General features: G+C 61.1%; 213 protein-coding genes, 4 tRNA genes, 4 pseudogenes and 1 riboswitch (2 of these 222 cut by a window edge). Of the genes and pseudogenes, 111 read left to right on the forward strand and 110 right to left on the reverse strand.

The window, feature by feature from the left end; translation table 11 throughout:
• From N1937_RS00585 to N1937_RS00615, 7 genes and pseudogenes are all read left to right on the forward strand, one after another.
• Nucleotides 1–18: the final stretch of an ABC transporter permease gene (locus N1937_RS00585; protein WP_026154411.1), read on the forward strand. 1047 nt of this gene lie to the left of the window's left edge; 18 of the gene's 1065 nt are visible here — the last part of the coding sequence; its start codon lies off the left edge, out of view; it ends in the stop codon at nucleotides 16–18.
• 2 nt (nucleotides 19–20) lie between these two features.
• The gene (locus N1937_RS00590) at nucleotides 21–803 is read left to right on the forward strand and encodes an ATP-binding cassette domain-containing protein (RefSeq protein WP_017966817.1); all 783 of its coding nucleotides are present in this window, start codon (nucleotides 21–23) and stop codon (nucleotides 801–803) included.
• Nucleotides 800–1432 carry a nucleoside triphosphate hydrolase gene (locus tag N1937_RS00595; protein ID WP_260057194.1) on the forward strand — a complete coding sequence of 211 codons (633 nt, stop codon included), beginning with the start codon at nucleotides 800–802 and terminating at the stop codon, nucleotides 1430–1432. The genes N1937_RS00590 and N1937_RS00595 overlap by 4 nt, the downstream gene beginning before the upstream one ends.
• A 333-nt stretch (nucleotides 1433–1765) precedes the next feature.
• Nucleotides 1766–2947, forward strand: a complete 1182-nt coding sequence (locus N1937_RS00600) for an MFS transporter (protein ID WP_260057195.1) — start codon at nucleotides 1766–1768, stop codon at nucleotides 2945–2947.
• Nucleotides 2948–3051: 104 nt separating this feature from the next.
• Nucleotides 3052–4098, forward strand: coding sequence for a dihydroorotase (gene pyrC, locus N1937_RS00605; protein WP_260057196.1), 1047 nt, complete (start codon nucleotides 3052–3054; stop codon nucleotides 4096–4098).
• A gap of 173 nt (nucleotides 4099–4271) precedes the next feature.
• Complete coding sequence (locus N1937_RS00610) at nucleotides 4272–5450, forward strand: GGDEF domain-containing protein (protein ID WP_260057197.1); 1179 nt, start codon at nucleotides 4272–4274, stop codon at nucleotides 5448–5450.
• Between the two features lie 89 nt (nucleotides 5451–5539).
• Nucleotides 5540–5650 (forward strand): annotated as a pseudogene (locus tag N1937_RS00615) (glyoxalase superfamily protein); the annotation flags it as partial.
• Nucleotides 5651–6146: 496 nt separating this feature from the next.
• On the opposite strand, the gene N1937_RS00620 reads toward N1937_RS00615, so the two are convergent.
• Both N1937_RS00620 and N1937_RS00625 read right to left on the reverse strand, forming a co-directional pair.
• Complete coding sequence (locus tag N1937_RS00620; RefSeq protein WP_026154412.1) at nucleotides 6147–6776, reverse strand: glutathione S-transferase family protein; 630 nt, start codon at nucleotides 6774–6776, stop codon at nucleotides 6147–6149.
• Nucleotides 6777–6873: 97 nt separating this feature from the next.
• Nucleotides 6874–7356, reverse strand: coding sequence for an anthrone oxygenase family protein (locus tag N1937_RS00625; protein WP_170263581.1), 483 nt, complete (start codon nucleotides 7354–7356; stop codon nucleotides 6874–6876).
• 101 nt (nucleotides 7357–7457) lie between these two features.
• Here N1937_RS00625 and N1937_RS00630 point away from each other — a divergent pair, with 101 nt between their 5' ends.
• From N1937_RS00630 to N1937_RS00640, 3 genes are all read left to right on the forward strand, one after another.
• A complete protein-coding gene (locus N1937_RS00630; protein ID WP_260057198.1) occupies nucleotides 7458–8114 on the forward strand; it encodes a TetR/AcrR family transcriptional regulator in 657 nt (218 codons plus the stop codon).
• A gap of 71 nt (nucleotides 8115–8185) precedes the next feature.
• A complete protein-coding gene (locus tag N1937_RS00635; protein ID WP_260057199.1) occupies nucleotides 8186–8875 on the forward strand; it encodes an orotate phosphoribosyltransferase in 690 nt (229 codons plus the stop codon).
• Nucleotides 8876–8937: 62 nt separating this feature from the next.
• A complete protein-coding gene (locus N1937_RS00640) occupies nucleotides 8938–9864 on the forward strand; it encodes a carbohydrate kinase family protein (protein WP_164579176.1) in 927 nt (308 codons plus the stop codon).
• 3 nt (nucleotides 9865–9867) lie between these two features.
• Here the strand turns inward: N1937_RS00640 and N1937_RS00645 are convergent, their stop codons facing one another.
• Together N1937_RS00645 and N1937_RS00650 are read right to left on the reverse strand one after the other, a co-directional pair.
• Nucleotides 9868–10671 carry an alpha/beta fold hydrolase gene (locus tag N1937_RS00645; RefSeq protein WP_222332365.1) on the reverse strand — a complete coding sequence of 268 codons (804 nt, stop codon included), beginning with the start codon at nucleotides 10669–10671 and terminating at the stop codon, nucleotides 9868–9870.
• A 355-nt stretch (nucleotides 10672–11026) separates the two neighbouring features.
• The gene (locus N1937_RS00650; RefSeq protein WP_162119309.1) at nucleotides 11027–11386 is read right to left on the reverse strand and encodes a metalloregulator ArsR/SmtB family transcription factor; all 360 of its coding nucleotides are present in this window, start codon (nucleotides 11384–11386) and stop codon (nucleotides 11027–11029) included.
• Nucleotides 11387–11555: 169 nt separating this feature from the next.
• Between N1937_RS00650 and N1937_RS00655 the strand changes: the two genes are divergently transcribed.
• The gene (locus N1937_RS00655) at nucleotides 11556–12518 is read left to right on the forward strand and encodes an acyl-CoA desaturase (protein ID WP_260057201.1); all 963 of its coding nucleotides are present in this window, start codon (nucleotides 11556–11558) and stop codon (nucleotides 12516–12518) included.
• Between the two features lie 75 nt (nucleotides 12519–12593).
• Here N1937_RS00655 and otsA read toward each other — a convergent pair whose 3' ends face one another.
• The 4 genes from otsA to N1937_RS00675 all read right to left on the reverse strand — a co-directional run bounded on the left by otsA (nucleotide 12594) and on the right by N1937_RS00675 (nucleotide 19323).
• Nucleotides 12594–14009 (reverse strand): alpha,alpha-trehalose-phosphate synthase (UDP-forming), encoded by a 1416-nt coding sequence (gene otsA, locus N1937_RS00660; RefSeq protein ID WP_260057202.1) that lies wholly within the window; start codon nucleotides 14007–14009, stop codon nucleotides 12594–12596.
• 436 nt (nucleotides 14010–14445) lie between these two features.
• Nucleotides 14446–15432 carry an IS110 family transposase gene (locus N1937_RS00665; RefSeq protein WP_222281449.1) on the reverse strand — a complete coding sequence of 329 codons (987 nt, stop codon included), beginning with the start codon at nucleotides 15430–15432 and terminating at the stop codon, nucleotides 14446–14448.
• Nucleotides 15433–15858: 426 nt separating this feature from the next.
• Nucleotides 15859–17484, reverse strand: a complete 1626-nt coding sequence (gene pgi, locus N1937_RS00670; RefSeq protein ID WP_260057203.1) for a glucose-6-phosphate isomerase — start codon at nucleotides 17482–17484, stop codon at nucleotides 15859–15861.
• A gap of 138 nt (nucleotides 17485–17622) precedes the next feature.
• Nucleotides 17623–19323, reverse strand: coding sequence for a long-chain fatty acid--CoA ligase (locus tag N1937_RS00675; RefSeq protein ID WP_260057204.1), 1701 nt, complete (start codon nucleotides 19321–19323; stop codon nucleotides 17623–17625).
• Between the two features lie 259 nt (nucleotides 19324–19582).
• On the opposite strand from N1937_RS00675, the gene N1937_RS00680 reads away from it, so the two are divergent.
• A complete protein-coding gene (locus tag N1937_RS00680) occupies nucleotides 19583–19975 on the forward strand; it encodes a PRC-barrel domain-containing protein (protein ID WP_222296538.1) in 393 nt (130 codons plus the stop codon).
• 277 nt (nucleotides 19976–20252) lie between these two features.
• On the opposite strand, the gene N1937_RS00685 is transcribed toward N1937_RS00680, so the two are convergent.
• The 7 genes from N1937_RS00685 to N1937_RS00715 all read right to left on the reverse strand — a co-directional run bounded on the left by N1937_RS00685 (nucleotide 20253) and on the right by N1937_RS00715 (nucleotide 27499).
• Nucleotides 20253–22706: a glycoside hydrolase family 2 protein gene (locus N1937_RS00685; protein ID WP_260057205.1), complete on the reverse strand. Its 2454-nt coding sequence runs from the start codon at nucleotides 22704–22706 to the stop codon at nucleotides 20253–20255.
• An 80-nt stretch (nucleotides 22707–22786) separates the two neighbouring features.
• Nucleotides 22787–23182 carry a VOC family protein gene (locus N1937_RS00690; protein ID WP_017966834.1) on the reverse strand — a complete coding sequence of 132 codons (396 nt, stop codon included), beginning with the start codon at nucleotides 23180–23182 and terminating at the stop codon, nucleotides 22787–22789.
• A gap of 99 nt (nucleotides 23183–23281) precedes the next feature.
• Nucleotides 23282–24031, reverse strand: coding sequence for an ABC transporter permease (locus tag N1937_RS00695; protein ID WP_162117023.1), 750 nt, complete (start codon nucleotides 24029–24031; stop codon nucleotides 23282–23284).
• Nucleotides 24028–24972: an ABC transporter ATP-binding protein gene (locus tag N1937_RS00700; RefSeq protein ID WP_162117022.1), complete on the reverse strand. Its 945-nt coding sequence runs from the start codon at nucleotides 24970–24972 to the stop codon at nucleotides 24028–24030. The genes N1937_RS00695 and N1937_RS00700 overlap by 4 nt, the downstream gene beginning before the upstream one ends.
• Complete coding sequence (locus N1937_RS00705) at nucleotides 24969–26135, reverse strand: ABC transporter permease (RefSeq protein ID WP_260057206.1); 1167 nt, start codon at nucleotides 26133–26135, stop codon at nucleotides 24969–24971. The genes N1937_RS00700 and N1937_RS00705 overlap by 4 nt, the downstream gene beginning before the upstream one ends.
• A gap of 83 nt (nucleotides 26136–26218) precedes the next feature.
• Complete coding sequence (gene osmF, locus N1937_RS00710; protein ID WP_162117020.1) at nucleotides 26219–27127, reverse strand: glycine betaine ABC transporter substrate-binding protein OsmF; 909 nt, start codon at nucleotides 27125–27127, stop codon at nucleotides 26219–26221.
• Nucleotides 27128–27313: 186 nt separating this feature from the next.
• Nucleotides 27314–27499 carry an acetyltransferase gene (locus N1937_RS00715; RefSeq protein ID WP_260057207.1) on the reverse strand — a complete coding sequence of 62 codons (186 nt, stop codon included), beginning with the start codon at nucleotides 27497–27499 and terminating at the stop codon, nucleotides 27314–27316.
• Nucleotides 27500–27548: 49 nt separating this feature from the next.
• Here N1937_RS00715 and N1937_RS00720 point away from each other — a divergent pair, with 49 nt between their 5' ends.
• Together N1937_RS00720 and N1937_RS00725 are read left to right on the forward strand one after the other, a co-directional pair.
• On the forward strand, nucleotides 27549–28796 hold the full coding sequence (locus N1937_RS00720) for a LysR family transcriptional regulator (RefSeq protein ID WP_260059030.1): 1248 nt from the start codon (nucleotides 27549–27551) through the stop codon (nucleotides 28794–28796).
• On the forward strand, nucleotides 28793–29518 hold the full coding sequence (locus N1937_RS00725) for a copper homeostasis protein CutC (RefSeq protein ID WP_260057208.1): 726 nt from the start codon (nucleotides 28793–28795) through the stop codon (nucleotides 29516–29518). The genes N1937_RS00720 and N1937_RS00725 overlap by 4 nt, the downstream gene beginning before the upstream one ends.
• Before the next feature lie 387 nt (nucleotides 29519–29905).
• Here N1937_RS00725 and N1937_RS00730 read toward each other — a convergent pair whose 3' ends face one another.
• The 7 genes from N1937_RS00730 to N1937_RS00760 all read right to left on the reverse strand — a co-directional run bounded on the left by N1937_RS00730 (nucleotide 29906) and on the right by N1937_RS00760 (nucleotide 38233).
• Complete coding sequence (locus N1937_RS00730) at nucleotides 29906–30925, reverse strand: zinc-binding alcohol dehydrogenase family protein (RefSeq protein ID WP_260057209.1); 1020 nt, start codon at nucleotides 30923–30925, stop codon at nucleotides 29906–29908.
• A gap of 268 nt (nucleotides 30926–31193) precedes the next feature.
• Nucleotides 31194–32168, reverse strand: coding sequence for an ABC transporter permease (locus N1937_RS00735; RefSeq protein WP_017966843.1), 975 nt, complete (start codon nucleotides 32166–32168; stop codon nucleotides 31194–31196).
• A 27-nt stretch (nucleotides 32169–32195) separates the two neighbouring features.
• Nucleotides 32196–33749: a sugar ABC transporter ATP-binding protein gene (locus N1937_RS00740; RefSeq protein WP_017966844.1), complete on the reverse strand. Its 1554-nt coding sequence runs from the start codon at nucleotides 33747–33749 to the stop codon at nucleotides 32196–32198.
• Nucleotides 33750–33857: 108 nt separating this feature from the next.
• Nucleotides 33858–34847, reverse strand: a complete 990-nt coding sequence (locus tag N1937_RS00745; RefSeq protein ID WP_260057210.1) for an ABC transporter substrate-binding protein — start codon at nucleotides 34845–34847, stop codon at nucleotides 33858–33860.
• 208 nt (nucleotides 34848–35055) lie between these two features.
• The gene (locus N1937_RS00750; protein ID WP_017966846.1) at nucleotides 35056–35502 is read right to left on the reverse strand and encodes an RbsD/FucU family protein; all 447 of its coding nucleotides are present in this window, start codon (nucleotides 35500–35502) and stop codon (nucleotides 35056–35058) included.
• Nucleotides 35503–35513: 11 nt separating this feature from the next.
• Complete coding sequence (locus tag N1937_RS00755; protein ID WP_222296229.1) at nucleotides 35514–36533, reverse strand: aldo/keto reductase; 1020 nt, start codon at nucleotides 36531–36533, stop codon at nucleotides 35514–35516.
• A gap of 197 nt (nucleotides 36534–36730) precedes the next feature.
• Complete coding sequence (locus N1937_RS00760; RefSeq protein ID WP_260057211.1) at nucleotides 36731–38233, reverse strand: UxaA family hydrolase; 1503 nt, start codon at nucleotides 38231–38233, stop codon at nucleotides 36731–36733.
• 340 nt (nucleotides 38234–38573) lie between these two features.
• Here N1937_RS00760 and N1937_RS00765 point away from each other — a divergent pair, with 340 nt between their 5' ends.
• Nucleotides 38574–39473 carry a GntR family transcriptional regulator gene (locus tag N1937_RS00765; RefSeq protein ID WP_017966849.1) on the forward strand — a complete coding sequence of 300 codons (900 nt, stop codon included), beginning with the start codon at nucleotides 38574–38576 and terminating at the stop codon, nucleotides 39471–39473.
• Nucleotides 39474–39521: 48 nt separating this feature from the next.
• Nucleotides 39522–41528: an ABC transporter ATP-binding protein/permease gene (locus N1937_RS00770; RefSeq protein ID WP_260057212.1), complete on the forward strand. Its 2007-nt coding sequence runs from the start codon at nucleotides 39522–39524 to the stop codon at nucleotides 41526–41528.
• Nucleotides 41529–41550: 22 nt separating this feature from the next.
• Here the strand turns inward: N1937_RS00770 and N1937_RS00775 are convergent, their stop codons facing one another.
• Entirely contained in the window at nucleotides 41551–42009 is a 459-nt protein-coding gene (locus tag N1937_RS00775) for a MarR family winged helix-turn-helix transcriptional regulator (RefSeq protein ID WP_260057213.1), read from the reverse strand.
• 126 nt (nucleotides 42010–42135) lie between these two features.
• Between N1937_RS00775 and N1937_RS00780 the strand changes: the two genes are divergently transcribed.
• Nucleotides 42136–42528, forward strand: a complete 393-nt coding sequence (locus tag N1937_RS00780; RefSeq protein WP_222296239.1) for a nuclear transport factor 2 family protein — start codon at nucleotides 42136–42138, stop codon at nucleotides 42526–42528.
• A gap of 322 nt (nucleotides 42529–42850) precedes the next feature.
• Here N1937_RS00780 and N1937_RS00785 read toward each other — a convergent pair whose 3' ends face one another.
• Both N1937_RS00785 and N1937_RS00790 read right to left on the reverse strand, forming a co-directional pair.
• Nucleotides 42851–43330 (reverse strand): SRPBCC family protein, encoded by a 480-nt coding sequence (locus N1937_RS00785; protein ID WP_026154415.1) that lies wholly within the window; start codon nucleotides 43328–43330, stop codon nucleotides 42851–42853.
• A complete protein-coding gene (locus tag N1937_RS00790; protein WP_064245196.1) occupies nucleotides 43314–43670 on the reverse strand; it encodes an ArsR/SmtB family transcription factor in 357 nt (118 codons plus the stop codon). Before N1937_RS00790 ends, N1937_RS00785 begins: the two co-directional genes overlap by 17 nt.
• A 148-nt stretch (nucleotides 43671–43818) precedes the next feature.
• On the opposite strand from N1937_RS00790, the gene N1937_RS00795 reads away from it, so the two are divergent.
• Genes N1937_RS00795 through N1937_RS00805 form a run of 3 tightly spaced genes read left to right on the forward strand, consistent with a single transcriptional unit; the run spans nucleotide 43819 to nucleotide 45363 of the window.
• Entirely contained in the window at nucleotides 43819–44472 is a 654-nt protein-coding gene (locus tag N1937_RS00795) for a dihydrofolate reductase family protein (RefSeq protein ID WP_260057214.1), read from the forward strand.
• Between the two features lie 53 nt (nucleotides 44473–44525).
• Nucleotides 44526–44888 (forward strand): ArsR/SmtB family transcription factor, encoded by a 363-nt coding sequence (locus tag N1937_RS00800; protein ID WP_260057215.1) that lies wholly within the window; start codon nucleotides 44526–44528, stop codon nucleotides 44886–44888.
• Nucleotides 44869–45363, forward strand: a complete 495-nt coding sequence (locus N1937_RS00805; protein ID WP_260057216.1) for an SRPBCC family protein — start codon at nucleotides 44869–44871, stop codon at nucleotides 45361–45363. The genes N1937_RS00800 and N1937_RS00805 overlap by 20 nt, the downstream gene beginning before the upstream one ends.
• Nucleotides 45364–45383: 20 nt before the next feature.
• On the opposite strand, the gene N1937_RS00810 is transcribed toward N1937_RS00805, so the two are convergent.
• Together N1937_RS00810 and N1937_RS00815 are read right to left on the reverse strand one after the other, a co-directional pair.
• Nucleotides 45384–46118, reverse strand: coding sequence for a phosphotransferase enzyme family protein (locus N1937_RS00810; RefSeq protein WP_170279111.1), 735 nt, complete (start codon nucleotides 46116–46118; stop codon nucleotides 45384–45386).
• A gap of 116 nt (nucleotides 46119–46234) precedes the next feature.
• Nucleotides 46235–48199, reverse strand: coding sequence for an adenylate/guanylate cyclase domain-containing protein (locus tag N1937_RS00815; protein ID WP_441005653.1), 1965 nt, complete (start codon nucleotides 48197–48199; stop codon nucleotides 46235–46237).
• 670 nt (nucleotides 48200–48869) lie between these two features.
• Between N1937_RS00815 and N1937_RS00820 the strand changes: the two genes are divergently transcribed.
• A complete protein-coding gene (locus tag N1937_RS00820) occupies nucleotides 48870–49715 on the forward strand; it encodes a class I SAM-dependent methyltransferase (protein ID WP_260057218.1) in 846 nt (281 codons plus the stop codon).
• A gap of 169 nt (nucleotides 49716–49884) precedes the next feature.
• Here N1937_RS00820 and N1937_RS00825 read toward each other — a convergent pair whose 3' ends face one another.
• From N1937_RS00825 to N1937_RS00855, 7 genes are all read right to left on the reverse strand, one after another.
• On the reverse strand, nucleotides 49885–50445 hold the full coding sequence (locus tag N1937_RS00825) for an AAA family ATPase (RefSeq protein ID WP_260059032.1): 561 nt from the start codon (nucleotides 50443–50445) through the stop codon (nucleotides 49885–49887).
• Nucleotides 50446–50507: 62 nt separating this feature from the next.
• Nucleotides 50508–50948, reverse strand: coding sequence for a hypothetical protein (locus tag N1937_RS00830; RefSeq protein WP_170279109.1), 441 nt, complete (start codon nucleotides 50946–50948; stop codon nucleotides 50508–50510).
• Nucleotides 50949–50989: 41 nt separating this feature from the next.
• On the reverse strand, nucleotides 50990–52480 hold the full coding sequence (locus tag N1937_RS00835) for an MDR family MFS transporter (RefSeq protein ID WP_260057219.1): 1491 nt from the start codon (nucleotides 52478–52480) through the stop codon (nucleotides 50990–50992).
• A gap of 270 nt (nucleotides 52481–52750) precedes the next feature.
• Nucleotides 52751–53155: a hypothetical protein gene (locus N1937_RS00840; protein ID WP_222280888.1), complete on the reverse strand. Its 405-nt coding sequence runs from the start codon at nucleotides 53153–53155 to the stop codon at nucleotides 52751–52753.
• Nucleotides 53156–53526: 371 nt separating this feature from the next.
• Complete coding sequence (locus tag N1937_RS00845) at nucleotides 53527–54000, reverse strand: hypothetical protein (RefSeq protein WP_222280887.1); 474 nt, start codon at nucleotides 53998–54000, stop codon at nucleotides 53527–53529.
• Nucleotides 54001–54202: 202 nt separating this feature from the next.
• Nucleotides 54203–54278, reverse strand: a tRNA-Thr gene (locus N1937_RS00850).
• Between the two features lie 122 nt (nucleotides 54279–54400).
• Complete coding sequence (locus tag N1937_RS00855; RefSeq protein ID WP_260057220.1) at nucleotides 54401–55360, reverse strand: NAD(P)H-dependent flavin oxidoreductase; 960 nt, start codon at nucleotides 55358–55360, stop codon at nucleotides 54401–54403.
• A gap of 288 nt (nucleotides 55361–55648) precedes the next feature.
• Between N1937_RS00855 and N1937_RS00860 the strand changes: the two genes are divergently transcribed.
• Nucleotides 55649–56845, forward strand: a complete 1197-nt coding sequence (locus N1937_RS00860; protein ID WP_260057221.1) for a regulator — start codon at nucleotides 55649–55651, stop codon at nucleotides 56843–56845.
• Nucleotides 56846–56881: 36 nt separating this feature from the next.
• On the opposite strand, the gene ppk2 is transcribed toward N1937_RS00860, so the two are convergent.
• Complete coding sequence (gene ppk2 / locus N1937_RS00865) at nucleotides 56882–57763, reverse strand: polyphosphate kinase 2 (protein WP_260059034.1); 882 nt, start codon at nucleotides 57761–57763, stop codon at nucleotides 56882–56884.
• A 242-nt stretch (nucleotides 57764–58005) separates the two neighbouring features.
• Here ppk2 and phoR point away from each other — a divergent pair, with 242 nt between their 5' ends.
• The 7 genes from phoR (at nucleotide 58006) to phoB (ending at nucleotide 66268) form a co-directional block, all read left to right on the forward strand.
• Nucleotides 58006–59229, forward strand: a complete 1224-nt coding sequence (phoR, locus tag N1937_RS00870; protein ID WP_260057222.1) for a phosphate regulon sensor histidine kinase PhoR — start codon at nucleotides 58006–58008, stop codon at nucleotides 59227–59229.
• Nucleotides 59230–59844: 615 nt separating this feature from the next.
• Complete coding sequence (locus N1937_RS00875; protein ID WP_017966868.1) at nucleotides 59845–60879, forward strand: substrate-binding domain-containing protein; 1035 nt, start codon at nucleotides 59845–59847, stop codon at nucleotides 60877–60879.
• Between the two features lie 168 nt (nucleotides 60880–61047).
• On the forward strand, nucleotides 61048–62529 hold the full coding sequence (gene pstC / locus N1937_RS00880; RefSeq protein ID WP_026154418.1) for a phosphate ABC transporter permease subunit PstC: 1482 nt from the start codon (nucleotides 61048–61050) through the stop codon (nucleotides 62527–62529).
• A complete protein-coding gene (pstA, locus tag N1937_RS00885; protein WP_170258932.1) occupies nucleotides 62526–63848 on the forward strand; it encodes a phosphate ABC transporter permease PstA in 1323 nt (440 codons plus the stop codon). Before pstC ends, pstA begins: the two co-directional genes overlap by 4 nt.
• 15 nt (nucleotides 63849–63863) lie before the next feature.
• Nucleotides 63864–64679 carry a phosphate ABC transporter ATP-binding protein PstB gene (gene pstB / locus N1937_RS00890; RefSeq protein ID WP_017966871.1) on the forward strand — a complete coding sequence of 272 codons (816 nt, stop codon included), beginning with the start codon at nucleotides 63864–63866 and terminating at the stop codon, nucleotides 64677–64679.
• Between the two features lie 44 nt (nucleotides 64680–64723).
• The gene (gene phoU / locus N1937_RS00895) at nucleotides 64724–65437 is read left to right on the forward strand and encodes a phosphate signaling complex protein PhoU (protein WP_017966872.1); all 714 of its coding nucleotides are present in this window, start codon (nucleotides 64724–64726) and stop codon (nucleotides 65435–65437) included.
• 147 nt (nucleotides 65438–65584) lie between these two features.
• Nucleotides 65585–66268 carry a phosphate regulon transcriptional regulator PhoB gene (gene phoB, locus N1937_RS00900; RefSeq protein ID WP_003545181.1) on the forward strand — a complete coding sequence of 228 codons (684 nt, stop codon included), beginning with the start codon at nucleotides 65585–65587 and terminating at the stop codon, nucleotides 66266–66268.
• Nucleotides 66269–66832: 564 nt separating this feature from the next.
• Here the strand turns inward: phoB and N1937_RS00905 are convergent.
• Nucleotides 66833–67366, reverse strand: a complete 534-nt coding sequence (locus N1937_RS00905; protein WP_017966873.1) for a GcrA family cell cycle regulator — start codon at nucleotides 67364–67366, stop codon at nucleotides 66833–66835.
• A gap of 420 nt (nucleotides 67367–67786) precedes the next feature.
• On the opposite strand from N1937_RS00905, the gene N1937_RS00910 reads away from it, so the two are divergent.
• The 3 genes from N1937_RS00910 to N1937_RS00920 all read left to right on the forward strand — a co-directional run bounded on the left by N1937_RS00910 (nucleotide 67787) and on the right by N1937_RS00920 (nucleotide 71024).
• Nucleotides 67787–68986, forward strand: coding sequence for an aspartate aminotransferase family protein (locus N1937_RS00910; protein WP_170258934.1), 1200 nt, complete (start codon nucleotides 67787–67789; stop codon nucleotides 68984–68986).
• Nucleotides 68987–69025: 39 nt separating this feature from the next.
• Entirely contained in the window at nucleotides 69026–69940 is a 915-nt protein-coding gene (argF, locus tag N1937_RS00915) for an ornithine carbamoyltransferase (protein ID WP_017966875.1), read from the forward strand.
• 91 nt (nucleotides 69941–70031) lie between these two features.
• Nucleotides 70032–71024 (forward strand): Hsp33 family molecular chaperone, encoded by a 993-nt coding sequence (locus N1937_RS00920; protein ID WP_017966876.1) that lies wholly within the window; start codon nucleotides 70032–70034, stop codon nucleotides 71022–71024.
• A gap of 87 nt (nucleotides 71025–71111) precedes the next feature.
• Here the strand turns inward: N1937_RS00920 and N1937_RS00925 are convergent, their stop codons facing one another.
• The 3 genes from N1937_RS00925 to N1937_RS00935 form a co-directional block, all read right to left on the reverse strand.
• Nucleotides 71112–72098 carry an IS110 family transposase gene (locus N1937_RS00925; protein WP_260057223.1) on the reverse strand — a complete coding sequence of 329 codons (987 nt, stop codon included), beginning with the start codon at nucleotides 72096–72098 and terminating at the stop codon, nucleotides 71112–71114.
• A gap of 457 nt (nucleotides 72099–72555) precedes the next feature.
• A complete protein-coding gene (gene apaG / locus N1937_RS00930) occupies nucleotides 72556–72948 on the reverse strand; it encodes a Co2+/Mg2+ efflux protein ApaG (RefSeq protein ID WP_020486188.1) in 393 nt (130 codons plus the stop codon).
• 259 nt (nucleotides 72949–73207) lie between these two features.
• Nucleotides 73208–74392, reverse strand: a complete 1185-nt coding sequence (locus N1937_RS00935) for an O-succinylhomoserine sulfhydrylase (protein ID WP_017966878.1) — start codon at nucleotides 74390–74392, stop codon at nucleotides 73208–73210.
• 42 nt (nucleotides 74393–74434) lie between these two features.
• Nucleotides 74435–74513, reverse strand: a riboswitch (SAM riboswitch).
• Nucleotides 74514–74586: 73 nt separating this feature from the next.
• Between N1937_RS00935 and N1937_RS00940 the strand changes: the two genes are divergently transcribed.
• Nucleotides 74587–75681, forward strand: a complete 1095-nt coding sequence (locus N1937_RS00940) for a 2'-deoxycytidine 5'-triphosphate deaminase (protein ID WP_017966879.1) — start codon at nucleotides 74587–74589, stop codon at nucleotides 75679–75681.
• Nucleotides 75682–75740: 59 nt separating this feature from the next.
• Nucleotides 75741–75814 (forward strand) — tRNA-Gly (locus N1937_RS00945).
• Nucleotides 75815–76048: 234 nt separating this feature from the next.
• Here N1937_RS00945 and N1937_RS00950 read toward each other — a convergent pair.
• The 10 genes and pseudogenes from N1937_RS00950 to N1937_RS00995 all read right to left on the reverse strand — a co-directional run bounded on the left by N1937_RS00950 (nucleotide 76049) and on the right by N1937_RS00995 (nucleotide 86430).
• Entirely contained in the window at nucleotides 76049–77101 is a 1053-nt protein-coding gene (locus N1937_RS00950; RefSeq protein ID WP_260057224.1) for a MotA/TolQ/ExbB proton channel family protein, read from the reverse strand.
• A gap of 758 nt (nucleotides 77102–77859) precedes the next feature.
• Entirely contained in the window at nucleotides 77860–78324 is a 465-nt protein-coding gene (locus tag N1937_RS00955; RefSeq protein WP_260057225.1) for a hypothetical protein, read from the reverse strand.
• Nucleotides 78321–79133, reverse strand: coding sequence for a hypothetical protein (locus tag N1937_RS00960; RefSeq protein ID WP_260057226.1), 813 nt, complete (start codon nucleotides 79131–79133; stop codon nucleotides 78321–78323). The genes N1937_RS00955 and N1937_RS00960 overlap by 4 nt, the downstream gene beginning before the upstream one ends.
• A gap of 9 nt (nucleotides 79134–79142) precedes the next feature.
• The gene (locus tag N1937_RS00965) at nucleotides 79143–80501 is read right to left on the reverse strand and encodes a hypothetical protein (RefSeq protein WP_260057227.1); all 1359 of its coding nucleotides are present in this window, start codon (nucleotides 80499–80501) and stop codon (nucleotides 79143–79145) included.
• Between the two features lie 199 nt (nucleotides 80502–80700).
• A pseudogene (locus N1937_RS31480) lies at nucleotides 80701–80890 on the reverse strand (hypothetical protein); the annotation flags it as partial.
• Nucleotides 80891–81007: 117 nt separating this feature from the next.
• Nucleotides 81008–81517, reverse strand: a complete 510-nt coding sequence (locus N1937_RS00975; RefSeq protein ID WP_260057228.1) for a DUF995 domain-containing protein — start codon at nucleotides 81515–81517, stop codon at nucleotides 81008–81010.
• A gap of 18 nt (nucleotides 81518–81535) precedes the next feature.
• Entirely contained in the window at nucleotides 81536–82474 is a 939-nt protein-coding gene (locus tag N1937_RS00980; RefSeq protein ID WP_260059035.1) for a glycoside hydrolase family 26 protein, read from the reverse strand.
• A 19-nt stretch (nucleotides 82475–82493) separates the two neighbouring features.
• Entirely contained in the window at nucleotides 82494–84401 is a 1908-nt protein-coding gene (locus tag N1937_RS00985) for a glycosyltransferase family 2 protein (protein WP_260057229.1), read from the reverse strand.
• Entirely contained in the window at nucleotides 84398–85384 is a 987-nt protein-coding gene (gene galE / locus N1937_RS00990) for a UDP-glucose 4-epimerase GalE (RefSeq protein WP_222296570.1), read from the reverse strand. The genes N1937_RS00985 and galE (N1937_RS00990) overlap by 4 nt, the downstream gene beginning before the upstream one ends.
• Nucleotides 85384–86430: a UDP-glucuronic acid decarboxylase family protein gene (locus N1937_RS00995; protein ID WP_260057230.1), complete on the reverse strand. Its 1047-nt coding sequence runs from the start codon at nucleotides 86428–86430 to the stop codon at nucleotides 85384–85386. Before N1937_RS00995 ends, galE (N1937_RS00990) begins: the two co-directional genes overlap by 1 nt.
• A gap of 353 nt (nucleotides 86431–86783) precedes the next feature.
• Here N1937_RS00995 and N1937_RS01000 point away from each other — a divergent pair, with 353 nt between their 5' ends.
• The gene (locus N1937_RS01000; protein ID WP_260057231.1) at nucleotides 86784–87932 is read left to right on the forward strand and encodes a helix-turn-helix domain-containing protein; all 1149 of its coding nucleotides are present in this window, start codon (nucleotides 86784–86786) and stop codon (nucleotides 87930–87932) included.
• 85 nt (nucleotides 87933–88017) lie between these two features.
• Here N1937_RS01000 and N1937_RS01005 read toward each other — a convergent pair whose 3' ends face one another.
• On the reverse strand, nucleotides 88018–88296 hold the full coding sequence (locus N1937_RS01005; protein ID WP_260057232.1) for a hypothetical protein: 279 nt from the start codon (nucleotides 88294–88296) through the stop codon (nucleotides 88018–88020).
• Between the two features lie 423 nt (nucleotides 88297–88719).
• Here N1937_RS01005 and N1937_RS01010 point away from each other — a divergent pair, with 423 nt between their 5' ends.
• A complete protein-coding gene (locus N1937_RS01010) occupies nucleotides 88720–89100 on the forward strand; it encodes a VOC family protein (protein WP_260057233.1) in 381 nt (126 codons plus the stop codon).
• A 436-nt stretch (nucleotides 89101–89536) separates the two neighbouring features.
• Here the strand turns inward: N1937_RS01010 and N1937_RS01015 are convergent, their stop codons facing one another.
• The gene (locus N1937_RS01015) at nucleotides 89537–91531 is read right to left on the reverse strand and encodes a methyl-accepting chemotaxis protein (protein WP_260057234.1); all 1995 of its coding nucleotides are present in this window, start codon (nucleotides 91529–91531) and stop codon (nucleotides 89537–89539) included.
• 344 nt (nucleotides 91532–91875) lie between these two features.
• Here N1937_RS01015 and N1937_RS01020 point away from each other — a divergent pair, with 344 nt between their 5' ends.
• On the forward strand, nucleotides 91876–92994 hold the full coding sequence (locus N1937_RS01020; protein WP_260057235.1) for an IS4 family transposase: 1119 nt from the start codon (nucleotides 91876–91878) through the stop codon (nucleotides 92992–92994).
• Between the two features lie 224 nt (nucleotides 92995–93218).
• Here N1937_RS01020 and N1937_RS01025 read toward each other — a convergent pair whose 3' ends face one another.
• Nucleotides 93219–94526: an IS4 family transposase gene (locus N1937_RS01025; RefSeq protein ID WP_260057236.1), complete on the reverse strand. Its 1308-nt coding sequence runs from the start codon at nucleotides 94524–94526 to the stop codon at nucleotides 93219–93221.
• 458 nt (nucleotides 94527–94984) lie between these two features.
• On the opposite strand from N1937_RS01025, the gene N1937_RS01030 reads away from it, so the two are divergent.
• Nucleotides 94985–95860 (forward strand): transporter substrate-binding domain-containing protein, encoded by an 876-nt coding sequence (locus tag N1937_RS01030; protein WP_170256369.1) that lies wholly within the window; start codon nucleotides 94985–94987, stop codon nucleotides 95858–95860.
• 24 nt (nucleotides 95861–95884) lie between these two features.
• Here N1937_RS01030 and N1937_RS01035 read toward each other — a convergent pair whose 3' ends face one another.
• From N1937_RS01035 to N1937_RS01055, 5 genes are all read right to left on the reverse strand, one after another.
• Nucleotides 95885–96298 (reverse strand): tellurite resistance TerB family protein, encoded by a 414-nt coding sequence (locus N1937_RS01035; protein ID WP_222296420.1) that lies wholly within the window; start codon nucleotides 96296–96298, stop codon nucleotides 95885–95887.
• Between the two features lie 102 nt (nucleotides 96299–96400).
• Nucleotides 96401–97111, reverse strand: a complete 711-nt coding sequence (locus N1937_RS01040; protein ID WP_260057237.1) for a thermonuclease family protein — start codon at nucleotides 97109–97111, stop codon at nucleotides 96401–96403.
• A gap of 11 nt (nucleotides 97112–97122) precedes the next feature.
• Nucleotides 97123–97785: a S24 family peptidase gene (locus N1937_RS01045; protein WP_170279293.1), complete on the reverse strand. Its 663-nt coding sequence runs from the start codon at nucleotides 97783–97785 to the stop codon at nucleotides 97123–97125.
• A gap of 122 nt (nucleotides 97786–97907) precedes the next feature.
• Nucleotides 97908–98555, reverse strand: coding sequence for a response regulator (locus tag N1937_RS01050; RefSeq protein ID WP_018072437.1), 648 nt, complete (start codon nucleotides 98553–98555; stop codon nucleotides 97908–97910).
• Nucleotides 98556–98647: 92 nt separating this feature from the next.
• Nucleotides 98648–99046 carry a hypothetical protein gene (locus N1937_RS01055; RefSeq protein ID WP_017966895.1) on the reverse strand — a complete coding sequence of 133 codons (399 nt, stop codon included), beginning with the start codon at nucleotides 99044–99046 and terminating at the stop codon, nucleotides 98648–98650.
• Between the two features lie 119 nt (nucleotides 99047–99165).
• Between N1937_RS01055 and N1937_RS01060 the strand changes: the two genes are divergently transcribed.
• Both N1937_RS01060 and N1937_RS01065 read left to right on the forward strand, forming a co-directional pair.
• The gene (locus N1937_RS01060) at nucleotides 99166–99519 is read left to right on the forward strand and encodes a DUF952 domain-containing protein (protein ID WP_222296416.1); all 354 of its coding nucleotides are present in this window, start codon (nucleotides 99166–99168) and stop codon (nucleotides 99517–99519) included.
• Nucleotides 99516–100604: a quinone-dependent dihydroorotate dehydrogenase gene (locus tag N1937_RS01065; RefSeq protein ID WP_260057238.1), complete on the forward strand. Its 1089-nt coding sequence runs from the start codon at nucleotides 99516–99518 to the stop codon at nucleotides 100602–100604. The genes N1937_RS01060 and N1937_RS01065 overlap by 4 nt, the downstream gene beginning before the upstream one ends.
• Here N1937_RS01065 and N1937_RS01070 read toward each other — a convergent pair.
• From N1937_RS01070 to N1937_RS01080, 3 genes are all read right to left on the reverse strand, one after another.
• Complete coding sequence (locus N1937_RS01070) at nucleotides 100580–101926, reverse strand: MATE family efflux transporter (RefSeq protein ID WP_222296414.1); 1347 nt, start codon at nucleotides 101924–101926, stop codon at nucleotides 100580–100582. The two genes, N1937_RS01065 and N1937_RS01070, sit on opposite strands and share 25 nt — an antisense overlap.
• An 85-nt stretch (nucleotides 101927–102011) precedes the next feature.
• A complete protein-coding gene (locus N1937_RS01075) occupies nucleotides 102012–102509 on the reverse strand; it encodes a CAP domain-containing protein (RefSeq protein WP_260057239.1) in 498 nt (165 codons plus the stop codon).
• Nucleotide 102510: 1 nt separating this feature from the next.
• Nucleotides 102511–102777, reverse strand: a complete 267-nt coding sequence (locus N1937_RS01080; protein ID WP_026154422.1) for a DUF6460 domain-containing protein — start codon at nucleotides 102775–102777, stop codon at nucleotides 102511–102513.
• A gap of 193 nt (nucleotides 102778–102970) precedes the next feature.
• Here N1937_RS01080 and N1937_RS01085 point away from each other — a divergent pair, with 193 nt between their 5' ends.
• The 3 genes from N1937_RS01085 to N1937_RS01095 all read left to right on the forward strand — a co-directional run bounded on the left by N1937_RS01085 (nucleotide 102971) and on the right by N1937_RS01095 (nucleotide 105274).
• On the forward strand, nucleotides 102971–103903 hold the full coding sequence (locus tag N1937_RS01085; protein WP_260057240.1) for a class I SAM-dependent DNA methyltransferase: 933 nt from the start codon (nucleotides 102971–102973) through the stop codon (nucleotides 103901–103903).
• Between the two features lie 211 nt (nucleotides 103904–104114).
• Entirely contained in the window at nucleotides 104115–104750 is a 636-nt protein-coding gene (locus N1937_RS01090) for a YitT family protein (RefSeq protein ID WP_260057241.1), read from the forward strand.
• Nucleotides 104751–105106: 356 nt separating this feature from the next.
• Entirely contained in the window at nucleotides 105107–105274 is a 168-nt protein-coding gene (locus tag N1937_RS01095; protein WP_260059102.1) for a hypothetical protein, read from the forward strand.
• A gap of 234 nt (nucleotides 105275–105508) precedes the next feature.
• On the opposite strand, the gene N1937_RS01100 is transcribed toward N1937_RS01095, so the two are convergent.
• A complete protein-coding gene (locus N1937_RS01100; RefSeq protein ID WP_017966904.1) occupies nucleotides 105509–105970 on the reverse strand; it encodes a carboxymuconolactone decarboxylase family protein in 462 nt (153 codons plus the stop codon).
• Between the two features lie 23 nt (nucleotides 105971–105993).
• A complete protein-coding gene (locus N1937_RS01105) occupies nucleotides 105994–106494 on the reverse strand; it encodes an RrF2 family transcriptional regulator (RefSeq protein ID WP_260057242.1) in 501 nt (166 codons plus the stop codon).
• Between the two features lie 97 nt (nucleotides 106495–106591).
• Here N1937_RS01105 and N1937_RS01110 point away from each other — a divergent pair, with 97 nt between their 5' ends.
• Entirely contained in the window at nucleotides 106592–109102 is a 2511-nt protein-coding gene (locus tag N1937_RS01110; RefSeq protein WP_260059038.1) for a ligase-associated DNA damage response DEXH box helicase, read from the forward strand.
• A gap of 43 nt (nucleotides 109103–109145) precedes the next feature.
• Nucleotides 109146–109871: a ligase-associated DNA damage response endonuclease PdeM gene (pdeM, locus tag N1937_RS01115; RefSeq protein WP_170279304.1), complete on the forward strand. Its 726-nt coding sequence runs from the start codon at nucleotides 109146–109148 to the stop codon at nucleotides 109869–109871.
• A gap of 219 nt (nucleotides 109872–110090) precedes the next feature.
• Here pdeM and N1937_RS01120 read toward each other — a convergent pair whose 3' ends face one another.
• From N1937_RS01120 to N1937_RS01155, 8 genes are all read right to left on the reverse strand, one after another.
• Nucleotides 110091–110672, reverse strand: a complete 582-nt coding sequence (locus N1937_RS01120) for a transglycosylase SLT domain-containing protein (RefSeq protein ID WP_003545252.1) — start codon at nucleotides 110670–110672, stop codon at nucleotides 110091–110093.
• 311 nt (nucleotides 110673–110983) lie between these two features.
• On the reverse strand, nucleotides 110984–111541 hold the full coding sequence (locus N1937_RS01125) for a dihydrofolate reductase family protein (RefSeq protein WP_260057243.1): 558 nt from the start codon (nucleotides 111539–111541) through the stop codon (nucleotides 110984–110986).
• A 224-nt stretch (nucleotides 111542–111765) separates the two neighbouring features.
• Nucleotides 111766–112566, reverse strand: coding sequence for a TIGR02186 family protein (locus N1937_RS01130; RefSeq protein WP_260057244.1), 801 nt, complete (start codon nucleotides 112564–112566; stop codon nucleotides 111766–111768).
• Nucleotides 112566–113489 carry a sulfite exporter TauE/SafE family protein gene (locus tag N1937_RS01135; protein WP_260057245.1) on the reverse strand — a complete coding sequence of 308 codons (924 nt, stop codon included), beginning with the start codon at nucleotides 113487–113489 and terminating at the stop codon, nucleotides 112566–112568. Before N1937_RS01135 ends, N1937_RS01130 begins: the two co-directional genes overlap by 1 nt.
• Before the next feature lie 621 nt (nucleotides 113490–114110).
• Nucleotides 114111–117887: a peptidoglycan-binding protein gene (locus tag N1937_RS01140; protein WP_260057246.1), complete on the reverse strand. Its 3777-nt coding sequence runs from the start codon at nucleotides 117885–117887 to the stop codon at nucleotides 114111–114113.
• A 329-nt stretch (nucleotides 117888–118216) separates the two neighbouring features.
• Nucleotides 118217–118582, reverse strand: a complete 366-nt coding sequence (locus N1937_RS01145) for a VOC family protein (protein WP_170263561.1) — start codon at nucleotides 118580–118582, stop codon at nucleotides 118217–118219.
• 88 nt (nucleotides 118583–118670) lie between these two features.
• Entirely contained in the window at nucleotides 118671–119372 is a 702-nt protein-coding gene (locus N1937_RS01150; RefSeq protein ID WP_222296395.1) for an SDR family NAD(P)-dependent oxidoreductase, read from the reverse strand.
• A gap of 73 nt (nucleotides 119373–119445) precedes the next feature.
• Nucleotides 119446–120129, reverse strand: coding sequence for a DNA-3-methyladenine glycosylase I (locus N1937_RS01155; protein WP_260057247.1), 684 nt, complete (start codon nucleotides 120127–120129; stop codon nucleotides 119446–119448).
• Nucleotides 120130–120408: 279 nt separating this feature from the next.
• On the opposite strand from N1937_RS01155, the gene N1937_RS01160 reads away from it, so the two are divergent.
• The 4 genes from N1937_RS01160 (at nucleotide 120409) to N1937_RS01175 (ending at nucleotide 126380) form a co-directional block, all read left to right on the forward strand.
• Complete coding sequence (locus tag N1937_RS01160) at nucleotides 120409–122205, forward strand: acyl-CoA dehydrogenase C-terminal domain-containing protein (RefSeq protein WP_260057248.1); 1797 nt, start codon at nucleotides 120409–120411, stop codon at nucleotides 122203–122205.
• 100 nt (nucleotides 122206–122305) lie between these two features.
• Nucleotides 122306–123514 carry an acetyl-CoA C-acetyltransferase gene (locus N1937_RS01165; protein WP_260057249.1) on the forward strand — a complete coding sequence of 403 codons (1209 nt, stop codon included), beginning with the start codon at nucleotides 122306–122308 and terminating at the stop codon, nucleotides 123512–123514.
• Between the two features lie 144 nt (nucleotides 123515–123658).
• On the forward strand, nucleotides 123659–125875 hold the full coding sequence (locus N1937_RS01170; protein ID WP_260057250.1) for a 3-hydroxyacyl-CoA dehydrogenase NAD-binding domain-containing protein: 2217 nt from the start codon (nucleotides 123659–123661) through the stop codon (nucleotides 125873–125875).
• Nucleotides 125876–126170: 295 nt separating this feature from the next.
• A complete protein-coding gene (locus N1937_RS01175) occupies nucleotides 126171–126380 on the forward strand; it encodes a cold-shock protein (RefSeq protein WP_003545273.1) in 210 nt (69 codons plus the stop codon).
• A 436-nt stretch (nucleotides 126381–126816) separates the two neighbouring features.
• On the opposite strand, the gene N1937_RS01180 is transcribed toward N1937_RS01175, so the two are convergent.
• Complete coding sequence (locus N1937_RS01180; RefSeq protein ID WP_441005654.1) at nucleotides 126817–127317, reverse strand: MarR family winged helix-turn-helix transcriptional regulator; 501 nt, start codon at nucleotides 127315–127317, stop codon at nucleotides 126817–126819.
• 58 nt (nucleotides 127318–127375) lie between these two features.
• Here N1937_RS01180 and N1937_RS01185 point away from each other — a divergent pair, with 58 nt between their 5' ends.
• A complete protein-coding gene (locus N1937_RS01185) occupies nucleotides 127376–127780 on the forward strand; it encodes a GFA family protein (RefSeq protein WP_260057252.1) in 405 nt (134 codons plus the stop codon).
• Between the two features lie 92 nt (nucleotides 127781–127872).
• Nucleotides 127873–128316, forward strand: coding sequence for a YybH family protein (locus N1937_RS01190; RefSeq protein WP_222280859.1), 444 nt, complete (start codon nucleotides 127873–127875; stop codon nucleotides 128314–128316).
• A 6-nt stretch (nucleotides 128317–128322) separates the two neighbouring features.
• Here N1937_RS01190 and N1937_RS01195 read toward each other — a convergent pair whose 3' ends face one another.
• Nucleotides 128323–129525 (reverse strand): MFS transporter, encoded by a 1203-nt coding sequence (locus tag N1937_RS01195; RefSeq protein ID WP_260057253.1) that lies wholly within the window; start codon nucleotides 129523–129525, stop codon nucleotides 128323–128325.
• A 137-nt stretch (nucleotides 129526–129662) separates the two neighbouring features.
• Between N1937_RS01195 and N1937_RS01200 the strand changes: the two genes are divergently transcribed.
• Nucleotides 129663–130220 (forward strand): TetR/AcrR family transcriptional regulator, encoded by a 558-nt coding sequence (locus N1937_RS01200; RefSeq protein ID WP_017966926.1) that lies wholly within the window; start codon nucleotides 129663–129665, stop codon nucleotides 130218–130220.
• Nucleotides 130221–130229: 9 nt separating this feature from the next.
• Here N1937_RS01200 and N1937_RS01205 read toward each other — a convergent pair whose 3' ends face one another.
• Nucleotides 130230–133754: a PAS domain-containing hybrid sensor histidine kinase/response regulator gene (locus N1937_RS01205; protein WP_260057254.1), complete on the reverse strand. Its 3525-nt coding sequence runs from the start codon at nucleotides 133752–133754 to the stop codon at nucleotides 130230–130232.
• 205 nt (nucleotides 133755–133959) lie between these two features.
• Here N1937_RS01205 and mscL point away from each other — a divergent pair, with 205 nt between their 5' ends.
• From mscL to N1937_RS01230, 5 genes are all read left to right on the forward strand, one after another.
• Complete coding sequence (mscL, locus tag N1937_RS01210) at nucleotides 133960–134397, forward strand: large conductance mechanosensitive channel protein MscL (protein ID WP_162119234.1); 438 nt, start codon at nucleotides 133960–133962, stop codon at nucleotides 134395–134397.
• Between the two features lie 123 nt (nucleotides 134398–134520).
• A complete protein-coding gene (locus tag N1937_RS01215; protein ID WP_260057255.1) occupies nucleotides 134521–135687 on the forward strand; it encodes a pyridoxal phosphate-dependent aminotransferase in 1167 nt (388 codons plus the stop codon).
• Nucleotides 135688–136088: 401 nt separating this feature from the next.
• Entirely contained in the window at nucleotides 136089–137123 is a 1035-nt protein-coding gene (galE, locus tag N1937_RS01220; RefSeq protein WP_026154428.1) for a UDP-glucose 4-epimerase GalE, read from the forward strand.
• A 108-nt stretch (nucleotides 137124–137231) separates the two neighbouring features.
• Nucleotides 137232–139193 carry a putative bifunctional diguanylate cyclase/phosphodiesterase gene (locus N1937_RS01225; RefSeq protein ID WP_260057256.1) on the forward strand — a complete coding sequence of 654 codons (1962 nt, stop codon included), beginning with the start codon at nucleotides 137232–137234 and terminating at the stop codon, nucleotides 139191–139193.
• 81 nt (nucleotides 139194–139274) lie between these two features.
• Complete coding sequence (locus tag N1937_RS01230; protein WP_260057257.1) at nucleotides 139275–140324, forward strand: enoyl-CoA hydratase/isomerase family protein; 1050 nt, start codon at nucleotides 139275–139277, stop codon at nucleotides 140322–140324.
• 11 nt (nucleotides 140325–140335) lie between these two features.
• Here N1937_RS01230 and N1937_RS01235 read toward each other — a convergent pair whose 3' ends face one another.
• Both N1937_RS01235 and N1937_RS01240 read right to left on the reverse strand, forming a co-directional pair.
• Nucleotides 140336–142393, reverse strand: coding sequence for an ATP-dependent helicase (locus N1937_RS01235; protein ID WP_260057258.1), 2058 nt, complete (start codon nucleotides 142391–142393; stop codon nucleotides 140336–140338).
• A gap of 107 nt (nucleotides 142394–142500) precedes the next feature.
• The gene (locus N1937_RS01240; protein ID WP_026154429.1) at nucleotides 142501–142767 is read right to left on the reverse strand and encodes a hypothetical protein; all 267 of its coding nucleotides are present in this window, start codon (nucleotides 142765–142767) and stop codon (nucleotides 142501–142503) included.
• 160 nt (nucleotides 142768–142927) lie between these two features.
• Here N1937_RS01240 and N1937_RS01245 point away from each other — a divergent pair, with 160 nt between their 5' ends.
• Nucleotides 142928–143188, forward strand: coding sequence for a BON domain-containing protein (locus N1937_RS01245; RefSeq protein WP_170256339.1), 261 nt, complete (start codon nucleotides 142928–142930; stop codon nucleotides 143186–143188).
• A gap of 111 nt (nucleotides 143189–143299) precedes the next feature.
• Nucleotides 143300–143560 carry a hypothetical protein gene (locus N1937_RS01250; RefSeq protein WP_260057259.1) on the forward strand — a complete coding sequence of 87 codons (261 nt, stop codon included), beginning with the start codon at nucleotides 143300–143302 and terminating at the stop codon, nucleotides 143558–143560.
• A gap of 238 nt (nucleotides 143561–143798) precedes the next feature.
• Here N1937_RS01250 and N1937_RS01255 read toward each other — a convergent pair whose 3' ends face one another.
• Both N1937_RS01255 and N1937_RS01265 read right to left on the reverse strand, forming a co-directional pair.
• Nucleotides 143799–144041 (reverse strand): DUF982 domain-containing protein, encoded by a 243-nt coding sequence (locus tag N1937_RS01255; RefSeq protein ID WP_011650393.1) that lies wholly within the window; start codon nucleotides 144039–144041, stop codon nucleotides 143799–143801.
• 699 nt (nucleotides 144042–144740) lie between these two features.
• Nucleotides 144741–144815, reverse strand: a tRNA-Thr gene (locus N1937_RS01265).
• A 153-nt stretch (nucleotides 144816–144968) separates the two neighbouring features.
• On the opposite strand from N1937_RS01265, the gene N1937_RS01270 reads away from it, so the two are divergent.
• From N1937_RS01270 to N1937_RS01315, 10 genes are all read left to right on the forward strand, one after another.
• Nucleotides 144969–145163 (forward strand): hypothetical protein, encoded by a 195-nt coding sequence (locus N1937_RS01270; RefSeq protein WP_162119243.1) that lies wholly within the window; start codon nucleotides 144969–144971, stop codon nucleotides 145161–145163.
• A gap of 107 nt (nucleotides 145164–145270) precedes the next feature.
• Nucleotides 145271–146563 carry a UDP-N-acetylglucosamine 1-carboxyvinyltransferase gene (murA, locus tag N1937_RS01275; protein ID WP_017966944.1) on the forward strand — a complete coding sequence of 431 codons (1293 nt, stop codon included), beginning with the start codon at nucleotides 145271–145273 and terminating at the stop codon, nucleotides 146561–146563.
• Between the two features lie 123 nt (nucleotides 146564–146686).
• Nucleotides 146687–147118 carry a DUF2948 family protein gene (locus N1937_RS01280; protein ID WP_017966945.1) on the forward strand — a complete coding sequence of 144 codons (432 nt, stop codon included), beginning with the start codon at nucleotides 146687–146689 and terminating at the stop codon, nucleotides 147116–147118.
• A gap of 56 nt (nucleotides 147119–147174) precedes the next feature.
• Complete coding sequence (gene hisD / locus N1937_RS01285) at nucleotides 147175–148473, forward strand: histidinol dehydrogenase (RefSeq protein WP_162119245.1); 1299 nt, start codon at nucleotides 147175–147177, stop codon at nucleotides 148471–148473.
• Between the two features lie 4 nt (nucleotides 148474–148477).
• Nucleotides 148478–148951, forward strand: a complete 474-nt coding sequence (locus N1937_RS01290) for a UPF0262 family protein (RefSeq protein ID WP_003545319.1) — start codon at nucleotides 148478–148480, stop codon at nucleotides 148949–148951.
• Nucleotides 148948–149433, forward strand: coding sequence for an arsenate-mycothiol transferase ArsC (locus N1937_RS01295; RefSeq protein ID WP_170262281.1), 486 nt, complete (start codon nucleotides 148948–148950; stop codon nucleotides 149431–149433). The genes N1937_RS01290 and N1937_RS01295 overlap by 4 nt, the downstream gene beginning before the upstream one ends.
• Nucleotides 149434–149555: 122 nt before the next feature.
• A complete protein-coding gene (gene infA / locus N1937_RS01300) occupies nucleotides 149556–149774 on the forward strand; it encodes a translation initiation factor IF-1 (RefSeq protein ID WP_003545338.1) in 219 nt (72 codons plus the stop codon).
• Nucleotides 149775–149811: 37 nt separating this feature from the next.
• Nucleotides 149812–150432 (forward strand): Maf-like protein, encoded by a 621-nt coding sequence (locus N1937_RS01305; RefSeq protein WP_003556345.1) that lies wholly within the window; start codon nucleotides 149812–149814, stop codon nucleotides 150430–150432.
• A gap of 135 nt (nucleotides 150433–150567) precedes the next feature.
• The gene (gene yacG / locus N1937_RS01310; protein WP_012755993.1) at nucleotides 150568–150780 is read left to right on the forward strand and encodes a DNA gyrase inhibitor YacG; all 213 of its coding nucleotides are present in this window, start codon (nucleotides 150568–150570) and stop codon (nucleotides 150778–150780) included.
• A gap of 179 nt (nucleotides 150781–150959) precedes the next feature.
• Nucleotides 150960–151035, forward strand: a tRNA-Phe gene (locus tag N1937_RS01315).
• Between the two features lie 109 nt (nucleotides 151036–151144).
• Here the strand turns inward: N1937_RS01315 and N1937_RS01320 are convergent.
• On the reverse strand, nucleotides 151145–151837 hold the full coding sequence (locus tag N1937_RS01320; protein ID WP_260059039.1) for a winged helix-turn-helix transcriptional regulator: 693 nt from the start codon (nucleotides 151835–151837) through the stop codon (nucleotides 151145–151147).
• A gap of 178 nt (nucleotides 151838–152015) precedes the next feature.
• On the opposite strand from N1937_RS01320, the gene N1937_RS01325 reads away from it, so the two are divergent.
• Both N1937_RS01325 and N1937_RS01330 read left to right on the forward strand, forming a co-directional pair.
• Nucleotides 152016–152342, forward strand: a complete 327-nt coding sequence (locus tag N1937_RS01325) for a DUF1330 domain-containing protein (RefSeq protein ID WP_170281055.1) — start codon at nucleotides 152016–152018, stop codon at nucleotides 152340–152342.
• Nucleotides 152343–152464: 122 nt separating this feature from the next.
• Nucleotides 152465–152995, forward strand: coding sequence for a hypothetical protein (locus N1937_RS01330; protein WP_260059040.1), 531 nt, complete (start codon nucleotides 152465–152467; stop codon nucleotides 152993–152995).
• Nucleotides 152996–153374: 379 nt separating this feature from the next.
• Here N1937_RS01330 and N1937_RS01335 read toward each other — a convergent pair.
• From N1937_RS01335 to N1937_RS01350, 4 genes and pseudogenes are all read right to left on the reverse strand, one after another.
• Nucleotides 153375–153638 (reverse strand): annotated as a pseudogene (locus N1937_RS01335) (transposase); the annotation flags it as partial.
• Nucleotides 153639–153645: 7 nt separating this feature from the next.
• The gene (locus N1937_RS01340; RefSeq protein ID WP_260057261.1) at nucleotides 153646–155091 is read right to left on the reverse strand and encodes an HlyD family type I secretion periplasmic adaptor subunit; all 1446 of its coding nucleotides are present in this window, start codon (nucleotides 155089–155091) and stop codon (nucleotides 153646–153648) included.
• Nucleotides 155092–155105: 14 nt separating this feature from the next.
• On the reverse strand, nucleotides 155106–156821 hold the full coding sequence (locus tag N1937_RS01345; RefSeq protein ID WP_260057262.1) for a type I secretion system permease/ATPase: 1716 nt from the start codon (nucleotides 156819–156821) through the stop codon (nucleotides 155106–155108).
• 90 nt (nucleotides 156822–156911) lie between these two features.
• Entirely contained in the window at nucleotides 156912–157487 is a 576-nt protein-coding gene (locus N1937_RS01350) for a hypothetical protein (protein ID WP_003584165.1), read from the reverse strand.
• Between the two features lie 472 nt (nucleotides 157488–157959).
• Here N1937_RS01350 and N1937_RS01355 point away from each other — a divergent pair, with 472 nt between their 5' ends.
• The 3 genes from N1937_RS01355 (at nucleotide 157960) to N1937_RS01365 (ending at nucleotide 161100) form a co-directional block, all read left to right on the forward strand.
• Nucleotides 157960–159045: a hypothetical protein gene (locus N1937_RS01355; protein ID WP_222386418.1), complete on the forward strand. Its 1086-nt coding sequence runs from the start codon at nucleotides 157960–157962 to the stop codon at nucleotides 159043–159045.
• Nucleotides 159046–159837: 792 nt separating this feature from the next.
• Complete coding sequence (locus tag N1937_RS01360) at nucleotides 159838–160602, forward strand: response regulator transcription factor (RefSeq protein ID WP_260057263.1); 765 nt, start codon at nucleotides 159838–159840, stop codon at nucleotides 160600–160602.
• Nucleotides 160603–160854: 252 nt separating this feature from the next.
• Nucleotides 160855–161100: a hypothetical protein gene (locus N1937_RS01365; protein ID WP_222312941.1), complete on the forward strand. Its 246-nt coding sequence runs from the start codon at nucleotides 160855–160857 to the stop codon at nucleotides 161098–161100.
• Between the two features lie 3 nt (nucleotides 161101–161103).
• Here N1937_RS01365 and N1937_RS01370 read toward each other — a convergent pair whose 3' ends face one another.
• The 6 genes from N1937_RS01370 to N1937_RS01395 all read right to left on the reverse strand — a co-directional run bounded on the left by N1937_RS01370 (nucleotide 161104) and on the right by N1937_RS01395 (nucleotide 166435).
• Entirely contained in the window at nucleotides 161104–161829 is a 726-nt protein-coding gene (locus tag N1937_RS01370; protein WP_162117866.1) for an SDR family oxidoreductase, read from the reverse strand.
• Nucleotides 161830–161840: 11 nt separating this feature from the next.
• Nucleotides 161841–162902, reverse strand: coding sequence for an ABC transporter ATP-binding protein (locus tag N1937_RS01375; RefSeq protein WP_017966965.1), 1062 nt, complete (start codon nucleotides 162900–162902; stop codon nucleotides 161841–161843).
• 60 nt (nucleotides 162903–162962) lie between these two features.
• The gene (locus N1937_RS01380; protein WP_017966966.1) at nucleotides 162963–163169 is read right to left on the reverse strand and encodes a DUF2160 family membrane protein; all 207 of its coding nucleotides are present in this window, start codon (nucleotides 163167–163169) and stop codon (nucleotides 162963–162965) included.
• Between the two features lie 4 nt (nucleotides 163170–163173).
• Nucleotides 163174–164010, reverse strand: coding sequence for a carbohydrate ABC transporter permease (locus tag N1937_RS01385; RefSeq protein ID WP_017966967.1), 837 nt, complete (start codon nucleotides 164008–164010; stop codon nucleotides 163174–163176).
• Between the two features lie 4 nt (nucleotides 164011–164014).
• Entirely contained in the window at nucleotides 164015–164890 is an 876-nt protein-coding gene (locus N1937_RS01390) for a carbohydrate ABC transporter permease (protein WP_017966968.1), read from the reverse strand.
• 96 nt (nucleotides 164891–164986) lie between these two features.
• Nucleotides 164987–166435 carry an extracellular solute-binding protein gene (locus N1937_RS01395; RefSeq protein ID WP_222280841.1) on the reverse strand — a complete coding sequence of 483 codons (1449 nt, stop codon included), beginning with the start codon at nucleotides 166433–166435 and terminating at the stop codon, nucleotides 164987–164989.
• Between the two features lie 282 nt (nucleotides 166436–166717).
• On the opposite strand from N1937_RS01395, the gene N1937_RS01400 reads away from it, so the two are divergent.
• The 12 genes from N1937_RS01400 to N1937_RS01455 all read left to right on the forward strand — a co-directional run bounded on the left by N1937_RS01400 (nucleotide 166718) and on the right by N1937_RS01455 (nucleotide 178575).
• Nucleotides 166718–167602: a sugar phosphate isomerase/epimerase family protein gene (locus N1937_RS01400; RefSeq protein WP_162117864.1), complete on the forward strand. Its 885-nt coding sequence runs from the start codon at nucleotides 166718–166720 to the stop codon at nucleotides 167600–167602.
• A gap of 62 nt (nucleotides 167603–167664) precedes the next feature.
• Entirely contained in the window at nucleotides 167665–168891 is a 1227-nt protein-coding gene (locus N1937_RS01405) for an ROK family transcriptional regulator (protein ID WP_162117863.1), read from the forward strand.
• A gap of 30 nt (nucleotides 168892–168921) precedes the next feature.
• Nucleotides 168922–169899, forward strand: a complete 978-nt coding sequence (locus N1937_RS01410; protein ID WP_260057264.1) for a tagatose kinase — start codon at nucleotides 168922–168924, stop codon at nucleotides 169897–169899.
• Nucleotides 169896–171176 carry a D-tagatose-bisphosphate aldolase, class II, non-catalytic subunit gene (locus tag N1937_RS01415; RefSeq protein ID WP_260057265.1) on the forward strand — a complete coding sequence of 427 codons (1281 nt, stop codon included), beginning with the start codon at nucleotides 169896–169898 and terminating at the stop codon, nucleotides 171174–171176. The genes N1937_RS01410 and N1937_RS01415 overlap by 4 nt, the downstream gene beginning before the upstream one ends.
• A 30-nt stretch (nucleotides 171177–171206) precedes the next feature.
• On the forward strand, nucleotides 171207–171932 hold the full coding sequence (locus N1937_RS01420) for an SDR family oxidoreductase (RefSeq protein WP_260057266.1): 726 nt from the start codon (nucleotides 171207–171209) through the stop codon (nucleotides 171930–171932).
• Nucleotides 171933–171943: 11 nt separating this feature from the next.
• Entirely contained in the window at nucleotides 171944–172717 is a 774-nt protein-coding gene (locus tag N1937_RS01425) for an SDR family NAD(P)-dependent oxidoreductase (protein WP_260057267.1), read from the forward strand.
• A gap of 137 nt (nucleotides 172718–172854) precedes the next feature.
• Nucleotides 172855–173679: a class I fructose-bisphosphate aldolase gene (locus N1937_RS01430; protein WP_260057268.1), complete on the forward strand. Its 825-nt coding sequence runs from the start codon at nucleotides 172855–172857 to the stop codon at nucleotides 173677–173679.
• Between the two features lie 22 nt (nucleotides 173680–173701).
• Nucleotides 173702–174856, forward strand: coding sequence for a Gfo/Idh/MocA family protein (locus N1937_RS01435; protein ID WP_260057269.1), 1155 nt, complete (start codon nucleotides 173702–173704; stop codon nucleotides 174854–174856).
• The gene (locus N1937_RS01440) at nucleotides 174856–175527 is read left to right on the forward strand and encodes a D-lyxose/D-mannose family sugar isomerase (RefSeq protein WP_260057270.1); all 672 of its coding nucleotides are present in this window, start codon (nucleotides 174856–174858) and stop codon (nucleotides 175525–175527) included. Before N1937_RS01435 ends, N1937_RS01440 begins: the two co-directional genes overlap by 1 nt.
• Nucleotides 175527–176585 (forward strand): carbohydrate kinase family protein, encoded by a 1059-nt coding sequence (locus tag N1937_RS01445; protein WP_260057271.1) that lies wholly within the window; start codon nucleotides 175527–175529, stop codon nucleotides 176583–176585. The genes N1937_RS01440 and N1937_RS01445 overlap by 1 nt, the downstream gene beginning before the upstream one ends.
• A 108-nt stretch (nucleotides 176586–176693) precedes the next feature.
• On the forward strand, nucleotides 176694–177482 hold the full coding sequence (locus tag N1937_RS01450; protein WP_260057272.1) for an L-iditol 2-dehydrogenase: 789 nt from the start codon (nucleotides 176694–176696) through the stop codon (nucleotides 177480–177482).
• Nucleotides 177483–177564: 82 nt separating this feature from the next.
• Nucleotides 177565–178575 carry a zinc-dependent alcohol dehydrogenase family protein gene (locus tag N1937_RS01455; RefSeq protein WP_260057273.1) on the forward strand — a complete coding sequence of 337 codons (1011 nt, stop codon included), beginning with the start codon at nucleotides 177565–177567 and terminating at the stop codon, nucleotides 178573–178575.
• Here the strand turns inward: N1937_RS01455 and N1937_RS01460 are convergent.
• The gene (locus N1937_RS01460) at nucleotides 178572–179603 is read right to left on the reverse strand and encodes a LacI family DNA-binding transcriptional regulator (protein ID WP_260057274.1); all 1032 of its coding nucleotides are present in this window, start codon (nucleotides 179601–179603) and stop codon (nucleotides 178572–178574) included. The two genes, N1937_RS01455 and N1937_RS01460, sit on opposite strands and share 4 nt — an antisense overlap.
• A 248-nt stretch (nucleotides 179604–179851) precedes the next feature.
• Here N1937_RS01460 and N1937_RS01465 point away from each other — a divergent pair, with 248 nt between their 5' ends.
• A complete protein-coding gene (locus tag N1937_RS01465) occupies nucleotides 179852–180502 on the forward strand; it encodes an esterase/lipase family protein (RefSeq protein WP_260057275.1) in 651 nt (216 codons plus the stop codon).
• 74 nt (nucleotides 180503–180576) lie between these two features.
• The gene (locus tag N1937_RS01470) at nucleotides 180577–181722 is read left to right on the forward strand and encodes a right-handed parallel beta-helix repeat-containing protein (RefSeq protein WP_170256305.1); all 1146 of its coding nucleotides are present in this window, start codon (nucleotides 180577–180579) and stop codon (nucleotides 181720–181722) included.
• Between the two features lie 33 nt (nucleotides 181723–181755).
• Here the strand turns inward: N1937_RS01470 and N1937_RS01475 are convergent, their stop codons facing one another.
• The 3 genes from N1937_RS01475 to N1937_RS01485 all read right to left on the reverse strand — a co-directional run bounded on the left by N1937_RS01475 (nucleotide 181756) and on the right by N1937_RS01485 (nucleotide 184982).
• Nucleotides 181756–182781 carry an acyltransferase family protein gene (locus tag N1937_RS01475; RefSeq protein WP_311202850.1) on the reverse strand — a complete coding sequence of 342 codons (1026 nt, stop codon included), beginning with the start codon at nucleotides 182779–182781 and terminating at the stop codon, nucleotides 181756–181758.
• A gap of 67 nt (nucleotides 182782–182848) precedes the next feature.
• The gene (locus tag N1937_RS01480) at nucleotides 182849–184204 is read right to left on the reverse strand and encodes an O-antigen ligase family protein (RefSeq protein WP_017966986.1); all 1356 of its coding nucleotides are present in this window, start codon (nucleotides 184202–184204) and stop codon (nucleotides 182849–182851) included.
• A gap of 43 nt (nucleotides 184205–184247) precedes the next feature.
• Complete coding sequence (locus N1937_RS01485; RefSeq protein WP_260057276.1) at nucleotides 184248–184982, reverse strand: GDSL-type esterase/lipase family protein; 735 nt, start codon at nucleotides 184980–184982, stop codon at nucleotides 184248–184250.
• 236 nt (nucleotides 184983–185218) lie between these two features.
• Here N1937_RS01485 and ku (N1937_RS01490) point away from each other — a divergent pair, with 236 nt between their 5' ends.
• Complete coding sequence (ku, locus tag N1937_RS01490) at nucleotides 185219–186025, forward strand: non-homologous end joining protein Ku (protein WP_260057277.1); 807 nt, start codon at nucleotides 185219–185221, stop codon at nucleotides 186023–186025.
• Between the two features lie 165 nt (nucleotides 186026–186190).
• On the opposite strand, the gene ku (N1937_RS01495) is transcribed toward ku (N1937_RS01490), so the two are convergent.
• The 3 genes from ku (N1937_RS01495) to N1937_RS01505 are packed head-to-tail and all read right to left on the reverse strand — an operon-like array spanning nucleotide 186191 to nucleotide 187601.
• Entirely contained in the window at nucleotides 186191–187045 is an 855-nt protein-coding gene (gene ku, locus N1937_RS01495) for a non-homologous end joining protein Ku (RefSeq protein WP_260057278.1), read from the reverse strand.
• 18 nt (nucleotides 187046–187063) lie between these two features.
• Nucleotides 187064–187294 (reverse strand): DUF2188 domain-containing protein, encoded by a 231-nt coding sequence (locus tag N1937_RS01500; protein WP_162117845.1) that lies wholly within the window; start codon nucleotides 187292–187294, stop codon nucleotides 187064–187066.
• A 46-nt stretch (nucleotides 187295–187340) separates the two neighbouring features.
• Nucleotides 187341–187601: a hypothetical protein gene (locus N1937_RS01505; protein ID WP_260057279.1), complete on the reverse strand. Its 261-nt coding sequence runs from the start codon at nucleotides 187599–187601 to the stop codon at nucleotides 187341–187343.
• Between the two features lie 145 nt (nucleotides 187602–187746).
• On the opposite strand from N1937_RS01505, the gene N1937_RS01510 reads away from it, so the two are divergent.
• The 3 genes from N1937_RS01510 to N1937_RS01520 all read left to right on the forward strand — a co-directional run bounded on the left by N1937_RS01510 (nucleotide 187747) and on the right by N1937_RS01520 (nucleotide 190828).
• The gene (locus tag N1937_RS01510) at nucleotides 187747–188175 is read left to right on the forward strand and encodes an OsmC family protein (protein ID WP_170256300.1); all 429 of its coding nucleotides are present in this window, start codon (nucleotides 187747–187749) and stop codon (nucleotides 188173–188175) included.
• An 80-nt stretch (nucleotides 188176–188255) separates the two neighbouring features.
• Nucleotides 188256–189707 carry an FAD/NAD(P)-binding protein gene (locus N1937_RS01515; protein WP_260057280.1) on the forward strand — a complete coding sequence of 484 codons (1452 nt, stop codon included), beginning with the start codon at nucleotides 188256–188258 and terminating at the stop codon, nucleotides 189705–189707.
• Between the two features lie 215 nt (nucleotides 189708–189922).
• Nucleotides 189923–190828, forward strand: a complete 906-nt coding sequence (locus N1937_RS01520) for a DMT family transporter (RefSeq protein ID WP_260057281.1) — start codon at nucleotides 189923–189925, stop codon at nucleotides 190826–190828.
• Between the two features lie 15 nt (nucleotides 190829–190843).
• On the opposite strand, the gene N1937_RS01525 is transcribed toward N1937_RS01520, so the two are convergent.
• From N1937_RS01525 to N1937_RS01540, 4 genes are read right to left on the reverse strand one after another with little or no spacing between them, the layout of a single operon-like run.
• Entirely contained in the window at nucleotides 190844–192463 is a 1620-nt protein-coding gene (locus N1937_RS01525; protein WP_170256298.1) for a VOC family protein, read from the reverse strand.
• A gap of 21 nt (nucleotides 192464–192484) precedes the next feature.
• Nucleotides 192485–194080, reverse strand: coding sequence for a response regulator (locus N1937_RS01530; protein WP_170256297.1), 1596 nt, complete (start codon nucleotides 194078–194080; stop codon nucleotides 192485–192487).
• 4 nt (nucleotides 194081–194084) lie between these two features.
• Entirely contained in the window at nucleotides 194085–194510 is a 426-nt protein-coding gene (locus N1937_RS01535) for a response regulator (RefSeq protein WP_017966997.1), read from the reverse strand.
• On the reverse strand, nucleotides 194497–196803 hold the full coding sequence (locus N1937_RS01540) for a sensor histidine kinase (RefSeq protein ID WP_260057282.1): 2307 nt from the start codon (nucleotides 196801–196803) through the stop codon (nucleotides 194497–194499). The genes N1937_RS01535 and N1937_RS01540 overlap by 14 nt, the downstream gene beginning before the upstream one ends.
• Nucleotides 196804–196831: 28 nt before the next feature.
• Between N1937_RS01540 and N1937_RS01545 the strand changes: the two genes are divergently transcribed.
• The 3 genes from N1937_RS01545 to N1937_RS01555 all read left to right on the forward strand — a co-directional run bounded on the left by N1937_RS01545 (nucleotide 196832) and on the right by N1937_RS01555 (nucleotide 198861).
• Nucleotides 196832–197209, forward strand: coding sequence for a response regulator (locus tag N1937_RS01545; RefSeq protein WP_170276774.1), 378 nt, complete (start codon nucleotides 196832–196834; stop codon nucleotides 197207–197209).
• Between the two features lie 480 nt (nucleotides 197210–197689).
• Nucleotides 197690–198394, forward strand: coding sequence for a helix-turn-helix transcriptional regulator (locus tag N1937_RS01550; RefSeq protein ID WP_017967000.1), 705 nt, complete (start codon nucleotides 197690–197692; stop codon nucleotides 198392–198394).
• A 29-nt stretch (nucleotides 198395–198423) separates the two neighbouring features.
• On the forward strand, nucleotides 198424–198861 hold the full coding sequence (locus N1937_RS01555; RefSeq protein WP_017967001.1) for a response regulator: 438 nt from the start codon (nucleotides 198424–198426) through the stop codon (nucleotides 198859–198861).
• A gap of 3 nt (nucleotides 198862–198864) precedes the next feature.
• Here N1937_RS01555 and N1937_RS01560 read toward each other — a convergent pair whose 3' ends face one another.
• From N1937_RS01560 to N1937_RS01580, 5 genes and pseudogenes are all read right to left on the reverse strand, one after another.
• Nucleotides 198865–199581 carry a sensor histidine kinase gene (locus tag N1937_RS01560; protein WP_260057283.1) on the reverse strand — a complete coding sequence of 239 codons (717 nt, stop codon included), beginning with the start codon at nucleotides 199579–199581 and terminating at the stop codon, nucleotides 198865–198867.
• Between the two features lie 261 nt (nucleotides 199582–199842).
• A complete protein-coding gene (gene secD, locus N1937_RS01565) occupies nucleotides 199843–202389 on the reverse strand; it encodes a protein translocase subunit SecD (protein ID WP_017967003.1) in 2547 nt (848 codons plus the stop codon).
• Nucleotides 202390–202472: 83 nt separating this feature from the next.
• A complete protein-coding gene (locus tag N1937_RS01570; protein WP_260057284.1) occupies nucleotides 202473–202853 on the reverse strand; it encodes a hypothetical protein in 381 nt (126 codons plus the stop codon).
• 53 nt (nucleotides 202854–202906) lie between these two features.
• Nucleotides 202907–203119 (reverse strand): annotated as a pseudogene (locus tag N1937_RS01575) (sodium:proton antiporter); the annotation flags it as partial.
• Between the two features lie 130 nt (nucleotides 203120–203249).
• Nucleotides 203250–204680, reverse strand: a complete 1431-nt coding sequence (locus N1937_RS01580) for an ArnT family glycosyltransferase (RefSeq protein WP_260057285.1) — start codon at nucleotides 204678–204680, stop codon at nucleotides 203250–203252.
• Nucleotides 204681–205407: 727 nt separating this feature from the next.
• On the opposite strand from N1937_RS01580, the gene N1937_RS01585 reads away from it, so the two are divergent.
• From N1937_RS01585 to visR, 13 genes are all read left to right on the forward strand, one after another.
• Complete coding sequence (locus N1937_RS01585; protein WP_260057286.1) at nucleotides 205408–207042, forward strand: globin-coupled sensor protein; 1635 nt, start codon at nucleotides 205408–205410, stop codon at nucleotides 207040–207042.
• Between the two features lie 63 nt (nucleotides 207043–207105).
• A complete protein-coding gene (locus N1937_RS01590; protein ID WP_017967009.1) occupies nucleotides 207106–207402 on the forward strand; it encodes an STAS domain-containing protein in 297 nt (98 codons plus the stop codon).
• A complete protein-coding gene (gene cheY1, locus N1937_RS01595) occupies nucleotides 207399–207764 on the forward strand; it encodes a chemotaxis response regulator CheY1 (protein ID WP_017958972.1) in 366 nt (121 codons plus the stop codon). Before N1937_RS01590 ends, cheY1 begins: the two co-directional genes overlap by 4 nt.
• Before the next feature lie 17 nt (nucleotides 207765–207781).
• The gene (locus tag N1937_RS01600) at nucleotides 207782–210058 is read left to right on the forward strand and encodes a chemotaxis protein CheA (RefSeq protein ID WP_222280818.1); all 2277 of its coding nucleotides are present in this window, start codon (nucleotides 207782–207784) and stop codon (nucleotides 210056–210058) included.
• A gap of 4 nt (nucleotides 210059–210062) precedes the next feature.
• Nucleotides 210063–210530, forward strand: coding sequence for a chemotaxis protein CheW (locus N1937_RS01605; protein ID WP_017967011.1), 468 nt, complete (start codon nucleotides 210063–210065; stop codon nucleotides 210528–210530).
• Nucleotides 210527–211435 (forward strand): protein-glutamate O-methyltransferase CheR, encoded by a 909-nt coding sequence (gene cheR, locus N1937_RS01610; RefSeq protein ID WP_260057287.1) that lies wholly within the window; start codon nucleotides 210527–210529, stop codon nucleotides 211433–211435. The genes N1937_RS01605 and cheR overlap by 4 nt, the downstream gene beginning before the upstream one ends.
• On the forward strand, nucleotides 211432–212472 hold the full coding sequence (gene cheB / locus N1937_RS01615) for a protein-glutamate O-methylesterase CheB (RefSeq protein WP_017967013.1): 1041 nt from the start codon (nucleotides 211432–211434) through the stop codon (nucleotides 212470–212472). The genes cheR and cheB overlap by 4 nt, the downstream gene beginning before the upstream one ends.
• Nucleotides 212473–212862, forward strand: coding sequence for a response regulator (locus tag N1937_RS01620; RefSeq protein WP_003556488.1), 390 nt, complete (start codon nucleotides 212473–212475; stop codon nucleotides 212860–212862). It begins immediately after the preceding gene.
• Nucleotides 212859–213413 carry a chemoreceptor glutamine deamidase CheD gene (gene cheD / locus N1937_RS01625; RefSeq protein WP_017967014.1) on the forward strand — a complete coding sequence of 185 codons (555 nt, stop codon included), beginning with the start codon at nucleotides 212859–212861 and terminating at the stop codon, nucleotides 213411–213413. Before N1937_RS01620 ends, cheD begins: the two co-directional genes overlap by 4 nt.
• 16 nt (nucleotides 213414–213429) lie before the next feature.
• Entirely contained in the window at nucleotides 213430–213819 is a 390-nt protein-coding gene (gene cheT / locus N1937_RS01630; RefSeq protein WP_017958978.1) for a chemotaxis protein CheT, read from the forward strand.
• 111 nt (nucleotides 213820–213930) lie between these two features.
• The gene (gene fliF / locus N1937_RS01635) at nucleotides 213931–215622 is read left to right on the forward strand and encodes a flagellar basal-body MS-ring/collar protein FliF (protein ID WP_260057288.1); all 1692 of its coding nucleotides are present in this window, start codon (nucleotides 213931–213933) and stop codon (nucleotides 215620–215622) included.
• 445 nt (nucleotides 215623–216067) lie between these two features.
• On the forward strand, nucleotides 216068–216814 hold the full coding sequence (gene visN, locus N1937_RS01640) for a transcriptional regulator VisN (protein ID WP_026154436.1): 747 nt from the start codon (nucleotides 216068–216070) through the stop codon (nucleotides 216812–216814).
• A gap of 8 nt (nucleotides 216815–216822) precedes the next feature.
• Nucleotides 216823–217569, forward strand: coding sequence for a transcriptional regulator VisR (gene visR / locus N1937_RS01645; protein ID WP_260057289.1), 747 nt, complete (start codon nucleotides 216823–216825; stop codon nucleotides 217567–217569).
• A gap of 309 nt (nucleotides 217570–217878) precedes the next feature.
• Here the strand turns inward: visR and N1937_RS01650 are convergent, their stop codons facing one another.
• From N1937_RS01650 to motA, 6 genes are all read right to left on the reverse strand, one after another.
• On the reverse strand, nucleotides 217879–218322 hold the full coding sequence (locus N1937_RS01650) for a hypothetical protein (RefSeq protein WP_260057290.1): 444 nt from the start codon (nucleotides 218320–218322) through the stop codon (nucleotides 217879–217881).
• Between the two features lie 5 nt (nucleotides 218323–218327).
• Nucleotides 218328–219407, reverse strand: a complete 1080-nt coding sequence (flhB, locus tag N1937_RS01655; RefSeq protein ID WP_170262902.1) for a flagellar biosynthesis protein FlhB — start codon at nucleotides 219405–219407, stop codon at nucleotides 218328–218330.
• A gap of 333 nt (nucleotides 219408–219740) precedes the next feature.
• Nucleotides 219741–220781, reverse strand: a complete 1041-nt coding sequence (gene fliG / locus N1937_RS01660; RefSeq protein WP_003556501.1) for a flagellar motor switch protein FliG — start codon at nucleotides 220779–220781, stop codon at nucleotides 219741–219743.
• 28 nt (nucleotides 220782–220809) lie between these two features.
• Entirely contained in the window at nucleotides 220810–221394 is a 585-nt protein-coding gene (fliN, locus tag N1937_RS01665; RefSeq protein ID WP_017967020.1) for a flagellar motor switch protein FliN, read from the reverse strand.
• A gap of 65 nt (nucleotides 221395–221459) precedes the next feature.
• Nucleotides 221460–222410, reverse strand: a complete 951-nt coding sequence (locus tag N1937_RS01670; RefSeq protein WP_017967021.1) for a FliM/FliN family flagellar motor switch protein — start codon at nucleotides 222408–222410, stop codon at nucleotides 221460–221462.
• The gene (gene motA / locus N1937_RS01675; protein WP_017967022.1) at nucleotides 222411–223283 is read right to left on the reverse strand and encodes a flagellar motor stator protein MotA; all 873 of its coding nucleotides are present in this window, start codon (nucleotides 223281–223283) and stop codon (nucleotides 222411–222413) included.
• Between the two features lie 254 nt (nucleotides 223284–223537).
• Here motA and flgF point away from each other — a divergent pair, with 254 nt between their 5' ends.
• The 3 genes from flgF to N1937_RS01690 all read left to right on the forward strand — a co-directional run.
• Nucleotides 223538–224272 (forward strand): flagellar basal-body rod protein FlgF, encoded by a 735-nt coding sequence (gene flgF / locus N1937_RS01680; RefSeq protein ID WP_017967023.1) that lies wholly within the window; start codon nucleotides 223538–223540, stop codon nucleotides 224270–224272.
• A 119-nt stretch (nucleotides 224273–224391) separates the two neighbouring features.
• A complete protein-coding gene (gene fliI, locus N1937_RS01685; RefSeq protein ID WP_260057291.1) occupies nucleotides 224392–225792 on the forward strand; it encodes a flagellar protein export ATPase FliI in 1401 nt (466 codons plus the stop codon).
• Nucleotides 225793–225794: 2 nt separating this feature from the next.
• Nucleotides 225795–225940, forward strand: the beginning of a protein-coding gene (locus N1937_RS01690) for a hypothetical protein (RefSeq protein WP_017967026.1). 397 nt of this gene lie beyond the right edge of the window; the window shows 146 of its 543 coding nt (coding positions 1–146); its start codon is at nucleotides 225795–225797; its stop codon lies beyond the right edge, outside the window.

Here is a 225940-nt window from a genome sequence, read left to right on the forward strand (position 1 = left end):
AGAAAGGTTTCGGTGTAATCATGGATCGCGAACCCCTTCTCACCGCCCGCGGTCTCGTCAAGCGCTATGGCCGCGTGACCGCGCTCGACAATGCCGATTTCGACCTCTATCCGGGTGAAATCCTCGCCGTCATCGGCGATAACGGCGCCGGCAAATCCTCGCTCATCAAGGCGATATCGGGCGCCGTCACCCCGGACGAGGGAGTGATCACCCTGGAAGGCCGGCAGGTGCAGTTCCGCTCGCCGATGGAAGCGCGCGAAGCCGGCATCGAAACCGTCTACCAGAACCTCGCTTTGTCGCCGGCACTGTCGATCGCCGACAACATGTTCCTCGGCCGCGAGATCCGCAAATCCGGCGTGCTCGGTTCGATGTTCCGCATGCTCGACCGGCCGGCCATGGAAAAGCTGGCGCGCAACAAGCTGTCCGAACTCGGCTTGATGACCATCCAGAACATCAACCAGGCGGTGGAAACGCTCTCCGGCGGTCAGCGCCAGGGTGTCGCGGTCGCCCGCGCCGCCGCCTTCGGCTCGAAGGTCATCATCATGGACGAACCGACGGCAGCGCTTGGCGTCAAGGAAAGCCGCCGCGTGCTGGAACTGATCCTCGACGTGCGCGCCCGTGGTCTGCCGATCGTGCTGATCTCCCACAACATGCCGCATGTCTTCGAAGTGGCCGACCGGATCCATATCCACCGTCTCGGCCGGCGGCTGACGGTGATCGATCCGAAGGAATACACCATGTCCGACGCCGTCGCCTTCATGACCGGCGCCAAGGCGGTGCCGACGGAGCCGGTCGCCGCATGAACGCACGCATCGATGAAATCGCCGGCGCAGTTCTTGACCGCGCCGGCCCTTCCAAGCGTTTCCTGATCGCCATCGCCGGACCGCCGGGCGCCGGAAAATCGACCATGGCCGACAATCTGGCGGAAGCGCTGAAGGCCAGGGGCGAAAGTGCCGAAGTCCTGCCGATGGATGGTTTTCACATGGACAACGCCATCCTGATCGAACGCGGCCTGCTGACGCGCAAGGGGATCCCCGAAACCTTCGATGTCCGCGGTTTCCTCGATATCATCCGCGCCGTCAGGCGGGCCGATCAGGAAGTTCTGGTGCCAGTATTCGATCGCTCACGTGAACTCGCGATCGCGTCCGCCCGACCTGTTTCCCCCGATCACCGCTTCATCATCGTCGAGGGCAATTATCTGCTTTTTTCGCTCGGCAAATGGGCCGAACTCGAAGGCGTCTTCGATTTTTCGATCATGCTGGCGCCGCCGATCGAGGTGCTCGAAGAGCGGCTCTGGGCACGCTGGCGCGGTTACAACCTGACCGAGGAGGCCGCCAGCGCCAAGGTCTACGGCAACGACCTGCCGAACGGTCGGCTGATCCTCGAAAACCGCCGCCCGGCCGATGTGACGCTGGAGATCGCGCTGGCGTGATGCCGCGGATTGTTCTCACATGGGAACAATCCATCCGCCCGGTTCTGCGTAGCGGTTCCGGATGCCGATAGGCATAACAAGGTGCTGGCAGCGCCTCTTGTGAATCAAGGTTTCGCAGCAAGTCGGCCGAATTCGGGCAAAAGGGACTTGCGCTTGAGTATGGTCGCGAAGGATAACATCCACACACCCTGCCGTTTGGTCGGTGCCCTCCTTTGGCGGGGTGCCGGCATGTCCGTCATGTAAGAAGTCACGCGATGCGTCGGGCTCCCCTCGCCGGATTTTCGATGAAGTCTGTGCGTTCATGCCTCTTCCTCATCCCGTTGGAGATGACATATGGCGTTCAGCCTGCCCATCACGCGCGCGATCTTCGCCCTTTTTCGCGTTCCATTCTTCCCTGCCGCACTGACTGCAATCCTCTTCGCTATGCTCGCCGAGGCAATGGCCTTCAGTTACATCGCCCGGCTCGCCGTTGATAAGATCGGCATGTCGCCTCTGCAGTTGGGAGCTTTTCTAAGCCTGTCGGCGATCTCAGGCATCGTCGTCACGACGATCTTTGGCCACTTTCACGATCGCAAGCCGATGATGTGGCCGTTGCTGATATCCTTGCTGGCCAAGATGGCTGGGTTCGGTCTCTGCGCGGTGGCGAGCGAACCGTGGATGCTGTTTCTCAACGCGGCCGTCCTCTTCGGTATCAGTTCTGCCTCGTTCTCCCTGCTGTTTGCGACGGCGAAAGGCTATCTCGATCGCACAGGCGAGCAGACGAGCGCCAAGGGCATGGCGGCGCTGCGCACGTGCAATTCGCTGAGTTGGGCCGTCGGGCCAGCCCTGGGCGCCATTCTTGTTCGCTACTGGGACCTCGATGGCATCTATGTCGGCGCAGCTTTGCTCGCCGCCTTGGCGCTGGCGGTCGTGCTGGTGAGCCGCATCAAGGTCGTGGCGGATACAGCTAGCCGGCAGCGCCTGACGCTGGACGTTTTGATGTCCACAGCGCCTGCCGTGTTGGCGCTTACCGCCTTTCACACGGCCATGTTCACCGGTGCCAATGCCGTGTCGATCGTCGTTGCCCAGCAGTTGGGATCCGAGGCGGACGTCGGCCTGCTGTTCAGCCTCTGCGCGCTTCTTGAGGTGATTGTGATGAGCCTGTTCGTGTTTCGGCCGGCACGCGGGGCGAACAGGCTGCTCCTGCTGGCCGGCTTCGGGGTCTTCGCCGTCTATTACCTGTTGCCGATCCCCTGGCCTTCACTGACGACGCTCTACCTTGCGCAGTTGCTGCGGGCGACAGGCATCGCGATCATCAGTATCGTCGGCATGGCTCATTTGCAGGATCTGTTGCCTGGCAGGGCTGGAATCGCAGCGGCCCTCTTTGGCAATAGCGCGAATGCCGGCCTTCTTTTCTCGGGGCTCGGGACCGGCCTTTGGGCGCAATCCTTTGGCTACTGGTCGTTGTTCGAGCTTTGCGCCGGTCTCTGTCTGCTCGGAGCGGCATTGTGCCTGATAAGATCGGTTCGGAGATAGAGCAGCGGGCATGAAAAGAGCGAAAGCCCGCCGTATGAATCAATTTCAATGCGATGCGCTTTAGTGTTATCGAGACCGCAGACGCATCGCTTCGGAGGCCTGCCATGCAATCGATCACCATCCGCCGTCCTGATGACTGGCACCTGCATCTGCGCGACGGCGCCATGCTGGAGGGCGTGATCGCTGATACGAGCCGCACCTTCGCCCGCGCCATCATCATGCCCAATCTCGTGCCGCCGGTCGTCACGTCAGCTGACGCCAGGGCCTATCGCGAGCGCATCCTCAAGGCCTTGCCGGACGGCCATCGCTTCCAGCCGCTGATGACGCTTTATCTCACCGAACATACCAGCCCGGATGATGTGGAGGAGGGGAAGAACAGCGGCCTCATCACCGCCGTCAAGCTTTATCCCGCCGGCGCCACGACCAATTCGCATGGGGGCGTGCGCGACATGGAAAAGGCGATGCCGGTGCTGGAGCGCATGGCAAAGATCGGCCTGCCGCTCTGCGTCCATGGCGAGGTGACGACGCCGGAGGTCGATATCTTCGACCGCGAGGCCGTCTTCATCGACACCGTGCTCGATCCGCTGCGCCAGCGCCTGCCGGAGCTGAAGGTGACGATGGAGCATGTGACGACATGGGATGGCGTCGATTACATCAAGGCGGCCAAGGGCAATCTCGCCGGCTCGATCACCACCCACCATCTGATCATCAACCGCAACGCCATCCTCGTCGGCGGCATCCGCCCGCATTATTACTGCCTGCCCGTCGCCAAGCGCGAAAACCACCGGCTGGCCTTGCGTGCGGCGGCCGTCAGCGGCGATCCGCGCTTCTTCCTCGGCACGGATTCCGCCCCGCATGTCGATCCGCTAAAGGAATGCGCCTGCGGCTGCGCCGGCATCTATACCTCGGTCAATACGATGAGCTGCCTCGCCCATGTCTTCGAACAGGAGGGTGCCCTGGAACGGCTCGAAGCCTTCGTGTCGCTGAACGGGCCGGCCTGGTACGGGCTGCAGCCGAACGAGGAGCACATCACCCTGTCACGGCAGGCCGAGCCGGTCGTCTTTCCCGCGAGGATTGAAACCGGCGCCGGTCCGGTGACGGTGTTCGATCCGATGTTTCCCCTGCGCTGGCAGGTGATGCACCAGGATTAAGCTTTCGGATTTCAATTTTAAATAGAATATTCATTTTAAAGTTCGACGCGACGTTAAACGCGTAACATTTGCATTGTGCAGTGCATCATTTGTTAACGGATGCATAAGACATTTCTCCTCGCAGACCGGTAAGCCGCCATTCGATGCGACAACAGCTGCGGAGACTGAAAAGCATGATGCTTGACTATAACTCCCTGTTGTTGGCGCTCGGCGTCTCCGCGGCCTGCCTTGCGGTGACGCTGATGGGCAGCTGGCTTGTCCGTCGCGCGGAAACCGTGCTGCTCACCGCCACCGTCGGCCTTGTCCTCGTCGTCAGCGGCATTTTCGTCTATAGCGGCTATGTCAATACGCCCAAGACATGGCTCGGCGTTGCCAATTTCGTGCTGTTTCATGCCGGTTTTGCCACCATCTGGGGAGCAGGCAAACAATTCCTCACCGGCCGGATGTCTCTCCTTGCCATCGCGATCCGCGCGCTTGCGGCGATGGTCTTCTCCGTCGTGCCGATGCTATCGGGCTATGATGGCCTGGCTTTCATCGCCGACAATCTCGCCATCGCCCTTTTGCTCTTTGCCACCGCCCGGCAATATTGGCTCGCCCGCGCCGAAGCACCCGCGCCGCTCCTCGGCATTACCACGCTCTATACGCTGACGGCGATCTCCTTCGTTCTCTGCGCCGCCGTGCTGGTCTCCGACGGCAAGCTGGTGCTCGGCAAAGCCCCCAGCAACTGGGCCGAAGATCTGAGCCTTGCCGTCTGCATTGCCGGCATGACCGGTATCGGCGCGCTGTCGCTGGCGCTGCATCAATGGCGGCTCGCTGCCCGCCATCGTCTCGATGCGATCACCGATCCGCTGACCGGCCTGCTCAACCGTCGTGCCCTCTTCGACCAATACGGCACGCGCCCGATGGGAACGACCACGGCCGTCATCGTCTTCGATATCGACCATTTCAAATCCGTCAACGATCGCTTCGGCCATGCCGCCGGCGACCGCGTGCTCAATGTCTTCGCCGGCGAGCTTTCGGCCCATTGCCGCACCGGCGACACCGCTGCCCGGCTCGGCGGCGAGGAATTCGTGCTGGTGCTGAAGGAGATCATGCCCGGCCGGGCGGAACTCACGGCCGAGCGCATCCGCAGGGGGTTCGAAGCGCGCGAGATCCATATCGACGACGAAGTGCTGACATGCACGGTCAGCGTCGGCGTCGCCCCCGGCCGCTCGAAGAGCTTGGATTTCGACGCCACGCTGAGCGCCGCCGACAAGGCGCTCTACGTCGCCAAGCGCGCCGGCCGCAACCGGGTCGAACTTGCCAGCTATCTCAAGGCGGTTCCCGTCGAAGCAACGCGCACCGCGTCTTGATTCCCGGCTGACCTCCCATAACATCGCCCTCGCCCGGATGCGGCCAGCCGCCCCGCGACGCTTCTGCGTTAAGGTGAATGCATCCAGACAACCTCAGCGAACATTCCGGCGACGCCAGCCCCGGCGCCAAGGCCTTCGTCCGCGTCGCGAATGTGCGGGCCTGTCACGCCGAACTCTCAGGCAAGGACTACCGCTACATGGTCATGGCTTGGCTCCCTCTTCTCCCCAGCGGGGAGAAGGTGGCCCGAAGGGTCGGATGAGGGGGCCACACGGCATTCCATTCATTGTCCTGCGCTTGCGCTCCGGACACTCGCGGCTTTGCCGCTCACCCCCTCAACCGCCTGCCGGCACCTTCTCCCCGCTGGGGAGAAGAGACGTGTAGCTGCGCGGTACGGTTTCTTCTTAGTCAGAGCAAGATATATCGGGGGAAAAGTTGCATTTTCGGATGGTTATTCTATGAAAGGTACTGGAAGTTTCGAGATTGCATATCGCAAGCCCTATCCAGCTACCTCACTCCCGAAGGTGACAACCTGACGCAAGGCGGTTCTCTGCGGGCTGGTTTGGCAGGCTTGTTCTTGCTGCTCGCCGTGATCTCTGCTTGGCGCGCTTTTCGAACCCGGATGGTGGCAAATAGCCGGAACGGCTGGCGCCGGCGCAATCGCCAAGCTCCCGGTCGGCCACGAGGCGGACTTTGTCTTAGCCGGCCGAATGCGGGTCCATACTATAGGGATAGACCGGATAATCTGCCCCGATGGCACCTCGAACGCGGTCGGACCAGGCGGCGAAGGCGGGATAGGCTGCGAGAGAAAAGCCGCAATCCTCGGCCCGGTGGCTATAGGCGTAAACGGCGATATCGGCGATCGTCAGCTGCTGGTCGACAAGAAACAGGCTGTCACTCAGGCTGCGATCGATGGCGGCAAGCGCGCGGGCTGCGGCTTCGCGCTTGCCCGCAATCATGCTCTGGTTACGCTCCAGCCGTCCGGTCAACGTCCAGAATCGCAGCGAGCCGATGACCGGCTCGACATGATACTGTTCGAAGAACAGCCATTGCATGACCTTGGCGCGCAGATAGTGGTCTGACGGCAGGAAGCGTGTGCCTTCGGCGAGAAAAGTGAGGATCGCATTGGATTCGGCGATCGGACGTCCATCGTCGAGTTCGAGAACCGGGATGGCGCCCACCGGATTGAGTTTGAGAAACGCCTCGGTGCGGCTCTCGCCCTCGAAGATCGAGACGATACGGCTGCGGTAGGGTTTGTCGAGCAGGCCGAGCAGAACCCGGACCTTCCAGCCATTTTGCGAGGGCAGATAATCGTGAAGCGTAAACATGACGGTCCTTTCGCCGCGATTGCCCAACATCGCATGCCCGCCCGGAACCGGCCACCCGATTCCTGAAAGGCGCGGCGGATTGCCGAGAAGCAATCGTTCAGACGATCATCAGCGCCCGCACGAAGGCGACCGAGGCGAGTAGCGAGGCGATGGTCCGCACATGGTTCCACCACGTCCAGTCCCTGACATAGATGGTCCAGAGCTGAACCGCTTCCGTCCCGTTGCCGCCGACTTTTGCCAGCGCATCGTTCATCGGCACGTTGAAGATGATGGTCGAGAGGAAGGAGGCGAAGATGTAGAGGGCTGCACCCGCCAGCATCAGAAAGGATGCCCCGCCGCGCCAGTCGATCAGGGCGAGCACGGCGATGACGAGGCAGAGGATCGCCGTCGGCACGAAGAGGCCCATGAAGGGAGAGCGGACGATCGTCACGTTGATCGAGTTCATCGCCGCGATGCCTTGCTCCGCCGGGATGCGCGAGAAGGCGGCCATGATGAAGGTCGAGAAGGCAAAGAAGATGCCGGCGACGAGGCCGCTGCCGATCGCCGCGGCCACGAGGGATAGGATCAGGATGATCTGCATGTCAAAACTCCTCCCAAACTTTAAAAACAAGAGAAACTCTCTCATTTGCAAAATGCGATAATCTCTCTTATTTTGTTTGTCAACGTGGAAAAGGAGAGAGCATGTCGGAACAGCCGGTCGCAACGCGCAGGCGCCAGCAGGAATCCACCGGCCAGCTGCGCCGCATCCCCAGCCAGCAGCGCGGCCGCGAGCGCTTCGAAAAGATCCTCGCGGTTGCCTCGCAGTTGATCGAAAGCCACGGCAGCGACGGGTTGAAGATGAGCGAGATCGTCGAAAAGGCCGACCTCTCCTTCGGCGCCCTCTACCAATATTTTCCCGACAAGACCTCGATCATCCGGACATTGGCCGAGCGCTTCAACGAAGAGGGCAGGCGGTGCGTCGAAGAGGAGCTGGCGAAGGTGACCGACGCTGCGGCCCTGCAGGGCGCGCTCACCACTATCGTCGACGAATATTACGGCTTCTTCCGCCGCGAGCCTGTCATGCGCGATATCTGGCATGCGACCCATACCGATAAGCTGCTGCAACAGGTCGATGCCGAGGACATGGAATTCCATGCCCAGGCATTTCTCGCCGTACTTATCCGCCTATGGCCGGATCGCGACCGCAGGGAGGTGCTGGCGATCGCCCGGCTGACGATGCAGTTGCTTGCCGCCGCCGTGCGTTATGCCGTGTCGCTGGATGCGGAGGAGGGCGAGAGGGCGCTTGCCTTGTTCAAGAAAATGCAGATCGTTGATATCGGCCGCCTGCTGCAGCAATAGCCCGCCTTTCGTCTGGAAACGGCAGGCTCTTGCTGCTATTCCCGCAAGGATCCAAGCCGAAGGAGAGCCGCATGATCCAGACCACTTTTCCCGACCGTGCCGTGATGGCTGAATTGCTGGCCAAGATGCTCTGGGAGATCAGGGCGGTGCATTTCAATGCCGCTCAGCCCTATAAACTCGCCTCCGGCATGGCGAGCCCGGTCTATATCGATTGCCGCAAGCTGCTCTCCTTCCCGCGCATCCGCTCCACGGTGATGGATTTCGCTGCCAGCACCCTGCTGCGCGATGCCGGCTTCGAGCAGTTCGATTGCATCGCCGGCGGCGAGACCGCCGGCATCCCCTTCGCCGCCCTGCTTGCCGATCGTCTCGGCCTGCCGATGATCTATGTGCGCAAGCAGCCGAAGGGCCATGGCCGCAATGCCCAGATCGAAGGCAATATGCCGGAAGGGTCGCGCGTGCTCGTCATCGAAGACCTGACGACGGCAGGCGGCAGCATGTTCAAGTTCATCGATGCCGTCCGTGCCGCCGGTGGCATCGTCGATCATGGCATCGCGCTGTTCTTCTACGGCATATTCGGCGAAAAGCGCTTTGCAGATGGCAAGGTCAGGCTGCACCACATCGCCAACTGGCGCAATGTTCTGGCCGTCGCAAAGGAGCAGAGGCTCTTCGACGACAAGACGCTGTCGGAAGTCGAGGCCTTCCTCGATGCGCCGCTGGCCTGGTCGGAAAAGAATGGCGGCGTAAGTGAGCTTTCGCTCTAGCCAGTTGACAAAAGCTCGCCTAATCGGTTGATGAACGTATAGATGCTGTTGGGAGGAATACGATGATTTTGTGCTGCGGCGAAGCCCTGATCGACATGCTGCCGAGGGACACCACCCTCGGTGAAAAGGGCTTTGCGCCCTATGCCGGCGGCGCGATCTTCAATACCGCCATCGCGCTCGGCCGCCTCGGCATCCCCACCGCCTTCTTCACCGGCATTGCCGATGACATGATGGGCGAAATCCTGCTCGAGACGCTGAAGGCGAGCAATGTCGATTACAGCCCATGCGCCATCACGCCGCGTCCCTCGACCATCGCCTTCGTCAAGCTGGTGAACGGTCAGGCGACCTATGCCTTCTATGACGAAGGCACGGCGGGCCGGATGATCACCACGGCCGACCTGCCGGATCTCGGCGACGATTGCGAAGCGCTGCACTTCGGCGCAATCAGCCTGATCCCCAGCCCCTGCGGCGAAACCTACGAAGCCCTGCTCGACCGCGAAGCCGCACGCCGCGTCATCTCGCTCGATCCGAACATCCGTCCCGGTTTCATTAAGGACAAGCCGTCGCATATGGCCCGCATCAAGCGGATGGCTGCGAAATCCGACATCGTCAAGTTTTCCGACGAAGATCTCGAATGGTTCGGCCTGCAGGGCGACCATGATGCGCTCGCCGCCCATTGGCTGAACCACGGCGCCAAGCTCGTCGTCATCACCAAGGGCGCGGAAGGCGCTTCCGGTTATACCAAGGAACGCAAGGTGACGGTGCCGAGTGAGCGCGTCACCGTCGTCGACACGGTCGGCGCCGGCGATACATTCGATGCCGGCATCCTGGCGTCGCTGAAGATGGACAATCTGTTGACCAAGGCACAGGTCGCCAATCTCGATGAGCAGGCGCTGCGCAACGCCCTGGCGCTTGGCGCCAAGGCCGCCGCCGTCACCGTCTCCCGCGCCGGCGCCAATCCACCCTGGGCGCGCGAGATCGGGCTTTAAGGCTCATTCGATCCGGTCGAGAAAGGCGCGGACCTCGCGATTGAAGAGGTCCGGCTGCTGCAGTGGCGCAAAATGGCTGACGCCGGGCAGCAGCACGAACTCCGCATCTGGGATCGTCCTTGCCAGATAATCGGCATGCTCAGGCTTGATGAATTCATCGTGCTCGCCGAGCACGATCGAAACCGGCACCTTGATGCCTGCGAGCTGCTCCGTCGAATAATTCGGCTCCGTCGACATCATCTTCGAGACATCGGCGACAAAGGCTTCGAACTGGTCGGGTGTTGCCGATAGCGCCTGATAATCCTTCCTGTGGCGGCTGAAGCAGTGCTCGATGACAGGCGTCGCCTTGAATTCCTTGGTGCCGCTGGGATCCATGTTGCAAGCGAAGAAGAATACGCCGCAGACGCGCTCCGGCTGCTGGTCGGCGAGGATCAGCGCCGTGCAAGCGCCGTCACTCCAGCCGACAAGGACCGCTTCCTCAAGTCCGATATGATCCATGATGGCCAGTACGTCTGAGGCCATCAGGTGATAGGTGTAGGGGCGCTTATCGCGCGTGCTGCGGCCATGCCCGCGGCTGTCGATTACCAAGACCCGATGACCGGCGTCGATGAGCGCGGGAACCTGATAACCCCAATTGCCGCTATTGCCGAGCCCGCCATGCAGCAGAATGACAGCCGGGCCGGCGCCGTAGCTCGCGTACCAGATACGGGCACCCTCGTTTTCGACGAAACCCTGCTCATTCGTGGGGGGCAATGGCAGCGCGCCGTTTGCCTCAAAGTTCACCAGCTCGTTATCCGTCGCGGTCATCGCTTTCTCCTCTGTCGGACCTTCTATAGACGACGACATGCCCTGCGATTCGACAGGGTCAAATAAAAAAACCCGCCCGCGTGACGGATGGGCTTCGCTAGCAGCATAAATGCCGAATTACGTGGCGAGCTTCGCAAGTGCCGCGAGCAGGCCCCCCGAGGGGAGAAGGGGATATGCGACAACGTCTCGATTCCCTCTTCTCCCCAGCCGGGAGAAGGTGGCCCGAAGGGTCGGATGAAGGGGGCCGGCGAAGCCGGTCTTTCCAACAATACCCATGCGAGCTTCGATCACGCCGGCATCGTCTTGACACCATGCTTCTGACGCCACGCCAGCCCGGGATTTGCCTTGCTCAAGCCTACTCTTTTGCGCGGGTGCGCGCCTGGCTTTCCTTCTTGATCGGGCGACCGACCGGGCAGACCTCCTGCACGAAGCCGTTGAGCGTGTTGACGAGATTGTTCTCGATCAGGGAATAGTGGACGAACTGGCCCTGTTTCTCTCGTCTGATCAGACCCGCAGCCTCGAGGATGGAAAGATGCTGCGAAACGGCTGGCTTGGACATGCTGAAGCGGTCAGCGATCTCGCCAGCGGTCAGACCCGATGCCGAGAGATAGGCGAGGATCTTCCGACGCGACGCACTGGAAAGCGCGTGGAATACCCGTTGGGCGGCGCTGACGGAGCGGCCTTCTACGGCGTCATCGAAAGTCTCTTCGTCCAAATCCGGTCTCCGTGCCTGCGGCATCATCGCATCAATCCGCCAAACAATTAAGCAATTAATGTATTGCTTAATTGTTTCCGTTAATGCAAAGTAATTAGGTAATTGCTTAATTAATGAATTGATGGGTGATGTTCAAGAGGAGAATGCACCCGCCGGGAGGGAGTTCGCGATGAGCAGTATTTCCACTGGACGAATGATTGACAATGGGAGCGATCCGGTGAAGGGCACAGTGGTCTGGATGCTCGCAAAGTCGATCTGGATCACCGCCATGACCTTGATTGCCATCATTGGTGGCCCGCTGACCTTCACCTGGAGCGCCTTTGCCGGGTTTATCCTCTTGACCGCCATCACGATCTGCCTTGGTCATTCGGTCGGCATGCACCGGCTGCTGATCCATCGCTCGTTCAGCACTCACATCTGGATCGAGCACTTTCTCGTCTATCTCGGTACGCTGGTCGGCATGGCCGGCCCCTTCGGCATGATCTATGCGCACGACATTCGCGACTGGGCGCAACGGCAGCGAGACTGCCATGACCTCTATGCCCATCGGCGGTCTTTCTTCGTCGATGCCTTCTGGCAGATGCATTGCATTGTGGCGCTGGACCATCCGCCGCGTTTCGTCCTCGATGAGCGCGAGCGGCGCGACCGCTTCTATCGTTTCCTGGAGGCGACATGGATGGCGCAGCAGATTCCCTTGGGAGCAGCGCTCTTTGCGCTCGGCGGACTGCCGTTTGTGGTCTGGGGTGTTGCCGTACGGATAACGGTGTCGCTGACCGGACACTGGCTGGTCGGTCATTTCGCGCATCGGAGCGGCCATCAGGGCTGGAGTGTCGATGATGTCGCGGTACAGGGCTATAACCTGCCGCGTTTCGGGCTGGTGACCTTTGGCGAGAGCTTCCATGGCAACCATCACGCCTTTCCGGATTCGGCGCGGCTCGGCATCGAGCCGGGGCAGCTGGATCTCGGTTGGTATTTCATCCGGCTGCTGGCAAGGCTCGGCCTGGCTTCGGCGATCAAGCTTCCACACACGATCGTGCCAAGGCGAGGGTTGAGACGCGTCAACGCAACCGAAACGGCGAGTGACAGTCTTCCGCCGCATCACGCATCAGGTCACGCGGAATCTCGCCCGTGAATGCCTCCTCCTTGTCGCAACGTCTCGATTCCCTCTTCTTCCCTCGGGTCCGAAGGACGGATCGGTGCCGACCGATCAAGAGACGATCCGGGAATCACGCTCCGGTTGACGCTCGGGAGCAAGTACCAAGTCCCGCAGGAAGTTTTCGCACCAGAGTGAGACGTCGTGGGTTAGCAGATGCTCCATCATCATGCTCCAGCGGTCGCGGCGCTCCTCCAGCGACATGGCAACGCCACGGGCGAGGGCATTGGCGGTGCCTTCGACATCGTAAGGATTGACCAGCAGCGCACCCTTCAACTCGCGAGCCGCACCGGCGAAGCGCGACAGCACCAATACCCCCGGGCGATCGGGATCCTGGGCGGCGACATATTCCTTGGCGACGAGGTTCATGCCGTCGCGCAACGGCGTAACCAGCCCGATCGTCGCCAGGCGGTAGAGGCCGGCAAGCACGTTGCGGCTGATCGATCGGTTGACATAGCGGATCGGCACCCAGTCGACCGTTCCAATGGCGCCGTTCACCCGGCCTGCCTGTTCGGCGACCATTTTTTGCATATGCTCGTATTCGGGAACCTCCGATCGCGATTTCGGCGTGACCTGAAGATAGGTGACTTTGTTCTGGTAGCCAGGATTGCTGGTGAGGAAGCGTTCGAATGCTTCCAGCCGCTGAATGATGCCCTTCGAATAATCGAGGCGGTCGACCCCGATGATCATGGCCCGGCCTTCAATGCTGCGCCGGGTCTTCTGCACCATGATATTGTTTGCAGCTTTCTCGGCGAACTCGGCGAAGGCAGCGGTTTCGATCCCGATCGGATAGGCGCCGGCCTTAAATATCCGCCCATGGGAATCGAACAATCCATTTCCGAGGTCGTCGCCAATTCCCTCCCGGCGCAGATATCCGGCAAAGTTCTGGAGGTCGTAGTCGGTCTGGAAGCCGACGAGATCGTAATGCGAGAGCCCGCGCATGATTTCCTCGTGGACGGGCATCGTGACGAGAATGTCAGCCGGCGGCCAGGGAATATGCAGGAAGAAGCCGATCCGGTTCTTCAGCCCCATTTGGCGCAGTTCCGCCGCCAGCGGAATGAGGTGGTAATCATGAACCCAGATGATGTCGTCCGGCTCGATCATCGGCGCTAGCCTGTGAGCGAAGAAACGGTTGACGCGGAAATATCCGGCCATTTCCTTCCGGCCATATTCGGCGAGGTCCAGGCGATAATGGCAGATGGGCCAGAGAACCCGGTTTGCGAAGCCGCGATAATACTCCTCGACGTCGGTGTCGGTGAGATCGGTCAGCGCATAGGTGATGTTGCCCTTCCGCAGCTGCGACAGCGGGCCAGGTTCCCTGTCCCCGCTTGATTCTCCCGACCATCCCATCCAGATGCCGCCACGCTCCTGCAGGGCTGCCTGCAGCGCGACGGCCAGGCCGCCGGCAGCGGCGCTCCCATCTTTGGCCGGCATGGGAACACGATTGGAAACGACGACAAGACGGCTCATGAGCTTCCTTTGGTGAAGATGGGACATGAAACGCTGCGTGACGAGCGTGTTGAGACTTCTCCCGAACTTGAGCAGGGACCATGCAGCAAAGGCGCCGACTTCGACGCAGCCGACCCGGACGCGGGCGGCCCAAGGGGGAACAACGAACGGAGCATTTTCTGCACAGATTTTGCTTGAATCTAGGGCGATTCCCCCGAATTGAAAGAATTCATTCTACAATTTTTGATTAGAAGAACATTCAATCCGGTTTCGTACTGCACGTCCTTTCTTCATCGATGCCTTCTGGCAGATGCGGCCGGCACTTGACCGAGCCACGGGTCTCGACCCATCCTCCAGACCCCAAAGGGGTGAAGGGATATCCCGCAGCCTCTCGATTCCCTCTTCTCCCCAGCGGGGAGAAGGTGCCCGTAGGGCGGATGAGCATCTGTGTTTGGTGTCAAGGTGGATTTGGTGTCCAGATGCGGTTTTTGGTGATGAGGGTGTTTGCCAGGACGATGAGCTTTCTCATGACGGCGACGAGGACGACCTTATTGGGTTTTCCGACTTTCTTCAGCCTTGCGGCGAAGCGTGCGAGGTCCGGGTTGTGACGGGAGGCGGACAGGGCGGCCATGTAGATGGCGTTCCTGGGTGCTGGGCGTCCGCCCCTGATGGAGCGATGTCCGGCCCGCTCGCCACTTTCGCAGGCAATCGGCGCAAGGCCGGTCAGCATGGCGGCCTGCTTGCCGGAGCAGGCGCCAAGTTCGCAAAGGCCAGCGATCAGGCTTGCGGCGGTGACGGCTCCGATGCCGGGAATGGAGATGAGGATGTCGAGGCGGCGGCGCATCTCGGGATCGGCGCAGATGCTGCGCTCGATCTCGGCGTCCAGTCTTGCGATATGGGTGTCGAGCGCGGCAAGCCGGCGCGTCAGTTCCTTGCGCAGGAAGGCGGTCACGGCCGTCTTCATCCGGTTGGACAGGGCGGTGCGTTCGCCATTGGCGGCAGATCGGGCATTGACCAGTTCCTGCAGGGCTTCCAGCGCTTGGTCCGGCGGTGGGGTCTGTGCGGGCTTGAGGGCTTCTCCCATGATGGCCAGAAACCGCGCATCGAGCCGATCGGTCTTGGCGAGAAAGCCGCAGGCTTTGGCAAACAGCCGGGCGCGCAGCGGGTCGACGACCGACACGTAAAAGCCATCGGCATGCAGCGAGCGCTGGACGGCGCGATGCCACTTGCCGGTCGCTTCCATGACGATACGCAGCGCCGAGCGCGGCATCTGGTCAAGCGCATCGAGCTCCCGCTTGAGGCGGCGCAGGCCGGCCGTGTCGTTGGTCACCCGAAAACTGCGGCCGAGAGGATGCAGATGAATGTCCAGCCACTCTTTACAGACATCGATGCCGACATAAACTGTCGCCATCGCGGTGCGTTCGGACGATACCTTGCCTTGCATACGGGACCTGCTCCCCACTATCTGTTCAGGACAAACGCGAAGGACGGGCGGACCAGGCTCATCCCCGGTTCACGCCAAGGGGGTTACGGTCCCGCCCGTCCGACCCCTGGGGGATGGCCATCCCCCAGGGGTCGCACCCATCATCAACGGATGCAGTTTGAACATGCAAGGGGGCCGGCGAAGCCGGTCTTTACGGGCTTCGACCGCGCTGGCATCGTCTCGACCGTGTTTAGGGCGCCTGCAGGATAGGATATGAGGTGAAGGATGTGCCGTGCGGCCCCCCTCATCCGCCTGCCGGCACCTTCTCCCCGAGGGGAGAAGAGCACATGCCGTGACCTCTCCGTTCCTCACTCGCCTCTCGCAGGGCACGTCCCCTCTCCCCGTCAGAACGGGGAGAGGGTTAGGGTGAGGGGCAATCTGGACCGCTTACTTCGCAAGCTTCGCCAGTGCCGCAACCAGGCCCTGCGTCGAGGAGTCGTGCGATGCGGCGCTCTCCTTGCCCTCGACGACCGGCAGCAGGCCCGTCGCCAGTTCCTTGCCGAGCTCGACGCCCCACTGGTCGAAGGAGTTGATGCGGAAGAGCACGCCTTCGACGAAGACGCGGTGTTCGTAAAGCGCGATCAGCCGGCCGAGCGCATAAGGGGTCAGCTTGTCGTAGACGAAGGTGATCGACGGCCGGTTGCCGGTAAAGACCCGGTGCGGCGCGATGAAATCGGCCTTCTTGTCGTCCATGCCCTTGTCGGTCAGCTGCTTCTTGGCTTCTGCGAAGGTGCGTCCCTTCATCAGCGCTTCCGATTGGGCGAGAACATTGGAGATCAGCAGCTGGTGCTGGTGGCGCAGCTCGGGCTCGAAGGCGTTGGCGGCGATCATGAATTCGGCCGGGATGATGCTCGTGCCCTGATGGATGAGCTGGTAGAAGGCGTGCTGGCCGTTGGTGCCGGGCTCGCCCCAGACGACCGGGCCGGAATTGCCTTCGACCGGCGTGCCGTCGATGGTGACGCCCTTGCCGTTCGATTCCATGTCGAGCTGCTGCAGATAGGCCGGGAAGCGCGACAGGCGCTGGTCGTAGGGCAGGATGGCCCGGGTGGGGTAGCCGAGCACGTTGCGATGGTAGAAGCCGATCAGGCCAAGCAGCATCGGCAGGTTTTCGGTAACCGGCGCCTTACGGAAATGATTGTCGACGGCATGGGCGCCGTCGAGGAACTTGCCGAAATTGTCGGGGCCGACGGCGATCATCAGCGGCAGGCCGATCGCCGACCAGATCGAGTAGCGGCCGCCGACCCAGTCCCAGAAGCCGAAGACGCGGGCGCTGTCGATGCCGAAGGCGGCAACCTTGTCGAGCGCCGTCGAGACGGCGGCGAAGTGGTGCTGCACGGCAGCTTCGCCGAGCGCCTTGGCGATGAAATTGCGCGCCGTCTGCGCATTGGTCATCGTCTCGACGGTGGTAAAGGTCTTCGAGGCGACGATGAACAGCGTCGTTTCCGGCTGCACCAGCTTCAGGATATCGGCGATATGGGCGCCGTCGATATTGGAGACGAAATGGGCGCGCGGGCCGTCGTGGAAAGGCGCAAGCGCCAGCGTTGCCATGACCGGGCCGAGATCCGAGCCGCCGATACCGATATTGACGACATCGGTGATCGCCTTGCCGGTGGCGCCGTTCAGCGTGCCGGAGCGGACGTCGTCGGCAAACTTGCCCATGGCGGCAAGCACCGCATTGACGTCGGGCATGACGTCCTTGCCGTCGACCAGCACCGGTGTGTTGGAGCGGTTGCGTAGCGCGGTGTGCAGAACGGCGCGATCCTCGGTGAAGTTGATCGCCTTGCCGGAGAACATTTCCTCGCGCTTCTTTTCGACGCCGCCTTCTTCGGCAAGCTTCACCAAGAGCTTGAGGATCTCGTCATTCACCGCCGTCTTGGAAAAATCCATCAGCAGGTCGTCAAGCCGGACGGAAAAACGCGAAAAGCGCTCGGAATCGGCGGCGAAGGCCGCACGGATATCGGTTGCCTTGGTGGCATCAGCAGTGCTTTTCAGCTGTTCGACGATGGCGTTCATGGGAGGCTCCTTTGGAGGCGGAAAGGTTGCGGAAACTATTCGCTTTCTCACCCGCAAATCAAGTTCAGCCACCTGCCGAAATGGAAAAAAGCCAGCCGCGGCGGAGCGGATGGCTTTAATTTCATCAGGTCGTCAAATTCAGCCGCGCAGGTCCTTGCGCAGGATCTTGCCGACCGGCGACTTCGGCAGCTCGGTGCGGAATTCGATGAAGCGCGGGCGTTTGTAGTTGGTGAGGTTGGCGATGCAATGGGCTTTCACCTCGGCTTCCGTCAGGTTCGGATCCTTCCTGACGACGAAGAGCTTCACCGCCTCGCCCGAATGTCCGTCCGGCACGCCGATGGCCGCGGCCTCGAGGATGCCGGCATGCATGGCGGCGACTTCCTCGATCTCGTTCGGATAGACATTGAAGCCCGAGACCAGGATCATGTCCTTCTTGCGGTCGACGATCTTGGTGTAGCCGCGTTCGTCCATGAAACCCATGTCGCCCGTGCGGAAGTAGCCGTCCTCGGTCATCGCCCGCGCCGTCTCTTCCGGCTTCTGCCAGTAGCCGGCCATCACCTGCGGCCCGCGGATGCAGATCTCGCCGACCTGGCCGAGCGGCAGCGAATTGCCCTCCTCGTCGCGGATATCGAGGTCGGTGGAGGGAAGCGGCAGGCCGATCGTGCCGGTGAATTCGGGCGAATCGAAGCGGTTGGCGGTGGCAACGGGCGATGTCTCGGAAAGGCCGTAGCCTTCCGTCACCGCCGTGCCCGTCATCTTCAGCCAGCGTTCGGCGACCGGGCGCTGGACGGCCATGCCGCCGCCGAGCGACATGATCAGCGAGGAAAAATCGAGCTTGGCGAAATCGGCATTGTTCATCAGCGCATTGAACAGCGTGTTGAGGCCGGGAAAGATATGCACTTTCGACTTTTCGAATTCCTTGACGAGACCGGGAATGTCGCGCGGATTGGCGATCAGGATATTGTGGGCGCCAAGCGACATGCCCATCAGCGAATTCACGGTCAGCGCAAAGATGTGGTAGAGCGGCAGGGCGCAGAGGAAATTCAGCACCTCCGGCTCCTTCTTGCACTCGAAGGCCGATCGAAGCCAAAGCGACAGTTGCGCCTTGTTGGCAAGCAGGTTCTCATGCGTCAGCACCGCGCCCTTGGCAACGCCCGTCGTGCCGCCGGTATATTGCAGGAAGGCGATATCGCTGCCAACAAGCGTAACCGGCTGAAGCCCCTTTGCCGCCCCTTCGCGCAGCACCTGGCCGAAGCTTTTGTGCTGAGGGATCGACCAGGAGGGAACGAGCTTCTTCACCTTGCGCACGGCGAAATTGACGATCAGCCCCTTCGGCCCCAGCATTTCCCCGAGCGAGGTGACGACGACATGGCGAAGGTCGGTCTTGTTGAGGACCTGCTCCACCGTGCGGGCGAAATTCTCCAGCACGAAGATCGCCTTGGCGCCGGAATCCCGCAACTGGTGTTCGAGCTCGCGCGGCGTATAGAGCGGGTTGACGTTCACCACCACGAGGCCGGCGCGCAGGATGGCGTAGGTCGCGATCGGATTCTGCAGCACATTCGGCATCATCACGGCGACGCGGTCGCCCTTTTGAAGGCCGGTGCTCTGCAGCCAGGCGGCGAGTTTGCGCGTATGGCTCTCCAGCTCGCGATAGCTCATCGCCTTGCCCATGCTGGAAAAGGCAGTCCGGTCGGCGTAACGGGCGCAGGATTTTTCCAGCAGTTCGGCAAGCGAGACATATTCCAGCGGCGGAATCTCTGCCGGAACGACATCGGGATAGGCGGCAAGCCAGGGTTTGTCGGGCTTGGCTCCGTTCGGATGGACGGAAATTCTGTTCATCTGTCTCTCTCCCTTGCCGCCGCCGCCGTCGCCGAGCCGGCAATCGACTGGCCCGCAATTGACTGGAAGAGTCCTCCATCTTCCAGTCCGGCAGCTTATGCCATTGCCTGAACGGTTCAAGCCGAATGAAGCTATACGAACCTTGACGTAAACGTCAACAATTGGACGCCGCGCCATCGTCGGGAGGTGGGGAACTTTGAATCCGCCATGACGTTGATCTTGCATACTCACCATGAGGAACGCCAAAAGGAGGTGCACAATGTTGAACCAGGATACTGACGCCACCCGCCGTGACCCGAATGTCAAGGACACGCATTCGCTGATTGCCAGCGACCGCGTCGAAGGCACCCGCGTTTATGGCGCCGATGGTAAGCATATCGGCTCGATCGAACGCCTGATTATCGGAAAGCTCGATGGCCGTGTCGCCTATGCCGTGCTGAGCTTCGGCGGCTTCCTGGGCATTGGTCACGATCACTACCCGCTTCCCTGGGAAAAGCTGAACTACGACACCCAGCTGGATGGCTATCGCATCGACCTGACCAAGGAGCAGATCGAAGGCGCCCCGAGCTATTCGGACGATGACGACACCTGGTACAACGACAATGGCCGCCGGGTCTATGACTACTACGGCGTGCCGCCCTACTGGAGGTAACGTCGTCCGATAGGCCGAGTTGAAAGGGCTCCGCGGATGCGGGGCCTTTTTGGTGTTTGGTGACGATAGTTACCTCTTGTCGTCTGCGCCGACGACTGCCCCTCACCCTAACCTACCAGGGTCGAGCCACTCGTCTCGACCCGTCCTTCGGACCCCCGTAAAAACGGGGAGAGGGGAAGTGCCCTGCGAGAGGCTGGCGGGGAACCGAGAGGCCGCGGCATATCCCCTTCGCCCCGCGAGCGGGGAGAAGGTGGCGGCAGCCGGATGAGGGGCTTTCCTAGCGCCCTGCGACAAGATCATTGGCCGACCGTAGCACTGTACCGATGACAATGTCATTGACCGAAATAACCTTTGCCGTCTTGACCGCAAACACATGGCTCTCTTCCGGCAGCAGCGTCACCAGCATCGTGTCGACGACGGCATTCGGATCCAGTCGGTCGGCCATCAGGCAAAGTTCCTTGAGGAAGTTTTGCGCCGTCACTTTGACCTCATATCCGCCGTCGATCCCGACGACATCGACCGTAAGCCGTGGTGCCGGCAAGGCAAGCTTGATATCCTCGACGAAATAGTGGAAGGCCCGCCTGTCGAGCATCTCAACGACGATGACCTCGTTCTTCGGTAAGCCAGGAGTGACGATATCCTCGGGCAGCGGAAATTCCTTTGCCTCGAAGCGGTCGCAGAGCAGGCGCCAGAATTCGAATTCGGCAAGCACGGTGCCATCGAGCGTCAAGCGTTTGCCGCTGATCTTCGCCCGCCAGAACAGTGTTCGTTCATTGACCGCAACCGCCGCAAGTCCGCCGGCGCGCGGCTGGATCGTCAGCAGGCGCGGATCATAGGCTGCCTTCAGCGCATACCAGAGCGGCTTGCGGCGTCCGGCCGAATCGAGCGCTGCCCATGAGGTCACCGGCCAGCAATCGTTGAACTGCCAGACGACGGCGCCCTTGCAGATATTCCGATGCGAGCGCATGTGCTCGACGCCGAAGCGGATGGCGCGTGCCTGGTTGAGCTGGGTGGCGAAGTGCCAGTCGTCCATCGTCTTCGGCTCCGGCAGATGGCCGGACAGGCCGCCGATCAGCTTGTCATTGCCTTGGGTTGCCTTCTGATGGTGGAAGACGCCGTTCGATTGTGGCGTCAGTGGCGCGTCGTGCACGCTTTCTTCGATCGTCGCCCAGGCGGCCGGCGCCTGCCAGCCGAATTCGGAGCAGAAGCGCGGGATATAATTGCGGTAGACCTCGTAGCCGACATCGTTCCACACGTCCCAGATATGTTTGCAGCCATGTGCGTCGGCATTGGGTTCGATCTCCATTGAGCCGGAATAGGGGCTGCCGGGATAATAGGGCCGGTCCGGATCGAGTTCGGCTGAGAGTTTCGGCAGCAGGTCGAGATAGTAGCCGAGCCCCCAGCTTTCGCCCGCCTTGATGATCGGCCGCCAGCCCCATTCGTCGAAGCCCCAGATGTTCTCGTTATTGCCGTTCCAGAGGACGAGCGAAGCATGCGGCATCAGCCGCACGACATTGTCGCGCACCTCCGCCTCGACCTCGCTTCTGAGCGGCTCTTCCTCCGGATAGGCGGCGCAGGCAAAGAGGAAATCCTGCCAGACCAGCATGCCGGCCCGATCGCAGGCCTCATAGAATTCGTCGGTCTCGAAGATGCCGCCGCCCCAAACGCGCAGCATGTGGATATTGGCGGCTTTCGCCTCCTCGATCCGCGCGGCATAACGCTCGGCCGTCACGCGCGGGGGAAAACAATCGTCCGGTATCCAGTTCGCCCCGCAGATGAAGAGCGGCACGTCATTGATGACGAAGGTAAAGGCTGACCCATGTTCGTCGGCCGACGTATCGAGCCGCAGGGAGCGGAAACCCAGCTCCCTTTCAAAGCCATCGAGCACATCGTCGCTGGCATCGTCGATCAGCCTGAGCGCCATCGGATAGAGCGGCTGGGCACCGAGATGGTGCGGCCACCAAAGCTGCGGCGAGGGCAGAACAAGCTCGAACGCGACCTCGTCTTCGCCAGGCCCGATCGCCACTGTCGTCGTCACGCCGCCGATTGCGGCGACGAGTCTCAACGCCGTCTTGTCGCCATACCGCGCCAGCCGGGCATGGACCTTGACCAGCCCGTCGCCGCCGGCAAGCGTCGCCGACACCCTGGTTTCGGCAAGGCGTGCCCGGTCCCAGCTTTCCAGCCGGACCGGCTTCCAGAGGCCCGCCGTCACCAGCGTCGGCCCCCAGTCCCAGCCGAAATTGCAGGCCATCTTGCGCATCAGATTGCCCGGTCCCGGATAGTTGTTGGGACGGTAGCCGTAATGTTTTTCCATCTCCGCGCCATAGGCGTAGGCGGAGCGGAAGATGACCGTGAGTTCGTTGGCGCCGGATTTCAGCAATCCCGAAACATCGAAACGATAGGTGCGGTGCATGTTGAAGGTACGGCCGATCTCTTCGCCGTTGAGCGATATCACCGCAACCGTATCGAGCCCCTCGAAGACCAGTTCCTGCACCCTGGCATCGTCAGGCATCGCCTCGAAGCTGCAGCGATAGGTCCAGTCGGTCTTGCCGATCCAGTCGTTGGTGATCTCGTTGACGTCGATATAGGGATCGGGAATCAGCCGATTGGCGAGAAGGTCGAGATGCACGCAGCCCGGCACCGCCGCGGGGATTGCAGCCGGCAGCCCGGGCCTTGCTGTATCGTTACAGGAGAGCGTCCAGCCGGAATTGAGCGCAGTCTTTTCGATCATGGCGGGCTCCTGAATGATGCCGCTTGAAGCTGTGGGATTATCTAGGATTGGAACGTATCGGGCGTTCGGCGTCAGATGCCTCAGAGAAACCGGCCGTGGCGCTGCATCACCTCGATCTTGTAGCCATCGGGATCGCTGATGAAAAAGAACAGGCCGAAGAGCTTGCCGTCGCGGTTGAGCTCCACCAGTTCACCGGGCTTCAGCCCGAGCTTTGACAGCCGCTCGCGCTCGACCGCCACCTCTTCGACGGAGACGGCGAGATGGCCATAGGCATTGCCGGGATCGTATGGCGCGGTCCGGCCCTTGTTGACGGTCAGTTCAAGCTCGAAGCCGGTCTCGGCATTGCTCATATAGATCAGCGTGAAGGTTTCGAAATCGACGCGGTCGGCGACCGAAAGACCGAATGCCCTCTCGTAGAATTCGACGGAGCGCGCCTCATCGAGAACGCGGATCATGGAGTGGATCATTTTCGCCAAGTCTGCCTCCCATTCCACCACAGCGCCGCGCGTCTTTTTAGACGCGCAAAGGACGCTGTAGCACTTTGAATTGCTGCGGCAGTCTTGGTACCCGTCCTTTTACGCCGCGCGCAAGCCGATTCTTCGGGTAATCGCCGCTTCGACGAGACCCATGGCGTCATACATCAGCACCGCCATCAGGCCGACGATCAGGCCGCCCTGTAGGATGAAGGCGGTATTGTCGGAGATCAGCCCGGCGATGATGACCTCGCCGAGGCCCTTTGCCGCAACCGTCGAGCCGATCGTCGCCGTGCCGATATTGATGACGGTCGCGACCTTCAGCCCCTCGAGGATCAGCGGCAGGGCCAGCGGCAGCTCGACGCGAAACAGTCGCTGTGTGCCGTTCATGCCCATGCCGTCGGCAGCATCGAGAACCTGCGGCGAAACCTGCTTCAGCCCGGCGACGGTGTTTTCGAAGATCGGCAGCAGGCCGTAGAGAAAGAGCGCAATCAGCGTCGGCATGGCGCCGAAGCCGGTCGCGGGAACGGCGAGCGCCAGCACCGCGACCGGCGGAAAAGTCTGCCCGGCATTGGCGATGGCGCGCGACAGCGGTAGGAAGTCAGCCCCGCTTTCCCGCGTCACGAAGATGCCGCCGATAACGGCAAGCACGGCGCTGCCGACGATCGAGCCGATTACCAGCTGCAGATGGCCGGCGGCCAGCGAGGCAAGGCTGTTCTGCGTATAGACGGCGGGCGCATTGTTGCTGGTCAGCGGCGTGAGCACGAAGGAAAGCCACTCCGTCCTGAACAGCAGGATCAAGAGCAGGGCCAGCGCCGCCAGGCGGAAGAGATTGGCGACAACGAGTTTCATGCCTTGCGGCCCAGTTCGAGAAGCCGCGTCATTGAGATCGATCCCACAGGCGCCTTTTGCGCATCCTGCACCGCCGCCTCGTCGACCCCCTGCCAGATCATCTCAGCCAAAGCGTCGCGGAGACTGAGCGACTGCGGCAGGGCATATGCGAGACCGTTCTTGGCCGGCTCCATGCTTTCCTTCAGCGGCAGCAGCGACATCAGCTTCAGCGCCCGGTCGGAAGTGCCGGTCAATTGCTGCACGAAGGGATCGGCGGGTTCGGTGAGGATCTTTTCCGGCGTCGAGCATTGCAGCAACCTGCCCTCGCTCATCACTGCGATCTGGTTGCCGAGATGAAAGGCCTCGTCCATGTCGTGGGTGACGAGAATGACCGTGGTGCCGAACTGCTTCTGGATCGCCAAAAGGTCGTCCTGCGCCTTGCCGCGGATGACCGGATCGAGCGCGCCGAAGGGCTCGTCCATCAACAGCAATTCCGGTTCGGCCGCCAGCGCCCGGGCGACGCCGACGCGCTGCTGCTGGCCGCCGGAGAGCTGGTGCGGATATTTGTCGGCAAATGTTGCCGGATCGAGGTTGAAGAGCCCGAGCAGTTCCTCGACCCGTTTGGCGATACGCGTCGAATCCCAATCGAGAAGCTGCGGCACCGTGGCGATATTCTGCGCCACGGTGCGGTGCGGAAAAAGGCCGTGCCCCTGGATCGCATAGCCGATCTTGCGGCGAAGCTCGGTCACCTCAACATCCATCACGTTCTGCCCGCCGACGAAGATTTCACCCTCGGTGATCGGCACCAGCCGGTTGATCATCCGCATCAGCGTCGATTTGCCGGAGCCCGACGTGCCGACGATGACGGTGATCTCACCCTTCTCGACGCTCATCGAAACGTTGTCGACGACAGTGGCCACGCCATAGCGCTTGGTGACGTTCCTGATCTCGATCATGGTCATGCGGCAGATCCCCGGATGCTTTCGATGACCGCATCGAGGATGACGGCCGATGAGAAGGCGAAGAAGACGGTCGGCACGGCGCCGAGCAGGACGAGGTCCATGGCCGTCTGGCCGAGCCCTTGGAAGATGAAGATGCCGAAGCCGCCGCCGCCGATCAGCGCGGCGATCGTCACCATGCCGATCGCCTGCACCAGCACGATGCGGATGCCGGTGAGGATGACGGGAAAGGCAAGCGGCATGTCGATGCCGGTCAGGATCTGCAAGCGCGTCAGCCCCATGCCGGCCGCAGCGTCCCGCACCGATGGATCGACGCCCTGAAGGCCGACGACGGTGTTGGCGACGATCGGCAGCAGCGAATAGAGCACGAGCGCGATCAAGGCAGGCGCCGTGCCGATGCCGCGAATGCCGATCGCGGCGGCGAGCGGCACATGGGTGGCGAGATAGCCGAGCGGCAGCATCAACAGGCCGAAGAGCGCCAGACTTGGGATCGTCTGGATGAGGCTGAGGCCCTGCAGCACGATGGCGCGCAGCTTCGGCACCCAGAAGCAGAGGATGCCGAGCGGCAGGCCGAGAACAATGGCGATGGCAAGTGAGCCGAACGCCAAGAGCAGATGCGAGATCGCCTCCGTCTCGAACTGCGGAGCCCGCGTCGAGAATTCCTTCATGATCGAAAGGCTGTCGAGCAGGCCGGAGGAGAGCAAGATCAAGAGCAGCGTCGTATAGGCGGCAAGGGCTGCGATCCGCATCCAGGGCGCCAGGCGGATCTTCACCAGCGCATCGGATATGACGAGGCCGATCACCGCAAACAGCACCCAGAAGCCGCCGCCGGGCGTCATGCGCGCCACCGTGCTGCCGGGCGGCGTTGCCGCGGTCGAGACGAGGCCGATCGCAACGATCAGCGCCGCAAGGCAGAGTGTGGCGATGATAAGCCGCGCGATCGCATGGCGTAAGAACAGCGTGGCGAAGGCGGTGAGAAGGAGAAGCACGGTCAGGACGATGACGGAAGGCTGGGGAAGAAGCTGCATCAGCAGCATCGGCTTGCCGGCGGCGATGCGGTTTGCCTTCACATAGATGAAGGGCATCAGTGCAGTCGCCGCGATGCCGACGGCCACCAAAACCACGCCGAGCCGGTCCAGCTTGCGGACCGCTAAGGTTTCTTCCATCAAATCAACCCTGTCTGGCCAACATCAGCCCAACCTTATCAGCAAAGGAGGCTCCGCCCGCAATCGGGCGGAGCGGGCAATGGTTACTTCAGGAAGCCTTTTTCCTTGAGATAGGCTTCGGCGACGGACTTTGCCGGCTCGCCATCGACCTGGATCTTGGCATTGAGCTTACGCAATTCGTCGGCGGTCAGGCTCTTGAAGATCGGCGAGAGCACTTCCTCGATCTTCGGATTGGCCTTCAACACCTCTTCGCGGATGATCGGCGTCGGGGCATAGACCTGCTGCACGTTCTTGTCGTCTTCGAGAACGGTCAGTTGGGCCGCTTCGATCGCGCCGTCGGTGCCGTAGACCATGGCGGTGTTGACGCCGTTCGTCTGGTCGGCGGCCGCCTTGATCGTTGCCGCCGTGTCGCCGCCGGAAAGAACGACCATCTGGTCGGGCTTCAGCTGGAAGCCGTAGGTCGTCTGGAAGGCGGGAAGCGCGCCGGCCGAATTGACGAATTCGGCAGAGGCGGCAAGCTTGGCGGCACCGCCGCCGGCAACCCATTTGCCGAAGTCCGTCAGGCTCTTCAGCTTGTTCGGGCCGGCGACGTCGCTGCGCACGGCGAGCGCCCAGGTGTTGTTGGCAGGCGACGGTGTCAGCCAGACGATCTTGTTGGCATCGTAATCGAGCTTCTTCGCCAACTCATAGCCCTGGTCGATGTTCTTCCACGCCGCGTCATCGGCCTTGTTGAAGAAAAAGCCGGCATTGCCGGTATATTCGGGATAGATGTCGATTTCGCCTGATGTGATCGCCTTGCGCACCACAGGTGTCGCGCCAAGCGCGATGCGGTCCTGCGTCTTGATGCCGTTCGCTTCGAGAGCGAGCGCAATGACGTTGCCGAGCAGCGTGCCTTCCGTGTCGATCTTCGACGAGACGACGACGTCGGCGGCATGGGCCGCGCCCACCGCGAAGGCGGAGAGCGAAACGGCAAGTGCGAGTTTCTTCAGCATGGAATATCCCCTTGTTAAACACCATTGAATGAGGCCCAAGCCCTTGGCGGAGGCTTGCGCGCAGGAAAATCCGCCGGCGAGGGCGGTGAGCCCGCCATCATGCCGGAATTGCGTGCGTGATGGAAATAGCGTGCATGCCCGAAAAATCGATGCAAGGCCCCTCCAGTATTTGCGGTCACGGCATGATTATCGCGGCGAATGCACCTCCGCGCGCGGAAACGCATTCCCTTTTCCAAGGCCGGCGCGATTTGTTTTTGTCCCCTTGCGTGTTTCCACGATATTCCCGGGCTCTGTTGCGGATTCCCGCCGCCCGGATTTTTCTATGATCGAATGATAGCCGGCCTCTCCGGAAGCAGGGATATCTTTTTTCATGAACACATCATATCGTCCGGTTTTTCCAGCGCTTTCCGGAGTTGACCGTTTGCATCTTGGTGCCCTGTTCATTGCAAGCCATGTCCTGACCTCCGGTTCGGTCCGCGAGACCGCGCGGCGCTTCCAGCTGTCGCCCTCCACCGTCTCGGCGGCAATCCATAATCTCGAGACCGAACTGGCGATGAAGCTGACGGAACGTGCCTCCGGCGAGCTGGCGACGCTGATTGCGAGCGGCAGGGTGCTGGAAGGCTTGGAGCCGATCATGGCTGCGATCGGTGAGCTCGGTCAATGGGCCGGTCACGACGGCGCCGGCGCCGAGATCGACGAGGCGTGGGCATCCCGCATTCCCGTCAAGATCGTCACCATGGAGCGTTTTCTGGAGGTTGCCGACCAAGGCAGCATCAACCGGGCCGCTCGCCGCCTGCGCCTCGGTCAGCCGCAGCTTTCGCTTCAGCTTGCCAATCTTGAGAAATTTATGAGCCATCGCCTGTTCGAGCGGCAGGCGCAGGGGTCGGTCCTGACGGAGGAGGGCAGGCGCGCCTACCTGATCTTCATGGCGATCAGCCAGGCGTGGAACGATCTCAAATCGTCGGCCGATGAGCGTTATCGGCGTACCGCCCGGTCGCTGCGCATCGGTTCGATCATCCCGACCGGATCGGAAAGCTGGGTGGCCCGCTGCCTGGGCACGCTGGTTTCGGAATGGAATCTGCGCCGCAACAACAACGCGATTTCGCTGGTCTCGATGACCGCCGACGATCTGCGCGAGGCGCTGAAGAGCGGCCGCATCGATGTCGCTATCCTGGATTCGGTCTTCGGGCTGGAAAACTTCCGCCATCGCGAATTGCTGCAGACCGACATGGTGGTGATCGCACCGCCTGATAGCGACGAGACCAGCGTCGCTGATCTCGTCGCCGGCCACCCGATCTGCATGCCGAGCCTGCGCACCGGCCTCGGCCATGCGGCCATGGCCTTCAACTATGAGCGCGCGCCAAACCGGCGCCTGCGCGGCCAGGATATCACCGCGGCGGATTCGCTGCCTGTCATCGTCGACCTCGTCGCCAATCACGGTTACGTCTCCTTCCTCGGCCGGGTCAGCGCCATGCCGATCGCCGACAAGGTGCGTATCGTCGATCTCGACGAGCATCTGCCGATGTCTTATCACGTCGCCTTCAACCATCGCAAAGCCGCCGCCGATGCCTGCACAATGATCATCGAGGCGGCGGCGAGAATTACGTCGGAATCCGTCGTACGAACCATAAGGCCGGCGGATGCCGGAGCCAGGGAGACTGCAGCGTGACGATCTTGCTTGAGGTATGCGTGGACAGCGCCGAGGGCCTCGCCGCCGCGATCGAAGGTGGCGCCGGGCGCATCGAACTCTGCTCGGCGCTGGAACTCGGCGGCTTGACGCCGCTGCCGAGCCTGATGCGGATCGCCGCCAGGGCCTCCATTCCGGTCTACGCGATGATCCGCCCCCACGCCGGCCCCTTCATCTTCGACGGGGCAGACGAGGAGGCGATGATGATCGATATCGATGCCGTGCGTGCCGCTGGCCTTGCCGGCGTCGTCATCGGCGCCAACCGGCCGGATGGTACGCTCGACATGCCGTTGATCCACCGTTTGAAGGTGCATGCGGCCGGCCTCGGCTCGACGCTGCATCGCGCTTTCGATCTGGTGCCGGATGCCGATCAGGCGCTGGAGCAGGCGATCGAACTCGGCTGCGAACGCATCTTGACCTCCGGCTGCGCGCTGAGGGCGGTAGACGGTCTCGACACGCTGAAGCGTATTTCGGCAAAGGCGGCCGGCCGCATCGCCATCATGCCCGGCAGCGGCATCCGCCCCGCCAATGTCGGCGAGATCTTGCAGGCGACCGGCGCCCGCGAGGTCCACGGTTCCTGCAGCTCGCCGGTCGAAAGCACCGATCCACGCGCCGTCGCCTTCGGCTTCGAGGCGAGGAGTATGAACAAGACGGATGTCGCTATTGTCAGGGAGATGCGCAGAGCGATTGAGGCGGCGGGTTAGCCCGACTGCGGGAGAAGGGATATGCCGCAACATCTCGATTCCCTCTTCTCCCCAGCGGGGAGAAGGTGCCCGTAGGGCGGATGAGGGGGCCGGCGAAGCCGGTCTTTCCCAACTTCCATGCGGGGGTTCACCAGCTCGTGTTGTCTCAGGGCGTTGCAGTCGGCGTCGCGGGATAGGTTATGATGGGAGGGGTGGTGCCGTGTGGCCCCCTCATCCGCCTGCCGGCACCTTCTCCCCGAGGGGAGAAGAGGATATGCCGCGCCCTATCCGTTCCCCGCTCGCTCTCGCAAGGCACGCCCGGTAGGGTGAGGGGCAGCCACAAGCGCGAACCGGACAGCCGTGGTCTCGAACAGAACTCAGCCGCTTCTGATCGTTCCCGAAATTGCCCTAGCCACCAATACTGATCACAGCCTTGATCAGCCCGTTCTTCTCATGCGCCCAGCGCGCGAGATCGCGCGGTGCATCGGCAAGCGTCGTGCGGTGAGTGATGAGCTTGTCCACCGGCACCAGCCCTTTGACGATCGAATCCACCACATGCTCGAAATCGACGCGGGTGGCGTTGCGGCTGCCGATCACCATCATCTCGCGCTTGTGGAATTCGGGATCGGAAAAGCGGATATCGTCCTTGACGACGCTGACCAGCACCAGTGCGCCGCCATGGGCGACGAAGGAGAAGGCCTTCTCCATCGAAGGGCCATAACCCGTCGCGTCGAAGACAACGTCGAAACCGTCGCCATTGGTCTTTTCCCGGACGGTCTCCGCTGTCGCCTCGTTGGCAACGATGCCGGAGGTGAAGCCGAAGCGCTCGGATGCCATCTGCAGCCGCTCCGCGCTGGTGTCGAGCAGCGTCACCTCATGGCCGGCGATGCGCGAGAAGATCGCCGCCCCAAGCCCGATCGGCCCGGCGCCGATCACGAGCGCCCGCGCTCCGGGGTCGGTCATCGAACGGCGCACCGCATGGGCGCCGATTGCCAGAAATTCGGTCGTCGCCGCCGCTTCGAGGCTTAAGCCCTTGGCGGCATAGAGGTTCTCGGCCGGAACCGAAATCTCCTCGCAGAAGGCGCCGTCGGTATGGACGCCGAGCACCTTGATGTTGGTGCAGCAATTCGGCTTGCCCTGGCGGCAGGCGATACATTGCCCGCAGGAGAGATAGGGATTGACGATAACGGGACTGCCGACTGCGATAGTGACCCCGGCGCCCGCTTCCAACACCGTTGCCGAGATCTCATGCCCCATCACCCGGGGATATTCGAGGAAGGGATGTTTGCCCTCGAAGATGTGGTAATCGGTGCCGCAAATGCCGACATGGCTGACGGCAAGCCGCACCCAGCCGGCGGCGGGAGCCGCTGGCGAAGGACGCTCGACGATATCGAGCACGCCGGGCTCCCGGCAAAGAACTGCTTTCATGACGGGTCTCGCATTCTTCGAAAGGAGGAAGCCGGTTTGTCTGGCCGGCTCGCGCCGATGTGGCGCCGTATCGAAAACATCTGCCCCTCACCCTAGCCCTCTCCCCGTAAAAACGGGGAGAGGGGACGTGCCAAACGGGATGCTGGCGAGGGACGGAGAGGTTTGCGGCATATCCCCTTCTCCCTGTCAGAACGGGGAGAAGGTGCCGGCAGGCGGATGAGGGGCAGGCGGCGCTCTCCCGGGCAGACGCCGATCTCCCGCTCGCCGCTCAATTGCTCCGGCGGCGGCGCAGCTGGTCGAAGAACACGATCACGATGATCAGCAGACCGGTGATGATGCGCTGCCAGAAGGAATTGACGTTCAGAAGGTTCGCGCCGTTGTTGATGGTGGCGAGAATGAAGGCGCCGATCAGCGGGCCATGCACCGAGCCGACCGCGCCGAACAGGCTGGTGCCGCCGATGACCGACGAGGCGATCGCCTGCAGTTCCCAGCCGTCGGCCTGCGTCGCATTGCCGATCGCGATGCGCGAGGCAAGCAGCACGCCGACGAAGGCGGCGAAGGAGGCAGACAGGATATAGGCAAGATAGATCATACCCTTGACGTTGACGCCGGAAAGGCGCGCCGCTTCGGCATTCGAGCCGACCGCAAAGAGATAGCGGCCCCAGCGGCTCAGATGCAGAAAGATGAAGGAGGGAACCGCCACCAGGATGACCATCCAGAACAGGCTGGGAATACTGAGCAGATCGGCGCGGGCGAAATTGCTGAAACCCTCATTGGTGATGCTGATCGTCGAGCCGTTGGTGATCAGCAGGCCGATGCCGCGCAGCGATGTCAGCGTTGCCAGCGTGATGATGAATGGCGGCAGGCCCATATGCACGATGCCGAAGCCATGGAAGCCGCCGATCGCCACGCCCATGAGCAGCGTCAGCACGATCGCCGCCCAGAGCGGCACGCCCGCCTGTAGCAGCCAGGCGATGATGACGGTGCAAAAACCGACGATGGCGCCGACCGAAAGGTCGATGCCGGCGGTGATGATGACGAAGGTCTGGCCAAGCGAGAGAATTGCCGTCATCGCACCCTGACGCAGCAGGTTGGAGATGTTGAGCGGCGTCCAGAAGCTGACGGTAAAGATGCCGAGCAAGACCCAGAGGAAGAGCAGCAGGCCGATCAGCGTCAGGCCGAACAGGATGTTCATTTTCCGGCGCGGCGGCGGCGCGACGATTTCGGTGGGGGTAGCAGTCATGAATTTTCTCCCTCTTATTCTTTTGGCTCAGACGCCGATCGCTTCGCTGAGCACTTCTTCATGCGTCGCCGCGTGGAAATCATGGCTGGCGACGATTTTGCCGGCGCGGAAGACGTGCAGCCGGTCGGCCAGTTCGTAGACCTCAGGCAGATAGGAGGAGATCAGGATGATGCCGGCGCCCTCCTTCAGAAGCTTGGCGAAGAGCCGGTAGATTTCCGCCTTGGTGCCGACATCGACGCCGACGGTAGGCTCGTCGAAGATGAAAAGCCTTGCGCCATGGCTCAGCCACTTGCCGATGACGATCTTCTGCTGATTGCCGCCCGACATGCTGGAGGCCGGAACGCGCCGGCTCGGCGTCTTGATGCTGAGATTGCGGATCTGCCTGTCGGCATTGGCCGATTCGCGCGTGTGATTGATCACCGGCCCGTGGCTCAGCCGCCCGAACACCGGCAGATTGATGTTGAGGCCGATCGACAGGTTGAGGCAAAGTCCCTGGTCGCGCCGGCTTTCCGGCGCCAGCGCAATGCCAAGCTCCATCGCCGTGCGTTCGTTGCGGATATCGACAGGCTTGCCCATCCATTGGACATCGCCTGATGTCGTCGGCTGGCGGCCGTAGAGCCCGAGCGCGAATTCGCTGCGCCCGGCGCCGATCAGGCCATAGAGCCCGACGATCTGTCCTGCCTTGACGCTCAGCGATACGTCTTCGAAACCCGGGCCACTCAGGCCGTTGACCTGGACGATCGTCTCGCCGATCGCAATCTCTTCCTTGTGGTAGATCTGTTCGATCGAGCGGTTGATCATCAGTGCGATCAGTTCGGCGTCGTTGGTCTCGCCGATCAGGCGCGTGCCGACATGCGTGCCGTCGCGCAGCACCGAGACACGGTCGGCAAGCTCGAACACTTCCTCCATGCGGTGGCTGATATAGACGATGGTGACGCCTTCGCCCTGCAGGCGGCGGATCAGCTTGAAAAGCTGCGCCGATTCCTGACGTGTGAGATAGGCTGTGGGTTCGTCGAAGATCAAAAACTGCGTGCCGCGCATGGCCGCGCGCGCCGTCGCCACCAGCTGCTGCTGGCCAATCGTCAGCGAACTCAACAGCGCTCCTGCCGGAAGGCCGAAGCCGAGATCGTCGAGCACGGCCTGCGCCATCTTCACCATCTGCTTCTTGCGCATCAGACCGTAGCGGTTGACCTCGTCGCCGAGGAAGAGGTTGGCGGCAACGGTCAGGTGCCGGCAGAGCACGACTTCCTGGTGAACGGCGTTGATGCCGCGCGCGATTGCCTCGTTCGGCGTCGACAGCGCTACCGGCTGGCCGCACCACAGCACCTCGCCGGCCGTGCGGGTGATGACGCCTGTCAGCAATTTGATGAGGGTGGATTTGCCGGCGCCGTTTTCCCCGACGATGGCGTGGATTTCGCCGGCGAGAAAGGTCAGCGTCGCTGGCTTCAGCGCCTGCACATGACCGTAATTCTTCTGCAAGCCCTTGAGTTCAAGGATAGGCGATCCGGCGGGAATTCGATTGGCTTCTTTCAGCGTGGCGCTGTCATCATGGCGATGACTGACCTCTTCCAGTCCGATCATGGGACCTCTCCTCCTTATGTCGCGTCTGCTCTCCATCCAGCGCAAAACATAGCACGGATGGAAAAGGCCGCGCCGGTTTTTGAATCCGGCGCGGCCTGTCTGTCTTCGTTACTTGATCTTCGGGTTCAGCAGCGCGTCGATCTTCGGATCGGCCATAGTCGCCTTGGTGACGAGGTTTGCGCCGGTATCCACATTTGCCGGGACCTTCTCGCCCTTGGAGACGGCAAGAGCGGTCTTGATACCGTCATAACCCATGCGATAGGGGTCCTGAACGACGAGACCCGCAATCGCACCATCCTTGAGGAAGCCGACCGTCTTGTCGTCGCTGTCGAAGCCGATGACCTTGATCTTGTCGCCGAGCTTGTTTTCAGCGATCGCCTGGCCGACGCCCTGTGCCATGATCAGGTTCGAGGCGAAGATACCGACGAGGTTCGGGTTTGCCGTGATCAGGTCGGTCATCATGTTGAGGCCGGTCGTTGCCTGGCCATCACCATACTTGTCGGCAATGACCTTCAGGCCCGGATGTTTGGTCTTCACCTGATCCAGGAAGCCTTCGCGGCGCTGTTCCAGCGAGCCGACGCCCGGAAGATTGGTAAGGATGACGACTTCGCCCTCTTCCTTGCCGGTCATTCCCTTGATGGCGGCAGCCAGACCATCGGCTGCGATGCGGCCGCCCTGAACGTTGTCGGTCGTCAGGAACGACTTGAACGCCTTGGAGTCGGCGCCGGAGTCGATGCCGATGATCGGAACCGACTTGGCCGCTTCATCGATCGGCTTGCCGAGCGCCTTGAATTCGGTCGGCGAAATGACGATGGCGGCCGGCTTGCCGGCAACGGCGTTCTCCAGAATGCTGATCTGGCCGTTGATGTCGGATTCGGCCTGTGCGCCGAGTTCCGGCACCTTGACGCCGAGATCCTTGCCGGCCTTGCGGGCGCCCGCCAGAACGATCTGCCAGTAGAACGACGTCGTGTCCTTGACGATGATCGGGATCGTCACATCGGCGGCAAACGACGGTGCCGGCATCGCCGTGGCGATAACTGCGGCACCTGCGAGCGCGGTAAAGGCGCGGCGGGACAGAAGGGATTTCACGATACTCATAAGGGTTCTCCTCTCAGGGTGCGTTCTCCTCCAAATAAATCGGCCGCTGAACGCAGGCGGACGATTTTTATCGATAAAAAACATTTGCCGATTGAAGCTAGCCGAGGCGCAATCAAATTGCAAGAGCGCCAAACCGGCTTTTTTTCTTTGGTAAACTCCCGCCAAGCAACTGATTTTATTTCAATACCGCGATACCCTAAAATAGGGATCAGGCTTGATCGACCTCGTGCGGATGGACGACGCCCTTTTTCAAAATCAGGTTGCCGTACAGCCGGAATTCCGTCGTCGCGACGATATAGGCGGCCTTGCGGGCCATCGCGTAGAAAGCAAAGCGTTCGACCGGCACGATGCGGAAATCGCCGGCGCGACGCGTCACGATCTCCTGGAACTCGGCGCAGACCTCGGGCATCGCATCGGGATCGCCGACCACCTCCATCCGCCACACCGCTTCCGGCACGAAAGTGTCGAGCGGCATATGGGTCAGGATGGCCTCGGCCATCGCGGTGGCGCTGACGCCGTCGGCGCGGATGACCGGCGGGCCCATCGAGCCCGAGGGAAAATTGGCGTCCGATATGACGATGTCGTCGCCATGTCCCATGGTCTTCAGCGCATGGAGCAGGTCGGGGCCAAGCAGCGGATGAATACCCTTGAGCATATAATCTCTCCTCAGACTCGGACGGCTTCGGCGCCGAGCGGCGGCGCGACCAGCGTATAGGGTTCGAATTCGGCATAGATCTCGTCGGCAAGCGGCGGCTCGACGATCTCCATGTTGCGCGTCAGGCTCGACGGCTTGGCTGTGCCGATCAGCACCGATGCGACGATCGCCTCACGCAGCGGAAATTGCAGGGCGGGAGCAGCGAGCGGCACCCCGTGGCGTTTGGCGATCGCCTCCATCGCGCCGACCTTGGCAAGCACGTCGTCATCGGCCGGCATATAGTCGAAATGCGAACCCGGCACCGGGCCGGTGGCGAGAATGCCGGAGTTGAAGACACCGCCGACGACGAGCGAGGTGCCCTTCTCTCGGCAGAGCGGCAGCAGTTCGGCGACGGCCGAGCGGTCGAGCAGCGTGTAGCGGCCGGCCATCAGGATGCAGTCGAGATCGGAATGGCGCATGACGTCGAGGCAGACGGGTACTTCGTTGACGCCGAGGCCGAAGGCGGAGATCGCGCCAGACGACTTGAGTTCCTCCAGCGCCTTCACGCCGGAATCGAGAAACTGTTTCTGGTGGACCGCATTCTTCGCCGCGCCATGGGTATAGACGCCGAGATCGTGCACATAGAGAATATCGATGCGGTTGAGGCCGAGGCGCGCATAGCTGAACTCGACCGAGCGCATGATGCCGTCATAGGAATAGTCGTAATCGGCATCGAAGGAGAGAGGATTGACATAGCTGTAGTCGGGCACGGTGCCGGTCGGCACCGGCCGAAGCAGCCGGCCGACCTTGGTGGAAAGCACGTAACTGCCATCCGGCTGGTCGCGCAGGAAATCGCCGACCCGCCGCTCGGCAAGGCCGAGCCCATACCAGGGCGCCACGTCGAAATAGCGGATGCCGCTGTCCCAAGCCGCCTGCAGCGTCTCCATTGCCTGCTCGCGCGGGCAGTCGCGGTAGAGACCGCCGAGTGCGGCCGCACCGAAACTGATTTCAGTCACCTCCAGCTTGGTCTTGCCGATCCGTCTCGTCTTCATCATTCCTCCTCACGAAGAAGCTGAACTATTTGGAGCAATCCCAGGAAAAGTGTGAAGCGGTTTTCCGTCCGGGATTGCGTACTTCAAATCAATCCCAGGAAAAGTGTGAAGCGGTTTTCCGACCGGGATTGCGTACTTCAAATCAATCCCGGGAAAAGTGTGAAGCGGTTTTCCCAGGAATTGCGTAAAAACAAAGATTATAGCGTCGCACCAAGATGCCACGGCACGAATTCATTGTCGCCGTAGCCGAAGATCTCGCTCTTGGTCTTCTTGCCCGAGGCGGTATCGACGATCAGATCGAAGATCTCGCGGCCCTTGCCGCTGATCGTCGCGTCGCCCGTGGCGATCGTGCCGCAATCGATGTCCATATCCTCTTCCATCGAGGCATAGAGCGCCGAATTGCTGGAAAGCTTCAGCGACGGCGCCGGCCGGCAACCGAAGCAACTGCCGCGGCCAGTGGTAAAGGCGATCATATTTGCCCCGCCCGCCACCTGCCCGGTCGCCGAAACCGGGTCGTAGCCTGGTGTGTCCATGAAGACGAGGCCGGGGGCCGTGACACGCTCGGCGTAACCATAGACCGCGGTCAGCGGCGAGCGCCCACCCTTGGCGACCGCGCCGAGCGACTTTTCGAGGATGGTCGTCAGCCCGCCGCGCTTGTTGCCCGGCGACGGGTTGTTGTCGAGCGAGGCGCCGTGCAGGGCGACATAGTCCTCCCACCAGGCGATTTTCTCGTCGAGCTTCTTTGCCACCTCGTCGCTGACGGCGCGGCTGCGTAGGAGGTGTTCTGCACCATAGATTTCCGAAGTCTCCGACAGGATCGCCGTGCCGCCGGCCGCCGCCAGCAGGTCGGCCGCGACACCCAGCGCCGGATTGGCGGTGATGCCGGAAAAGCCGTCAGAGCCGCCGCATTGCAGGCCGATGATGATCTCGCCGATCGACATCGGCACGCGTTTTTCCTTGCCGACATCGGCGGCGATTTCGCGCAGCATGCCCATGGCGCGCTCGACCGCGCGGCGCGAACCGCCGGCATCCTGGATGTTGAAATGCCGCTTCGAGGCGCCCGCCCCACTCTGACCGTAGAGCGTCAGCTGGTTGACCTCGCAGCCGAGGCCGATCATCAGCACGCCGCCGAAATTCACATGTCTTGTGTAGCCGGCGAGCGTCCGGTGCAGCACGTTCATGCCGTCGCCGGTCGAGCTCATGCCGCAGCCCTGGTCGTGCACGATCGGCACAAAACCGTCGATGCCTTCATAATGCGGCAGGATCGTCCGATTGGCCTCGTCGGCGATGGCCCGACAGACCGTGGTGGAACAGTTCACGCTGGCGATGATGCCGATATAGTTGCGTGTCGCCGCCCGTCCGTCGGCGCGACGATAGCCCATGAAGGTGCGCCCCACGTCGTCGACCGTCGCCGCTTCCGGCGCCGAATTGGCGGTCGCCGCCAGCCGGTCGTTTTCGAAATGCAGGTTGTGGCTGTGCACATGGTCGCCGGCCTTGACCTCGGCCGTGGTGCGGCCGATTGCCTGCCCGTATTTCACCACGGGTGACTCGAGCGGAATATCCGCTATCGCCACCTTATGGCCGGGGTCGATCTTCTCACGGGTCTGAATGCCGGCAACCGTCGAACCCGGCGCGATTGCCGCCGTTGCGACCGCGACATTGTCGCCAGCCGAAAGGATGATCCAAGGCAGTTTGTCCAAGTCTCTATCTCCCTAGAGCATGATGCCGAAAAGTGTCAGCGATTTCGGACGACTTCATGCTCTAACTCTTTAATTTAGAACAGGATTCAGATTTTCAGGCCATCCCACCTAAAATCATCCTGTTCTAGCGAAACGCTCGCTGCATCGGCGAATGCGCATTGATTTTGTTTTTTATCTACAATAAACATTTTCAAGTCAACGGGAATATTGATCCTGTGGACGAGGGAGGCAATGAGCCGCAGGCGACCGGAACTAAGCTAAAGGTCGTTTGAACAAGCCCCGGTCTGTTCTGCCCTGCTTTGAAGCGGGCGACGGCCACGAGGGCGGAAAGCGGGGTCTGGTGGCAAGGCAGAATACGGTTTTCAAGGAAGCCTACAACAGGTATGCCGCAGCGCTGCGCAGGGATAGCGCACTGCCCTCGGAGCCGGAGATCGCCGCCCAGCTCGGCGTCAGCCGCTCGACGGCGCGCGCCATCCTGACGCGGCTCAGCGAAGAAGGCATCATCCGCTGGAACAAGCGCCAGAAGATCGTGCTGCGCCAACCCACCGACCATGACCTCTTTCCCTCCGAAGAAACCGACTCTCTCCATGATATCATCGAGCGCAGCTTCATGCAGCGCATCCTTGCCGATGATGCCGCCCCCGGCATGCAGATCAACGAGCTGGAGCTCGCCCGCGAAATCGGCACCGGCACAACAAGCGTGCGCGAATTCCTGATCCGCTTCTCCCGCTTCGGCCTCATCGAGAAACGGCCGAACAGCCACTGGACGCTCAAAGGCTTCACCCGCGAATTCGCCCTCGAACTTGCCGATGTGCGCGAGATGTTCGAGCTGCATTCCGCCGCCGAATTCGGCCGGCTTCCCAGGGATAATCAGAGCTGGGCCGATCTTGCCACTATCCGCGACGAACATCACACCATGCTTGCCGACATCAACCACCGCTTCAAGGATTTTTCCGTTCTCGACGAGCGCTTCCACTTGCTGATCCACCGCGCCTCGAAGAACCGCTTCATCGCCGATTTCTACGACGCCATCGCCATCGTCTTCCACTATCACTACCAGTGGAACAAGACCGCCGCCCGCGCGCGCAATGAGCGAGCCATCCACGAACATCTGGATTATATCGCAGCGCTGGAATCCGGCGATCAGGCGGCGATCGAAACCGCCTGCCGCGCGCATCTGCATTCCGCCCGCCAGACCCTGCTGCAATCCCTGCCGCAGATCGCGACGGAGAGCGCGTGAGGGGAGCCCACCATGAAACATTTCGGTATGTAAGCCGTTATCGCTGGCATGGCCGACGCTAAACTCAATCCGACATCGGTCGACGGTACCGAACCGCACGGTGCCGATAAGACACGCCAGGAGACGGCATCGGCTGTCGAGGTCGGGCCGCCGCCCAATGTCACTGAACCCGATCCGGAGTTGACGCCTGAGGAGGCTGAGCAGGCGCGCAAGCGGTATTTGCTCAAGCGCTTCTGGATTAGCGCGCGCCGTTACTGGGGTCGTCGCGGTGACAGGTTTGCCTGGCCGTGCTCGATCGGGCTGCTGGCGATGATCTGCATGAATGTCGGCTTCCAGTATGGGATCAATCGCTGGAACCGCGGGATATTCGACGCCATAGAGCGACATGATGCCGGCACTGTCTATTACCTCAGCGGCGTCTTCGTGCCGCTCGTGCTCGGAAGCGTCATCCTGGTCACCGCACAAGTCTATGTCCGCATGATGATCCAGCGCCGCTGGCGTTCCTGGCTCGCGACCGCAGTCATCGCGCGCTGGCTTGCAAACGGCCGATATTATCAGCTGAACCTCATCGGCGGCGATCACAAGAACCCCGAGGCGCGCATCTCGGAGGATCTGAGGATTGCTACCGAATCCCCCGTCGATTTCATCGCCGGTGTCATCGCTGCATTTCTCTCGGCCTCGACCTTCATCGTGGTGCTGTGGACGATTGGCGGTGCTTTGACGCTGCCGATCGGGGCGGCAACCATCACCATCCCTGGCTTTCTCGTCGTGACCGCGGTCCTGTACGCGGTGATCACCTCAAGCGTGATCGCGGTGATCGGCCGTCATTTCGTGCAGGTCTCCGAGGTCAAGAACCAGGTAGAGGCCGAATTTCGCTACACGCTGACGCATGTGCGGGAAAACGGCGAGAGCATCGCGCTTCTCGGCGGCGAGGAGGAGGAACGCAACGACCTCGACAAGACCTTTCGCAATGTGCTGAAGCAATGGGCGCTGCTGGCCCGCCAGCACATGCGCACGACATTTGTCTCGCACGGGTCGATGCTGATTGCGCCCGTCGTGCCGGTCCTGCTTTGCGCGCCGAAATTTCTCGAAGGCAGCATGACGCTGGGAGAGGTCATGCAGGCGGCCTCAGCCTTCGCCATCGTCCAGAACGCCTTCGGATGGCTTGTTGATAATTACCCGCGTCTTGCCGATTGGAATGCCTGCGCGCGGCGCGTCGCTTCGCTGATGATGTCGCTCGACGGGCTGGAGCGTGCCGAACAGAGCGATTCGCTCGGGCGCATCAAGCATGGTGAAACCGAAGGCGAGGCGATGCTCAGCCTCAACGATCTCTCCGTGTCGCTAGACGACGGCACCGCCGTGGTCACGGAAACCCGGGTCGAGATCGAGCCCGGCGAGCGGGTGCTCGTCGCCGGTGAATCCGGGTCGGGCAAGAGCACGCTGGTGCGGGCCATCTCAGGTCTCTGGCCGTGGGGCGGCGGCAGCGTCGATTTCCGCGCCGACAGGCGATTGTTCATGTTGCCGCAACGGCCCTATATCCCTTCCGGGACGCTTGGCCGTGCCGTCGCCTATCCAGGCGCCGCCGATAGCTGGCCGCTGGATGAGATCAAGTCGGCCCTCGACAAGGTGGGACTGGATTATCTGAAGGACAGGATCGAGGAAGAGGCGCCGTGGGACCAGACCTTGTCGGGCGGCGAAAAGCAGCGGCTCGCCTTTGCGCGTCTCCTGCTGCACCAACCCGATATCATCGTGCTGGATGAAGCAACCTCGGCACTCGATGAGAAGAGCCAGGACAAGATGATGCAGATGGTGATCGATGAATTGCCTGAGGTCACCATCATCAGCGTCGCGCATCGCGCCGAGCTGGAAGCCTTTCATAGCCGCAAGATCACGCTCGAGCGGCGCGAGGGCGGCGCAAAGCTGGTCAGCGATATCGATCTTATCAAGCGCACGAGAAAACCGAACCTGCTGTCACGCGTTCTGGAGAACCGCCGCTCCCCACCGAAAGGCAGCACGACCGCGAGCAATGCGCCGCAGCCTCAGAACGGAAAATGAAGTCGGCTTGGTCACAAAATCATCAATCGCGCAGCGGAGACTCCGCGCTTGCAATCTGATCCAGATTTTCGATCAGCCGCTTGAGCAGATCGACAAGTTGTCCCGCTTCCGCATCTGTGAAGCCGGTCAATGCCTCACGATTGCCCCGGAACAAGGCTATGATTGCCTCAGGCATGCGTTCCTGCGCGGTTTTCGTCAGCACGATGCGGCTGCTGCGACCGTCAGCCGGGTCGGGCGTGCGCTCGATCAGGCCATCCCTCTCCATGCGTGCGAGCATCTGCGCCATCGGCGGTTGCTCGACCCTGGCAAAGCGGGCGAGGTCGCGCTGCGTGCTGGCCTTGCCATCTTGCAGCGCTACCAGGACGGGCAACTGGCCGACACCGAAGCCGAGCGGTTTAAGGCGTGACTCGCTGAGGCGGATAAACCCCCGCGCCGCAAGACTGATGAGATGCCCCGGCGTTGAAAGCGCGTCTTCATTCATTTCCGTCCCCCTTGCCTGCGCTTGACCGCGAGATATATATGTACATATGTATCTTGATGTGCGGCGTGAGACAATGTCATTTCGATGCCGCCCAGCAAATAGTTCAATCTCCATTGAGGAAACGACATGTCTAAAAATGACGTCGAAATGATCAAGCGCATCTATGCCAGCTTCAATGCCAGAGACATTGACGCTGTCCTGGCCGTTCTTTCCGATGATGTCGCCTGGGCCAACGGCATGGAGGGCGGCCATATCAATGGCCGTGAGGCCGTGCGCGACTATTGGACACGCCAGTGGGCTGTCATTAGTCCCCACGTCGAGCCGGTCGCATTTGAAGAAACGCCAGATGGCGCCGTCGCTGTCGAGGTAATCCAGTCGGTCTTTGACCTCGATGGCCGGCCACTGGAAAATCAAAGTCATGGCCTGAAGGACAAGACCGTGACGCATGTCTTTCGCATGCAAGGCGACAAGATCGTCCGCTTCGATATCCGGGATGCCTTCGGCAGCGGAGCGGTCTGATCCTGATCGAGGAGGCTCCCTCTTCTCCCCAGCGGGGGTCCGAAGGACGGGTCGAGACACGTGGCTCGACCCAGGTGGGGTGGCCCGCAGGGTCGGATGAGCGACACACGGCACACTATTCATTGCCCTTCGCTCGCGCTCAGCGCATTCGCGGCCTTGCCGCTTACCCCCTCATCGCCTCGCTATCGCTCCGGCACCGACCGGGGTCGAGCCACAGGTCTCGACCCGTCCTTCGGACCCCCGCTGGGGAGAAGAGGACAGTGGCCGCACCTTCGTCCCCTTCCTGCGGGCACCGTGCGGCCAGGACCGAGCCACCAAGGGCTCAGCGGTCCAGCCAGGCGGCGAGTCCATCAAGCGTCTGCAGCCCGTACTCCACCGCGCCGAAGCCGATGACCACCTGACGCCGCTTGGCGCTGGGGTGGAGCTGGCGCATGGTCAGCACCGTCTTGCCGTCGGCCTGCTCGTCGAAGGTCACCGTGGCGCGGAAACGGTCGGGGTCGTCGGGGTCGGGCGTGCCATAGTCCATCACGATCCGCTCGTTCGGCACGATCTCCAGAAAGCGCATGAGGTTCGGGAAGCGTTGCTGCTTTCCCTCGAACACACCCACCATGTCGAACCGCCAGACCCCGCCCTCGCGGATATCGGCTTCGTGGGTCTCGATGCTGAGGCCGGCCGGGCCGTACCATTCGCCAAGCGCCTTGGGGTCCATCCAGGCGGCAAAGACCTTGTCGCGTGGGTGGTTGAGCAGCTTCACCAGCACGATTTCGCGGTCGAGCGACCATGTCTCAAACAGGTTTGCCATGTCCTTCGTCATCCTCTTCGGTTTTGTCCAGGTAGACTTCGAGCCGATCCAGCCGCTCGGTCCAGCGCCGGCGCTCCGATATCATCCAGTCCGCCGCCTCGTCGAAACGCGCCTGCACCAGCCGGCACCAGCGGCTGCGCCCGCGCTTCTCGCTGGCGATCAGCCCGCAATCTTCCAGCACCCTGAGATGCTGGGCGAAGGAGGGCAGCGCCATGTCGAAAGGCTCGGCGAGCGCGCTGACCGGCAACTCGCCTTCGACCAGCCGCGACACCACGGCGCGGCGGGTCGGGTCGCTGAGAGCGTGAAAGGCGAGATCGAGGGGGGTCGAATGGTAAGGCATATCAATCCGTAAATTGGTCGGGGGCGGCGGTCAAGGATAAAAAGGTACTTGCCTTAGTATTCGGCTCGAAATATGAAGGTAGTTGCCTTAGTGTTCAGCCCCGAATGCAGGAGCCGCTGTGGCGCAACACCTTTCAAGGAGGACTCCAATGGCAGTTCGTGTCGATCTCATGATCTCGCTCGATGGTTTCGCGACAACAACGGACCAGACGCCCGAAAGCCCGTTCGGCGAGGACTGGCCGCGTCTCGCCGGCGCCTATGCGGCAACGCGAACCTTCCGCGAGCGCGTGCTCAAGGATACGACGGGAGCAGGGATCACAGGTGTCGACGACGAATATGCGAAGGAATATTTCGAGAATGTGGGCGCCGAGATCATGGGTGCCGGCATGTTCGGACTGCACAACTTTCCCGACGATCCGAACTGGCGCGGCTGGTGGGGCGACGAGCCACCGTTCGGGTGTCCGGTCTTCGTTCTCACCCACAAGCCGCGGCCCTCCATCGAGATGGCCGGCGGGACGACGTTCCACTTCCTCAATACCACCTCTGATGATGCGCTCCAGCAGGCCGTGAGGGTCGCAAACGGCAAGGATGTGAGGATAGGCGGTGGCCCCTCGGTCGTTCGCGGCTATCTCAAAGCCGGCCTTGTCGACCGCCTTCATGTTGCCATCACGCCGATTTTGCTCGGGCGCGGCATCCGCCTGTGGGACGACCTGCGCGGCCTGGAAGCCGGCTGCACCGTCAAGACCGAAACGTCACCGAGCGGCACCATCCACCTCACTTTCCAACGCCAGCCACCAAGCTGAGGCCGATTTCCGCCCTTGCATGACGCCGATCCGCGTGCTAGATACTGAACCAGATGGTTCAGTTTTCGACAGCTCGCCTTGATGCTTCCTTTGCCGCGCTCTCGGACGCCACGCGACGCGGCGTTCTGGAGCAGCTCGGCAGTGCGGATGCTTCGATCACGGAGCTTGCAGAGACGTTCCACATGAGCCTCACGGGCATGAAGAAGCACGTCAGTCTCCTGGAGCAGGCGGGACTGGTGACGACGGAGAAGGTCGGGCGAGTGCGGACCTGCAGGCTGGGCTCACGCGGGCTCGAGGAGGAGGCGGCCTGGATCGAGGCGCGCCGCCAGATCTGGAACGCACGCTTCGATGCGCTGGATGAAGTGGTCGAGGCGCTGAAACGGAGGGAGAAAATCGATGGGAGACAGAGTGAGTAACGGCCGCACGGCGGTCGAACGGAGATCCGAGCTTGAACTCGTGGTGACGCGCACCTTCGACGCCCCGGTTCGCCTCGTATTCGACGCGTGGACCAAGCCCGAATTGTTCAAGCTGTGGTGGGCGCCGAAGTCGATGGGCGTGCCGATCCTTTCCTGCGAGATGGATGTTCGCACCGGGGGCAGCTATCGCATCGCGTTCGGACGCGACGCCTCGGACGCCATGGCCTTCTTCGGCAAGTATCTCGACGTGTCGCCGCCATCGCGCCTCGTCTGGACCAATGACGAAGGCGGGGAGGAGGGCGCCGTCACCACGGTGACCTTCGAGGAAGAGGACGGCAGGACGCTGCTGGTCCTGCAGGAACTCTATCCCTCGAAGGAAGCGCTCGACCAGGCTTTCGTCGGCATGGAGGACGCGCTGCCCGAGCAGTTCGAGCAGTTGGATGAACTTCTCGTCACGCTCAGTGCGAGCGTGTGACAGTCCGCCTTCGAAACGGCTTAGACCGCTCGAACTTCGGCAAGCCGCTTGACTGCGTAATCGTCTGGCCAGCAGACGGCTGCTTCCCATGCGGCTGAGGCTTGCGCGGCCATGTCATGTGCGCCGTCGTCGAGATCGGCAGCGTTGCCGGGCAGCACCAGGTCAAGGTCGGGGACGTCGACATGGGACTCATCCCAGTCGATCAACGCGACCCGATCTGCAGTCATGCGGACGTTGGCAGGGCTGTTGGGATTGCCGTGGACAACGCACGTCGGACGGCCGATGAGCCGCGCCCACGCTGCTCGACATCGAATAACGGCCTCAAGCGGCATCGCGGCAAGGTTGATCCTCGTTCCGGTCTCAGTATGCAGGAGGTCGGTCGACGATCGCCAGCCCGGGCGCTGCGGCCAACCCTGCGTCAGCCGATGCAGCTCGCGCAGTGTGTCGGCGACGCGACGCCAGTCGGAGCCGGTCTCGGGTGGTCCGCCCTCCATGTATTTCATCACCACCAGCCCGTCCACGAACAGCCGGCCGTCAGTCGTCGGGATCGGTACCGGAACCGTCATGCCTTCACGGCCGAGGTATTGGAGCAGCTCGGCTTCCCATGCGAGGTCAGCGTCGCTCCTGGAGCCGAGACGAGCGACCGCGATCTGCCCGTGGACGCGAACGCTCCACACGTCGTTGGCAACTCCACCCGTGAGCGGTTCGATGCGAACCGCGTCTTCACCCCATTGCCCGAGTGCTTCCCATCCCATTGGCGATACCTTTGACGGCCATGATTAAATTGACGGAAGAAATAGAAAAAGTTTACGACGCCACAAAGGCCGTTGGCGGCTGGCGCGAAGCTGCCGTTGGTAGCAACCCGAACGCCTCAACCTCTCTCCTGCGTCCTCCGGCTTTCCCCAACCAACTCCCATAGATCGACCTTCTCAGCGCGCCCCTTGACCTGCGCCAGGCCCAGCGAGCGAAGTTCGAAGCGGGTGCCGACAGCATCGTGGATGGCGGCGCTCACCAGGATCGAGGTGTTGAATTCCTTGTTCAATCCTTCGAGCCGTGAGGCAACATTGATCGTATCTCCCATGGCCGTGTACTGCTGGCGCGAAATCGCTCCGAAACTGCCGACGACCGCCGGGCCGGTGTGCAATCCAAATCGGGTGACGAGCGCGGGACGGCCATTCCGGCGGTTGGCTTCATTCAACTCTTCGACCGCCGCTTTCATGGCAAGCGCACAGCGGCAGCCGTTTTCGGCATGGCTGGCATCTGGAACTGGGGCGTTCCACATGACGAAAATGGAATCGCCGAGATATTGCACGACAGTGCCGCCATGGCGCTCGGCGATGGTGTTCAAGAGTTCGAAATAGGCCGACAGCGTGTCCACAACCTCCTCGGGCGAATGCTGCTCGGAGATGGTGGTGAAGTCCCTGATGTCGGTGAAGAGCACGGTCACATCCTGCCGCTGCGCCTTGGCGACCGCTCGCCCTTCGGGATTGACGATCCTTCTCACGACTTCACGCGGAACATAGAGGGCAAACTGGCTGATGGCATGGCGGCTTGCCGCCAGCGCGCTTGCCAGCGTGTTGATCTCCGATATCCAGGAGTGGGAGACACCTTTCTCGCCGACGTCGAGGTCGCCGATCCTGCGCGCCTCGTCGGCCAGCCGATAGAGGGAGCGGCTGACCATGCGCGACAGCAGCACCGAGGCAGCGACACCCGCGAACACGAAGGCGCTGGCAATCAGGAGATTGTGCAGGAGCAGCCGATTGGCCTCAGCCACCAGATCTTCCAGAGGCACGACGATTGCGGCGACGCTTCCCTTGAACAGACCGGACACGCCGACGGGGGCGATCTGCAGGATCTGGCGTTCGCCATCGAGATCGATCCGCGCCACGCCGCCATTGGCAAAGGCGGGATCGCGCCTGAGCCTCGCCACCGTTTCCAGGCTCGTGTCGTAACAGTCTGTCGTCGTATCGACGGCAACGGCGCCATCGGCATTTTTCGACCATATGCCGAGAAGCCTTTCCATGGTCGCCGGGTCGGAATGGGCGATCAGATCATCGGCATCGTCGATGATGTAGGCGCGCGCCCGCGGCGAAATCTCCTGCGTGTCCAGCAGGCGACTGATGGTCTGCAGGTGAATGTTGATGCCGACGACCACCTGACCATTGTCCCGCATCGGGGCTGCGATCGTCAGCGTCGGAACCTTGAGCGTTCCGGTGACATAGGGCCCAACAGACACCGGCACGCCGTGCTGAACGGCGGATTGATACCACGGCCGTTGCCTGGGGTCGAAGAATGCATAGTCGATTTCCCGCTCGCCGATCGGCTTTGCATCCCTGTCGAGAAACCGCAGCGTCGAGGTGACATCAGCACCTTGTCTGCCGGCGATCGTCCTGATCGCGAAAGCCGTACCGTCGGGCGCCGCCAGCGTCTGGCGAACATCCCGCCTTTCGGTGTTGATGACCTGCAGGTACGAACCGTCGGGGTAGCCGGTGTAGATGCTCGTCGCGTTGGGGACGTTGCGCAGGATCTCCAGGAAGAATTGCTGTTTTGCCGCGATATCCTGCGGCGGCGGGGAGGCGAGCAGCGGCAGGGTCGATGCCAGTGCGACCGCCTCGGTGCCGCCCTGCAGCGTATTGCGGTATCCCTCGATCAGCCGCAGGCTCATCTCGCGCATCTGCTGCACGCCGGCGCTGACTGCAGCATTGCTTCCCTGCCTGAACGCCAACCAGATGATCGGCGTCGACGTGCAAAGCAGCGATGCGACGACGAGGACGCCGAGGTGCAGTCTCAGGGGTTTGGACCAGAGCACGAGATATCCCTCGAAATGCGGACACATTTCAGCAGCCGTGCAGGAATGAGCGTCCCCAACGATGGCAGCTAACTGCTTTTTGGGAATTTGCACAAGGCAGTCATGGGAGTGCCTCGGCGCTGCTGAGTTCGCTGGCTATGGCTGCTGCGGATGTTTGTTTGTGGCGGATATCGGATTCCCCGCGCCGCTTGCGCACGGCGCGGAGATGCTATCCGGTTGATGACTGGCGAGGCGGCTTGGCTCCCTCTTCTCCCCTCGGGGGTCCGGAGGACGGGTCGAGACACGTGGCTCGACCCGGTCGGTGGCCCGCAGGGTCGGATGAAGGGGGCGGCACGGCACGCCGTTGATTGCCCTTCGCTTACGCTCCGGGCATTCGCGGCTCTGCCGCTCACCCCTTTATCGCCTCGCTATCGCTCCGGCACTTCTCCCCGTTGGGGAGAAGAGGACAGTGGTAGCGCTTTCGCCATACTTTCTGCCGGGCAGGGGTAGGCGAGACCTGCGGTCAGGCGGATGATGGGCGTGCTGATCTCACCGGCAGCAGCGGCGTTCATATCTTCTCGGCCCAAAGCTGCCGCCGGATTGCAGCAATCGTGGCATTTGCCGCGCAATGGCGCTTATTTCCATTGAATCCCGCCATCAGTGGCCCATAGTGTCGGCATTCCCGGCTCTGCCGGTTGGCGCATGGGGGAGGCGGGGCATGTCAGCAAATCTCGACGATATCCGTAACCAGCAGCGAGAGACCTGGGACAAGTTTTCGGCCGGCTGGAAGAAATGGGACAGTCTGGTTCTCGGTTGGCTCGCGCCGTTTGGCGACGCCATGCTTCGGTCCGCCAATCTCTCCAGCGGCTTCAGCGTGCTCGACATAGCCGCCGGCACTGGCGAACCCGGGCTGACGGCGGCCGCCGCAATCCCCGACGGTCAGGTTGTCGTCACCGATCTCTCGGAAAATATGCTGACTGCCGCCGCCGAAAATGCGGCCAGGCGTGGCCTCAAAAACTTCAAAACTCAATTATGCGATGCGGGCGCGTTGCCTTTTGCCGATGCCAGTTTCGACGCCGTCCTCTGCCGGTTCCGGTTCATGTTCTTCCCGGATATCGCTGCCGCCGCCAGGGAGATGGCGCGCGTGGCAAAGCCCGGTGCGCGCGTCTGCGCCGCAGTCTGGAGCGCGCCTGCCAAAAATCCATGGGCGACCACGGTCATGGGCACGATCGCCCGCCACGTGGAAATGCCCCCGCCGCCGCCCGGTTCTCCGGGCCTGTTCCGCTGCGCGGCGGAAGGCATGATGGCCGAGACCTTCAAAGAGGCGGGCCTTGTCGATGTCGCCGAGGAAGAGATGTCGGCGATGATGGTGCACGATGCCCCGGAGCGCTACTGGGACTTCATGACCGAGATCGCCGCGCCTGTGGTCGCCGGACTATCCAGGGCCGATGCGGCAACACGGGAGAAAATCCGCCGCGAGGTCCTGGAGCTGGCGCTACAATCCGTCAGCGATGGAAAGGTTCACCTTCGCTCAACGGCAACTGTGATCACAGGCACGCGATAGGTTGCTGCAGATTTCCTTGAATCGGAATCGCTGCGCCTTGTCGCGCGCCGCCGAGCCTAACGCCTGTCGCGCAAAACTGTGAGCGGTTTTGCAAAAAACGACATCCATAAAAACAAAGACCTAAAGAGCAAGGAGCGAATCTGAAAGATTGCGCGAAGGGCTGCACCCCTCAGGCGCGGCAAGCCACAACGTGATCCCGTATTGCCGCAGCACTTTCCAAAGGCGACCTGAACGTCACATCCAACGTCAGCGCGTGTGGGTGCGGGATATCAAGAACCACGGCCTGTTGGCTTCGGCTCCTCGACGTCTCGACGTCGGTGGTTTTCGAATGGTCGCGCCGTGCGGGGGACGAAATGCGACGCGCCAATTCTTCTTCGGCACAAAGCAATCTCACCGGGACGAAGACCGCGGCGCGCTGTGTGGCGGCGTCAACGAACTGTTGGTACGTCCGCGCGCTCCGCTCATCGCCTTCGACACCGGCATGGGTGAAGATGAAATTCGCCGACGGGCCGCTATAGGCGGTGATCGCATCCAGCACGGCCTGCCGGACCCTTGCAGTATACTCCCAGATGCCCTTCGGCAGCGGAGCGTCCTCGTCGAGAAGGCGCAAGATCGGATTGTTGAACCAGTGATTATCAACGATCTTTGCTGATATAAGCGACCCGAGTTCTCGAGCGATCGTCAGTTTCCCGACGCCCGGAAACCCCAAGAGCAAAACGAAAACACACATCGTCCGGCAACTCTCCCACACAATCCACTGGTAACAACGCAGCGCAGAACATTGTCTGGAATCTACCAGAATTTCCACCATGGACGCTTTGGATCGGGAGGCATCGAAGGCTCGGGCGCGAGTATGGCTTTCATCACGATCATCTCGCCATCATGGTCATAATATTCTCCCTCTTCTCCCTGGACTTTGGCTTCGAGAGATTGGGCGATAAGCCACATTTTCCGACGGATTTCTTGATCAGGATTTTTGACAACGATGTTGTCTTCGCTCCACCAAAGCCATGCGGCGTTTTCCCGATTTTCGCCGCGGGAGTATCCTTTCCACACGCATATGCCCGCCTGTTCCACCCGTAAAACACCCCCGTCGGCGGCGGGAGTTTCGGCAAAACCGTCATGCTGAATTTCGGGATCATTGGCAACGTACTCGAGCCATTCGTCGAGAGCGATCGATGGAGACGCATCGAACCAATTTGCCTTGCGAGTAATGTGAAGATCGTAACCCATCAGAGCCTATTACCTAAGTCGCGCCGAACGGTTGAACCGCGTTAATGCGAAGCCGCCTCGCTTGCGACAGCCGCCCCCTCACGCTTCTGGCCATGACCGACCGGGATCAGCCAGGTGGTGAAGAAGGTCAGCACCGCGACGACGACGACGCCCCAGAAGCTCCAATGCAGGGCCGCATTGAAGATGGCGCGGATCGCCGGGTCGGCGGCGAGCGCCGAAAGCCCGGTCGGCTGGTTCAGCGCCTCATGCAGGCCCGCCGCCGCCTCGCCGCTTGCATAATGGTTGATGCCGGCATTGAGGATGGCGCCGAGCACGGTGGCGCCGAGCGTATTGCCGAGGCTGCGGGAAAAGATGATCGACGCCGTGGCGCTGCCGCGCATCGACCATTCGACGCTCTCCTGCACCAAGACGATGCTGGTGAGGCTGATGAGACCCATGCCGAAGCCCATGAAAAACGAGCCGGCGCCGGCAACGACCGGCGAACTGTCAGGGGTCAGGAACAACAGGAAACAGGCGCCGAAGGGAAACATCAGGCTGCCGACGCGCAAGGTGCGGCGGATGCCGAAGGCCTTGTAGAAGCGGCCGGAGAGGATCACCGCCAGGGGCCAGCCGACGACGAGCATGGTGAGCGTGAAGCCTGCGACAACAGGCGAACGGCCGAGCACGCCCTGCACATAGATCGGCAGGATTGTCGAAAGCCCGATCAGCGCCATGCCGGCCAGCAGCGTTGCCGCATTGCTGGTCGCAATCAGCCTTCGGCTCCAGAGCGGGATCGAAATGATCGGTTCCGGCGCCCGCTTCTCCTGGGCGAGAAAGAAAAGGCCGGCGACCACGAAGACGGCGAAGAGCGGAATCAAGATCCAGGCGCTGGCATCGGTTTCCGTCAGCATGATGAGAAGCGCGACGATCGAGATCGAAAACAGCGTCGCTCCGAGGTAATCGATCTTGGCCTGCTTGTGGGCCACGTCCTCCTTCAGGAAGATCATGAAGGCGATGATCGAGATGATGCCGATCGGCAGGTTGATCCAGAAGATCCAGGCCCAGGAGATGTTGTCGACGATGATGCCGCCGGCCAGCGGCCCGACGACCGCCGATGTCGCCCAGACGGTCGCCATGAAGCCCTGAACGCGGCCGCGCTCCTCGAGCTTGAAGAGATCGCCGATGATCGTCGTCGTCACCGGCTGGATGGCGCCGGCGCCGAGCCCCTGCAGCAGCCGGAACAGCACCAGCGACATCATCGACCAGGCAAGCCCGCAGAGCAAAGAGCCGACGAGGAAGATCAGGATGCCGCCGATCAGCACCGGCTTGCGCCCGAAAATATCGGAAAGCTTGCCGTAGATGACCGTGGTGGTCGACTGCGCCAGCAGGAAGGCCGAAAACACCCAGCTGTAATAGGAAAAGCCGCCAAGCTGCCCGACGATGCGCGGCATCGCGGTCGCCACGATCGTCGCCTCGATCGCCACCATGAAGGTCGCGAGCATGATGGTGGCGACGATAAGCACGCGGTTCGAGCGTTGCGCTGCATTCGACATGACGATCCTCTTCGGGTGCTCCGCAGATGCCGGAAATATCGGCAGGCTGGCTTTGGTGTGGGGCGATGCGCCGCTTGCGGAGTGATGTGGCTCTTTTACGTCTTCAGGGACGAACGGTAAAGCAGGCCGCAACCGGTTTCTGACGGCAGCGATCCTTTTCGCGCGATGTCAGGGACGTTTCGGTCGAAAGCGAAGGCCCGGGCTGAGCGACGCCGGGCCTTCATTCTGTCGGAGGGTAGGCGAACAATCGCTCTATCCTCATCGCGGGCCTCATCGCGGGCACGCATCGCCGACCGAGCTGTTATCCGTGCCCGTGCCGGCCGCTCCCGCGCAACCCGGCGTCTGCTGCAGGTTGGGATTGACCCCGCCGGGATTGATCGTGCTGCGGCCGCTATTGAGATTGACGCCGCCATTGCCGGTCGTGCTGCCGGTGGTGCCGGGATCGGTGCCGACAGAACCGGTGCCAACAGACCCGGTACCCGTTGCACCGCCGCCGACAGAACCAGTGCCCGCCGATCCGGCGCCGGCGGAACCGGCGCCCGAACTCCCCGATCCGCCGATAATCGGCGCCACCGAAAGCCGCCCATTGGCATCCGCACCTCCGGCCGTCTGCGCCATGGCCGAACCGGCCAGGCCGATCGAAAGCAATGATATCGCGATGAACTTGCAGGACATGATTTCCTCCATGCTTGTTGTCTCAGGGGAGGAAACCGGTACGGGGGTGGCATTGTTCCTGTCGTAGTTGCGGTTTTCACGGTCGTTTGATTGGGACAGATAACGGCCTGGGCGACTACTGGACCTGTATCTCCATGATGGGCAGAAAAGCCGGCTGTCGAGGCTCGAAATTTTGTTTGAAGCCAGATCGGCCGCAGCGTGAGAATTGTTCGGACCGTGCTGGCTATGCAGATCGGCGCTCGTCCTCGCGCTTATGTGGACCGGTCAGCGGCGCAGGGCGCAACCCCGCCATCATTTGAGAGCTGACTTGACATATCGCCTCAAAGCTTCATGGAGAAGCAGTAGTGAGAGCATGCCGAATCCACCCACTGTTATTCGTCATCCATCAAATGAAACTCCCGTGCCGCCTGAGGGCAGAGAAGCCTGAATTGCTCGATCAGCGGCGGCATCCCCGAAGCGCACGAAACGTCTGAATTCTCTGGTAATGGGAAAGTGACGCTCACCGGTTTTCCGGCAGAGGGTTCGAAGGAGAGGGTGCCTTCGCTGCAATTGGCGGTGGAACGGAAAGTGTCTTTCCCATTCTCTTTTGTGTACATCGCCACGCACTGCTTGACGGTAAGTTTGCCGCCATGGGCTGTTGTCTCCCATCCCGGGTCTCGCTTGCAATATTCCTGGAAGTCGGCGCGAGTGAGCTTGCCTGTGATAACGGCAGTGCTTGAATCGGTGCCGGTCCTGCTGACGAGCGTTCCGTTCCATCCAGCACACGAGGCGAGAGGGAAGTCTGCTGCCTGCGCAGCGGATAGGGTAAATGTGAAAAGCGCGATGCTTAAAAGCGATGTCTTCATGGATCCTCCTAATCGCTAACCTGTTCTCGTTCGATCGGCATTGGTCGCGCATATGTAGATGAAGGGCAGCCAGCCCCTTGAGTGAAGCAGCTCTCAAACTGTTGAAGCTTTGCCGGCCGAGTGGCCAAAAGCAGTCTATAGGATGGATTCAGACTTTTAAGAGAGGCTTAAAATATAGATTTTCAGCACGCGATTAAAGAAATGGTGCCGCTTGCAGGACTCGAACCTGCGACCCCATCATTACGAATGATGTGCTCTACCACCTGAGCTAAAGCGGCCCCTCGCGGCCGAAGCATGCGGCCTGCGATTTGCATGGCGCTGATACAGGCATTGATCGAAGAATTCAAGCACCCTGTCATGGCTTTGGCAAAAAAGAGGGGAGGGGCCAAGAAGGCGCGCCTCAGAGCGACAGCCGGGCGCGCGCCGCCCTGTATTCGGCCTCCAGCCGGTCGACGAGTTTGGCCACCGGCTCGACCGCCTTGATGGCGCTGATGCCCTGGCCGCTGCCCCAGATGTCCTTCCAGGCCTTGGCGCCGCCGACAGCCTGCTCGAAATCCATCTTCGACGGATCGGCTAAGGGGAGATTGTCGGGGTCCATGCCGGCGGCGAGGATCGAGGGCTTCAAATAGTTGCCGTGTATGCCGGTGAAATAGTTGGAATAGACGATATCGCCAGCGGCGCCTTCGACGATCGCCTGCTTGTAGGCGTCCGCGGCGCGCGCCTCTTGCGTGGCGATGAAGGGCGAGCCGATATAGGCCATGTCGGCGCCCATCGCTTCTGCGGCGAGGATGGCGCCGCCGGTGGCGATGGCGCCGGCCAGCAGCAGCGGCCCGTCGAACCATTCGCGGATTTCCTGGACAAGGGCAAAAGGAGAAAGCGTGCCGGCATGGCCGCCGGCGCCGGCGGCAACTGCGATCAACCCGTCGGCTCCCTTGCGGATCGCCGAATGGGCGTGGCGGTTGTTGATGATGTCATGCAGCACAATGCCGCCATAGGAGTGCACGGCGGCATTGACCTCGGGCACGGCGCCGAGCGAGGAGATGACGATCGGCACCTTGTATTTGACGCAGAGCGTAAGGTCATGCTCCAGCCGCTTGTTCGACATATGGACGATCTGGTTGACGGCAAAGGGGGCGGCCGGCCGCTCCGGATGGGCGGCGTCGTGGCGGGCAAGCTCCTCGGTAATCTCGGCCAGCCATTCGTCGAGCTGGCTTTCCGGCCGGGCGTTCAGTGCCGGAAACGCCCCGACGATGCCTGCCTTGCATTGCGCCAGCGTCAGCGCCGGATGCGAGATGATGAACAGCGGCGAGCCGATGACCGGCAGTCTCAATCTGTCCTTCAGGATCGGGGGCAGGGTCATGGTTCATCGCTTCCATTGACGCTTACGAAAACGTCAATCTCATAACAGAGTTGAAAAGGCTGTAAAAGAGCGGCTGCCATGCCTTCGTCGATTTCAGCCGGAATATATACGTCCGAGAAAGCTCATATAATAAGGCCCGCAAGCAGTGAAACCTGCCAACTATCCCCGCCGATCAACTGCGGCCCGCCCTCGCAAGGCTTGCGGTTTGCCGCACTTGCCGCTACCGAATTTTGATGGAGAACGGCGGGGATTGCAGTCCGATGCCGAATTCAAGGTGAAGGACTTGACGTGAGCGGATTAGAAACGGCCATCAGAACTGCGCTCGAAAATTCCGATCGCGATAATCCGGAGGTTCGAGCGAGGATCTATCAGTCGGCCCGCCAGGCGCTGGAAGCCGGCCTGCGCAAGCAGGATATCACCGACACCGAGGTCGTCGCCCATCACCGCCATCGCCTGGAAAGCACCATCCACGCCATCGAAGGCGAGGAGCGCGAGCGCCTTCACCCCCGCCAGAGGCCGCCTGAAGTGCCCGTGCCGCCGGTCGTGGAAATGCCGGCGCCGCCGGTTCCGCGCGGTGAAGTGGCCGATATCGACAGCCTTATCGATAGTCCCGTGCCCGCAGGCGAAACCCGCACTCCCGAGGTGGCCTTCAGCCGCGGCGACGAGTCCAGCCTCCATGACGTGCATGCCGGCAATGCCGATCACCTGGCTGCCGCCCCCGTCGGCGAGGAGCGGCTTGCCCGGGGTCAGCGCGCCACCAATATGGATTTCCGCCCGGAGCGGGCGGCAGGCCGCCGCAAGCCGCGCAAGTTTTTTTCGAGGCTGCTCGTCTGGTGCGTCCTGCTCGCCTTCATCGGCATCGGCGCCTGGTGGGCACATACATCGGGCCTGCTGATGACGGCGGCCGAGCGCGACACCAGCGTTGCCAATCCGCCGGCAAGCACCCAGCCCGAGGATTTCACCGGCAATGACAACAGCGGGAATGCGGGCTCTCACACCGATGAGCCGGTGACCATCGATCCGCAGAACAGTTTCTCGGCCGATTGGATCCCGCTGTTCAAGCCTGAGGACGCCGACAAGATTCAAAGCGGCCCGCGGGCCCGCATCGAAAAAATCGACGAGAATGATGGCCCCGCCGTCCGGCTGATTTCCGAAAGCGGTGCAGCCGATGGCAATGTCTCGATCAGCGTTCCCCCTTCGGTGCTGCAGCAGTTGGCCGGCAAATCCTCGACGATCGCGCTGACGCTGCAGTCGACCAGCGACGAGCCGACCCAGGTCACCGTCGAGTGCAATTTCCAGACACTCGGCAATTGCGCCCGCCATCGCTTCAACGTCACCCGGGAAAAGTCGGATGCGCTGCTGCAGGTGAAGTTCGACCGCTCGCTGGCGCCGAATTCGCCGGGCACGCTGACGATCAACAGCGATCTCGACGGCAAGGCGCGCGGCATCAACCTCTTCGCCATCCGCATCCTGCCGGGGCAGTAAGGCGGCCTGCCGTTCAGCCGCCGCTATTTTAGAAGGCTATTTCAGGAAGCCAGCCCCTGAGCCGATGATCTCCTCGTCGACCGTGCCGAGCGCCTGTTTGTCCTTGCCCTTATAATCCATCCTGTTCAGCATGTGGCGGATGAGTTCGAGGCGCGCCCGCCGCTTGTCATTGCCGTGGATTACCGTCCAGGGCGCGAAATCCGTATGGGTTTCTTTGAGCATCCGGTTGCGCTTGTCGCTGTAATCGTCCCATTTCGTCAGCGCCGCGATGTCCATCGACGACAGTTTCCAGACCTTCAGCGGATCATGCCGGCGATCGTGGAAACGCTTCAACTGCATCTCGCGGCCGATATCGAGATAGAATTTGAAGAAGAAGATGCCCTCGTGGGCGATGATCTTTTCGAGCTGCGGCGCCTGTTTGAGGAAATCCTCATATTGCTGCGGCGTGCAGAAGCCCATGACCGGCTCGACGCCGGCGCGGTTATACCAGGAGCGGTCGAACAGCACGAATTCGCCTGATGTCGGAAACTGCGCGACATAGCGCTGGAAATACCATTGCCCTTGCTCGCGGTCGGTCGGCTTGGTCAGCGCCACGACCCGCGCCAGGCGTGGGTTCATATTCGCCGAGGAGGCCGAAATCGCGCCGCCCTTGCCGGCAGCATCCCGCCCTTCGAACAGCGCCATCACCCGCTTGCCGGTTGCCTGCAGCCAGAACTGCACCTTGACCAGTTCGATCTGCAGCTTTTGCAGCTGCTCCAGATAGTCCTCTTCCTTGAGCTTCTTCTTGTGGGGAAAGTCGCCGGATTCCAGCGCGCGTTCGTCCACCCAGGCCGGCAGGGTGGGATCGTCGACATCGAAGATGCGCTTCTTTCCGCGGATCTCCAGCTCCACGGCCCTGTTTTCGACCTTCTCGTCCATATGGTCCTCCTCAGCCTGGTTGTTCTCTTTCTGCAGGCGAACATAGTTACCGTTGAAAATCAAATCTTTCACGGGCGGCCGATCATTTTTCGTGGGTTTCGGCTGCGGCCTTTCGCTTGAGGTGCGGCCACCCGAAAACTTCTGTCATGAATTGCCGCTATCAGGCAGAGTTCATTATAGAGAAAAACGAATCGACGCCGCGAGGGCACTTGCCAGACGAAACTCCGTGGAGAAAAAGCCTGTTGGCGCGCATAAGGCGCGAACGGCCGGTGCTGCTTGCGGCGATCCTCAGCGCTCTCGCCGCGCTTGCCGCCGGCATGAACAAGTGGGTTGTGCTTGTCCTGCTGCTTGTGATGATCCTCACCGCGCTTTTCAATGAGGCGCCGGTCATCGAGGCCGAACCGGCCCTGCCGATGGAGATCGAGCCCGAGGCGCCGCCAAGCCGCTTGCCGGAGGTTTCCGCCACGCTCTCCGGCCTCGATATCCCGGTCATGGTGTTGTCGGACGACGCCTCGGTGCTCTTCCAGAACCGCGCTGCCGAGAAAGCTTTTGGCGAAGTGGCGCTCGGCGCCCATATATCGGCCCGTATGCGCTCGCCCGGCGTTCTCGACATGGTGCGCGAAACCATCGCCACCAACGCGCCGAACCAGATAGAGCATGCCGAGCGGCTGCCCTCCGAGCGCGTCTATATCGTCCGCAGCGCGCCCATAGAATTCGCGGCCGATGACGGCCCGCGTGAGCGCTATTTCATCCTCTCCTTCCGCGATATATCGGAGGTCCGCCGCATCGATCGCATGCGGTCGGATTTCGTCGCCAATGCCAGCCACGAGCTGCGCACGCCGCTTGCCTCGCTGCGCGGCTTCATCGAAACCATCCAGGGGCCGCGAAGAAACGATCTGAAGGCGCAGGCGCGTTTTCTCAACATCATGCTCGACCAGACGACGCGCATGAGCCGGTTGGTCGACGACCTGCTGTCGCTCTCCCGCCTGGAGCTGAAATCGCACATCGCCCCGGATGAGAAGGTCGATCTGGTGCCGCTGCTCGGCCATGTCAGAGATGCGCTGGTGCCGCTGGCAAAGGATGTCGGCGTCGTCATCAACCTGCATCTGCCCGACGGCAAGGTCGAGGTGCTCGGAGACCGCGACGAGCTTGTCCAAGTCTTCGAGAACCTGATGGAAAACGCCTGCAAATACGGCCAGGAGGGCGAGGTCGTCGATGTCTGGCTGAAGAACGGCACCGGCCAGCCGGTCGAGGTCAGCATCGTCGACAAGGGCCCAGGCATTCCGGCCGAGCATGTGCCGCGCCTGACGGAGCGCTTCTATCGCGTCAGCATCGAGGACAGCCGCTCGAAAAAGGGCACCGGCCTCGGCCTTGCCATCGTCAAACACATCCTCACCCGCCACCGGGCACGGCTGATCGTCAAGTCGGAAGTCGGCAAGGGCACCGATTTTACGGTGCGGTTCTGACGCAATGCTCTATGAGAACTGGGCGGGGAACGGAGAGGTCGCGGCATGTCCTCTTCTCCCCTCGGGGAGAAGGTGCCGGCAGGCGGATGAGGGGGCCGCACGGCAGACCTCTCACGCAATTCACCTATCCCGCCACGCCTGCCCAAGGGCCTTGACGATGGTCGAGGCGACGCCTGCACGGTTCACGGGTTATTGGAAAGACCGGCTTCGCCGGCCCCCTCATCCGCCCTACGGGCACCTTCTCCCCGCTGGGGAGAAGAGGGAATCGAGATGCCCCCGCCATGTACCTCCGCCGGCCCCAAATCACCGCGGAACAACGTTAATGAAACGGCGGAAGCGGAAAGCCGCCGCCTCACTGCCCGTTTCTGCTGTGCGGCTGGTTTTTACAACGCGAGGTGGACTGACCACCGAACTTTGCCGGTCGCCCGACATGATCGATCGGTCAATTCAGAATACTGTATTACAAATCAACAGCTTAACCTGTCACAAATGTTTCACGGCTTTGACATAAAAGGACGGTGCATAAAGCGCTAAGAGAGTCTCGCCGATGAAAAAAGGCATGCGAGGGCCTCTCTAAGGCCGCACTCACACAAGCCCAAATACCGGGAGATTTACATGAACACCTTCAAGCTCACCGTTGCCGCGCTCGCTGCAACTGCTGCTTTCGCTGGCGCTGCCGTCGCCCGCGACCAGATTCAGATCGCTGGTTCGTCCACCGTCCTGCCTTACGCAAAGATCGTTGCCGAGTCCTTCGGCGAAACCTTCACCAACTTCAAGACGCCGGTCGTTGAATCCGGCGGCACGGGCGCTGGTCTGAAGGAATTCTGCAAGGGTGTTGGTGAAGACACTATCGACATTGCGAACGCTTCGCGTCCGATCAACAAGAACGAAGCCGAAGCCTGCAAGGCCGCCGGCGTAACCGACATCCAGGAAGTCAAGATCGGCTACGACGGCATCGTCTTCGCAACCGACGCTTCCAACCCTGACGTCGCTTATGTTCCCGCCGACATCTACAAGGCCCTCGCAGCCCAGGTCGTCGTTGACGGCAAGCTTGTCGCCAATCCGTACAAGAAGTGGTCGGAAGTCAACCCGAAGCTTCCGGCTGTTGATATCGCCGTCTACATCCCGGGCGAAAAGCACGGCACCCGCGAAGTCTTCGAACAGAACGTGCTCGCCGCCGGCTGCAAGGCCTCTGGCGCAATCGACGTCATCGCCAAGGAAATCGCCGACAAGGCTGCCCAGGGCAAGGCCTGCGTCGCAGTCCGTAAGGACGGCGTTGCAGTCGACATCGACGGCGACTATCCGGAAACCCTCGCACGCATCGCCGCCAACAAGACCGGCGTCGGCGTATTCGGCCTTTCCTTCTACGAAAACAATGCCGACAAGCTCAAGGTTGCGAGCATGAGCGGTATCGTTCCGTCCACCGAAACGATCGCGAACGGCACCTACCCGGTTTCCCGCCCGCTGTTCTTCTACGTCAAGAAGGCACATCTCGGCGCCGTTCCTGGCCTGAAGGAATACGTCAACTTCTTCGTATCCGACCAGATGATCGGCCCTGACGGTCCGCTCGCCGAATACGGCCTCGTTGCCGCTCCGGATGCTGAACGCGACGCCATCCGCAAGGACGTCGAAGCCGGCAAGTCCATGTAATCACTTTGCCGGCGCGGCGCCTTTCAGCCCGCGCCGGCATTGTCTATGTCCCTGCGCGCCGGCGGTTCTGGAGCTGCAGGGTTGGAATTCCTTCTCCGTGATTGAAGCCGAAGGCAGGCTGATGAAGCTGCCGGGCTTTTTGGGGCTATGGGCCTGGGGACGTATCGAATGAGCACATCCATCATACTTTTGTGCCTTGGGGTGATCGGCGCCGCCGCCTATCTGGTCGCGCGCAGCCGGGCCACGGCGCTTGCCGGAGGCCGATCCTCCGCTTTACATTCACGGCCAGCCTATTACGGCGCCTATGCGGCGATCTGGGCGGTTCTTCCCGCCCTCATCGTCCTCTGCCTCTGGCTCTCCATCAGCCCCGGCATCATCCAGTCCTCGGTTCGCGGTGCTTTCCCTGACGACATCAAGGCGCAAGTCTCGGTCGAGCAGGATCTTGGCTATTCGACGGTGGCGACGGTCGCCCGCGGCCTGACGATGCTGACCTCGGATGAAACTGCTGCGGTCGGCAACGATCCGGCTGCCCTGCAGGCCAAGCTCCTCGAAAAGGGTGTGCCGCTTGCCAGCCAGCCGCTGCCTTACATGCTCGACGCCGCCAAAAAGCTCAATGCCCTGAGCATGACGAGCCGCATCGCCATGACGGCTGTTGTCTTCGCTCTCGCCATTGCTGGCGCCTTCTATGCGCTGCGCTCCATTGCTCCGCGCTTCCGCGCCCGCAACCGGGTCGAGCGCGTCATGCTCTGGGGCCTGCTGCTCGCCTCCTCGATCGCCATTCTGACGACGATCGGCATCGTGTTCTCCATGCTGTCGGAAGCCGCCCGCTTCTTTGCCGCCGTCCCCGCCATGGATTTCTTCTTCGGCACCGTCTGGGATCCGCGCTTTGCCGGCGCCGGCAGCTCGTCCTTCGGTCAGTTCGGCCTCATCCCGCTGCTGCTCGGAACGATCTATATTGGCCTGGTCGCCATGCTGGTCGCCGTGCCGGTCGGCCTCTTCGCCGCCATCTACATGGCCGAATACGCCTCGCCGAAGTTGCGCGGGGTCGCCAAGCCGCTGCTTGAAGTGCTCGCCGGCATTCCGACGATCGTCTATGGCTTCTTCGCGCTCGTCACCGTCGGTCCGTTCCTGCGCGATTTCTCCGCCCAGATTAGCGGCCTTCTGTCCGGCAATTACAGCAATTTCATCCAGGCGCAGAGCGTTCTGACGGCCGGCATCGTCATGGGCATCATGCTGATTCCCTACGTGTCTTCGCTGTCGGACGACATTATCACCGCCGTGCCCCGATCGCTGCGTGACGGTTCGCTCGGTCTTGGTGCCACACGCTCCGAAACCATCAAGAAAGTGGTCTTGCCCGCAGCCCTCCCCGGCATCGTCGGCGCACTGCTGATGACAGCCTCGCGGGCCATCGGCGAAACCATGATCGTCGTGCTGGCCGCCGGTGTCGCCGCCCGCATTCAGATCAATCCCTTCGAGCCGATGACGACGGTGACCGTCAAGATCGTCAACCAGCTGACCGGCGACCTCGAGTTCACCTCGCCGCAGACGCTGGTTGCCTTTGCCCTTGGCATCACGCTGTTCTGCATCACGCTTTGCCTCAATATCTATGCGCTCTACATCGTGCGCAAATACCGGGAGCAGTACGAATGACGGATATTGTTTCTCCCACATCAGGCGTCACCGTTTCCACGGCGCCCGCGCGCCGCGATATCGGTATCAAGCGCCGCTATGCCGCCGAGCGCCGGTTCCAGGCCTATGGCATCGCCGCCATCACCTTCGGTCTCGTCTTCCTCTTCATCCTGCTGTGGACGGTGATCGGCAAAGGCTATACCGCCTTCCAGCAGACGGCGATCACCCTGCCGATCGAGTTTTCCGAGAAGACGATCGACCCGAACAACAAGCGTGCGACCGACCCTTCGGTGCTGATCGCCGCCAACTATCCGGTTCTCCTGCGTGACGCGATCGTCAAGCAGCTGAACATCAATGCCTCGAGCCGTCCCGACGTGCGCGATGCATCCGCCATGCTGTCGAAGAGCGCTCCGATTCAACTGCGCGATATGGTGATCGCCGATCCGTCGATCATCGGCAAGACGGTCGACGTCACCCTGCTCGCCGACGCCAATGTCGACAGCGCCAGCAAGGGCCAGATCGATCTCTCGGTCGATGAGAAGAACCGCAAGGTCAACGACAAGCAGGTTGCATGGATGAACGAGCTGAAGGCGAGCGGCGCTCTCCACAAGCAGTTCAACACCGGCCTTTTCGTCAACGGCAATTCCAGCCGTCCGGAGGCCGCAGGCCTGGGCGTCGCCCTGATCGGCTCACTCTACCTGATGCTGATCGTCCTCGTGCTCGCACTGCCGATCGGCGTCGCCGCCTCGATCTATCTCGAGGAGTTCGCGCCGAAGAACAAGCTGACGGACCTGATCGAGGTCAACATCAACAACCTCGCCGCGGTTCCTTCCATCGTCTACGGCCTGCTCGGTCTTTCCGTCTTCATCAACTTCATCGGCCTGCCGCGCTCGGCTTCGTTGGTCGGTGGCCTGGTGCTGACGCTGATGACCCTGCCGACGATCATCATCGCCACGCGTGCGGCTCTGCGCGCCGTGCCGCCGTCGATCCGCGCCGCAGCGCTCGGCCTCGGCGCGTCGAAGATGCAGATGGTGTTCCACCATGTTCTGCCGCTCGCCATGCCCGGCATCCTCACCGGCACGATCATCGGCCTGGCGCATGCGCTCGGCGAAACCGCGCCGCTGCTCCTGATCGGCATGGTCGCCTTCGTCGCCAACGCACCGACGACACCGCTCGATCCCTCGACGGCTCTGCCCGTACAGGTCTATATGTGGGCCAACGAGGCCGAACGTGCCTTCGTTGAGCGTACTTCGGGTGCCATCATCGTCCTGCTCCTGTTCCTGATCGTCATGAACATGGGCGCCATCCTCTTGCGTCGTCGCTTCGAGCGCCGCTGGTAAACGGAGTTAAACATCATGAACATGTTGACGGAAGCTGCAGTTGAAAAGGCGCTGGATCGCAAGATGAGCAACGTCCCGTATAAGATGATCGGAAAGGAAGTCTCGGTTTACTATGGCGAGAAGCGCGCGCTTTTCGATGTGAACCTGAACGTCCGCGAAAACACCGTAACCGCCCTGATCGGCCCGTCCGGCTGCGGCAAGTCGACCTTCCTGCGGTGCCTCAACCGCATGAACGACACGATCGACGGCTGCCGCGTCACCGGCAAGATCACGCTTGATACCGACGATATCTATGATCCCGATATCGACGTCGTCGAACTTCGCGCCCGCGTCGGCATGGTCTTCCAGAAGCCGAACCCGTTCCCGAAGACGATCTACGAAAACGTCTCCTACGGCCCGCGCATCCATGGCCTTGCCAAGTCGAAGGCCGACCTCGACCAGATCGTCGAGACCAGCCTGCAGCGCGCCGGTCTCTGGAACGAAGTCAAGGACCGCGTGCATGAATCCGGCACCGGCCTGTCCGGCGGTCAGCAGCAGCGCCTCTGCATTGCCCGTGCCGTCGCCGTCAGCCCTGAGGTCATCCTCATGGACGAGCCCTGCTCGGCGCTCGACCCGATCGCCACCGCCAAGGTCGAGGAACTGATCCACGAGCTGCGCGAGAATTACACGATCGTCATCGTCACCCACTCCATGCAGCAGGCCGCGCGTGTCTCGCAGCGCACCGCCATGTTCCACCTTGGCAATCTTGTCGAGGAAAACGACACCGACAAGATGTTCACCAATCCCGACGACCCGCGCACCCAGGACTACATCATGGGTCGTTTCGGCTGATTTTGGCGACACCAAGCCTTCCCGTTATTCGAGGATAAAGCCCCATGGCATCGACACATATTTATTCTGCCTATGATGATGATCTGAAGTTCCTGTCCAGGCGGATTTCCGAAATGGGCGGTCTGGCCGAGCAGATGGTCGCCGAATCCGTCCGGGCGCTCGTCAATGGCGATACCGCGCTGGCGCAGAAGGTCATCTCCGACGACGTGATCCTCGATCACGCCGAACGCGAAATCGGCGACAAGGCGATCGTCACCATTGCCCGCCGTCAGCCGATGGCTGCGGACCTGCGCGAAATCATGGGTTCGATCCGCATCGCCGCCGATCTCGAACGCGTCGGCGACCTCGGCAAGAACACTGCCAAGCGCGTCATCGCCGTCCAAAGCACCGGCGTTCCCCGCAAGCTCGCCCGCGGCCTTGAGCATCTGTCCGAGCTGGCGCTCGTCCAGCTCAAGGAAGTGCTCGACGTCTACACCAATCGTTCCGCCGACAAGGCGAATGCGATCCGCGAACGCGACAACGAGATCGACGCGATGTACACCTCGCTGTTCCGCGAGCTCCTGACCTACATGATGGAAGATCCGCGCAACATCACCAGCTGCACGCATCTTCTCTTCTGCGCCAAGAACATCGAGCGCATCGGCGACCACGCCACCAACATCGCCGAAACGATCTTTTACATGACGACAGGCGCGCAGCCGGAAGGCGACCGTCCGAAGGACGACAGCGCCAACACCGTCGGCGCGGTCACGGAATAACCGCCCGGGCCAGTCGCCCGGACCAGTCAATTGCGTGCGCGCCCGTCCGGGCGCGCAAAGAGGTCGCAGCCAATTTCTGAATTTGCGCAGGATGCATTGCTTAAATCACCCCCGGTTTAAGGATCGTGCGCGAGGAGACCGATACGCATGATCCCGAGAGTTGCAGTTGTTGAAGACGAGGAAGCCCTCAGCGTGCTCCTTCGCTACAATCTCGAAGCGGAAGGCTTCGAGGTCGATACCATCCTTCGTGGCGACGAAGCCGAAATGCGGCTTCAGGAGCGCACGCCAGATCTTCTTATCCTCGATTGGATGCTGCCCGGGGTCTCCGGCATCGAGCTCTGCCGGCGGCTGCGCATGCGGCCGGAAACCGAGCGCCTGCCGATTATCATGCTGACGGCGCGCGGCGAAGAGAGCGAGCGTGTCCGCGGATTGTCGACGGGCGCCGACGACTATGTCGTCAAGCCCTTCTCGACCCCCGAACTCGTTGCCCGCGTCAAGGCGATGCTGCGCCGCGCCCGTCCCGAGGTGCTGTCGACAGTGCTGAAATGCGGTGACATCGAGCTCGACCGCGAGACCCATCGCGTCCATCGCAAGACCCGTGAAGTCCGCCTCGGCCCCACCGAATTCCGCCTGCTGGAATTCCTGATGTCGTCGCCGGGCCGGGTCTTCTCCCGCTCGCAGCTGTTGGATGGCGTCTGGGGCCACGATATCTATGTCGACGAGCGCACCGTCGACGTCCATGTCGGCCGCCTGCGCAAGGCGCTGAATTTCTCCAACATGCAAGACGTCATCCGCACCGTCCGCGGCGCCGGCTATTCGATGGAAGCCTGAGGGCTTTCGTTCTGGTTGCTGACAAGGTCGCTCGTGCTAATGTCCTAGCCTACCGGGGTCGAGCCACTCGTCTCGACCTGTCCTCCGGACCACCCCGTAAACGGGGCGAAGGGACGTGCCCTGCGAAAGGGTTGGTGGGGACGGAGAAGGTTGCGGCATAATCTCTTCTCCCCTCGGGGAGAAGGTGCCGGCAGGCGGATGAGGGGGCCACACGGCACACTCTTTCCGTAATGACCTACCCCATATGCCGACGGCAGCGGCCCGAACGCGGTCGAAGCCCGCATGGGTTTTGAAGAAAGACCGGCTCCCCCGGCCCCCTCATCCGCCCTACGGGCACCTTCTCCCCGAGGGGAGAAGAGGGAATCGAGATGTTGCGGCATGTCCCTTCGCCCCGTTGAGAACAGAAGGAAGGGTCGAGACCCATGACTCGACCCTGGTTGGTGGCGGCAGCCGATGAGGACAAATCGGCGTGCTCAACGAGCTGAACGCCCGACAGCTTCCATCCGTGCATAAGAAAACGGGCCACTCGGCCCGTTTTCTGCATTCTAACGATGGTCAGCCCGCTCAGCTGGCCCGCGCTGCCGCCCGGCGGCGTTCGTTGACCGGCTGGTAGGCAAGCTTCTGGTGATAGCCGCAATAAGGCGAATTGTCGGGGGATTCGCAGCCGCAGAAATGGAAGTCGTCCTTCAGCGGATCGCCGACCGGCCACTTGCAGGTGCGTTCGGTCAGCTCCGTCAGGCCGAGGCGTCGCGAAATCGGCACCACCACATTGCCTCTCGGCACGTATTCCATTTCCTCGATCGTTTCGATCTCGATCTCTTCCTTCAGCATGGTCGCGCCCTGCTGGCGGGTAACGGTGCGGGTGGTGACCCGTGAGGCGTAGTTCGGCGCGCGCGGCGCCGAGGTATTGCGCTTCGGCGTTCGCGCCGCGGTGTTGGTGCCGCCGGCCTTGGCACGGCCGGGAAGGCACAGCCGGTGCACTTTGCCGATGACCGCGTTTCTGCTGACCCCGCCAAGCTGCGCAGCGATCTGGCTGGCGCTCAGTCCTTCGGCCCAAAGTTTCTTGAGTTTCTCGACCCGCTCGTCTGTCCAGTTCATGCCCTGTCTCCACCTTCTGCGTTGGTGATGGCAGAATCCCTCACCGTTGTCCCGGGAGCTCCGAAACAAGAAACGCTTGATCAATTTTGGTGACTAGTTCCGCCGCATGCAGTCTAGTAATTGATCTTTAACCTAGTGTGAGCCTGACTCCGTGACAAGAGTCGCATGAATCCGGATGAATCGAATTCGTAGTTTTCCCCAACTTGCTGCCCCTGCGTGTCATTTCTGCAATAATGCCTGTTGATGACTGGAAATGCCGCTGTACACTCTTGCTGCATACGCTAAGGGCGCCGTTTTGTTGACATTGCAGCGCGAAAAGGAAATAGTGCCACTCGCCGCCGCAAGGCGGCATTTTTGATTTTTCGGGCCTGGTTTCCTTAGCCGGAGTCATTGCCCGGCAACTTTGATGGAGATCGCGCCATGGCTGAAGCCGCGCCGCTTTATGACACCTATTCTCGTGCCCCGCTGCGGTTCGAGCGAGGTGAGGGCGTATGGCTGATCACCGAAAGCGGCGAGCGATATCTCGATTTCGGCGCCGGCGTCGCCGTCACCTCCGTCGGCCACAGCAATCCGCATGTTGTCGGCGCGCTGAAGGAGCAGGCCGACAAGGTTTGGCACCTGTCGAACATCTATGAGATCCCCGGCCAGGAGCGTCTGGCAAAACGGCTGACGGACGCCACCTTCGCCGACAAGGTGTTCTTCACCAATTCGGGCGCCGAGGCGCTCGAATGCGCGATCAAGACGGCGCGCCGCTATCAGTTTTCCAAGGGTCATCCCGAGCGCTTCCATATCATCACGTTCGAAGGCGCCTTCCACGGACGGACGCTGGCGACGATCGCCGCCGGCGGCCAGGAAAAATATCTGGAAGGCTTCGGCCCGAAGGCGCCGGGTTTCGATCAGGTTGCTTTCGGCGACATCGAAGCGGTTCGCGCCGCGATCACCGATGCTACGGCCGCCATCCTCATCGAGCCGGTGCAGGGCGAGGGCGGCGTGCGCCCTGCCACCAACGAGTTCATGAAGGCGCTTCGCCAGCTCTGCGACGAGAACGGCCTGCTGTTGATCCTCGACGAGGTCCAGACCGGCGTCGGCCGCACCGGCAAGCTCTTCGCCCATGAATGGTCGGGTATCACGCCCGATATCATGGCTGTCGCCAAGGGCATCGGCGGCGGGTTCCCGCTCGGCGCCTGCCTTGCCACGTCGGAGGCCGCCTCCGGCATGAAGGCCGGCACGCATGGCTCGACCTATGGCGGCAATCCGCTTGCCATGGCCGTCGGCAGCGCCGTGCTCGACATCATCCTTGCCGATGGCTTCCTCCAGCATGTGCGCGACGTAGCGCTTGTCTTCCGCCAGGGCCTCGCTTCGCTGAAGGATCGTTATCCCGATGTGATCGAGGATATCAGAGGCGAGGGCCTTTTGCTCGGCATCAAGGCCGCCGTTCCCTCAGCCGAACTGCTGCAGGCGATCCGCGCCGCCCATCTGCTCGGCGTGCCTGCCGGCGACAACGTCATCCGCCTTCTTCCGCCGCTCGTGGTCACTGCCGAGGAAGCCCGCGAGGGTCTGGCCCGCGTCGAGCGCGCCGCCGAGAGCATTCGCGCCTCCAAGGTCAAGAAGACGGCTTGAAGAGATTGCCGCCTTCGGGCGCAGCACAGGTAAGAAGACATGAGCCCTAAACATTTCCTAGATCTTTCGGCGGTCACATCAGCCGATCTCAGAACCATCATGAACGATGCGCTTTCCCGCAAGCAGGCGTTCAAGGCAGGCCAGGGTGATAAGCCGCTCGCCGGCAAGATGCTGGCGATGATCTTCGAGAAGCCGTCGACGCGCACCCGCGTCTCCTTCGACGTCGGCATGCGCCAGCTCGGCGGCGAAACACTCTTTCTGTCCGGCACCGAGATGCAGCTTGGCCGCGCCGAGACGATCGGCGACACCGCCAAGGTGCTGTCGCGCTATGTCGATGCGATCATGATCCGCACCACCGAGCATTCGCGGCTGGTCGAGCTCGCCGAGCACGCGACCGTGCCTGTGATCAATGCGCTGACGGATGACACCCATCCCTGCCAGATCATGGCCGATATCATGACCTTCGAAGAGCACCGCGGCCCGATCAAGGGCAAGACCATCGCCTGGACCGGCGACGGCAACAATGTGCTGCATTCGCTGGTCGAGGGTGCCGCGCGCTTCGGCTACCGCATGAACATGGCCGTACCCCTTGGCTCGGAGCCAAAGGATCACTATCTGAACTGGGCCCGCAATGAGGGCGCCGAAATCATGCTTTGCCATGATGCCGACCGTGCGGTCGCCGGCGTCGATTGCGTGGTGACCGATACCTGGGTCTCCATGAATCAGGAACATCGGGCCCGGGGTCACAATGTCTTCCAGCCTTATCAGGTCAACGCGGCCTTGATGGCCAAAGCCGGCAATGATGCATTGTTCATGCATTGCCTGCCCGCCCATCGCGGTGAGGAAGTGACGGACGAAGTGATCGACGGTCCGCAATCCGTGGTCTTCGATGAGGCGGAAAACCGTCTTCATGCGCAGAAGTCGATTCTTGCTTGGTGCCTGGGCGCGATCTGAACCATAATCGGACGTCGCGAGTCACAAACTCGCGACCGCGCGAGCGGCGGGCACGCTGGCCCATCGCTCTGGAAAGTAGGAGTGAAAAGCCATGGCAGAAGCTGCAGCCGCCCTCGGCCAGTTTGATTTCGCCGGCGATGACCATGTCGTCCCCTTCCAGGTGGAGGGGCTGGATGTGCGTGGTCGCGCCGTCCAGCTCGGCCCGATGCTCGATGCGATCCTCGAGCGCCATCATTATCCCGCACCCGTTGCTCGGCTGCTTGCCGAAGTCGTCGTGCTGACGGTGCTGCTCGGCACCTCGCTGAAGTTCGACGGTAAGTTCACGGTGCAGACCAAGGGCGACGGCCCGGTCGATCTTCTCGTCGCCGATTTCTCGACGCCGGAAAATGTCCGCGCCTATGCCCGTTTCGATCGGGCGCTGCTCAACAAGGCGATCGAGTCAGGCGAAACCGAGCCGGAGCAATTGCTCGGCAGGGGCGTGCTCGCCTTTACCATCGACCAGGGCAAGTTCAGCCAGCCCTATCAGGGCATCGTTCCGCTCGACGGCACGACGCTTGAAGAAATTGCCGGCGTCTATTTCCGCCAGTCGGAGCAGATCCCGACGCGCGTCCGCCTTGCCGCGGCCGAGCTCTTCGATCGTGACGATGCCGGCAAGCCGCGCCATCGCTGGCGGGCAGGCGGCCTCGTCGCCCAATTCCTGCCGGAAGCGCCGGAGCGGATGCGCCAGCCGGATCTCCACGGCGGCGACGGCGACACCGGCAGCCGCCCGCACGGCGAGGACGACGCCTGGCTCGAAGCGCGTTCGCTGGTCGAGACCATCGATGCCGATGAACTCACCGATCCGCTTGTCGGTACCGAGCGGCTGCTGTTTCGCCTGTTCCACGAGCGTGGCGTCCGCGTCTACGAACCGCGCGCCGTCTTCGACCGCTGCAGCTGCTCGCGCGACAAGATCAAGGGCGTGCTGAAGGGCTTTTCGGCCGAGGAGATCGAAGCCAGCCAGGAAAACGGCGAAATCGCCGTAACCTGCGAATTCTGCTCGACCACCTACCGCTTCGAGCCGGCCGAGCTTCAGCCGGCCGAATAGGCTTGATTCGCGCGAATGGTGCCCCAAGTCCCTTCTCCCCAGCGGGGAGAAGGTGCCCGTAGGGCGGATGAGCATCTGTGTTTGGTGTCAAGGTGGATTTGGTGTCCAGATGCGGTTTTTGGTGATGAGGGTGTTTGCCAGGACGATGAGCTTTCTCATGACGGCGACGAGGACGACCTTATTGGGTTTTCCGACTTTCTTCAGCCTTGCGGCGAAGCGTGCGAGGTCCGGGTTGTGACGGGAGGCGGACAGGGCGGCCATGTAGATGGCGTTCCTGGGTGCTGGGCGTCCGCCCCTGATGGAGCGATGTCCGGCCCGCTCGCCACTTTCGCAGGCAATCGGCGCAAGACCGGTCAGCATGGCGGCCTGCTTGCCGGAGCAGGCGCCAAGTTCGCAAAGGCCAACGATCAGGCTTGCGGCGGTGACGGCTCCGATGCCGGGAATGGAGATGAGGATGTCGAGGCGGCGGCGCATCTCGGGATCGGCGCAGATGCTGCGCTCGATCTCGGCGTCCAGTCTTGCGATATGGGTGTCGAGCGCGGCAAGCCGGCGCGTCAGTTCCTTGCGCAGGAAGGCGGTCACGGCCGTCTTCATCCGGTTGGACAGGGCGGTGCGTTCACCATTGGCGGCAGATCGGGCATTGACCAGTTCCTGCAGGGTTTCCAGCGCTTGGTCCGGCGGTGGGGTCTGTGCGGGCTTGAGGGCTTCTCCCATGATGGCCAGAAACCGCGCATCGAGCCGATCGGTCTTGGCGAGAAAGCCGCAGGCTTTGGCAAACAGCCGGGCGCGCAGCGGGTCGACGACCGACACGTAAAAGCCATCGGCATGCAGCGAGCGCTGGACGGCGCGATGCCACTTGCCGGTCGCTTCCATGACGATACGCAGCGCCGAGCGCGGCATCTGGTCAAGCGCATCGAGCTCCCGCTTGAGGCGGCGCAGGCCGGCCGTGTCGTTGGTCACCCGAAAACTGCGGCCGAGAGGATGCAGATGAATGTCCAGCCACTCTTTACAGACATCGATGCCGACATAAACTGTCGCCATCGCGGTGCGTTCGGACGATACCTTGCCTTGCATACGGGACCTGCTCCCCACTATCTGTTCAGGACAAACGCGAAGGACGGGCGGACCAGGCTCATCCCCGGTTCACGCCAAGGGGGTTACGGTCCCGCCCGTCCGACCCCTGGGGGATGGCCATCCCCCAGGGGTCGCACCCATCATCAACGGATGCAGTTTGAACATGCAAGGGGGCCACACGGCACATCCTTCACGTAAAACCTATTCCGGTACTCCGGCGGCAACGCCAGTTCCCGCCGCCCTGAACATGGTCGAGACGATGTCATCGCGGCCGAAACCTGCATGGATGTCGTTGGAAAGACCGGCTTCGCCGGCCCCCTCATCCGCCCTACGGGCACCTTCTCCCCGCTGGGGAGAAGAGGGAGTCGAGATGTTGCGGCATCTCCCTTCGCCCCGGGCGTCGAAGACGTCTCAGAAACGTGGCGCTGACGGAAAATGACCTCTCAATTGTTGCGCCTCAGTTAAGCACGCGCAGCAGCCCAGGCGAATCCAGCGAGAAGGCGGGGATGTTGACATCGAACATCTCTCCTTCGTCCGTTTCCATCTGGTAATGGCCGAACATCAGCCCTGAGGGCGTATCGAGCGGGCAGCCGGAAGAATATTCGTAGGTGTCGCCGGGGCCGAGCCGCGGCTGTTCGCCGACAACGCCGGGACCGGTCACCTCGTCCACCTGGCCGTTCTGGTCGGTGATGTTCCAGTAACGATTGACCAGCCGAACGGCTATGTTGGAATTGTTGCTGATGACGATCCGGTAACCCCAGACATAGCGATCGTCTTCCGGATCGGATTGCTCCTCCAGATAGAACGGCTCGACGACGACTTCGATCTCTCTTGTGAGGGCGCGATACATGCCTTGCACCTTAATCAAGATATGTTACCCGTATCTTATAAGAGGCTTTGTCCGTCAAGAAACGGAACAGTTATCATCGCTGAAACGGCTGTGATCCGAAAGGTTTTCGATCGTTAAGCCTAATCGTCAGTGTTAATTCCGCTTCGGAACGCCGCGGCGGACGAACTTGTTCCCCCCGGTCTCACCTTGGTGAGATCTGGCCTCACCTTGGTGAGGACCGGCCGGACCCCGCGTGATATCCGGCCGTTATGACTGCCGATCAGGCCGAGACCTTGGCAAGCGCCCGCGCGAAATCCTCGATCAAGTCGTCGGTATCCTCGATACCGGCCGAAAGGCGGACCGTTCCAGGCGAGATACCGAGTTCGGCGCGCGCCTCTTCCGTCAGGTTCTTGTGCGTCGTCGTCGCCGGATGGGTGATCAGGCTCTTGCTGTCGCCGAGATTGTTGGAAATCTTGACGATCTCGAGCGCATTCTGCAGCGCAAAGGCCGCATCCTTGCCGCCCTTCAGCTCGAAGGCGACCAGCGTCGAGCCGCCGGTCATCTGCTTGGCGATGATATCGGCCTGCGGATGGTCCTTGCGGCCGGGATAGATCACCTTGGCGACCTTGCCTTGCTCGGCCAGGAAATCGGCGATCTTCGCCGCATTCTCGGTCTGCTGGCGCACGCGCAGCGGCAGCGTCTCGATGCCCTTCAACAGCGTCCAGGCATTGAAAGGCGACATCGCCGGGCCGGTATGGCGGAAATAGTCGTGTAGGTTCTCGTCGATCCATTCCTTGTCGGAAAGCACGACGCCGCCGAGGCAGCGGCCCTGGCCGTCAATATGCTTGGTGGCGGAATAGACGACGATATGGGCGCCGAGTTCCAGCGGCTTCTGGAAGAGCGGCGTCGCAAAGACGTTGTCGACGACGACCTTGGCGCCGATCTGGTTGGCGAGCTTGGCGACGCCTGCGATATCGATCACTTCGAGCGTCGGGTTGGTCGGGCTTTCCAGGAAGAACACCTTGGTCTTTGGCGTGATCGCCTTTTCCCAGTTCGCCAGATCCCGGCCGTCGATCAGCGTGCAGTCGATGCCGTATTTCGGCGCCAACGTCTCGACGACCCAGCGGCACGAACCGAAGAGGGCGCGGGCGGCGACGATATGATCGCCTGATTTCAGCTGGCAGAGGATTGCCGCGGTGACGGCGGCCATGCCGGAAGCGGTGGCGCGGGCGTCTTCGGCGCCTTCGAGCATGCACATGCGCTTTTCGAACATGTCGTTGGTCGGGCTGCCGTAGCGGGCGTAGATGAAGCCCTCCGTCTCGCCTTTGAAGCGGGCTTCGGCCGCCTCCGATGTCTCGTAAACGAAGCCTTGGGTGAGATAGATTGCCTCGGACGTCTCGCCATATTGCGAACGCAGCGTGCCACCGTGGACGAGTTGGGTTGCCGGGCGCCAGGTCTTGCTCATGCCATCACCTTCACATAACAAAAAAACCGGTCGCAAAAGCAGACCGGTTTCAACCCGGTCTTTTTAGCCACTTGTTTAACGTGGCTGCAAGCCGACCGGCCAAATCACCACGGGATAATTCTGCAATACTGCTGTTAGCTGCTTGCGTCAATTCCCCGAGTTTGGTTTTGTCGGCGGCAAATGATGGATGAGGCATGATGGCTCGCGAAACGGGAATTCTGGCGGATCGCGCGATCTCCGCGCTGTTCGAAACGGGGCGTCTGATCTCCGAACGGGAGCTGGACCGCGACCAGATCCAGCCGGCAAGCCTCGACCTGCGCTTGGGCGCCAAGGCTTTTCGCGTGCGCGCCAGCTTCATGCCCGGCCCCTCGCACCTGGTTGCCGACAAGCTCGACCGGCTGAGCCTGCATGTGATCGACCTCTCCGAGGGGGCGGTGCTCGAAACCGGCTGCGTCTATATCGTGCCGCTGATGGAGAGCCTGGCCCTGCCGGCCGACATGTCGGCCTCGGCCAATCCGAAGAGCTCGACCGGGCGCCTCGATATCTTCACCCGCGTCATCACCGATTACGCCCAGGAATTCGACAAGATCCCGGCAGGCTATTCCGGCCCGCTCTATCTCGAAATCAGCCCGCGCACCTTCCCGATCGTCGTGCGCCGCGGCTCGCGCCTGTCGCAGATCCGTTTCCGCGTCGGTCAGGCCCTGCTCGGCGAGCCCGAACTGTTGAAGCTGCATGAAAGCGAGACGCTGGTGGCCAGCAAGCTGCCCAACGTATCAGGCGGCGGCATCGCCCTGTCGATCGACCTCGCCGGGGACAAGGACGGCCTGATCGGCTATCGCGGCAAACATCACACCGCCGTCGTCGATGTCGACAAGAAGGCCGAGCACGACCTCTTCGATTTCTGGGAACCGCTCCACAGCCGCGGCCGCAACGAGCTGATCCTCGATCCCGACGAGTTCTATATCCTCGTCTCGCGCGAGGCCGTGCACGTGCCGCCGGATTATGCCGCCGAGATGACTCCGTTCGATCCGCTGGTCGGCGAATTCCGCGTCCATTATGCCGGCTTCTTCGATCCGGGCTTCGGCCACGCGCCTGCCGGCGGACGCGGCAGCCGCGCCGTGCTCGAAGTCCGCAGCCACGAAGTGCCCTTCATCCTCGAAGACGGCCAGATCGTCGGCCGCCTCGTCTACGAACACATGCAGGAAAAGCCCGCAAGCCTCTACGGCTCCGGCCTCGGCTCCAACTACCAGGCCCAGGGCCTCAAACTCTCGAAGCACTTCCGCATCTGAAGCGTTGCGTCAGGCGCGACTTGACAGCGGCCCCTATCTGTTGGAAATCTCGCTTCATCGCGGGTGTAGCTCAATGGTAGAGCAGCAGCTTCCCAAGCTGAATACGAGGGTTCGATTCCCTTCACCCGCTCCAGCTGCCTTTCCAACCATGTCCAGCATCAGCGTGCCTATTGTCTCAGCATATGTACATGGGTTCGACCAACGGTCCTATCGAACCCCACGGTGAGGAGGCGGCCCCTAATCGCGCTGCCATAATTACTCGCGAGGCTCCGAAGACAAAAAGCCGGGTCGCTGGGGCAGATACCAAATCATTTTACAGCAAGTCCTCATTAGAGGAGGCGCCTGCAAGCTTCGAACCATCGTCCGGCTAGGGCCTCCGCAAGGCAATCTTCAAAATTCGGACTAGTAATGAAGCGCCAAGGAAAAAAATAATGCCCAACTGGCTTGTCTTCATCGCCATACTTATCTCTCCGGTAATCGGTCCTATAAGGGTAGCCTTTTGAAGGCTGTTGGAAATGTCGATGCCCCCGAGCACCCACAACGCTTCCCCCATTCCGAAAATCGTCCCCAAGAATCCAACGTATGGCACAAGGTCAACAACTGTTTCGGTAGCACTAATCGCGAAGAGTACTGTCGAGAAACCAAGTATCGAAAGCGAAATTTCGAAAGCGAAGACCAACATGCAAAAGACGCTCAGCACGACAATTAGCTGCTCGACTGGCCCTGAGATCAATCGAAGCCAGTAATAACGGTGTCCCCATGATGTTAAGCCGTTGCAGCTGTCTATCTCATTGGTAGTGGTCAGTGCGATTTCTTGAGCTTCCTCAGCTTTCAAATGGCTCGATTTCTGGCCGGACAATTGAGTAGCTAAAGCAGATAGTTCCGCTCGAAGGGGGCCCTTTGGTCGGTCGAATGACACGCCCATATTATGGGAAAAGAACGCGCCGTAACTTTTGAAACTGACCAGCGGAAAGGTTTTTAGCGGGCCGAAACGTTGTACAGAGTCCAAAAGAAAGGGATTTGGGACGACTTCGAGAATGAGACCGTCTGGTCCAAGTTGGCTTTTGGCGGTCCATACTATGCGGGGAGTGGGCGCACCTACGGACGCCTTGAGTTCGCAACTACCGGCCTCGTAGTCACTCCGTTCTATAAACGTAATATCAGAAGCCGTTACCCAGGTGACTGTCTTAGTGATCGGCCTGATCGACTGGTAGTAGCTCCCCCCGCCGGACGTTGAGTAATAATAAATGAATCCACTTGTGATCCACCAGGCTATTGCGAACAATAAGGGAAAAATAAAGTACCGCAGGCCCGCAATTCGTGCGGATTTCCTCAGGGCAATCTTTATGCGGATCCATAGGTCATGGATACTTTCGGCTGCTTGATTAGCTCCCACAATAAAGCACTCCCAATTGGTCAATTGATGTGTCGACCGAGAAAAGCGCTTCTATTCGTCGCTGGTATCCCGTCGGTGAACCTGAACGGATGAATGTGGTGTTAACCGCATCGAGTGTTTCGATGTTTTTTCTTGCCTCCGATTCGTCGCATAGCTCGAATTCTGTGAGCGTGTGGAGATATTCGTCCTCTATAGTTGCTCTCGCAGGCGGGCCGGGTACGAGCCAGCCTCGTGGCCCCAAAACGAGGATCTCCGCACTTTTGACGCTAGATAGTCCGGCCACATTCCACTGGAGAAAGTTTGAGGGATAATCTCCCGGAAACCCGACGACCTTACGAATTGATGTTAGTCTGCCCGGTGACATTGCGTAGCCAGTGACTGCCTGTCCGTCCTGAGCAGCTATCACGAGGTTGGGCGTACCAGCGTCGTCTTTGAAGAGCGACGCTATACAGAGCGGTCCAAGGTTAAGATTCGCGAAATCGCGCATAATACCAAGCACTTGTGGCTCTATCGTTGATGGATTGAAAGTTGTGGTGGTGGGCCCTGTAGCGTCCGCTGTGGGAATGGGGTCAAAACCGAGGTGGACGCTACAGGACATATCCTTCTCAGCCGCTGTCCAAATTTGTTCTTGGGCGTTTGGAGTCCTTGCGATTGTGATTGGCTCGCAATCGATTGTAATAAGCGGAGGGATCGGCAAGCCTGTGCGCCACGTGTTGTGTTGGGCTAATGTCCACGAGTGAATAACATCGTCGCCAGTTAGGGGCGAGCAGGCCCAGACCGAACTAGTAAATAGTACCATTAATAGTGGTGCTATCAGGAAGCTTAAAATTCGCCTCTGCATGGCCCCCATCTCCTTCTAGGGTCACTCCTGCGCCGACTATAGCGAACTCGATAGATCGGATTTTCATTGGGACCAGTACGACCCGACTGACCTGCGTTGAAGCACTTGCCGCAATCGCAATCCCATCGAAAGTTTCCACCACGGTAAGGTCTTCCTCAGGGATTTCGTCTTCTCCCGCGAAGGCGGTCACGTGAAATTGCACAAGACGTGAGAGATCTATGCTGCTCTTTCCGGTCTTTTCGTAGAACGGAGTCTTGTCGAACGAGATCGAAATCATCCCGTTTGATTTCGATGGTATTGCTGCGTATACCTCCTCGTCAGAAGGCTGAACGTATTGAAGTACGAAGAATACAATCGAAAGCATTATGAAAAAGTCCAACATAATGATTACGAGCGCTCTACTCACTCTGTTTCACTCCTTTTGCCATCTTTGATAGCGCGGAGATTTTCCGTTGTTATGTCAAAACCGGACGTTATTTTGAGTCCAAATCGCCTCAGAGGGTTCTTTACTGGAAGGCGACGGGCGCTATCTTCATACAGCAGCCCTCCTAAGTCGGGTTCATCCATCTGCGACTTGTGATAGTCGGCAACATATGTCCTTTCCAAGTCAACATTCGTCCCGCGCAGCTTTAAGGTCAAAATGACGGGATGTGGGTACTCTAAGTCAGAGTCCTGATGGCTAGAATCTTGATCCAAAGTACAGGGGCATAGAAAGACGGATAAATCAAAAGGTCTCTCTTCGGGCTCTAGTTCGCCGGATATCATAACATTATTATCGACCTGGCCTTTATAGACTGTTGCAGTAAGTCCTTTGGTTGTTTTTACATAAGATCGGAATTCATCCAGGCCCGTCCCCGCAGCGCCGAATAAGTTCCTCAGCATCTTCCCTTCTAAGGAAACTTCCTCCGGCGGCATGTGCGGCGTACTTACGCCGGTCTCGAAGTGATACGGCCACGGGACCCAGGGAAGAGGGCACCCTTGCTTTCCGCCCAGGGAGAGGAGCGCATCTCCAATTTGCACCAGGTCCACGTGGTAAGTCGTATTTTTTGCAGTCGAGATTTGAGAGATGTCGAGAAGCAGCGTTGCCTTTCCAACCCCAGACTTGGCGGACGAGTCGGACATCCCAGCGATAACATACTGGAGCATAAATAGCAGGCATAGAACAATAAATGCCTCTATTAATACCACGTTACCTTTTTTTCCACCGCCCGCCATCTGCGTGCTTCAGTAGCTGCCAGCGGTATATTGTCCAGGCTCAATACTTTCGATAATCGATATCGGAGACTTCTTTCCCGCGAAGTCACCCTCAAACCTTAAGACAACATATCCTGACTTGGTTGTAAGCTCCCATTTATTAGCCGCCGTAAGATCGGTTAACTTCTCGGGAAGCTTCCAGTAGCCGCTTTGTTCAACAACGCCATCTAAAGCAATGCGGATGACTTCTTCCTTCGTGTCTCCACGTACCAAGACGAGCGACTTAGTCGTTCTTGCGAGTAGCAGGTATATGTTTCCACCCGGCGCGCTAGGCTGCGCGAACACGAATTCAGGCTCCTTATATTTTTGCTTAAGGTCGTTGTCGTTTGCCGGCGCAGGGCTCTTAGCCGCCTCGCCTACTTTCGTCGAATCTGCAGAGCTTGCGCTTGGGCCGACTGCGGCAGTTTGGCCATCCTTCCCGGGTCCGCTTCCTTTATTTCCGTCGCCGGAGCCACCTCCGCCACTTCCGGCTACCATTGAAAGGCCAGTTGTTACGAGAGCCCATCCGTCAGCAATGTCGTAGCAAAATACAAGTACAAGCCCTGCCGCAACGAGGGCCAACCCAGCGACAAGAGCCCAGCTGTTTACGGCCTCCTTTGCTCCCTCTTCCTGCTTCTTCTGCTTTTGAGCGTCCTCTTTTTCCTTTTCTTTCTCTTTTTTTATTCTGTCGTGATCTTCCTTGCTAATCTTACTGTTTTTGAACTGTTCCTCGTTTGTTTTTAAGGCTTGATCGGCGTCCACAATCGTTTTGTCGAGAGCGGCAATATTCTGCTCAATCTTTGCTTTGGTCGCATCGTACTCAGCATAGCAGGCTTGGGCATCTTGAGAGGCCTTTAGCTCTTCGGGCGCGGCTCCCTCGAGCTTGGTTGATGCCGTCGTGGTGCTATCAATTGCCTTGTTAGCGGCGTCGGCCTGAACGGATATTACGGCTTCGCATCTCGTCCAAAATTCTGTTGGGAATATAGACTTGTATTGGCCTCTAGCAACACGATCACGTAGCTGGGCTAAGCTCTCCCTGCTTCGACTGAGGTTCTTCCGAGCCTGTTCAAGTTGTGCCCTTTTTTCACTGTTACTCAAAGGTGGCATAGGCTTCCCTTCGGCGCCAGCGGAGGCCTCCGGAGTAACCGTATTAAGGAGAGTCAAAATATCATTGACGACAGGATCTCCAACGTCGAATCCCTGCATAAACTCAGCAAGCTGGAGTTGAAACTTTTCGCCGATAAACAATTTGAAAAACGCGTTGTCCTGAGTCTGCGGATGGGCTGTCGAGGTCAGAATAAATATGAAGGCAATAGTTGCTGACGCCAATTTCTTCGTATTCCAGGGCATGACTAGTCTCCACAAAAAAATACGAGTTTAAGGTGTGCAACCTTAACTCGACAGAAAGAATTTTCAACGAGAATCCTCTAACCAATTATAGTTATATTATATAGTATTACGTCTTAGAGATGTAATGAGTGAGACAAAGTTCTTATTTGTTCGGGGGGCGCTGGAGCGAACTCAAAACTGGATAAACTTGGGGGCAGGGTCAGTATTGCCGATGCGCGATGATCAGGCTTCGGTCTTGCTGGATGATGTAGGTTTTCTCCACCTGGCGGCCGTACTGGTCGATGAAATCATGCGGGAAGGCGGAACCAACCGGCGATTTGGTGAGTTTGGTGCGCGGCTGGCCACTATAAGTGATGCTTCCGGGGTATGGGTTCGAGGCCCCGGCCGGCCGTTCGCCGCCTTTTGAAGGCGCTTCGCGATCTTTTATGAAAAGGGTTGCGCGCAGGAATCGGCGCCTACAAGGATACAGATGGCGCCTCGGCCGCGCGCAACCCCTAGCTTCGCCTTTATCTGGTCTTACTGACGCTCGTCTCAATTCCCCCCAATTGAGAACTCACGTAGTCGCCATGGCGAAGCTTTGCGAATTCGTCGGTGGCTTGTGCCGGTGCGCTCTTGAAAACGTACCATTGACCGTCCGGTTCGCGTTTCTGATAGATCAGGCCGCCCTTCTTGCGGTGGCTGAAGCAGGTGATTGCCGTCGCCGTTCCGGTCTTGGCGTGCCAGTCGGCGTTGAAGCAGAGTTTACCCGGTTCCGTGATGAACCAGCGGCCCGTGCCGAAGGACGGCGAGCCATTTTCCCGAGACCAGGCGGTAAAGCGACGCGCCTTTGTGGAGAAGTAGCCGGCGCCGGCTTTCCACATCCAGGAATTCTGGTCGTAGAGCCGATAGATTTCCGCGCTGCTCATCGGCTTTGCGGTCTCTATCCCCTTCGGCTCATTGGTTCCGGCAGCGGACGCGGCCGTGGCGATACCGCTGGTCAGGGCCACGGCCAGGAGCATTTTTTGAAGCATGGACACGGTCAGGTTCCTTCTTGTTCAATTGATGCTTTCGCGGACGACCCGCCAGTCGGGGCGGCCATAGCCGTCCGGCCACGGATAGACTTCGCGGTCGTTGAAGTAGATAACGGCGCTGAGCGCCGGGAACTGGGGATAGCGTTTCGTTACGCTCTCGGCCCAGTTTCGCACGTAGGAATCGCTGCCTTCGTAGCCGAGTTCGGCAACCATGATGGGCTTGCCGTAACCGGCGACACGGGCGTATCCGGGCGCAAGGTGCTCGGCAAACGTCTGGTCACGGCCAGTCTTGTCCCTGTCGTATTGCTCCAGGCCAAAGACCGAGAGCCCGATGAGATCGACGACATCGTTGCCGGGATAAAAGGCTTGAAGCCCCTCATTGCCCTTCGGTGACCACATGTACTTGGCCGTCTTCAGGTGGTCTTTGCAGACCTCCACCATCCGGCGATAGGCCTTGGCATAATCGGCGCCCTGCCAATGCGACCAGGAGAACTGGCTGTCGGTTTCGTCCATTTCCTGTCCCCAGCGAATGATGACCGGACTTTTCAGCGTGGCAGCAGTCGAGCAGACGGCGGCCATATTCGCATCGCGCGAACCGTCCAGGATGCTGTGCAGCAGTTCCTGCGGGGTTTGGCGCCAATCGCTCGACCAGGTCCAGGGCTCGACCGAGATCAGCAGGGTGCGGCCACGCGCTTGCGCATAATCGTCGGCGAGGGCGAGGGTGCGCAGATCGACATCTTCCCAGGGCAGGAAGAGGTGTTCGATCTTCGAATCGGACGAGGCGCCTAAATCTCCGTGCGGGTCATAGGCGCCGAACGTGATCGACTCCTTCGTGACAACAGGCATTTTGGTCGGCGGCGCAATGGACGATGTCGTCATTGCAAGCGGCTTCCCTTCGGCAAAGCTGCCCAGAGCGGGCGGCAGGACCGCGACTCCCGACAGCAGCAGGCCGGTTAACGACAATAGGGCTATTTTGGATGGGCTATGCATTGTGTAATTCCTCCACGCTCGGCCGCAACTCCGGTTGAGCGGCATCCGTTCTCAGTTGGATCTCCTCCGGAGCGGAAATCCATCGTGGTTTGAAGAAGATCGTGCGCAGGGCGGTCCCGCCCAGGCCCGCACCGGAGACGGCATAGCGCTCTTCGAACAGCTGAAGGCGGCCGCTGCCCCAGGCGAGTGCCTCGGCCGCGTCCTTTCCGCGCATGATGGTTGCAACCCCCGGCAGCGCGACGAGCGCAAGAAGCACGGTCGCCATCGCCGGACGGTAGAAACGCGGGGCCGCCGCAACCGTATTTTCCTTCGAATGGCGCCCGACGATGACCAACAGCAGCGCGCAGTAGATTGCCGCGTTCAGGATGGTGAAGAAGTAACCCCCCTTGGAGGCGCCGGCATGGCCGATTGCCAGGGCGGGCAATACGGCGATGAGCGCCAGCACAGCGTAAGGCGCCAGGACACGCACCGGCAGCAGATCGACTTCGGACCGCCCTTTCGGCGTGACGCGGAAATCGACGAAGGAGCCTGTCACAAAATCGTGCACCGCAGCCAGCGTGCCGGCGAGCGCCCAGGGCCAGCGCGCAAAGAGAAAGAGCATGCATTCCCAACTCAGGATCTTGGCGTCGTAGGGGCGGAACGAGCTGCTGGCGCGCCAGCGATAAGCCATCACCACGAGAGCGATAGAAAGCGGTGCGAAATGCGCCAGGAAATCGGGATAGGTCACCGTCACGAAGTTCTGGCCGCGCACGAGCGCGATGATCGGCAACGCAAACATGAGCAACATGAAGAACGCAAAAAGCGGATACCAGAGTTGCGAAAAGAGGAACTGGAACTTGAGCCGGGGCGGCAGCCGGCCGACGAGGCTCGGCGAGTACCGCAACAGCACCATGACCAGGCTGCGCGACCACTGGAATTCCTGCGTCACGAGATCGCTGAAGGTTCTCGGGCCGTCACCATGGGCGATGGCATCCAACGCATGCACACCCCGCCAGCCGCCGGCATTCATCATCAATGTCGTCGAATGGTCTTCAGCCAACTCCGGACCGAGGCCGCCGATCTGTTGGAGGGCGACGGTACGCACTGCGTAATGCGACCCTATGCACAGCGGCGCCAGGCCGCCATTGTAACCGGCTTGGAGCGAGCCATGCATGCTGGCTTCGGCATAGAGCCTTCCACGTGCCGACCAGCTTTCGGAAGCGTTCTTGTCGCAAATGCTGGGGGCTGAGACATAGCCGACCTCTGGATCGGAGAACGGACGCAGCATGTGGAAGAGATAGTCGGGCGCGGGAACATGATCCGCATCGAGTTGCGCCACGAAATCGTAGCGGCTGTAGCCGTAGTGGTCGTAGAAGAAGGCGAGGTTGCCTTCCTTGCACCGCGTGCGTCGGGGCCACGACGTCCGATGATAATCGGATCGCCCCTTGCGGGTTGAGACGAGGACCCCGTGCCCGGAGCACCAGTCGAGAGTCTCGGGGGAAGGGTCTTCGTCGGCAAGCCAGGTGTCGTGTTCCACCTCCTGGGCAAGCATTGCCAGCAGGGTTTCACGGACGACCGCGAAGGGTTCCGCCGGCGCCTTGGTCACGACCATGGCCACTCGACTGCCCGCCGGCAGGCGCAAGGGACCGTTCGGTCTTGCCGCCCGATAGAAGACGACGATGAAATAGGCCGGCAGAGCGGTAACCCAGGCAAGAACGAGGCTCACCGTAATCGTGCCGAAGAGATCGACGTGATGGCGCGGCTCCAGCCACCAGATCCAGAAATAGGCGAAGGCGCAGGCCCATACGGCCGTCAAGAACAGATATTCGGCCCGCCGATGTCCTGTGAGAACCGGGACAAGAAACGGCTCGTGCGAGGGTTCCGGAGCATGCGTCGCTTGGCTAATCGCAAGTTCGGTCACGCGCGCGCCTCCAGTCCGAAGAACGGAGCCGCCGTCCGCACGATGGTTTCGAGGTCGGAATATCGAGGCTGGAAGCAGAGCGTCTCGCGGGCCAGGCTGGCGTCGGCGTAGAGGCTGGCCGGATCGCCCGGCCGGCGTGGATGGATGACGACCGGGACTTCGCACCCGGTCGTTTCCTCGATCACGCGCAGGACGTCCCTGATGGAAAAACCCCGCCCGGTGCCGAGGTTGACAGTGAGGTTTGCTCCGCCTTTGGCAAGATGAGTGAAGGCCTGAACATGGGCGCGCGCGAGATCGGCGACGTGGATATAGTCCCTTATGCAGGTGCCGTCAGGGGTATCGTAATCATCGCCGAATATCTCCAGGTGCGGAATCCGGCCGGCCGCGGCCAGCAGCGCCCGCGGAATGAGATGGGTTTCCGGAACGTGCCATTCGCCAAGCTCGCCGTCCGGATCGGCTCCACAGGCATTGAAGTAACGCAGGGCAACATACCGCAGGCCGTAGGCCGCCGCATAATCGGCGAGCATATGCTCGAACATCAGCTTGGTCTTGCCGTAGGGATTGATCGGAGCCTTCGGCAACGTCTCGTTGATCGGCAGCACGGAGGGGACGCCGTAGACGGCACAGCTCGATGAGAAGATGACGTTCTGAAGCCCCGTCTGCCGGCAGGCATCGATAAGCGACAATGCACCGCAGACATTGTTGTTGTAATATTTCGCTGGGTTTTCCACCGACTCGCCCACGTAGGCCGAGGCGGCAAAGTGGATAACGGCATCGGGAGCATATTTCTCGATGACCTCGATCAGGCATGACGAGTCGAGGACGTCACCTTCGACGAAGGGCCCCCAGCGCACGGACGAACGGTTTCCGGTCGTGAGATTGTCGTAGACGACAGGCTCAATCCCCTCCGAGCGGAGGAGCTTGGCGGTGTGGCTGCCGATATAGCCGGCACCACCCGTGACAAGGACCCGGGGCGCATCCATCAGACCGCCTCCAGTTCGCGTGCCGGACGGGTGAGAAGGCCATCGAAATAGTCGATCGTCTGACGCAGGCCGCTCGACAAGTCGATCTTCGGCCGCCAGTCGAGTTCCTGCATGGCAAGCGAAATATCGGGGCGACGCTGACGGGGGTCGTCAACCGGCAGAGCGCGGTGGATGATTTGCGACCGCGAGCCGGTCAATCCGATCACCTGCTCGGCCAGCTCCCGGATCGTGAATTCGCCCGGATTGCCGAGATTGACAGGCCCCGTCAGCGACGACGGTGAGGCCATCATGCGGACCATGCCGCCGATGAGATCATCGACGAAACAGAACGAGCGGGTCTGCGAACCGTCGCCATATATCGTGATGTCCTGCCCCGTCAGGGCCTGAACGATGAAATTCGAGACGACGCGGCCGTCGTCCGGACGCATCCGCGGGCCATAGGTGTTGAAGATGCGGATGATCTTGATCTCGACGCCGTGCGTCTTGTGGAAGTCGAAGAACAGCGTCTCTGCGCACCGCTTGCCCTCGTCGTAGCAGGAGCGCGGCCCGAACGAATTGACGTTGCCCCAGTAGCTTTCGACTTGCGGGTGGACGTTCGGGTCGCCGTAGACTTCGGAGGTGGATGCCTGAAGGATGCGTGCGCCGGTGCGCGCGGCCAGCTCCAGAAGGTTGAGGGAGCCCAGCACGCAGGTCTTTGTCGTATGGATCGGATCGGCCTGATAATGCGGGGGCGATGCCGGGCAGGCGAGATTATAGATCTCGTCGACTTCCAGATCGAGCGGCTGGACGATATCGTGGGCGACGACATTGAAGCGATCGACCCGCTTCAGATGGACGATATTGCGCCGCATGCCTGTGGAAAAGTTGTCGAGGCAGATCACCTGGTGTCCGGCGGCCAAAAGCGTCTCGCACAGATGTGATCCGAGGAAGCCTGCGCCGCCGGTGACAAGAACTCTCTTGGGAGCACGAGATATTCCGGATGAATTATTTGCATCACCAGCCGAAGTTTGCACAGAGCGCGCACGAATCTTACCAAGATAGTTCACGACTACCTCCCGTGTTTTCAGGTTTTGCTATGGGATATTCGGTATGTACTTCGCTATACCGCGAAATTAAGTCGTTAATTCATGCGAATATTTTGTTCGTCCGGTTTTTCTTTTGGAACGAACCGATGTTTATTTAGATACAGCTAAGAAAGGCAGTTGTCGTTATCTTCGCGTCCTGGAAATTATCGCTCCGTACATTTCGGAGCGAAAAGGAATATGATAAGCAACTCATGCAGGTGACTCTTCGGGCACTTCCGCTTTTTCAGACGGAGTTCTGCGGAGATTTCAGCCGCAAAAACAATTGCTTTTCTCAATTTCCATGGCTCGGTCGGGTTATGCGCTGGAGGAATTGGATGACTACAGGGTCTGATTCCGACGATGATGCTGCCGCGGAACAGGAACGGCCGGCGCATATGGAGCGGCGGCGCTGGCCGCGTGAACCGGCCTTACGCAAGGAACGCCCACCCCATGCCTCCCCTGCACTTGAGCCGCTGCGATTCTCGACGCAGGACCTGCCACCGGCAGAACAATTCCAGGCCTGGCGGGCACATATGGCGCCGCTCGTGGATGTTCATCTGCCGGAGGGAAAATCACCGGAAGACGGGTTCCTCGCGGAGCAGATCGGCTGGCACCTCGGCGATATCCTCATCGTCCAGCAACGCGCGCAGGCCCACAGATATGTCCGCGATCAGGCCATGCTTCGATCGAGCCCCATCGACCACTGGAACGTCGGCCTGCAGCTCAGCGGCCAAGCCTGGACCGAGGTCAACCGTCGTGTCACCGAGACCGGTGCCGGCGAGATACTTTTCATATCTGTCGGCAGCCCCTATCGCGGACGGATGACCGATACCGAAGCTTTGCTCGTGTTCCTGCCGTATGAGCTGCTGGCTCGCGATGCGAGCCTTCTCCAGAGCGCCGGCAACACGGTTCTTTCGGGTAGCCACGCCGAGTTGCTCACGGGTTATCTCACGGGCCTCGAAACGAACCTCGGCAATCTGACGATAGAGGAAGTGCCCCGGATCATCCAAACCATCGGCGATATGGTCGTTGCGGGCGCCGCATCGTCCACAAGGACTGATACCGGTCAAAACCAGACCAACATGGGACTGATGGAGCGGGCGCACCGCTACGTTCACGTCAATCTCCATTCGGAAAACTTGACGCCGGACATGATGTGCCGCGCGTTGGGGATTTCGCGGACGCGGCTTTACCAGCTGTTTGAGGCGAGCGGAGGCGTGCTCAATTATATTCGCAAGCGGCGATTGCTGCAGGCCTATGCCGATCTCAGCAATTCGGCCGACCACAGGCCGATTGCGGAAATCGCAGAAGCCGCCGGTTTCGAGGTCGCCGCCAATTTTACGCGCGCCTTCATCCACGAATTCGGACTGAGCCCGCGTGAGATCCGAAGGACGGCGGCAACCCAACAGCGGCCGGCTCCGGCCATCCGCTCCACGCGGCGTTACGGAAAAACGATCGGTGATTGGCTGGCCCGGACGAGTTGATCTAACAAGTTTCAGGCGGATCGTCATCCAGGTGCTGTCGGGGTCCCGTCACCGCTCCATCTCCCGCAAACCACGCCGACCAGGCCTAATCCCCGAAGAACCGGATCGGCTTATATTGCCGATGCGCGATGATCAGGCTCCTGTCGGGCTGAATGATGTAGGTTTCCTCCACCTCTCGGCCATATTGGTCGATGAAATCATGCGGGAAGGCCGAGCCGGGCGGGGATTTGGTGAGTTTGGTGCGCGGTTGGCCGCTATAGGTAATGCTGCCGGGGATGGGTTCGAGGCCCGGTCCGCCGTAGCTGACGGTGTTGCAGCCCGCGAGAGCGAGCGTGCCGACGAGGCCGATGATTGCAGCTTTCATGTCCATCCCTCCCAATGCCGTGGATAATATCACTCTACACCTCGCCGGATAGAGTTCACGACACGAATGCCCATGCCGCGCTTCAATCCTTCGGGAAGCGTTGCCGGGGATGCCGCGATCGAGCGGCTGGCGGGACGACATCCACCTGCTGATATTAGGGTGAAAATCCCGTTCCACCAGTCGCGCCGACGCATCCATTGCCGAAACCGGTGCCGTCTGCTAGATCGGCATCGTCGAAAAAGGCAGGATCGGTTGAGGTAAGCCCGGTCCCTTCCATTGGAGCGTCAAGCGCGCTCTCACGGAAGCTCTGCTCCGTGCCATGGCACGAGAACCCGCGACGTGATCCGCATCAAGATGCGGGATCCCGGCGGCGTGCGGAGACGGCAAAAGGCAGTCCCGGGATTTTTTCGAACGGAGACTGTCATGCGCTTGAACCACCTCGATTTCCACGTACCCGACATCGCTGCCACCGCGGATTTCTTCATCCGCCATTTCGGCCTGAGACTTAAGGATATGCGCGGCCGGAACGGTCTCGCGATCCTCGAAGACGATGCCGGCCTCGAAATCGTCCTCAGCCACGCAATCGCAAAATTCGGCACCGCCAATCAGGTGGAGATCGGGCGCCGGACCTATCACATCGGCTTCATTCTGCCCGAAAGGGCGGATGTCGATGCGGTCCATGCCGGGCTTGCGGCTGCCGGTGCGACCCTGTCTGGTCCGCCGGCCGCCATGCGCGGCGGCTGGCTGTTTTATTGCACGGCGCCAGGAAACATCCTCGTCGAAATCGGCTGGCGGCCGGGTTAGACGACACCCCAAAAGGAAAGAGCGGCCGCTGCCGTCCGGGGCCGAACCATGAGTATCAACCCGTCCTTCAGAGTAACGGGGCGAAGGGGTATGCCGCAACGTCTCGATTCCCTCTTCTCCCCAGCGGGGAGAAGGTGCCCGTAGGGCGGATGAGGGGGCCGGCGAAGCCGGTCTTTTCAACAAAGCCCATGCAGGTTTCGGCCGCGATGACCTCGTCTGACCGTATTCAGGGCGCTGGGAACTGGCGTTGCCGCCGGAGTACCGGAATAGATTCTACGTGAAGGATGTGCCGTGTGGCCCCCTCATCCGCCTGCCGGCACCTTCTCCCCGAGGGGAGAAGAGGGTACGCCGCGAGCTCTCCATTCCTTGCCGACCTCTCGCAGGCTGGTGAGCCATCGCCGCGAACCGGACAACCGCGCCTCATGCCTCTATCGGCTCAGAATTCCGTCCAGTCGGGATCCTGGCTCGGCGACTTGCTGCCGCCGGCGCCGAAGGCGTTGGCGATTTTCTGGCCGAGAGCACGGGCCGGTGAGGCGGCCGGTCGGGCGGCACCTTCGCGGGCGACACGGATCGGAGCTGCCCTGGCTGCCGGGCGGGCGGCAGCGCGTGGTGCTGCTGTGGCGATTGGCACACTCGTGGTGAAGCCGCCGGTGCCGGTCAGCCTGAACTGGCCGAGCAGGTTGTTGAGCGCTGCCGCTTCCGTGGCCAGATTGTGGCTGGCGGCGGTGGATTCCTCGACCATCGCCGCATTCTGCTGCGTGCCCTGGTCCATGGTGTTAACCGCGGTGTTGATTTCCTGCAGTCCGATCGATTGTTCGCGGGAGGCCTCGGCGATCGCGTGGACGTGCTGGTTGATCTCCTGCACCTCCTGGACGATCGCGTCGAGCGCCTTGCCGGTCTCGCCGACCAGCGAAACGCCGGTCTGCACATGCGTGCCGGAGGTGCTGATCAGCGCCTTGATTTCCTTGGCGGCCTTCGCCGAGCGCTGGGCGAGCTCGCGCACTTCCTGGGCGACGACCGCAAAGCCCTTGCCGGCATCGCCGGCGCGGGCGGCTTCGACGCCTGCGTTCAGAGCGAGCAGGTTGGTCTGGAAGGCGATGTCGTCGATGACGCCGATGATGTTGGAGATTTCGCCAGAGGACTTCTCGATCTGCTGCATGGCGGAAACGGCCTTGCGGACGACCTCGCCCGATTTCTCGGCGCCGAGGCGGGTACGGGCGACGAGCTGGCTCGCCTCTTCGGCCCGCTTGGCGGCGTCGCGCACCGTCGTGGTGATCTCCTCCAGCGCCGCTGCCGTCTCTTCGACGGAGGCCGATTGCTGTTCCGTCCGCTGGGAAAGCTGGTCTGCGGAAGAGCGGATTTCATTGGCGCCGGCGCCGATCGCCCGGGCATTGGCGCCGACCGTATGCAGGGTTTCGTTGAGCTTCTCGACTGAGTTGTTGAAATCCTCACGCAGCGCATCGAGATGGGCGACGAAGGGTTCGGCGATATGCGAGGCGAGATCGCCGTCGGCAAGGCGGCGCAGGCCGTCGCCGAGGGCGGTGACGGCGCGGTCGAGTTCGGCTGCTTCGCGGGCCTTCTGCGCCTCGCGGTCGCGGCGCTCGCTATCGCTGACGTCGCGGTCTGTTTCGGCGCGTGCCTCGATCCGGGCGCGCTCGATCGCGTTGTCGCGGAAGACCGAAACGGCCTTCGCCATCTGGCCGACTTCGTCGCCGCGGTCGAGGCCGCTGACATCGCTTGTGGTATCGCCCTCGGCGAGCCGGGTCATGCGCTGACGCAGCTGCGTCATCGGACCGGCGATGCCCATCTGGGCCACGACCACGCTGAAGCCGACGGCGGCGAGAACCGCGATGCCGATCAGAACGAGACAGAAGACGATCCGTTCGTTGACGGAAGCCGAGAGCGCGTCGCCGCCATCGGTGAGCATCGCCATCATCGCATCATTGTTGGCGATCATCTTCGGCGTCAGCGCATTGAGCTTGGCGTTGATCAGGGCAACATTCGCCTGGGCGCCGGCGCCGTCCTTGGCTTTGCTCTGTTCGATGATCTTGGTCGCCAGCGTTTCGATCTCATCGATGCCCGCCTGGATTTCATCGATCGCCGGCTTGCGGCTGGGCACCAGCGCCAGCGCCTGCTTCATGCGGTCTCGCGCCTGCGGCAGCTTGCTCGGTGTGGCGAGCGCCGTCTGGAATTCCGGCGTATCGGGCTTTATGTCGGCAAGCAGGCTTACCTGCAGCACCGAGGCCACCGCCGATGCGCTGGCGCGCGCGCTCAGCATCGAGGCCTGCGCTTCATGATCGATGAAGGCGCTGTAGGCGGCGTCCGCATGGCGGAACTCGGCGATGACGTAGACCAGCCCGGCCATCGTGATCAGCCCCATGAGCGCCACGACCGATATGATTTTTGTCCGGATTTTCAGATGCTTCAGCATGGAAATGTCACCCGATTGGCTGGGCGTGCTCGCGCGCCCGGTGATGTGAAATCAATTGTTGCAGAAAAAACGCTGCTTCAATATCGCGGTTTAGGGATTAGGTTTGGGCTGACGCTTGCATCATGCGATCGGCTGGCGGAGTCCGATGTCGTCGCAACAAATAAAGGCGATATTCTTTAATTCCGCGCTAACAGAAGGCGGCGGATGACTGTGATTTTTAGGGGCTGACTTGTCGTCCAGCGCGTTGTGTCCGATGTGCGTTGATGGCTGCCCCTCACCCTAACCCTCATATGCGCTAGGTTTAGCGCTGGACATAAGGAATCTGGTTGTGATTCAAGCTTTGGATGAAGATTCGTCCTGAGATTTTGGATCATTGGCCGGAAGTGCGCGCGCGGCTTCCGGCGGGTTTTGACCTGGAAGCAACGGCGCGGTTGCGCGGTGCTTTTACGCGGGTCCGCGAAATCAAGAATGCCGAGACGCTGTTGCGGCTGGCACTTGCCTATGGCGGCCTTGGCATGTCGCTGCGCGAGACCTGTGCATGGGCCGAAGCGGGCGGGATTGCCCGCTTGTCAGACCCATCGCTGCTCGAGCGGCTGTGCAAAGCGGCGCCTTGGCTTGGCGACATCGTCGCCGCGCTGATTGCCGAACAGGCCAAAGTGCCGGCGGGGCGCTTTGCGGGCTATCGCTTGCGTGTGCTCGATGGAACGTCGATCTGCCATCCGGGTGCTGACCGCACGACATGGCGGCTGCATGTCGGCTACGACTTGGCAACGGCTCAGGTCGATCAGCTTGAATTGACCGACATCCATGGTGCCGAGAACCTTCAGCGCCTTACCTATGCAGCCGGCGATATCGTGCTGGCCGATCGCTACTATGCAAGACCGCGCGACCTGCGGCCGGTGATCGATGCCGGTGCAGACTTCATCGTGCGGACCGGCTGGAACTCGTTGCGCCTGTTGCAGACGAATGGCGAGCCCTTCGATCTGTTTGCCGCGCTCGCCGCTCAGCAAGAGCAGGAAGGCGAGGTGCAGGTTCGTGTCCACGAAGGCATAACGGGGACGCCGCCAACGCCGCCGCTGGTCCTGCGCCTCATTGTCCGGCGCAAGGATCCGCAACAGGCCCAAGCCGAGCAGGAGCGTCTGCTCAAAGCCGCCCGCAAGCACGGCAAACAACCCGATCCGCGCAGTCTCGAGGCAGCGAAGTACATTCTGCTGCTGACTTCGCTGCCGGCCACCACCTTCCCGCCGGCCGATATCCTCACCCTCTATCGCTTCCGCTGGCAAATCGAGCTGGCGTTCAAACGGTTCAAGAGCCTGGCCGGCCTCGACAGCTTGCCGGCCAAGAAGCCGGAACTGGCCCAGGCATGGCTCTACGCCAGGCTGATCGTTGCCATCATCGCCGAACAGATTGCCGGGCAAGTCCCGGACTCTCCCCCCTCTGGATGCGGCAACCCCACCGGCTAGCCCCCCATTGGCAAGTCCTTCGCGCTGGCGTCTCATGAAGTTAGCCTTGGCCACCATTTGCGCCGCCATCCGCGGACCACTTCTGTGGCAGGCCGTCCGTAATCTCCTCACGCGAAGTCGTCGCCACCTCTGCGAGCCGCCGCGACGACGCCGAAAACAATGCGATTATCTCCGCGCCCGCCTAACCTAGCGCATATGACCCTAACCCTCTCCCCGTTCTGACGCTAGGGCATATACATATCTCGCAAAGCCCATCCATCGGCGACGGCTCGAAAGTATTTGAGGCCGTTGAAGAAGGTGATTGGGCCCGGCGGCTTGGCCGAGGCGTAGCCGTTCCAGCCGCCGAGCTTGGCGATGATCCAGGCGGCCCAAGCCAGCGAGGCCTTAGAGTGGGGATTGGACTGCAGCTTGGTTGTGCCCTTGAAACGGCTTTCGAGGGCGGCGAGGGTATCGATCTCGGCTGCCGTGAAGGTCAGGCTTGCCGGCTGGTGATCGCCGCCGCTGCGGGCTTGGACGAGCTGGAGGACGATTGCTGCGGCCTTGGCGGCGATGGCGACGAGCTTTTCCAGCCGTGCCGCCAGATGCAACTGGCTGTCCTCGATCTTGAAGCCTTGGTTCTTCATCACCCGAAAGAACTGCTCGATCATCCAGCGCTGCTTGTACCAGGCGACGATCTGCCAGGCATCGGCCGGGCTGCTGAGCCAATGGGTGGTCAGGAGCAGCCAGTGCAAGGGCTCGACACCGTCGGGGGCGGCCGGTTCAACGATCTCGACCCAGCTCAGCCTGACGCCATCGGGCAGGCTTACCTCGCGCAGGTTTTGCGGCCGCCGGATCGTCGCTTCGCCGAAGCGCAGGCACACCGTCGCCTGCCGCGCCGGACGGTCGGCGCGCTCGCGCAGATCAATCGTCTGAGTATCGCAAAACGCCACCGTTTCGACCGCGCGGCGCAGTTTGGAACCGTCGATGAGCGCATGGTCATGCATGACGCGCGACAAAAGATCGAAGCGCCGATCGGGCAGGCGCGCCCACATGATGAAGAAGTCACCCTCCCGGTCGGCGATCGCCGTGACCCGGGCCGCACGCGAAAGCACCAGTTTGGCCGCCTCTGCCGTCTCCACCCAGCGCCGCGATTCCTTTTCGTTCAACGGCCGCTCGGCATGCGGCGTAAGCTCTTCGCTACCCCGCGTCCAGACCCGGCCGCCCACCAGGCCAAGGCAGCTGCCGGTGTCGGCATCGAGCGCCAGCATCGGATGCAGCAAAAGGCCAAAGCAATTGCCTTTTTTGATCTTGCCCAATTCCCGCCGGCTGTCCGGCGTCGTCGCAAACTTGATCTCGCTGGTGTCCTGCAGCGCCAGCACGTGGCGACCCTCAACCGCAGACCGGGTCTCCTGGCTCCAGCCGGCAATGATCTCTTCCACGCTCACCGCACTGTTGTTGAGAAAACGCCCGAACCGGATCTCCTGCGAATGGTTGCCCTCGGCCAACTGGCGAAGGCAAACCGTCTCGCGCAGCACAATGCGACGGAGCAGCACCGCCCCCCTTTATCGAGACGACGATCTCCAAACCGGCCCAACGAAAAATCATGCCCTACATCCATCGGCGACGCTCCCAAATCAAAACGTCGCCAAAACAATCATACAGCCCGCAGTAAAGGAATCCGACCCCCGCAAACCGAGTCAATCCGTCGCACCCACTTATGTATATGCCCTAGCGTTCTGACGGGGAGAGGGGACGTGCCATGCGAAAGGCCTGCGGGGGACGGAGAGGTTGCGGCTTGTCCCTTCTCCCCGCCCGCGGGGAGAAGGTGGCGGCAGCCGGATGAGGGGCTGCTCTCGTCGACTCCTGGGCGGGGATGGCGCATGAAGGCTTCCTATGCATGGCAACCCCCATCCGCTCCCCCTCCTCCCACGCATATTCCCCACCACGCATGACTCTGATAATCTCGCCGACGCCGCAATGCTTCGCGCTTAACCCAGAGACCACAATCACGATGATGCAATCAAAGCTGGCATCCCTGACTCTGAAGGGTTTTTTCGCGCTGGGGCTGTTTCTCGGCCCGCTTTTTTCAAGTTTTGCCGCATTGGCCCAGCAGGCGGCGCCCTCGCTGCCGCTGCTCTTCGATGCACGCGAACGTCTTGCCAGGCCCGATCTCTCCTCGCTGGTGCGATTGCGCTTCCTGACCTCGGTCGATTTCCCGCCCTTCAATTTCACCGATCAGAACGGCAAGCTCTCCGGCTTCAATGTCGACCTCGCCCGCGAAATCTGCAGCGAGTTGGAGATTTCAGACAAGTGCCAGATCCAGGCGCTCCCCTTTGCCGACCTCAAGGATGCGCTCGCCGCCTCACAGGGCGATGCCATCATCGCCGGTCTTGCCGTGACCCCGGAGTTGCGGCGGCAATTCGTCTTCTCCAGGCCTTATCTGATGTTGCCGGCGCGCTTCGTGCGCAATCTCGCCGTGCCGCTCGACGGAAAGACCGCTGCCGCGCTTTCCAGCCATCCGGTCGGCGTCGTCAGGGGGACGGTGCATGAGGCGATGCTGGCGGCCTTTTTCCCGACGCTCAAGGCCGAGCCGTTCGATACGAAGGACGCCCTGCTGGCGGCGCTCAAGGACCGCAAGGTCGATGCCGCCTTTGCCGATGCGCTGCAGCTTTCCTTCTGGGTCTCTTCGCCGGCCTCAGCCAAATGCTGCGCGCTGTTCGACGGCCCTTATCTCTCCGAGCATTTCCTCGGCGAGGGCATGACGATCATGCTGCGGCAGAAGGACAGCGTGCTGACATCCGCCATCGATCACGCGCTCGCCACGCTGTCGCGCAACGGCCGTCTCCAGGAAATCTATCTGCGCTACTTTCCCTACGGGCTCTATTGAAGCCGCAGTCTAAATTGCTCGCCTTCAGCCCTTGCGGAAGCGCGCAATCGCACTGCGCTCGATCGCCGCGCAGGTGAGCTTGTCGAGACCGAGCCGGTCGCGCAGCAGGCTAAGCAGCCGCAATTCCTCCGCCTTCACCGAGAGATCGGCCGAGGCCACCTCGACGGCCAGCGCATAGGCCGTGTCGTAGAGTTTCGCGGGCAGCGTGTCGCGCACGGTTTCGAGCACGACGTCGAGACCTTCCGGCCCGGCGAGCAGCGCGGCGCAGTCGCGCGCCACCGCAATTAGCTTGTCGTCATCGAAATCCTGGAAAACAGGCAGGAATCCGATCAGTTGGCCGATCCTCTCCAACTCCCTGTCGTTCATCGTGCTGTCGACGGCGGATGCCATCACCATCACGTAGATCAGCGCGTCATGAGCAGAAAGCGGCTTGTTCATCTCTGATTCCTTTTTCGATCAGCCCAGATTAGGAACTGGCGACAGCCATTACAAGGGATCGGCCCGATCCGGGCTGTCCGAACGCTTGCCAAGGCTGCCGGTTTATTTGCGGTGTGGATCGTCGCCGTAAAGGCCTTTTCCTGCCTGCCTGGCCTTTTCGGCGGCAGCCGCAAGCGGCGAACCCACTGCGGCTTCCGCCCAGCCGTTTTCGGCGAGCCATGCGCCGAGATCCTCTGCGCCGAGCCGGCAGGCAGCCGTTAGTGTTTCCTTCCATTCCACGGTGTCGAGATCGCAGGTGACGCTGCGATTGCGCAACAGCAGGCGCAGCGCCGTTTTCGCCATCATGCCGCAGGGCCACTGCCGGCCCACCGGTCCGCATATCCTATCGACCGGCGTCGGCACGATGCCGGCAAGCTGAAGCCTGCGCTCGCCAAAGGAAAGCATGCCTGCATTGTCGACCGCCGGCCGCGCCAGCTCCATCGCCTTTTTCGCGGCAGGACTTGCCGCTTGCTGGGTGGCGGTCTGCGCTTGCTGAGTGACATCGGCGGATTTGGCTGCCGCGCTTTCGCTTGGTCTCGAAGCGGGTGGGGCGGCCGGTTCTGCTGAGCGAGCAATCATTTCGGCACGCTCGTCCGACATCGCCGCGGGTTCGCCGGCTTCGGGGGCCGCATCCGCCGGTGCGGTCGCGGTCGCCTCTGCGGACGCCCTTGCGTCGCCGGCAGTGCCGCCGCCAAGCCTTGCTTCGCCCGCCATCAGCAGGCCGACCACCACTAGCATCCCGGTGATACCTGTGATGAAGGCGGCAGGGCGCATGGAATATCTTCCTATTGACTGGCCCAGATGATGCGGGCGATCCAGTCGACGTCGGAAAGCTCGAAGGTGCGGTTGGGATGTTCGGGATTGAGCGACATCAACTCGATCGACCGCGGGCTCTGGCGCAGCAGCACCTTGGCCATCACCTCGCCCTCGTTTGTGCGCACGACGACGCGGTCGTTGCGGCGCACCTGTGCCCCCGGTTCGACGATCAGCACGTCGCCGTCGCGGTAGAGCGGCATCATGCTTTCGCCCTGCACCTCCAGCGCATAGACACCGGCCTTCCGTGCCGGGGCTGCCGGAAATTCCACCACGTCCCAGCCCTGGCCGGCTGGAAAGCCGCCATCGTCGAAGAAGCCGCCGGCGCCGGCTTGAGCGAAGCCGAGCAGCGGAATGGAGTTGCCTCGCTGGGGAAATGCGCCTTCCTGCCGTCCGAAAGCACCGTCCGGCCGCATGAAGGCCAGAAACTGCTCCATGCTCGCGCCTGTGGCGTCGAGCACCTTGGCGATCGATTCCGTCGAGGGCCAGCGCAGCCGTCCATCGGCGGAAAGGCGTTTCGATTTGTTGAAGGAGGTCGGGTCGAGCCCCGCGCGCCGCGCAAGTCCGGATGGCGTCAGCTCGTGCCGTTCGGCAAGCCTGTCGAGCGCTTCCCAGATCTGGTTGTGTGACAGCATGCGCGATTCCGTCGCGGCTCATTCAACGCCGCGCTTCAACCCGGCGGAATATTAATCGACCGTGCCGCCTGAGTAAAGATGAAAGAGGAATAAAATCCTGTTTCCAAAGGGAAATGTATCGCTCAGGCGACCATCGCCATATTGATCTTGCCGAGCTGGATGACCGCCTGCGTCCGGCTGTCGACATCGAGTTTCAACAGGATCGCCGAGACATGCGCCTTGATGGTCGCCTCGGAGACGCCGAGTTCGTAGGCGATCTGCTTGTTCAGCAGCCCTTCGCCGAGCATGGTCAGCACCCGGCTCTGCTGCGGCGTCAGCGTATGCAGGCGGTGGATCAGGTCGGCGACATCGGGATCTTGCTCTTGGCCGTCGCGATAGCTCTCGGGCGTGGCAATGTCGCCGGCAAGCACCGTCTGGATGCTGCGGCGGATGTCGTCGATGCCGGAGGATTTCGAAATGAAGCCAGAAGCACCGAGTTCCAGCGCCCGGCGGATGGTCGTCGCGTCGTCGGTCGCCGACACGATGACGATCGGCAGGCTGGCGAATTCGGAGCGCAGCGCCATCAGGCCGGAAAAGCCGCTGACCCCGGGCATGGCGAGGTCGAGTAGCATCAGGTCGGCATCCGCATGGGCGCCGGCGGCCCGGCGCGCGGCGGCGAAATCGCCGGCCTCGACGATCGATTGCCGGCCTTCCATGCCGATCACCGCCTGGCGCAGCGCGTCACGGAAAAGCGGGTGATCGTCCGCAATGATGATGGTGTGTTCCTGCATCGAAAACTCCCTCCCAAGAGCCCGATCATGCCTTGCATGCGACGCCATCCCTCCGCGTTGCATGCCGGCTTGCTCATACCGACTATATCAGATCAGGTCTTCTGCGGAAGGGGATTGGTGTTTTCCTCGGCCTGGAACTCCTTCACCATCCCCATGAAACTCTTCATCATCCGCTCCATGATGCTGATCGAACGGTCGACCTCGGCATCGCTCGGCAGCGCACGCTGGATCACACCGCCCTGTTCGAGTGCCGTCACCCGCTTTGACAGCCGGTCGAGTTCGTCCTCATAGGCCGCCCGCTCGTCGGCGGCCATCCGGCAGACGAGGGCGCCGTCCTTGTCCTGGCAGATCGACATGGCCCCGGTCTGCCGATCGAGCCGGACGAAATGGTCACCGCTCTTCTCCAGCTGGAAGCGGCCCGCATCGGTTTCGACGGCCGCGGCCGCCAATGGCATCAGAAAAACGCCAAGCGTGATAACGAATGCCTTCATCTTCTTATCCTCCGGATTTTGCCAGTGGCGGTCCCGTTTTTCGGCGCCGGGGCGTGGACATCGCCGCCTCTTTCCTGCAAAGCCCTCGTGACCAAGGAACAGCCTATCGTGAGGCCATGATGACCCTGACACCGACCCTTTACAAGATCGTGACGGAAACGCTCTGGCAGCAAGCCAGACAAACCGGCACTTTTCATGGCGCCGGCATTGATCTCAAGGATGGCTTCATCCATTTCTCGACAGCGGAGCAGGTGAAGCAAACTGCCGCCTTGCATTTTGCTGGCCAGTCCGGCCTGCTGCTGATTGCCGTCGATGGCAGCGGCCTCGGTGACAAGCTGGTCTTCGAACCCTCGCGCGGCGGCGATCTCTTCCCGCATCTCTACGCCGATCTGCCGCTGGCCGCCGTGCTCTGGGAGGCGCCGCTGCCGCTCGACGAAGCTGGCGCCCATGTCTTTCCGGAGCTGCAGTCATGATCGATCCCCTCAAGCGTCTCGCCCGCAAGGGTCTCTTCCTGTTCGATCCGGAAACGGCGCACGGCATGTCGATCGCCGCCTTGAAATCCGGCCTCGTGCCCGCTTGCCAGCTGACGCCCGATCCGCGCCTGCGCCAGACCGTTGCTGGCCTTACCTTCGAAAATCCGCTCGGCATGGCCGCCGGCTACGACAAGAATGCCGAAGTGCCGGAGGCGCTGTTGAAGCTCGGTTTCGGCTTTACCGAGATCGGCACGGTGACGCCGAAGCCGCAATCCGGCAATTCGCGGCCGCGCATCTTCCGCCTGGTGGAGGATGAAGGCGTCATCAACCGTCTCGGCTTCAACAATGAAGGCCATGATGCCGCCTTCGGGCGCCTCGCCGCGCTAGGGGGCGGTGGCATGATCGGCGTCAATATCGGCGCCAACAAGGATAGCGAGGACCGCATCGCCGACTATGTCGCCGGCATCCGCCGTTTTTATTCCGTCGCGCGCTATTTCACCGCCAACATCTCATCGCCGAACACGCCCGGCCTGCGCGACCTGCAGGGGCGCGAAAGCCTGGCGGTGCTGTTATCATCAGTGCTTGCGGCGCGCGACGAGATGGCAGCGACTTCCGGCCGGAAGATCCCGGTCTTTCTGAAGATCGCCCCTGATCTGACCGAGGAAGGTATGGACGATATCGCTGCCGAGGCGCTCTCGCATGCGCTGGATGGCCTGATCGTTTCCAACACCACGCTGTCGCGCGACGGCCTCAAGGATCAGCGCCAGGCGAAGGAGGCGGGCGGCCTTTCCGGCGTACCGCTGTTCGAAAAGTCGACGGCGGTGCTCGCCAGGATGCGCAAGCGTGTCGGCCCTGATCTGCCGATCATCGGCGTCGGCGGCGTCTCCTCGGCCGAAACCGCGGTCGAGAAGATCAGGGCGGGTGCCGATCTGGTCCAGCTCTACTCCTGCATGGTGTATGAAGGCCCCGGCTTGGCCGGCGATATCGTCCGCGGCCTCTCGAAACTCCTGGACCGCGAGAAGGCCGCCTCGATCCGCGACTTGCGCGACACCCGGCTGGATTATTGGGCGGCGCGAAAGGTCTGATCGGCCCGCCGCTTCACCAGCGTCGCCAGGAAGAACCCGCGGAAGAGCAGGAAGGCGTTCATCGCCAGCCACAGGCCGTGGTTGCCGAAGAGCGGCACGAAGACCGCGAGCATCACGAGATAGCCGGCAAAAGAGATCAGCATCCGGTTGCGCATGTCGACCGACCACGTGGCGCCGATGAAGACCCCGTCCATCAGGAAGGCGAGCGCTCCGGTCAGTCCCGTCACCGCCGCCCAGGGCAGATAGATTTCAGCCGCCTGCCGCACCTCCGGTGAGGTCGTCAGCACCGAGATCAGCCAGGGACCGGCGAGGAAGAAGAAGGCGGAGCCAACAGCCGCCAGCCCGAAGGACCACAAGATCGTGAGCTTCAGCCCACGGTCGAAGGCCGGCCGGTAATGCGCGCCGATCGCCCGGCCGATGATCTGTTCGGCGGCATTGGCAAGCCCGTCGAGATAATAGCCCGACAGCAGAAAGAAATTCATCACCACGGCATTGGCGGCAAGCGTCACCGCGCCGAAGCTGGTGCCGATCCGCGTCATGATGGTGAAGGCGCCGATCAGCACGAAGGTGCGGATCAGGATGTCGCGGTTGAGCGCGAAAAGCTCGGCCAGCCGGTGCCGGGAAAAGATCTCCGCCCATGCCGGCCGCGCTGCCTTGCCGAAGCCTCGCAGCACAATGGCTAGCCCGGCGAGCGCGCCGACCGTTTCGCCGGCCATCGTGCCCCAGGCAACCCCCGCCACGCCCCAGTCGAGCGTCAGGCCAAGATAGATGGAAAGCAGGATGTTGATGCCGTTGATAACAGCCTGCAGCAGCAGTCCGATATTGCCCTGTCCGCGCCCGAGCACGAACCCCAGGATGGCATAATTCGCCAGCGCCGCCGGTGCTGCCAGCATGCGGATCGAAAAATAGGTGCTGGTCGCCTCGGCGATCGCGCCTTCCGCCCCCATCAGCCTCAACCCCGCCGCCATCAGCAGCGGCGAAAGACCGAGCAGCGCCAGTCCGCAGCCGAGCGCCGAAATCATCGCCCGGGAGAACACCGCCTGCTGCTCGTGCTGGTCGCGCCGGCCATAGGCCTGCGCCGTCAGCCCGGTCGTCGACGCGCGCAGGAAGTTGAAGCTGCCGAGGATCAGATCGAAGAGCATCGCGCCGATCGCCAGCCCTGCCAGCGCCTCCGCATTGCCCATGCGGCCGACGACGGCGGTGTTCGTCAGCCCGAGCAGCGGCGTCGTCATGAACCCCAGCGTCATCGGAATGGCGATCGACAGCACCAGCCGGTGCGTCACGTCGAACGCAAGCGCGTTGTGATTGCTGCGTGTATCCATGCCGGCCTCGTCGCGGCAGCGCCACGCGTCGTTTCAGACGCGCAACAGACGCTGCATCACTTGAACTGCTGCAGGCGGAATCACCTCAGCTGGAAAGCACCATGGCCCAATAGGGCAGGTTCCTGGAAGATGTATTATGGGCGACGGCAACGCCAAGACCGTCATAACGACCGAGCATGTTTTCCAGGTGATGCGGCGAGTTGATCCAGGCCGTCACCACGGCATCGACGCTTTGCTGGCCGGCGGCGATATTCTCAGCCGCCGGCAGCCGCACGCCGCTCGCCTTGACGCGCGCACCGAAGCTGTCGGTCATGCCCATCAGATGCGCCATCTTGCCGGCGCTCGCCATGCGTTTCGCCTGGAACAAGGCTGCAGTGCTCGCCGCAGGATCGACGGTAAGCGGCGGCAGGCCGTTTTTGGCCCTGAGCTGGTTGACGAGCGGCAGCACGCTCGGCGTCTCGTCCTCGCCGTCGGAAGGCGTCCCAGCGATTCGCGGGGTCGTGGTGCAGCCGGCGATGCCGGCGGCGAGCGCAAGTCCGGAAAGGCGCAACAGGCTGCGTCTGGAAAGATCGATGGATGTCATGTTACCGGCGGTAGCTGAAAAGACGAAGGATGATGAAGAGCGGGATAACGATCGTCGCGCCGAGGATGAGATAGTCGCCGACGCGCCCGAGGGCCGAGAAGCCCCGATACCAGATCTCCAGGATGAAATCGCGTATGCCGTAGATGATGCCCCACGGCGTCAGGCCGAAGACGGTCATGACGAAACCGACGATCAGCGACACCACGATAAGCTTTATCAATGTGCGGCCGATTGAATCGCCGAGGAACCTGTTCGCCTGATCGGACATAAACCATCTCCTGTTTGCCCTTGGAATAGGGTCGCGGCGCGACGCCCGCAAGCCCTTTCCGGAATTGGCCGCTAAGCCCCTTGCGGGCTTGGCTGCTTCGCCCCCTTTTATGGCTGGGCCGCTTCGCCTCTGAAATAGGACTTGAGTTTTTTTGTGGCCGCCGCCAAATGCGGGCGAACCCATAGGTCAATTCATGCAGCCCCACCAACTTTCCTCCGGCGACGTCATTGCCGACCGCCGCGCCGACTACGCCAGGATGCTCGAGGAAGGCGGCGAGCCGGAAGCGGCTGCCGAGCTGATGGAACAGGCCCTCGAACTCGTGCCTGCCTGGGCCGCCGGCTGGTATCGCCTCGCCACCTATCTGGAAAAGGCGGGCAGGGACGAAGCCGCGATCGAGGCCTATCGCAGGACGCTTGCTCTCGGTCCCGATGATATTTTCGGCGCCGCCCTCAAGCTCGCCCTTCTCGGCGACGGTGTGGTGCCTGACCGGCCGCCGAGCCGCTATGTCGAGCGCCTCTTCGACGACTATGCCGACCGTTTCGAATCGGCACTTGTGGAAAAACTCGACTACAGCGTCCCGCAGAAACTGGCGGCGCTCATCGCCTCCACCGGCAGGCACTACGAGTTCGCCGTCGATCTCGGCTGCGGCACCGGCCTGCTTGGCCCTGAAATCCGTAGCCGTGCCGGTCGCCTCGAAGGCTTCGATCTCTCGCAGAACATGCTGGCGAAGGCCGGCGAGAAACAGGTCTATGACAGTCTCGCCCAGGCCGATCTCTCGCTCGCGCCCGATCTTTCCGGCCTCTTCGTGGATGCCGCGCGCCATCGCGCCGACCTGGTGACGGCAGCCGATGTGCTGATGTATCTCGGCAATCTCGAGAGCGTCTTTGCCATCGTCGGAGACCTCGCTGCACCAGGCGCCGATATTGCCTTTTCCGTCGAGGATGCCGGTGACGGCGAGGGCTTCCATCTCGCTCCGTCGCTGCGTTATGCCCATTCGGAAAGCTATGTCAGGATGCTTCTTGCCGGTCACGGCTTCCAAATCCTGAAGATTGTCAAATCGGTCATTCGCAAAGATGGCGGAAAACCAGTTTTCGGCATTCTTTTCCTTGCGCGCAAGCTCGCGTGAGCGAACATTTCTTGCGATGTTTTTATAGGTCAGCATTGCTTACCTATTTCGCTTGATCGAACGACCGAAAAACCCGATACTGCACCGCATCGGCAGAGTGCTCGGCAATATTACGCCGAGGCGCTCGGGCTCCTTTCATGATCCCAAATTCCGTCGCGCTCGGGCCTTCCCAAGCGCGTTCTTCAACTCGACTGCCGTGGAGACTGGCGACATGACACAGCTCATCAATGCCCTTGGCTTCTGGAATACGACCGCGACGCGCCATACGCCGATCGAAGACGTGCAGGGCATATTCTCCGGCAGTCTAGTCGCCGCTCTCGGCCTCTACGTGCTCGCCAGCGCCGGCCTTCTCACCGGCAGCACGGCCGGCGTGGCCTTCCTCCTGCATTATGCCTTCGGCGTCAATTTCGGGCTTGCCTTCTTCCTGCTCAACCTGCCGTTCTTCTATCTCTCCTGGAAGCGCCTCGGCGTGACCTTCACCATCAAGACCTTCATCGCCATCGGCCTGACCTCGGTGCTTGCCGATGTACAGTCGCGCTTCTTCTCCATTTCGAGCATTCATCCGGCCTGGGCGGCCCTTCTCGGCGGCTTGCTGCTCGGCTTCGGCCTGCTGGCGCTCTATCGCCACCGCGCCAGCCTCGGCGGTGTCGGCATTCTCGGCATCTACCTGCAGGAGCGTTTTGGCATCCGCGCCGGCCTCGTCCAGCTCGCCATCGACATGTGCGTGCTCGCCGCCGCCTTCTTCGTCACCACGCCGCCTGTTGTCTTCTATTCAGTGCTCGGCGCCGTCGTCCTAAACCTCTTCGTCGCCATCAATCACCGCGCCGACCGCTACATCGCGTTGTAAGGGAAGCCGGCCAGGTCCCTCTTGCCGCGACTGGGTTAGGGTGAGGCCACACTATGGCAAGTCATCGCCAATTGCTTGTGGCCGGAAGAGCTAAAGCCTGCTAGCACCTGCTCCAGCATGCGAGGAGAAGGAAGCATGCCGCAACCTCTCCGTTCCCACCTCGCTCTCGCGTGGCACGTCCCCTCTCCCCGTCTTTTACGGGGAGAGGGGACTGCGTCTCACGCTGCCTCTACGATGCGTGCCGCAGGAAAGGCTCTAACGTTACAATTCGGTAAGCCATTCTAAACAAAACGTAACTTGCCTGTGATCGGTCTCGGCGCCAAATTCTTCTCGCGCCGGATTTGATGAGGTGAGCTATGTCAGATTTGGAAAAGCTTGTGAGACGCCGTATGCAGGAAGAATATGCCAAGGGTGCTTCCGCAGAAGAAATTGCGAAAGTCGTGCGCGACCTATTCAACAGCATCGACCTCTCGGGCAATCGGTTTGACGCCGTTGCCGTACGGGCCAACAGGGATCATGAGTGACCCAATATTCGACCGACCCGAGATTTTCGGGTCGGTTGCCAGGATGCCATTAATCACTACGCCGACACCTCCGCCGGGGGTGAGCCGCGGGTCTCGTCTCAGTCCCGTCCTTCGTACGCCGTAAACGGAGCGAAGGGACATGCCGCAGCGTCTCGATCCCCTCTTCTCCCCGAGGGGAGAAGAGATATGCCGCGACCTCTTCGTTCCCCGCTCACCTCTCGCATGGCATTGGCCTCACGCGGCCTTCGTTACCGCATCGAGCGGATGCTGCGAGCGGAAGCCGACAGCAAGCCGGTTCCAGATATTGATCGCGCCGATTGCCACCGTAATCTCAGTCATCTCCTTCTCGGAGAAATGTGCCTTCAGCGCCTCGTAGTCGGCATCAGGCGCGCCTGTTTTGGCGATATTGGTCACTGCGTCAACCCAGCCGAGCAGCGCCCGTTCGCGGGCGTCATAGACCGGGGATTCCCGCCAGACGCACATCAGGTTGATCCATTGTTCGGAGAGCCCATCATGGCGGGCTTCCTTCACATGCATGTCGACGCAATAGGCGCAGCCATTGATCTGCGAAGCGCGCAGCTTGATCAGGTGGATGAAGCGGCGCTCCAGGCCGGAGGACTGGACATATTGCTCGAGCGCGGCGACAGCCTTGTAGGCATCGGGAGCGGCTTTGGCGAAGTTGAAACGCGGTTGCATAGTCTTTCTCCTTTGTTGGTGGCTCAACGAGCCGTCTTGCGTTCATGGATTTCAAGGAAAGCGCAGCCTCGAGCTGCGATCGATCCGTCGTCGAGAGCATTCAGCTCGATGCCGAGATCGGCAATGCTCGTCTTGGCAAGTTCGGCCCGATAGACCCGTTCGGCTCTGAGCATCGCGGCGCTGATGTTGCAGGGCGAGGCAAAGAAGCGATCGGAGACCGGGTTCGGTCCGCGCTGGCGGATTTCGGCGCAGCGGAAGGCGGGCGCCGGTCCTTCGACCGCGATCACGATGTCGAGCAACGAAATCTCCTTCGGCGCTTTTGCCAGCCGATATCCGCCCTTCGGCCCCGGCACGGTATCGAGGATGCCGGCGCCCGACAGCGCCTGCAGATGCTTCAGCAGATAACTCGTCGAGACGCCGTGGAATTCCGCCAGCGCGGCGGCCGAAAGCACGCCGCCTTCGGAGAGGCCGGAAAGCATCGCAACGCTGTGAATAGCCTGCTCGACCCCATCGCCCATCTTCATTCGCCTGGCCTCCTCAATTCATGGATAAAAAATATCCATGATTATTGCTTTTGTCAATCGCTCTTCTTTTTCCCCCGCATTTCACTACCTTCCAGGCGTGGACCAGATCGATTCCGAAGCCCGTGCCCTGCTTCCCGCTGCCTTTACCCGCTGGTTTGCGGAAAAGGGCTGGCGCCCGCGCGCCCATCAGCTGGAATTGCTCGCCCGCGCCGAGGCCGGCGAAAGCACGTTGCTGATTGCGCCCACAGGCGCCGGCAAGACGCTTGCCGGTTTCCTGCCCTCGCTCACCGATCTCACCCGCCGCCGCAAGATCCCGCCCGGCTCCGCCTTCACCGGCATCCATACGCTCTATGTCTCACCGCTGAAGGCGCTTGCCATCGATATCGAGCGCAATCTGATGAAGCCGGTCGAGGAGATGGGCCTGCCGGTCACGATAGAAAACCGCACCGGCGACACGCCGAATGCCAAGCGCCAGCGCCAGAAGCTCAACCCGCCGGATATTCTGCTGACGACTCCGGAACAGGTCGCCCTGCTGCTGGCAAACCGGGAAGCCGAGCGTTTCTTCAAAGACCTGAAATATGTCGTCCTCGACGAGCTGCATTCGCTGGTCACCTCCAAGCGAGGCCATATGCTTTCGCTCGGCCTAGCGCGTCTCCGCCGCCTTGCCCCCGGTCTTCAGACCATCGGCCTGTCGGCCACCGTCGCCGAACCCATGGATCTGCAGAAATGGCTGGTTGGCCAGGAAGAGGGCCGGGAGCATCATGCCGGGCTCGTCGTCGTCGAAGGCGGCGCCAAACCCGATATCTCGATCCTGTCGACCGAAGAGCACATTCCCTGGGCCGGCCATTCCGCCCGATATGCAATTCCGGATGTCTACAACAAGCTTGTCGAACATCGCACGACGCTGCTCTTCGTCAACACCCGCAGCCAGGCCGAAATGCTTTTCCAGGCACTCTGGACGATCAATGACGACAACCTGCCGATCGCCCTTCATCACGGCTCCCTCGATGTCGCCCAGCGCCGCAAGGTCGAGGCGGCGATGGCCGAAAACCGGCTGCGCGCCGTCGTTGCCACCTCCACCCTCGATCTCGGCATCGACTGGGGCGATGTCGATCTCGTCATCCATGTCGGCGCGCCGAAGGGCGCCTCGCGTCTTGCCCAGCGCATCGGTCGTGCCAACCACCGCATGGACGAGCCGTCGAAGGCGATCCTGGTGCCGGCCAACCGCTTCGAGGTCATGGAATGCCAGGCAGCTCTCGACGCCAATTATATCGGCGCGCAGGACACCCCGCCGGTCGGCCGCGGCGCGCTCGACGTGCTCGCCCAGCATGTGCTCGGCATGGCCTGCGCCGAGCCTTTCGACATGCTGGAACTCTACGATGAAATCATCAGCGCCTCTCCCTATGCCGATCTGAACTGGGAGATATTTGAGCGTATCGTCGATTTCGTCGCGACCGGCGGTTATGCGCTCCGGACCTACGAGCGTTATGCCCGCATCCGCAAGACCGCGGAGGGCCGCTGGCGCGTCTCCAATCCGGCGGTCGCCCAGCAATATCGCCTCAACCTCGGCACCATCGTCGAAAGCCCGATGCTGAATATCCGCATGGTCAAGCGCGGCGAGGGCGGCAGGATCGGCCGCGGCGGCGCCACGTTGGGGAAGGTCGAGGAATATTTCCTCGAGCAATTGTCGCCCGGCGATACTTTCCTCTTTTCCGGCAAGGTGCTGCGCTTCGAAGGCATCCGCGAAAACGAATGCTTGGCGTCGCAGGCCTTCTCGCTCGATCCGAAGATCCCCTCCTATAATGGCGGCAAGTTTCCGCTATCGACTTATCTCGCCGAGCAGGTGCGGGCGATGATCGCCGATCCCGATCGCTGGCGCCGCCTGCCGGATCAGGTGCGAGATTGGCTGTCGCTGCAGAACGACAAGTCGATGCTGCCGAAGCGCGACGAGTTTCTGATCGAAACCTTCCCGCGCGGCAGCCGCGGCTATATGGTCGCCTATCCCTTCGAAGGCCGTCTCGCCCACCAGACGCTCGGCATGCTGCTGACTCGCAGGCTGGAGCGGATCGGCGGCAAGCCGCTCGGCTTCGTCGCCACTGATTATTCCCTGGCCATCTGGGGCCTCGAGGATATGGGCCTGATGATCCGCAACGGTCGGCTAAACCTCTCCGACCTCTTCGACGAGGACATGCTCGGCGACGATCTCGAAGCCTGGCTGGACGAATCCTTCCTGTTGAAGCGCACTTTCCGCAATTGCGCCGTGATTGCAGGCTTGATCGAGCGCCGCCATCCGGGCAAGGAAAAGAGCGGCCGCCAGATCACCGTCTCCGCCGATCTGATCTACGACGTGCTGCGCAGCCACGAGCCAGATCACATCCTCCTGCAGGCGACGCGACAGGATGCGGCGACGGGACTTTTGGACATTGGCCGTCTTGGCGATATGCTGAGACGAATCAGGGGCCACATCACCCACCGCGCCCTCGACCATATTTCCCCGCTTGCCGTGCCGGTGATGCTGGAAATCGGACGCGAGGCGGTGCCGGGCGAGGCCCATGATGCGCTGCTCGCCGAAGCGGCGGACGATCTGATCGCCGAAGCACTCGCCTGATGAAAAATTGGGCCCGGCTGACGTATTTGGGAATTAGAGAGTGATGAATCGCCTGGCGCTCGCGCGCGACATTTCAGGACTGGCCGCGATACCAGGCATCGAGACATCGGTGAACGGCATTGCCGCCGTCTGCGACCCGCTCGGCGCCCTCTATCTGCCGGATACCGGCCTGCTCGTCGTCTCCGATCTGCATCTGGAAAAAGGCGCAGCCTTTGCGCGCCGCGGCATGATGCTGCCGCCTTACGATACGCTGGCGACGCTGACCGTCCTTGCCGCCGTCATCTCGCGTTATGATCCGAAGCTCGTCATCTCGCTCGGCGATAATTTCCACGACCGCATCGGTTCGAAGCACCTGGCGGAGAATTTTCGCGCCCTGATCGTCGAGATGGCGCGCGGTCGCGAATGGATCTGGATCAATGGCAACCATGATCCGGACGGCATCGTCGATCTGCCGGGCACATCTGCCGACGAGATGCATTATGCCGGCCTGACCTTTCGGCACGAGCCGAAGAACGGCTTGCAGAGCGGCGAAATCGCCGGCCACCTGCACCCGTCGGCGACCGTGCGCCGACGCGAGAAATCCGTCCGCCGCCCGTGCTTTGCCACCGACGGCGCCCGCCTGCTGATGCCGGCCTTCGGCGTCATGAGCGGCGGTCTGGATCTCGGGCACCAGGCGATGAAGGGCCTGTTCGACAAGGCTTCGCTGGTGGCGCATCTGTTGGGGCGAGATCGGATTTATTCGGTGCGGTATGGGAATTTGAGGGGGTAGCGCCTTATATTCCAGGTCGGCGGGCTTCAGCCCCTCTGCCCTGCCGGGCATCTCCCCCACAGGTGGGGAGATCACTAGTGGCTTGAACTTCCTGCCCATCTACCGTTTCGCCGTGCTGGACGTTCGTTGTTTGGGGAAGCCCGTGTGCCCAGCCAATCTCCCCACCTGTGGGGGAGATGCCCGGCAGGGCAGAGGGGGCTGGCACGGCACCACCTAAACTCAATCACACTCCTGCAGTTGCCGCTGATACGTCCCGGCCATCCGCGCAAACTTCTGCGCTGTCTGCTGCAATTGCCCGTTCGAGCGCCAGTCGCCGCGTTTGTATCCCGTCGGCCCGGAATAATAGGCGAGATAGAGATTATAGGCATCGTTCAGCGGAATGCCGGTCTCCACGCTGTTCTGGTAATGATACCAACCGATGAAATCGATCGCGTCGGCGAAGTTCGCCCGCCGCGCCGTCCAGTTCCCGGTCTGCGACTGATAGTGATCCCAGGTCCCGTCGAGCGCCTGCGAATAGCCGTAGGCGGTCGACGGCCGGGTCCAGGGAATGAAGCCGAACAGCTTGGTGCGCGGCGGCCGCGCATAGGGCTGGAAGCCGGATTCGGTATACATCGTCGCCATCAGGATCGGCACGGGCACGCCGTACTTCTTCTCCGTTCGTTCGGCGGCGCTCTGCCAGCTGGAGAAGAGCCCGTCGCGCTCGTCGAAGACGGCACAGATGTTCCTCGTCTGCTTCGGCGCCGTCGCGCAGCCGGCAAGCAGCGCGAGACCCACGGCCGTCAGAACGATACGAGTACGCATGACAAAACCTCTCGTTTCCGAGAGATTACTAACTCGTAAATGTTAAAAACCGGTTTTTAGTCGAATGCGAACTTCTCTCTAGCCGGCACTGCCCCTCATCCGCCTGCCGGCACCTTCTCCCCGTAAACGGGGCGAAGGGGATATGCCGCACCCTCTCCGTTCCCAGACGGCTCTCGCAGGGCACGTCCCCTCTCTCCCCGTTTTTTACGGGGGTCCGAAGGACGGGTCGAGACGAGTGGCTCGACCCCGGCAGGTTAGGGTGAGGGGCAGCCATCACAAACGACCGGCGGTTCATCACATAGTCCAGCCCGTTAAGCCTTGACGGGCTCGTAGCGCAGGATCACCGCGCCGCCTTCCGTCGTCGAGGATTCGATGAGCTTCAGCGGCACCTGGCCCTCTGCCTGTTTGAAAAGCGGATTGCCGCCGCCGAGGATGACCGGCACCAGGCAGATCCTGATTTCGTCGATAAGCCCCGCTTTTAGCAGGCTATCGGCAAGCTCGGCACTGCCGAAGATGAAGATCGTCTTGCCGTCCTCCTGCTTCAGCCGCGTCAATTCGGAGATCGGATCGCTGACGACGCGGGCATTGTTCCAGCCGGGCACGGTGATCGTCCGCGACACGGCGATCTTGGCGATATCGTTCATATAGGCTTTGATCTCACCTTCGCCCTCGGCTGTCGGCCAGTACGAGGCCATGCCCTCATAGGTCTTGCGGCCGAAGACCAGCAGATCGCCTTCCCTGCCGAACTGTTCGGCATAGCGCTGCAATTCAGGCCCCCAGGCGAGATTGTGGAAGTCGATATCCCACGGCTTCGTGCCTTCGAAATAACCATCGAGCGTCATCAGGTTCCAGACAACAAGCTTTCTCATTTCCTTCCTCCTTCTGAATTGCCAACCAAGGTAAAACCGATTGCGTTTGGCAACTGGTTGAAAGCTAGATAAACTGATAGCAATGTGCAAGCGGTTTTTTTGTGAAGCGTGGATGAGCTGCCGCCAAAACATCCGCGTAGCAGCTCCCGCAAAGTGGGCTCGACGCCGGACTCAAATCGATAGAAGAAATCGAGAGGAAATGAGCGTCGAGCCTTGGCGGCAGATCAGTCCTTGCGGAAGATCAGGCTGGCACCCCAGCCGGTGATCACGGCGAGAGCCACGGCCGCGCAGCCGTAGAGGATCGGCTGATCATGCGCCGCATCGGTGATCGTCTGCTCGATGCCGGTCTTGATGACCCGCAGCGGCAGCGACTTTTCGGCGACGAAAAGACCGCTCTTGAACAGATAGGCGCGCACGCTGTGCACGCCGTTCGGAATGTTCGCGGGCAAACGCAGGCTCGCCTTGAAGAGATTGGAGGAAACGAACCGCACGCCGCTTGGGTTGCGGTCGTAGAGCCCGCCGCCCTGCTGCAGCCGCCGGAAGGCGTCACGGAACTCGCCGAGATTGCTGCCGTCGCCGACGAAGCCGACCGGAGTCAGCGGAATGTGATCGATGCCGATTTCCTGGTCGGTCAGGTCAAGCGGCGTCACGATGTCGTCGATCATCCGTGAACTCGACATCGAATAGGAATGCGGCACCGCTTCGAAGGTCATCGAGCGAGTATTCACCCAGATGCCGAAGACGCGTTCCTTCTTGCGCACCGTCGCATCCTCGCGCGGCCCCTCCAGCACCACGACCACGTCATATTGGCCGACGGCGAGCAGCAACTGGTCGGTGTTCGAGAGCGCCCCGAAAATAGTCAGATCCGCACCGTGGAAATCCGAGGTGATGGCGATTTCACTGGTCGACGTGCCGATTTCCAACCCTTCACGCACCGCCTCCGTTGCCTGCCCTGGCAGCCATTGCGCTCCGGCAGAGGCCGGCAGCAGGCAAAACAACGCGATGACGAAAACAGCAAAGCGCATCAGTTGCCCGCTCCCATCACCACCGAATAGACGTCGGCCGGCGCCACCACCAGCGCGATCGCAAGACGCAGGCCGACGGCGAGCACCAGCAGGCCGAGCAGGGCGCGCAGCTGCTCGCCGCGCAGCTTCTGGCCGACGCGCACGCCATATTGCGCGCCGATGACACCCGCCACCATCAGGATGAAGGCGAGCACGATGTCGACGGAGAAGTTCGTCGCCGCCTGCACGATCGTCGTATAGGCGGTCACGAAGATGATCTGGAACAGCGAGGTGCCGACGACGACATTGGTCGGGATCCGCAACAGGTAGATCATCGCCGGCACCATGATGAAGCCGCCGCCGACACCCATGATCGAGGTAAGGATGCCGATCGCAAAGCCGAGCGTGACGATCGGAATGACGCTGAGATAGATCTTAGATTTCTTGAAACGCACCTTCAGCGGCAACTTGTGCACCCAGTGCTGGTGGCCGGGCTTGCGCGGTGCGGGCGGCTCGTTGCGCGCTGCCCGCCGCATGGCATTGATGCTTTCGAGCAGCATCAGTCCGCCGACGGTGCCGAGGAAGACGACATACATCAGTGAGATGATGAGATCGAGCTGGCCGATGGCGCGCAGCAGCGAGAAGATCCAGATGCCGACCGTCGCACCGGTAAGACCGCCGACCAGCAGCACGGTGCCGAGCTTGACGTCGAGCGAGCCGCGCCGAAAATGCGTGATCGCGCCTGATATCGACGATGCCACAACCTGGTTGGCGCCGGTCGCGACCGCGACGACGGGCGGGATGTTGTAGAAGATCAATAGCGGCGTGATGAGAAAACCGCCGCCGACGCCGAACATTCCAGACAGGAATCCGACGGCCGCCCCCATGCCGAGAATGATGAAAATGTTCACCGACAATTCTGCGATGGGCAGATAGATTGTCACAGCCGACCCCGAATGATGACCGCTCCTGCCGGGCGGTTTCTTGTCACGTCCCCGTTCGAATGCGCACCATACGGTGAAATCATTGCCAGAGGCTTTCGATCGGCCCCGTGATTAGCCATAGAGATTGACGGAGAGATCGGTGGCACAGGATTCGCCGGATGCGCGGATCGATATGTCCGGGCATAATCCGGCTTTTTTCAGGTTTTGTGACAGGCTGCGGCAAATTTGGAAAAAGCCTTGCGGCATAGTGCCGCCAGGCCTGCACCGATGGCTGCCCCACCTAACCTACCGTGATTGAGCGTTGCGAAAGGTAAGAGGGGAACGGAGAGGTCGCAGCATGTCCTCTTCTCCCCTCGGGGAGAAGGTGCCGGCAGGCGGATGAGGGGGCTACACGGCACATAATTCACCTATTCAGGCGCACCGATGGTCGAGGCGATGCCGGCGCGGTCGAAGCCCGCATGAGGAAAAGACCAGCTTTGCGGCCCCCTCATCCGCCCTACGGGCACCTTCTCCCCGAAGGGAGAAGAGGGAGTCGAGAGGCCGTGGCTTGACCCGGTCGGTGCCGGCAGGCGGATGAGGGGCCGCTGTCGGCGATCTCCCGGACGAAGATGACGACGCGCCTCAGATCGCCTTGCTGCCCTGCTTGTTGCGTTCGAGCAGCGCCTTCACCGTCGCGTCGGTCACCTTGCCGTCCGGCTCCTGCCCGACGGACTTCTGGAAGTTTTTGATCGCGGTCACGGTCTTCGCACCCATTTCGCCGTCCGGAACTCCGGCGTCGAAGCCGTTATTGTTGAGGATCGCCTGGATGTTGCGGACTGCCTTCTTCATGTCGACGGTCGCCGTCTTCGCGCCAGTGCCGGCCCATTCGTCGGGAATGTCGATGGCGTTCGTACGGTGGTCGACCGGCTCCGGCTTCCAGAGATCGGCCTTGGCGCGCGCCCGTTCGAGCTGGTCGGGCTTCATGGCTTTGGCCACTTCGTCGCGCTTCTGCGCCGCATCCTTGTCGCCGGCCTTGGCGGCGATCGCAAACCATTTGTAGGACTCTTCGAGATCAGCCGGAACCCCGTTGCCCCTAGCGCAGAGGATCGCCAGGTTGAACTGGCTGTCGGTGATGCCGAGGTTCGCTGCCTTGGTGAACCAGGAAGCGGCGGTTGTATAATCCTGCTGGCCCAGCGCGCCGGAGGAGTAGAGGACGGCGAGATTGTGCATGGCGCTGGCATTGCCCTGGTTTGCCGCCTGCTCGTAGAAGCCCTTCGCCTTGGCGATGTCGCGTTCGACGCCGTTGCCCTTCTCGTACATGCTGCCGAGCCGGTATTGCGCAGGCGCAAAGCCCTTGTCGGCCGCAAGCTGGTACCAGTTCGCCGCCTGCTTCTGATCGGCTGTCATGCCGTTGCGGCCGTCGGAATAACGCGCGCCGATCTCGAACAGCGCCAGCGCATCGCCGCCGCTCGCCGCATCGGCAAGCGATTTCGGCTGGACGGTGTCGGGAATGGTAATAGTCGCCTGCGGCGCGGGTGCGGGAACGAAGCTCGATGTCTCCTGTGCCGCGCCGGACGGACCGGGAGCGGCAAGCATCGCCGCCCCTTCGCCGTCAAGCGGCGTCATATCGGTCAGATGGTCGCCGCCGACCGGCGGGGTTGCCTCCGGCTGCGCCGGTTCGGCGACGGGCGGTACAGTTGCTGCCGGAGCGGTCGTTTCGAGAGCGGCGGCATCCGGCTGGGCAGGTGTCGCTTCGGGCAAGGCCGGCGCCGGGTTTTCCGCAGCACCCGTCAGCGCCGAGAATTCCGCTGGCGGCTGCGGCGCGCGCTCGCCGCTCGTCAGCGTTCGGGCAAGCGGAAAGGCCATGATGGCGAGCAGCACGGCGCCGACCGCCAGCAAGATCGGCCGCCGGTAGCGCGAAAAGGCACTGGTCTTACCCGTTTTGTCAGAAGCCTTGCCGGCTTTGTCGGCAGTCGCGCCCTTCTTCTCGGCCTTGACGGCCGCCTGCTTCGGATTGGCGTCCACTTCCATCGCGGCCGCCTGCGCCGCCCGGCGCGCAGCAGCAATATAATCGGCGCGATCGGTTTCGCCGGCAGGTTTGCCGCGCGCCGCGCTCTGGCTGGCGCGAACCCGTTCAAGAATCTTCTTCACGTCAGGTGCGCCCGAGCCCGGCTCGAGCAGTTCGTTTGCCGCATCCGTCGGCACCACGTCGGTGGGATCGATCGACGGCGCGGGATCGATCATCGGACGTTCGGTCGCCCGGCTCTCGGCTTTCTTGCCGGGCAGCAGCCGCTTGCCGAGACTGGCGAGCAGGCTGGCCTTCGCCGGGGTCTGTGTCCGTGTCGCTGTCGCAACCTCCGCGGTCCGGCTCGCGGCTTCGATGGCGATCGCGCTCGTTCCGCTCATGGCGGCGGCTTGTGCCGGGGCGGCAGCTTCGGCTGCGACCTCGGCCGTGCGGATAACAGGGGAAGCCGTCGCTGTCGGGGCAGCGGCCGGCATCCTGTTCATCTCGGCTTCGGCCACCATCAGCGCATAGGGATCGACATCGAAATCGACGTCGGCAACCGGCATCTGGGCGAGCGGCCGGCCGCGATCCTCCATGCCGTCGAGGCGGTCGGCGATATGCACCAGCGTCTCGTGCAGCGCCTGGAAAGTCTTGTGCGTGCGTTCCTCGCTGTCACGGCTGAGATCCTCGAGGTGGCGCAGATCCTCGGCCAGCGCCGTCAGCGCTGACATGTCGGCGGCGGGCATGACACCCTGCGGGCCGCCATGACGCGAATAGGCTTCGACGACAGCCTCTGCCGCCTGGCGTGCGGCCTCGATGATATATTCGTCGCTTGTCGCCATATAGTCTTCGATCGCGCCCATGCGCCGGTCGAATTCCGGGGGTATCGCAGCGCTCTCGCGCGGCGCGCTCATCAGCGCCGAAAGATTGGCGATCTGGTCTTCAAGGTTCTTCAGCGCGCGCGCGTCGGTCGGCGCTGCCGATGTGCTTTCCTCCAGGCGGGCGGCAATGTCGCTCAGCCGTCCTTCGAGACGCAGGAAGGCGCTGTCGTCGGCTACAGCGGCGGGTGCCGGCGCCTGCTGATGATAGGCCATCTCGTCGATGCGCCGGGCGAGATGGTCGAGCCGCTGCGCCAGCACGTCGTTGACGGCGCCGTTCTCAAGCGCGTCGATCTTGCGGGAAATGTCGGAAAGCGTGCCGGTGAGGTCGGGCTGCGGTGCCGTCTCCTGCGTGCGCTCCAGCAGATAGGAAAGATGTTCCAGCCGTTCGTCGAGCCGCGACGTCGCTTCCGCCTTCGTCATCTCCTCGACGCGTCCCGTCAGCGCCTCAAGCCGCATCGCCAGCTCATCGGCCGGGTTCACGCGGCTGGCCGCATCATGGCTCATCAGTTCGATCTGATCGGCCAGCGCCTCCAGCCGGTTTTCCAGCCGCTGCATCAGGCCCGGATCATTCGTGGTGGCCGTGCGCCCGCTTGCCGCGATCGCCCGGCTGATCTCGTCGAGCCGCATGTCCATGGCGGCGAACTGTTCGGACATTACCCGGTCGTGCGGCTGGATCATGTTGCCGAAATGCTCCATCGCCGTGGCGATCGAGATGAGCTTGTCTTCCAGCGCCCGAACCGCGGGGCTTTCGCCCATGCCGCCGATATGGCGCTTGATGTCGTCGAGCCGATAGGCAAGCGAAACGAGCTCTTCCTGCAGCCCTTCGGTATCGAGCGCCGCAAGCCGGTTTTCGAAACCGTCCCAGCGGTTTTCCATATGGCGCAGCGAATCCTCGCGCGCCAGCCCGTCCATCAGCGAGCGCAGCTCTTCAAAATCCTCGCGAAGGCCTGTGGCCTCCGGCGCGGCGGAGCGGCCGGTAAGCTGCGTGATGCTCTGGGCAAGGCGGCCCATGTCGGCGCGCATGTCGTCGGCGAAACGGCCGTCGCCGGCATTTGTCTTGATGTCGCGCAGCTCGGCGCGCAGCGCGTTCATCTCACGGGTGACGCCCTCGGAAATGTCGCGCTTCAGGTCCTGCCGCAGGTTGACGAGGGCCTGGGCAATCTCCGTCATCGTATCGTCGCCGGCGCGCAAGGCCGGCGCCGGCGCTGGAGCGGCGGCGCGCGGCACAGGTTCGCGAAGCTGCGGGGCCTGTTGGCGTGCGTAGGGCCGTTCGCGGCTGGCTTCGAGCGCGCGCTGGCGTTGACGGATTTCGGCGAGCGGATCGGGCCGCGGCTCGGGTGGGGCCTTTGCGGGCCGGGGAGCATGGGAGCCGGCATAAGGATCGCGCTCGGCCGGTGCCGTGCGTGGCCGCTGTTCGCGCCCGCTGCCCATCAGCCCTTCGATGCGCGCCTCCAGCCCTTCGATCGTGCGGTTCAGCGCATCGAGCGAGGTCCTGTCGGACTGTCGGGAAGGATTTGATCGCGATCCGTTCATGTTCTTGCTCGCTTCGACTGCTCGACCCCTCGTCAGAGCTCGATCTTTGGCTTTTCCGTCTGCTGCCCGCCTCTTTACGCGGACCAGAGCACACCATTCATAAGACGATAGTCAATTAGACTTTCCTCAAGCTGAACGATGTAGCGGCATCCTAAGGGAACGCGAGACTGGGGAAAGGAATGCGGATCGCTACTGCTCAATCCGCACCTTTCACGAAACGTGGTAAACAAGCCGTTAATGCCGATGGGAATTTTTTAACGTTTGTGTTCAAAACGCCGTTCTTGGCGGCAATTGCCCCCGAACGCGTCACATCGAATGGCCACGCGCGCTCAGGCGGGCCGGGGATATTGCAGTTCGATTTTCACGCCTTCGGGTCCGTAGACGAAGACCTGACCGAGTTCTGTGTCGGGAATATCGTAATATTCGTAGCGATAGCCGGTCGCCTTGATGCGCTCCAGTGCCGGCCCGAATTCGTAGAGGCTGAAGGCGACATGGTTGAAGATGCCGGGCGGAAAATCGGTGCTGCCCGATGTCAGGCTGAGATGGATGACCGGGCGTTCGTCCAGATAGAGCCAGTGGCCGGGCGAGGCAAAGGGTGGCCGATAGCCCTCGCTAACGCCGAGCACGGTCTCCAGGAAGCCGATCATCCCCGGCGCATCGCGGGTCTCGATGGTGACATGGTCCAGACGCGGCATTGGTGTCCTCCCGGCCAGCTCCGACGACGACGAAACATAGTCTGTTTGACGCCGCCGCGAAAGTTGCCTTGTCGGCTATAGCAGGGTCTCAGAAGCTCTCCGTCCAGGGCCGGACTTCCACCTCCAGCGACCATGCGCTGCGGTGCTGGCGAAGCACGTCGATATAGGTCTGGGCGATCGCATCCGGCGAGAGCGTGCCATCCGGCTTCTCCACCCGGTCCGGCCGGGTCTGCGACCGCACCGCGCCGTCGATGACGAAATGGGCGACATGAATGCCCATCGGCCCGAGTTCGCGGGCAGCACTCTGGGCAAGGCCACGCAGCGCGAACTTGCCCATCGCGAAGGGTGCCGATTGCGCAAAGCCCTTCACGCTTGCCGACGCGCCCGTGATGAGGATGGCGCCGCGGCCGCGCGGGATCATCCGCCGCGCCGCCTGCTGCACCACAAGGAAACCGCCGAAAGCGGTGGTCGCAATCGCCTTCTCGACATCGGCGGGATCGAGTTCGGCAAGCGGGCCGCGCTGACGGGCGCTGGCATTGAAGATCACCACGTCAGGCCCGCCGATCGCAGCGGCAGCCGCTTCGAAGAGTGCTGCGACGCTCGCCGGTTGCGAGACATCGGTTGTAAAGGCGCTGGCGCCGGTCTCCTCGATCAGCCCCTGCAGTTTCTCGATATTGCGGGCGGCAAGCCCGACCTTGACGCCCTGCGCCGACAATTGCCGGGCAAGCGATGCGCTGATGCCGGAGCCCGCGCCGACGATCAGTGCGCTCTCATAGGGAAAGTCGGTCATAATGTCTTCCTCGATGGATCGTGGCAAAGACGTAGGAAGTCCGAACGGCCGGCGCCACCACGCGACCGGAATTTCAGTGCGCTGAATCGATCGAATAGGCGCTGATGCGCGAGAGATGGATGAAGGAAAGGCCCGTTTCCTCCGCCCAGTCATTGAAGGCCTGCTGGATCAACTGCTGGTCCTTCTTGGTCGTGCCGGAGGAGGAGAGCGGTACGCCGGCCGATCGGAGGCAGGCGAGCACGTCGATCGTGGCGATGAAGCTGTCGCGGCCGATGCCGCGCAGGAAATATTGTCCGGTCATGCCGCCGAGCCGGTTGCCGCGTTTGCTCAGCAGGTCGAGAAGGCCGATCTGGTCATCCCCAGGCCAGTCGGCGAAGAAGACGCCGGCGCTGCCATATTCCTTTGCCAATTCCCTGATGAAGGCGGCATTGGCCCGAACCGACATGATCTTGGCGCCGTTGCGGATGATCCGCTCATCCGAGGTGAGGGCATGCCAATAGTCGTCGGGCGTGATATTCAGCATCGCCGGATCAAAACCGGAAAACGCTGCCTCGAAACCTGGCCACTTGCTGTCGATCACCTTCTGGACGAAACCGCTGTAGAAGATGCGCCGGGTCATGTCTGCCAGGATGCGATCGTCGGGCATGGCGCGCAGCCGCTCGTGATCCGGTCGGTGATTCTCCAGCAAGGCCTGCAACGCGGCGGCCCCGCCCTTTCGCTCCTCCGCACGCTGCCTTATCGCCTCGAAACTGATCATGCGGCCCTCCTGAAACATTTCCCGATTGCGGCTTGAACGACGCTTCCGTTTATACGCCGTTCTGCGATGGACAAGGAAGATGAGATGGCGTCTGTTCCTTCCCACGCGTGATGCATTACGCGTCGCACTTTCATCGCCCAACGGATTCGCGCGTTCGAATTTTTTCATGAAAAGACGGCCAAGGTTGCAAAATTTGACGTTTACGCAAACGTCAATATTTTGTAAGACAGTGCCCGAGCCTGGAGCAATCCGGTCAGTCGAATGGGAGGAATTTGAGAGATGCCAGTCTACAAGGCCCCGGTGAACGATACGCTCTTCGTCCTGAACGACGTGCTGGGTCTCGAACGCTACAACAATCTGCCGGGTTTTGCCGACGCGACCCCCGATATGATCGAAGCGATCCTCGGCGAGGCCGGAAGGGTTGCCGAGGAAGCTCTCTTTCCACTGAATTATTCCGGCGACCAGGAAGGCTGCACGCGCCACGACGATGCCAGCGTCTCGACGCCGAAGGGTTTCAAGGAAGCCTATAAAGCCTATCGCGAAGGCGGCTGGATCGGCCTTGCGGTGCCGGAGGAATTCGGCGGCCAGGGGCTTCCCTATACGCTGCATACCGCCGTCGGCGAATATACCTCGGCCGCCAACATGTCGCTGATGATGTATCCAGGCCTGACGCAGGGCGCGATCGCGGCACTCCTCGTCCACGGTTCCGACGAACAGAAGGCCACCTATCTGCCGAAGATGGTGGACGGTACCTGGTCCGGCACCATGAACCTGACCGAGCCGCATTGCGGCACCGATCTCGGCATGCTGCGCACCAAGGCGGTGCCGCAGGCTGACGGCAGCTACAAAATATCAGGCCAGAAGATCTTCATCTCCGCCGGCGAGCACGACCTGACCGACAATATCATCCATCTGGTGCTGGCCCGCATCGAGGGTGCGCCCGAGGGCACCAAGGGCATCTCGCTCTTCATCGTCCCGAAATTCCTCGTCGGCAAGGACGGCGCACCGGGCACCCGCAACGCCGTCTCCTGCGGTGCCATCGAGCACAAGATGGGCATCCACGCCAACGCCACCTGCGTCATGAATTACGACGAGGCGACGGGCTTCCTGATCGGCGCCGAAAACCGCGGCCTCAACGCCATGTTCGTGATGATGAACGAGGCCCGCCTCATGGTCGGCCTGCAGGGCATCGCCATTTCCGAGATCGCCTATCAGAACGCCGCCAGCTATGCCCGCGACCGCATCCAGGGCCGTTCGCTGTCCGGCCCCAAGGCGCCGGACAAGAAGGCCGATCCGATCATCGTCCATCCGGATATTCGCCGGACCCTAATGACCATCCGCGCCTTCAACGAGGGCGGCCGCGCCTTCCTGCTGTGGACCGCGCTGAAGTCCGATATCGCCCACCGCGCTAGCGACGAGAAGGAGCGCCAGACGGCCGACGATATTCTTGGCCTCGTCACCCCGATCCTCAAGGGCGTGATGACCGACAAGGGCTTCGATCATGCCGTCATGGCCCAGCAAGTCCTCGGCGGCCACGGCTATATCGAAGAGCACGGCATGAGCCAGTATGTGCGCGATGCCCGCATCGCCATGATCTATGAAGGCGCCAACGGCATTCAGGCGCTCGATCTCGTCGGCCGCAAGCTGGCGCTCAACGGCGGCCGCGCCGCCATGGCCCTCTTCAAGGAGATCGGCGATTTCTGCGAGGAGAACCGCGAGAACGAAAAGCTCTCCTTCTTCACCAAGCATCTGAAGAAGGGCTTGAACGACGTCCAGGGCGCGACCATGTGGTTCATGCAGAATGCCATGGCCAAGCCCGACAATGCCGGGGCCGGCTCGACCGATTATATGCACCTCTTCGGCCTCGTCATTCTCGGCTATATGTGGGCGAAGATGGCCAAAGCCGCCGAGGATGGGCTTGCATCCGGCGATGCCGCCCGCGAGGATTACCTGAAGAACAAGCTGGTCACCGCCCGCTTCTTCATGGAACGCCTGATGCCGGAAACCGCACTTCGCAAGGCCCGCATCGAAGTCGGCGCCGACACGATGATGGAACTGGCCGCCGAAGCGTTTTGAGCCGGTTCTCCCTCCCCCTTGTGGGGAGGGCTGGGGAGGGGTCTTATCTCCTCCTTCCAAGATTTGAGGCAAGATAGATTGCCGTCAGGGAGATGAGACGATGACCGAGGTTTTCATTTACGACCACGTGCGTACGCCGCGCGGCCGCGGCAAGAAGGACGGTGCCCTGCATGAGGTGCCTTCCGTCCGCCTCGCGGCAAAGAGCCTGGAGGCGATCCGCGACCGCAACGGGCTGGACACGAGCACGGTCGACGACATCATCATGGGCTGCGTCGATCCGGTCATGGATGCCGGCGCCGTCATCCCCAAGGCCGCCGCCTTCGAAGCCGGTTACTCCACGAAGGCGCCCGGCATGCAGATCTCCCGCTTCTGCGCCTCCGGCCTCGATGCCGTCAATTTCGGAGCCGGCAAGATCGCCCAAGGCGCCGACGACATCGTCATTGCGGGCGGCGTCGAAAGCATGTCGCGCGTCGGCCTCGGCATGTCCGGCGGCGCCTGGTTCATGGATCCGTCGGTAAATTTCCCGGCTTATTTCATGCCGCAGGGTGTCTCGGCCGATCTGATCGCCACAAAATACGGCTTCAGCAGAACCGATGTCGACGCTTATGCGGTCGAGAGCCAGAAGCGTGCCGCCCAAGCCTGGGAAAAGGGCTGGTTCGACAAGTCGGTCATCCCGGTCAAAGACCAGAACGGCCTGACGATCCTGGCAAAGGATGAACACATGCGTCCCGGCACCGACATGCAGGCGCTCGCCTCCCTCAATCCGTCCTTCCAGATGCCCGGCGAGATGGGCGGCTTCGAGGCCGTTGGCATCCAGGCCCATCCTGAGATCGAGCGCATCAACTATGTCCACCATGCCGGCAACTCCTCCGGCATCGTCGATGGCGCCAGTGCCGTCTTGCTCGGCTCCAAGGCCGGCGGTCAGAGCATGGGCAAAAAGCCGCGCGCTCGCATCAAGGCCTTCGCCAATATCGGCTCCGATCCGGCCCTGATGCTGACCGGACCCGTAGATGTCACCGAGAAGCTGTTGAAACGATCGGGCATGAACCTTGCCGACATCGACCTCTTCGAACTCAACGAGGCCTTTGCTGCCGTGGTGCTGCGCTACATGCAGGCATTCGACATCGACCATGACAGGATCAACGTCAATGGCGGCGCTATCGCCATGGGCCATCCGCTCGGCGCCACCGGCGCGATGATCCTCGGCACGGTGCTGGACGAACTTGAACGCCGCGATCTCAACACCGCGCTGGTGACGCTCTGCATCGGCGCCGGCATGGGTACGGCAACGGTTATCGAAAGGGTCTGACGGGACCGAAACCCTCCCACTTGTGGGGAGGGTCGAGCAAAGCGAGGGGAGGGGTCTTCTCGCCAAGGAAAACCCCTCCCCAACCCCTCCCCACAAGGGGGAGGGGCTTCACCGCCAGAGAATTCAGGGAGAGGAATTCCCAAGATGAGCACTTACACGAATTTCACGCTCGAAACCGACGCTGACGGCATCGCTCTCGTCACCTGGGACATGCCCGGGAAATCGATGAACGTCTTCACCGCCGAGGTGATGGCCGAACTCGACGCCATCATCGACGCCACGACCGCTGATGCCGCCATCAAGGGTGTCGTCGTCACCTCGGGCAAATCCTCCTTCTCCGGCGGCGCCGATCTGTCGATGATCAAGTCGATGTTCAGCTCCTATCAGGATGAGAAGGAAAAGAGCCCGCAAACGGCCGTGCAGACCCTCTTCGGTCTAGTCGGCCGCATGAGCGGTCTGTTCCGCAAGCTCGAAACATCGGGAAAGCCCTGGGTGTCCGCGATCAACGGTACCTGCATGGGCGGCGCCTTCGAACTGTCGCTCGCCTGCCACGGCCGCGTCGCCTCCAATGCCAAGAGCGTCAAGATCGCGCTGCCCGAAGTGAAGGTCGGTATCTTCCCCGGCGCCGGCGGCACGCAGCGTGTGCCGCGGCTGGCGAACGCCCAGGATGCGCTGCAGATGATGACCACCGGCCAGTCGCTGACCGGCTCCCGCGCCAAGGCGATGAACCTCGTGCATCAGGTGGTCGAGCCGGATCAGCTGATCCCTGCTGCCAAGCAGATGATCAAGGATGGCCTGAAGCCGATCGCTCCATGGGACGAGAAGGGCTTTAAGGCGCCGGGCGGCGGCATCTGGACGCCGGCTTCCGCCCAGCTCTGGCCGGCAGCTCCGGCGATCCTGCGCCGGGAAACATCGGGCAATTATCCGGCAGCGCTTGCCATCCTGAAATGCGTCTACGAAGGCCTGCAGGTGCCGTTCGACACCGGCCTGAAGATCGAGCAGCGTTACTTCACCGAGGTGCTGCAGACCCGCGAAGCCTTCTCGATGATCCGTTCGCTGTTCATCTCCATGCAGGAGCTCGGCAAGGGCGCCCGCCGCCCGGTAGGTCACGCGAAGACCGAGCTGAAACATATAGGCGTCGTCGGCGCCGGCTTCATGGGCGCCTCGATCGCTTATGTCACCGCCGCCGCCGGCATTCCGGTGACGCTGATCGACCGCGATATCGAAGCGGCGATGAAGGGCAAGACCGTCTCGGAAGGCCTGGTCAAGGATTCTATCGGTAAGGGACGGCTTACGCAGGACGAGGCGGCTGCATTGCTCTCCCGCATCACGCCCTCGGCAGACTATGCCGACCTTGCCAATGCCGATCTCGTCATAGAGGCGGTTTTCGAGGATCGCGAGGTGAAGAAAGCGGTCATCGAGGCGGTCGAAGCGGTGTTGCCGGAAGGCGCGGTCTTCGCCTCCAACACCTCGACCCTGCCGATCTCAGGTCTCGCCAAGAATTCGAAACGCCCGGCCGATTTCATCGGCATCCACTTCTTCTCGCCTGTCGAGAAGATGATGCTGACCGAGGTCATCCTCGGAAGCGACACCGGCGACAGGGCGCTGGCCATCGCTCTTGATTATGTCGCAGCCATCAAGAAGACGCCGATCGTCGTCAACGACACCCGCGGCTTCTTCGTCAATCGTTGCGTGCTGCGCTACATGTCGGAAAGCTACGACATGCTGATCGAGGGTGTGCCGCCTGCCATGATCGAGAATGCAGCCAAGATGGCCGGCATGCCGGTCGGTCCCTTGGCGCTCAACGACGAGGTCGCCATCGACCTCTCGCTGAAGATCCTCAAGGCGACGGTTGCCGATCTCGGCGAAAAGGCCATCGACCCCAGGCATATGGAACTCATCTCCCGCATGGTGGAAAAGGAAGGCCGCTTCGGCCGCAAGAATTCCAAGGGCTTCTACGACTATCCGCCGAAACCGGCGAAGAAGTCCCTCTGGCCCGACCTCAAGACCTTCTACCCGCAGAAGCAGGCGGATGAGGTCGACGTCAACTTGCTGAAGCAACGATTCCTCGTCACCATCGCGCTGGAAGCCGCTCGCACGGTCGAGGAAGGCATCGTCACCGATCCGCGCGAAGCGGATGTCGGTTCGATCCTGGGCTTCGGCTTCGCGCCCTATACCGGCGGGGCGCTGAGCTATATCGATGGGATGGGCGCAAAGGCTTTCGTAGAATTGGCGGAAAAGTTAGCTGCTGCTTACGGAAGCCACTTCAAGCCGACGCCGCTGCTGAAGGACATGGCCGCCAAGGGCGAGACGTTCTACGGCCGGTTCGACCCCTATGCGAAGGTGGGGAAGGCGGCTTAGGTCTCTGTATCGTGCCGCAACGCCCCCCTCTGCCCTGCCGGGCCCGGGGGGCGGCCACGGCACGACATTCAAGAATTATTCGACTTCACCTCGCCAGCTGAATTCGCCTTTCCCTCGCTGCGGCCTTGTCACCGACACAATTTCCGATTACATGTGCGCGCATCGATCTTGCTAGATGAACTTTGAAACGGCCTCGCGTCGTTCCTGGCGAACTTCCTCCAAAATCGGTTTTCATCGCCGCTTGGCATTTATCCGAGCTGCAATCTTTAATGAACGATTCGAAAAGGATATCGTCATGAGCACAGGTACCGTAAAGTGGTTCAACGCAACCAAGGGCTTCGGCTTCATTCAGCCGGATGACGGCGCAGCCGACGTTTTCGTCCACATCTCCGCCGTTGAACGCGCTGGCATGCGCGATCTCAAGGATGGCCAGAAGCTGTCTTACGAGCTCGTCCGCGACAACAAGTCCGGCAAGATGTCGGCAGACCGCCTCCAGGCGGCCTGAGCCTTCAAGGCTCTAAATATCATCTCCGGATCGTGACCACGGATGTACTGGCACGGTTCGTTGAGATAGCAGGGAAGGTCGGGTTCACCCGGCCTTTTTTTGTATCTGGTTGGCTGATGTTGTGCCCGATTGGCGGAGTAGCCGGCATCGCCTTGGCGCATAGGTCGTGCCGTGTAAGCCCCCCTCTGCCCTGCCGGGCATCTCCCCCACAGGTGGGGAGATCGGCTGGGCGCACCGGCTTCCCCAAACAATTTTCGATCAGCACGACGAAACGATAGATGGATACGAAGTTCAAGCCGCTTGTGATCTCCCCACCTGTGGGGGATGCCCGGCAGGGCAGAGGGGGGCGGCCACGGCACGACCTCAAAGAATCTTTCGTGTCGCCAAGCCGAGAGCGTCACCGGCGACAACGAGCCCCGCAACACAAGTAAGTCGTTCAGCCTCCTGCCGCCTCGCTAGCCTCCAGCATCTCCATGACCCGCGCCATCACCGCCCGCGCCGCATCGAGTTCTGCTGACGTAAATGCAGCCCCCAGCTCGTCGGCCCAACCGGCTTGCGCGGTCTCAATGACACCGAGCCGCGCCGCCCCTTCTTCCGTCAGCCGCACCAGCTTGGCGCGCTGGTGCTGCGGGTTGTCGGCATAGGCGATCAGCCCTTCGCTCTCCAGCACGTCCGCAAGCCGCTGCACGCCCTGGCGGGCGACGCCGAGCGCGCGGGCAATCTGCGCCACCGACATGCCGCCGCGTCGCGCCGCCGCCAGCACCTGCCAGCGCGCGCTCGTCTGTCCTGCCGGCTTTGCCAGCCGGTCGCCGGCGGTCGCCAGATGGCCGGCGAGGCGAAGGGCGGTGATCGCGAAAGCGGAAAAAGCGTCCCCCTCCATCGTCCGCTCCGGTCGTTTTTGTTTGACAACATGTTGTCGATTCTGTATCTCATCCATAACGACAACATATTGTCATATGCGGAAACTGAAGGCAACGCCGAAGGAGGAGAGCACCGTGAAGAAAACCTACAAGGGAAGCTGCCATTGCGGCAAAGTGCACTACGAGGTGGACATGGACCTCGAGGAGGGCACCGGCCGCTGCAATTGTTCGATCTGCGCCAAGCGCCGCTATTGGGGCGCCAACGTCAAGCCGGAGGATTTTCGACTGATGTGCGACCAGGCGGAAACGTCCGACTATCAATTCAATACCATGAGCGGTCATCATCGCTTCTGTTGCACCTGCGGTGTGCCGGCCTATGGCGACGGTTATGTCGAAGCGATCGGCGGCGCCTATGTCTCGATCAACATCGCCTGCCTCGATGATATCAGCCCCGAGGAACTGGCAGCACTGCCTATCCGTTATGCCGACGGCAGGCACGATGCCTGGTGGAACGAACCGGCAGTGACGAGGTATCTCTGACGCAATTCCAAAAGTGCGCAGCGGTTCTATCGCTGATGTCGGAACGTCGTCCTCCCTTCGTCCTCTGTCCATAACGGAGAAGGAGAACGATCGTGAAAGACGAAGCGAACGCCAGGATCGAGGAAGAGGCGATCATCGCCATGCTGATGATGCGCGCCAAGGCGCTGGGCGAAAAAAACGCCAAGGATGCGCTTTCCTACGAGACCGAGGATGAGGTCGAGTTTTCGCTGGCGCCGCCGCTTGTCTACTACGGCAAGGACGAGGCGGGCCTGCAGGCCTGGTTCGATACCTGGGAAGGCCCGATCGGCGGCGATGTGCGCGATGCCAGGCTGACGGTTGGCGAAGATGTTGCTTTCTGGAGCGGCCTGACGCGCATGACCGGGACCAAGACCGACGGCACTGCCGTCGATCTCTGGTTCCGCCAGACCCTCGGCCTCGTCAAGCAGGATGGCCGCTGGCTGGTTGCCCATCAGCACGCCTCGGTGCCCTTCGCCATGGACGGCAGCGGCCGGGCGCTGCTCGATCTCAATCCGTGAAGACTGTCAGGCAGCACTCCCCGCGACCTTCCGCCGGTCGGCGCGAATGCTCACCATTCCGACGCCCATCAAAAGCAGGATCGCCGTCGCATAGATATCCGTCGTCAATGCGTAACCGGCCGATTTTGCCAGGAACCCGGCCAGGATCGCCGGCAGGCTGAAGGCGAGGTAGCTCTGGACGTAGAAGGCCGACACCAGCCCTGCCCGCTCGTCCGGTTTGGCGAGCGGCATGATGGTGCCGATCGAACCGAGGAAATTGGTGCCGAAACCGGCGCCGGTGAAAATCGTGCCGATCAGCAGCAGCGGCACATTGGCGAGATGCACGCCGGCAACGACGGTCAGGATACCGAGCGTCTTGGCCGACACGCCGAAAGCAAGATTGGCCGAGGCCGTCTTGCTGCGCCTGAGATAGACGGCGATCGCTCCGCTCACCATCAGTGCGGTGACGACGGCCCCGCCCGTTAGCGGCGCCCGGCTACCGGTCGTGGTGGCGACCAGGGACGGGACCAGCGAAAGATAAAAGCCGGCAAGCGTCCAGTTGGCGATGTTGATCGGTGTCACCAGCGAGAGCGGTCGCTTCACCTGCTGGGGAATGGTGACCCGCGGTATCAGCGAGCCGAGCGCGCCCGGCCGCGTGCCGCCGGTCTCGTGCGTCAGCCAGATGACCGCTGCCTGCAGCGTGAAGGCGACGAGCAGCAGCGCATAGATCAGATGCATCGGGAAGGGGCCGTATTGGATCAAGGCACTGGTGCCGACAGCGCCCACCGCCATGCCGGAAAGCGGTGCGATCGAGTTGACGATCTGTCCCTTTGCCCGGTCGACATCGACGAGCGCCGCCCCGAGCGAGGCACCAGCAATTCCCGTTGCCAGCCCCTGCACGATCCGTGCCGCGATCAGCCAGCCGGGACCGCTTGCGACGACGAAGAGCGCCATGGCGACGATTTCGAGCACAAGGGCGAAGAAGATCACCGGCTTGCGGCCGAGATGGTCGGAGATCGAACCGGCGGTCAGCAACGCCGCCAGCAGCGCGAAGGCGTAGACCGCGAAAATCACCGTGATCAGCACCGGCGAGACGGAGAAGTTTTCCTGATAGATCCGGTAGAGCGGCGTCGGCGCCGCGGAGGCGCCGAAGAAGGTGGCAAGCGTCAGCGCATGAAAGCCGATCGAAGGGCGCGGCGAATTCTCGGTGGATTTGGCTGCGACGAACATATATAAGCTCCTTAAAGCTAAGTCGTTGCGTTAGCTTATGTAGAGCAGCCATCTCGTAAAAGCAAATTCTTTGCATTAATAGGTCTGTCAAAGATTTTGAACCATCGGCGTCAAGGAGAGAAAGTCGGGTTGCCCGCATGACAGTGAAAGAGAATCTCCGTCCGGGCGGCAGAAGCGCCCGGGTTCAGGCATCGGTGCACAAGGCGGTTCGTGAGCTGATGACCGAGATGAGCCGCGCCGAGGTGACGATCCCCCTGATCGCCGGCAAGGCGGGGGTGACGCCATCGACCATCTATCGCCGCTGGGGCGACCTGCAGGAGCTTTTCGCCGATGTCGCCGTCGATCGGCTGCGCCCGGATATGCAGCCGGTCGATGCCGGCAGTGGCAAGGCCGATCTCGAAGCCTGGGCCGAGCAATATGCCGAGGAAATGTCCTCCGGCCCGGGCCGCGAGATGATCCGCGACGTGCTGGCGGCGCAGGCGGGCGCAAATGCCTGCAAATGCGCTGAATTTACCCGCCAGCAGATCGGCGTCATCGCCGAGAGGGCAAAGGCCCGCGGCGAGATCTTTCCGGATGTCGATCGCGTCATGGACCAGGTCGTGGCGCCGATCATGTACCGCATCCTGTTCGCTGACGTGCCGGATGCAGCGCGCGTGCGCGATCTGGTCGCCCGTGTCATGGGCGCGACGGACTGAGCGGATCTCTTACTCCGCGGCGGCGCGCTTGAGGCCGGAAATCTGGGTGATATAGGCGCGCAGTGCTGCCGGCCGCACCGGCTTGTGCTGAACGGCGATGCCGTATCGCTCGGCCTCGCTGCGCACCTCCGGCGTGCGGTCGGCCGTGATCAGCAAAGCGGGAATATCGGCGCCGAATTGCCGGCGCAGATGCAGGATAGCGGCAATGCCGGTGCCGTCGCCGAGGTGATAATCGGCGATGACGATATCTGGCGGTCCGTCCCGACCGTCGCTTGATATCACGTCGGCGAGACAATCCAGCGCCGCCACCTCGCAGCCCCAGCCGCTGATCAAGAGCCGCATGCCCTCGAGGATCTTCGGCTCGTTGTCGATGCAGAGGATTTTCAGCCCGCTCAGCGGTTGCCCTGGACGGTCGGCGGGCGTGATGGCCGCTGTGGCCTCGGCCGGGCGCGAGACGTCGAGTGGCATGGCGATTCGGAATTCCGTGCCCCTGCCATGCGTCGAGTGCAGCTCGACCGGGTGGTTGAGCACGCGGGCGATGCGGTCGACGATCGAAAGGCCGAGCCCGAGGCCGGAGGCGGTTTTCGCGCCCTCGTCCAGCCGCGCGAATTCCTTGAACACGGTGCGGAATTTCGATGGCGGAATGCCGATGCCTGAATCGATCACCTGGATGATCACCTGGTTGCCGCGCCGCCGCGCGCCGACCAGCACCTTGCCGCTGATCGTGTATTTGATGGCGTTGGAAACGAGGTTCTGCACCAGCCGGCGCAGCAGGTTGGGATCGGAGCGGACCCTGAGCGACGTCGGCATGACCACCAGCTTAAGCCGCTTTTCGCGGGCGATCGGCGCAAAATCGGTCTCGATACGCTTCAGCAGGTCGGAGAGCGCGACGGAGGCGAGCCGCGGCCGCATGGCGCCGGTATCGAGCCTGGAGATATCGAGCACCGCGCCGAGAATGGTCTCGACCGATTCCAGCGCGGAATCGATGTTGCGCACGATCAGGCTGTTGTCGGATTGCGCCATGCGCTCGACCAGCGCCGAGGAATAGAGCCTGGCTGCATTGAGCGGCTGCAGGATATCGTGGCCGGCGGCGGCAAAAAAGCGTGTCTTGCCGATATTCGCCTCGTCGGCAGCGGCGCGTGCCTCGCCGAGTTCGTGGTTGACGCGGGTAAGCTCGGCCGTACGTTCGGCAACGCGCTGCTCCAGAGTCTCGTTCGCCTGTTTCAGCGCCTGGTCGGCACTCACGCGCTGGGTGATGTCGGTGAAGGTGGCGACGATGCCCTTGTCGGGCATGGCATTGGAACGCACCTCGATGATCCGCTCGCCGCCGCCGAGCACCAGCGAAAAGGGTTTGTCGAGCGTCAGGAAATGTCGCACCGTCTGGCTAAGATCGCCGGGCGCGATGTCGCCGCGCTGGCTGAGCGTAGTGACGATATCGGACAGGGGAAAACCGACCTGGCCGGCACTTTCCGGCAGATCCAGCAATTGCCGGAAGCGCCGGTTCCAGATCGTTAGCCGGTTGGAACTGTCGAAGACCGCAATGCCCTGGTCCATCTGCGAAAGTGCCGTCTGTAGCATGTCCTGATTATATTGCAGCGCCTCGCTCGCCTGGTCGAGCAGCCAGGCGGTGTCGGAAGAAGCATCCTCGATCTTCTGCAGGATCAATGACAGCACCAGCCGGGCCGAAGATGAGCCGATGGCGCTGCCGAGCAGCTGTTCGCTGAAGTGGATGAGCGCCATGTCTGCCGGCTGCTCGTCTTCGAGCTTGCGGCCGGAGCTCTGTTCGTAGGTCGTCAACGAGCGCTGCATGCGCTCTTCGCCGAGATAGCGCGAGATCGCCGCCTTGAGATCGCCGACGCTGATGCGGGTCTTCCAGCCGCGCGTGGCAAATTGCGAGCGCGAATGCCGCTTGACGAAGATGCCGGCCTGGATGCGCTCCAGCGGCCTGGCGTTGCGGGTGATCGAGCCGACAATAAAGAAGGCGGTGTTGACGAGCAGGCTCATCGCTGTCGTATTGACCAGCGGATCGGCGTCGGCTGCGGTGAACAATGTCGTGCCGGGGAAGATGAAGCCGAGCACGGCGCTCGCCACATAGGAATAATCGGGGCCGCCGAGCGAGGGCAGGAACAGCAGGTAGATCCAGATGACGAAACCCGAGGTCAGTCCGAGGATCGCGCCGCGCGCGTTCGCCCGCCGCCAGACCAGCCCACCGAATAGCGCTGGGGCGATTTGCGCGATCGCGGCAAAGGAAAGAAGGCCGATCGAGGCAAGGCCGGCAGTGCTGTCGGTCGAACGGTAATAGGCGTAGCCGAACAGCAACACAGCGAAAATGGCGCTGCGGCGGATGTTGAGCAGTGTCTTGGCGAAATTGTCGCGCTGGCTGGCGCGGCCGGCGAGTTTGCGCCTGAGGAAGATCGGCATGATGATGTCGTTCGACACCATGATCGACAGCGCGACGGAATCGACGATGACCATCGCCGTTGCCGCGGAGAAACCGCCGATGAAGATGATCAGTGAAATCAGAGGCATCTGGCCGGCAAGCGGCAGCGACAGCATGTAGAAATCGGCATTGCCGCTGCCGCCGAAGGTCAGCAGCCCGCCGATCGCCACCGGCAGCACGAAGAGATTGATCGATATGAGATAGGTGGGAAACAGGAAGCCCGCGAGTTTCAGCTGTTTCGGGGTTCGGTTTTCGACGACCGTCACGTGGAATTGCCGCGGCAGCAGGATGATCGCAAAGGCCGACAATAGGATCAGGGTGATCCAGCGGCTGATCGGCGTATGGTAGCTGAGCGCCGACATGACCAGTTCATTGTCGACGGTCTTGCGCCAGAGGTCGGTCGGGCCATCGAAGAGAAACCAGATGACGCAGACGCCGGCCGTCAGGAAGGCGACGAGCTTGACTACCGATTCCATCGAGACGGCGAGGATCAGGCCATCCTGATGCTCCGTCGCATCCGTATGCCGCGTGCCGAACATGATGGCGAAGCAGGCAAGCACCAGCGTTGCGACGAGCGGCAGGTCGAGGAAATAGAGATTGCCGCTGCCGATGCCGTAATCGGACGGATTGACCATGGCGCTGACCGTGCTGGAGATCGCCTTGAGCTGCAGCGCAATATAAGGAATGGCGCCGATCAGCGAGATCAATGCGACGATCGTTGCGACCGTCGAGTTCTTGCCGTAGCGGGCGGCGACGAAGTCGGCAACCGATGTGAGCTTCTCCGCCTTGGCGAGCTCGATGATGCGGCGAAGCAGCGGCATGCCGAGCGTGAAGACCAGGATGGGGCCGATATAGATGCCGGCAAATTCCAGGCCCCGCTGCGCCGCAAGCCCGACGCTGCCGAAATAGGTCCAGGAGGTGCAGTAGATCGCGAGGCTCAGCGCATAGACCACCGGCCATCCGCCTTCCAGCCTGCCCGGGCCGCCTTGCCGCGTGCCCTGGCCGCGGTTCTTGCGGTCGCCATAGCTTGCCACGGCGAAAAGCAGGAGCAGATAGCCGAAGGCAGACGCGAATATGACCCAGCCTGGAAGCATTGACCCTCCGCCGGCGGAAAACCCGCCGGGACCTCCGCAACGTGGCTCAGCTTAAGTTATTTCAGACGCTTTGGAAATTCCTGGCCGTCTAGGCCTTAAGTCAAAGACGGGTGAGGTTCAGGCGGAGAATTGCGATTTACGATTGATTAATTGCAATGAAGATGTAGCTAATAAAAACAACTGTATCGAAGGGAGACGGACTCCGATGCTCAATGAGTTCAAGGCCTTTATCGCCCGCGGCAATGTCATGGATCTTGCAGTCGGCGTCATCATCGGCGGCGCCTTCGGTGGCATCGTCAAATCTTTGGTGGATGACCTCATCATGCCGATCGTCGGAGCCATTTTCGGCGGCTTCGATTTTTCGAATTACTTCCTCCCGCTCTCGTCGGCCGTCAACGCACCGACGCTTGCCGCCGCCCGCGCTCAGGGAGCGGTCTTTGCCTATGGCAGTTTCCTCACCGTGCTCATCAACTTCCTCATTCTCGCCTGGATCATCTTCCTGATGGTCAAGGGCGTGAACACCATGCGTGCGCAGGTCGAGCGCCAGGAAAAGGCCGCACCGGAAGAGATGCCACCACCGCCGGCAGACGTTCAGCTGCTGACGGAAATCCGCGATCTTCTCGCCAAGCGCCCGACGGCTTGATCCGGGGTGGAGCCCGTCCGCTCCGAGCGGCGCTCAATCATCACGAAAATCGATAAGCCATCACTTGTTATCATGGGATTTGCCGGAGCAAATCCGCTATGAAGGCGGAAACCGGAGATGTGCATGTCGATCGTCAGCAGCCTCAGCCCGCGCGCCCTGGCGGCGCCCGAAAGCGGGATCGTCGAAGTCGTCAATTACGCCCGTGGCCGCGAGGGTCTGCTGCCGCTCTGGGTAGGCGAGGGCGATCTTCCGACGCCCGATTTCATCAGCCGCGCGGCAATGGAGGCGCTTGCATCAGGCGAGACCTTCTACACCTGGCAGCGCGGTATTCCGGAGCTTCGCCAGGCCCTTTCGGATTATTACAGCAGACATTTCGGAATCCGGCTTCCAGTCGAACATTTCTACGTCACCGGTTCCGGCATGCAGGCGATCCAGATCGCCGTGCAGGCGCTGACCTCGCCGGGTGACGAACTGGTTTACCTCTCACCTTCCTGGCCGAACATCGCCGCCGCTCTCGAAATATCCGGTGCGTGCTCCGTTGGTGTCGAGCTGCAGTTCCAAGGCGGTAAATGGGCGGTCGATCTGAACCGTATCGAAACCGCGATCACCCCGAAGACCAAGGGCATCTTCATCAACACGCCGTCGAACCCGACGGGCTGGACGGCAACGAAGCAGGACCTCGGCGATATCCTGGCGCTTGCCCGCAGGCACGACCTCTGGATCATGGCGGATGAAATCTACGCCCGCTACTATTTTGCCGGCGGCCGAGCCCCCTCTTTCCTCGATGTGATGGAAGAGGGTGACAAGGTCATCTTCGTCAATTCCTTCTCGAAGAACTGGTCGATGACCGGCTGGCGCGTCGGCTGGATCGTTGCACCCCCTGAGATGGGCCAGGTGCTCGAAAATCTCATCCAGTATTCGACATCGGGGGTGGCGCAGTTCATGCAGAAGGGTGCCGTCGCAGCCCTTGATCAAGGCGACGATTTCGTCGCTGCCAATATCGCCAAGGCGGCTCGCTCCCGCGATATTCTCTGCGATGCGCTGATCGCCACCAACCGGGTCGAGACTTTGAAGCCGGACGGCGCGATCTACGCCTTCCTGAAGATCGACGGCGTCTCCGATAGCCGCAGTGCAGCGCTCGATATCGTCGACAAGACTGGCGTCGGCCTTGCCCCCGGAACCGCTTTCGGCCGAGGCGGCGAACTCTTCCTGCGCGCCTGTTTCCTGCGCGACCCCACGCAGGTGGCCATCGCGGCCGAGCGCCTCTGCGACTATATTCTCAAGCTCTGACATCAGTCGGCCTGCTGCGAAAAGGAGGTCATCCACGGCCCGGGAGATCGGCGAGGACTGCCCCTCACCCTAACCCTCTCCCCGTAAACGGGGCGAGGGGACGTGCTTTACGAGAGGGGAGCGAGAAACGGAGAGGTTGCGGCGATCCCCCTTCGCCCCGCGAGCGGGGAGAAGGTGCCGGTAGGTTAGGATGAGGGGCAGCCGTCAGCCGCGAAAGCCGCGATTTTGTGCCGGGAATCGCCGGATCGATAAAACTCTAGCAAAGCCCGAAATCGGCCTCTAACCACGACTCCAAACATACCCGTTCAAGGGCCTGCCAATGGCCGTTCGATAAGAAAATTGGAAAGAAAAACCGGCGCCTGATGCCCCTGCTTATAAAAACGAAAGCAGGGATGCGGGACATGGCGGTTTTGGTGACGGGCGGGGCCGGATATATCGGCAGTCACATGGTTTGGGCGCTGCTCGACGCGGGCGAGGACGTGGTCGTGCTCGACCGCCTCTCCACGGGCTTTCGCTGGGCCGTGGCGCCGGCGGCGCGTTTCTATCTCGGCGACATTGCCGATCCCGACATATTGAAAAAGGTCTTCATCGAAAACGACATCGAGGCGATCATCCATTTCGCCGGCTCCGCCGTCGTCCCGGTCTCGGTCACCGATCCGCTCTCCTACTACGACAACAATTCCGGCAAGACCCGGGCGTTGCTGAGCGCTTCGGTCAAGGCCGGTATCCGCAACTTCGTCTTCTCCTCGACGGCGGCGGTCTACGGTCAACAAAAGACCGACCTGCCGGTGAAGGAGACGGCCCCGCTCAATCCGGAAAATCCTTATGGCCAGTCGAAGCTGATGACCGAGTTCATGCTGCGCGATGCCGCCGCCGCCTATGATTTCAACTATATCGCGCTGCGCTACTTCAACGTCGCCGGCGCCGACCCGCATCACCGCGCCGGCCAGTCGACCTCAGGCGCCACGCACCTCATCAAGGTCGCCTGCGAGGCTGCGCTCGGCAGGCGCGACAGCGTCAATGTCTACGGCATCGACTATCCCACGCATGACGGCACAGGCGTGCGCGACTACATCCATGTCAGCGATCTCACGGATGCGCATCTGAAAGCGTTGCAGCACCTGCGCAGGGACAAGGGCTCGCTCGTGGCCAATTGTGGTTATGGCAGCGGCTATTCCGTGCTCGACGTGCTGAACATGGTCACCCGCCTGCACGGGCATTCCTTCAAGATCCACATGGCGCCGCGGCGCGCCGGCGATTCGGCAAGCGTCGTCGCAGACGCTTCGCTCGCCCGGCAGGTGCTCGACTGGAAGCCCAGATACGATTCGCTGGAAACCATCGTCCAGAGCTCGCTCGATTGGGAACTGTTCCTGTCGAACAAGAGTGTCGACGACCTGCATAGCATCCACCGGGCATTGGCTGCCGCTTCGTTCTGATGCAGGAGCCTGTTTACGATCCCTGCGCCTGCGGGGACCGCATGCCGTGACGTGAACAAGGAAAAATCAAGCTTTCTCTGGCTGGCTCTGGCCAACGGAAAGGAGAAGATGAAGAACTTTCTGGCCTCATTGCAGCTGCAAAAAGACAATCCGACGCTTCTGACGGCGCAGTTCCGGGCCTTGTCGTCGCAGATCCCCATTCTCTATGTCCTGCTGATCATCAACGCTCTTGCGGTGGCGATCACCCACCTCAAATCCGCCCCCCTTTGGCTCTCGCTCTACATTCCTGTGATCTTGAGCGTCGTCTGTGTCTTCCGTCTCTGCTGGTGGGAGATCCGGGGCAAGGAATACGTCACCGCCGAGCGGGCCTACAGGCTGATGAAGGTGACGATATCGGGGGCCGGCATGCTGGCTGTTGCTTTCGGCGGCTGGGCGATCGCGCTCTACCAATATGGCGATGCCTCCCAGCAGGGGCAGATCGCTTATTTCCTCGTCGTGACAGGCATTTCCTGCATCTTTTGCCTGATGCACCTGCCGATGGCGGCGGCGCTGACCACGGTCATCACCTTCTCGGCCATGATTGCGACCTTCATGTTCTCGGGCAATCCCGTTTTCGTCGCGACCGCCATCAGCGGCATCTTCCTGATCCTGCCCTTCCTCAGGGTGATCAACAGCTATTTCCAGAATTTCGTCGGTCTCGTGCAATTGACCGAGGAGCTGAAGCAGAAGCAGGCGGAGGCCGAGGAACTGAACCTCGTGAACAGCCGCAACGCCCTGCATGACCAGCTAACCGGCCTTGCCAACCGCCGCAGCTTCTTTCTCTCGCTGGAACAACGGCTGCAGAAGAATCCGTCCGCGCCGCCCGTCCTCGGCATTCTCGATCTCGATGGCTTCAAGCCCGTCAACGACGTCTTCGGCCATGCTGCCGGCGATCTCGTGCTCAAGGAGACGGCCCGCCGCTTCGTCGCGCTGGTCGGCGAAGAGGGCATCGTCTCCCGTCTCGGCGGCGATGAGTTCGGGATCATCTTCCCCTGCTCGATGACACGCCAGGCGATCGCCGATCTCGGTCAGGCGCTCTGTGCTGCCGTCCGCGACCCTTTCGAAATCCCCGATGGCTCGGTCCGCGTCTTCGGCTCCTGCGGCATCGTCTATCCCGATATCGGCACATATACCGCCGAGGATCTCTACGAGAAAGCGGATTTCGCCCTCTACCAGGTCAAGAGCAAGCGCAGCAGCGGCGTCGAATTCTTCTCGGCCGAGCACGAGAAGATCCTGACGCAGCGCCACCTGATCGAACTCGAGCTGCAGGCGAACGATTTCGCCAAGGAATTGAAACTCGATTATCAGCCGATCGTCGAATTGAAGAGCGGCCGCGTCGTCGCTTTCGAGGCGCTCGCCCGCTGGGACAGCGCCCGCTTCGGCCGTATCAGCCCGGACGCCTTCATCCCCGCTGCCGAGCGCACGGCGGTCATCGGCCGCATGACACGCATCCTCTTTGCCAAGGCGCTCGAAGCGCTGGCGGTCATTCCACGGCATCTGAGCCTGTCCTTCAATCTCTCGGCGCGCGATATCTGCGACCACGAAACGTCGATGGCGCTGCTCGCCATGATCACCCGCTCCGGCATCGATCCCAGGCGCATCGAATTCGAGATTACCGAGACCGCACTGCTCTCCGATTTCGACACCGCCGACCAGGTGATATCAATGCTGCGCGCTGCCGGCATCTCGATCGCGCTTGATGATTTCGGCACCGGCTATTCGAGCCTCAGCCATATTCATCGTCTCGCCTTCGACAAGCTGAAGATCGACAAGTCTTTCGTGATGAATTTCGATCGCGACGCCCGTTGCATGAACATCACCCGCTCGGTCGCCAATCTCTGCCAGAATCTCGGCATTGCCTCCGTCGCCGAAGGCGTCGAAAGCGAAGAGATCGCCGAGGGATTGAAGGCGATGGGCGTTCGCCTGGCGCAGGGCTATCATTTCTCGCGGCCGCTGCCGCTGGAACTTGCCATCGATTACGCCGTCCGGTGCGAGGCCGAAGCCTCCGCCCGCAATTCGCTGTCTGCCTGAACCAATCTCCCGACCGGACTTGAATCGACTGGAGCGAAGCTACGTCGTCGTCTATTCATGGTCGTAACAATGAGGTGAACCATGCAAGGCGAAGTCATCATCGAACGGCGAGGGACTGCGGGCGTCATCCGGCTCAACCGGCCGCGGGCGCTGAACAGCCTGACCCTGCCGATGATCCGCACGATCACTGCCGCCCTTCATGATTTTGCCGATGATCCCGAGGTGGTAAACGTCGTGGCGACGGGAGAGGGCGAACGCGGCTTCTGTGCCGGCGGCGATATCCGCGCCTTGCATGAGAGCGCCCGCGCCGGCGATGGCCTTGCAGGTACCTTCTGGCGCGAGGAGTTCCGCCTCAACCATCTGATCGCCTCCTACCCCAAACCCTATGTCGCGCTGATGGATGGCATCACCATGGGCGGCGGCGTCGGCCTGTCCTCGCACGGCCGCCACCGCATCGTCACCGAGCGCACGCGGCTGGCCATGCCCGAAACCGGCATCGGCTATGTCCCGGATGTCGGTGCCACCTGGCTGCTGCCCCGTGCGCCGGGCGAGGCCGGAACATGGCTGGGCCTGACAGGGCTCGATATTGGTGCGGCCGATGCGATCCACGCTGGGCTTGCTGACCTTCAGATCGCCTCGTCGCGGCTAGGCGAGGTGGTCGACGCTCTCTCCGGCCTGCCGCGCGCCAGCTCATCCGGCGATGTCGATGCCGTGCTGCAGGCGCTTTCTGAGCCTCAGGGAGAAAGCCGGCTCAAGCAGAACGCGACGACGATCGATCGCGCATTTCGTTTCGACAGCGTCGAGGAGATCCTGGCAGCACTCGCCGAGGAGGAGGGCGACTTCGCCGCCGAGACGCGCCGGGTGCTGCTGACGCGTTCACCGACCAGCCTGAAGCTCGCTTTGCTGCTGCTGAGAGCCGGCCGCCGCAGTACCTCGCTTGCAGAATGCCTCGGCCGTGAGCTCGGCGCCTGTCTGCAGATGCTCGATAATCCGGATTTCTTCGAGGGCATCCGCGCCGCCGTCATCGACAAGGACCGCAACCCGCAATGGTCGCCGGCGTCAGTCGAGGCTGTGGAGTCAGCAAGGGTCGAGGAATTCCTGAAACCGGCCGAGCCGCCGCTTTCACTCTGAACGCTAGTCAGTTATCGCCACATGCCGCGCATGCGGGCGCCGACATCGATGCGCACCTGCCGCGCCTGCGCTTGAGCGGCCTCCGATTTTCCCTGCGGCCAGCTGCAGGCTTCGAAGAACTGCAGCAGGGTCGCGGGAATGAAGCGGCTGCGAGAGGCATAGACGTGCCGGTCGCCCTGCGAGTTCTGCCCATAGGTGAAGAAGCGTTGCGGCACGACGAGGTCGAGACCATCCCGGGCGCGTGTCATAGCGACATAGAGCAGCCGGCGTTCCTCTTCGATTTCGGCGGTTGTTCCGACGGCGAGATCGCTCGGTATGCAGCCGTCGACGACGTTCAGCATGAACACCCTCGTCCATTCCTGGCCCTTGGCGGAATGGATTGTGGAAAGGATGAGGTAGTCCTCGTCGAGAAGCGGCACGCCCGCCTGGTCGCTGGTCGCATCCGGCGGATCGAGGGTGAGTTCGGTCAGGAAACGCTCGCGCGAGGCATAACCGCTAGCGATCTGCTCGAGCTGCAGCAGATCGGCCTGCCGGGTCGCTGCGTCCTCGTGCAGCCGTTCGAGATGCGGCGCGTACCATTGCCGCGCCAGGCCGATTTCCGCCGGCCAGCCGGCCTTGCCGGTCTTCAGCTCCTGCAGCATCGAAACGAACATTGTCCAGTCCTCGCCCGAGCGCGGCGGCGCCGGCATGGCAGCAAGAGCAGAAATCGGACTGGCATCCTCGGCCATCAGGTCGAGCGTCTTCTGCGCCGTCGACGGCCCGACGCCCGGCAGGATCTGCATCAGCCGGAAGCCCGCCACCCGATCGCGCGGGTTCTGCGCGAAGCGAAGGGCGGCCAGCATGTCCTTCACATGCGCGCTGTCGAGAAACTTCAGCCCGCCGAACTTGACGAACGGAATGTTGCGCCGGGTCAACTCGACCTCCAGCGGCCCGCTGTGATGCGAGGCGCGGAAGAGCACGGCTTGCTGCTTGAGCGTGAGGCCATCCTCGCGATTGTCGAGCACCATGTCGGTGATGTAGCGCGCCTGCTCGGCCTCGTCGCGCACCGTGACCAGGCGCGGCCGCTCGGACGATTGCCGCTCGGTCCAGAGGTTCTTGGTAAAGCGCTCCGAGGCGAGATCGATAACGGCGTTGGCGGCGGCGAGGATCGGCTGCGTCGAGCGGTAATTGCGATCGAGCGTGACGATATTGGCCGCCGGGCTGAAGGCGGCGGGAAAATCGAGGATATTGCGCACCGTCGCCGCGCGGAAGGAGTAGATCGACTGCGCATCGTCGCCGACGACGGTCAGCCCCTGGCCTTGGGGCTTCAGCGCCAGCAGGATCGAGGCCTGCAACCGGTTGGTATCCTGATATTCGTCGACCAGCACATGGTCGAAGCGGCTGCCGATATCCTCGGCAATGACAGTCTCGCCGACCATCTGCGCCCAGTAGAGCAGCAGATCGTCGTAATCGAGCACGTTCTGGCTCTGCTTGGCCTCAACATAACAGGCGAAAAGTTCGCGCAGCTGTTTCTCCCACGCCGCGCACCAGGGAAAGACGTCCCGTAGCACGAGGTCGAGCGTGGTTTCCGAATTCACCGCCCTGGAATAGATGGCAAGGCAGGTGCCCTTTGTGGGAAAGCGGCTTTCCGTCTTCGAGAAGCCGAGGTCGTGCCGGATCAGGTTGATCAGATCGGCGCTGTCTTCGCGGTCGTGGATGGTGAAATCGGGATCGAGGCCGATCTGCTGGCTATAATCGCGCAGCAGCCGCGCGCCGATGCCGTGGAAGGTGCCTGACCAGGAAAGCGCATCCGCCATGACGCCCGCATTTGCACCAAGCACATCGCGGCAGATGCGCTCGACACGCCGCGCCATCTCGGCGGCTGCCCGACGCGAGAAGGTCATCAGCAGGATGCGGCGGGGATCGGCCCCCTTGACGATGAGATGGGCGACCCGATGCGCCAATGTATTCGTCTTGCCGGAACCGGCGCCGGCAATGACCAGCAGCGGCCCGGCAATATGGCTGCCGTCGATGAGCGTACCGTGCTCGACGGCCATGCGCTGCTGCGGATTGAGCTTTTCGAGATACATCCAGCCGTCCGGTCGGGCTCCCGCAGAATCACTGGGGAAAGATTAGATGTTCCTTGAATGTTCGCGATTGCCGTCCCTGTCAAGCGATCTGGCGCGCAAGCAACATCTCAGTCGGGGAAATCCGGACCGATCTCGCGCCGTACCAGCTTCAGGCTGCGGTCGGGCTGAAGGATATAGGTTTCCTCAACGCGCTGGCCCGTTCCGTTGTAAAACTGGTTGTAGACGACGCTGCCGACCGGCGATTTGGTGAGCTTCGTTCGCGGCTGGCCGCCATAGGTGATGCTGCCCGGAATGGGTTCCAGCGCCGGCCTATCGGCCGAAGAGCAACCGGCAAGCAATGCCCCGGCAAGCAAGGCGGGCAGAAGCGCTTTCATCGTCATCATCCCTCATTCGACTGCAGCCAGATATGGAAGCCGCGGCGCCTTTCGCCAAGGATCGTCCATGCCAGGGTCCACGGGAAATAGCCCAGCGCACCGCAACGAAATGCTTTGCCGAGGCGTTAACGGATATCAACTGACATCAGGAGAGGCCACTGTGCTCGGCTTTGCAGCATTCACGAACCATGAGGAATCCGGCCGTCAGGATCACAGCGACGCGGCGACACGCGCCTCGGTGGAGAGCGCCCTTCATGCAGTCGACGATATCGAAGTGGCGGAAATCATCGTCGACATATCGGGCTCATATGTAATCCTGGAAGGTTTCATACGCCGGCGGGGTGATGTCGAGCGGGCGATCGAGATTGCCGAGAGCGTCGTCGGCCGAGGCTATGTGCGCAGCCGTCTGCTGCGACGCTGAAATCGCAAGATGGGTGCCCCGGCTCTCTGCTCACCTGTCCTTGCGATGCATGAAGGGAACCAAGTGCTCTCCAGCGTGTTGAAATGCCGGATCTAAACGCTGGAGACCCTCATGTCGTTGCTTCTTCGCCTTTGGGCAATCACCTTGATTTCAGGCAGTGTCTTTGCCAGCTCCGCCTACGCCTCGCTGGAAACCGGCACAAATTATTCCGCTTTGCCGAAGGACCAGATCGCCCTCAACGAATATACCGGGGCCATCGCCTGCACGCCGGCAGAGCCTCAGTATTTGCCTTCCTTCATCCGCGCATCGGATGGCACGATCATCGGTGTCGGTTATATCGAAGTGGAGAGTGAGGGCGGCGCGGACTGCTGAGGCGTCCGCTGTGCTCAGACGAGGCTCGCCTGCGTTTCCGCAGAGGTGACGAGCCTCTAACCATCATCATGATGGCTGGTCGTCTTCTATTGATGCAGCTGTACCGGGCGCAACGCCCTTTGCGCCGAAATCCGGCACGCACTTGTTGCAGGGTTAAGCTAAAATTAAAGCATTGTCCCGTTCCGGCACGCTCGCGCGCCAGAAGGCGAAAATCGCCCCGAAATTCCTTGCCGAACTGCTAATGCAGCTTCAGCTTCGCCTCTTCGGCGGCCGCCAGAAACTCGGCTCTTGCCTCTTCCACGCTCTTGCGCCCATCGAGCGCCGCCCGGCAGGCACTACGAGCCTTGATATAACGAAGCCCGCGCATACTCGGCCAGAGATCCGCCAGGCACTTCAGCGCATCGAACGGCCCATTGACCGTTCGCGCATCGGCACCTTCGAAACCAACCTTGACCGGGCTGTTCCATCTTTCAGTTGCCATCGACACTCCTCCACGATTTTCGACAGAAACGAAGTGCAGCATCTCCCAGTTCCTCCGGGGAGACTTTGCGATAGTTACTCTAGCGTGATTTTTGCGGTCAACAATAGTGAATCGTTGATTGCTGATGAGACGAAATGTCTGCCTGCGGGTGAGGTTGCGTGCGCACGCAGGCCAAGAGGAATTTTTATCGGTCGCAAATAAGTTGTATAGCGCCGGCGCGCTGCCGTCGCTACCATGTTCGGCAAGCTGAGGGGGCTCCGACATGGTTTTAGATCGAAAATTGATCCAGGCTGCTTTTCTCTGCTCGGCGCTATCTATGCCGGCTCTCGCGCACGGTGCAGCGATATCAGCCGAAGAGGCTTTCCTGACGCGTATTTCTACTGAGTTTGTTCCGAGAATGCAGCGGAAATATATGGACCGTGCCATCTGCCGCATTGTGTGTGCGATAGACATAGCTGCCTTTCGCGCAAGTTTGCTGTTAGCAGAGTCGTTAGAGCAATGGTATGTGGAAGGTATATCTGACGGAGTTCCGAAGGTAACTGTCGATCTGCTTGAACGGTGGGAGTTGTCGCTGTCCATGCCTTATTATCTCGACGTAACCGAAATTCCCGATTGTGCTCATCGGAGCCTACTGCTTCCCACTTGTCATTGAGCTTCGACGAGCGCAGACGAAACAATGTGGATTACCTGCTGGAAAACTGGTGCTGCCGAGTGGGATTGAACCACCGACCTCACCCTTACCAAGGGTGTGCTCTACCACTGAGCTACGGCAGCAGGACCAGACCGCGGAGCCGAGCGGCTCAATTGCGGGAACGGGGCGGCTATTGCCACAGCTTGACGACAAGCGCAAGCCGCAAAATCAAACTTCGCGTGGATAGAGATGCAAGGGACTTTTGGATTGGCGCGAATTCAGCTAATTCTGCTCACATGAACGACAAGACCGAAACCGGCCAGAAGAGCCGTAAAGAGGCGATCGAGGCACAGGCGAAACTGCGCCGTGAACGCGCCGCCGAAAAGCTCAGGGAAAATCTGGGGAGACGCAAACAGCAGGTCCGCGCCCGCCGTTCCGGCCAAGCCGACGAAACAAATGGACTGCCCGCCGCAAAAATGGACGAATCGTAATGTTCCGTCCGTCGCGAATTGAAGCGTGTCGATAAATCCCCTAAACACCTCACTCCTTATTTCAAGGCAGAACTTTCAGGAAAGGCGGGCGCTGCCCGTAAGCGCACATGGATCGTATCAGAATCGTCGGCGGTAATGAGCTGAATGGCATCATTCCGATTTCCGGCGCCAAGAATGCTGCACTGCCGCTGATGATCGCCTCGCTTCTGACCAGCGACACGCTGACGCTCGAAAACGTGCCGCACCTGGCCGATGTCGAGCTGCTGATGCGCATCCTCGGCAACCACGGCGTCGACGTCGCCGTCAACGGGCGGCGCGAGCGCCAGGAAGACTCCTATGCGCGCACGATCCATTTCACCTGCCGCACCATCGTCGATACCACCGCATCCTATGAACTGGTCTCGAAGATGCGCGCCTCCTTCTGGGTCATCGGGCCGCTCTTGGCGCGCGAAGGCCATTGCCGCGTTTCGCTGCCGGGCGGCTGTGCCATCGGCACGCGCCCCGTCGATCTCTTCATCGAGGGCCTGACGGCGCTCGGCGCGACCATGGAGATCGATGCCGGTTATATCAACGCCAAGGCGCCTGCCGGCGGCCTGATCGGCGCACGCTACACCTTCCCGAAGGTCTCCGTCGGTGCCACCCATGTGGTGATGATGGCGGCAACGCTTGCCCGCGGCACGACTGTCATCGGCAATGCCGCCCGCGAGCCTGAGGTCGTCGATCTCGCCAACTGCCTGAACGCCATGGGCGCCAAAATTACCGGCGCCGGCACGGCGACGATCACCATCGAAGGTGTCACCTCGCTCTCCGGCGCTCGCCATCGCGTTCTGCCGGATCGCATCGAGACCGGCACCTATGCCATGGCCGTCGCCATGGCCGGCGGCGACGTCGTGCTCGAAAATACCGACATGGCGTTGCTCGAAACCGCGCTGGAAACGCTGCGCCGCGCCGGTGCGGAAATCTCGTCGACCAACAACGGCATGCGCATCAAGCGCAACGGCGCCGGCATCAGACCGGTCGATATCGTCACCGATCCTTTCCCGGGTTTCCCCACAGATCTGCAGGCGCAGTTCATGGCGCTGATGACCCGTTCTTCCGGCGTCTCGCATGTCACCGAGACCATCTTCGAAAACCGCTTCATGCATGTGCAGGAGCTTGCCCGCCTCGGCGCCAGGATCTCGCTGTCCGGCCAGACGGCGAAGATCGAGGGTGTCCAACGCCTGCGCGGCGCGCCTGTTATGGCGACCGATCTGCGCGCCTCAGTCTCGCTCGTCATCGCCGGCCTTGCCGCCGAGGGCGAAACCACCGTCTCCCGCGTCTATCACCTCGACCGCGGTTTCGAGCGGCTCGAGGAAAAGCTGACCCGCTGCGGCGCCATTGTCGAGCGCATCAGCGAATGAGGAGAGGGTGCTAAGGCGCCCTTTATCCTGGTTGCGTAATTGGCCGCAGCGCCTTATTTCCCTTGTCTGACGCATCGCCATTCCGGCGGTGCTCGGCCTTGGCCGCCAATGGGATGAGACGGAATGACCGACCTGAAACTTGTTGCGCTCGATGACGAGGATCTTGCGATCATTTCCGCGCATATGCAGGACAGCGTCTTCAAGGTCGGCGACATCGACTGGTCGCCGCGCGACGCGCAGTTCGCGCTTGCCGTCAATCGTTTCGTCTGGGAAGGTGCCGAGCGCAAGCGCAGGGGTTTCGAGCGCCGCCGCGCTGCCCTGGTCTTCAAGCGCGTGCTTGCCGTCCGTTCGCTCGGCATCGATCGTGGCAAACGTGACGAGGTGCTGTCGCTGCTGGCGCTGCGCTTCGAAAAGAAGGGCGAGGGGCCTGATGGTACGGTCGAGCTGGCGCTGTCGGGCACGGCGTCGATTGCGCTCGATGTCGAATGCATCGAGGTCCAGATGGCCGATATCGGCGGTGCTTGGGCGGCTGTCGCCAAGCCTCGCCACCGCTAGTGCTTGACGCCTTGAGTTTGAACATCGCAGTTTCGAGTTGAGAAGGAATATCGGCCTTGGCAATCTGGCTGGATCAGGCATCGGAAGGTTTCGAGCAGCATTTTGCCGCCTTTCTGACGACGAAGCGTGAAGTCTCCGAGGATGTGAACATCGTCGTTCGCGCCATCATCGATGATATCAAAGCTCGCGGCGACAGCGCGTTGGCCGAATATTCGCTGAAATTCGACGGCATCGATTACGCCAAAATCCCGATGCGCGTCACATCAGAGGAAATCGACGCCGCCGTCGAGGCGGTGCCTTCGGAAGTGTTGGGGGCGCTGAAGCTCGCCGCACTGCGCATCGAATCCCATCATCGCCGGCAGCTCCCGAAGGACGATATCTACGAGGACGATATGGGCGTCGGTCTCGGCTCGCGATGGACGGCGATCGAAGCGGTCGGGCTCTATGTTCCGGGCGGCACCGCGAGTTATCCGAGCTCGGTGCTGATGAATGCCGTACCGGCCAAGGTCGCCGGCGTCGATCGCATCGTTATCGCCGTTCCCGCCACCGGCGGCGCCGTCAACCCGGCGGTGCTTGCCGCCGCCAAGCTTGTCGGCGTCACGGAGATTTATCGTGTCGGCGGCGCCCAGGCGATCGCGGCTCTTGCTTACGGCACCGAGACGATCGCCCCAGTCGCCAAGATCACCGGCCCCGGCAATGCCTATGTCGCCGCCGCCAAGCGCCATGTCTTCGGCACCGTCGGCATCGATATGATCGCCGGCCCTTCCGAGGTTTTGGTCATTGCAGACAAGGACAATAATCCGGATTGGATCGCCGCCGACCTCTTGGCGCAGGCTGAGCACGACGTTAGTTCCCAGGCGATCCTAATCACCGACGATGCCGCATTCGGCAAAGCGGTGGAGCAGGCGGTCGAACGCCAGCTGAAGACGCTGACCAGGGCCGAGACGGCGGCAGCGAGTTGGCGCGATTTCGGCGCGGTCATCCTCGTTGCTGATCTGAAACAGGCCATTCCGCTGGCAAACCGTATCGCTGCCGAGCATCTGGAACTCGCCGTCGCCGATCCGGACCGGCTGCTCGACGGCATTCGTAATGCCGGCGCGATCTTCATCGGCGCCCATACGCCTGAGGTGATCGGCGATTATGTCGGCGGTTCGAACCATGTGCTGCCGACGGCGCGGTCGGCGCGCTTCTCCTCCGGTCTTTCGGTGCTCGATTTCGTCAAGCGCACCTCGATCCTGCGTCTCGGCCCGCAGCAGCTCCGCACCCTCGGCCCGGCGGCGATCGCCCTTGCCGTTTCCGAAGGCCTAGATGCCCATGCGCGATCGGTCGCGATCCGCCTCAACCTCGAAAGGTGAGGGCATGGCGAAGGGCGATTTCCGGCTTTGCGACGTCGTCCTTGACGATACGATCGGCCGTTCGACGCCCGACGTCGAGCATGAACGCGCCGTCGCCATCTTCGATCTGATCGAGGAGAACAGGTTCGAGCCGCTCGGCCATGCCGGCGGGCCTTACCGGCTGAACATCTCGCTGGTCGATTCGAAGCTGGTTTTCGCCATCACCACCGAAGAGGGTGGCGGCGTCGCCACCCATATCCTGTCGCTCACGCCCTTCCGGCGGATCGTCAAGGATTACTTCATGATCTGCGAGAGCTATTACGAAGCGATCCGTTCGTCGACGCCGAGCCGCATCGAGGCGATCGACATGGGCCGGCGCGGCATCCACAATGAAGGCTCGCAGACGCTGAAGGATAGGCTGGCCGGCAAGATAGAGGTCGATTTCGATACCGCCCGGCGCCTTTTCACGCTGGTCTGCGTGCTCTACTGGCGCGGATGACGGCGATGGAGCGCGCCGTCGACATCGAAGAGGGAAAGCGGCCAGGCGCCATACTCTTCATGTGCGGGATGAATGCCATCCGCTCGCCGATGGCAGAAGCGATCGCCCGTGGTATTCTGCCCGCCAATACTTATATCAGGTCCGCTGGCGTTCGCGCCGGCGAGCGCGATCCCTTCGTGGATGCAGTGCTCGAGGAGATCGGGCTTTCCCTCGGGCGCCGCCAGCCGCAGACGCTGGAAGAGCTCGAGGACGATTATTTCGATCTGATCATCACGCTGTCGCCGCAGGCCCATCACGCAGCACTCGAACTGACGCGGTCGAGTGCGGTCGATGTCATCTACTGGCCGACCATGGATCCAACGGTTGCGAGCGGAACGCGCGAGCAGATTCTGCAAAGCTATCGCGAGGTCCGCGATCACCTGGCCGGCCTCATCGAAAGCCGGCTACTCAAGCGAAATGGCATTGCCGCGCAATCGGCATGAAAACAAATAAAGGAAAGCCTGATCAACAAGGTTCACAAAGCTTCGTTGATTGTGTAGTTTCCGCCCAAATTTCAAGGCGCGCGCTGCGCTGCCTATTCAACTCACAGGAAGAAAACACTTATATGCCTAAAGAAGAAGTCCTCGAATTCCCGGGAATCGTCACCGAACTTCTGCCGAATGCGACGTTCCGCGTGAAGCTCGAAAACGAACACGAGATCATCGCCCACACCGCCGGCCGCATGCGCAAGAACCGCATCCGCGTTCTCGCCGGCGACAAGGTGCTTGTCGAAATGACGCCCTACGATTTGACCAAGGGCCGTATCACCTACCGTTTCAAGTAAGCTTGCCCCACTCCCGTCTGCCGATGGTCGAGGTTCCATGGCGCTGAAATACAAGCTCATTCTGGCCTCGGGCTCGCCCCGTCGCGTCGACCTGCTCAACCAGGCCGGCATCGAGCCCTCGCGCCTGATGCCGATGGATATCGACGAGGCGCCGAAGAAATCGGAGCATCCGCGGTCGCTCGCCCGCAGGCTTTCGGCTGAGAAGGCGGAAGCAGCCCTTGCCGCCATCAAGGGCGATATCACCTGGAAGGGCAGCTATATCCTATCTGCCGATACGGTGGTCGCCGTTGGACGGCGCATCCTCGGCAAGGCTGAGTTCGCCGATGAGGCGTTGAACTCGCTGCATCTCTTGTCGGGACGCAACCATATGGTCTACACCGGCGTTTGCCTGGTGACGCCGGATCGCAAGATCCGTCAGAAGATCGTCGAGACCAAGGTGCGCTTCAAGCGTCTCTCCGGCTTCGAGATCGAGAACTACCTGGCTTCCGGCCAGTGGCGCGGCAAGGCAGGCGCCTACGGCATCCAGGGCCTTGCCGGCACCTTCGTGCAGAAGATGGTGGGCTCCTACACCAATGTCGTCGGCCTGCCGCTTTATGAAACCATTCTGCTTTTGACCGGCGAAGGCTTCGATGTGCATAGCCGGTGGCCCGAGGGCTGAGCCCGACGGCCGATGCTTAAAGCGCGCCACGATCTTTCAGATCCGCGCGTTGCGCTTTAAGGCTTTGTTTTTACGCATGTCGTTGTCGCAAAACCGCGACACACCTTTACGCGACATGCTTTAGGACGGACCGATATGCCTGAAGACAAGAAAGCCGCCGCCAAGGTCGAACCGCTGCGCAAGACCCGCCCTTGCCCCGAATGCGGCAAACCTTCCCACCGCGAACATTACCCCTTCTGCTCCAACCGCTGCCGCGAGGCCGATCTCTCCCGTTGGCTGACCGGCGCCTATGCCATTCCGGTTGCCGACGATGAGACGAAGGCCGACTATCCGGATGAGGAAAACTAGAGAATTCCGCCCGCGAAGCTCTTATTTTTCCTCATGAATCCGCAAAGCCGGCAAGACCGTCAAAAAAGAGTCATTTGACGCTTGCCATGGGCGAACAAGATGCTATAACCCCGCTCGCTTCCGGGGTGAACCAAGGCCCCGCGGTTCTTTTCTTGAAAAGAACCATTGGAAGCAGGTTAGCCCAGGTAGCTCAGTTGGTAGAGCAGCGGATTGAAAATCCGCGTGTCACTGGTTCGATTCCGGTCCTGGGCACCATTCGGCCCCCTAAAACTAATATCATATACACACTATCGAATAGTGTAGATATTTCAGCGGCTTAGTCTATGCCTCACGCCTGATATGCAGGGGGGAGCACTCGCCTCTGCTAGGCCGCGCGCTTCGGTTCGATCGCAAAGGGGCTGAGCCCCAGCCACGTCTGCATTTTCTTTGCGATATCATGGTCGCCGGTCAAGGCGACCTTCGCTCCGGCCTTCTCGACCGTGACCAGCCCCATCCAGATCTCGGTCATGGTGTGCAGGTTGGTCGAAACATAAAGGTTAACGTCGAACCCCGGATCGTACCAGCACAGATCGACCTCACCATGCTTTTCGACGATCAGCCACCACGACCGTTTGGACGCCGGCAGGTCCTGATACAGAAATTGTATCACCGTTCTGCCCTCGGGTAGCGGGGAGGGGTTCAGATTGCGCCGCATGTCCCACATCAGAAGCGACGGATCGAGATTCTTCAGGGACAGCCGGGATTCGACCCATTTCTGTCCCCAGAAGCCCATCGCTTCGACAACGGGGCGCAAATCACGGCCCGCTTCCGTCAGCTGATATTCGAAGATGCCCTTCTCGCCCTGGATCTCCTTGCGCACGACGATTCCCGCCAGTTCGAGCTCCTTGAGCCGTTGCGACAGAAGGGTCGGCGACATTTTTGGCACGCCGCGGCGCAGATCGTTGAAACGGGTCGACCCCGCCACCAATTCGCGCATCAGTACCATCGTCCAGCGGGTGCACAGCACCTCGGCGGCCATCGATAGCGGGCAGAACTGCTTGTATCCGTGCTCAGTCATGATTTTAGCCTCTCCTTCCAACCTCTCGAGAACCATAGGCCTTCGCCCGCGGTGCGGCGAGTACAGAAACTGTACCGGCCCAGTACAGTTCGAGGACTGGCTGGCAGGCCCCTTACCATGCGAGCCCTTTGTCCGGCGCGCGGGATGGCCTGTGCGCCGCAACCAGGAGACATAACCCATGACCGTTTACGTCATTGCAGACATCAAGGTGAAGGACCCACAGTGGATGCCGGCCTACGCCGCTTCGGTCCACGACCTCGTTCACAAGCACGGAGGCAGATATCTGTCGCGCAGCGGCAACGTGGAGACGCTTGAAGGCAAGCCGCTCGACACAACCCTGATCGCCCTGATGGAGTTCCCGTCGGAGGTGGCGGCGCGCGCCTTCACCAACGATCCCGCCTACGCTCCCTTCGTGTCGGCCCGTCAGGGCGGCAGCGACAGCCGTTTCCAGTTGATCGACAACACCGATCTGGCTGGAACGATTTCCTATCTGCCGAAGGGGTGATTCTTCCCGGAACTCGTAGCCTCGAATTCGGGATCACCAAGCAACAACACAGCGCTTGCCTATCGGACCTTCATATTTTCGACGGCCGGCCTGCTGTGCTTCTCAGGAAGAATGGAATGAATATGACAATCAACTTTTACAACAGGCTTCTCATGGCCGCGGCCGTGCTGTCCTCCTGCGCCACATTCGCACAGGCGCATCAGAAGGCCGCCGCGCCTGAAACCGGTCCCAATCCGCTGGCCGACAAGGTTCGGGCTGCGAACAGCCGTTTTCTTGACGTCAAGGCTGCCACATCGGAGGGCTATGCGCCCATCCCCTGCGCCAGCGGCATCACCGGAGGGGCCATGGGCATCCACTATGTCAATGGCCAGTACTTGAAAGACGACAAGATCGATCTGGCTCGCCCCGAAGCCGTCATGTACGAGCCCATGGCCGACGGCACGCTCAAGCTGATAGCGGTCGAATACATTACCTCGAAGGGGCCGGCCGCGCTGGACGGACATCTGTTCAATTTCAACAGCGCGCCCAACCGCTACGGCCTGGGTGAATTCTACGAACTGCATGTCTGGGCCTGGAAGGGCAACCCGACAGGTACTTTCGCCGACATGAATCCGAAGGTATCATGCGATCCGACGACCGCCGCAAGCCAATAGAGGATCAGGCCGGGCGGCGCCATTGCCGCCCGACCGTTCGGCCGGCTCCCGCCGGAAGGCGCCTCCGAGCGTCAAGATCCACGACCTCGGGCGCCAGGCCGCCCTCGGCAGGTGGCGCCTTACGGGGGTCCACGACGTGGCCGCCAACGGGGCTTCGTCAGTGTCGGCATCACCGCCCGCACGACCGAGTTCGTGGTTGCCTAGACCGCACGTGGCGCCAGCGCATTGGAGTGTGGGCGTTATCCGCGCGCCCGACGCCGAGATGGCGAGCCTCAACATCGCTGGCGACCCTTCCACCCCAAAGGAATTACACGATCAAACCGCGCCAGCCGCCGTAATCGTGCGATTATTGTTCGAAGTGGCCTTAGTGTCGCCCTTTCAATGTCTTCGCCAGCATCTCGCTCAGTGTTGCCGCCGAAAGCATCGATTCGGCCAAAAGCTTCTTGAGCTTCTGGTTCTCCTCCTCCAGTGCTCTCAACCTTTTGGCATGGAGACCGACATTCCCGAACTGCAGGGATTGCCACCGATAGAAGGTCGGCTCGCTGATACCGTGCTTGTGGCAAACATCTGCCACCGTCACCCCGGCTTGGTGTTCCTTCAGAATACCGGTAATCTGGTCGTCGTCGAATTTTCGCTTGCCCATCACGGTCTCAGTCCTCGCGAAATGCTCTGTTGAAACTGTCGAGCAGTGGTCTGACAGCATAGAGCGCTACGCTGCTTTTGCCGGTTTCGATCAGTGTCTGTGCGGGCATGCCGGCGACCAGCGCGACATCTTTCATTTTCGCCAACCGCTCGTCCGTGACACGGATCGTCGCGGCAAAGTAGGGTTGGCCGCTTTGCGTATCGGCGAGGCGGTCGGCTGACACATACTCCACCCGTCCTTTCAGGAGGGGAACGCGCCGCTGATTGTATGGAAGAAGGTGCACCTGTGCCTCCAGCCCCGCATGGACAAGATTGATGTCCTCCGGTCTGACATGGGCAGACACGATCAGGCAATCGGAGCGTGGCAGAAGATCGACCAGCGGTTCGCCCGCGCCGATCACGCCACCTGATGTGTGGATGCGCAGGTTCATGATTGTTCCATCTTCGGGAGCCCGGATATCGGTCCTTGAAAGTTGGTCGTCGATCGCCCGCAGGCGCTCGCGCAATTGCATGATCCGGCTTTCCATATCGCGCATGCCTTGGGCGACTTCGCTCAACCGGTCGCTCTCAAGCTTTGCGAGATCGGCCTGCGACTCGCTGATCACCTGGTAGGCGCGAGAGATCTGTGCCTCGACTTGGCCCTGCTGGCCGTCAAGGTCTGCTCTTTCGCGCTCGAGGTTGAGAAGCCTGCTCCTTCGTTCAAGTCCCTTGGCGGCGAGGACCGTAACCTGATCCAGTTCTTCCTGCGAGATTGCGGCTCTGCCGGCCAGTGCCGCCTTCTGCGCGCCAAGCCCGACGATTTCCTGCCGCACCTGCGCGATTTTTTCATTACCGATCTGAATTTCCGCCTGCATGACCCGGCGGCGGGCCTCGAAGATTTTCTGTTGCCCGATCAGAATCGCGCCGACCGAAGGATATTTGTCCATGGCTGCCCTGAGATCCTCGGGATAGGCGACATGGTCGCCGCCCGTCTGCTCGGCAAGCAGGCGGGCGCGGCTTCCTTCGGCGTCCCAAAGCTGCCCCTGGATACTGTCGCGCTCCGAGCGAGACTTCGTATCGTCGAGTGCTATTACGATTTGCCCGGCCACCACCGTATCGCCGTTCCTGACGAGGATCCGTCGGACAATCCCGCCCTCCAGATGCTGAATGGTCTTGCGGCTGGACTCCGGTTCGATAACGCCCGATGCGACCGCAGCGCTTTGCAGCGGCGCCAGGATCGACCAGATTCCCAATCCGACGATGAAGACCAGGATCAACAGGTTCCCCGTCCAGACAACCCCTCTGAGTCCCGGCATGGGCGAAGGGGCGGCGGGTCCGCGCTGTTTCTGTTCGATCACCGGCAAATAGGCTGTCTGTTGCCTGGCTGTCGCTGTCGGTCGTTGAGCCAACTGCCGACCCGTCCTTGCCGAATTTGAAAATTTCGGCGCCGTTGCATCCAGTTGAACAAGGGTCATGGCAGCATTTCTCCCTACGTTCCTGTTCGCGACGGTGGTTGAAGATAAGTTTCGTAAATCCGCTCGCTGTCGCCGAAGGCAGCCACCGTCCCGTTACGCATAATGGCAATCTTGTTGGTGGCCGGCAGGATACCCATCCGGTGCGTTATGATAACAACGGTCATTCCCCTGGACTTCATGCGCTCGATTGCCGCAAACAGCATGCGTTCGCCGTCATAATCCAAGCTCGAATTCGGATCGTCGAGAACGATAAGTGACGGATTCCCATAGGCAGCCCGTGCCAGTCCCAGTTGTTGGCGCTGAGCCCGAAGGAGCAGGTTTCCACCGTCACCGATATCGGTCTCGTAGCCCTGCGGCAGCCGCATGATGGCTTCGTGCAATCCAACCAGCTTTGCGGCGTCGATCGCTTTGCCGGGGTCTCCCCCGTCCAGCCGGCCGATCACATCCTTGATTGCTCCGCCGAAGAGTTCGATATCTTGCGGCAGGTATCCGACGTGGCAGGTCCCCCCGCAAAGGCGCAGAGCCGAGATATCGACCCCGCCGAGAAGAGCATATCCGCTCGTTGCCGGCACAACGCCTGCCATGATGCGACCCAATGTCGATTTTCCCGATCCCGACGGACCGATGAGCGCTACGCAATCGCCTGGCGCGAGCCGCAATGTGATATCAGTCAGTATTGGCCGATCGGCGAATGGCTTGAAATAGCTGACGTTTTCGAGAACGAGGCCATTGGGTTCCGGTCGCGGCACCATTCGGGCGTCGCGTTCCGATGCCACTGTAATCAGCATTCTGTTCAAGCGATTGAAGGCGTTGCGCGCAAACATGAAGGAGCGCCATGCGCCTATTGCGCCCTCGATCGGTGCGAGCCCGCGCCCGAGCAGCAGGCTCGCAACGAAGATGATTCCCGGACTGCCGCTGTTGACAAGCACCAGCCAGGTCGCCGATCCCATCATCAGGATCTGCGCCAGTGTGCGGATCGATTTGGAGAAACCAAGAATGATCTCCGTGCGATGCATCGCTATGTCCTGGGCCCTTCTTGCCATCTCCGCATCGCGATAGACGATCAGCGCTGCGCCATCCTGCATGCCCATTGCCCGGATCACCTCGATGTTTTTCAGCGCCGTCGCAAATCGGATATAGCTCCTCGAAAGGGCGAGATTGGCGTGGGCAAGCGGCTCGCGCGTCGCCAGTTCCGTCATGAACGCAAACAGCAGAAGTGCAACTGCGCACAGAAGACCGATGGTCCCAAGCAGCGGGTGAACAAGAAAGAGCAGAAGCAGGAATACCGGCGCCCAGGGAACGTCAAATAAAAGCGAGCTGGCCGGTGAATCGAGGAACTGGCGTAACGCGGCGAGATCCCTGTAACACTCTGTGGCGGCTCCCGTATCGGCGTGAGCGGCATATTCGAACGATGCGGTGAGCACCATGGGCCGTAGCCTGTGGTCCAGCCAGCTGCCGATGCGCGAAAGAGCTGCCCTGCGCACGATATCGAGCGTCGACCCGACCAACACGGCGATGGCGATGATCATCGTCAGCATCAGGAGCGTGTCGGCGCTTCGGCTCGACAGGACCCTATCGTAGATCTGCAGGAGATAGATGGAAGGCGTGAGAAGAAAGAGATTGTAGCCGAAGCTGTAAACGAAGACCAAGCCGAAGGCTCCGGCACAGGCCCGGAGTGCAACAACGAGCTGCGTCGGCGGGCACGGTGGCTTTATGGAATTTGTTGTCATTATCAGATCTCGCTGCACTTGATACTGACAAGAAGAGGATGCTTACCTTGAGGGCCGCCGGCCGAAACCAGCGGCCCTTGAGGTCTGAGTTCAGGAGCCGAGATGGTCGACGTCGATATGGCCGAAGGCGTTGATGAAGTGATCGAGAGAATTGGTCACCGTCGTCGTTTCGGGATCCGTGTGAACCAATGCCGACGAGATATCGCCGCCGTGAGCCATGTTTCCGTTGCCGCCGTTGCCGCCGACACCGGCGAGGATGGTGGCATGCTGATCGGCCATAAGCTGCGTATATTGTGTCGCGGTCGTCGCCGCAGCCACCGCAGCCGTGTCGCCGCCGCTTGTGTTTCCTTGACTGCCGTTGGAGTTGGAATCTCCGCCCGCGCCGCCGGCGCCGCTATGCGCGATTGCCGCTAGGAAGTTGTTCTGGGCTTGGCTAAAGCCACCGTTTCCGCCATGGCCGGCGTCCCAGTCTGCCGTCTGCCAAACGTGATCGCCGTTGTGCACATCGGTCGTTGCCCCGTAGACCTTTTGTGTGGGGTCGACATAGGCGACCGGGTTGTAGTTGATGTTCCCATCGTTGTGGCCATCACCACCGTTGCCGGCATTCGCGTCACCCGCATCCGGATGATTGAGATGAATCGTGTCGGATATTTGTGGAATAGGCATTGATGTCACTCCTTCTAGTTGGTTTGCGAGTTAGTTTTTTTACGGCGTCCCACTACGACGTGCGTTCCGGCATATCGCCGCAGTCAATACGACCGCGGACGAATATTGCCCGCGATTTAAACTTCGAACTACCTAGATATTCGGGGACATTCCTTCGGATGTATTTTTGATATAGCCGAGCGTTATTTGATTGGTGTTGGCGATTTGGCGCAGGGTGGCATGTCATGATCAAGCCTTCGACCTCGCCGAAGCGACGCCGGGGCCTCTGATCCAAAGGCCGATTGCGTGCTTGCAACTCGCACAAGGGACGCTGCGGTCATGACGGCCAAATGGCTACAGAACTAGCCGATGGGATGTAGACGAATTGCAGGCTCTGCTTTTCTGACGTTCAGAGGCACAATGCCTGAACAATTCAGGCTGCATGGCGCCGCACGCTCGGGGGACATGCGGTTGACCGTGGATGGAGACGGTAATGGCGGAAACTCGTTCCTTATTGGACCTGCCCAAGGCGGGCACCGATCAACACCTCGCCTCCAATGTGGCCGCGGGGCATCTGGCGCTGGTGCCGACTTGGCTTCCATTGGATGTCGCTTCCGGTCCGAGCCATAATTCAGCCGGCAGCGGTGGTGACGGGATAAGCGAAGGCGTGATCAGCAGCAACGCGCTGGCCGTCTTCATGCCGTCCAATGCCGCCATTGCGGGACCTCATTCGGGTGCCGACGCCTTCCAGGGCAGTGATGCGCTCATCAATCAGCATCCCACCGAAATGGCTGGGATAGGCGGAAATGGCGGAAGCGGCAATGTTGCCGTCGGCAGCGGCGATGGCGCCAATCATGCCGGCACCGGCGGCAATGGGCTCTTCTACGGTGGACTCGTCAGCACCGAAGTCGCGCTGTTTGCCCCCGTCAATACCGCCGTGGCTGCGGGCCCTGGCGCGGAGGCTCACGCCGAGCAATCGAACAACGCCCTGTTCCTGCAGGGCGCAACCCAGATCGGCGGCATGGGGGGCTCGGGCGGAGATCATAACGTCGCGAGCCATGGCCCGTCGATGAGCCCTGGAACTGCGCTCACATTGACCGGCGACTATTATGCAGGCCACGGCGGCGATGGATATTTCGTCGGCACTATGGTCGACGTGAGTATCGCCATCTTCTCGCCGATCAACATCGCCATCGGCGCCGCGGGCGGCTCGGCGGAGGCCCATCAGACAAACAATGTCATTTTCGATCAAGGCGCTGTGCAGATCGCAGGCATCGGCGGCAATGGCGGTGGCTTCAACCTGTCGTCAGACACGATTTTCACCGGCAACCATGCGGGCGGCGGTGGCGGCGTAGGATCGTCGGCCGGCAGCATGGTCGATGTCAATTTCGGCTATTTCCATCCCATCAACATTGCCGTTCCGGCTGGCGGGACGGCGGACGCCCAACAGATCGACCATGTTCTCTATGACCAACATGCGCTCCAGTTGGCCGGCATCGCGGGTCACGGCGGAGAAGGCAACCTCACCGACGCCCATTCGGCTCTCGTAGACGACATTCTGGCCTTCATGCATAGCTAGAGCAGGATGATTTTAAGCCGGGTCGCCGAAAACCGCTCACACGGCATCATTCTCCAGGGGATAGAATCCCGGCTTGCATTGCAGAGGCTCAACTGCACGAAACCGTTCTTCGTGCGATCTTTCAAGCCATGTGTTGAATTGTTTCCTCCGCCCGGCATTCGGCTCCTTGGCCGACATGGCACTGAACGGCGGGCTCACTGAGATCCCGAAAATTCCACAATGACCTCATCCGCATTGTCGCCGATTTCGGCCGCCAGGGGCCGTGACCTCCGGCCGCTGTCGGTCGGTGCCGGCGCAGTGCTGCCTGCGGCAGAACAATGCTAACTGGTATTAATGCGTCACTAGAGCACGATTTTACTAATCATAACGGGTAGTCAGCGATCCCAGGCTTTTGCTGCTTTTCGCGTTTGTCGTCTTGTTGTCGGGTCTGCGACTGCTTTGAATTGAGACATGGAAACAAAGCCGAGCCGAACGGCAGCTCGTTATATCCAATGGCGCTTTCCGAAATGGGTCTGTAGCAGATTAGTTGCCTTTTCAATGCCTTTGAAAGCTTTGTTGACCCGCTTGCCATACGTGAATTCGGCGAAGGCTGGAAAGTCTGCAGCGACAAGTCGAACCAGCAGGACGTCATGAAAAATCTCTTAACTGTTCTCTGCAAGCCCAGTTATCTATCGTTGATATCTTATAGACTATAAGAATTATCATGAGAGATCAGACTATTAATATCTGAAATACACTCACTTTTTATCATGACATGTAATGAGAACAGGAATAATATGAATAGCTGTTGCGTTGCAAATATTCGTGGGGAGCACGCAAGTGTCCGACATTACTGGAACTAGGCGCCGTACGGGGCGCAATGCACCAACTGTGATCATCGTCGAGCATTCTACATTGGCACGCACCACCGTGGTGAAGCTTCTTGAGCGTGAACTCGCCGGATGGAACGTTATAGATTTGATCTCGACCGAGAGTCTCGATAGTGCTCTTGGAACTGAGGTGCGTTTGATTGTATTGGGTCTGGCCGGCCGAAGTGTTGAGAGCACCAGCCTGCGTGATGATCTCGCGGCGATTGCCGCACGTTTTCCTGAGGCTCCTGTCACGTTGCTCTCAGGTACGGATGACGCCATCATAGCCCGTCAAGCACTCAAGATGGGCATCCGCGGCTTTTTCTCGACCTCACTTCCCGTTGACATTGCTCTTGCCGGTCTTCGTCTCGTTCTGGCAGGAGGAACATTTTTCCCGCAGCTATTGGGAGCTGGTACAAACGGCTCAAGCGAGCATATTCCGGCCAGAAATGAGGGCGAAAAGAGCTTGGATGACAGGACGCAGTACTTGGCGATTGCTGATTTCACTCCCAGGGAAGCGGATGTCCTCGCAGAGCTGCAATGCGGCTGTTCAAATAAGGTCATTGCAGGAAAACTCAATTTGTCGGGGCATACGGTGAAGATGCATTTGCAACACATAATGCGCAAGCTGCAGGCGCAGAACCGCACTGAAGTGGTTGCCCGCTTGATTCAAAGAGCCGCCAGTGAGCCTGACGCCTCGCCGAGTTAGGCGGCGTCGCCAGTGCGGGGGGACCGTCTCAACGTTTTAGTTGGGTTTTCGGAGCACGGTTTGCCCCACCAAAGGCACCGAAAATTGCTCCCTGACTCAGGCCGTTGCCAATTGACGAGGATTGGCACACCCGTGCTGTCATCGCGCGGGCCAGGCATCGGCGGGGGCGTTCGTTTCAACGGGTCTCATATCGTGATGCCTTGATCGGAACCGCGAGTCCGGCCGTCCGTTACCCTTTGAGGAACGGAGGACATGGACATGCGCAAGAAAAAAGCCATCGTCGAGGCGGCGCTCGAGTCTGAGTATGAGCGCCAGGCGCTCGGGATCATGAATACGGAGCAAGCTCTGAAGCTTGAGGATGCTGATGGTCTTGTTTTCAGCCACCCGGATAAAGAGGCCGGCGTGACGGATCACTTTGTTGATCAGGATGAACTGCGCCGATTGGTGCGGCGGTCAACGTCGCCGCTTCCGGTGTTGCAATCGCCGGGCCGCTCCTGAGCTTCAAGCAATCATGTAGCCGCCGTCCACCGGCATCGATATGCCGTTCACCATGGCCGCCTGATCGGAGAGCAGGAAAAGAACAACCTCGGCAATGTCTGCCGGCTCGGCGAAGCGACCGACGGGAATTCGCTTCATCATCCCTGCGGCCTTCTCGGGATCGCTCCATGCCTTCACCGCCATTGGCGTCAATGTCACAGTTGGGTGGACGCCGTTGGCGCGGATGCCGTGAGGCGCAAGCTCCTTGGCCATGACACGCGTCAAGCCATCCAACCCACCCTTCGATGCACAATAGGCAGCGTGGTCGGGGATGCCGACGAAGGATGCGACCGACGAGACGTTGACGATGGCGCCTGGACGGCCCTCCTTGATGAGCGAGCGGGCATATTCCTGGGCGATGATCATCGGAGCACGCGTGTTGACGGCGACAAGACGATCGAATGCTTCGACGGTTGTCTCCAGGAACGGCTGAAGCTCGGTCGTGCCGGCGCAGTTGACAAGGAAATCTGCGGGAAGGGCAGCGATGACAGCCTCTCTGGTCGCATCGGCGTCTGCGAGATCGACCTGGATTGCCCGGCAGCCGAATTGCCCTCGCAGCGCTTCGACGTCAGCGCCGCTGCGGGTCAGAGCGACGACATGCGCACCCCGTTCGGCGAGCATCCTTACAATTTCGCGTCCGATGCCTTTGCCGGCGCCGGTCACGATCACCGTCTTTCCTTTGAACTCCATGGGTCGTCCTCCTACAGTCTCTGGCCTGTTTCCCGATCGAAGATATGCGCACGTCGGGGATCGATGTGGAAGTACATCGTCCGTCCGGGATCGACCTCGATACGCTCGCGGATCAGGGCGTCGATCGGCACGCCTCCCGTGCGGCCGAAGATCAATGTCTCCGAACCCGTCGGCTCGAATACCGATACCTCCACAGGAACGCCTTCTTCGCCGATTGTGATGTGTTCCGGTCGGATGCCGTAGGTAACGGCTCTTCCTTCATCCGCATTTGTGTCTGCCATCGGAAGGGCGATGCCCTGGTCGGTGACGACGATCTTCCTGCCGTCGCGGATGGCTATGCGGCCCTGGAGGAAGTTCATCGATGGGCTGCCGATGAAGCCGGCGACGAAGAGGTTGACCGGGAAGTCGTAAAGATCGAGAGGCTTGCCGATCTGCTCGACCCTGCCGTCGCGCATCACCACGATCTTGTTGGCCATCGTCATCGCTTCGATCTGATCGTGCGTGACGTAAACCGTGGTGGTCTTCAGTCGCTGGTGAAGCTCCTTGATTTCGACGCGCATGGTGACGCGGAGTTTGGCGTCGAGGTTCGACAACGGTTCGTCGAACAGGAAGACTTGCGGATCGCGAACGATGGCACGGCCCATTGCCACGCGTTGACGCTGTCCGCCCGATAGTTGCTTCGGATAGCGGTCAAGATAGGGCGTCAGGTCGAGGATCTCGGCTGCCCTGCCGACCTTCTCGTCGATCTCCGCTTTCGGTCGCTTGGCCATCTTCAGCGGAAAGCCCATATTCTCGGCGACCGTCTTGTGGGGATAGAGCGCGTAGCTCTGAAACACCATCGCGATGTCACGCTCCTTCGGGGGAGCGTTGGTGACGACACGGCTGCCGATCCGGATGTCTCCGCTGCTGACCGTCTCCAGCCCGGCGATCATCCGGAGCAGGGTGGATTTGCCGCAACCGGATGGACCGACCAGCACGACGAATTCGCCGTCCTCGATGTCGACGCTGACGCCGTGCATGACCTGAAGAGAGCCATATTTCTTGGTGACGTCGCTAACCTGTACGTTTGCCAATGTCGTTCCCCCTAGCGCAGCGCGGCTTGTGACTTGATGTCGTTAACAGAATTCATCGGCTCATCCCTTCCAGACGACGTAGGCGCCAAGGACTGCCGAGATCGCCGCAGCGAACCAAACCGAAAGCCCGAACGGTTCGATGAACCGCATCCAGAACAGCGAGAGCGCAACCCAGATCACGATCGAGATGAAGAGCCGGTCGAACCAGTTCGTTTCGATCGGCAGAAACCCCGGCTTGCGTTCGTTATTTCCTGATTGAGACGTCATCGTTTCATCCTTTCACGGCGCCGAAGGTCAGGCCGGCGACGATGTGACGCTGCACCACCGAAAAGACGATGAGCGCCGGAACCAATGTCAGCATGGAGATCGCGGCCATGATGCCCCAGGCCGTGCCCGTGGTCGTCACATATTCCGACAAGCCGGTGGTCAAGGTGCGCGCATGGAAGTTGGTGAGCGTCGCCGCCAGCAGGTATTCGTTCCACGCAAACACCCAGGTCAGGATCAGCGTCACCGCAAGTCCGGGCCGTGCCAAAGGAAAGATGATGTCATAGAGGACGGTCCATGGGCTCGCGCCGTCCATATAGGCCGCCTCGTCCAACTCCTTCGGAATGCCGTCCACGGTCGGGCGCAGCGTCCAGATGGCGAAGGGAAGGTTGAAGGAGCAATAGACCAGGATCATGCCCAGCTTGGAATCGGCGAGCGAGAAGTCGCCGATCCTGTAGACCTGCGTCAAAAGCAGGAAAAGCGGCAGCAGGAAGACGGCCGGCGGCGCCATGCGGTTGGTGATCGTCCAGAAGAAGATGCTTTCCTTGCCGGCGAGGTCGAAGCGCGTCAGGGCGTAGCAGGCAAGGAAGCCGAGCGTGGTGACGAGCAGCGCGTTGCCTGACGAAATGATCAGCGAGTTGAGCATGTAGCCGCGCAAGGTCGGATTGGTCAGCACGTCCTGATAATTCTTCCAGAAGAAGCTCCGGAGAATGACATCGGGCGTCGAGAACAGGTCGAAGGGCTGTTTCACCGATATGACGAAGAGCCAGTAGATCGGGAAAAGGGTGATGAAGCTTATCAAGGTCCACAGGAGGGCTGGAAGCCAGGGATTTTTGGTCTTCATCGCTTCAACCTCTCTTCACGCGGGGTGCAATCAGGCCGACGTAGAGCAGCCAGCAGACGACGATGGTGAGATAGAGGACGATGACGGAGATCGCCGAACCGTAGCCGTAATTCGTCTTGGGAAAGACTTCCCTGAATATATGGACACCGATGTAGCGCGTCGATGAACCCGGACCGCCTCCGGTCAGCATCAGGACTTCGTCGACGGTGCGCAGCGCGTCCATGAGCCTGATGAACACGGTGGCCAGCATGGCCGGCCGGATCAAGGGGAGCGTGATGTGCCAGAAGATCTGGCTCTTGCCGGCGCCGTCGATCTGCGCCTGCTCGAACGGGTCTGATGGAAGCGAGACGAGTGCGGCGATCAGCGAGAGGGTGACGAGCGGCGTCCAGTGCCAGATGTCCATGATGACAGTGACCGTGAAGGCCGCAACGGCGCTCTGGCCAATATTCAGATCGTAGCCGAACCAGCTTCTGAGAAGATAGGGAATGATGCCGATGGACGGGGTAGTCATCAGCTTCCAGACTGAGCCGACGATGATCGGCGCCATGATCAGCGGTAGAGTATGGATCGTGCGAAACACTGCCTTTCCGGGAAAGTCCTTGAGCAGCGCCTGGGCGAGGATGTAGCCGAGGACCAGTTCCGACACGACCGCGAAGAAGACGAATGCCAGGGTGATGCCGAGCGATGCCAGAAACTGCGGGTCGAAGACGAGCCGCCGATAGTTCTCAGCCCAGTTGAAAATCATGCCCGGATTGGCCGCGAACGGGTTCCATGAATGGAAAGAGACCCAGAGGACGTAGATGAAAGGAAAGATCCCGAACAATCCGAGGATCACTATGGTCGGTGACAGCAACAGCCACCCGAGCTTCTGCGAATGCATCGCCTGTCCCCCATTGAACACTAAGTGGATGTCCGCTCCATCTGGAACGGAAGATGACGGGTCGCCGGAGCGACCCGTCAAGTTGGGGAGGATGTCTTATTTGCGATAGCCGAGCGAGGTGAGCTCCTCTTCGGCCTTGGCCGCCATCTGATCGAGGCCTTCATCGGGCCCGATCTTGCCGGTCAGGATGTCATAGAAGATAGGCGCGGTCGCTTCACGTACCTGCGCATGGAAGGGGTAGGGAGGAGCGCCGGCGAAGAGCTTGCCCTCGTCCTTCAGCATTGTGTAGAAGCCGCCGAGCTTGACGTCCATCTCCTTCACCTTCGGATCGTCGAACGTCGCCGTATTGGTGATGCGCGGTGCGGCGATCGCCCAATCGGGCTGCACGTCGTTTTGGCCGATGAATTCGAGGAAGAGCAGCGAGGCTTCCTTGTTCTTGGACGTGACCGGCACGCCGAAGGCGCCGCCGTCGTAGTAGCCGATATAGCCCTTTCCGGCTTTCGCGTCGTCCAGCACGCCCGGCTCGAGCGGCGGCAGAGCAAACCCGACCTGGCCGACCACCTTCGACTGCGCTGGATCGCTTGCGATCCAGGCGGCATTCTCACCGTAGATCAGCCCCTGGGCGACACGGCCGGCGGCGAAGGTCGTTGCTGTTTCCGTCCAGGTTGACTGCGTCGATTCCGGAGGAGCAATGTCGCGCAGGTGCAGCCAGTACTTCAACGCGGCCTTCGCCTTGTCGCTGTTCATCGCGCCGCCATGTTCGACCGTCGCCGCATAGTTGTTCTTGGCGTCGATGCCCCAATTGTAGACGCCGAAGGTCGGCACGATGGACTCGAAGAATTCATACCAGGACGCCGGATGGCCTGTATGAGCCTGGGCGGTCGTGCCCCAGAGCTCCATGCCGTTATCCTTGCCGTACTTCGTGAAGAATTCGGCGATCTGGGTGTATTCCGCGTGTGTGGTGGCCGGCTTCAAGTCCTTGCCGGTTTCCTTCTTGAAGGCTTCCTTGATCTTCGGATCTTCGAAGAGGTCCTTGCGATAGAGATAGGTCTTCAGGAAGGCTTCCATCGGAACGCCGAAGAGATCGCCGCTCGCGTCCTTGAAGTAGTTGGCAAAGCTGGTGAAGTTCGCATCGTCGTAGGTCGGCGCCTTCAGATCAGCCTGGTCTTTCAGCGTCTTGGTGATGTCGACGAGGAAATTCCTGGCGAGATAGGAATAGATGATGTCCTGCTCGATATAGACCATGTCATAGATGCCGGTCTTGGCTTCCATGTCCTTGATGGCCTTGTCATACATCTGATCCCAGGACGTCGTCTCGATGTCGACCTTGATGCCGGTCTTCTTTTCGAATTCCGGAGCGAGCACGTTCTTGATGTAGTTCGATGGCGGGGTGCTTTCGGTGACGCCGTGCAGCGTCACGCCTTTGAATTTGGCGCCGGCGTCGGACCAGAAGTCAGCCCAGGCAGGCGAAGCAGTGGCGGCGAGGCTGAGCGTCAGCGCAAGCGCGCTAGCCTTCAAAGCATAATTCATTTTCAATCCTCCCATATTGCAGCGAGATCATTTCGCCGGTCCTTTGTGTAGGCCAAAAAAACTGGCAGCGCAATATTTGTTGTCTAAACATGCAAATCGCGGGTCTATCCCATTGATTTTTGCAGAAACTAATTTCGGGCAGAGGATGAAATGCAATGGGCAGAGATTTAAAATATTGCGTTGCAAAGAGATTTTGCAAAGCAGCAAAAGATTTTCAGCCGAAATTATTTGTTGTCTCTCCAAACTAAATGGCATAGCACTGTGCGCAGCCAAAGGCATTTTTTGGAGGAAAAGGCTATGCGTCGATTGGGTATCCATTCATTTGTATGGACAGGCGGCCAAACGCAGGAAGGGCTGGAGATGGCCCTCAACAAGACGGCCGAACACGGATATCGCACCATCGAATTTGCCTATCTGCGCCCCGAGAAATTCAATCTCGATCGACTGGCAAAGCTTGCGCAGTCGCTTGATGTCGAGATTGGCGTGACGATGGGTCTGCCGCTCGACAAGGACGTATCGAGCGAGGATACCTCTGCGGTATCCGCTGGCAAGCAGACGCTGGCCGACGCCGTTCGTGCGGTCCGCGATATCGGCGGCAACAAACTCGGCGGGATTCTCTATTCCGCGCACACCAAATACAATCGCCAGCCGACGAAGAAGGGCTGGGATAACAGCGTCGCCGCGATCGCCGCGACCGCCGAAGTCGCGAGACAAGCGAACGTCGACCTGGTCCTGGAGGTTGTCAACCGGTTCGAGACGAACCTGCTGAACACGGCGGCGCAGGGGCTGAAGTTCATCGCCGAGACGGGATCGGAACATGTTCGTCTCCACCTCGACACGTTCCATATGAACATCGAGGAAGCCAATCCGGCGGCCGCGATCCGCCTGGCCGGCGACAAGATCGGCTACTTCCACATCGGCGAGAGCAATCGCGGCTATCTCGGCGACGGCGTCATCAACTTCGAACTGATCTTCGACGCTCTGCTCGACATCGACTACATCGGCGACATCGTATTCGAGAGCTTCTCGACGACGGTCGTCGACGAAGGCCTGTCGCTCGCCTGCGCGATCTGGCGCGACACCTGGGAGGATAATGATCCGCTTGCGGCGCACGCGAAGCGCTACATCGAGCTGAAATATGACGAGGCCAAGCGTCGCCGCGCGACAAACGCGCGGCCCTGATTATCCTTCTGACAGCCTGTTCCAGTCGTGTAAGGGTTGGGCGACTTGAAGGGAATTGAAATATGAACGACACCGTCTCCATCGGAAGTTCGCCGCGCAGGATCCGGCAGAACAATATCGTCGCCGCCTTGCAGACGATCTATGCTCACCGAAGCCTCAGCCGCGCGGATCTCGCCCGGAAGCTCGGGATGAATCGCTCATCCTCGGGAGAGATCGTCGCCGAACTGACGGAAGGCGGGTTCGTTCAGGAGTCGGACGAGAGCGGCAGGCAGCGCCTGGAACATTCCCGTGCCGGGCGCCCGGGCATCATGCTCGAACTGGTCCCCGATGCCGCATTCTTCGTCGGGATAGAGATTGGCGTCGAGCATATCTCGGCGGCAGTTATCGATCTCTCCGCCGACGTCCGGGCATGTCGGAAAATGGCGTTCGACAGCATGTCTTCGACGGTGGAGGAGGCCGTGGCGCAGGGCGTCGAGCTGATTGTCAGTGCGATGGAAAAGAGGATGATCGGGCGGTGCAAAGGTCTCGGCATATCGGCGCCGGCCCACATCCGGCCCGACGGAATTGTCACCCTCGCACCCATCATCGGCTGGCGAGAGGTGTCGTTGAAGGAGATTGGCCGATCCGCCTTCCTGGCCGCCTTCCCGGCCGCCGTTCCGATCGCGGTTGAAAACGATGCCAACGCCTTTGCGATCGGCGACAGCTATCGTCACGGCGCCGCAGGCGTGACCCTGTTCCTGCTCATGGAAACCGGCGTCGGCGGCGGCATCACGATCGATGGCAAGCTGTTCCGGGGCGGCCACGGCCTGGCGGGAGAAATCGGCCACACCCTGGTGCCGGGGAGCGGCGGTCAGAAGTTTGAACAACTGATCGGTCGCGAGGTGCTCATCAGGCAGTATCGTGAGGCTGTCGGCCGAGAGGACGCGGATCTGCAGGATTTCCTCAGCGGTGTTCGCGACCGTGTCCCGGCTGCCGTCAATATCGCCGAAACCTGGTCGCGCCATCTCGCATACGCATTGCTGCAGGCCTGTCGCCTGCTCGACCCCGACAGGATCGTGCTGGGTGGCTCCGTGGCATCCCTCTACCCGATGGTGGCCGCCCGCGTGGCGGTTCACATGTCGGAGGGGCAGAACATCCCTTTTCCCACGCCGGAGGTCGTCGTGGATGGTGATGCGGAGTTCGGTTCCGCCTTCGGGGCGGCATGCATGTTGCACCAGCGCTTTCTGTCATTGGAGAGCGAGGAGTTCGGCAGCGAAGACGGTGCGCCGGTCCAGGCACCGACGAGTTGACGACAAGAACGATCGAAAGCAGGATTGCAAATGGCTACAGTACTGGCTCCGGACGCGCTTGGTCCCACGGTTTGCGTAGGGGAGATCCTCGTCGAGATCGTCGCCACGACGGTCGGAGACGGGTTTCTCGAAGCGCAGCCGCTTGTCGGTCCGTTTGCGAGCGGAGCGCCGGCGATCTTCATCTCGCAGTGCGGCCGCCTCGGCGGCAAGGCCGCCATGGTGGGCGCCGTCGGCGATGACGATTTCGGTCGTGTCAATACGGATCGCCTCAAACGCGACGGCGTCGATATTTCGACGATCTCGATCGATCCGGATTATCCCACAGGAAGCGCCTTTGTCCGCTACCGCAGGGATGGCTCCCGGGATTTCGTCTACAACATCGCCACATCGGCAGCTGCGCGCTTCGGCTGGTCTCAAACGGTCGGCGACCTCATCAATCGGAGCGGTCATGTTCACGTGATGGGCTCGGCTCTCTCGGTTCGCAGTGCGCGTGAGGTGATCCACCAGGCGGTCGACATCGTCAAGGCCCGCGGGGGAACGCTCTCGGTGGATCCGAACATTCGCAAGGAATTGAAGCTGGACAAGGACACCGAGCGCCGGTTTTCCAAGCTTGTCGCCGCCGCCGATCTGCTTCTGCCGTCCGGAGAGGAGCTTGAGCGCGCCGCAGGTGTCGAAGGCGAGGCAGAAGCGATCCGCCGCTTGTTCGAGATGGGCGTCAAGGAGATCGTGCTGAAGCGCGGAGCCGAAGGCGCGACCTATTTCGGCAGGCAAGGAGATCGCATCGACGCACCGGCATTCGTCGTTCAAGAGGTCGACCCCACCGGCGCCGGCGACTGCTTCGGCGGTGCCTATCTCACCTGCCGGCGGCTCGGAATGTCTCCGCAGCAATCTCTGACCTATGCCTCGGCCGCCGGCGCCCGTAACGTGACGGTCCTGGGTCCGATGGAGGGCGCCGGCACCCGTCAGGAACTCGATGCATTTATCGCTTCAACGGAAAGGCGCCCATGATGCAGGTGCATCTCAACGACCTGGCCAAGCTGAGGATGGAGGGCCGCCCCAAAGGCGTGACCTCCGTATGCTCCGCCCACCCAATCGTGCTTCGGGCCGCACTCCGACACGGGCGGCAACATGAGAGCACCGTCCTGATCGAAGCGACCTGCAACCAGGTCAACCACCTCGGCGGCTACACCGGGATGACGCCAAACGACTTCGCGTCCCTCGTCGGCAAAATAGCCGTCGAAGAGGGGTGCCCCGAAAAACTCATCATTCTCGGCGGCGATCACCTCGGCCCCAATCCTTGGCGCGACCGCCCGGTGGAAGAGGCCATGGCCGAGGCGGAGAAGATGGTTGCCGCCTATGTCGAGGCCGGATTCCGCAAGATTCACCTCGATGCCTCGATGGGCTGCAAGGGCGAGCCGGTGGCGCTCGATGACGAAACCACCGCCCATCGCGCCGCCCGGCTTGCGGCGGTCGCCGAGGTCTCGGCGAAGAGGGCCGGCGGCGCAATGCCGGTTTATGTCATCGGCACCGAAGTGCCGCCGCCAGGCGGGGCCGATCATGCCCTGACAACCATCGAACCAACGGCTGCCGCGGCGGCGTTGAAGACGATCGAAGTCCACCGCCGGATCTTTGCGGAGGCCGGACTCGGCCAGGCGTTTGAAAGAGCCATCGGGCTGGTCGTGCAGCCGGGCGTCGAGTTCGGCAATCAGAATGTCGTCCTTTACGACCGGAGCAAGATAGACGCGCTGAAATCGGTCCTCACCGACGAGCCACAATTCGTCTTCGAGGCGCACTCGACGGACTATCAGGGAACCCGGCCGTTGACCGCGCTGGTGGAGGACGGGTTTCCCATTCTGAAGGTCGGTCCCGAACTGACCTTCGTCCTGCGCGAAGCGCTCTATGCGCTGGATGCGATCGCTTCGGACCTCTTGCCCGATTACGGCCAGCGTCCGCTCTATGCGGCGATGGAAGCGCTGATGGTCGATCAGCCAGGCAACTGGAGCCGCCATTACCACGGGACAAACGCCGAGATGCGCTGGCTGCGGCACTATTCGCTGTCTGACCGCATCCGCTATTATTGGGCGTCGGCTGAAGCACAAGATGCCGTCCGGCAGCTGTGCGAGGCCCTTCGAGGGCAAATCGTACCGCTGCCATTGCTTTGGCAACACATGCCGGCCGCACAGGATTTCGCAGATGCACCGCTCGATCCGGAACAGGTTTTGATCTGGAGAGTGACGAAGAGTCTCGCGGACTATCACGCCGCCTGCGGCGTCGGGAAGAATTGACAATCAGGATCAAGACAGGAGGAAAAATCGATGACGGAATTGAATGGGAAGATCGCGGCGGTCACGGGTGCTGCGTCCGGAATAGGGCTGGCTTCGACGGAGGCAATGCTCGCCGCTGGCGCGACGGTCGTGCTGGTGGACCGCGATGAGAAGGCCCTTGAGACGGTTTGTGCCCGGCTTGGCGAGCGCGCTATTCCGCTCAAGATCAACTTGCTGGATTCGAGCGAGTGTGCGGGACTGCTCGAGGGCATCCTGTCGAAGACCGGCAAACTCGATATCCTGCATGCCAATGCAGGCACCTATATCGGCGGTGACCTGATGGAAACAGATCTCGATACCATCGATCGGATGCTCAATCTCAATGTCAATGTCGTCATCAAGAATGTTCGAAACGTCATTCCGCACATGATCGAACGTGGCACTGGCGACATTGTCGTCACCAGTTCCGTCGCCGGACATTCGGCGATCCCATGGGAACCGGTCTATTCGTCATCGAAATGGGCAATGACATGCTTTGTCCAGACGATGCGACGCCAGCTTCTGAAAAATGGCATTCGTGTGGGATCGGTTTCTCCAGGGCCTGTGATCAGCGCTTTGCTCGCGGACTGGCCGGAGGAAAATCTTCGCAAGGCGAAGGAGGCCGGAGCCTTGATCGAGCCCAAGGAAGTCGCTGACGCCATCATCTTCATGCTGACCCGGCCGCGCAACGTTACCATCCGCGATATCGTCGTGCTTCCCAGCGCCTTTGACATTTGAGGAGACGTGAGATGAGCTACCAGCAGAAATTTCGCCTCGACGGCGAACGTGCGGTGGTCACAGGCGGAGGGCGTGCGATCGGTCTCTGCTGCACCGAGGCGCTGGCGGAGGCAGGCGCCGCCGTCGTTGTCATCGAACGCAGTGAGGCTGACGCTGAGCAAGCGCTTGCCCTGTGCGACAGAGGCTACGACATCGAAGTCCGGGTCGGCGACGTCACCGACGCGGCCCGAATGGACGCGATCGCAGCCGAGCTCGCCGATGGCGGGCGTCCGGCGACCATCCTGGTGAACAATGCCGGAATTGGCCAGAACGGCATCCCGGCGGAAAATCTCACCGACGCCGATTGGTTGCGCATGATGGACGTCAATCTGAATGGCGTCTTCTGGTGCTCGCGCGCCTTCGGCCGTCCGATGATTTCGATGAAACGTGGCGCCATCGTCAATCTGGGCTCGATGTCAGGTCACATCTGCAACCGGCCCCAGCCTCAGACGGCCTATAACGTCTCCAAGGCGGCGGTCCATCACCTCACGCGCTCGTTGGCCGCCGAGTGGGCGCATCACTGCATCAGGGTAAACGCCGTCGCGCCCACCTACATCGAGACACCGATGGTGATGGCCGTCGAAGCCAATCGCGAGCGTATACCGCTCTGGCTCGCCGACACGCCGATGGGCAGGATGGGAACGCCGGAGGAGGTAGCCAGCGCCGTCCTCTTCCTCGCGTCGGATGCGGCCAGCCTGATGACCGGGGCGATCGTCAACGTCGATGCAGGGTTCACCTGCTGGTAGCCTGTCGCGGACGAGGCGCGAGCGGCGCCTCGTCCACACCTGGAAGCCAGTATGGAAACGTTACCACATTGTCTTGACTCGCATTCCTGCTGCGTTTATCCAAATGTGGAAACGTTGCCATACTGGGAGGAAGCTTGATGAAATCCGCGCGATTGAACCGACTTTTCGGCGTGTCTGGAAATTGTTTTGACGTTGCCATCGATCACGGCATGTTCAATGAACGAACCTTCCTCGCCGGCATCGAGAACATGAAGACGGCCATCGAGGTGATCGCGGACGCGGCGCCGGATGCCATTCAGCTGCCGCCGGGTACGGCACCTCTTCTGCAGGCGATCCCCGGCAAGCATCGCCCGGCACTGGTGCTGCGCACCGACATCGCCAACATCTATGGCAATCCCCTGCCGTCTCAGCTGTTTTCCGAAATGATCGACAGGGCGGTGGAGCAGGGCATTGCATTGGATGCTGCTTGTGTCGTCGTCAATCTTTTGATGCTTCCGGACCAGCCGGAAGTCTATCGCGCCTGCGTACGCAATGTGAACAGCCTGAAACGTGAATGCGAGATCTACGGCATGCCGCTGATGGTCGAGCCGCTCGTCATGCAGGACAATTCCAAGGGCGCCTACATGGTCGATGGCGCGATCGACAAGATCTTGCCGCTCGTGCGCCAGGCGGCTGAACTTGGCGCCGATATCATCAAGGCCGACCCCTGCGACAATGTCGAGGAATATCACCGCGTGGTCGAGATCGCCCAAGGCCTGCCGGTGCTCGTGCGCGGCGGCGGCCGCGTTTCGGATCAGGAAATCCTGATCCGCACCAGAGAGTTGATGGAGCAGGGCGCCCGTGGCATCGTCTATGGCCGCAACGTCATCCAGCATCACAATCCCGCCGGCATGACGCGGGCCTTGATGGCGATCGTCCATGACAAGGCTTCCGTCGAGCAAGCTTCGCTGCATATTGGCTGATGCGCGTCTGGGAGGAGATGTCATGACGAAAATATTCCGCTTCGGCGTCATCGGCTGCGGTCTGATGGGACGCGAGTTCGCGAGCGCTGCGGCGCGCTGGCTGCATCTGGCCGATGTCAAGACGCGACCGGAAATCGTCGCCGTCTGCGATACCAACGCGACGCTGCTTGACTGGTTCAGGGATCATGTGCCGACTGTTCGCCAGTTCACCGCCGACTATAAGGAGCTTTTGGCCAATCCCGAGGTCGATGCGGTCTATTGCGCGGTCCCGCATGTGCTGCACCAGCAATTCTACATCGACATCCTGAAGGCTGGAAAACATCTTCTCGGCGAAAAGCCCTTCGGCATGGACGCCGCGCAGAACCGGGAGATCATGGCGGTTCTCGCCGAGCATCCGGAACTTCTGGTCCGCTGCTCGTCGGAAATGCCTTTCTTCCCCGGCGCGCAGAAGGTCATCGCGCTCGCAAAAAGCGGCGAGATGGGGGATATAATCGAAGTCGAGGCGGGTTTCCTGCACTCTTCGGATATCGACCGGCAGAAGCCGATCAACTGGAAGCGCATGGCCGATATCAATGGCGACTATGGCTGCATGGGTGATCTCGGCATGCATGTGCTGCACGTGCCGCTGCGTCTCGGCTGGCGCCCGACGACCCTGCATGCACAATTGGTCAAAAAGGTCACCGAACGTCCTGACGGCAAGGGCGGCATGTTGCCCTGCACCACCTGGGACAATGCCACGATCAGCAGCCGCGTGCGCACCGGGGATCAGGATTTCCCGATGGTGCTGAAAACCTGGCGCATCGCGCCCGGCGAATCCAACACCTGGTACCTAAGAGTTCTCGGCATGAAGAAGAGTGCGTTCTTTAGCACGAAGTCGCCGCGCCAGTGGCAGTGGATGGACTATAATGGCGGAGCGCAGGCTTGGAGTACCGAGGATCTGGGATATGGCTCGCTATTTCCGGCCATAACAGGCAAGATTTTCGAATTCGGTTTTGCCGACGCCATACAGCAGATGTGGGCGGCCTTCGTCGATGAGCTTGCCGGTGGGAATGCCAATGGTTTCGGCTGCGCGACGCCGGCCGAGGCGCAGGCGCATCACGCAGTCCTGACGGCAGCTCTCAAGTCCGGTCGCGAGGACGTCGTGGTGCCGGTCGAGTATGACGGGGCGTCAGCCTGATGCAGCGTTCTGCGATCAACGCCGCGTTGCTGCGGGCAACCGAGAGCCTCGAGCGCTGGCACTGGGCCCTGCCGGCATGGGGTTCCTGGACGGCGGCGGATTTTGCCGCTCATCCAGAGGCTTCAGCCTATTTGCGCGCCCATCAGCTGGGTTGGGATGTCACTGACTTCGGCTCGGACCGCTTCGCCGAATGCGGTCTCGTACTCTTCTGCCTGCGCAATGGCATCGTCGATGTCTGGGGTGAACGGACCTATGCCGAAAAGCTGCTCTTCGTTGGCGAAGGGCAGGTCACGCCGGCCCACCGTCATGCGACGAAGATGGAAGACATCATCAATCGCGCCGGCGGTGATCTCGTCATCGAATTCGCCGCAAGCGATATAGGCGGCAATGTGCTGACGGAGGATGTGACGGTTCCGGTAGACGGGCTGGCGCACCGGCTCGCTGCATGGGAACCGCTGGTACTTGAGCCCGGGCAGAGCGTGACGATCCGCACCGGGCTCTACCACCGCTTCTACGGCAGGAAAGGCGGCGGACCTGTGCTTGTCGGCGAGGTCAGTCAGGTCAACGACGACAACAGCGACAATTTCTTTCTGGAGCCGATCGCACGCTTTGCCGCGATCGAGGAAGACGAGACGCCGCTGAGACCCTTGTGGAACGAAGGAGTCAACTGATGCGAGCCGGGGAGGAGGTTTGCGATCGCGACGGTCAGAAGCAGGGCGGCATCGTTTGCGCGGGGAACTTCATCGTCGATCGGGTCCACACCCTGTCCTATTGGCCCGATCAGGGCAATCTAGCGCATATTCTGCACCAGGATCTGGGCGTGGGGGGTGGGGCGGCCAATGTCGTCACCGATCTGGCGTCGCTCGGATTTCCCGGAAAGCTGGCGGCGGCGGGGTGCATCGGCGCCGATCAGGACGGCGAAATCGTCAAGGCCCGCCTCGCAGGTGCCGGCGTCGATGTCGGTGGGCTGACGGCGTTTGCCGACCGGGTGACGGCGCATACGCATGTCATGAATGTGCCCGGCCAGAACCGGACCTTCTTCTATCATGGCGGCGCCAACGATGCTGTCACGGATGAGCTTGTCTCACCAGCAGCCTTCGCCAAGGCCGGCTATCGGCTGTTCTATCTCGGTTATCTCATGCTGTTGCCGGGTCTCGACCGCATCGGCCCTGACGGCCGTTCGGGAGCGTCGCGCCTGCTGGAAGCGGCGCGCCGCGCCGGCCTGACGACCTGCGTGGATTTCGTATCGAGCGAAGATCCGGAATTTGCAAAGAAGGTCGGCGTCGCTCTGCCCTTCTGCGATTATCTGATCATCAACGAGATGGAGGCGGGTCGGGCAACCGGCGCTATCGTCCGCGATGCGAAGGGAGATTTGATCGAGGCGGGGCTTTTGGAAGCGGGCGAGCGCCTGCTTGCGGCCGGTGTCGTCAAGGGCGCGATCATCCATGCACCGGAAACCTGCTTCTGGTTTGCATCAGGCGCTTCCACGATCATCACGCGTTCACGACCTGTCGATCCCGATGACATCGTCAGTACCGTCGGCGCAGGAGACGCTTTCTGCGCCGCCGTGCTCTATGGCCTGCATGAGAACTGGCCGGTCGAGCATATCTGCGCCGTCGCCCATGCCGCAGCTGCGCGTTGCCTCAAGGGGGCGACGGCCACAGATGGCATCCCCGATATGTCCATCCTTCTTCGCGAGGCGAAGGAGACGAACCCGCAATCCGCTTAGCCCGTTGGCGTCGCCTCAGGAGGGCGGCTCCGACTATCGTTCAGTCAAAAGGGGAGGAGCAAACATGAAGCTATTCGTTACAGCAGAAGCGACCGGGGAGGCAGTGCGATGACATATGCGGAAGCGGCGCGGCTCTCCGACAAGGTGGCATTGGTCACAGGAGGAGCGAGCGGCATCGGCAAGGCGGTATGCGAACGCTTCGCCGCCGAAGGCGCGAGGGTTGTCGTGGCAGACCTCGACGGTGAACGATGCGCACGGGTGGCAGAAGCGATCGGCCCTCAGGCCTGGGGTGTCGCGCTTGACGTGACCAGCCAGGACAGCATCGAAGAAGCTGTACGCTTCACTATATCAACCGCCGGTCAGATCGACATCCTGGTCAACGCCGCAGGCATTTACGATGTCGAGTCCATCCTGGAAATATCCCGGGAGCGGACCGCTAGGGTATTTCAGGTCAATATCGAAGGGCTGATCTTCATGACGCAGGCCGTTGCCCGACACATGGTGGAGAGAGGGGAAGGTGGACGCATCATCAACTTCTCGTCCCAGGCTGGCCGTCGGGGCGAAGGACCGGCGGTGGCTTACTGCGCTTCCAAGGCGGCCGTCATCAGCATCACGCAAAGCTGCGCTTTGGAGCTGATCCGTTACGGGATCAACGTCAACGCCATCGCTCCCGGCGTCGTCGATACGCCGATGTGGGACATCGTCGATGCAAAACTCGGCAGCCGGGAAGGTTTGAAACCCGGTGACGTCAAGCGCCGCGTGGCCGCCGCCGTCCCCGCCGGACGATTCGGCGCGCCCCACGAACAAGCTGCCATGGCGGCCTTCCTGGCCGGGCCAGATGCAGCATACATCGTGGCGCAGTGCTACAATGTCGACGGCGGAAATGTCATGAGCTGAGTGCTTGAGCCGTGCCCGGGATGGTCGATGCCAGTGGGCGGACGTGTCATCAGCACAATCACTTGAGTTTTGGAGGAGTGAAATGAGGGCTGTACGCTTGGAGTCGATCGGGTCTTTGACCATGCGCAGCGTCGAGAAGCCGGTTGCCGGGCCGGGCGAGCTGCTTGTCCGGGTTGCGGTGGCCGGCATCTGCGGTTCCGATCGCCACATGTATAAGGGCGAATATCCGACAGCGATCCCGGTGACGCTGGGGCACGAATTCTCCGGCATCGTCGAAGAGATCGGCGATGGGGTGACACGGTTTACCGGCGGCGAGTTGGTGACGGTCGACCCGAATATCTCGTGCGGCACCTGTCGGGCCTGCAGGCAGGCGCGGCCGAACTTGTGCGAGAGCTTGACCGCCATCGGTGTCACACGAGATGGCGGCTTTGCCGAATATGTGGTGGTGCCGCACGCCCAGGCCTTCGTCCTGCCGGCCGACCTCGATCCTGTTCACGGCGCCTTCAGTGAACCGCTGGCCTGCTGCATCCACGCCATCGACAAGGCAAGGATCCGTCCGGGCGACAGCGTTGCGATCCTCGGCGGGGGCGTGATCGGTCTGCTCATGGTACAACTGGCCCGCCTGGCTGGGGGAGGCGAGATCGTTTTGATTACGCGACAGCAATCGAGACGCCAAACCGCTTTGCGCCTGGGAGCCACGCACGCCTTCGAACCGGCCGCTTCGGATACAATCGCTTCTGTTCGGGAGGTCACCAAAGGCGGCGCAGACGTGGTCATCGAGTGCGCCGGCGTCAGCGACACGCTGCAAAGCGGTCTGAAAATGGCGCGGCGCGGTGGCATCTTCGTGCTTTTCGGGGTGACGCCGGCAGGTGTCGAGGTGCCGGTTCTGCCCTTCGATCTGCTGGTAAACGAAGTCGATATCAGGCCCGCCTACCTCAATCCCTTCACCCATTCGCGCGCTGCGTCAATGGTCGCGAGCGGGGCGTTGGAACTGGATGCATTGGTCACCAAAACCATCGGTCTCGAGGAGGTCGCCGACGTGGTGGGCAACGCGCCATTGCCAGGCGAGATCAAGGTCATCGTCCGACCCTAGCTTGGCCGCGTCCTGCGAACAGTGCCGGTGGAATCGCGCTCGATCAGGGTGACCGGCACTTTTACGATCGCGCCTTGCCGAGATTCGTACCCTGTTTGGTGCTCTTCGATCAGCGCTTCCAGCAGCCGTGCTGCCTGCTGTCCGACATCGCGGATCGGCTGCGCGACCGTTGTCAGCCGTGGAAAGACGTAGGCTGCCTCCGGCAGGTCGTCGAAGCCTACGACCGAATAGTCGTTCGGAACGGAAAATCCGCGATCCTGGATGGCATGGATGGCGGCAATCGCCGAAACGTCGGTCGTGCCGATGATCGCGGTGACCTCAGGTCGAGAGGCCAGCAATTCCCGCGCCAGCCGGTAGGTCTCTGCAAAGCTGTGCTCTTCCGCCATCGCCACGGTGGCAGGCGCGATCGCATCTTTCGCCATCTCCGCCGTGATGCCCTGAAGGCGAAGCTGGATCGGCTGACTGTGGGCCGGCGCGCCGACGATGGCGATTGCCCGGTGGCCGAGGCCCATCAGATGGCGCGCCATCAGCCGTCCGCCCTCCTCGTGATCGGCCATGACAGCATCGTCGGCAATGCCGCTCAGCTCGCGGTCAATGGCGATGATTGGAATGCCAGCGTCCCGCAGCACCCCGAAATGCTCGATGCTGCCGAAGGCGCTTGCCACGATGACGCCGTCGACGCGCTGAGCGAGCAGCATCGAGATATAGCGCACCTCATGGTCCATACTTTCCGCCGTGCTGCAGATCAGCGTCTGATAGCCGTGCTGAAACAGTTCCTGTTCGATCGCATGGGCGAGGATGCCGAAGAAAGGCACCTCGATCGACGGCAACATCAGTCCGATCATCCGGCTTGGTGCACCGCGCAGCATACGGGCACCCTTGCTGGGCGTGTAGTTCAGTGTTCGGATAGCCGCCTCGACGCGATCTCTGAGCTCAGGCGAGGCATAACCGCTGTTGTTGAGCACGCGCGAGACCGAAGAGACTGACGTTCCTGCAAGCTTAGCGATATGTCGGATACTGGTCGTCACGTACACGCATTTCTTTCTCTACAGCGCCGGCGTCTTTAAGACGCGCATAGGAGGCTAGCACAGGAGCGGTCGAACATTCATCAGAAGGACTGCTGAAGTTCACCTTCATTTCAGCATCCACTAGATCACTAGCGGGACGCCGCATCAAGCGCGCCGCTATTCGAGAACGCCGGCTGTCGTGACAAGCTTCACCGTGAGAGCTAGAAGGATAGGCGCCTCATCGATAGCAGCCCGTTGAGCGGATACTGATGAACGACACAGTTCTCCTGTTTCACGGAATTGCCCGGACGAAGAAAAGCATGGCGAAGCTCGCCGGCTTCCTGTCGGCCCACGGGTATCGGGTTGTGAACGTCGGTTACCCCTCCACCAAGTTTTCGATCAGCGACCTCGTCGACATCATCCGACCTGAGATCGACGGCGCTGCGAAGGAGGCAGGCGACGGCCGGGTCCATTTCGTCGGTTATTCGATGGGCGGGCTGATTGTCCGCGCTTTTCTCAGGAACTATCGCCCAGCCAACCTGGGGAGAGTTGTGATGGTCGGAACGCCGAATAGCGGCAGTCAGATTGCCGATTTCCTCAGGAACTGGCCCTTGTTCAGGAAGGTCTATGGACCGGCAGGACAGCAGCTAATTACCGATCAAACCGCGATGACGGAGCTGTTTGGCACTGTCGATTATGAACTTGGCATCATCGCCGGGAATCGGACCATCGACCCGGTCTCTTCCCTTATCATCGGCCTCAGGGTTCCGAATGATGGAAAGGTTTCGGTGGAGAGCACCCGTCTCGACGGCGCGTCGGCGCATATCGTCATTCCGGCAAACCACACTTTCTTACCCGTCAACAAGACGATGTGGAGCGAGACACTGTCGTTTTTGCAAGATGGGCGGTTTACAAGCTGAATATCCACATATTCAAACATCCGCCACATGCCCTCTGCTTAATTCCCCGCGGCACCGGTATCGAAGGAAATGCAATGACCGCCATCCTGCGAAAGAAAGTTCACGGCGCGTCTACACGCGGACAGGTCATCGATGGTGCGCCCGATGTCGGCGTCGGCTATCAGGTGTTTTCCGATACGGTGATCGAAGACGTTATCGTCAAGAATTCTCCTCGAGGCTTCAAATTTCACAATGGCAAGAATCTCACCGTCAGGCGCTGTGAAACGGAGAATGTAAACGGCGACGGCATCTACCTGACAAAGACGACGCACGTGTTGCTGGAGAATAATCGCATCGGCGCGGCGCCGGGCGAGGGAGCAGACTGCTGCCAGTTCGCCTATCAAAACAGCGACGACAATATCAGCTCCGATATCGTGATCCGCGGCAATCTCTTCCTGCAGACGCCGGCGAGCGCATCGAACAAGGGCGCGCTGGTCTGCGACAGAACTCGCAAATACCTGGTCGAATACAATTTCATCGGCGGCAAGAATTTCTCCTTTTCGTCGATTGGGGATGACGCCGTGGTGCGCAGCAACATCATGCGCGATGGCAGGATGAATGATTATTCCTTCGGCTACGGCATCGCCGACAAGGCCGACCACGCCGGGCATCACGTTTATGACAACTGGATCGAGAACACCAATCGTGGCGTCAGCCTGAGCGGCTTTTCGGATCAGGAACTGGCATTTCGCAAAGACATCGATATCCACGACAACGTCATCAGCCAATGCGACATCGCGTTCTTCGCCAATCGACCGTGGTCCGGGAGCTTTCGGCGCAACATATTCCTGCGGTGCGAACAGGACATGGTTCTCAAGGGAAACGGCAAGGCGACTGCGGGTGATATCGATGGCAACTATCGCAACGATGGCAGCTTTCTGAATATCACCCCGCCGCCGCTTCGCTTGAAGCCTGACGGCAAGGCTTCCGTTGCCTCCGGCGAATGGACATCCGAGCCCGACGAAATCCGCATCCAGTGGCGTGACAAGGGGATCGACATCCCAGGTGCCAATCGGCCTTCCATTACGGTTGAGCCTGGCATGGAATTGTCATGCGTCTTGCTTGCCCGCAAGGCGCAGAACTGGATGCTGGCGATCGCTGAGACTGCCTATGACGACTTCACGCCGCGCGCATGGCAAGAACATAGGCTGCTTTGGCAGAAGCGCTATCTCTCGATTTAAGCGGTGCGACCGAGAACCCGGATCGCGCCAAAATCAGGATCGACGCCAGCGAAGTCTCATGGCCTTTCCGGCGCTGAGCGCTTTGCGCACCGGTTCATCGTAGAGGCGGGTGACGATGATGGCCAATAGGACGATCAATGGAAGAACGATGGCAAAGATCGCCCAAGCCGGCGGTTGCCCCAGGCCAGCGGCTTTCAATGCTCCCAATAGCAAGCCGAGCAGCGGAACATGAATTGCATAGAGCGCGTAAGACGCCTCTCCCGCAATAAGAAGCGGCTGTCGCAGCACGCCATCGAAGTTGGCTGTGTAAAGGACAAGCACGGCGATCGGAAATAGAGCAGTGATGACAATCAGGTCCTTAATGCCAACCAAGGCGGCGGGCGCCTGGAAAACGAGAAGTGCAGTCGCGACGACGATGACAGCCACTGCTGCTGCTTTTCCGATGCCTGAAGGGGAAAGCCGCTCACGGTAGCGGTACATCAAGATGCCGAGGGTGAAGGAAAAGAGAACGCGGGGAAAACCGGAGAGCAAAGCGCCGTCGAGTGGGATCAGGTCGGCGCTTCCATGGGCCAGCGTTTGCGCCGCCAGCCAAACCCATGACGCCAGCAGGATGAGTGCGAGCACGCCGCTGGACAGCATTCTCGCCGCATAGCCGTAGGCGAGGTTGATCACGATCTCCAGGAACAGGGACCATGACGGACCGTTGAAGGGGAACAAGTTCGGCGCCTTCAGCGATGTTCCACCGATCGCCGGCAGGAAGAACATCGAGGCAAGCAACGAGGTGGCAAACAGCATGGGATCCATTTGCTGATTTCTGCTGAGCGACATACCTGCATATGCGAGTACGCCGAGCAACAAACCGAGCAGATAGAGGGGATACAAGCGGATGAGACGCTTGATGGCGAAATCATTGGCAGAGAGCGTAGACTCCTGAATGAGTTTCCTCTCATAGGCGTGGCCGATCACGAAGCCGCTCAGACAAAAAAACAGGTCGACGGCGAGGTAGGCAGCAGGTGCTGCATCAAATCCGACAAACCCTTCGGTGTGATGCATTGCCACACAAATAGCCGCCAGGCCGCGAATTCCATCGAGGCCGACCAGTCTACGATTATTTGAACTCATCTTTTTAGCCTGATGCATGTTGCGCGCCTGCCTGGGTCGGTTTGCGGAAGCGGGACAGGAACTCCGGGCCGAGGCTCGTCAGTGCGATCACGGTATGGGGCCATAGGATGAAGGGGGCCAGCATCATTCCGGCTTCGGTGAACGCGCCGATCAGGATCAGGAGGATAATGACAACCTCCTTCCTCTTGGTGATGGCGAGCGCTTGATTGAGGGGTGACGAGGTCATCTTCCCCACGAGCCGCACCACCACGAACGACGTCCAGATGATGGTGGCGGGTATGCCCATGTTCAGCGCAAGTTCGATATAGGTGTTGTGGGTGGATTGAGCGTCCCAGGTAAGGCGAACATATTGCTCCATGATTTCGGGCTGTCGGAACAAGGCAAATCCCCAGCCGGTAAGGGGCCGCTCGAAGATCAGCGGCAGCAACTGTTCCCAAACATTCGTACGTCCGCTGAGCGTAAGGTCTTTCCCGAATGACTCGGCAATCGCCTGTGCCACACCCATCAATGCGACGGAGACGACAAAGCCCAGCAGGGCGAATGCAAGAAGAACGACGAAGGATCTGAAGATCCGGCCTGGAAAGCGCTGAATCCAGCTCATTCCGTAGTATACGGCTATTCCGATCGAAAGCAGGATGATCGCCGTCGATGATTTCGCCAGCACGATGAGCACGAGGTAGAGCAGCATTGCCGCCCATCTCAGGAGATCATAGTAGCGCAGACGCCACATCGGCAGGGCCGGCAGTAGCAAGATGAAGTTTGTTGCCGAGAACTGGCCGAGCATGTTTTTGTGGTAAAATGCCCCTTTCACCATCCCGGCATAACTGCCTCTCATCACCGCGAACCGCGGAAAGGCTGCTGTGTAAAGAATATTGATGAAAGCCGTTGCAATCGCAAACTTCGCCAGGCTTTCAAATGTGTCAACGGCTCCGTAACGGGCTCGGTAAAGAATGGGTCCAGCTGTCAGCAATGCGACGGCGACGAGGGCTCGGAGCGAGGCTCCGACGCTGACGGAAAAAGCAATCGAGAGAAAGACGCATAAGCAGACTATGCCGACCAGCGGCGAGGCGCTGCGAATCAATTCGAAGATGCGCCTGGGCTCCAGGATGCAGTAGAGGCCAATGAGTGGAACGAGCGACATCAGCAACAGTCGCATCGGCATGGGGTCTTTGCCGACGCCCTCCTGGAAGTCGGCCGGCAGCCCATACCACATGCCGGTCGCTCTCCAGAGGGAAATATAAAATATTGCCGAGAGGACGATCCGCACGAAGGTTTCACGCCGAATGCGATATTGCGCGCGAGCTCTGGGTCTATGTCTTTGCAGGCCAATCGGTTGGTAGCTGTCAAATGAGGTGCTCATGACATTCCGCCTTGCGTTTTGGTAACCACCTGAGCGGCAAAAATCAAAGCTGTAGACCCGCTGCGGCGAGGAAGCTCGTGATCAGCTTGTATGCCCCTTCATTAAAATGAAGATGGTCAGGCTTGTAGTTGGAACATTCTTTATCGCTTGGCTTACCGCACCGCAACATATCATCGTTCATTTGAACAAACGTGACACCCGGCATTGCAGCCAATGACGATGCGACAAGCTGGTTGGCCGGAATTCGCACATCCTCGTAGAAGGCATAGCGCTTGCCCCGAGGCGGTATGGATAACGCATAAATATGGGCGCCTGGCCAAAGAGCGCGAACCTTGCTGACAACAGCGACGACACCAGCTGCCACGGCGGATGGCGCAGTTTTCGCACCCAGGTTGTTCGTGCCGATAAGCACGACGACATCGGCGGGATGGAAATCCGGAAGGTTTAGACCATCGAGGCGGTACAGTGCATTTTGCGTGGTATCCCCAGCGACCCCGAGGTTCATCACCGGGCGCGTGGGAAAGCTGTCCTTGATCCAAGGCTGCCAGAGCTCGATGAGTGAATCGCCGACAAGAGCCAGATTGTATCGGGCCGATTTGTCGCGGTAGCTGGGAAGAGCGCGATCATATCTCTTGTTTGCCGGCTTTTGTTGAGCCAGCGCATTCGACACCTTTGCAGGGTCGGGGCATTCCTGTGCGAAGGATGGGCCAGCATTGCTGACAATGAAAAGGAAATTCAATGCGAGGACGATGACAAGGTTGGCGAAGGGTCGCAACATTCAGATTACCGATATCCTGACGTCTTGGGGCTTTCATTATTGAAGAGGAAAATGGCGGTGGCAAGGAGAGAGTGGCTCTGGCCTCTCCGCCCGCAATGCTCGGCACCGTTGGCAGCCGATCCATGAAATGGAAATCACTGACCGCATCAGATCAACGAAGTCTTCAATTGCCGGAACCAAAGACCGAAGCCGCCGTTGATTGCCATGCCCAACCGTGTCCGGGAGACAGGACAGACATGGCACGTCAGACATTCTGGAAAGGTTATCTCAAGCTCTCGCTCGTCACCGCCGCCGTCTCGCTGACGCCGGCGACGACCGAAAGCAACAAGGTCCGTTTCCATGTCCTCAATCGCCAGACGAAGAACCGCGTCGAAAGCCGCTATCTCGACAGCGTCACCCATAAACTGGTGGCCGAGCGGGACCAGGTGAAGGCCTATCCGCACGGCGAGGACGACTATGTTCTTCTCGAAGACGAGGAGATCGAGGAAGTCGGGCTCGAAAGCACCCGCACCATCGAGATCGACAGTTTCGTGCCGCGCGGATCGATCGATTGGATCTGGTACGACAAACCGCATTTTCTGGCGCCCGAGGACAAGGTCGGGGTGGAAGCCTTTTGCGTCATCCGCGAGGCGATGAAGGCGAATGACGTGGTCGGCATCGCCCGGCTTGTCCTTTACCGTCGTGAGCGTGCCGTGCTGTTGGAGCCGCAAGGCAAAGGCATCGTTCTCTGGACCCTGCGCTATGGCGACGAGGTGCGTGAACCCGTGGCTGAACTCGACGACAAGACCGAGATCGACAGCAAGCTGCTGACGCTGATGACGCAACTTGTGAAGGAAGAGACGAAGGATTGGAGCCCCACCATGGTGCAGGACCCAATCCAGAAACGCCTGAAGTCGATGCTCCGCGGCAAGCAGAAGAGCCTGAAAAAGGCCGCGCCCGCGAAAAAACCTGCACCCGTTAAATCGACGGGCAATGTCATCAATATCATGGATGCGCTGAAAAAGAGCCTGGCCGCGGAAGGCGGCCAGAAGTCGCGCCAATGAAAAAGCGGCCAGCAATATATAAATCAAAGACTTAAAACGCACCGCGGGAATCCACTTTGACGCGCTTCAGGTCCAGCGGCTTCGCCGGCACGACAAGCTGATGCATTCGCGACGAGGTCGGGTGCGCCTGAGATTGCCTATCGCCCGCCAAGGGGCGAGGCCATCTCAGCTTGCCTTCTTGCTGCGGCCGTCGCTGCGCGCCGGCGCCTTCTTCTTCGCCGGGGCCTTCTTTGCTGGCGCTTTGCCGCTCATCTTGGCACTCTGGCGCAGCGCTTCCATCAGGTCGACGACCTTGCGTTCCGGCGGCTGTTTCTTCTTCGGTGGTGCCCGGCCCTCGATTTTCGCCTTTACCAGTTCGACGAGGGCAGCCTCGTAGCGATCTTCGTAATCGCTTGGTTCGAAGCTGCCACGCTTGGTCTCCAGGATATGGCCTGCGAGTTCGAGCATCTCCTTATCGAACTTGACGTCTGGAATGTCTTTGAAGACGGTATCGGCCGAGCGCACCTCGTAGTCGAAATTCAGCATCGTCGCGACGATGTAGTCGTCATGCGGACGGATCAGCAGCGTCCGGTTGCGCCGGAAAAGCACGGCTTCGGCCAGCGCCGCGACCTTGCCGTCACGCATGCCCCTAGCGATCAGCGACAGTGCCTCCTCGTCGTGTTCGTCGACGGGCGCGAGATAGTAAGGGCGGTCGAAATAAAGCTTGTCGATATCGTCATAGGCGATGAAAGCCTTGATATTGAGGACCTTGTCGCTTTCCGGCATGATTTCGGCGATCTCGTCGCCCTCGATGACGATGTAATCGCCATTCTCCATCTGATAGCCCTTGACCTGGTCGCCCCGCTCGACCGGTTTGCCGGTCTCGCTGTCGACGAATTGCCGTTCTACCCGGTGGCCGGTCCTGCGGTTGATGATATTGAAAGAGACACGGTCGGAGGAGGAAACAGCGGTATAGAGCCCGACGGCACAGGCAAGGTCGCCCACCTTGAGATGACCTTTCCAGCTTGCCCGAGCGGCCATTCCATCCTCCGCAGCCAATCAGAGCCGGCTGCCGCTCTTGTCGGTGTCGATTGGCAGGACTTCCCAGCCGCCATCAGGCGCGGGATAGGCGAGCAGCGCATCGCCATCGCCGATCTTCTGCCTCGATGCAGCGTCCTTGGCATGGACAATTGCTTCATCCGCTGTCGCATAGGTTTCCGAAAGTGTGTCGCCGAGCTTATAGGCCCAGCCATTGTCATGCGGCACGACCTGATAGGTGATATCGGCCATCTCGGATCTCCTCTTCTCAACTAAATAGGGTGCGGGATGTCGTCGGCTACTTCCGATGTGGTTTGCGCCGTTCGTCGAGCGCAATGATCTTCTCCAGCGATGCGATATCCTCGCTGGTGACGACAGGAACCGGATCGGCAGCGATGGCTTCCAGCACCTCCCGCGAGATCGCGCCGTTTCGGATCGCCCATTCCAGCGTTTCGCGCGTCTCCCGCTCGGCCTTCAGCTGCGCATAGAGTGCAACGATCAGCCGATCGCGAGCATCCATCCGCCGGCTCTGGTTATCCACGCTGCGGACATCAGGCATCGCAATCCACCTTTGTCACTGATTTCGTTCAGGTGTATTCAACTGATGAGGGATGGAAAGGTTCCGAATCCGATGGGCGGGCCATTGCCATTGCCGCGCTGGGCGGAAATCACCATCTGCAGGATATTCGCAAGAGGATTTCAACATGGCCGATCTCAAGGCTCGTCCCCGCCCGACCGGCGCTACCGCCGTTCTCGGCCGTACCGGTTTCCCGCACGTCACTTCCGCCACCAAGGGCGAAATCGACATCGTCACCGCGCCGTCACAGCAGGGTTTTAATCCGCTCGATCTGCTCTATTCCTCGCTCTCGGCCTGCCTGGTGCTCAGCGCCCGCATCGCCGCCAGCCAGATGGGCATTCTCGACAAGATCAGCGAGATCACTGCCGAGGTCACCGGCGAGAAGGCGGCGGAAGGCCTTTCGCGCGTCGCCAAGTTCAACATCGCCTTTTCCATCAAGGGCGATATCGATGAGGAAACCCGGCAGAAAATCGCCCATGCCGCCGAAGACGAGATCTGCACGGTGAGCAACACCATCCGCGGCGATCCAGAGTTCTCGACGACGATATCGGGCTAAATCTACATAATAATTATAGACAACTGGGGAGGAGGATTGCGTGACCATTGCCCCGCTTCTATGCTCGGGCATCGAAAGCAATGATCCCGGCCACCATGCAGCCCAAGCCTCTCCCGACGTCTGAACAGCCCGTCGTCGCCATCATCGGCGGCGGTGTCTCTGGCGCCGGCGTCGCCTATCATCTCGCGAGAGCCAACTGCGGCGAGCGCCCTGCCATCGTGGTCTTCGAGCCGCGCGCCGAGCTCGGCCACGGCCTTGCCTATGACACTGCCGATCCGGCCCACCGCATCAATGTTCCTGCCGCCAAGATGAGCCTGCAGCCCGACGACCTGGGGGAATTCCAGGCCTGGATCGAAGCCCGCAACGCCGTCGCCGACGACCCTGAGGCCAAGCAGCCCGAGGGCCTGCTCTTCCCCCGGCGCCGGCTGTTCGGCGATTATGTCGCCTCGCTGCTGAAGCCGCTGCTGGAAGACGGTGCCGTGCGTCATTGCCGCGCCGCAGTGACTGGGGTCGAGCGCGGTGCCGGCCGCTGGTCGATCCTCGACGACAGAGGCGGCGTGACGGAGGCCGATATTGTCGCGATCGCCACCAGCCATCCGCCGCCCGTAGCCCCCGGCCGGCTTGCAAGCCGGCTTGCGGCCCATCCCCGTTTCATCGCCGATACCACCAAGCCCGGCGCGCTCGAGGTGATCCGTCCGCATGATCGGGTGCTGGTCATCGGCAACGGCCTGACGGCTGCCGATGTCATTGCCTCGCTTGCTGGGCGCGGGCATGACGGTCCGGTAACCGCGATTTCGCGCCGCGGTCTGCGGTCTCGCGGGCATGCGCCGGTGCCGCAGCAGCTCTTCGGCGATTTCGTCTCCGATGCGACCCATTCCGCCGTGTCGCTGCTGAGAGGGATCCGCGCCGCCATAAAAGCCGCGAAGGAAGAGGGCATAAGCTGGCATGGCGTGATCGACCAGGTGCGGGCGCAGGGATACGATCTCTGGCACGTGCTGCCGGTTGCCGAACGACGCCGCCTCGTGCGCCATCTGCGTCCCTATTGGGACGTGCACCGTTTCCGTATCGCCCCGCAGGTCGAGGCCGTGCTCGACGCGGCGATTGCCTCGGGCCGCCTCGATATCCTGGCCGGCTCGGTCGCCGATGCCCGCATCGAAGGCGAGTTCATGCTTTGCATCCTGCAGCCGCGTCATCAGCGCCAGCCGTTGGAGCGGCGCTATGACGCCGTCGTCGTCACCACCGGCCCGGCGCATGGCGGCATTCTCGAAACCCAGCCCTGGCTCGCCGCACTCGCGGCAAGCGGTCACCTGTCGCTTGATCCCACCGGCCTCGGGCTTGCCTGCACCGAGCGTTCTGAGGCGATCGGCCCGTCGGGAACGACAGACCCTTCGCTGCTGATCTCCGGCCCGCTGGCGCGCGGCACCTTCGGCGAGCTGATGGGACTGCCGCAGGTGACCGAGCATGCCTTCTTCGTCGCCGGCGAGATCGCCGAAAAGCTACGGACGAGCGCGACGAATAGGCATCCCGCCTGATTCTCCACCAATATGTCGCTCTTCGACTGTCCGCGGTGATCGACTTCTGATAGTCACTCGGCCACTACTGCATAATTCCTTAAATCGGAATCGATTTAAGGATAAAATTATGCAGCAATTTTAAGTGTTACAGCGTCCTTTGCGCGTCTGGAAAGACGCGCGGCGCTGTAATATCCCGCCGGCCCGGCATTCGGGCGACCACAAATATCGAGATCATGTCGCAGGCTGCCTCCACCCTTTCCGAAGCCCCGCCTTCCAATCGTTTCGCCCTTGCGTCGCTTCTTCTCGGCGGGGCGGCGATCGGCGGCTCGCCGATCTTCGTCAGGCTGTCTGAGGTCGGCCCGATGGCGACGGCCTTCTGGCGCGTGGCGCTGGCGCTGATCCCGATCGTCATCGTCTCGCTCATGAAGAAGGATTCGGGGCCGAAGCCGCAAAGCCTTTCCGACTATGGCATGCTGGTCCTGCCAGGCGTGATGTTGGCGCTCGACCTCGGCGCCTGGCATCTTTCGCTCACCATGACGTCGGTCGCCAACGCAACGCTGCTTGCCAACCTCGCACCGGTTTTCGTTACGCTGATCGCTTTCCTCTTTTTCAGCGCGAGGATCAGCCGCATCTTCCTGTTCGGGCTTGTCCTGGCGCTGTCAGGCGTCGTCATCCTGAAGGGCGGACCGGCAGCCATCGGCAATGGCGACCTCCGCGGCGACGGCATCGCGATGATCGCCGCCTTCTTCTATGCCTGCTACATCCTTGCGATCGGCAGGCTGCGCAGCCGCTTCGATACCATCCGCATCATGTTGTGGAGCACGGCATCGGCTGCCGCCTTCATCTTTCCGGTCGGCTTCTTCTACGAAGGTCACATGCTGCCCGCGACCGCCTATGGCTGGTCGATCGTCTTCGGCCTCGCCTTTATCAGCCATGCGGGCGGGCAGGTGGCGATCACCTATGCGCTCGCCTATCTGCCGCCAGCCTTCTCCTCGCTGACACTGCTGCTGCAGCCGGTGGTCGCGGCCATCCTTGCCTGGGCGCTGCTCAACGAGGCGATCGGGACGATGCAGGCGCTCGGCGGCGCCGTGGTGCTTGCCGGCATCATGGTTGCCCGGACATCCCGCGTTCAGGTGTGAAGCCGAGCCCGATCGTCAGCGATTTTCCTGCAGCAGCCATTTCTGGATGATCGGCACATCGGCATCACCGAGATCGTGGCCGCCGGGGATGACGTCGGAATCGACGGTGGCGCCCGAACTCTTCAGCCTCTCCTCCAACTCGCTCGCATATTTGCCGTAGGCATCCGTCTTGCCGCTGATGACGAGCAGGTCTGTGCCCTTCAGATCGGCATGCGGATAGTCGCTGAGAACGGGCATGGAGCGCAGCAGCACCGCCTTATGAACCAGGTTTGGATGCAGATAGAGCAGCGAGTTCAAAAGATTGGCGCCATTGGAGTAGCCGACATAGACGACCTTATCAGGATCGAGCCCGTAGGATTTGACGGCCCCCTCGATGAAGGCGGCAAAGGCCTCGGCCTCGGTCTTGATGTCGTTCTGGTCGAAGGAAAAGGGGGTAATGCGCTTGTACCAGCGCGGAAAACCTTCCTCCGTCGCCCGGCCGCGCACGCCGAGCAGCGTTGCCCGCGGCGCCACCTTGTTCAAGAGCGGCATCAGCGTCGTCTCATTGCCGCCGGATCCGTGCAGGAGCACGAAGACGCTGCCGTCTGGGTCGGGGGGCGTATAGAAGCGATGGACGAATGGCAGCTCGCGATAATTGATGCGCGGCTGGCCGGGCATTGAAAATTGCGGCAGCATCACCTTCAGGTCATGGAGATTGGTGATGGCTTCGGGTGGCGCGAACAGCTTGCCCCCGAGGGCGGCGTGCTCTTCGTCCACGGTCATGCCGGGTTTGTCGGTCGCAAGCTCCACCAGCGTGCCGCCAGGCTCGCGGGCATAAAGCGAGCGGAAATATTTGCGGTCGTGCATGTTGGTCGGTGACGCGTCGGTCGCCTCGAGCGCCTTGCGCACCGAAAGCAGCGTCTCCTCGTCGGCGGCGCGGAAGGCGACGTGATCGACCGTGCCGGTGCCCGGCGCGCCGGACCAGAAGCCGCGAGCATCGCGCACGTCGATGATGTCGCCGGACTGCGACACCAGCCTGTCGATCGTGCCGCGGTTGGCCTGGAAACGGTAACCGAAATGGCTCTCGATGAAGCTGCGGCTTTCGGCGGGCTTCTCCGTCAGCATGGTCGCGCCACGAACGCGCTGGATGGCATGCTCGACCGGGATCGAGGCGCCATCCCAGGCGGCCGGCGATACCAGGTTCTTTGCGCCTGCGAGCTTGAGGATGATGTTGTCGGGGTCCTTCAGCCGCAGCACAGGCTCGCCGAATTCGTCGGCCGGTCCTTCCGAACGCAGGCCGAAGCTCATGGCGCGCGTCAGCCAGTAGCCGATGCTGGCGGGGTTTATCGACAGCGATATTTCGCTGATCTGGCCATAGCCGGCCCGGCCGGGCGCACCATCTTCCCAGGCGAGGAAGGTCAGCAGAGAACCTGGTGTCCCTGCAGCATCGCCATAGAAAAGATGAAGTTGCGCCGTGTCCTCGTAACCGGCCGTCTGCTTGACGAGCCGCATGCCGAGAAATCCAGCGTAGAAGTCCACGTTCGCCTGCACCTTGCGGGTGACGGCCGTGACGTGATGTATGCCTGATACCATCGAGAGCAGTCCTGATTGAAGCGGCGTCGTCAGGAGCGCCAGTATGAGAGCTGCGAAGGTCATACCGTTGCCAATGACCATCGCTTAGTTTTGTTCCGCACAAAGCGCAAGCGAATCGCCGCGCTGCAACAACTCCAAATGTTCGACATCTTCGAGCGCCTCTTCCAGTTGCTGCAGGGTCGGCGGCTTGACCATATAGGCGCGCGCGCCGAGATTTCTGGCCCGCCGCATGTCGCTCTCGTCGCTTGATGTGCTGAGAATGCAGACGGGAATTTGCTTGAGGCGGACATCGGCTGAAAGCGCATGCAGCACCTCGAACCCGTCCATGATCGGCATGTTGATGTCGAGCAGCATCAGGTCGATCTGCGGCACATCGGCGATGGCGGCGCGTTCTTCGAGCAGCCGCATTGCCTCGCGTCCATTGGTGGCGACATGCAGGTTGAAATTCACCTTCTCCCGCCGCATCAGCTTGATCTTCAGAATCTGGATGTCGGCCGGGCTGTCTTCCACCAGCAGCACTTCGGCCAGCCTGCCCGAACCTTCGCCTGGCTGCTCCGCCGGCCTGGCGCTGTGCGGGATGGCCGATGCGGCAGGCGGCGTGGACCTCGCCTCGGCGAGCGGCACTTCGAGAATGAAGATGGCGCCCGGCCCGTTTTCTGCCTCGCACCAGATCGAGCCGCCATGCATCTGTGCGATGCGGCGGCAGATGGCAAGGCCGAGCCCGGTGCCTTCGATGCCGCGGCCGACGAGGCGCTTGAACGGCTGGAAGATCAGCTCGCGATGCTCAGGATCGATGCCGGGCCCGTTGTCACGCACGGTGAGGCGGCAGATATCGCCCTGCGCTTCGCCTGCGATGCTGATCTCCGGAACTTTCTGCTCGCAATAGCGGATGGCATTCGACACCAGGTTCTGCAGAAGCTGGGTCAGCAGCGTCGCATCGCCCATCACCTCCGGCAGCGCCCCGCGGATGATGATGGCGCCACGGCTTTCGGTCTGCTGACGCAGATTGTCCTCCACTTGGTCGAGCACATCAGAGAGCGAGACCGGCCTGAGCTCCAGTCCGCCGTAGGCCTCGAGCCTGGTGAAACCCGAGACCTTGACGATCAGGTCTTCCATATGGTCGGCGGCGCTGAGCACGTAATCGAGCAATTCCCGGTCTTCGGCCGGAAGCGCGGCAGAACCGTGCAGGATGCGGCTGAAGGATTTGATCGTCCGGAGCGGCTCCTTCAGATCATGGGCCATGGCGCGGGTGAAGATCTCAAGCGATTGCCGCTTCTGCTCCAGCTTTGCTTCCAGCATGCCGTGCATGATGGCGTTTTGGATGCAGCGATGCAGTGTTTCAGGCGAAAGCGAATCCTTTGTCAGATAGTCGCGCGCTCCGCTCTTCATCACCTCGACAGCCACGGTTTCGTTGCCCTGGCCGGTCAGCATGATGACGTTGGCGGCAGGATCATCCTCCAGGATATCGGCGAGAACGCCGAGCCCGTCGCGACCCGGCAGCGAATAGTCGAGCAGGATGCAGTCCGGCCGTTTCCGTCCGTTCAGTGAAAGGCCCTCTTCGCCCGTCTCCGCCTCCACGACGGTATAGGCAGTGCTGGAAACGCGGCCCAATATGCGGCGATAGACCTCGCGATCGTCGATGTTGTCGTCGATGATGAGAATGGAGCAGTGTTCCGCCAATCTGTCAGTCCTCGAGCGGCAGGATCGCGATTTCGAACCAGTATTCCTTCAGCCGCTGGATCGCGGCGAAGAGCCCGTCGAGATCGACCGGCTTCTGCACATAGGTATTGGCGCCGAGCGCATAGCAGCCATCGATGTCGCGCTCGTCGTCGGAGGTCGTGAGGATCACCACCGGGATCTTGCGCCAACCGGCGTTCGACTTGATCGCCTCCAGCGTCTTGCGGCCGTCAAGACCCGGCATGTTGAGATCGAGCAGGATCAGTCCAGGTTTCGGCACCATCGAGGCGAGCATGTCGAGCGCTTCTTGACCGGAGGCCGCCCAGCGGATCGAGTTGCGCAGGTTGGTGCGTTTGAAGGCGCGCATCGTCGCTTCGAAATCGTCCTCGCTATCCTCGACGATCAGGATCGGTTGCGTGTCACGCTGCTGCATTCTGCCCCTCGCGCTTTTTTCCCAGGGTGAAATAAAATGTCGTGCCGGTGCCGACTTCGGATTCCAGCCAGATATCGCCGTTGTGCCGCGCGATGATCTTGCGGACGAAGGTAAGGCCTGCTCCGGTGCCGTCGTCGGAATCCTGCGACTTTTCCAGCCGCTTGAAAATGCGGAAAATATCCTCGTGGAATTCCTGCGGAATGCCCTTGCCGTTATCCTTAACGAAAAACACGTTGCGGGCAACCGTGCCGTCCTTGCCGACGAACCGATCGAGGTAACCGATCGAGACGAGCGGCGCCGGCTTGTCATTGTATTTGATCGCATTGGTGATGAGATTGCGGAAGACTTCGGTCAGCCGCGGCGCGTCGCAGACCACCTCCGGCAGCCGGCCGTCGATGATGACCTTGGCATGCCGCTCCTCCAGCAACAGCTCCATGGTTGCGACGACGTCCTTGACGATCAGGCCGATATCGGTGCGTTTGACCGCCAGTTGCTGCCGCCCGAGCCGGGAGAAATAAAGAAGGTCGTTGACGAGTTTCTCCATGCGCTGGCTGAGGCGCACGAGCCGGTTCAGCCGGCGCACGCCGTCCTCGTCGAGCTTGTCTTCATAGTCCTCCAGGAGGAAGCGGGAATGGTTGTGCAGGCCGCGCAGCGGTTCCTTGAGATCATGCGAGGCGATATAGGCGAATTCATCGAGGTCGTGGTTGCTGCGCTCGAGCTCGGCCGTATAGGCCTCGAGCTGGGAAAGCGTCGTTTTCATCCGTTCTTCCTGGCGGACGCGTTCGCTGATGTCGCGCACGATACCGACAAAGGTCTTCGTTTGGCCGGTGACGACTGCGCTGATGGAAACATCGATCGGAAAGACGATGCCGTTCTTGCGTCGTCCGGAAACCGTGCGGGTCGTGCCGATGATGCGCTCCTCGCCGGTCTGCCGGTAATGGGCGAGGTAGCCGTCGTGCTCGGAATGGTAGGGTTCGGGCATCAGCATCTTGATGTTTTTGCCGATCGTCTCCTGCGGGGAGTAACCGAACATGCTTTCAGCCGCCGGATTGAAATTCTTGACCGTTCCACGCTCGTCGATGACGACGACGGCATCAGGAGTACCGCGCACTAGCGCGCCGAAGCGGACGCGCTCGCTTTCCAGGTTATAGTTGTTGCGCATGAAATAGAAGACGAGGATCGCGATCAGCCAAAGCGTGGCAGCCGTAATAGTGCGGTTGGCGATTTCCTGCCAGAACGCCGTCTCGTTGTGCTTGACGGCGAAGAAGCCGAGCATCAGGAGCACGGTGCAGGCAAAGGCGAAGAAAAGCGGCGCATTTCTGTTTCCGAACCAGAGGGCCGTCAACACCAGCGGCACGTAGAGAATGCCGTTGGCAACACCCAGCGGCGTATAAAGATCGACAAGAATGCCAGTGAAGCAGACCGCAGCCGGGATCCACAGCGGGATCTGCGCCCGGTTTGTCGGCTGCATCCACCAGGAGCGGGCGAGAAGCCCCGAGCCGAAGATCACTATGCCGATCGCCGTATGCAGCGCCATCGCCGCGTAGGGTCCCCAGCGGTAGCCCTGTTCGGCATCGGTGACATAGCCGGCCAGCGCGATCATGCCGAGCGTGATGACGACATAGCTCGTCAGTTCCTGCATCACTTGGCTTATCGACTTCTCCATGTGGAGCGAGAGCAGCAGCGAAAGATTGGCGATCAGGAAGACCAAAGCGGTGTTCGGCCCCATGCCGCCGCCGATCTTGGCGATGAAATCGGGCGGAACCAGGAAGCGCGTGATCGACATGTCGACATTGTGAAAAGCCCGCCCGATGGTGACGATTTCCACGAGCCGGGCCGCAGCGATCGCTGCCGCAAGCCCCGCCAGGATCGTTGCCGTTACGCGAAAACGGCGGGCCGCCAGTGTCGAGGCGGCAAGCCCCACGCCGGAAAGCACGAAGCAGAGAGCAGTGTTGAAGGCCATCGACGGAAAGCCGGGAACCAGCGAAATGACAATCTCGACCTGCAGTAGCCAGCCGGCAAGGGCCGTCACCCCGAGAAGGAACATCAGGCAGCCGACCGCAATCGCAAAGGCACGGTAGTGCCGCCTTGGCTGGTCCTGCAGGTCCACGTTGCCCTGATCCTGCACTCGTGTCTCCTCCTTCGGTTCGCGCGGCCATTTTTTCCGAAATCGAGGAATACTCAATAGGCAAGGCGGGGCGGTGCCACGCTTTTTGCGAAATGATCTGCGATAAGGTATATCGAATTTCAGTGGAACCGCGATATGGTGATGTCGAAGGACAGCGAGGTTCATTCGAACAATATCCAAATTACGGTGCTAGATGACCACCCTATTTTATGTCGACGACAGCAAGGATGATCTCTTCTATCTCGACTATATCTGCAGAAGGCAGCAGATAGACGTCGATCTATTCTGTTTTCCCACGGCCGAAATGGCGCTGGAAGCGCTGGAGATGCGCGCGGCGGAAGGCAAGACCTCGCCTGACCTGCTCGTCGCCGATCTCTACATGCCACTCGATAGCGGCATCGGCCTGATCACTCGGTTGCGCCTGGATGATCGTTTCAAGGCGATGCGGCTTGCTATCTGCAGCGGATCGGATGCTGCCGAGGATCGCGCGCGTTCGCTCGAGGCCGGCGCCGATGCCTATATGGAAAAGCCACTTGACCTTGCCGCGATCATTCACAATCTTGAGATGTAGAAAACGGCGAAAGCCGGATGACCTGTTCCCTCTCATTCGTCCAAGCCATATGACAAACCGCAATTGACAAGGTCGAGGACGCATCACAAGATGCAACCGGAGCGAAGAATATGGAACGCAAAAAAGCGCTGAGAGAACCAATCAACCCGCGTTCGCCGCCACGAACATCAGCCAACCCCTTAGCTGAATGGGTCTATCGGCTCTCTCGCGCTTACGTCTGGCACTGCCTTCTCGCATTCATGGATGTTGAATGCAGGAAGAATACGATACCCAGGTAAGAACTACTGCCCCTCAGTAAAATCTGCCCGTGCATCACCTCAAGTTGAGATAATTGATGATTTCCGCCTTGCATACCGAAAGTCCCCGTTTTCGATATCTCTCATCAACCTGTCTCGCAATTTTTGTAGCTCTTCGCCTTTAAGACGTATATCCCAAGATTTAGGGATCGGATGCATTGGCGGGAGGAGAGGAAGAGTGGGAATGAACAATGCCCCGGCAATTCCCTTTCATGCCGGACCGGAGTTGAGCCGGGCGATCAACCGCACCGATTTTTTCCGCCTGCTGAAGTCGGCGGCGCAGCATTACAACTTCGACAATTTCGCGCTTGCCCGCATTTCCGAGGCTTCGGCCCCTTTCGGTGAACGCGATATCGTCATCACCAATGTCGCTGAGCGGCGTGTCGGCCTTTTCATCACGACGTTGAAGGAAGCGCTGGGAACGGTCCGGGCAAAGACCGCCCATTTCCTGGCAACGCCGGTCCATGGCAGGAGCGCACAGCCGGAAGTTTATCCGTCCGATCTTGTTTTCAACGAATTCCTCGCTGGCGTCTTTCTCTTCATCCCGCTGTTTACGCCGGAAGGGCGGCGATACTGCCTCGTGCTCAGCGGCGAGCGTCAGGAGCCGGATCAGAGTGAGATCGCCGACATGCTTCTCGACGCTATGCGCATTTTCGACAAGCTGTACGAGGAAATCCTGGCGCCGGAAATGTCCGGACGGCTGACGCAGCGCGAATCGGAAATCGTCAAATGGACCAGCGAAGGCAAGACGTCGGCGGAAATCGCAATTATTCTCGGTCTCTCCGAACACACGGTCAATTCGCACATCACTGCGGCCGCGCGCAAACTTGACGCCGTCAACCGCGTTCATATGGTGGCGATCGCCTTGAGGAATGGTTTGGTTTCGTGAAATTGGTTTCGGATTGGGGAAATGAGACGATGATCACCGAAACGGGCCGGAGGAACACTGTCAAAGTTCTCTTTGTCGATGACGAATTCATCGAATTCCGCGCGCTCAAGAAGAAGATAGCCGATCTCTCCGAGCCGGCCGTCGAGGTTGAATATTCGCAATCGATCGGTGACGCGCTGGAAAAGATCCGCCTGGCGCGCTTCGATCTCATCCTGCTCGACAACCGCCTGCTGCCCAATGCCGATTTCCGCGAAACGGTGCCGGAACTGCGCGGCATCGGTTACACCGGCCCGATCGGCGTCGTCTCCACCGATATATCGGGTGGCTATTTCCAGGAATTCCCGGATTACGGCGTCGATTTCCGCATCGGCAAGGACGAAATCGATGTCCAGGCGTTGCAGCACATCATCCGCGAATATGTGACCTATGACGTCCCGGATTTCTGGAAGGACGATTACAGTATCTAACCATCAGGCAATCGGAAGGCGGATGATGAAACAGCTGCCGCTCGCATCCGAATGTTCGAGGCTGATATCGCCCCCAAGCGCCGTTAGAAACTCCCGCGCCGTCGTCAATCCGAGACCGGCGCCCTGAACCGCTCCCGCCTTCGGCAATTTCCAGAACGGCTCGAATATTCGCTGCCGATAAGCCGGATCGATGCCCGTCCCATTGTCGGAAATCCGGAAAAACCAGTCCGTCCCCGTGCGCTCCGCGGCGATGGCGACATGCGGCGGCGCTTCCCCGCGATAGGTGAGGGCATTGGTCAAAAGATGCCGCAGCACCAGACCGAAGAGGGCAGGGTCGGTACGGATGGAGGGCAGGCCGTCGCTTTCAAGCGTCGCCTCGCGGACCGCCGTCTCGTCGGCCAGCTCGCCCCAGACATTTTCGGCCAGCGCTTGCAGATCGACCTCTTCAGGCGTCACCTGAGGTGTGCCGCCGGCAAGGCTCATCAACGCTTTGGTGAGCCGCTGCGCCGTCTGCGCCTTTTCCAGGATCATCCGGAGGCTCTGAAGCTGTTCGCCGTCGAGCGTCTCCTCGAGATCGTCGAGCAGCAGCTCGGCATACATGGCGATATGGCGGAGCGGCGATTGCAGGTCGTGCGAAGCGGTCGCGAGAAAACGCTTGATGCGCTCCTCGCTGTCACTGGCACTGTTGGTTTCCGGCGGTCTTGTCGGGTTGGATGACATCTGGCGGTTTCCCGATCTCAATTGCAGCGCCGCGCGTCCTTTCAGACGCGCAAAGGGCGCTGTAACACTTTGAATTAAAACATAATGCAGCAGCCGACAATAGAAAGAGGGCGCCGGCTCTGCAACCGGCGCCCCCTTCAGGGATGCGTTAAAGACGGAATAGAGCGCCGCGCGTCTTTTCAGACACGCAAAGGACGCTCTATCACTTTGAATTGCGCATGATCCTTTCCGAAAATCGATTCCGATTTTCGGGGTTATGCGCTAGCTCGCGGACTTGCGCGGGCGACCCTGTTCAGGGGGGATGATCTCCACTGCCGTATCGGTTGCCGCTGCCTTGGCATGGCGGCGGCGCCAGTCGCCGAGGAAGAGCAGGATGGGTGCCGCGATGAAGATCGACGAGGCGCCGGCCACGAGAATGCCGAAGACCATCGGGATTGCGAAGCTCGAGACGGCACTACCGCCCCAGATCGCCATCGGCACCAGCGCGAGGAAGGCCGTCGCATTGGTGTAAAGGCTTCGCGCCAGCGTCTCGTTGATCGACTTGTCGATGATCTCGCGCAACGGCATCGACTTGTAGAGCCGCATGTTTTCGCGCATGCGGTCGTAGACGACGACCTTGTCGTTCACCGAATAACCGACAAGCGTCAGGATGGCGGCGATCGCCGTCAGGTTGAAGTCGAGGCCGGTGATCGCGAAGAAGCCGATCGCCTTGGTGACATCGAGCACCAGCGTGACGATGGCACCCACGGCAAATGGCCATTCGAACCGCACCCAGATGTAGATGAGCATCGCCAAGCTTGCGATCACCACCGACAGGATACCGGCCCAGGCAAGCTCGCCGCTGACCTTCGGACCGATGACGTCGGTACCTTCGACGGTGGCGGTCGGATCGATCTTGGCGACCTCGGCCTTCAGCTTGGTCACCGCTGCCGTCTGCGCCTCTTCGCCGCCTTCCTGCCGCTGGGCACGAACGAGAATGCTGTTCTTGTCGCCGAAGGACTGCAGCGAGATTTCGCCGAGACCAAGCGTGTTCAAGCCTTCACGGAACGTCCCGAGATCGGCCGGGCCGGTGGTCTTGACGGCCATCTGGATGCCGCCGCGGAAATCGACGCCGTAGTTGAGGCCCGGATGAATGAAAAGCACGACGGAGGCGATCGAAAGCAGCGCTGAAACGGTGAGGCCGAAGAAGCGCGCCTTCATGAACTGGATGTGCTTGTCATAGGGGCTGAACGGGATCAACGGCCGGATGTTCAGCACCTTGATCTTGCTGCGGCGGGTGATCTCGATCATCGCGACACGCACGAAGGCGACCGATGTGAACATCGAGATGATCAGGCCGAGCGCCATGGTCACGGCAAAGCCGCGAACCGGTCCGGAGCCGAAAAAGAACAGGATGGCCGCAGCGATCAGGGCCGTCATGTTGCCGTCGATAATGGTCGAATAGGCGCGGCGGAAGCCGGTGTCTATCGCGGCGAAGGCGCTCTTGCCCTTGCGCGTTTCTTCGCGGATGCGCTCGTTGATGAGAACGTTGGCGTCGACAGCAAGGCCGATGCCGAGAACGACACCGGCAATGCCAGGCAGCGTTAGCGTCGCACCGACCAGCGTTAGCGCCGAGAAGGTCAGGATCGTGTGGATCAACAGCGCGATATTCGCCAGGAAGCCCCAGGTGCCATAGAGAACGAAGATGAAGGCTGCGACGAGCACAAAGCCGACGATGCCGGAATAAATGCCCATCTTGATGGCATCGGCTCCGAGGTCGGCGCCGACGGTGCGCTCTTCGATGACCGTCAGCTTGGCGGGCAGGGCGCCGGCGCGCAACATGGCGGCCAGCGTCGTGGCGCTATCGGCCGAGAAACTGCCGGAGATCTGGCCGGAACCGCCGGTGATCGGCTCGCGGATAACAGGCGCGCTCAGCACCTTGTCGTCGAGGACGATGGCGAAGGGATTGCCGACGTTCTGGCGGGTGATCTCGGCAAAGCGGCTGGCGCCGGCGCTGTCGAAGCGGAAGCTGACGATCGGCTCATGCGTGTTCGGGTCGAAGCTGACGCGGGCATCCGAAAGGCGGTCGCCGGAGATTTCGACGCGGTCGAGGACCGGATAGGACCTGCCTTCATCGTCCTTCAGCATGGTCACGCCGGGTCCGGGCGCATTGTTCGGCGACAGCATGTGGAACGACATCTTGGCGGTGGAGCCGAGCAGTTCGCGCAGGCGTGACGGATCCTGCGCGCCCGGAAGCTGGACGAGCACGCGATTGGCGCCGATGCGCTGGATGGTGGGCTCGGAGACGCCGACCTGGTCGACGCGCTGGCGGATGACTTCAAGGCTTTGCTGGACGGCGTTGTCGACATTGGCGGAGATGCCGGCCGGCGAGAAGCCGACCGTGATGGTGGCGCCGTTCGCAGTGACGGCCAGATCCGACTGGCCGGCGCTGAGGCCGGTGCTGATCGGGTTGGCAAGCGTCTTGAGCTCGGTGACGGCAGCATCGCTCTGCGCGGCATCGGCAAGCGTCACGACGATCTGGTTCTGGCTGCGGACCACGGCTTTCGGCTGGATGCCCTTTTCGCGCAGCACGCGCCGGGCGTCCTGAAGCAGCGACTGCAGCCGCTCCTTGGTCAAGTCGGCTTCGTCGACTTCCAGAACGAGGTGCGAACCACCGCGAAGGTCGAGGCCGAGTGACACCTGCTGATGCGGCAGCCAGGCCGGCACGCGCTGGAGGACGGATTGCGGCAGGGCGTTCGGCAGGGCGATCAATAGGCCGAGTAGGATGATCACCGTATAGGTGACCACCAGCCATCGTGAAGTACGCATGTTGTATTCCTTGATATCGAGGGCCGGCGCTCGGGCGCTGGCGGCATGTCGTCAATGGTCGGAAGCGCCGATCGGCGCGAGCGTCAGGTAGCGACCGGCGGTGCGCGCGGCTGATGGGTCCTGGAGACTGCGGCATGAAGCGAAGCTTCAAATGCCGCAAAGGGCGCGGCCATGGTCCAGCCGGAAAAATCGACAACCGGGGTGGCGGCAAGGGCAAGCGGTCCGGCGTCATGCGCCGCCTGCTTCGGTGCAAGCTTGCGTTCAGTCGCAAGCAGCCCGCGCACGGTATCGCTCGCAGTCAGCTGCGGCGGCTGCAAATCCCGATCGGAAGAGGAAAGCGTATTGACGGCGGCGGCCGGCGAGATCACCAGATTGCCGCCGAAAAGCAGGCCGAGATAGGCAAGGACAGCGACGAGAAGGGAAGCGGCGATACGGCTCGTCAGACGGCGCTGGTCCAGCTCCATCCTCTCCGTCCCGGCGATGTCACTCCCGTATCGGCTCAAAGCGCGCCAATCTCTCATTCTCTTCCCGGCGGAGGGTCATCCGTCGGCATAATTGTATCAGGCCCATGCCCGTCTTCATAGGGCACACTCTCATGATGCACTTGGGCGAGCCGGTCAACCATGCCCAGCGCGATTTCACGCTCACCCATGATGACGGTATCGGCGCCATAGTGCGTCAGCTCGTCGACGTCGGCGGCGGAATGGGCGCGGGCGACGAGGAGGCTTGAGATCATGGGTCAAGGCGCAAGGGAAACAATTCTCACTCCTGCTCTGTGCCGCGCGGCGCGTGCATAATTCAAAGGGTTACAGTGCCCGCTGCGCCTCTCGAAAAGACGTGCGGCTCTGTCATCGGGCAGGCTAAACCGGCTCAGGCGCCAGGCAGGCGGCAGAGACCTTGTAGGCAGAAAGCGTCTTACCCTTGTAGTTGCCTTCCGTCGGCTGCCAGTTCTTCAGCACCTCGGGCGTCTCGCTGGCGCAGGTGAAGGGTCCGTCCGTCAGGAAAAGCACCTTGCCGGTGGTGTCGGCCGGCAGAGCGAATTCCTGCTCGTAATAGCTCTCCGGAAGGCCCGCGGGCGCCCGCGCATAGATCCGGTAGGATTGATCGCGCAGCGTATAGAAAAGATCGGCGGCCATGTCGCGATTGTCGGTGACGATGATGTCGGTGCCGGCCTGAGCTGCGAGAGCGGCCGCCTCACGGCTGACTTCGGCACGGCCGAGATAGCGCTTCATCAGCGCGTCGCCGTTCGGCAGCAGCAACTGATGCGGAAAGATCGTCGCCAGCGGAAAGAGCAGGCTGGCGATGCCGTTGATGGCCAGCGACAGCCTGAGCCCCTTGGGCCACATCCGGTAAAGCAGCCAGACGGCAAGGATGGTCCCTGCGACATAGGCAGTCACGGCCCAGTTGGCATAGGCCTTGGCGACCGTTGCCTGCAGCGTGATCAGCACCACCACCGGTATCGACAGCCAGACCAGTATCTTCTCGCGATCGTCGCTCCTGCCCTTGATCATGCGATAGACCGCCCAGAGCATCGCAAAGAAGATGATCGGCCCAACGACGCCGAATTGGGCGGAGAAAAATTCAAGCCCGCGACGCAAGTTGATGCCCAGTTCGCTCCAATGGGCGATGTCCTGCGTATGCCGCACCGTAGTATTGTCGTGCTGCAGGTTCCACCAGAGGTTCGGCAAGGCGACGACCGCCGCGACCGCGACCGCGATGATGAAATCCCGGATGGCGATGCGCGCCGCCGGAATGAGGAGGAGGGCAAGCGCGCCGCCCGGAACGACGAACAGCACGGCATATTTGGTCAGGAAGGCGAGGCCGACGCTAAGGCCCATGACGAGCGCCAGCCCGACCGAGCGTCGCTGCGTTAAGCCGAAATAGGCAAGCAAAGCGATCGCGATGAAAAACAGCAGGATCACGTCGGTCGAGAAGAACACCGAAGAAAGCGCCACGCCCGGAAGCGTGATGTAGGTGGCGCCCGTCCAGCCTTCGATCTCCGGCCCGACGAAACGTTTTGCCGTCTTCATCAGCACCAGTGCGGCCGCCATGTGGATCAGCGGTCCGAGCAGCCTGATCCAATAGATGGCGTTGGAGCCGGAAAGCTCGGTCATCGCCCGGATCACCCAGGCAATCATCGGCGGCTTGGAATAGTAGCCGAGATCGAGATTCTGCGACCAGAACCAGTACTGCGCCTCGTCGACGAAAAGGTCCGTCGCATCGAAATTGAGCGTGACCACGCGCCAGAGCGTGAAGCCAAGAACGATGAGGAGACCAGATCTGGGGGACATGAACCGATAGTTCCGCTGACATGAAAGGCGCGAGTGCGATACACCAAAGGTGCCGGACTGCCAACGGGGAAGGGCGGAGATCAGTTTAAAGCATGGCGCGCAAAACTGTGCAACTGCGGTAACGACATGCGTAAAAGTAAAAATCCAATGCGCGAAGAGCGTATCTGAAAGATCGCGACGCGCTTCAGAACACCCGAAGTGCGCGGAGATCGCGACTTGCAGCGAGAAAATCGAGACGGGCGACGGCGGCAAGCAGCGTCATTGCAATCAAGCAGGAACCCAATCCGAGAACAATCATTGCTCAGTCCTTGTCGACGTCATGTCTTGGTTATCGACCGGCATATAACACGGAGCTTGCGTGTGCCTTGTAGCAGCCGTGCAACTCCGCAGCAGTATTTGCTGTGAACGGCGTTGAATTGCTTCAAAAGCCCGCACCGCGAAAGGCTTATTAACCTTCAGGCAAGGAATTAACCATAAACATTGGTTTACACGTCGGAATGGGAAGATGCACTCGTTCCCACCAGGCATGACGCCGTCCCGCCGTACCGGTTGATCCGGTATCCATCTCTTCAGACAGCTCCGAAACATAGCTGATCAGGGGGCTCGATCCGCCGGTTGTAACCGGTGGTGAGGACCGTCTCCACGCTTCGCGTTCAACGGATGCTGCGCAAGTTTTTGGCCGGGCCTTCGCCCGGAAAGTGGTTGGGGACAGGCGTTGAGGCAGGACATGCCATCAGATCAGGCTCGTGGCGCGCAGGCAGGCAGCTTGCGCGACCGCCTGCGCTTTGCCGGTCTCGATGCCGATCAGTGCGAGTTGGTGCGCCGTAACCGGCCAGCCCTCGAAGCGCATCTGAAGGCAGGCCTCAGGGACCTCTTCCACAGGTTCCAGTCATTCCCCGACGCCTCGCGCAATTTCGAGAGCGATCGCCAGGTCGAGCGGCTGCACGATCTGCAGTCATCGCATTGGGACGTGCTGACGGATGCACGGTTCGACAGCCTCTATGCCGAGCGCGTCAAGGTTCTCTCCGATACCGAAAGCAAGATGGGTCTTGACCCGCGCTGGCACGTGGCCGGCCATGGCGTCATGCTGGAGCATGTCGTTTCCGGCCTCGCCGAGCAGATTGCCGGCCGTCCACTGCTGCCGTCGGCCAAACGCCGCACCCGTGAGATCTCCGATCTGATGACAGCGATCATCCGTATCGTCATGGTCGATGTGGAAATTGCCGTCTCGCTTCGCTTCAATGCGCTGCGTGCCGGGGAGCAGCGCGCGCTCGCCGATCAGCGCGCCGACAACGAAGCCGAGATCGCCCGGATATTCGGCGACGTCATCGAAGGCCTGTCCGCACGCGACCTGACGCGACGCGCGCCTGTCGACGGCGATGGCGCCTATGGCGGGATCGCCGCCGCGCTGAACGGCGCGTTGGACGGCCTCCAGGCCGAGTTCACCGCCATTACCGAGCGCACGGTCAAGGCCGAAGCGGCGACGGGCGCGCTTGCCGGTCTGTCACGGCAGTTTGCCGGCACGGCTTCCGGCCAGGCCGAGCGGCTGCAGCTTTCCGCCGCGGCCCTTGCCGGCATCGCCGGTAGCGTCCGCGATGGCGCCGCCGACAGCCGCGCTGCCCAACAAGCGGCCGCCACGACGCGCGCTGTCGTCGAGGAAAGCGGCGAGGTCGTCGGCCGCGCGATCAGCGCCATGGCCGATATCGAGCAGTCGGCCGAAAAGATCGGCCAGATCATCGGTGCGATCGACGAGATCGCCTTCCAGACCAATCTCCTGGCGCTGAATGCCGGCATCGAAGCTGCTCGCGCCGGCGATTCCGGCCGCGGTTTTGCCGTCGTCGCCCAGGAAGTCCGCGCCCTTGCCCAGCGCTCGGCCGAAGCCGCCCGCGAGATCAAGACGCTGGTGACGACGACCAAGGCGCAGGTCGATGCCGGCGTGCAGATGGTCGGCCGCACACAGGATTCGATCGGCAGCATCGTACGTCAGGTCACCGACATCAACGCCGCCATATCAGGCATCGCCACCCGAACCGGCGAACATGCCGAAAGCCTCGACAGCGTAACAGCCGACATCAAGGGCCTGGGTGGCGAGGTGGCCGATAGTGCCGGCCTTGCGGAGCGCTCGGCTGAAGGCGCCGACCACCTCCACGCCGTCATTCTCGAACTCGGCCAGACGATTCGCGAATTCCGCATCGCCCGGGAAAACGCCGCTGTCGGGCGCCCTGCGCCGGTTCGCGTCACGCCGCCGCGCGCCATCGAGGTCGCCGCTCGTCCGGCACTGGCCGAGGACGGATACGAAAATGACGATTTTGGCCTTCCGCAGCCCTTCGCAAGCGTCGGACGTGGGCGGAATGTTTACTAACCTATCGGATGATCGCCTCAGCTCGTCTTCTCGGGCCGGGGATAAGGGGACAAGGAAAAGCTGATGGCAGCAAAGAAGAGTGGCAAGACGCTGGATTTGACAGCGGTGCTCGACCTCAACGAGGCTTCCGCCTTGCGCGACAAACTCCTCTCTCTCAGGGGTAGCGGTCTTTCGATAGACGCTTCCGGCGTTGAACGGATCGGTGCTCTTTGCGCCCAGGTTCTGATGTCCGCCGAGAAGACCTGGGAGCAGGACAAGCAGCCGTTCACCTTCACCAAGGTGTCCGACGCATTTCAGAAAACCATGCAGTTGGTGGGCGTCAATATTGACCACCTGCTTGCCAAGGAGATTCGGCAATGAAGAAAAAAGTGCTGACCGTGGATGATTCCCGCACCATCCGAAACATGCTTCTCGTGACGCTGAACAATGCCGGCTTCGAGACCATCCAGGCGGAAGACGGCATCGAGGGCCTCGAGATCCTCGAAGAGTCCAACCCTGACGTCATCGTGACCGACATCAACATGCCGCGCCTCGACGGTTTCGGCTTCATCGAAGGTGTCCGCCGCAACGAGAAATATCGGGCGATCCCGATCCTGGTTCTGACCACCGAAAGCGACGCGGAAAAGAAGAACCGCGCCCGCCAGGCCGGTGCCACGGGCTGGATCGTCAAGCCTTTCGACCCGGCCAAGCTGATCGATGCCATTGAGCGTGTAACCGCTTAAACCCAGGATTTGCTCCTATGGATATGAACGAAATCAAAGAGATCTTTTTCCAGGAGTGCGAGGAACAGCTCGCCGAGTTGGAATCCGGTCTTCTGAAAATGAATGATGGCGATCGCGATCCGGAAACCGTCAATGCGGTGTTCCGTGCCGTGCATTCGATCAAGGGTGGCGCCGGCGCCTTCGGCCTTGACGATCTGGTAGCCTTCGCCCATGTCTTCGAGACCACTCTCGATTGCGTTCGATCCAACAAGCTTGAGCCGAACCAGGATGTCCTGAAGGTGATGCTGAAGTCGGCCGACGTGCTCGCCGACCTGACGAACGTTGCGCGCGACGGCGGCAGCGTCGATGAAAGCCGCAGCCGCGGCCTCGTCAGGGAGCTCGAGGCATTGGCCAACGGTGAAATGCCGTCTCCCTCGGCGTCAGCCGAGGCGCCTGCGCCGAGGGCCGCCGCAAAGGCCGCTCCGGCGCCGACCCCCAAGCCGACGGACGACAGCGGCTTCCAGCCAGTCCCCTTTTCCTTCGACGATTTTGGCGGCGAGGACGATGCGGGCAGCATGCCGGCCTATGAAGTCATCTTCAAGCCGCGCTACGAACTCTATTCAAAGGGCAATGACGCCACCCTGCTGCTGCGTGATCTCTCGCGCCTCGGTGAAATGACGATCTATTGCAATGCGGGTGACCTGCCGGGCCTCGAGGAACTCGATCCGGAAGGCGCTTATTTCTTCTGGAACGTCACGATCAAGACGGACAAGGGCGAGGACGCCATTCGCACCGTCTTCGAATTCGCCGAATGGGATTGCGAACTGACGGTGAAGCCGGTCGCAGAAGCAAGGGCCGACGCGACCAGCAACGACGAACTGCCGATGGTGCCGGTTCCCTTCGATCTGTCGATCCTGGATGAAACGGGCGCAATGGAAGAGGCTTCCGCCTCAGACGCGCGCGCCGAAGAGACGGCTGCAGCAGTTGCCGCCGCTGAGACTGCCTCCAACGTCACGCAGATGGTCGCCGCCCGCGTCGAGAAGAAGGAATCGGCAGCCGCCGCAGCGGCCGCTGCAAGTGCTGCCGCCCAGAACAATGCCGCCGGTGCCGGCCAGACGATCCGCGTCGATCTCGACCGTGTCGACCGCCTGATCAACCTCGTCGGCGAATTGGTCATCAACCAGGCGATGCTGTCGCAGAGCGTCATCGAGAACGACACGACCGGCACCTCCTCGATCAATATGGGCCTCGAGGAGCTGCAGCAGCTCACCCGCGAGATCCAGGACTCGGTCATGGCGATCCGCGCGCAGCCGGTAAAGCCGGTCTTCCAGCGCATGTCGCGCATCGTCCGCGAAATCGCCGACATGACCGGCAAGTCGATCCGCCTGATCACCGAAGGTGAAAACACCGAAGTCGACAAGACGGTCATCGACAAGCTGGCCGAGCCGCTGACTCACATGATCCGCAACGCCGTCGACCACGGCATCGAAACGCCCGAAAAGCGTGCAGCCGCCGGCAAGAACACCGAGGGCACGGTCCGCCTCACCGCCAAGCATCGTTCTGGACGCATCCTGATCGAGCTTGCCGACGACGGCGCCGGCATCAACCGCGAGAAGGTCCGCCAGAAGGCGATCGACAACGACCTCATCCCGGCCGATTCCAACCTGTCCGACGAGGAAATCGACAACCTGATCTTCCTGCCGGGCTTCTCGACGGCCGACAAGATCTCCGACATTTCCGGCCGCGGCGTCGGCATGGACGTCGTCAAGCGCTCGATCCAGGCGCTTGGCGGCCGCATCAACATCACCTCGAAACCGGGCCACGGCTCGGTCTTCACCATGAGCCTGCCGCTGACGCTCGCCGTCCTCGACGGCATGGTGGTCACCGTCGCCGGCCAGACGCTGGTCGTGCCGCTGACGGCAATCGTCGAAACCCTGCAGCCGGAAGCTGCCGCGATCCACTCCTTCGGTGCGAACCACCGGCTGATCTCGATCCGCAACAGCTTTTGCCCGCTGGTCGATGTCGGCCGCATCCTGAACTTCCGCGCCACCCAGGCCAATCCGGTCGAGGGCGTGGCGCTTCTGGTGGAATCCGAAGGCGGCGGCCAGCGGGCTCTGATGGTCGATGCCATTCAGGGTCAGCGCCAGGTGGTCATCAAGAGCCTGGAAGCGAACTACACCCATGTGCCGGGCATTGCCGCCGCCACCATTCTCGGTGACGGCCGCGTCGCTCTCATCCTCGATGTCGACGCGGTTGTCGGCGCCTCGCGCGGCCAGTCGCTCAAAGCGGAAATGTCGCTAGCAGCGGTGGGATAAGCGAATGTCGTACACGGTAAAAAATCTGAACGAGGGGGATCGCGAGCTGATCGCGTTCCGCATCGGGGATCAGGAATTTTGCGTGAACATCATGTCGGTTCGCGAAATCCGGGGCTGGACCCCGGCGACCGCGATGCCGCATTCGCCTGGCTATATGCTGGGTGTCATCAACCTGCGCGGCGCGGTGCTGCCGATCATCGATCTTGCGGCCCGGCTCGGCATGAAGCCGGCTGATCCGACCGCCCGTCATGTCATCATCGTCGCCCAGGTCTGGCGTAAGGTCGTCGGCCTGCTGGTCGACGCCGTTTCCGATATCCTGACGGTGACCGACGAAACCATCCAGCCGACGCCCGAAATCTCCTCCGAACTCGAGCGTCAATTTGCCCGCGGCATTCTCGCGATCGAGAAGCGCATGATCTGCCTGATCGAACTCGAATCCCTCTTTCCAGAGACCGAAAGCGAAGCCGCATGAGTGTAATGGGCGCAAAAGATCAGAGACAGGGATCCGACGAGGTCCTGGCGAGCGGAGAATATCCGCTGACGCGCCGCGACCTCACTGAGATCGCCGCAATGATCTATTCGGATGCCGGCATCTTCCTCAACGAGACGAAGGCGTCGCTCGTCTATTCGCGCCTGTCGAAGCATATCCGCAATCTCGGTCTGTCCGGCTTCCGGGAATATTGCGACCTCGTCGCTTCGCCGGCCGGCGCCGCACCGCGCCGCGAGATGCTTTCGCACCTGACCACCAATTTTACCCGCTTCTTCCGCGAGAACCACCATTTCGACCACCTGCGCGACCATGTCCTGCCGGAACTTCTGCAGCGCGCGAGATCGGGCGGCAGAGTGCGCATCTGGTCGGCCGCCTCCTCCGACGGGCAGGAGCCCTATTCGATCGCGCTGACGGTGCTGTCGCTGATGCCGAATGTCGCGGACTACGACTTCAAGATCCTGGCAACCGACATCGACCCGAAGATCCTCGCGATTGCCCGGGCCGGCGCCTATGACGAGAGCGCGCTCGAAACCGTTTCGCCGGCCATGCGCAAGCAATGGTTCAGCGAAGTCGAGGTTCAGGGCCGCAGGAAGTTTCAGGTCGACGAGCGCGTAAAGCGGCTGATCACCTACAACGAGCTGAACCTGATGGCGCAATGGCCGTTCAAGGGAAAGTTCGACGTCATCTTCTGCCGCAACGTCGTCATCTATTTCGACGAGCCGACGCAGATGAAGATCTGGCAGCGTTTCGCCGGCCTGCTGCCGGAAGGCGGCCACCTCTATATCGGCCATTCGGAGCGTGTTTCGGGTGAGGCAAAACACGTCTTCGACAACATCGGCATCACGACCTATCGCTATACGGCCAAAGGTCACGGGAGGAAGGCATGAGCGCTCCGGCAAGGGTTCTCGTTGTTGACGACTCCCCGACAATGCGGGGCCTGATCACCGCTGTGCTGAGTTCAGACCCTGAGGTCAACGTCATCGGCCAGGCCGGCGACGCGTTGGAGGCGCGCGAGGCAATCAAGCGGCTGAACCCCGACGTCTTGACGCTCGACATCGAGATGCCGAACATGAACGGTCTCGATTTTCTCGAAAAGATCATGACGCTGCGTCCGATGCCGGTGATCATGGTATCCACAATGACCCATCGCGGCGCCGAGGCGACGCTTGCGGCGCTGGAGATCGGGGCGTTCGACTGCGTCGGCAAGCCGGCTCCGGGGGAAACCAGGCCCTTCGGCGACCTCGCCGAGAAGGTCAAGGCCGCCGCGCGCACGCAACGCCAGTATTCCCAGCCTGTTGCCGCTGTGCCACCGCCCTCGGTCGCCGATTTCCGCGTCGGCCGCAAGATCGTCGCGATCGGCTCGTCGACCGGCGGCGTCGAGGCGCTGATTGCCGTGCTGCAGAAATTCCCGGCGAACTGCCCGCCGACCGTCATCACCCAGCATATGCCGCCGACCTTCACCAAGAGCTTCGCCGAACGGCTGAACCGCCTCTGTGCGCCGGTGGTGCAGGAAGCGACCGATGGTGCCCGTCTCGAAATCGGCAAGATCTATCTGGCACCCGGCGGAGAGCGTCATCTGCAGGTCAGCGGTGCCTCGGCGCCGTGCTGCCGTCTCATCGACCGTGCGCCGGTCAACGGTCACCGTCCCTCGGTGGACGTACTTTTCGATTCGGTCGCGGAACTGGCGGGCCGCAACGCCGTCGGCGTGATCTTGACCGGCATGGGCCGCGATGGCGCCGCCGGATTGTTGAAAATGCGCCACGCCGGCGCCAGAACGCTCGGCCAGAACGAAAAAACCTGTGTCGTTTACGGAATGCCAAGGGTTGCTCACGAACTTGGCGCCGTTGAGCAGCAGCTTCCGCTGTCTGCCATCGGTGAAGAAATATTGAAAATGACAGCCGCCCGAAAGGAAGGGACCGAATAAATGTCGATCGCGGAGAAAATCAAAGTTCTGATCGTCGATGATCAGGTAACGAGCCGGTTGCTGCTCAGCGATGCGCTGACCCAGCTCGGTTTCAAGCAGATCACGTCGGCCGGCGACGGCGAGCAGGGCATGAAGATCATGGCCGAGCAGCCGCACCACCTGGTGATCTCGGACTTCAACATGCCGAAGATGGATGGCATCGGCTTCCTTCAGGCCGTGCGCACCAACCCGAACACCAAGAAGGCGGCCTTCATCATTCTCACCGCCCAGGGCGACCGCGCACTGGTGCAGAAGGCGGCCCAGCTCGGCGCCAACAACGTGCTCGCCAAGCCGTTCACGATCGAGAAGATGAAAGCGGCCATCGAAGCCGTGTTTGGAGCCCTGAAATGATCACTGAGGGGGCAGCCCGCCGCGTGCACATCATTCAGGGCGAGTACAAGGTCCTGAACGATCCGAATGCGGTCCTCTCGACCATTCTCGGTTCGTGCGTGGCTGCGTGCCTCAGAGATCCTGTCGCCGGTGTCGGCGGCATGAACCACTTTTTGCTGCCCGGTTCGGCGACGTCGCCGACAACAGGTGGCGATGCCACGCGGTACGGCGTGCATCTGATGGAACTGCTGATCAACGGTCTCCTGAAGCAGGGCGCCCGGCGTGATCGACTGGAGGCAAAGATCTTCGGCGGCGCGAAGACGATCTCGACATTCTCCAATGTCGGTGAGCAGAACGCGGCCTTCGCCGTGCAGTTCCTGAGGGATGAAGGCATTCCGGTGGTCGGCTCCTCCACAGGCGGAGAGCATGGACGCAAGCTTGAATATTGGCCGGTCTCCGGTCGTGCCCGGCAATACCCCCTGACCGGTGCCGAAACGCAGAGAACCGTCGCTCTCGAGCAGCGCCCCGCCGCTCCGCAGAAGCCCGTCGAAACCAGTATCGAATTTTTTTGATGGCGAGGATTTTCATATGACATTTACCCAGATGATGGAGCCGCCTGCGCCTGTCGAAGCGCTGAGCGACATCCTGATGCGCATCGTGTCCGAACTGCACGATGTCGCCTATCTCATCGAGCGTATCGAGCCGCAGCTTCTCGACCTCGGCGGCGCCGAAATCCTAAACTCGCCGGATGCCATGAAGGTCATGCAGGGCATCGATCTGGCCGTGCAGAAATCGCGCGGCCTTGCCGAATTCATCGACACCATCACCGGCGAAATCCCGCACGGCTGGGCAGTCGACGTCGCGACCGCGCTCAGCCTCGTCAAGCTGGCCGAGATGCAGAAGGCATTGGGCGGCGCTACGCGCCACGGCCACTCCCAGCCATTGAGCAAGGCCGCCGGCGACTTCGATTTCTTCTAGGGCCTTTTCGGCCCGCACCCGCTTCACGAAACGCTCGCACAAGTTTCGCCGACTATTCGTCAGATGAGGCAATAAGCCTGCTTTGTCTTTGACGGATTGTGCGAGAACAGAATGAATCTGTTAAATCAATTAGTTCAGATCTTTAAGAACTTCGGTTCCCTTGGCCGAACACGCCTGATGATTCTCGGAGGCGTCGGTGCCGTCTCCATCGCAATCGTCCTTGCGGCCGCCCTTTTCGTCAACAAGCCGGCACAGGAAACGCTCTACGTCGGTCTGGACTCGCCGGATCTCAACCAGATCAGCATGGCGCTTGCCGAAGCCAACGTCGATTTCCAGGTCGGCACGGACGGCTCCAGCATCAGCGTCCCCGCGGGGATGACGGGCAAGGCCCGGCTGATGCTCGCCGAGCGCGGCCTGCCGAACAGCGCCAACGCCGGTTACGAACTCTTCGACAATGTCGGCTCCCTCGGCCTGACCTCCTTCATGCAGGAGGTGACGCGGGTTCGCGCTCTGGAAGGCGAAATCGCCCGCACCATCCAGTCGATCTCGGGTATAACGGCCGCACGCGTCCATATCGTCATGCCGGAGGTCGGGAACTTCCGGAAGGCGGAGCAGAAACCGACTGCCTCCGTCATGATTCGCGCCACCGCCACAACTGGACGCAGCGCAGCGACCTCGATTCGCCACCTCGTCGCCTCGGCCGTGCCGGGGCTTGACGTCGATGACGTGACCATTCTCGATTCCGCCGGCCAGCTGCTCGCTTCCGGCGACGAGGCGAGCAACAGCTCGCTGAATCGTTCGCTCAACATCGTCCAGAACGTTCAGCAGGAAGTCGAATCCAACATCGACAAGGCGCTGGCACCCTTCCTCGGCATGGACAACTTCCGCTCCAGCGTCACCGCCGATCTCAACACCGACGCCCAGCAGATCCAGGAAACGACCTACGATCCCGAATCCAAGGTCGAACGCTCGGTTCGCTCGACGAAGGAAGCCCAGCAGTCGCAGCAGAAGCAGTCCGATAGCGCGACGACGGTCGAGCAGAACATTCCGCAGGCGGCCCCTGCGGCGGGCGGTTCCGCCGGGCCCGAATCGCAGGACAAATCCGACAAGCGCGAAGAGCAGACCAACTACGAAATCAACAGCAGGACAACGGCGACGACCCGCAACAGCTATAAGGTCGAGAAGCTTTCGATCGCTGTCGTGGTCAACAAGGGCCGCATCGCCAAGATGGTCGGAGAACCCGCCGACCAGACCAAGGTCGACGCCTATCTTGCCGAAATGCAGAAGATCGTCGCCTCGGCGGCCGGCATCGACGCCAAGCGCGGCGACGTCGTCACCGTCACGGCCATGGACTTCCTCGAGAACCAGCTGCTCGAAGACGCCACCGGTGGTGTCCGCGTCATGGACATGCTGAGCCGCAACCTTGCCGGCATCATCAACTCGCTCGCCTTTGTCGTGGTCGCCTTCGTGGTCGTCTGGATGGGCCTGCGGCCTCTGGTGCGTAGCGTCAGCGGCAACGGCAGCTCTACGGCTTTCGGCGACGCCACGCCGGATGCGGCCGGCCTCGAACTTCCGGACTTCGCGCCGGCATCGGGAGCAGCCGGGGGCGCTCTCATGGACGGCTTCGGGTCCGATTTCGGCTTCGACAGTACCGAGGACCTGCTCAGCCTCGGCGACGACGACGGAAACTTCAATCGGCGCGTCAAGGAAGGCCCGGAACGCAAGCTTTCCCGGATGGTCGAGATCAACGAGGAACGCGCCGCGAAAATCCTCAGGAAATGGGCGATCGACGACGCAGCATAAAGGAAAGGCCGGGCAACCGGCCTTTTTTCGTCGGTACCGAAGCTTGATTCCCTAACCGCGCATTGCTGAAAAGCCCTGACGGGAGCTGCGAGAGACTAGGCACGACAATCAGGGCCTGGAATTCGAATAAGACGATAGACCCGACCCGCGAAATGCGCCTGTAGGGCGAAACGATGAGATCGACTCGCGTAAAACGCGAAGCAAGTTGCGGTTCCGCCAGAATCACCTTAGCCTCCCTCTATCTTGAAGGCTGGAATGAATGGTCGAATCAGTGCATTGGCGACTGCGAAAGTAAATCCCTAGAAGTCGGAGATGGTGATTTGCATCGACCGGCTTACCCTTGGGTGATTCGAAATGGGATTCGAGTGGGACTTGAGTTGAATCCCTTACAGAAAAATTGCTGTTGCACCGAGTTCGATCGTTTCTCAGCCGCAGGACATTGCCAATGGATATGAATGTAATTCAGGCGAGCAAAGGCGAGAGGCATATGGCGAATTTCGCGAGTGCAGTGGTGCCGGATCTGCTACCACGCGATGAGCTGCTCCAGCGCCTTCACGGTGTCGCTAGCACCGGTAGGTTGCAGTCTGGTTTGCGCGCACTGACGGATTACGTGGGTGCTTCGCACTACCTTCTGGCGCGCTGCGATCTCCTCCAGGAAAGTGGCCTCGATTTCATCGTCTCGTCGGACTGGCCCTTCGACCTGGTCAGGGACATCGCCAATGATCTGGTCCGCGGTTATGCCCGCTCGACCGAGTTGGAAAAATGCATGCAGGTTTTCCAGCCGAATTTTGCCCTCCTGCCTGACAGTGCCGAGATTCCGGACGGCGCTAGCCGCCAATATTGTTCGGTGACCTTCAATGTCGGCCGGTCGCGGCTGGCTCTGATGTTCCTGTTCGGCGAGGGGTTCATCCTTTCGCCGGAGCGCCTGCGGGATGTAGGCCTGCTTGCAGGTTATGTCGCGAGCTTCCTGCGCTGCGGTGGTACGAAGGTCGATCGCGATTTCGAATTGACCGACCGCGAGCTGGAATGCCTGTTCTGGATCGCCGAGGGCAAGACCAGCGACGAGATCGCGATGATCCTCGGAATCTCTCGCAATACCATCAACAACTACATCACCAGCGTGATGCGCAAGACGGCGACCAAGACCCGGTCCGAGGCCATTGCCTTCGCCGTCCGCAATAATCTCGTATAGGGGGATCTATGGCGTATCCAGCAGGCAGGACCATGAGCAGTGCTGAGCAGCTGCGCATGGTGCGTGTGAACAGGATTTCCAGTCGGTCCGATCTTTTTCCGCGGCTGATTGCGATGCAGAAGCTCACCGATGCGCAAGGGTTCGCAATCTTCCGCGTCAGCGGCTCGGGTCTTCCGGCAAAGCAGCGCCTTGTCTGCGAGCTCGAGAACTGGGGGCCTTCCAATGCCGGTTTCAACAAGGCCTTCACGGATGCTTACGGCGATATTCTTCTCGACCATATCGACAAGTCGCTGCTGCCGCTCTCATGGGCCGGCGCTTACGACCGCACGGCACCCGGACCGGCGGACTTCTCGCCGTTCATGACGCGGCTGCAGGACGGTATTCTGCCATTCTCCGGCCTTGCCTTTCCGGTGCGGCTTGGCGCCGTCGGCAATGGTTTCATCCTTTTCACCGGTGATGAACTCGATCCCTCGAGCGATACCATCGTCGAGCTGCACGGTCGCTGCTGCCACATCATGATGGATCTTCTCTCGCTGGACGAACGCCGCACGGCTGCCGCCGAGGCGCTCAGCGAACGCGAGATCGCCTGTCTGCAGCTTGCCGGCGACGGCCGCATCAGCGAAGAGATTGCCGACAAGCTTGGCCTGTCCGTGCACACCGTGAACGCCTATCTCGGCTCGGCGACCATCAAGCTCGATTCCGTCAATCGCATCCAGGCGATCGCCAAGGCGATCCGGCTCGGCTATATCAGCTGAACGCGTGCCATCGCTTACAGCGTCGCGCGTCCTTTCAGACCCGCGAGAGCATATCGCGCAAAAGTGTGCAGCGGCTTTGCGATAACGACAGGCGTAAAACAAAGAGATAGAGCAATTCCAGCAAAAGTGCGTAGCGGTTTTGCGTCCGGAATTGCGTGAAAACAAAGAGATAGAGCATTTCCGGGATTCGGAGAAAAACGGAAATGCTCTAAAGTGCGACAAGCGAATCTGAAAAATCGCGATGCGCTCTAGGACGCTGTAACGCTTTGAATTGCAAGGCGAATGAAAACTTGGTTGTCGTGAAAGAGGTTAGCCGGCCAGCGCCTGAGGCGGCTGGTTGACGCTGTAACGCGCTTCCCGAAGGCTCTTTTTGAGGAAGATGGTGTTCTGGTCGGGATCGACCGAGGGATCCTGGAAAGCGATATGATTGATCTCGATGCCGGCGTGATCTTCGGCAAGGGTGAGCTGCGCGTAGACGGTGACGCCGCGCGGCTTGATTTCCAGGTCGAGAACGACTTCGGGCTTGCCGCCCCACTCCAGCGTATAATTGCCGCCCAGGCCGAAATTCACGGTGCCCGGATGAAAAAAAAGCTCCGCCGCCGAAGCGACGAGATCGGAAAGATTGCCGTAATACTCGAAGCGCAGCAGTGAAATAAGGTCAGAAGCATCCAGAAGGCGGAGTTCAGTGGCGACCGGGCTGATGGCGGCTGCGAGGATCTTTTCACGCTGGGTAGAGTGGGGACATTTTTTCATTCGGCTTATCTGACCCGTTTGTTCTTGGCGTCCGCAGCGTAGACCCGGTGGATCAGCTCCGCGACCGCCTTATAGAAGACTGACGGGATGACACTATCGATCGAGACTTGCGCAAACATGGAGCGCGCAAGCGGCGGATCCTCGAACACCGGTATGCCGTTCTGCTCGGCAATCTCCCTGATTTTGAGCGCGATCAGGTCCTGACCCTTGGCCAGCACCACCGGCGCATCGTTCTCTTCACGCGCGTAACGCAGCGCCACCGCATAGTGCGTCGGGTTTGCAATCACCAGCGTCGCCCGGTGCACGTTGGCGATCATGCGCCGGCGCGCGCGGTCGCGCATCAGCGAGCGCTGCCGGCTCTTGACGAAGGGGTCGCCCTGCGCCTGCTTGTTTTCTTCCTTTATTTCGTGCCGCGTCATCTTCAACTCGGTGAACCAGTGATGGCGCGTCCAGAAAAGATCGGCGATGGCCACGATCGCGGTGGCGATCAGCATGACGATGATGATCTTGCGCATCGCTGCCATTATTCGCACGAGAATCGTCTGCGGATCGGAGAACATCGCGTCGATCGAGCCGAAATATTCGCTCCTGAGCACGAAGAACAGGATCACCCCGACGACGACGACCTTGAACAGCGATTTTCCGAATTCGACCAGGCCGGGCACGCTGAACAGCCGTGACCAGCCTTTGATCGGCGAGATACGCGAGGCCTGCGGGCGGATGCGTTCAAGCACCAGTGTCGGCAGATTCTGGAAGACGGAGGAGGCGATGCCGAACACCATAAACAGGATGAAGGCGGGCGCCACCAGCGCCGCACTTGCCCAGCCGAGCCGGCCGAACAGCGCCAGCACATCCGGTCCCGTCTCGATCTTCCATTGGTCGGGCTGTTCGAAGATATCGCGCAACGTTTCACTCATGCGCCCGACGCTGTCGGGAAGGAAGAATACGAGGTAAATGAAGGTAGCGAGGATCGTCGCAAAGATCGAAAGTTCGCGCGAAGACGGCACGTTGCCTTTTTCCGCGGCATCGCTTTGCTTTTTCGCGGTTGGGGCTTCTGTTTTGCTGTCCTTGTCATCGTCTGCCAAGTCGCGGCCCTCCGTCAAAAAAATAGGCCGCAGCTAATGCATGTCGCCCAAAAACGTGCAGCGGTTTGGGATGACGACATGCATCAAAACAAAGACCTAAAGCGCGTCGCACGAACCGAGTTCTATGCGAACGCGCTTTAGCGCGCATCCTGTTGCGGGAAGGGTAGTCGCCTGTGGCACGGCGATCAACAGCGGCCTTTCGGCATGCCGGATTTGTCAACAGTCTCGAAGAGCCAAAGCATGTCGCGCAATGGTGTGCAGCGGTGCGACAACGACATGCGTAAACCAGAGACCTAAGGCGCGAGGAGCGAATCCGAAAGATCGCGACGCGCTTTAGGCGGCTGCCGAAGCGTCGCCTTCCTTTTCCTTGAGCTCGATCTGGCCGGAATTGGCCAGGCGAATCGCTTCCTGTGCCACGGCGCGGCGGGCAATCGCGATCTCGCGCGGATTGACGCCGCCCATGCCGCTCTGCAGATCCGATTCGATCATGCGGCGCTGGCGTGGGCTGATGGCGGAGAGAACCGACTCGCGGATCTCGGGCGGCGACCCGCGCAGCGCGACGGTGAGCACATCCGTCGAGATGTCGTTGAGCAGCATGACGCGGCTGCGCTGCGGCATGTACATGAGGTCCTCGAACAGGAAAATCTTCGGGCGAACCTTGTTGACCGACTCGCGGCTGATCGATTCGAGCGAGGTGAGCAGCGTGTCGACCTGCGGCTTGTCGAGTTCGTTCATCAGATCGGCGACCTTCGTCGAGCCGGCTGCATTACGCTCTGCCTCGACCTCGGCAAGCAGCGTCATGACCTGGTTTTCGATGATCTGCGCAGCCTTCGGGCTGACCGCCTTCATGTTGACCGTTCTGTTCATGATGTCGGCGCGGCGATTGTCGGGAAGCTGCAGCAGCACCTTGGCGCCGAAGGAGGAGGGCATCATCGAAAGAATATAGGCGACGGTCTGCGGATGTTCGCGCAGCAGGAACTGCGCGACGAATGTCGGCTCCGCCTCACTGAGGCGATCCCAGATTGAGGTTTCGTAGGCCTGGAATGCGGTGCGGCGGCCGAGCAGGCTGTCGACCTCGTCAGGCGTCAGGCCTTCTTCCAGAATGGCCTCGATCGCCTTGGCGTTATCCATCAATCCTGCGCCCTCGGTGAAGAGGTCTTCGAACTCGGAGACGAGCAACAGCAGCTCGTCCGGCGGAATGGCGCGCAGCGACTGGGCGGAAGAGATAATGGTCTGCAGTTCAGCCTGGGTGAAATATTTCAACAGCCGGCCGGCGACTCCTTTTCCCATAGCGAGAAGAACAGCCGCTGCCTTTTCAGCCTGGGTCAACGGTTTCCCGGCTAGCGCGCCGCCGAAATCGTCAAAGTCCATCATGGTCTAACCTCTCCGTCCCACACAGGGATCAGGCTTTTTTCGTACTCAAAACTTCTATCAGTTTCACACCGAATCGTGTGTCGTCGTTATCAAGCACCGTAATCTCGCCGCGGGCAATCCTGCGGCCATTCACCATGATCTCGACCGGTTCGCCGATCTTCTTGTCGAGGGCGATCGTCGCCCCTTCATTGAGGTTCATCAGGCCGGAGACCTGCATCCGGCTGGTGCCGAGCATGATCTGGACGTCGATCGGGATGTCCATGATCAGGTCGAAGTTGGAGTTCAAAGCGCTGCCGAGCGGGGCCGGCGACGCCTCGAAGGAGGAGCTGCTGCCGAAATCCATGCCGGCAGCCGGGCTGGCATCGCCGCCGAAGTCGCCGCCGAAATCGTCGCTGCCAAAGGGGGTTTCCGAAGTCTCGCCGCCAAAGGCCGCCAGGTCCGTTCCTGCTGCGAAGGGGTCGCTCTGCAGGTCGTCGCCAAACTGCGACAGGTCGCCATCGGCATCCTGCTTCAGCACGCCGCGCAGATCGTCGATCGCCTGGTCGAGATCTGCTTCGCTGCCCGGAAGATCCAGGGAGAGGTCGCTGTTCTGCTGTGTTTTCTTCGTCGCCATGAAATCACTATTCCAGTTGAAACTTGCCTCAAACTGCCTTTGCAGCCCAAAAGCCAGAGAACCGATTAATTCATTAAATGACGGATGAGTTCATCATCCGAGTTCATCGTATCCTTGACGCGGACCATGTAATTTTCGCCTGAACGCCCGAACTCGCACACATACAATTCCTTGGTGTTGGCGCTGACCTCGACGCGCACATCGCCGTGATCGCGGAACGGAATGACGTCGCCGACCATCAGCTTCGATATTGTCCGCAGCGTTAAGTCCTGTAGCCTGATCTTGGCCTCGAGCGTGACATGGGAGCGGCGGACCTGATCGCCGAGCTGTTCGGTCCATTCCGCTGAGTTGCTGCTGGCCTGGCGTTTCGGCTTCGGCGGTGTCACCTTGGTCTTGAGCAGTGCCGTCTGCGGAACGATCAACGAAAATTCCGAAACGATGCCGGCAAGCGTGATCGACATGTTGATGGCAGCCGCGAATTCGTCCGGACGATCCTCCGGCGGCCGGGCGCGCATGTCATGGGCGTGCGGGGCCGAAAGGCTCGGTTCGAAACCGCCCGGCGCGTTGACGGCCGAGCGCAGCACCTTGGCAATCTTGTCGAAGACCATGACCGCCAGATCGAGCTCGATGATCGAAAGCAGCCGTTCGGCCGGTTCCTCGATCGTATCGGCTGTGGCCCCGAGCAGATGCTCCATCAGCGTGATGACGAAGCCGTTTCCGCAGGCAAGCGTAATGTTCTGCGACCAGTTGCGCAGCGTCGCGTCGACGAGTGTGACGTTCGCGCTCAGGTCTTCGATGAGGTGGTTCTTGTAGCCGATCTCGCAGCCGAGATAGTTGACCGTCACGTCGAGGCCGGTCTCGCTTTTGATGACGTCGGGAAAGAATTCGCTGTAGATTTCCCCGAAGGAACTGCAGATCTTGGCGACCCTGCCTCTGTCGCCAAGCCCGCCTGTCAGCTTGGCAAGGAGGGCAGGATCCATTGCCGGTTTGTCGTGCGAAGCATTGCTCATAGTCATTTAAGCCGCCTTGTTTTCGCCACCTGGGTTCATCATTTCCTGCTCGACCGCATCGATGGACGGACGCTCGTAAGCCGAGATCGTCTTGCGGCCGTATTCGAGCGCGACCTGCGGCACCGAGCCGTTCATATAGGCAAGCAGCGTCTGCTTGACGATGACGTAGAGACGGTGCTGCTTGTTGCGCACGACCTTGATCTGGGAGACCAGCGGCGAGCAGACGCAGTAGGACAAGAGAATGCCGAGGAAGGTGCCGACGAGCGCCGAGCCGATCAGGTGGCCGAGCACCTCAGGCGAATCGTTGATGTGCGCCATCGCCTTAATGACGCCGAGAACGGCCGCAACGATGCCGATCGCCGGGAAGGAATCGCTCATGATCTGGATCGAGTGGTAGGGCTTCATCTTGTCGTGCATGATGGTGTTGAGCTCTTCGTCCATCAGCGCCTCGATCTCGTGGCTGCGGGCGTTGCCGATGATGATCAGGCGGACGTAGTCGCAGATGAACGCCGTCAGCTCCTTGTTCTTCAGAACCGTCGGAGCCGACTGAAAAATCGTCGATTCGGCCGGATTGTCGATATGGGCTTCGATCTCGTTTCGCGACTTGGTGCGCAGGTCGCGCATCAGCGAATAGAGCACGCCGAGCGTATCGAGATAGTTGCGTTCCTTCGGCACGGCGTGCCTGAAGGCTTCGCTGAGCGCCTTGCCGGAATCCTTCACCACCTTCATCGGGTTCGCCATGATGAAGCTGCCGAGGCCGGCGCCACCGATGATGAGGAATTCGAAGGGCTGGAGCAGCGCATCCACTTCGCCGCCCATCGCCATGAAGCTGCCGACGATACAGCCGCAAGTCACTATAAATCCGATAATGATATTCATCGTCAGCCCAATCTGAACGTTGCTTTTCTTTGAGACGGATAGGGTTTCTGCCTTGCGTGAGGCTGATGAAAGGCCCGGTCGCCAAGCATTTCCGCGTGCCAGCTTCGCGCAAGCATCTGCCGTCAGTCTAAAGGAGACGAATGGGTGCCCGCACCCGTTTCTGAGATGCTGCCTCAGCGAAATCCCGGCCGAACCAGATGTGACGACGCCCGGCTTTTCGTCCCGTTCATCGCCAATGCTTGGAGCTTACCGACATGCAATCCGGTCTTTATGTTTCTCTGTCGTCGCAGATGGCCCTCGAAAAGCGTCTAAACACCATCGCAGACAACATGGCGAACGTGAATACGACCGGTTTTCGCGCCACTGAGGTGAAGTTTGACGAAATGGTGGCGAATACCAAGAACAAGCTGAACACCAAGGTCGCCTTCGTTTCCCAAGGCAACGACTACCTGAACGAGGGAAACGGCGAACTGCAGCACACCGGCAACATGCTCGATTTCGCCATCAAGGGTGATGCCTGGTTTTCGCTCGATACGCCGGCCGGCCGCGTGCTGACGAGGGATGGCCGCTTCACCATCAAGGAAACCGGCGAACTTGTTTCGATCCGGGGATACCCGGTTCTCGATGCCGGCGGTGCCCCGATCCAGCTCAACACCAAAGGGGGCGAGCCCGCCGTCGGCACCGACGGCATCATCTATCAGGGCGGCCGCCAGGTCGGCTCCCTCGGCCTGTTCGAGGCCGATATCAGCAAGGGTTACCTGCGCTACGAAAACAGCGGCATCATGACCACCGACCAGCCACGCGCCGTCGTCGACCGCTTCAATGTCGGTGTCGAGCAGGGTTATCTCGAAAACTCCAACGTCAACGCCATGCGTGAAATCACCCAGCTGATCGAAGTCAACCGCGCCTTCGAAAGCGTCTCGTCGCTGATGCGCGACAGCGAAGATTCCTTCAAGGAAGCCGTCCAGACACTTGGGGGCAGCCGCTAATGCATGTCGCCCAAAAGTGTCCGGCGGTTTTGGAAGGACGACATGCACAAGAACAAAGACCAAAAATACGTCGCATGCAGCAAGCTGCACGCGGCGTATTTTAGGGCGAGAGCTAAAGCATGAGCACCACGCTACTGTCTGAGGACGGCCTTTCCCCGAAGCTGGCGCACCTGGCGAACCTCGTCGACCGATACGCATCGCCGGAATTTGCGGTTGCCCATGGCGGTCGCGTGCAGACCATCGCCGCCGGCCACTACACGGTTCACGGTCTCTCCCGCCATGTTCGTCTCGGCGAGTTCGTGGCCCATAAATCCGCGACCGGCATCCATCTCGGCGAAGTCGTGCGCGTCGAACCGCAGCTGATCTATGTCTGCCCGATCGAACCCGGCGAGCCGATCGGCATCCACGATACCGTGATCCGCAAGGGCGCCTTCCGCATTTCGCCATCGGACAGCTGGTGTGGGCGCACCGTCAACTCGCTCGGCGAGCCGATCGATGGGCTCGGTCCGATCACCGAGGGGCTCGATCGCCGCTCGATCTCCAATACCGCGCCGCCCTCGATGACCCGCAAACGTGTCGAGACCGGCTTCAAGACCGGCGTTCGCGCAATCGACATCTTCTCGCCGCTCTGCCTCGGGCAGCGCCTCGGCATCTTCGCCGGCTCCGGTGTTGGCAAGTCGACGCTCCTGTCCATGCTCGCCCGCGCCGATGCTTTCGACAAGGTTGTCATTGCGCTCGTCGGCGAGCGCGGCCGCGAGGTGCGGGAATTCATCGAGGATACGCTCGGCAGCAATATGAGGAAGGCGATCGCCGTCGTCGCAACCAGCGATGAGAGCCCGATGCTGCGCAAGATGGCGCCGCTGACGGCCGTCACCATCGCCGAACATTTCCGCGACAAGGGCGAGAACGTTCTCTTCATCGTCGACAGTGTCACGCGTTTCGCCCATGCGATCCGCGAGGTGGCGACCGCCTCCGGCGAGCCGCCGATCGCGCGCGGCTATCCCGCTTCCGTCTTCACCGAGCTGCCGCGCCTGTTGGAACGCGCCGGCCCCGGCCCCGAGGGCGCCGGCACCATCACGGCGATCATCTCGATCCTTGTCGACGGCGACAATCACAACGACCCGATTGCCGATTCGACGCGCGGCATCCTCGACGGTCATATCGTCCTGCAGCGCAGTCTCGCCGAAGAGGGGCGTTATCCTCCGATCGATCCGCTCGCCTCGATCTCGCGTCTTGCCCGCAAGGCCTGGACGCCGGATCAGGAAAAGCTGGTGTCGCGGCTGAAGGTGCTGATCCATCGTTTTGAAGAGACGCGCGACCTGCGCATGATCGGCGGTTACCGCCCGGGGGCCGACCCCGATCTCGACATGGCGATCAAGCAGGTGCCGATCATTTACGACGTTCTGAAACAGTCTCCGGGGGATCGCGACTCGCTTGATGCCTTCGCCGATCTCGCCGGCGCACTCAAGGCTGCGGCCGGCATGGGCAATCAGGGCGCACCCATTCAGAGGAGAGGCTAGACGTGGCTGAATTCGACGACGAACGCATCGCTTCCCTGAAGCAGCGCAGGAAAACCGTCATCCTGGATCGTGTGCTGACCTTCAGCGGCCTGGCGCTTGCCGGCGCCTCCGCTTTTTTCCCCTGGTACGTGTTCTTCAACGCGGACAA

Origin of the sequence: Rhizobium sp. WSM4643 (genome assembly GCF_025152745.1) — a bacterium.
Lineage (GTDB): Bacteria > Pseudomonadota > Alphaproteobacteria > Rhizobiales > Rhizobiaceae > Rhizobium > Rhizobium leguminosarum_I.

What these genes read in the sequence shown, in the direction of transcription:
- N1937_RS00635 (WP_260057199.1), top strand. Translation starts at nt 8,186, where the DNA reads ATGATCCAGACCACTTTTCCCGACCGTGCCGTGATGGCTGAATTGCTG.
- N1937_RS01005 (WP_260057232.1), bottom strand. Translation starts at nt 88,296, where the DNA reads ATGAAAGCTGCAATCATCGGCCTCGTCGGCACGCTCGCTCTCGCGGGC.
- N1937_RS01430 (WP_260057268.1), top strand. Translation starts at nt 172,855, where the DNA reads ATGAAATCCGCGCGATTGAACCGACTTTTCGGCGTGTCTGGAAATTGT.
- N1937_RS01280 (WP_017966945.1), top strand. Translation starts at nt 146,687, where the DNA reads ATGACCGACCTGAAACTTGTTGCGCTCGATGACGAGGATCTTGCGATC.
- N1937_RS00770 (WP_260057212.1), top strand. Translation starts at nt 39,522, where the DNA reads ATGGCCGACGCTAAACTCAATCCGACATCGGTCGACGGTACCGAACCG.
- N1937_RS00835 (WP_260057219.1), bottom strand. Translation starts at nt 52,480, where the DNA reads ATGTCGAATGCAGCGCAACGCTCGAACCGCGTGCTTATCGTCGCCACC.
- N1937_RS01125 (WP_260057243.1), bottom strand. Translation starts at nt 111,541, where the DNA reads ATGAGAAAGCTTGTTGTCTGGAACCTGATGACGCTCGATGGTTATTTC.
- N1937_RS00855 (WP_260057220.1), bottom strand. Translation starts at nt 55,360, where the DNA reads ATGACCCTGCCCCCGATCCTGAAGGACAGATTGAGACTGCCGGTCATC.
- N1937_RS01250 (WP_260057259.1), top strand. Translation starts at nt 143,300, where the DNA reads ATGTCGTTGCTTCTTCGCCTTTGGGCAATCACCTTGATTTCAGGCAGT.
- N1937_RS01200 (WP_017966926.1), top strand. Translation starts at nt 129,663, where the DNA reads ATGACAGTGAAAGAGAATCTCCGTCCGGGCGGCAGAAGCGCCCGGGTT.
- N1937_RS00685 (WP_260057205.1), bottom strand. Translation starts at nt 22,706, where the DNA reads ATGATCGAAAAGACTGCGCTCAATTCCGGCTGGACGCTCTCCTGTAAC.
- N1937_RS01345 (WP_260057262.1), bottom strand. Translation starts at nt 156,821, where the DNA reads ATGACAACAAATTCCATAAAGCCACCGTGCCCGCCGACGCAGCTCGTT.
- N1937_RS00825 (WP_260059032.1), bottom strand. Translation starts at nt 50,445, where the DNA reads ATGTGTGTTTTCGTTTTGCTCTTGGGGTTTCCGGGCGTCGGGAAACTG.
- cheR (WP_260057287.1), top strand. Translation starts at nt 210,527, where the DNA reads ATGAGTGTAATGGGCGCAAAAGATCAGAGACAGGGATCCGACGAGGTC.
- N1937_RS01325 (WP_170281055.1), top strand. Translation starts at nt 152,016, where the DNA reads ATGACCGTTTACGTCATTGCAGACATCAAGGTGAAGGACCCACAGTGG.
- N1937_RS01520 (WP_260057281.1), top strand. Translation starts at nt 189,923, where the DNA reads ATGTCGCAGGCTGCCTCCACCCTTTCCGAAGCCCCGCCTTCCAATCGT.
- N1937_RS01150 (WP_222296395.1), bottom strand. Translation starts at nt 119,372, where the DNA reads ATGACCGACTTTCCCTATGAGAGCGCACTGATCGTCGGCGCGGGCTCC.
- N1937_RS01060 (WP_222296416.1), top strand. Translation starts at nt 99,166, where the DNA reads ATGACCCTGACACCGACCCTTTACAAGATCGTGACGGAAACGCTCTGG.
- pstC (WP_026154418.1), top strand. Translation starts at nt 61,048, where the DNA reads ATGAGCACATCCATCATACTTTTGTGCCTTGGGGTGATCGGCGCCGCC.
- pstA (WP_170258932.1), top strand. Translation starts at nt 62,526, where the DNA reads ATGACGGATATTGTTTCTCCCACATCAGGCGTCACCGTTTCCACGGCG.
- N1937_RS01620 (WP_003556488.1), top strand. Translation starts at nt 212,473, where the DNA reads ATGTCGATCGCGGAGAAAATCAAAGTTCTGATCGTCGATGATCAGGTA.
- N1937_RS01195 (WP_260057253.1), bottom strand. Translation starts at nt 129,525, where the DNA reads ATGTTCGTCGCAGCCAAATCCACCGAGAATTCGCCGCGCCCTTCGATC.
- phoU (WP_017966872.1), top strand. Translation starts at nt 64,724, where the DNA reads ATGGCATCGACACATATTTATTCTGCCTATGATGATGATCTGAAGTTC.
- N1937_RS01435 (WP_260057269.1), top strand. Translation starts at nt 173,702, where the DNA reads ATGACGAAAATATTCCGCTTCGGCGTCATCGGCTGCGGTCTGATGGGA.
- N1937_RS00640 (WP_164579176.1), top strand. Translation starts at nt 8,938, where the DNA reads ATGATTTTGTGCTGCGGCGAAGCCCTGATCGACATGCTGCCGAGGGAC.
- N1937_RS00745 (WP_260057210.1), bottom strand. Translation starts at nt 34,847, where the DNA reads ATGAGTATCGTGAAATCCCTTCTGTCCCGCCGCGCCTTTACCGCGCTC.
- yacG (WP_012755993.1), top strand. Translation starts at nt 150,568, where the DNA reads ATGCCTGAAGACAAGAAAGCCGCCGCCAAGGTCGAACCGCTGCGCAAG.
- N1937_RS01085 (WP_260057240.1), top strand. Translation starts at nt 102,971, where the DNA reads ATGCAGCCCCACCAACTTTCCTCCGGCGACGTCATTGCCGACCGCCGC.
- N1937_RS01370 (WP_162117866.1), bottom strand. Translation starts at nt 161,829, where the DNA reads ATGGAGTTCAAAGGAAAGACGGTGATCGTGACCGGCGCCGGCAAAGGC.
- N1937_RS00875 (WP_017966868.1), top strand. Translation starts at nt 59,845, where the DNA reads ATGAACACCTTCAAGCTCACCGTTGCCGCGCTCGCTGCAACTGCTGCT.
- N1937_RS00595 (WP_260057194.1), top strand. Translation starts at nt 800, where the DNA reads ATGAACGCACGCATCGATGAAATCGCCGGCGCAGTTCTTGACCGCGCC.
- N1937_RS01205 (WP_260057254.1), bottom strand. Translation starts at nt 133,754, where the DNA reads ATGCTTCCAGGCTGGGTCATATTCGCGTCTGCCTTCGGCTATCTGCTC.
- N1937_RS01510 (WP_170256300.1), top strand. Translation starts at nt 187,747, where the DNA reads ATGGCCGATCTCAAGGCTCGTCCCCGCCCGACCGGCGCTACCGCCGTT.
- N1937_RS01385 (WP_017966967.1), bottom strand. Translation starts at nt 164,010, where the DNA reads ATGAAGACCAAAAATCCCTGGCTTCCAGCCCTCCTGTGGACCTTGATA.
- N1937_RS00730 (WP_260057209.1), bottom strand. Translation starts at nt 30,925, where the DNA reads ATGAAAGCAGTTCTTTGCCGGGAGCCCGGCGTGCTCGATATCGTCGAG.
- N1937_RS01290 (WP_003545319.1), top strand. Translation starts at nt 148,478, where the DNA reads ATGGCGAAGGGCGATTTCCGGCTTTGCGACGTCGTCCTTGACGATACG.
- galE (WP_222296570.1), bottom strand. Translation starts at nt 85,384, where the DNA reads ATGGATGCGCCCCGGGTCCTTGTCACGGGTGGTGCCGGCTATATCGGC.
- N1937_RS01500 (WP_162117845.1), bottom strand. Translation starts at nt 187,294, where the DNA reads ATGGCCGATATCACCTATCAGGTCGTGCCGCATGACAATGGCTGGGCC.
- osmF (WP_162117020.1), bottom strand. Translation starts at nt 27,127, where the DNA reads ATGCTGAAGAAACTCGCACTTGCCGTTTCGCTCTCCGCCTTCGCGGTG.
- murA (WP_017966944.1), top strand. Translation starts at nt 145,271, where the DNA reads ATGGATCGTATCAGAATCGTCGGCGGTAATGAGCTGAATGGCATCATT.
- N1937_RS00645 (WP_222332365.1), bottom strand. Translation starts at nt 10,671, where the DNA reads ATGACCGCGACGGATAACGAGCTGGTGAACTTTGAGGCAAACGGCGCG.
- N1937_RS01340 (WP_260057261.1), bottom strand. Translation starts at nt 155,091, where the DNA reads ATGACCCTTGTTCAACTGGATGCAACGGCGCCGAAATTTTCAAATTCG.
- N1937_RS01035 (WP_222296420.1), bottom strand. Translation starts at nt 96,298, where the DNA reads ATGAACAAGCCGCTTTCTGCTCATGACGCGCTGATCTACGTGATGGTG.
- N1937_RS00735 (WP_017966843.1), bottom strand. Translation starts at nt 32,168, where the DNA reads ATGACTGCTACCCCCACCGAAATCGTCGCGCCGCCGCCGCGCCGGAAA.
- galE (WP_026154428.1), top strand. Translation starts at nt 136,089, where the DNA reads ATGGCGGTTTTGGTGACGGGCGGGGCCGGATATATCGGCAGTCACATG.
- N1937_RS01095 (WP_260059102.1), top strand. Translation starts at nt 105,107, where the DNA reads ATGTCAGATTTGGAAAAGCTTGTGAGACGCCGTATGCAGGAAGAATAT.
- N1937_RS01550 (WP_017967000.1), top strand. Translation starts at nt 197,690, where the DNA reads ATGAACAATGCCCCGGCAATTCCCTTTCATGCCGGACCGGAGTTGAGC.
- N1937_RS01350 (WP_003584165.1), bottom strand. Translation starts at nt 157,487, where the DNA reads ATGCCTATTCCACAAATATCCGACACGATTCATCTCAATCATCCGGAT.
- N1937_RS00695 (WP_162117023.1), bottom strand. Translation starts at nt 24,031, where the DNA reads ATGAAACTCGTTGTCGCCAATCTCTTCCGCCTGGCGGCGCTGGCCCTG.
- fliI (WP_260057291.1), top strand. Translation starts at nt 224,392, where the DNA reads ATGAGCACCACGCTACTGTCTGAGGACGGCCTTTCCCCGAAGCTGGCG.
- ku (WP_260057277.1), top strand. Translation starts at nt 185,219, where the DNA reads ATGGCACGTCAGACATTCTGGAAAGGTTATCTCAAGCTCTCGCTCGTC.
- N1937_RS00805 (WP_260057216.1), top strand. Translation starts at nt 44,869, where the DNA reads ATGGGAGACAGAGTGAGTAACGGCCGCACGGCGGTCGAACGGAGATCC.
- N1937_RS01320 (WP_260059039.1), bottom strand. Translation starts at nt 151,837, where the DNA reads ATGACTGAGCACGGATACAAGCAGTTCTGCCCGCTATCGATGGCCGCC.
- N1937_RS01390 (WP_017966968.1), bottom strand. Translation starts at nt 164,890, where the DNA reads ATGCATTCGCAGAAGCTCGGGTGGCTGTTGCTGTCACCGACCATAGTG.
- cheB (WP_017967013.1), top strand. Translation starts at nt 211,432, where the DNA reads ATGAGCGCTCCGGCAAGGGTTCTCGTTGTTGACGACTCCCCGACAATG.
- N1937_RS00775 (WP_260057213.1), bottom strand. Translation starts at nt 42,009, where the DNA reads ATGAATGAAGACGCGCTTTCAACGCCGGGGCATCTCATCAGTCTTGCG.
- N1937_RS01405 (WP_162117863.1), top strand. Translation starts at nt 167,665, where the DNA reads ATGAACGACACCGTCTCCATCGGAAGTTCGCCGCGCAGGATCCGGCAG.
- flgF (WP_017967023.1), top strand. Translation starts at nt 223,538, where the DNA reads ATGCAATCCGGTCTTTATGTTTCTCTGTCGTCGCAGATGGCCCTCGAA.
- argF (WP_017966875.1), top strand. Translation starts at nt 69,026, where the DNA reads ATGAGCCCTAAACATTTCCTAGATCTTTCGGCGGTCACATCAGCCGAT.
- N1937_RS01080 (WP_026154422.1), bottom strand. Translation starts at nt 102,777, where the DNA reads ATGTCCGATCAGGCGAACAGGTTCCTCGGCGATTCAATCGGCCGCACA.
- N1937_RS01145 (WP_170263561.1), bottom strand. Translation starts at nt 118,582, where the DNA reads ATGCCGCGTCTGGACCATGTCACCATCGAGACCCGCGATGCGCCGGGG.
- N1937_RS01580 (WP_260057285.1), bottom strand. Translation starts at nt 204,680, where the DNA reads ATGTCCCCCAGATCTGGTCTCCTCATCGTTCTTGGCTTCACGCTCTGG.
- N1937_RS01445 (WP_260057271.1), top strand. Translation starts at nt 175,527, where the DNA reads ATGCGAGCCGGGGAGGAGGTTTGCGATCGCGACGGTCAGAAGCAGGGC.
- N1937_RS01075 (WP_260057239.1), bottom strand. Translation starts at nt 102,509, where the DNA reads ATGACATCCATCGATCTTTCCAGACGCAGCCTGTTGCGCCTTTCCGGA.
- N1937_RS00715 (WP_260057207.1), bottom strand. Translation starts at nt 27,499, where the DNA reads ATGAAAAAAGATATCCCTGCTTCCGGAGAGGCCGGCTATCATTCGATC.
- N1937_RS01440 (WP_260057270.1), top strand. Translation starts at nt 174,856, where the DNA reads ATGCAGCGTTCTGCGATCAACGCCGCGTTGCTGCGGGCAACCGAGAGC.
- N1937_RS00590 (WP_017966817.1), top strand. Translation starts at nt 21, where the DNA reads ATGGATCGCGAACCCCTTCTCACCGCCCGCGGTCTCGTCAAGCGCTAT.
- N1937_RS00910 (WP_170258934.1), top strand. Translation starts at nt 67,787, where the DNA reads ATGGCTGAAGCCGCGCCGCTTTATGACACCTATTCTCGTGCCCCGCTG.
- secD (WP_017967003.1), bottom strand. Translation starts at nt 202,389, where the DNA reads ATGCGTACTTCACGATGGCTGGTGGTCACCTATACGGTGATCATCCTA.
- N1937_RS01215 (WP_260057255.1), top strand. Translation starts at nt 134,521, where the DNA reads ATGTCGATCGTCAGCAGCCTCAGCCCGCGCGCCCTGGCGGCGCCCGAA.
- visR (WP_260057289.1), top strand. Translation starts at nt 216,823, where the DNA reads ATGGCGTATCCAGCAGGCAGGACCATGAGCAGTGCTGAGCAGCTGCGC.
- N1937_RS01535 (WP_017966997.1), bottom strand. Translation starts at nt 194,510, where the DNA reads ATGCAGCAGCGTGACACGCAACCGATCCTGATCGTCGAGGATAGCGAG.
- N1937_RS01515 (WP_260057280.1), top strand. Translation starts at nt 188,256, where the DNA reads ATGATCCCGGCCACCATGCAGCCCAAGCCTCTCCCGACGTCTGAACAG.
- N1937_RS00655 (WP_260057201.1), top strand. Translation starts at nt 11,556, where the DNA reads ATGAGCAGTATTTCCACTGGACGAATGATTGACAATGGGAGCGATCCG.
- N1937_RS01590 (WP_017967009.1), top strand. Translation starts at nt 207,106, where the DNA reads ATGGCAGCAAAGAAGAGTGGCAAGACGCTGGATTTGACAGCGGTGCTC.
- N1937_RS00940 (WP_017966879.1), top strand. Translation starts at nt 74,587, where the DNA reads ATGATGGCTCGCGAAACGGGAATTCTGGCGGATCGCGCGATCTCCGCG.
- N1937_RS00705 (WP_260057206.1), bottom strand. Translation starts at nt 26,135, where the DNA reads ATGGAAGAAACCTTAGCGGTCCGCAAGCTGGACCGGCTCGGCGTGGTT.
- N1937_RS00935 (WP_017966878.1), bottom strand. Translation starts at nt 74,392, where the DNA reads ATGAGCAAGACCTGGCGCCCGGCAACCCAACTCGTCCACGGTGGCACG.
- N1937_RS00630 (WP_260057198.1), top strand. Translation starts at nt 7,458, where the DNA reads ATGTCGGAACAGCCGGTCGCAACGCGCAGGCGCCAGCAGGAATCCACC.
- N1937_RS01480 (WP_017966986.1), bottom strand. Translation starts at nt 184,204, where the DNA reads ATGAGCACCTCATTTGACAGCTACCAACCGATTGGCCTGCAAAGACAT.
- N1937_RS01605 (WP_017967011.1), top strand. Translation starts at nt 210,063, where the DNA reads ATGTCGTACACGGTAAAAAATCTGAACGAGGGGGATCGCGAGCTGATC.
- N1937_RS01230 (WP_260057257.1), top strand. Translation starts at nt 139,275, where the DNA reads ATGCAAGGCGAAGTCATCATCGAACGGCGAGGGACTGCGGGCGTCATC.
- N1937_RS01130 (WP_260057244.1), bottom strand. Translation starts at nt 112,566, where the DNA reads ATGCGCTTTGCTGTTTTCGTCATCGCGTTGTTTTGCCTGCTGCCGGCC.
- N1937_RS01420 (WP_260057266.1), top strand. Translation starts at nt 171,207, where the DNA reads ATGACGGAATTGAATGGGAAGATCGCGGCGGTCACGGGTGCTGCGTCC.
- N1937_RS00800 (WP_260057215.1), top strand. Translation starts at nt 44,526, where the DNA reads ATGGTTCAGTTTTCGACAGCTCGCCTTGATGCTTCCTTTGCCGCGCTC.
- N1937_RS01240 (WP_026154429.1), bottom strand. Translation starts at nt 142,767, where the DNA reads ATGAAAGCGCTTCTGCCCGCCTTGCTTGCCGGGGCATTGCTTGCCGGT.
- N1937_RS01180 (WP_441005654.1), bottom strand. Translation starts at nt 127,317, where the DNA reads ATGGATGAGATACAGAATCGACAACATGTTGTCAAACAAAAACGACCG.
- N1937_RS01380 (WP_017966966.1), bottom strand. Translation starts at nt 163,169, where the DNA reads ATGACGTCTCAATCAGGAAATAACGAACGCAAGCCGGGGTTTCTGCCG.
- pstB (WP_017966871.1), top strand. Translation starts at nt 63,864, where the DNA reads ATGAACATGTTGACGGAAGCTGCAGTTGAAAAGGCGCTGGATCGCAAG.
- cheY1 (WP_017958972.1), top strand. Translation starts at nt 207,399, where the DNA reads ATGAAGAAAAAAGTGCTGACCGTGGATGATTCCCGCACCATCCGAAAC.
- N1937_RS01045 (WP_170279293.1), bottom strand. Translation starts at nt 97,785, where the DNA reads ATGCTGTCACACAACCAGATCTGGGAAGCGCTCGACAGGCTTGCCGAA.
- N1937_RS01650 (WP_260057290.1), bottom strand. Translation starts at nt 218,322, where the DNA reads ATGAAAAAATGTCCCCACTCTACCCAGCGTGAAAAGATCCTCGCAGCC.
- N1937_RS01070 (WP_222296414.1), bottom strand. Translation starts at nt 101,926, where the DNA reads ATGGATACACGCAGCAATCACAACGCGCTTGCGTTCGACGTGACGCAC.
- N1937_RS01000 (WP_260057231.1), top strand. Translation starts at nt 86,784, where the DNA reads ATGACTACAGGGTCTGATTCCGACGATGATGCTGCCGCGGAACAGGAA.
- N1937_RS00830 (WP_170279109.1), bottom strand. Translation starts at nt 50,948, where the DNA reads ATGGGTTACGATCTTCACATTACTCGCAAGGCAAATTGGTTCGATGCG.
- ppk2 (WP_260059034.1), bottom strand. Translation starts at nt 57,763, where the DNA reads ATGGACGAGAAGGTCGAAAACAGGGCCGTGGAGCTGGAGATCCGCGGA.
- N1937_RS01425 (WP_260057267.1), top strand. Translation starts at nt 171,944, where the DNA reads ATGAGCTACCAGCAGAAATTTCGCCTCGACGGCGAACGTGCGGTGGTC.
- cheD (WP_017967014.1), top strand. Translation starts at nt 212,859, where the DNA reads ATGATCACTGAGGGGGCAGCCCGCCGCGTGCACATCATTCAGGGCGAG.
- N1937_RS01305 (WP_003556345.1), top strand. Translation starts at nt 149,812, where the DNA reads ATGGCGCTGAAATACAAGCTCATTCTGGCCTCGGGCTCGCCCCGTCGC.
- N1937_RS01155 (WP_260057247.1), bottom strand. Translation starts at nt 120,129, where the DNA reads ATGATCAGTTTCGAGGCGATAAGGCAGCGTGCGGAGGAGCGAAAGGGC.
- N1937_RS01175 (WP_003545273.1), top strand. Translation starts at nt 126,171, where the DNA reads ATGAGCACAGGTACCGTAAAGTGGTTCAACGCAACCAAGGGCTTCGGC.
- N1937_RS00620 (WP_026154412.1), bottom strand. Translation starts at nt 6,776, where the DNA reads ATGTTTACGCTTCACGATTATCTGCCCTCGCAAAATGGCTGGAAGGTC.
- N1937_RS00680 (WP_222296538.1), top strand. Translation starts at nt 19,583, where the DNA reads ATGTTGAACCAGGATACTGACGCCACCCGCCGTGACCCGAATGTCAAG.
- ku (WP_260057278.1), bottom strand. Translation starts at nt 187,045, where the DNA reads ATGGCCGCTCGGGCAAGCTGGAAAGGTCATCTCAAGGTGGGCGACCTT.
- N1937_RS01165 (WP_260057249.1), top strand. Translation starts at nt 122,306, where the DNA reads ATGACCGAGGTTTTCATTTACGACCACGTGCGTACGCCGCGCGGCCGC.
- apaG (WP_020486188.1), bottom strand. Translation starts at nt 72,948, where the DNA reads ATGTATCGCGCCCTCACAAGAGAGATCGAAGTCGTCGTCGAGCCGTTC.
- N1937_RS01105 (WP_260057242.1), bottom strand. Translation starts at nt 106,494, where the DNA reads ATGAAGATGGGCGATGGGGTCGAGCAGGCTATTCACAGCGTTGCGATG.
- N1937_RS01090 (WP_260057241.1), top strand. Translation starts at nt 104,115, where the DNA reads ATGACACAGCTCATCAATGCCCTTGGCTTCTGGAATACGACCGCGACG.
- N1937_RS01465 (WP_260057275.1), top strand. Translation starts at nt 179,852, where the DNA reads ATGAACGACACAGTTCTCCTGTTTCACGGAATTGCCCGGACGAAGAAA.
- N1937_RS00965 (WP_260057227.1), bottom strand. Translation starts at nt 80,501, where the DNA reads ATGCCCTGGAATACGAAGAAATTGGCGTCAGCAACTATTGCCTTCATA.
- N1937_RS01140 (WP_260057246.1), bottom strand. Translation starts at nt 117,887, where the DNA reads ATGAACGGATCGCGATCAAATCCTTCCCGACAGTCCGACAGGACCTCG.
- motA (WP_017967022.1), bottom strand. Translation starts at nt 223,283, where the DNA reads ATGAATATCATTATCGGATTTATAGTGACTTGCGGCTGTATCGTCGGC.
- fliN (WP_017967020.1), bottom strand. Translation starts at nt 221,394, where the DNA reads ATGGCGACGAAGAAAACACAGCAGAACAGCGACCTCTCCCTGGATCTT.
- N1937_RS01410 (WP_260057264.1), top strand. Translation starts at nt 168,922, where the DNA reads ATGGCTACAGTACTGGCTCCGGACGCGCTTGGTCCCACGGTTTGCGTA.
- N1937_RS00840 (WP_222280888.1), bottom strand. Translation starts at nt 53,155, where the DNA reads ATGTCCTGCAAGTTCATCGCGATATCATTGCTTTCGATCGGCCTGGCC.
- N1937_RS00810 (WP_170279111.1), bottom strand. Translation starts at nt 46,118, where the DNA reads ATGGGATGGGAAGCACTCGGGCAATGGGGTGAAGACGCGGTTCGCATC.
- cheT (WP_017958978.1), top strand. Translation starts at nt 213,430, where the DNA reads ATGACATTTACCCAGATGATGGAGCCGCCTGCGCCTGTCGAAGCGCTG.
- N1937_RS00665 (WP_222281449.1), bottom strand. Translation starts at nt 15,432, where the DNA reads ATGCAAGGCAAGGTATCGTCCGAACGCACCGCGATGGCGACAGTTTAT.
- N1937_RS00780 (WP_222296239.1), top strand. Translation starts at nt 42,136, where the DNA reads ATGTCTAAAAATGACGTCGAAATGATCAAGCGCATCTATGCCAGCTTC.
- N1937_RS01415 (WP_260057265.1), top strand. Translation starts at nt 169,896, where the DNA reads ATGATGCAGGTGCATCTCAACGACCTGGCCAAGCTGAGGATGGAGGGC.
- N1937_RS00610 (WP_260057197.1), top strand. Translation starts at nt 4,272, where the DNA reads ATGATGCTTGACTATAACTCCCTGTTGTTGGCGCTCGGCGTCTCCGCG.
- N1937_RS01020 (WP_260057235.1), top strand. Translation starts at nt 91,876, where the DNA reads ATGAAGATTCGTCCTGAGATTTTGGATCATTGGCCGGAAGTGCGCGCG.
- N1937_RS01170 (WP_260057250.1), top strand. Translation starts at nt 123,659, where the DNA reads ATGAGCACTTACACGAATTTCACGCTCGAAACCGACGCTGACGGCATC.
- N1937_RS01670 (WP_017967021.1), bottom strand. Translation starts at nt 222,410, where the DNA reads ATGACTATGAGCAATGCTTCGCACGACAAACCGGCAATGGATCCTGCC.
- N1937_RS01395 (WP_222280841.1), bottom strand. Translation starts at nt 166,435, where the DNA reads ATGGGAGGATTGAAAATGAATTATGCTTTGAAGGCTAGCGCGCTTGCG.
- N1937_RS00675 (WP_260057204.1), bottom strand. Translation starts at nt 19,323, where the DNA reads ATGAACAGAATTTCCGTCCATCCGAACGGAGCCAAGCCCGACAAACCC.
- N1937_RS01055 (WP_017966895.1), bottom strand. Translation starts at nt 99,046, where the DNA reads ATGAAGGCATTCGTTATCACGCTTGGCGTTTTTCTGATGCCATTGGCG.
- pyrC (WP_260057196.1), top strand. Translation starts at nt 3,052, where the DNA reads ATGCAATCGATCACCATCCGCCGTCCTGATGACTGGCACCTGCATCTG.
- N1937_RS01485 (WP_260057276.1), bottom strand. Translation starts at nt 184,982, where the DNA reads ATGTTGCGACCCTTCGCCAACCTTGTCATCGTCCTCGCATTGAATTTC.
- N1937_RS01050 (WP_018072437.1), bottom strand. Translation starts at nt 98,555, where the DNA reads ATGCAGGAACACACCATCATCATTGCGGACGATCACCCGCTTTTCCGT.
- N1937_RS01525 (WP_170256298.1), bottom strand. Translation starts at nt 192,463, where the DNA reads ATGACCTTCGCAGCTCTCATACTGGCGCTCCTGACGACGCCGCTTCAA.
- N1937_RS00700 (WP_162117022.1), bottom strand. Translation starts at nt 24,972, where the DNA reads ATGACCATGATCGAGATCAGGAACGTCACCAAGCGCTATGGCGTGGCC.
- fliF (WP_260057288.1), top strand. Translation starts at nt 213,931, where the DNA reads ATGAATCTGTTAAATCAATTAGTTCAGATCTTTAAGAACTTCGGTTCC.
- N1937_RS01030 (WP_170256369.1), top strand. Translation starts at nt 94,985, where the DNA reads ATGATGCAATCAAAGCTGGCATCCCTGACTCTGAAGGGTTTTTTCGCG.
- N1937_RS00795 (WP_260057214.1), top strand. Translation starts at nt 43,819, where the DNA reads ATGGCAGTTCGTGTCGATCTCATGATCTCGCTCGATGGTTTCGCGACA.
- N1937_RS01600 (WP_222280818.1), top strand. Translation starts at nt 207,782, where the DNA reads ATGGATATGAACGAAATCAAAGAGATCTTTTTCCAGGAGTGCGAGGAA.
- N1937_RS00625 (WP_170263581.1), bottom strand. Translation starts at nt 7,356, where the DNA reads ATGCAGATCATCCTGATCCTATCCCTCGTGGCCGCGGCGATCGGCAGC.
- N1937_RS01015 (WP_260057234.1), bottom strand. Translation starts at nt 91,531, where the DNA reads ATGCTGAAGCATCTGAAAATCCGGACAAAAATCATATCGGTCGTGGCG.
- N1937_RS01455 (WP_260057273.1), top strand. Translation starts at nt 177,565, where the DNA reads ATGAGGGCTGTACGCTTGGAGTCGATCGGGTCTTTGACCATGCGCAGC.
- N1937_RS01100 (WP_017966904.1), bottom strand. Translation starts at nt 105,970, where the DNA reads ATGCAACCGCGTTTCAACTTCGCCAAAGCCGCTCCCGATGCCTACAAG.
- fliG (WP_003556501.1), bottom strand. Translation starts at nt 220,781, where the DNA reads ATGATGGACTTTGACGATTTCGGCGGCGCGCTAGCCGGGAAACCGTTG.
- visN (WP_026154436.1), top strand. Translation starts at nt 216,068, where the DNA reads ATGGATATGAATGTAATTCAGGCGAGCAAAGGCGAGAGGCATATGGCG.
- N1937_RS00820 (WP_260057218.1), top strand. Translation starts at nt 48,870, where the DNA reads ATGTCAGCAAATCTCGACGATATCCGTAACCAGCAGCGAGAGACCTGG.
- N1937_RS01555 (WP_017967001.1), top strand. Translation starts at nt 198,424, where the DNA reads ATGATCACCGAAACGGGCCGGAGGAACACTGTCAAAGTTCTCTTTGTC.
- N1937_RS01225 (WP_260057256.1), top strand. Translation starts at nt 137,232, where the DNA reads ATGAAGAACTTTCTGGCCTCATTGCAGCTGCAAAAAGACAATCCGACG.
- N1937_RS01065 (WP_260057238.1), top strand. Translation starts at nt 99,516, where the DNA reads ATGATCGATCCCCTCAAGCGTCTCGCCCGCAAGGGTCTCTTCCTGTTC.
- N1937_RS01365 (WP_222312941.1), top strand. Translation starts at nt 160,855, where the DNA reads ATGGACATGCGCAAGAAAAAAGCCATCGTCGAGGCGGCGCTCGAGTCT.
- infA (WP_003545338.1), top strand. Translation starts at nt 149,556, where the DNA reads ATGCCTAAAGAAGAAGTCCTCGAATTCCCGGGAATCGTCACCGAACTT.
- N1937_RS00755 (WP_222296229.1), bottom strand. Translation starts at nt 36,533, where the DNA reads ATGAAGACGAGACGGATCGGCAAGACCAAGCTGGAGGTGACTGAAATC.
- N1937_RS01160 (WP_260057248.1), top strand. Translation starts at nt 120,409, where the DNA reads ATGCCAGTCTACAAGGCCCCGGTGAACGATACGCTCTTCGTCCTGAAC.
- N1937_RS00845 (WP_222280887.1), bottom strand. Translation starts at nt 54,000, where the DNA reads ATGAAGACATCGCTTTTAAGCATCGCGCTTTTCACATTTACCCTATCC.
- pdeM (WP_170279304.1), top strand. Translation starts at nt 109,146, where the DNA reads ATGAATCGCCTGGCGCTCGCGCGCGACATTTCAGGACTGGCCGCGATA.
- N1937_RS00750 (WP_017966846.1), bottom strand. Translation starts at nt 35,502, where the DNA reads ATGCTCAAGGGTATTCATCCGCTGCTTGGCCCCGACCTGCTCCATGCG.
- phoB (WP_003545181.1), top strand. Translation starts at nt 65,585, where the DNA reads ATGATCCCGAGAGTTGCAGTTGTTGAAGACGAGGAAGCCCTCAGCGTG.
- N1937_RS01560 (WP_260057283.1), bottom strand. Translation starts at nt 199,581, where the DNA reads ATGTCATCCAACCCGACAAGACCGCCGGAAACCAACAGTGCCAGTGAC.
- mscL (WP_162119234.1), top strand. Translation starts at nt 133,960, where the DNA reads ATGCTCAATGAGTTCAAGGCCTTTATCGCCCGCGGCAATGTCATGGAT.
- N1937_RS01470 (WP_170256305.1), top strand. Translation starts at nt 180,577, where the DNA reads ATGACCGCCATCCTGCGAAAGAAAGTTCACGGCGCGTCTACACGCGGA.
- N1937_RS01355 (WP_222386418.1), top strand. Translation starts at nt 157,960, where the DNA reads ATGGCGGAAACTCGTTCCTTATTGGACCTGCCCAAGGCGGGCACCGAT.
- N1937_RS01505 (WP_260057279.1), bottom strand. Translation starts at nt 187,601, where the DNA reads ATGCCTGATGTCCGCAGCGTGGATAACCAGAGCCGGCGGATGGATGCT.
- N1937_RS01120 (WP_003545252.1), bottom strand. Translation starts at nt 110,672, where the DNA reads ATGCGTACTCGTATCGTTCTGACGGCCGTGGGTCTCGCGCTGCTTGCC.
- N1937_RS00740 (WP_017966844.1), bottom strand. Translation starts at nt 33,749, where the DNA reads ATGATCGGACTGGAAGAGGTCAGTCATCGCCATGATGACAGCGCCACG.
- N1937_RS00960 (WP_260057226.1), bottom strand. Translation starts at nt 79,133, where the DNA reads ATGGCGGGCGGTGGAAAAAAAGGTAACGTGGTATTAATAGAGGCATTT.
- N1937_RS00815 (WP_441005653.1), bottom strand. Translation starts at nt 48,199, where the DNA reads ATGTGTCCGCATTTCGAGGGATATCTCGTGCTCTGGTCCAAACCCCTG.
- N1937_RS01270 (WP_162119243.1), top strand. Translation starts at nt 144,969, where the DNA reads ATGAACGACAAGACCGAAACCGGCCAGAAGAGCCGTAAAGAGGCGATC.
- N1937_RS01295 (WP_170262281.1), top strand. Translation starts at nt 148,948, where the DNA reads ATGACGGCGATGGAGCGCGCCGTCGACATCGAAGAGGGAAAGCGGCCA.
- pgi (WP_260057203.1), bottom strand. Translation starts at nt 17,484, where the DNA reads ATGAACGCCATCGTCGAACAGCTGAAAAGCACTGCTGATGCCACCAAG.
- N1937_RS01450 (WP_260057272.1), top strand. Translation starts at nt 176,694, where the DNA reads ATGACATATGCGGAAGCGGCGCGGCTCTCCGACAAGGTGGCATTGGTC.
- N1937_RS01400 (WP_162117864.1), top strand. Translation starts at nt 166,718, where the DNA reads ATGCGTCGATTGGGTATCCATTCATTTGTATGGACAGGCGGCCAAACG.
- N1937_RS00790 (WP_064245196.1), bottom strand. Translation starts at nt 43,670, where the DNA reads ATGCCTTACCATTCGACCCCCCTCGATCTCGCCTTTCACGCTCTCAGC.
- N1937_RS00785 (WP_026154415.1), bottom strand. Translation starts at nt 43,330, where the DNA reads ATGGCAAACCTGTTTGAGACATGGTCGCTCGACCGCGAAATCGTGCTG.
- N1937_RS01545 (WP_170276774.1), top strand. Translation starts at nt 196,832, where the DNA reads ATGACCACCCTATTTTATGTCGACGACAGCAAGGATGATCTCTTCTAT.
- N1937_RS01040 (WP_260057237.1), bottom strand. Translation starts at nt 97,111, where the DNA reads ATGCGCCCTGCCGCCTTCATCACAGGTATCACCGGGATGCTAGTGGTG.
- N1937_RS01540 (WP_260057282.1), bottom strand. Translation starts at nt 196,803, where the DNA reads ATGAACCTCGCTGTCCTTCGACATCACCATATCGCGGTTCCACTGAAA.
- N1937_RS00600 (WP_260057195.1), top strand. Translation starts at nt 1,766, where the DNA reads ATGGCGTTCAGCCTGCCCATCACGCGCGCGATCTTCGCCCTTTTTCGC.
- N1937_RS01235 (WP_260057258.1), bottom strand. Translation starts at nt 142,393, where the DNA reads ATGTATCTCGAAAAGCTCAATCCGCAGCAGCGCATGGCCGTCGAGCAC.
- N1937_RS01255 (WP_011650393.1), bottom strand. Translation starts at nt 144,041, where the DNA reads ATGGCAACTGAAAGATGGAACAGCCCGGTCAAGGTTGGTTTCGAAGGT.
- otsA (WP_260057202.1), bottom strand. Translation starts at nt 14,009, where the DNA reads ATGAGCCGTCTTGTCGTCGTTTCCAATCGTGTTCCCATGCCGGCCAAA.
- N1937_RS01570 (WP_260057284.1), bottom strand. Translation starts at nt 202,853, where the DNA reads ATGGAGCTGGACCAGCGCCGTCTGACGAGCCGTATCGCCGCTTCCCTT.
- N1937_RS01010 (WP_260057233.1), top strand. Translation starts at nt 88,720, where the DNA reads ATGCGCTTGAACCACCTCGATTTCCACGTACCCGACATCGCTGCCACC.
- N1937_RS00920 (WP_017966876.1), top strand. Translation starts at nt 70,032, where the DNA reads ATGGCAGAAGCTGCAGCCGCCCTCGGCCAGTTTGATTTCGCCGGCGAT.
- N1937_RS00905 (WP_017966873.1), bottom strand. Translation starts at nt 67,366, where the DNA reads ATGAACTGGACAGACGAGCGGGTCGAGAAACTCAAGAAACTTTGGGCC.
- N1937_RS01330 (WP_260059040.1), top strand. Translation starts at nt 152,465, where the DNA reads ATGACAATCAACTTTTACAACAGGCTTCTCATGGCCGCGGCCGTGCTG.
- N1937_RS01585 (WP_260057286.1), top strand. Translation starts at nt 205,408, where the DNA reads ATGCCATCAGATCAGGCTCGTGGCGCGCAGGCAGGCAGCTTGCGCGAC.
- N1937_RS00925 (WP_260057223.1), bottom strand. Translation starts at nt 72,098, where the DNA reads ATGCAAGGCAAGGTATCGTCCGAACGCACCGCGATGGCGACAGTTTAT.